We start from the raw sequence: 230,059 nt of genomic DNA, 5'->3' as shown, positions 1-230,059 counted from the left end.
AGCGAAGACCGACCTCCTCCGAAAGCGAATCCTGTTGAGCGAGTGAATAACCCGGGATCCGCGATCACCAAATTTGTGCCAGATCCTGAATACTGACCCCATGACCGGCACCCTCGTGGACCCACAATCCCTGCCCGCCGAGTTGCGTCCATACCTGGCAGACCTCGTTCAGCGCATCCGCGCCGTCTGCGGGCCTCATCTCGTCAGCGTCTTCGCGGTCGGGTCCATCGCACTCGAGGACTATCGGCACAGGCGCAGCGACGTCGATGTGACGGTAGTAGTCGACCCGGCGCTTCCCGGCCAAGCTGTGCGCACACTGGCCGAATCACTCGCCCATCCCGCTCTGCCCTGCCCCGCGGCCGGGCTGGAGCTGGTGGTTTACGACTCGGACTTCGTCGTTCGTCCGTCCGATGAGGCCGGATATCTCCTGGATCTCAACACCGGCCCGCTGCTGTCGAACCGCGCCAGCTTCGATTCGACGGAATCACCGGCCTTCTGGTACGTCATCGATCGCTCCATCGCCCATCAGACCGGCCGTCTCCTATATGGGAGCCCAGTGCGGCAGGTTATTGCACCACCTACACGCCGCGACGTGTTTGCCGCGATTCTGGCTTCGGTTCGTGAGCACACCAATGGGGAAGGCCACCTGACCGACAACCAGGTGCTCAACGGCTGCCGCTCGGTAGCGTTCTGCCGCACGGGCCGATGGCTGGCCAAGCGCAAAGCCGCACAGATGATCGCCATGGCCGAGAACGATTTCCAACCTCTCATCGAAACCGGATTACGCAGCTTCCAGCGTCCTCGCACGGCAGCACTCCCGCTACCCACCGCCGACGTGCGGAAATTCCTCCTCTGGGTACGCGAATGTGTTGAAGAAACCGCCGCCGAAACAACCGCACCATGGCCGGAGCACTCAGCCACTGACCTGACCCCGTAGGGGCATGGCCACGGGAGTTGGCCGAGCGGTACGGCTGTGCCGGCGTGGAGGAGGCGTTGCCGGCGAATCGGCGAATCCACGCCCTGGCTATCCGAACTCGATCGGCAAGGTGGCATACCCGTGCAGAAAGTTCGAATGCAACGGTTGTGGTGTGCCCTTGGAGACGACGGTTCGGGCTGAGCGCCGCATCTCGTCCAGCACGATGGCAATCTCCAAGCGGGCCAGGTGTGCGCCGACGCAAAAGTGGGCGCCGTACCCGAATGCCAGATGGGGATTGGGCTTTCGATCGAACAACACCGCATCAGGATCGGAGAATCGGGTCTCGTCCCGGTTCGCGGAGACGTTCCACATCGTGACGATTTCTCCCGCCGTGATCCGCGCGCCGTGTATCTCCACGTCGGTGTTCGCAACCCTTCCGAAATGCATTGTGGGGGCGAAGCATCTGATGACCTCTTCGACCGCGGCGCCCATGTCCTCGGCTTCCTTGAATCGATCCCACAGTCGCGGATCTTCGGCGAACGCGTATACCGCGTTGATCATCGTAAGCCGGCTCGTCTCGTCGCCACCGAGAATGATGCTGTAGCAGTTGGTGACGATCTGGTCGTCCGACAGCGGCGCATCCTCGAATTCCTCGCCGATCAGTGCGGTGATCAGGCCGTTCGCCGGGTGTCGCCGCTGGGCTTCCACCTGGTCGAGCAGGCAGAGCAATATCTCCTGGCGCGCTGCCGAAGCCGCGACAGCCGACTGCGCGGCGTCTGCGGAGCTGAGGGCCTGCTTGGTCAACGAGACCAGCACGTCGTGTTCGCTGTCCGGAATGCCGAGCAGATCGCAGATGGTCCAGATCGGGATACGGGAGGCGATCTCTTCCGCGAAATCGAAACTGCCCGAACCCGACCACTCCGTCAGCAATCGCCTGGTGTGTTCCTGAATGCGGGGTGCCAGCGCGCGCACCGCGGTTCGTGTCAGCGCCGCTGTCATCAGCCGACGCAACCGGGTGTGCCGGGGCGGGTCCGTCACTGCGAGCATTTTGCCCGCCGCATTGTCCCGGCCTGCCAGCAAGGTGAGCAAGACGTTGCCTCGTTGCGAGGTGAACCGTTTGCTGTCGCGGTAAATGGTCACCGCGGGGTCGTAGCCGCAGACAACCCAGAATCCGGGGTGGTCGGGCGCACTGTCGTGCCAGAAGACAGGCTGCCGACGGCGTCGGTTGCGCCAGAATTCCGCTATATCCGCTCGCAAGTGTGTTGTCGGTTCGGTGAGATCCCACACCTGCATGTCATCCTGGCTCGTCGACCGGAACAGCGTGGTCATCCTCTGGTCACCAACCCGATTCCGAAATCGGCAGCAGCGGGGCCAATTGCGCGGGCGATGGGGCGTCGAGCAACATGCGCATCGTCATCTCCACACCGAGGACGGTGCGGATCCGTCGGGCGAGCTTTGCGGCTTCCATGGATTCGCCGCCGAGATCGAAGAAGCTTTCTGCGGGGTGAAACTCGGGCAGGCTCAGGGTTTCCGCGAACAGTTCGCACAGCCTCCGCTCCACCGGTGTCATCGTCTCCGGCGCGGTGCGACTCGAGCCGGGCCGTCGGACCGATTCTGCCACCGCAGTGTAATCGATCTTTCCGTGTGGCGTACGCGGCATTCGGATCAGGGTCTCGACGCGATCGGGCAGCAGATGGCCGGGCAGGTGTTCGGCAAGGAAACCGCGGATCTCGCTCGCACTGGTCGCACCGTCGACCACGACACAGCAGACCAGTTGGGTGTCGGTTGCTACCACCGCCGACTGGCGGACACCGGGGCAGCGCAGCGCGATGGTTTCGATCTCGCCCGGCTCGATGCGACGACCACGCAACTTGATGCGCCGGTCCATCCGCCCGAGAAATTCGAGCTGCCCATCGGACAGCTGCCGGACGAGATCGCCAGAGCGATAGAACCTTTGACCGGTCACCGGGTCGTCGACGAACGCGGCGGCTGTCTCCAGTGGCGATCCCACGTATCCGCGCGCCACCCCGAGCCCCCCGATCCACAGCTCGCCTGCGGCACCGGGCTCTGAGCCGGCGCCGTCGTCGCTGACGATCCGCAGAGTGGTGCCCTCGATGGCGCGGCCGATCGGGATGGGCAGCCGCGAACCGACCAGCGGATCGCTGATTGTGGCGCACACGGTGGTTTCGGTCGGGCCATAGGAATTGATGAGATGGTGCCGTACGGTCCACTCCTCGACCACGGCCGAGCTCGCCGACTCGCCCGCGATGATGAGTCGCAGTCCAGGTGGCATCCGGTGCTCCGGTATCGCCGCGAGCACGGATGGCACCATGATCGCGTGGCTGATGCGTTCCGCGACAATGACTTCGGCGATGCCAACCCCGTCGATCAGCTGATCGTGCGCGGCGAATACCGCCGTTGCTCCTGCGCCGAGCGTCGAGGTGATTTCCGCGATCGAGGCATCGAAGGAAGCCGGTGCGAATTGCAGCATGCGTGCGCCGGGCCCGAGTTCGAGTGCCGCCGCGGTGGCGTCCGCCATGGCTGAGATGCCTCGGTGCGGCACGGCGACACCTTTCGGTGCGCCCGAGGAGCCGGAGGTGAAGATCACATAGGCGAGGTCGTCCGGGTCGATGGCGGGGTACATCGGGAGAACCTGTGCTGTGGTGTCGGCGGATTCGGGTGGCGGGATCGGCACCGTGACGAGCTCTTCCGGCAGCACCGGCGGTGGATGTCCTGGCACGAGCAGCGCTACCCGAACCGCGCACACCGCGAGCATCGATCGCTTTCGTTCCTGGGGCTGATCCGCGGCGAGTGGTACGTATACCGCGCCGAGTCGCCAGATCGCCAACATCGCTGCGGTCGTGTGGGGATCGCGTCTGTGTGGGACCACTACGGCAACCGAATCCGATTTGGCGACACCGACTTTGGTCAATTCCCGGCAGATTCGACCGATCCAGTGATCTAGATCTTGGTATGTCACCGTTAACTGGCTACTTGTCAGCGCAACCTCGTGCGCCACACCGAAAGCTCGTTCGTCCAGCCGTTGCAACCAGGTCCGATTCGGTGGTTGGAGCGGCACCTCATCAGGTGTTTGCACGGTCGTGACTGTAAGCGAGCGACTAGCCTGGCGCATTACATCACCACCAGAAATGGGAATAGCTTAGGGGTTACAGGCGATCATGATCCTGGCGTATCCGGCCGGATAGGAAGTCGATCACCACGCGATTGACTTCCTCGGGCCGCTCGAGGTAGCCGAGATGGCCGCACCGGTCGATTTCGGCATAGCGGGCGTCGGGTATCGCTGCGGCAACTTCCCGGCAGTACTTCGGCGGCGCGAGCAGATCGTCGGAGAATCCGATAATCAAGCTGGGCGTAGTGATCCGCGTGTAGTCGGGGAGTCGATTGCGCGAGTAGTCGATGCCGAGCTGCGCCCGCACGCCGGGCGCTGCCGTCGCCGAGGCCGAGAACTCGAACATGTCGAGCCAGTGTTGGGCCGCTGCGGGGTCTTCGAGGGTGTGGGGTGACAGATGGAGTGTTGCCTTGATGGCTGCACCGTATCGGGGTGGCAGTCGGACATTCTCGTCATAGAGTGCGCGCTCGCCGGCATTGAGCGCGAGCAGCATCGGATGTGGGCGACCCGCCGTCGCCATCATCACCGCGTGATCTATCAGTTCGGGACGCTCGAGGGCCAGTTCCTGCGCCACGAGTGCACCGAGCGAGGTGCCCACGACATGCGCAGGTGTGCCCAAATACTCAATCAATGCAGCCGAATCGGCCACTAGATCGTCGATGGTGATGCCGTCGGCACTCTCCTCGGACGGGGCGATCCCACGGTTGTCGAGCGTCGCGACACGGAATCCGGCCTGTACGAGGGCGGGCACCTGGTAGGTCCGCCACGCTCGGCCCGGACTGCCGCTTCCCATGATCAGCAGAACCAACGGCCCTTCGCCGGCCATATGGTAGCTCAACCGTATTCCATTGACGATCGCTATTGACATGTGCTTGTGAGTACCACCTGGTCCGTGGGCCCGATGAGTCGCCGAGGCCGACTCCCGCGCGGAAAGTAGCAAGTGATGCGGTGCGCCCATCGGCCTCGAATTCTCAACAATGGGAGGTGGTGATCGGTTGTGCATGTGTGCCGAACTCGCCGCGATCAGCTCGCGGGTAGCGCGATGGTTGCCAAGCGGGTGCTGTCTGCGCCCGCTCCTACCGACAACGACCGTCGTCCAGATGGTTGCCGGCATCGGCACCATCAAAGAACTCGAGCACGCCTACCGACTGGGCATCCGGTCGGTGCGCGTGGACCGAGGCCGATGTGCGTACCGCGAGGCCCCCATCAGCGGGAATGAGTTGCCCAGGTCGACGACACGAAAGGTAACGCCGCCGAGTCAATCGGGAGTGCGCTCGTCGATGGTCGTCCGGCCAGGCAAGGGATGGGCCAGGAAACCGTCGGCGAAGAACATCATGGAGCCGCACTGATCGCATCGGTAGGCGTGTTGTTCGACAACCTGCTGGCCCCACTCACTCGGATGGTCGGACATCAGGCCGGTATGTCCGGTGATGAAACCGAGAACGCCGATGTAGGTCCGTTGCCGTTCACACCATGGGCAAGTCAGGTCAACGGACTCGCGCCTATGACGAATCTCGTTTTCTCTCAGCATTATTCGTTCTTGGGCGTGAGCTATGTAGCGTCCGGCTTCCGGGGGTGCCGGTAAGAATCGTGTCACCTGGTACATGAAGCGTCGCCGCCCCGGTCGGCCCCGTACTTCGGATGCGAACGGTGATGTGTCGACCGCAGCCAGAGTGGGCGGAAACGATCGTATTTGTCCCACCGCAAGCCGACCGTGCCGCAATCGGGAACCCTCAGCTCGCGATGCGCCCAAAATGAGGCATAACCCGTGTGCGATATCTACAGGACAGAACTGGACATGTCGGCCCTTTATGGGACAGTTCGGGGCATGGGCCGGTTCGAGTATGCGCGGGTGTCCACACGTGGGCAGAAAGACGACTCCCAGATCGATGCGCTCACGCTGCGGGGTGCGAACGGATCTGGGTGGACAATGCGTCTGGCAAGCTGGCGCGCCGTCCGGAGTAGGACAAGTGTTTCGAGCATCTGCGTCGCGGCGACGAGCTGGTGGTCACGCGGTTGTCGCGCCCGTTCCGGTCGGTGCGGCATATGACCGAGCTCGCCGCCCAGCTCGATGAGCGTGGAATCGATTTGATCGTGCTCAAACAGGGCATCGACACCATCACCCCGGCCGGTCGGTTCTTGTTCCACGTCATCGCCGCCATGGACGAGATGACTGCGGACCTGATCAGCGAGGGCACCCTCGAGGGCCTGGAATCGGCCCGGGCCCGCGGACGATCTGGAGGCCGACCACCGGCGCTGACAGAGCTGCAGGTACTCGAGGCGCGGGAGATGTACGACGAGCGCGACACCTCCGGCAAACGCAAATACACCCTCACCCAGATTGCCGAAACCTTCGGGATGTCACGCAAAACCATCTACCGCCACCTCGACCGCGGCGAGCACGATGCGGCCCAGAAGAGCAAGTGACGTCAAAGTCAGGCTTCCGCGCCAGCGAGGTTCACAACCAACGCGCGCCGGAAGATCAACGGGCCGAGATCATCCCAAGCCCAGATGCAGGTCCAACGCAGGCGCTGAGTTACGGATGGGGTGACCCTGCCGAGGCTCGGGTCGTCGATTGAAGGTTCTTCGAGGTTGGCAACTTATGCGGGCGTGCGTTGTACCAATTCCTGGATGAAGGCGGTGACGTCCACGGGCTTTTCCTCTGCCATGAAGTGGCCGGCATCGATCGGCTGGTAAGTGGCGGTCGGGGCCCATTGCTGCCAGAGGGCGGATGCGTCGAATCCGAGGCGCGTCCCCCAGTCCTGGGAGATCACTCCCACGGGCATGGCCAACTGGGTGCCTGCTTTTCGGTCGGCTCGGTCCATCTCGAGGTCCATGCCGGCTGTGGCGCGGTAGTCGGCAACGATGGACGGTACAGCGCGCGTGGAACTGTCGATGTAGTGCTGGCGTATGTGTGGTGGGAATGTGGTTCCGCTGGGGTCCCAGGCGTCGAGGAACGAGCTGAAGAAGTCTTCGGCGACTGCTTCGATCATCCTCTCGGGCAAGCCTTTTGGTTGCGCCATCAGATACAGGTGCCAGGCGACCGCTGCCTCGACGCCGTGGAGCACGTCCCAGGTATCCATGGTTGGCAGGACATCCAGGATCCCCAAGTGGGTGATCTTCTCCGGGTGGTCGAGCGCGGCCCGGACCCCGACCAGAGCGCCGCGGTCATGGCCGATCAGGCTGAACTGTTCGTATCCGATTTCGCGCGCGATATTGACGATGTCGTGCGCCATGGTCCGCTTCGAGTAGGTGTCCGGGGTCGTTTCTTCGGGTTTGTCGCTCGCGCCGTAGCCACGCAGGTCGGGCACGATAACCGTGTACCGCTCGGCGAGTTCACGGGCGACGTGCCGCCACATGAGGTGAGTTTGCGGGAAGCCGTGCAACAAGACGATGGGTTGGCCGTCACCGCCGGCGGCGACATTCAGATGGACACCGCCTTCCCCGGGGAGCTGTCGGTAGTCGAAGCCGTCGATCGTCGTGCCCGTCATGGGCGTGCACCTTTCGTTGGTTGGGTAGAGAAATGTGTCGTCAGGAGAAGATGGCCCGCAGCGGCGGTTCGGGTCTCACGCTTGCTCGCAGAGCGGGAATCAGGATGGTGTCGACCAGATGTGCCAGGTACTCAGGTCCTGCAGGAAGCCCGTTCAGCCTGCGTAGAAGCAGCACGGACCCGGTGATTTCCTCGTAGGGGAACGGTTGCGCGCCCACTGGTAGCTCTCCGCGGCCGATGGCCGCAGACATCACCGATGCGGGCAGTTTGGCCCCGGTCGGTCCGGTCGCTTCTTCGATATGGCGGCACAAGTCGGGGTCTTCCAGGCCCGCTTGGAGCAGCATCAGGCTCATTGTCGCGTCGGCTGAGCGCATGGTGGTGTCGAGCCGTTCGCACAAAGCGATCAAGTCTCCCCGCAGGGAGCCGGTATCCACCGCGTCAGCCGAGTTGCCGGACGCGGGGCCGGCCTTGACGGCGGCGACCACCATGTGACGCTTGGTCTCCCAGCGCCTGTACAGCGTCGCCTTCGACGCCCGAGCACGACGCGCGACCGCCTCGAACGTCAACGCGTCATAACCGATCTCGCCAAGCAGTTCCAACACGCACGCGAGAATCTCGACCTCGCGCACTCGATCCCGAGGCCGTCCGGTACGCACCCCAGTGGCCGGATCCGCGGAGCGCTCATTACGAAACGACACGTTCCGTACCGTATCAGGGCACCAACTCGACATCAATCGATCGGCGGTCATACCGAAAAGGACCAAACCCGAACTTCGTTGTTTTTGGGCAGTCCAGAGCCCACCAATAGCAGCCGTGCGCCTGTTCTGCACGGTGCTCGCCACATCGGCGGCCATCACCGGCCATCTCGCCACGCCGGACGTCAACGACCCGGCTACCACCGGGTGCCCTCCATGAAGTCGCGGCACCTGGTTACCTATCCACCGAGCGCGAGCCGGGAGTTCATGTTGAGCTTGACCTCACCGTAGGGCAGTACATGCGACCAGAACAGCGGGGTCAGGCCGCGTTCGTCCTCGGCGGTGAGTCCGCCGTCCCATTCCGGGTCGGCGAGGATGTCCTGGATCATCAGGACGTTGACATAGACGAGGGCGGCCTGGCAGATGCACAGGCACAACACGCTCATCTCCTGCTCATCGCGCCGGTTGGACACGATCTCGGACGTTTTCCCGTAGTAGATGAGAATCGGTCGGCAGATCCTCGGCGGGGTTGCGCCACTTCTCGGCACCGACAACCCAGATTTCCTTGCACCGCAACTGATCCCGCAGAGCCTGGAACGTGGCGGCTCGTACACCATCCGCACCACCCGCTGGGTTCCGTGCTTGTCCACCTGATGCACCAGCTCCGCCCAGTCCCCGCTCACGCCCCGATGCACCGGCACCTCGTCGCCGGCCGGGTAGTAGCGCAAGCTCGTGCCCGCGTACCTGCTGATCAGTTCGAGAGCGTCGAGTACCGGCCGGTGCGTGCTGTTGTTGCTGCGGAAATCTAGCACCGACAGCAGCTTGATCAGCCCGGCCCGGTAGTGGTTGGTGTAGGACGAGCGCAGTGTGGCCTTCACCGTGCGCTGATACGTCGGCCCCGATGATTTGAACTCGGCCACCAGATCCCGCAACACACCCTGCGGCGCGACCGGGAACACCGTGTCGCGCACCAGTTTGTCGCCCGTGTCGCCCGTCGCCTCGGCCGCCTTGAACAGCAGGTTCTCCTTGCCGGTGACCCGCTTGAACTCCTTGATCAGCTCGTTGGTAACCCGCACCTCCGCGCGGGCGTTGATCCGGTGCACCGTGGAATTGAGCAACTCGACCAAGGTGTCGGTGATCTCCCGCCTCCGACAACACAGCAATGCTGCCAGCAGGGTCAGCTGCGTTTCGAGTGGATGATCGCGCAGAGGCTCGGTGATTCCACCGCCGCGCGCCCACGCCAGCCGGTCAGGATCTTCGGCCCGACGTCGGCGAACACATCACCCGGTACTCCGACCGCACGTACCGCCTCCAGCTTGCCGATTTCGGTGAGTATCGTGTTCAGGCTGACGTTGCCCGGATCCGACCGGATCGCCGCCAAGACCGCTCGCCCGTCCTCAGCGTCACCGTCCGATGTTTCCCCGCCGCTGCCGAGCGGCGCGATCAGTGCCAGCAGTCGTGTTCTGACTGGCTCCGGCAGTTTGGTGCTGACCTGCGCGAACAGTATCTCCTCACCGCGGTGCAGCGCCGAACGGACCATCCTCTCTATCCGGCCGGCCGTGGGCGGCTTCACCTTCACCTCGCGCAGGCGTGCAAGCAGGTGTTCCCGCACTCGTTCGCCGCTGCGCTCGCGCTGGGTGACGTGCTCGACCAGCCACCCGACGATCTCGTCGGCGTCGCCGACACTGCATTCCCGAAACCCCAGCGATTCCCGGATCTGCGCTCGGTGTGCTTTACTTGTACGGCCGGTGAAGTCGTAGAACGCGATCTCGGTTCGTTCCACATCTACCTGGCGCGCGATGTAATCGACTGCGGCATCAGGGATTTCAGACCGCCCTCGCGGAAACCGGCCCCGCTCGGTATAGAACCGCAGCATCAGCCCGAATCCGAGCTTCGCAGCACCTCAACTTGGTGGTAACCAATTCCGGTTCCTTACCGAGCAACGTCCATCTGTCGATCAGCTCGTCCTGGTCCAGCTCCCTCATCACGCGCGGCAAGCTATCCGACACCGACCAGCACCGGGCCGCTTTTACGACAGCTTCATGTACCAGGTGCCACGATTCTTACTGGCACCCCTTCCGTCAGCGACAGTCCTTTCGCTTCGCCCCACGGGCCTTCGTACACGTTGTCGACGGCAGTCCGAAGATGCGCGAACTCCGCTTCGGAACGTCGTACCACCTGCGTGCTTCTGAGGCCGCCGCCTTCTACACGAAAGGTGATCTCTGCCCGTGAAACCCCTTGCGGTAAGCCCCTGGTCAGCTTTACCCGCTTAGGGTCATCCGCATCCGGCTTGAATTCGATCCCCCGGTCCGCCACACCATGCACGATACCGTCCAGTCCCGCCTCGTGGCGTCTACGACTCCTTGTTCGAAACTCGTCCTCGACCTGCCAAATGTTCGTCCAGTATGCGCGCGATGATCGGCAGCACGTGTGGGGCGGTCAGTTCGTCGTGGGTGACGTCGATGTCGTGGTTGATGATTTCGCCGGTAACATAGCGCCGCCAGCCGGCCGGACCGAAGATGTCCGAGGTGTCGACGGTAGCGCTGAAATACACGATGTCGCCGTCGAATACGGGACGCTGGTATCCCGTTCTGGCCCGCACCCCTGCGTTGTACGACCGGGCCATCCGCTCGACGGTGCCTGAGTCGAAGAGCGAAACACCGCCCAGCCGTGCACGAAGAAGATCGGCGGCCTCCTGTGCGGACGCCTCAGCAGGCACATCGTGGATACCGAAGATCGGGCCGAAAGTATTGACGAAGGCGCCCGCGCTGAGCCACTCGATGCTGTTACCGTCGATGTCAGCGGTATCGGTGTCCAGCAGCGTGAGGACGCCGACGGGATCGCCGGCGTCCTTCAGCTTCGCCGCCATCGCGTGCGCGATGAGTCCGCCGAACGACCACCCGAGCAGGTGGTACGGCCCGGTGGGCTGCACGGCGCGGATCTCGCGGATGTACCGATCGGCGAACTCCTCGATCGAGCGTGCCGGTGCTTGGTGGCCCCCCAGGTCCGGTGCCTGCAGTCCATAGATTGGTCTACCTGGTGCCAGTGTGTCCGCGAATCCCAGGTAACTCCATGACAACCCGGACGACGGGTGGATGCAGAAAAGCGCCGGTTCGGTGCCGCCGGGCCGGATCGGCAACACTCCGTCGAGCCCGAATGCGCCGGGTACGGGGTCGACCGCGAGGGCTGCGGTGTCGGCGGCCGCGGCTAGTGCGGCGACGGTGTGGTGCTCGAACACCTGCAGCGGGGTGCAGTCGATGCCCTGCTGCCTTGCCCTGGAAACGAGCTGGATGGTGATGATGCTGTCGCCGCCGAGGGCGAAGAAGGAATCGTCGGCACCGACCTTATCGAGACCGAGTAGATCCGCGTAGATGGCGGCGAGAATTTCCTCAGTCGGTGTCGAGGGTGCTCGGTACTCGGTCTGCTCGGCCGTGAATTCCGGTGTCGGCAGCGCTGCCCGATCGAGCTTGCCGACCGCGTTGAGGGGGATCGCATCCAGCACGACGAAGGCGGACGGAACCATATACGCGGGCAGGGTATCGGCCGCGACGGCGCGCAAATGTGCGATGTCGAGCTCGACGCCCTGGGCAGGCAGTACGTATGACACCGGCACAGTTGCCCCTGCCGGTCCGGCGCGGCCGATCGTCACCGCATATTCGACCTGTTCGTCGCGCGACAGCACGGTATCGATCTCGCCGAGTTCGATCCGTAGGCCGCGGATCTTGACCTGGAAGTCGCTGCGGTCCAGGTACTCCAGCTCGTACGCGCCGCCGTGCCCGGGGACCCAGCGCACCATGTCGCCGGTGCGATACATCCGCTCGCCCGGCTCGCCGTAGGGGTCGGCGACGAATCGACCCGCGGTCATCTCGAATCGGTTGAAGTAGCCGCGTGCGAGCGCGGGACCGGCCAGATACAGTTCACCCGCGACGCCGACGGGCACCGGGCGCAACCAGGTATCGAGCACCATACCGGCGGCACCGCGGATCGGCCCGCCGATGGTGATCGGTTCGCCCGCGACGAGTTCCGCGGGCCCGGTCGCCCAGATGCTGAACTCCGTCGGACCGTACAGGTTCACCATTCGCCGCCCGGTCGACCACCGCTCGATCAATTCCGGCGTCGCGGCCTCGCCTGCCACAGCGAGCACCCGCAGGTGGTCGAGGCCGGTGGGGTCCATCGTCGCCAGCGCCGATGGCGTGACCACCGCGTGGGTGACTCGTTCGGTGCGCAGCAGCCGATCCAGGTCGGGGCCACCGTAGACATCCGGCGGCGAGACCACGAGCCTGCCGCCGGCCCCATGCGCGGCCAGCAGCTCGGAGACCGACGCGTCGAAGCTCGGTGAGGCCACATGCAGCGTGCAGGCCGTCGGATCCAGCCCGAGTGACTGCTGTTGGGCCGCGACCAGATTCGCCACGCCACGATGGCTGAGCAGCACAGCTTTCGGCTTGCCGGCGGAGCCCGAGGTATAGATCAGGTATGCCGTCTGATCGATATGGATGGGGCCGCCGCGCTCCTCGTCGGTGATGGGCGCATCGGAGGCCGTCCTGACGCGTCGAATCGTCTCGAGGTCATCGAGCAGCAGCCAGTCGATGGTGTCCGGCAAGGTCTCGCCGATCACCGTGACAGTCACGCCGATCGGCGCCTTCGAGTCGGTGAGCATGTGCTCGATCCGCTCGACCGGATAGTGGGGATCCAGTGGTGCGAAGGCCGCGCCCGTCTTGGCCAGCGCCCATACCGCCACCACTGATTCCAGCGACCGAGTGAGGGCGAGCACGACGGACACCTCCCGTCGGACACCTCGGCGTAGCAGGACTCGGGCGAGGCGGTTGGACCAGGCGTCGATTTCGCCGTAGGAGACCGTCAGTTCGCCCGCGCTCACCGCGATGGCGTCGCGGTCGATCTGCGCTCCGGCGCAGAAAATCTCAGGCAGGGTCTGGGGTGACACGGGCTCCGGTCCGCGAACGGGCAGCAGGGCAGCGCGTTCCTCGCCGTCGCAGTACTGCAGCTGGGAGACCAGGGCGCGTGGGTTGCCGACGAGCTGTGTCAGCAACCAAACGAAGCGATCGAGCATGGGCCCGGCTGCCGCGTGGTCCAGCTGGTCGGCCAGGAACTTCAGGGTGATCCGCAGCGTGTTGTGCCCATCGCTGCCGCGGAGTGGAATAACCATCAGGTTCAGCGGATATGGTGTTGCGTCGGCGCCTTCGACGTCGATCACCCTCATCCCCGCGATGTCGAGCGGCTTCGACAACGCTTCCCGGTCGATCGGGTAGGATTCGAAAACGGTGAGCGTGTCGAACAATTCGGCGAGTCCCACGGCCTGATGGATGGCGGTGAGCCCGACATGTTGGTGGTCCATCAGCCGCGCCTGCTCGCTCTGCAGGCGGGCCAGAAGGTCGACCACCTTCTCGGTGGGATCGAGCCGCACGCGCACCGGCAGCGTATTGATGAACAGCCCGACCATTTCTTCGACACCGGCCAGTGCCGGTGGCCTACCGGACACCGTTGCGCCGAACACCACATCGGTTCGGCCGGTGAGCATTGCCAGCAGCATCGCCCAGCCTGCCTGCACAATCGTATTGGCTGTGGTGCCTGAATCGCGCGCGACCGTTTCCAATCGGTCGGCCGTGTCCTGGGACAGGTCGGCCGACACCATCGCGCTCTCGATCGAGCCCATCCCGGCCCGTGTCGGGACTGCCCGTGTCGGGGTGTCGATGCCGGCCAGGTATTGCGCCCATTCGGCGGTCGACGCGGCATAGTCTTGCTCGCGCAGCCAGGACAGAAACCTGCGGTAGGAGTGCGCGGACGGCAGCGTGGAGGCGTCGCCCGAGGTGACATACAGCGTCAGTAACTCGCGCACCAGCAGCGGCGTCGACCAGCCGTCCAGCACAAGGTGATGATTGGTCAGCACGAACCGGTACCGGTCGGTGGCGGTACGCACGAGCGTGCAACGCACCAGCGGAGGACAGGTCAGATCGAATCGGGTCCTCGCGTCCAGGGTGATCACCCGGTCGAGCTCCCGCTGCCGCTCCCCGGCATCGGCTATTCCGGTGAGGTCGATCTCCTGCCAGCGGATGTCGGCGTCGGTCAGGACGAGTTGGCGGGGCCCGTCGCCGGTTTCCGCGAAGGCGACCCGTAGGTTGTCGTGCCGTGCCACCACTGCCTGCGCGGCGGTGCGGAATCGCGTGGCGTCGACGGTGCCCGCCAGGGTGAGCAGCGACTGCACCGTGTAGCCGTCGGCGGTGTCGGGGTCGTACAGCGCGTGGAAGAACAGGCCGTACTGCAGGGGTGAGAGCGGCCATACATCGGCAAGATTCGGGTAGGCGCGCTCCCACGCGTCGATCTGTCGCTGGGTCACCGGCACGAGGTCGAAGTCGGACGGCGTGTGCCCGCCCGCGCCCACGGTCCTGGCGTGGTCGCCCAGAGCGCGCAGCGCGTCCGCCCAGAGTTCGGCGAGTTCTCCGACGTCGGCCGCATCGAGCAGCCGGGAAGCGTAGGCCCAGGTCACTTCCAAGCCGGTGTCGGTCAACACGGCGTTGATGTCGACGACCGCGGCCAACGGCGCTCGGTCATCCTGTGTTGCCGCGAAGCGTCGTGGCAGCCAGGCTCCGGTTGCGCCGCCGGTTGCCGATCGGCCCAGATAGTTGAAGCTGAGCTGCGGGGTCGGCGCGTCCACCAGCGCATCGGCGGTCTCGGCGTTCAGATAGCGCAGCAAGCCGAAGCCGATGCCCTTGTCCGGCACCGCGCGCAGCTGTTCCTTTGTGGATTTGATCGCGGCGCCCGCCGCGGGGCCGCCGGCGAACGCGTCGCCGAGGTCGATGTCCGTCAGATCGACGGCCACCGGATACACGCTGGTGAACCAGCCCACCGTGCGCGCGACATCGGCGCCGGGCAGGATGGCCTCCGCGCGCCCGTGGCCCTCCAGCGTGAACAGCGCTGACCTTCGGTCGCGCCAGCGGCTCACCGCCATCGCAAGCCCGGCTAGCAGCACATCGTCGGCGCTGCAGTGGAACCGGTCCGGCGCTGTGGTGAGTACTGTGTTCGCGACGTCCGACGCGACGGTGGTCTGCCAGGTCGCCATGGTGGCGACGACGTCGACGGCCGGATTCAGGGTGCCCGTGCCGATCGGCGGATCGGGCGTGGTCAGGATGTGTTGCCAGACGGGCAGTTCGCCACTGCGTCCGGCCGCGTGCTCGAGCTGTCCGTGCGCCCAACGTCGGAACGAGGTGCCGACTGGAGCGAGGGCGCCGCCCATGGCCGCGGTCGCCAGATCCGGCAGCAGGTTGCGCCACGAGACGCCGTCGGTCACGAGGTGGTGCAGCACCAGCCAGCACAGGGGATCGGCGTCCGCTCGTTCGATCAGCACGAAGCGCGCGACGATTCCGTTTTCGGGGTCGATCAGGTCGGCGGCACGCTGCAATTCGTGTTCGCAGGTCTGGTCCACGTCGGGACTTGTTGTCACGACATCCACCAGAGTGTCTGCTTCGACCGAACCAGGCTCGGCGACAACCCATTCCCAGCCGTGTTCGGCGTTCCGCAAAGAGCAGCGCAGCAGGTCGTGGTGGTCGAGTAGTGCTTGCACGGCCGCGACGAGCCGGGCGCGGTCGACGCCCGCCGGGAGACCGATCAAGACGGCCTGGCTGCACCGGCGCCAGGTACTTCCCTGCTTCAGCATCGCATGCACGATCGGCGTGAGCTCGACGACACCGACGCCGCCGCCGGGCAGCTCGTGTACCAACTCGGCACGCACTTCCCCGGCCGCCGCGGCCAGCGCGGCAACGGTCTTGCGCTCGAACACATCCCGTGCGCTGAAGCCGATCCCGGCGCTCTTCGCCCTCGAGACCAGTTGGATGGACACGATGCTGTCGCCGCCGAGTGCGAAGAAGCTCTCGTCGACGCCCACCGAGTCCAGCCCGAGAACCTCGGCGAATAACGCGGCCAGCACCTCCTCGCGCGGAGTCGAGGGCGCTCGGCTCATGTACGCGTGGGCACCGAAATCAGGTTCGGGCAGCGCCTTACGATCCACCTTGCCCAGCGGTGTCAGTGGGATGCTATCCAGCAACACGACCGCGGCCGGCACCATGTAGGACGGAAGCGATTCACCCGCAGCCGCTTTCAGTGCTTCCGGATGCACCACGGCACCCGGCTTGGGAAGAACGTAGGATGCGAGCGCGGTGGCCCCGGAGTCGGTCTGGGCGCCGACGGTGATCGCGAAGTCGATGTCCGGGTGTCGTTGCAGGGCGGCGTCGATCTCGCCGAGCTCGATACGGAAGCCGCGCACCTTCACCTGGAAGTCAATGCGGCCATGATAGTCCAGCTCCAACCTGCCGGAACTCTTGGTCCAGCGCGCCAAGTCTCCGGTGCGGTACATTCGCTCGCCGTACGCGTACGGATTCGCGACGAATCGGCCTGCGGTGAGGCTGTTGCGCTGATGGTAGCCGCGCGCCACGCCGGCACCGGCGAGATACAGCTCACCGATTACGCCCAGAGCCACTGGACGCAACCATGGATCGAGCACGACCGCGGAGACGCCGCGAACGAGGCCACCGATGGTGACCGGCGCGGCTGGTGTCAACGCGTCGCTCAACGTCACCGTGACAGTGGTTTCGGTGGGCCCGTATCCGTTGAGAAGAACACGGTCGGACCACTTGGTTACCAGGTCGGTTGGGCAGGCGTCGCCACCGACAATGACGGTGCGCAGGTCGGGTAGTGTCGCCGGGTCGAGAGATTCCACGACTGCCGGCGTGACATTGAGATGGGTGACGTGGTGCGCGCGGAGGACTTCCGCCATCTCCTCGCCCGCGTACGCCGACGGCGGGACGACAGCAAGCGTCGCACCGGCGGCGAAGGTGACCAGTGTCTCCTCGATCGAGATGTCGAAACTCGGCGAAACTGCGTGTGCCATCACGGAACCGGCACCGATGCCGAACCGGCGACCGGAACTCGCGACCAGATTTGCCAATCCCCGATGCGAGACCAGCACGCCTTTGGGTAATCCGGTCGATCCCGAGGTGTAGATGATGTACGCGACCTGATCCAGGTGCACCGCGGCACGCCGCGTGGTGTCGTCGACCGGTGCCGCGTCCTGCTCGGCGATGCTCCGGCCGGTTGCCTCCTCATCGAGGATCAGCCAGTTCACCTGGTCCGGCAGCGACTTTCGCGCGGCCGCCACAGTCACCCCGCCGACCACCCCGCTGTCGCCGACCATGTGCTCGATCCGGTCGGCGGGATAGGTCGGATCGATCGGCAGGAAGGCGGCGCCCGTTTTGGCCACCGCGAGCATCGCGAGCTCGGACTCGATCGAGCGCGGAATCGATATCGCCACACTGTGTTCCGGCCTGGCACCGGAGGCGATCAGGACGCGCGCGAGTCGGTTGGTGTATTCGTCGGCCCGGCGGTAGGTCAGGCTGGTCGCGCCGCTGCGAACAGCGATCGCCTCAGGGTCGAGCTTCGCACCGGCGGTAAGGATTTCGGGCAGCGTCCGGGGCGGGACGCCCGCCGGTCCACGTGCCGGTGTCAGCTCGGCCAGCTCGTCGTCGGACACGACAGGCACCGTCGACAGCGCCGCGTCCGGTCCGGCAGTGAGGAACCGGTGCAGGAACCGAAGGAACCGGCTGTGGTGCGCGGCCAATTCGGTGTCGCTGTACAGGTTCGCGTTGCCCTGGAAATCGATGCGTGTGCTCTCACCGCCCACACCGGGATACAGATTGACATACAGGTCGTCGATCAGCCCTGCGGTCAAGACATGCGCTTGTCCCGTGACCGCGCCGAGCTGGACTCTGGTGTCGACCATCATCAGGTTCACCGACGGACCGAACGACGCGACCTCATCCATCGGCCAGCCGAGGTCGCGGAAGATGTCCTCCTGACGGTACCGCTGCCGCCGCAGCGCGCCGGTCAGCTCACGTTGCGCGGCACTGATCACCTCGGCGACGGTCGTGGTCGGGTCCAGCGTGAGTCGCAGCGGGACGACGTTGGCGATCATGCCGCCGGAGCGCCGCATGATCGCCGTCGTGCGCGCAGAAACCGGCAGGCTCAATACCACCTCTGGTGCACCGGTCGTCGCGGCGAGATAGGCGCCGAACGCGGCGACCAACGTGGGGGCCACACCGGAGGAGGCCGTCTTCGCGACCGTCTCCAGCAACTCCGCCGCGTCCTGCGCCAGCGTGCCCTCGACGCGGCTCGGGTGCGCGTCGACGTTGGCGTTGCGGCCCGCGAGGCTCACCGGGTCGGCCATCCCGTCGAGGTGCCGGAGCCAGTACTCCCGGTCGGCCGCGAAGCGGTCGGAGCTGCGGTACGCTAGATCGGCGTCGACGATCTTCCTGAGGTTCTCGGCTTGTGCGGCGGGAGGCTGCCTTCCCTCGATCGCCGCGGTGTAGAGCTCGCCGGTACGCTGTGCCATGGTCGACACGCCCATGCCGTCCAGCACGATGTGATGAATCCGCCAGTACAAGAACCAGTGGTCGTCGGCGATACGCAGCATGACGACGCAGACCAGCCGATCACTCATCAGATCGAGGGGTGCCGAGTATTCGTCGCGCATCCAGGCGTGCGCGGCGGCCACGGGGTCGGGTTCACCCCGGAAATCCACGATCCGCGCACTGTCGTCCAGAGTGGGGTCGACGCACTGGAATGGATGGCCATCAATGTCGACCAGTCGCAGATAGCCAGTGCCGAACTCGCGTCCTGCCTGGCGTGCCGCCGGTGCCAGCCGGTCGAGGTCGATCCGACCGGCCAGGTCGACGTACTGGGCGATGGAGATCGGGATATCGCCCGCGATGTGCTGAGCAAACCAGATTCCGCGCTGCGCTGACGACAGCGGGAACGCCCCCTCGAGCAAACCGATACCGGTGTCGATCGGTGGAGCGGAAGACTGTTGCATGACGAGACCTTCATCCTGACCGCGCCGTAGCTACCCCGGGTAGTTACCGCAAGTTAACTACTGCGTTGTAGTCGTGCCAAGTTTCATTCTGAGCTGGCACGACGCGCGCCGAAGCTGAATTGCCAACAATGTGCCACTCGAACATTTCGGGATCGGGTCGCGCTACGATGGCCGCGTGAAGGGCGCTGGGGCGATTCCGGTGGACGTACGATCTCACCTGTGACCAGCAAACCCGCCGCTGCGCAGCACCTGCGCGACCTCGCGCGGTTGCGCCGCGTCCGCGACCGGATCGACCGGGAGTACGCGCAGCCGCTGGACGTCGAGGCGCTGGCCCGCGACGCGCACATGTCGGCAGGGCACCTCAGCCGCCAGTTCCGGCGCGCCTACGGAGAGTCGCCGTACGGCTACCTGATGACGCGGCGCATCGAGCGCGCGATGGCGTTGCTGCGTCGCGGCGACCTCAGCGTCACCGAGGTCTGCTTCGCGGTCGGCTGTGCGTCGCTGGGCACCTTCAGCACTCGCTTCACCGAGCTGGTCGGTATGCCACCCAGCACCTACCGGCGCCAGGCGGCGCTCGCGACGGTGGAGATGCCGTCCTGCATCACGAAACAGGTAACCAGACCGATCAGGAATCGAGAAGCGCCGGTGACCGAGCCGCACCTAGCCTGATCGCTATGGACATCACCATTCATTCGAGCTTCCTCCCGCACGACGACCCGGACGCAGCCTTGGCCTTCTACCGCGACACCCTCGGCTTCGAGGTTCGCAACGACGTCGGATACCACGGGATGCGCTGGCTCACGGTCGGCCCCACCGACCAGCCCGGCACGTCCATCGTCCTGCACCCGCCGGCCGTCGACCCCGGCATCACCGACGACGAGCGCCGCACCATCGTCGAGATGATGGCCAAGGGCACTTACGCCAGCATCCTCCTGGCCACCAAGGACCTCGACGGCACCTTCGAGCGGCTGCAGGCCGGCGATGCCGACGTCGTCCAGGAGCCGACCGAGCAGCCGTACGGGGTTCGCGACTGCGCCGTCCGCGATCCGGCGGGCAACCTGGTCCGCATCCAGGAGCTGCGCTGAGCCGTCCGTACCTGGTAATAGCTGTCCTTGGGACTGGGGACTGCGCGGCGCTGCTGATGGTTCCCCATCTCCCCGCCGCATCCAGGCCTGGCGCGAGGTGAGCGAGATGTCCGGCCGGGAAGCTGGGGCGCGGCGGCCGCGGGTGGGTCCGATGACTCGGCGGGCACGCCGCGGCCGTGGCCCAGCGGCTCCGCGGGCCGACGCGAAGGCGAACCAGACGTACTGCTCGGAGCTGGTTAGATCAAGCCAGGCGATGCCGACGGCGACCGCGAAGGCGGCCCCGCGTAACAGATGGAGACACGATGAGCACGGCCACGAGGAAGGGCACGCAGTCGTCCGCGCTGCATATTGCCGACAGTCACGATCTGATCCGTGTACACGGCGCACGCGTGAACAATCTCCAGGACGTCAGCATCGAAATCCCGAAGCGCCGGCTGACAGTGTTCACCGGCGTCTCCGGCTCGGGTAAGAGTTCCCTGGTGTTCGGCACGATCGCCGCGGAGTCGCAGCGGCTGATCAACGAGACCTACAGCGCCTTTGTGCAGGGCTTCATGCCGACGCTGGCCCGGCCCGAAGTCGATGTACTCGACGGGCTGACGACCGCGATCATCGTCGACCAGCAGCGGATGGGTGCCGACCCCCGCTCCACGGTCGGCACCGCCACCGACGCCAACGCGATGCTGCGCATCCTCTTCAGCCGACTCGGGCAGCCGCACATCGGCTCACCTCAGGCGTTCTCCTTCAACGTCGCCTCGGTCAGTGGAGCGGGCGCGGTCACTTTGGAGCGTGCCGGGCGGACAGTGAAGGAGCGTCGCAGCTTCAGCATTACCGGCGGCATGTGTCCGTCCTGCGAGGGCCGGGGCGCGGTGTCCGATATCGACCTCGCCCAGCTCTTCGACGACTCCAAGTCGCTTGCCGAGGGCGCGATCACCGTTCCCGGCTACAACGCGGGCGGCTGGAACATGCGGCTCTACAAGGAGTCGGGCTTCATCGACCCGAACAAGCCGATCCGCGAATACACGAAGAAGGAGCTGGACGACTTCCTCTACCGCGAGCCGACCAGGATGAAGATCGCGGGCATCAACATGACCTATGAGGGGCTGATCCCGCGGGTTCAGAAGTCGATGCTCGCCAAGGACAAGGAGGCGATGCAGCCGCATATCCGGGCGTTCGTGGACCGGGCGGTCACGTTCACCACTTGCCCCGAGTGTGGTGGTACCCGGCTCAGCGAGGCTGCCCGCTCGTCGAAGATCAAGGGGATGAACATCGCCGAAGCCTGCGCGATGCAGATCAGCGACCTGGCCGAATGGGTCAGCGGCCTTGACGAGCCGTCGGTGGCACCACTGCTCGCCGCGCTGCGGCACACCCTCGACTCGTTCGTGGAGATCGGACTGGGTTACCTCTCGCTCGACCGGTCGTCGGGCACGCTGTCGGGCGGCGAGGCTCAGCGCGTCAAGATGATCCGCCACCTCGGCTCCTCGCTCACCGACGTCACCTACGTCTTCGATGAGCCCACCATCGGACTGCACCCCCATGACATCCAGCGGATGAACGAGCTGCTGCTGCGGCTGCGCGACAAGGGCAACACGGTGCTCGTCGTCGAGCACAAGCCGGAGGCGATCGCGATCGCCGACCACGTCGTCGACCTCGGCCCCGGCGCCGGTACGGCGGGCGGCACCGTCTGCTTCGAGGGGACCCTCGAAGGGTTGCGGGCCAGCGGCACCGTCACCGGCCGCCATTTCGACGACCGGGCCTCGCTCAAGGACAAGAGGCGAAAGTCCACCGGCACATTGGAAGTTCGCGGCGCGACCACGCACAACCTCCAGAACGTCGACGTCGACATCCCGCTCGGGGTGCTCTGCGTTGTCACCGGCGTCGCCGGCTCCGGCAAGAGCTCGCTGATCCACGGCTCCATCCCCGCCTCGGAGGGTGTGGTGTCGGTCGATCAGGCACCCATCCGCGGCTCGCGGCGCAGCAACCCAGCCACCTACACCGGGCTGCTCGACCCGATCCGCAAGGCGTTCGCGAAGGCCAACGGCGTGAAGCCTGCGCTGTTCAGCGCCAACTCCGAGGGCGCATGCCCCAGCTGCAACGGCGCCGGCGTCGTCTACACCGACCTGGCGATGATGGCCGGCGTCGCCACCGTCTGCGAGGAGTGCGAGGGGAAGCGATTCCAAGCATCGGTGCTGGACTACCACCTCGGCGGCCGCGATATCAGCGAGGTGCTCGCGATGTCGGTGGCCGAGGCCGAGGAGTTCTTCGGCGCCGGCGAGGCGCGCATTCCGGCCGCGCACGCCATTCTCGACCGGCTCGCCGATGTCGGGCTCGGCTACCTCAGCCTCGGCCAGCCGCTCACTACGCTGTCCGGCGGCGAGCGGCAGCGGCTCAAGCTGGCCACCCACATGGCCGAGAAGGGCGGCGTCTACGTCCTCGACGAGCCGACCACCGGCCTGCACCTCGCCGACGTCGAGCAGCTGCTCGGTCTGCTCGACCGGCTCGTCGACTCCGGCAAGTCGGTCATCGTCATCGAGCATCACCAGGCGGTCATGGCGCACGCCGATTGGATCATCGACCTCGGACCGGGCGCTGGCCACGACGGCGGCCGGATCGTCTTCGAGGGCACCCCCGCCGACCTCGTCGCTGCCCGCTCCACCCTCACCGGCGAGCACCTCGCGGCCTACGTCAGCACCTGAACGACGCCCGCGCGGGAAGGGCGCCGGCCAGCGCCGCGTCGCTCGAGGTCGGTTTCGGCGAGACGGATGCGACAGCCGGGCAACTGCACTCGGCATTCAGCCGGAAATCTTCGGTCCGGTGGAGCACACCGGATTGCCTGCTCTGATTGCCACGGCGGCGTGTGCCTTTTCTGTCGGCACAAGAAGGGTTCAGCCTCGGCAATGGAAGCGCTCGCCGTCGGAGTCCGGTTGTCGCACGCCATCTTCCGGTGTTTCGTGCAGTATTCGCCGACGCGGTTGGATCCCGAATCAGGACATCGACGGGTCTGCTCCGGGGTGAGCGGATGGGGTGGGAGCGGTTGCGTGCCCGCGCTTGCCCAGACCAAACCGCAGTTGCCGCGCGAACGCGGGCATTCTGCCGCATGGGACAGCTCGTGTGGGTCGGCGGTTCAGGCCGGCTGATCCGACTATGTCCGATCCGAGTCGCACGTCGAACTGACAAACCGAGATCGACCTTTCGGTTTGCTAGTAAAACTGAAATCAGTTCAGTATGCTGACATCGATCCGACCGAGGAGACGACGCCATGACGCAGACCACAAGCAATTCGGAGACGTCCGAGCGAGACCTGAGCGGATGCCCGGTGATGCATCGCGACTTCGCTCCTGCGCAGGCGGCGGGCTGCCATTGGGCGCTGGCGGATGAACTGCGCGAGACGAGCCCGGTCTTCTTCAACACCTTCGCACAGGGTTACTGGGTGTTCACCCGCCACGACGCGGTGCGCGACATCTACAAATCGCCGCAGCTGTTCTCGAGTGAGTCGATCACGCCCTGGCAGCCGGACCCGATCTATCGCTTCGTTCCCACGCAGATCGACGCACCTGATCACATCAAGTACCGCCGGATCGTGAACACGTGGTTCTCGCCGCACGCGATCGACGATGCGGAGGCGACAATGCGCGGCCTTTGCCGCCGACTCGTCGAGGATGTTGCCCCCTCGGGCGAGTCCAACTTCGTCGGCGAGTTCGCCCTGCGCTTTCCCACCGAGGCGTTCCTCAGCGTGATCGGCATCGATCCCTCCGACGCGGACCTCTTCGTGCCGTGGGTCGAGGACTTCTTCGGCGGCTTCAGCGGAGACCCCGCCGGTCTGGAGCCGATGGGCAAAGCGCTCGACGGTATCCGCGAGTACTGGGTCGCCGCCTTGGCCGAGCGACGCACCGATCTGGTGCCTCGTGAGGGCGATCTCGCCACGCACCTGCTGCACTCGACCTTCGATGATCGTCCGCTCGCCGACGCCGAGATGCTCGACATGCTCACGGTGCTCGTGCTGGCCGGGCTCGACACGACACGCGGCACGCTCGGCTACCTGTTCCGGCACCTCGCGACGCACCCCGAGCATCGCCGGCAGCTGATCGAAGAGCCAGAGCTGATCCCGTCCGCGGTGGAGGAGGTGTTGCGCTTGTACACCATCGTCTTCGGCGACGGCCGAAAGGTGACGCGCGACATCGAGTTTCACGGCGTTCAGCTGAAGCAGGGCGATATGGTCTACGCGCTCGTCTCCGGAGCGAACCGAGATCCGCGGGTCTACGACCGGGCCGGTGAGTTCCTCATCGATCGCCAGCGCAACCAACACATGGGCTTCGCCAACGGACCCCACCGCTGCCTGGGCGCCCATCTCGCGCGCCGCGAGCTGCAGCTCGCGGTCGAGGAGTGGTTGCGGGTGATCCCGGACTTCCACATCGCGGGCAACGACGAGCTGACCGAGCGCGGCGGCGGTGCGATGATGACCCTGACTCGGCTTCCGCTGGCCTGGGAGGTGAAGTCGTGAGAATCACGGTCGACGGCACGAGCTGCACTGGGCACGGCCGCTGTTATTCGATGGCTCCGGACCTGCTCGCCTGCGACGAGGAGGGCTACGTCACGATACGGGATCAGACGATCGAGGTGCCCGACAACCAGGTGGAGGCGGCCGCCGACGCGGAAGGTACCTGCCCCGAGGGGGCCATCACCCTGAGCGCGCAGTGACTCGTCGATCCGGCCGCGGGCGGAAAACAGCGGGCAATCGATGGTCTCGACCGCTGGGTGATGGCGCGCGAATTCAGCCCTGCATGCGCCTCCGAATGACCACACCACCGACAGACGCCCCTCGAGGAGACACGCAATGAAAAGACGCATAGTGGTCGTCGGGGGTGGCTCCGGTGGTTGTGTCGTGGCCGCGCGGCTGTCCGAGGATCGAGACAACGAGGTCGTGCTCGTCGAGGCGGGGCCCGACTATCCGACGGTCGATGATCTCCATGAGCACGTGAAGGACGCCTTCACCTTCGGGTTCACGTCACACGACTGGGGCTACGTATCGGACGACCACATCCCTGGCTCCGCCAATGCCCCTACCTTCGCCATTGTCGAGCAGGGGGTACTTCCGGTGCTACGCGGCAAGGTGATGGGTGGATCGTCTTCGGTCAACGCCACGAACGCGCTGCGCCCGACCCGGCGCGATTTCGAGCAGTGGGTAGGCCTTGGCTTGGACAAGTGGTCGTGGGACGAGGTTTTGCCGTATCTGAAGCGACTCGAGAACGATCCTGTCGGGGGTCCGCTGCATGGCGTCGACGGACCTGTCCCGATCAAGCGATGGAGCGAAGGGGACGGACTGAGGCCGTTCATGGCGGCCTTTGTCGAATCGGCCGTCAGCCTCGGCTACCAGGTGGTCGACGATCTCAACGGTGAAAGCCAGCTCGGTGTCGGCCCGGTCCCGTTGAACCAGAAGGACGGAATCAGGCAGAGCGCCGCGGTGACCTACCTCGCGGCTGCCCGCCACCGCAAGAATCTTGCGGTTCGTGGCGGCGCTGATGTCGACCGGCTCGAGATTGTGGACGGACGACCGCGTGCGGTCCTGCTCGCCGACGGCGAGCGCCTCGATGCGGATCTGGTGGTGCTGTGTGCGGGATCTATCGGTACGCCGTCGATCCTGATGCGATCCGGAATCGGGCCGGCCGAGGTGCTCGAGCAGTTGGATATCTCGGTCGAAGTGCCGCTGGAAGGCGTTGGCCGCAATCTCCGCGATCATCCGTTGGTGTACATGACCTATTCCGGCGATGCGGAGGCCATCGGCGAGCTCCTGCCACCATTGGAGGTCGTCTTGACGACGGGTGCGGCAGGGCCGGGCAGTTCAACGGACATCGACCTACATGTGATTCCCTTCACCCTGGAGTCCGGCTCGGTTCTTGTCGCCGTCGGACTGGTTCGCCCGTACTCGATCGGATATACCGAGATCAGATCTGCTGATCCCGACACAGACCCGCGGATCCTGCTCAATCTCCTGCATCATCCCGATGATCTCCGCCGTTTGGTGCAAGGCGTCGAACTCACGCGGCAGGTGATGAACTCCGGACCGCTCGCGAAGTACGTCGGCGACGAGCTGTGGCCGGGGCCGGCGGCCGTCACCACTGGTCAACTGACCCAGGCAGTCCTGGAAGCGAAGAACACATACGCGCACGCCGTGGGCACGGCATCGATGGGCGACGCGGGCAGTCCGTGGGCGGTCGTGGGACAGGACTGCAAGGTTCACGGTCTCGATGCGCTGTATATCGCCGACGCGTCGGTCATGCCAACGATTGTCGGCGTGCCCACCAATACCACCACCATGATGATCGCCGAAAGGTGCGCAGACTTCATCAAGGGCACCTTCATCTAGCCGGACCGAGCACTCGGGACGGGAAACGGCACGGGCATGACTATCCCAACCAGGCCCGGAGCCTCGAAGCGGCGGCGTCAACAGCTCGTGGCTTCCTCCTCCGGATGCATGTGCAGCAGTCAGTATGCCGATGTATCCGCTCAGGACTTGGGGGAGTCGACCGTCTATCTCGCCAGCTTCAATTTCTCAGTCCTAGCAAGGGGGTCATCCCCCACTCGGCGAGGCGCCGATACCGGGAGTGGCGCGGGCGAGGCGACGCCGAAGTTGCTGGCCACCGACCTGCGGGCGCTACGGCAAATTGTCTAAAATTGAAGTCAGTTCAATAATGAAATTGCTTGTGAAGTGAATCACTGCAGAGGTACAGTAAAGTCGAACCGAGTTCAACTCAGTTCACGAGAGCGAACAACGCGCGCGCCGACGATATGGCCATGCCTGTGAGAGGAGCTTCGGGTGATCGACCGCGAATTCACTGGATTCTTTATTGGGGGATCGTGGCGAAAGACGTCCTCACACGACCGATTCGAGGTGATTTCGCCCGCGAGCGGCAAGCCGATCGGTTCGGTGCCGGCCGCGACCGACGCGGATATCGACGCGGCAGTTGCCGCCGCCCGACAGAGTTTCGACGACTCCGAGTGGCCGCATCTCACTCCAGTGCAGCGCGGTGAGCATCTGGTCCGCCTTGCCGCGGCGATCGCCGCACACGCGGAGGAACTCGCCGAGCTGGTCACCGACGAGCTGGGCTGCAGCCATCTGCTCTCGCGGGTCTATCAGGCCGTCGCGCCGGTGATGAGTCTGAATTACGCTGCCGAAGTCGCAAAGTCGCTGGAGACCAGTGAGCTCCGGGTCAGCGACCTGTCCCCGTTTGCGGGATCGGGGGATGCGGTCGGCATCATTCCGATGGCGGGCAAAAGCCTGGTGGTCAAGGAGCCGGTGGGTGTTGTCGCGATATTTCCTGCCTATAACTTCGCTCTTCCGGCCGTAGCGCAGAAGATCGGTCCCGCACTGATCGCCGGATGCACGGTCGTTGTGAAAGCGACGGAACCGAACCCGCTGGCGATCTTCAATCTCGGAAATCTGTTGCAGGAGATCGATTTCCCCGCTGGAGTCATCAACATCGTGGCGGCGCGAGCAGGCGAGTCGGAGTATCTCGTCGGACATCCCGGCGTCGACATGGTGAGCTTCACCGGATCCACAGAAGTCGGCAAGAAGATCGGCGCAACGTGCGGCGAACTGATTCGACCGGTGGTCTTGGAACTCGGCGGAAAATCGGCGGCGATAGTCCTGGCGGATGCCGATCCCGAGATTGTCGTTCCCACTCTCGTGGGAGCGAGTGTTGCCACCAATTCTGGCCAGAGCTGCGTCGCTCAGACCCGGTTTCTTGTTCCCGAGGAACAGTACGAGTTCTACGCCGAGGCATTCACGCGTGCTTTCGAAGCGCTGAAGGTGGGCGATCCGCGTGACGCTGACACGGTGGTGGGACCGGTGATCAGTAAGTCGCACCTGGAGCGAGTCGAAGCTCATCTTGCCGGGGCCGTCGAGCAAGGAGCAACGATACGCACCGGTGGCCGACGACCGTCGCATCTCTCGGAAGGCTGGTACATCGAACCGACGTTGGTCACGGACGTCACCAACGACATGGACATCGCGCAGAACGAGATATTCGGGCCGGTAGCCGTTTTGATCGCGCACAAGGGTGAGGAGGATGCCATCCGTATCGCCAATCAAAGCCGCTATGGTCTGGCCGGGTCCGTCTTCACTGCCGACTCGACACACGGTTTCGACATCGCAAAGAAAATTCGGACGGGAACCTTCTCCGTCAATACATTCGCCGCGGATCTCGGGTCTCCTTTTGGTGGTTACAAAGAGTCCGGACTCGGGCGCGAGCACGGCGTCGGGGCGGTGCAGGAGTATCTGCTGCAGAAGACGATCTCCGTCGATCCCGCCCTCGACCTGCCGAGAGAAATTGTTTCCGGCGTACCGGTCGGACATGGGCCGGGCATCACCGTCTGAGTCCGTCCGATCACGGCGTGCAGTTCACAACCGCGGCAACGGCGACGGACACCATGGGATCGGATCATCCTGGGCGGCTTATGGCTCTCGTTGGTTGTCGCCCTTGGTCGACCTGCTGATCGAACGCAGTCGACGGCAGGCCGTGCAGCGGCGCGGGCCGTGAAAAGTGTGACCCGCCCGGTACTGTTGCGTTGTCCGGGCGGGTCACTTCCCCGTTGCCGAGCAGACGCCGCCACGTCCCCGGCGCAGCCATCGTACGCAATTGTGAAGTCTGGCGGGGGAAGCCACGCGACAACACGATCAGCGAGTGTCCCACTGCGATCTGCGACTCGTACAACGGTCCGGTTCCCGGACCGAGTGGGTGTACCTGATGCCTGCGCATCGTCGGCATCCTCACAGCGGGTGCGGTTGTCGAACTGGTGCCGTAGCGGAGCCGGTCCGGGATGCTCGAGCGACGTCGTCAGATCGACGTGCGGGCTGAAAGCGCCCTCTCACGGCCGGGTGAAAACGCCGAGGTGTTCGGTGTCGTAGTACTCCAGCGTGAGCCTGCCGCCATCGAAGATCGCCTGGGAAATCGTTCCCTGGTTGGCGTTCTCGCCCGTCGGGGTGAAGACGAATGTGTTGCCGTCCCAGTGCTTCAGTGGAAAGGTCGTGTTCCTCGGGCCGAGGGCGAGGGTCAGGGAGTTGTCGGTGACGGTGACCGTCGCTGGGCCGTAATAGGCATTCTCGTAAGTGCTCGCGTAGCTCGGCAAGGGTTGCGCGGGAGCGGCATCGGCGGGCGGCTGCTTGCCGGCCAGTGCGCCGGTCGGTGCGGCGAGTGGTTTGAACGCCTCGCGATACCGGGCGCGCCAGTCCTGCTGGATCTTCCCGAATTGGACGAGGTCGGCGAACTCGGCGTTCAGCGTTTCGGGCACCCCGATCGGCCCCGCGTTGGTCAACGTCACGATGCCGAGGTCAGCGGAGGGAATCAACGTGAACGCGGTTCCCGCGCCGAGACTGAACGCCCCGGAGTGGCCGAGCACGACCCGGCCCGCGGCGGAGTCACTCACGTTGAAGCCGAACCCGTAGAATCCGGCCCGCGCGTCCGACGCTTCCGGTGGCACCGACACCGCCTGCGGCGAGATGGCGGGCAGTAGCTCGTTCGGCGGCACGAGCACATGACCGTTCGCGGAGCCGTTCGCGAGCACCATAGCCATCCACTTGGCCATATCGGCGACCGACGAGCTGACCCCACCTGCCGGGGACTGCGCATCGGGTTGGCGTTGTGGATTCGCCACCTCATACCTGCCGTCGATGAGGACATGGCCATCGGCGCGGTTCGCGCGGGACGCGAAGTCGGTGTATCGCGAGCTGGTCGAGTCCATGTCGAGCGGACCGTAGATCGTTTGCTGGGACAGCGTCTCCCAGTCGGTGCCCGCGGCCGCCGCCACGGCGGTCGCGGCCGCGGTCACCCCGAAATTGGTGTACTCGTAAGAGTCTCGGAAGGGGTCGAGCGGCAGCAGGCGCAGCCGGTCGAGCACTTGCTGGCGGTCGTATCCCAAGTCTTCCAGTAGGTCGCCTGCATGATCCGGCAGCCCCGAGCGGTGCGAGTACAGGTCACCGATCGTGACGTGATCGGTGACATATGGGTCGGCGAGCGCGAAGGACGGCAGAAGTTGGCGCACCGGGGTGTCCCATGCGACGCCCCCGGCGGCAATCCGGCGGGCGACGACCGTCGCGCCGACGGATTTGGAGACCGACGCGAGCTGGAAAACGGTGTCCGAGTCCACCTTTTCTTTGGTGACGACGTCGCGGACGCCGAACCCCTTGCTGTACACCATCTTTCCGCCATGGACGACGGCGACTGCCATTCCTGGGATGCCCGAGGACGCAAACAAGCCGTCGGCGAGTTGGTCGAGTTGGGCCACCGCATCACCGATCTGTCCGTCCGGGATGGGGACTCCGGCAATCTGATTGGGCATCGCGGCGGAACTGGTCGGCCTGCCGTCGCCGGAAGAGGAGTCCGATCGCTGGTCGCCGCTACAGCCCGAAACGGTGAGAACGGCGGCGGCCGCCATCACCGCGGGACCGAGCAGTGCGCGCCGCAGTGTGCTCACAGGTCGCCTCCTGGCGGTCATAGCGACAAAAGACCAGTTCAGACTAGTTGAGCTGATGTTGCTGTGCGGGAGGTTTCCGGAATCTCTCGGCATGGAAAGCCAGCGGGCGGGATCGCAGACGCAGACGAGCCCCAGCGCGACGTGCGGTAGCTGCTCGGCCGGATCGACACCCGCGACGGGTGGGACCGACTTCTGGGACGCCAGCTCTCGGTCATGTATCGGAGCGTCCAGCGGACGCTCTGGGCGATACCGTGCTCGGCGATCCGCGCCGATGCGAACCTGAGGATCCCGAGGTAGTCCGCGCATGGCCACTGCCGAGTGCACGGGTGGGTCGGTCCAGTGGGGTTTTCGCACCGAGGAACGCCGGCCGTCAGTGTCCTATCCGGCGGCGGGTGTCTCCCGAATCTCGACGATCGGAAGCGACAGCGCCGCAGGCGAACTCGCCGGAACCACCGGCTGGGCGGGGGCGATCGGGGCGATGCGCTGATACCCGGTGCCCACCGGTGGCCGGGCATCCACCTCACCCTTGTTCGGCCAGTACGCCGCCGCCCGCTCGGCCTGGGCGGCTATGGTCAGCGACGGGTTCACACCGAGGTTGGCCGAGACTGCCGCACCGTCGACGACGCTGAGCGTCGGATAGCCGAATGCGCGGTGGTAGCCGTCGATCACGCCATGCTCCGCGTCGGCCCCGATCACCGCGCCGCCGAGGAAGTGGGCCGTGAGCGGGATATTGAAGATTTCGCCCCAGCTGCCGCCCGCGATGCCGCCGATCTTCTCGGCGACCCGGCGGGTCACCTCGTTGCCCATCGGAATCCAGGTGGGATTCGGCTCGCCGTGCCCCTGCTTGCTGGTGAGCTTGCGGCCGAACACCCCACGCTTGGTGTAGGTCGTGATCGAATTGTCCAGGTGCTGCATGACCAGCGAAATGATGGTCCGCTCGCTCCAGTTCTTGGTGCTCAGGAAGCTGAGCAGGTTCATGGGATGCCGCAGCACCAGACCGAGGAAGCGTAGCCAGCGCGGGATGCGGCCGCCGCCGTCGACCATCAGCGTCTGCAGCAGGCCCATCGCGTTGGAGCCCTTGCCGTAGCGGACCGGCTCGATGTGGGTGTCGGAGGTGGGATGGATCGACGAGGTGATCGCGACACCCTTGGTGAAGTCGACGCCCGGGGTGACCTTCTTGGTCGCCGCCCCGACGATCGACTCCGAGTTGGTGCGGGTGAGCACGCCGAGCCGATCGGACAGGTCCGGCAGCACACCCTTGTCGCGCATAGCGAACAGCAGCTTCTGGGTGCCGCGTGTCCCCGCGGCGAGCACGACATGTGCCGCGGTCAGCGTCTGCGGCCGCTTGCGGACCCACGCACCGGTGCGGGCGGTGGACACGTCCCACGTGCCGTCGGGGTGCGGGCGCAGTGCGGTGACGGTCGTCATCGGAATCACCTCGGCGCCGGCTTGTTCGGCGAGATACAGGTAGTTCTTCACGAGGGTGTTCTTCGCGCCGTACTTGCAGCCCACCATGCAGTCGCCGCATTCGACGCAGCCGGTACGCTCGGGGCCGACGCCACCGAAGTACGGGTCCGCTACGGTCTTTCCCGGTTCGCCGAAGAACACGCCGACCGGTGTCTGCACGAATGTGTCGCCGACACCCATATCGTCGGCGACTGCCTGGAAGACCTTGTCGGCGGGCGTCATGTGCGGGTTGCGCACCACGCCGAGCATCTTCTGTGCCTGCGCATAGTACGGAGTCAGCTCGTCGCGCCAGTCGGTCATGTCGCGCCACTGCGCGTCCTGGAAGAACGGCTCCGGCGGTACGTACAGCGTGTTGGCATAGTTCAGCGAGCCTCCTCCGACACCGGCGCCGCCGAGGATGAGGACGTTGCGCAGCGGATGGATCCGCTGGATTCCGTAGCAGCCGAGGGCGGGTGCCCAGAGGAATTTTTTCAGCTCCCAGCTGGTCTTGGGCAGCTCGTTGTCGGCGAAGCGTCGGCCTGCTTCCAGCACGCCGACCTTGTAGCCCTTCTCCACCAGCCGGAGCGCGGTGACGCTGCCACCGAACCCGGAACCGACGATCAGCACATCGAAATCCGTCGTCCGCTGGTCCATGTGAAACTCCTCGATCGTGTCGCCAGTGACTCGGCTGACATTACTCCCGGGTAGGTTTCGCTTCGCAATGTGGCTCCGCGTCGAATCTTTTGCCACGACAGCGAGCTGATCACGGACCGGGCTCGAGGCTGCTGCTGTGAAGGTGCTACTTTCCGCGGTATCCGAGCAACCTTCGGCGGTTCAAGAGCGGCGCTCACAATGGTTGACATTGCTCTCGAAGGCGCGCAAGGTGTCTGGTATGCCGACGACACCTCGCGCCCGCGCCAGGGTCCAGACCATGAACGACATCGTCCGCATCGGACGGGAACACCTGGCGACCGACGGCGCCGCCGCGCTGTCGCTGCGTGCCGTGGCCCGCGACCTCGGAGTGGTCTCTTCGGCCGTCTACCGGTACGTTCGCAGCCGTGATGAGCTGCTCACGCTGCTCGTGATCGACGGCTACAACGCGCTCGGCGACGAGGTCGACGCCAGCCTGACCGACAATGCCGACGATCCGATCGAACACCTGCGCATCGTCGGCCGCGCCATCCGGCGCTGGGCGCTGGCCGAACCCGCCCGCTACGGATTGCTGTTCGGCACACCCGTGCCCGGCTACGACGCTCCGGCGGCTGAGACCGTCGCGCCGGGCACCCGGGTGATCGCCACGATGCAGACACTGTTCGCTTGCGCTCACCAGGCGGACCTGCTCGCCGCACCCGATCGTGAGCTACGCCCATCCGCCCCGCTCGCAGGTGATTTCGCGCGTGTCCGAGACGAGTTCCAGCTCGACCTGCCGGACTGGCTGGTCGCCCGCGGCGTGACGTTCTGGGTCAGCCTGATCGGGGTGGTGAGCGCCGACGTCTTCGACATGTACGGCACCGACACCTTCGCCGACCGCGACGAACTGTTCGAACTCCAGCTCGACGCATTGCTGGACATGCTCGGCTATCGCGGCTGACCCACCGGCCGATCCGAACCCCGTTGTCGCGGTGTGTTGGTATGGGTCACGTGACAGAGTTCGGAATGCGGCTATCTCCATCGGACGAGCCGAGTGTCGCGACCGCATGGTCGCGACGGATGGGTCTGCGCATTCCGCTGGTCAACGCGCCGATGGGTGGGGTGGCGGGCGGGCGGCTGGCGGCGGCGGTGATCGCGGCCGGCGGGCTCGGCATGATCGGGATGGGCAGCGCCGGGTCGGTCGCGGCGCTGGAACGAGAACTGCCGCATGTCCGCGGAATAGACGGGCCGCTCGGCATCGGTCTGGTGGACTGGGTCGTCGCCGCGCAGCCGGAGCTGTTGAACGTCGCGATCGCGGCCCAGCCCGCGCTGATTTCGGTGAGCTTCGGCGTCGACCTCGACTGGGTTGCCCGGGTCACGGCTGCGGGAATCGTCCCAGCGACCCAGGTGTATAGCGCGCAGGACGCGCGGCGTGCGCAGGACGCGGGTGTAGGTCTTCTCGTGGCACGCGGTATGGAAGGCGGCGGGCATGGTGCGGTGACGAGGCCGCTGCTGCCGCTCCTGGACGAGGTGCTGGATGTCGCGTCGGTTCCCGTGCTCGCCGCCGGTGGGATCGGCTCGTCGTCGGACCTGGCGGCGGTGCTGCTTGCGGGAGCGAGCGGCGCGTGGCTGGGCACCTGCCTGGCAGCCTGCTCGGAATCACTGCTGTCGGAGGCGGGTCGCCAAGCGTTGCTAGCCGCGCGGAGCAACGATACGGTGGTCACCCGCGCGTTCGACGTCGGGATGGAATTGCCTTGGCCTGCAAGGTTTCCCGCGCGAGTGCTACGCAACGGGTTCGCCGAGCGCTGGAACGGGCGGGAGGGCCTGCTCGCCGCGGACCCGTCGGCGAAGAACGCGCTGGCCGCCGGGATCGCCGCGAACGATCCCGACGTCGCGCCCGTGGACGCCGGGCAAGGCGTCGGCATGGTCACCGCCGTGGAACCGGCTGCGCGAGTGATCGAGCGGCTGTGGTTGGGCGCGACCGCGCATATTACTTGCCGCCCAGCCGAAGAGTGAGCGGCTGCGATCAGTCCTCGCTGCTGTGCCGGTCGCCGAGGAAGCCGATCAGGTCTGGATCGGCGGAGGTGAAGCGATCGACTTCCTCGCCGCCGGTACACGGGTAGAGCGCGACGGTGACCGCGCCGGATCGGTGGCCGACCACGCGCCAGACACCGCCGGAATCATGCCAGCGGCGCAGGACCGCGACGGAGTTGTCGGCCATCGTTTGCCTCCTGTCGGTGGTGTCTCCTGGTTCGGTCGGTAACGGCGTCGCGTCACCGAGGCACGGTGACCGGGCCGACGCAGCCGGCCAGGCATCAACGAACGAGCAGCCCTTCGCGATCGGGCCATTCGCGCCAGCCCTCATCTCATCCGTGAGAATAGCTACGCCGACAACTATCTGGGTGTCGAAGCTACGCATCGCATTGCAGTCCCGAATCGATGGTGGCGCCAGCTACCCCACGACAATGGTGGCCGGTCACCTCCGCAAGGGGAACTGAACGCTGCTCGGCGCCTGAGGTCGCTCGCCCCCGGCCGGGGCCGGCTGGGTGAGGATCGCCGAGGTCAGCGGTGCGTGCGGCTCATCGGTTGGTGCGGCCGAGGGATACGCAACGCCTTGGCCCGGGTGCGGATGTAAACGCGGTGATCCCAGCGGCGGTGGATATCGCGGCGATGTCGTCGCGGCGGTTGATTGCTTTGGCCGCGCACAGGCTGACCGGCAAGGCCGTGCCTCTGCGGCGGATGAAGTCCCGGCGGGATCGGCTGCTGGCGTCGGCAAGCAAAGTGAACTGTAATGGCAGCCGATTAGGGAGCCTCCCACTGAGCACCTGTAACTCGATCCTGGCCGGGATCAAGCCCTGTTAAGTAGCCGAATACAGTGTGTCGCGTAGATGGTCCCCCGTTCGGGCGGGATCGGCCTCGGTGCATTCGTGATCACTTTGCCGTCTGCTGAGAGTCCGCGATCCCGGTGAGGATGCGGCGCAACCCGTACGAGAACTGTTCGGCCGGGCTCAGGTCGGCGGATTTGGTCATGCGCGAAACCCGGGGATATGCGCCGCTCTCGATGACCTTGCGCAGGTAGGGGGCGACGGCGGCGCGCCACTGGTCCTCGGTCTGACCGGTGCGCCGCTGGGTCTCTTTCTCGGCGAGGTCACGCATGACCGCGCCGCGCACGTAGTCCCTGATCAGCCCGACGGCCGAGGCCGCGTCGGCGATGTCGGAGGTCAGCGGGGCGGCTGCGGTGAGGGCGTGTTCCAGGCCGCGCAGCCAGTTGGGGCCGAGCGATGGCCGGGTGGCCAGCAGCGGGGCGAGCCAGGTGTGCCGCAGCCACAGCTCGCGCTCGTGGTGGGCGTACGCCTCGAGGTCGGCGCGCCAGTCTCCCGTCAGCGGCACGTGGTTGTCCTGTACCGCATCGGCCATGAGGTCGAGCAGGTCGTCGCGGCTGTCCACGTAGCGGTAGAGCGAGGTCGTGCCGGTCGACAGCTCGGCGGCGACGCGGCGCATCGACAGCGCGTCTAGCCCCTCGGCATCGGCGATGGCGACGGACGCATCCACGATGCGCTCCACGCTCAGGGCCTGTTTTTTCGACCGGTACGGCTCACGCTCCCAGATAAGCGACATGGACAGAGTCTACAGAAGTGGATACAGTGTGCCCATGTGCGGGCACACTGTATCCAGAGATGTTTTGATCGTCGGCGGCGGATCCGTCGGGCTGATGCTCGCGGTGCTGCTGCGCCACCACGGCGTCAAGCCCCTCGTCGTCGAGGAGAAGCCGGGGCTGTCGCCCCACCCCAGGGCCACCGGCATCGGGTCGCGGTCGGTGGAGATCCTGCGCGAGGTCGGCCTGGATCAGGCGGTCAACGAGGCCGCGGTCGACTTGCGGGCGGGGAAGATCAGAGGGCGGACGCTCGCAGAGGCCGACTTCACCGAAAGCGAGGAGTGGAAGACGAAAACCGCGGCCGAGCTCACCTACACACCGGCCCGAATCCGCGGCACCTGCGCACAGAACCGGCTCGACCGCGTGCTGATCACCAAGGCCGGCGACGTGGAGTTCGGCGTGGCGCTCGACTCGTTCGAGCAGGACTCCGGCGGCGTCACGGCGACCCTGTCCGACGGGCGTGTCGTGCGGGCGCGCTATCTCGTGGCGGCCGACGGGGTGCGCAGCCGGGTTCGGCAGGTCCTCGGCATCGGCCTCACCGGACCCGGTGTGATCGGTAAGGAGACGACGAGTGTTCTGTTCGGTGCTGATCTGCGTCCGCGCAAGCCGTTCGCCATGTGCAATATCGAGCATCCGGACGCGACCGGTCTGCTGGTGACCGTCGATGGCGAACGCGAGTGGGTGTTCCTCACCCGTGTCGACACGGAGCCGACTCCCGACCTCATCCGCACCGCGCTCGGCGACCCGTCGATCGAGGTGGAGATCCGCAGTGTGCTGAGGTTCCGGGGGCGCGGCCAGGTGGCCGATCGGCTCTCCGCCGGGCGGGTCTTCCTGGTGGGCGACGCGGCGCACGCGATCCCCCCACTGGGCGCGTTCGGGTTGAACGCCGGCGTCGCCGATGCGCACAATCTGGCGTGGAAGCTCGCGCACGTGCTGCGCGGTGAGGCCGGACCCGAGCTGCTGGAGACTTATCACGCGGAACGCCATCCGGTGGCCCTCATGACGATGGAGCAGGCGCTCCTGCGGTTCAACGATCCGTCCCTGCACTGGGGAAAGGACATGGCAGAGGCGCGCAAGGCAGCAGGGGCGATCAACGCGCCGGTGGTGCACATGGGCTACCGGTACGGCGGCGCGGAGCTCCCCTCCACCGAGGACGTCGCCCTCGGCCTCGACGGGTCGCCGGGATCCCGCCTGCCGCACATGTGGGTGGCAGGCGGGGTGTCCACGCTAGATCTCGTCGGATCGCAGTGGTGCGTACTCACGGCCGATCCCGACGTGGAGGCCGACATTCCGGTGCACCTCGTGGATGGCTGGCCGTACGGGACGGTGCTGGTCCGCCCTGACGGTTTCGTAAGCCGTTCGTACGGCTAGCACGCCCTGTGCTGTCGCAGCCGGCGCGGTTCGAACCGGCCGTAGCAGTGTCTCGAAGATCAACGTCGTCAGCAAACGCACTACTTTGCCGCGCCGCGCGCGGTTCGAAGCGGATGACGCGTGCCTACGGAAGATCAACGAGCCGAGCGCCTTACGGCCGTGGCCTAGAGCTCAGCGGCCCGGTCGTCGACGTGCCACCGGCCCGCCGAGGAAGCCTGCGCACCTGCCCCATCACGCCCCCGAGGTAGTCCAGTACCGCCTCGTCGGCGAGCTTTATGGCCTCCAGCGCATCGTGGGTAACCTGTGCCCGGGTCTGTGGCGGCCGACGGGCAGGCGCGGAACGTTGCCCAAGGAGTAGACGCCGAGTTCGAAGGTCATGGCGGGTCCTGGCTCAGTTGCTGATGGCGGGCATTGCTCGCCGGTAGCGGGTGTCTGTGAGCTGGGAGACGAGGAAGGCGGCGATGTCGGCGCGGCTCATGGCGGAGCCGACCTTGTCGTGGCCGAGAAAGCCGGAGCGGACACGGCCGTTGGCGGGCTTGTTCGTCGGGTTGGTGATGCGGGCGATGGTGTAGTCCAGGCCGGAGCCGGTGACGGTCTCGGTCATGCCCTTCAGTTCGGCCAGCGCGTTGGGGAACATCAGCCCGGCCATGATGGGCAGCACTTTGTGCTTCCAGTGCGGCTTGTCCTGCGGGTCGGCCAGTGAGGGCGTGGCCAGGCCGATGAAGCGGGCCACCTTCTGCGCCTCCATGGCCTGCACGATGGTGCGGGTTCCGTCGGTCACCGGGGTGCCGGTCGCGGACCGTTTCAGGGAGGGACCGAGCGCGCTGATGACCGCGTCCGCGCCGCTGACGGTCTGCTCGACGGCAACACGGTCGGACAGTTGCCCGGTGACGGCTGTGAGGTGGGAGTCGGTGAGGGCGAGCTTGTCAGGGGTGCGGACCAGGGCGGTGACCTGGTGGCCGTTGTTCAGGAGTTGCTGGACGACGAGGCGGCCGATGCCGCCGGTAGCGCCGAAGACGGTGACACGCATCTGGGAGTGCTCCTTGCGGTGGGGGTCAGAAGCTGTAGGGCCCGAAGCGGCCCAAGGCCACCAGGGCGGACAGGATCAGCAGGACGGCGTTGAAGGCGATCGCGCCGGGTTCCTTGCGGCGGGCGTGGGTGATCGCGGCCAGCACCATCACCACGACCAGGCCGGTCGCGGCCAGCGGGGTCAGTACGGGGACTATGCCGGTGGCTGCGGGCAGGATCAGCCCGAGCGCGGCGGCGAACTCCACGATGCCGATGAAGCGGACGGTGGCCTGGGAGAAGTCGGCCGTCCAGGGCAACTGGCCGACCAGCTTGTCCTTGGGCTGGGTGGACTTCATCACGCCTGCCATGGCGAACATGGCAGCCAGCACGGTTTGCGCGATCCACAAGAAGACGTTCACGTACGGATTCCTTGGTGAAGAGGGGCGGGGTAGGGAGGGATCGGAAGCCCTCATCCGGGGGCGGGGTGGGCCGGCCGGTCAGGCGTTGAAGACGGCCTCGGAGCGGACTCGGTGTTCGTGCAGGTCCCAGTTCAGGGGGCGATCTGCTCGGGACTGGCCACCTCTTTGTGGGGCTTGGGTCAGGCACAGGAGACGGCGATCTTGCCCGGGGTGCTGGCAATCTTGACCACGGCCGGGGTCGAGGGGACGGATTCCAGCGTGACAGCGCGCATTGACAGCACCCCTTCTGTAAGTGAAACGGCCTTCCCGTTTTAACTGCCGCACAGCGTAACAGCAGAACTGGGGAACCTATTCCACTTGGATAGGGTGAGGGCATGACTTCTTCCGCAGTTCCCAGCGACACCCCGGACCAGCAGCCCGGAGCGGGACTGCGCGCCGACGCCGAACGCAACCGCTGTCGCATCCTGGCCGCCGCCCGCAGCCTCTACGCCCGTGCCGGACTCGGCGTGTCCATGGCCTCCATCGCCCGAGAGGCCGGCGTCGGCCAAGCCACCCTCTCCCGCCGCTTCCCCACCAAGGATGACCTGGTCGCCGCGGTCTTCGCTGAGCGCATGGACGCCTACGTCGCTGCCGTAACCGCCGCCCTGGACGACCCGGATCCCTGGCACGGTTTCACCCGCTACCTCAACTCCGTCTGTGCCATGCAGGCCGCCGACCGCGGCTTCGCCGACGTCCTGACCATGACCTTCCCCACCGCCAAGACCCTGGAGGCCCACCGCGTCGAGGCGTACGACCGGCTGCTCGAACTCATCACCCGCGCCAAGAGCACGGGGCACCTGCGTGACGACTTCACCCACCAGGACGTCGTCATCCTGCTCATCGCCAATGCCGGAGTCGTCACCGCCATCGGCGACGCCGCCCCCGACACCTGGCGCCGCCTCGTCGCCCACATGATCCGCTCCTACACCGCGCCCGGCGCACCGATCCCCCCGCTGCCCGAAGCACCGCCGGCCGCCGCCCTCTACCGCGCCATGCAGGAAGCCGGCGTCGGTACGCTGCAGTTCACCACCGGCGGCGGCTCCGTGGACCCCGTGCCGATGTCAACGCGGCCGCAGCAGCCCTGCGCAACTGGGTCATCAACCTGGACAAGGAGCTGGCCTGCACCGGAGTGACGCCGTCGACGTGGCGATCAGCTGGGCCCGGCCGCATCCATAACAGTCCTATGTTGGTCGAGTGGCAGCGGTGTCCAGAAATTGGTGAATGTTCGGTTTGTCTACTCGGGCACTGTGACGGGGTCGGTGCAACTCGCAGCGGCGTCGACGAAGGAGCAAGATTTGGGAGTGCGGGTGGGGCGGTAGCCGGCGGGGACCCCGCCGTTGTGGGTGATGGTGGTGTAGGCGAGGACGGCGTCGGTGGGTTTGCGGGTGAGGGTGGGGTCGGTGAGTACGTCGACGGTGTAGAGGCCGAATCGTGGTGTGTAGGAGCCCCATTCGTAGTTGTCGGTAAGGCTCCAGTAGTTGTAGCCGATGAGGTTGATGCCGTCGGCCCTGGCGCGTTGGAGCCAGTAGACGGTGTCGCGGAGGTTGTCGGCGCGGGTGTAGCCGTCCGCGCGGGGTGCGCCGTTCTCTGTTGGCATGCCGTTTTCGACTATGTAGAGCGGTTTGCCCGGGAAGATGCGTGAGTAGTGTTGCAGTGCATAGTAGATGCCTTCGGGATGCAGGGCCTGTGTCCAGAGCTTCTGGAAGTCCGGGGGGCCGGCGAGGAGGGTTTCCGGGGAGAGCCCGTAGTAGTAGTCGATACCGATGTAGTCCAATTTCGCGCTGATCTTGCTGACCAGCGGTCCATTCACGAGATCTTCACCGCCGGGGATGTAGGCGACGTTGCTGGTGACCTGGGCGCCGGGCTGCATGCTGTGGATGTAGTCGTAGATGCTGTTGTGTGCTTGGGCGATCCGGTCGAGCATGGCGGGCGCGGCGGTGGGGGAGATGCCGCCGTGCCGCAGTTCGTTGACGGTGTAGAAGGCGGGCTCGTTGAAGGTCACCCAGAGTGGGTGGCTGTGGGCGAAGCGGTCGACGACGGTGCGTGCGTTTGCCAGCCAATCCTCGAGGATGTTCGGGCTGCCCCAGCCGCCGCGGTCGACTTCCCAGCCGGGGTAGACCCAGTGGTCGATGGTCAGCATCGGTCGCATGCCCGCCGCGGTGATCGAATTGATCACGTGGTCATAAAATCTGAGACCAGCCTCGTCCCAGACGCCAGCGCTGGGTTGGATCCTGGCCCACTCGATGCTGATCCGGTAGACCTGTACCCCGAGGCTGGCTGCGAGCGCAACATCGGCATCAGTCTTTGTGAAGAATTCGACCGAATCGACGTACGGGTCCTCCGTCGTCCCGGACGCGACATAGCGGGACCAGTTGCTGTCAGGCGCGTGCCCTTCCGACTGGTAGCCGGATGCGGCCACGCCCCAGAGGAAATCCGCGCCCATCGGCGTGACCTGGGCCGGAGGTACGGGCCGGGCGGCGGCAGGCGCGGTGCCAACCATGACGAGTGCCGCAGCGGCAGCCGTGAGCGCGGCCACGACATGGCGACGGCGTGATCGCATCCAAGTCCTGTTCCGAGAGGCATGACGGGCCCTTGTGGATCGCCGGTACGCCGACGCGCACCGACTCGAGGTGGGTACCACGGGGAACAGGGTAACTGGTCGATTGTCCGTTTTTGTCGAAGCGGGGCAGGGGAGGGCGCGGAAAGGTGGGTGTCGGCGAAGGAGAGGGGGAATTCGGGCAAAGAAGCTGTGCAAGCTGGCCGTCCGCGGGGTGCTGCTGCGCCGGGTGACGGGCGGGATCCCAGGGAGGGAACGATCGCCGTTATAAACATGAGGTTACGTAGATATTAGCATTTAAACATGTATCCACGACAGCTCCGCCAATCCGGTCAGTGCAAATCGTACGTCACCCTCCCTACTCGCATCGAAGAGGAGGCGTCGATTCCGGAGCAAGCACTATCGGCGGCTGGAAGCATCCGTTGCCCGACGACCAGCGCGTGGAAAAATTTGAAGCCTCAGGCGGGGCCGTTGTATGCGAGGTGGGGGCCTTGGTGGTCTGGCTCGCCGTTTACGTGCGGGTTGCCAAGCCAGTCAACGCGACCGCGCCGGCGCCGGCGGGAACGACGCCGCCGAACGCCCGTGCACTCCAGGAGAAATGGGACCGTGTAGTCAACGCCCGCGTCGCGCTGCAGGCCGTCGCGCCTTTGAGATGTGTGCGGCGATCGCCGTCGTCTGAGTCATGAGCTCCGGCCGTGCGCATTGCCGTCCCCGCGGCTAAGCGTTGTCCGCCGCGGCCCAATGTGAGTTGGCCCTCGCTCCCGGCTTGTCGATTCCTCTCGGGGCGCGGGCGTGTCAGGATTCGAGTATGGTTCCGAATCCGTTGCCCCGGTTGGCCCGGCGCCTTGCCCAGCAGCGCTGGGTGATGCGCTGCGCGCCGGTGGTGCTGCCATTGGAGCGGCTGATTCGGCGTGCGACCGGTGGCCGGATAGGTGTGCTCGATGTGGCCGGCCTGCCCTCGATCGAGGTCACCGTCGCGGGACGCAAGACCGGTATTCCACGCACAACTTCGCTGCTGTACGTCCCGCTCGGAGAGGACTTCTTGATCCTCGGTTCCAACTGGGGAAGTCCCGATCACCCGGTGTGGTCGGTGAATCTGCGCGCCGCTGGAACCGCAACGGTCCGGCACAAGGGCGAGCAGTCCCGGGTCGCGGTCCGCGAGATCACCGGTGTCGATCGCAAGCGCGCCTGGGATCTGGCCGTCGAGTTCTGGCCCGGCTACGAGATGGAGTATGAACTCTCCGGCGGTCGCTTGTTCCGAATCTTCGAGCTGCGCCGCCTCCCTCACAGCACTGCGGAATGAAACGGCCCGCTGTCAGTGGGGCGGCTACGGTTGACCGGTGACCACGCATCTGACGCACTGGGGCGCATTCGAGGCGAGTAGCGATGGAGAGCGGCTGACATCGGTGCGGCCGTGGCGCGGGGACCCGGAGCCGATGCCGCTGATCGAGAATATCGCTTCGGCCCAACATCATCCGACGCGAATCGACCAACCGTATGTGCGCCGGGGATGGCTCGAGAACGGGCCGGGCGCGGCGCCGCGAGGTTCGGACCGATTCGTCCCAGTGGCGTGGGAGAGGGCGTTGGATCTGCTGGCTGGTGAGCTCGGCCGGGTTTACGGCGAGCACGGGGCGGAGGCGGTGTACGGCGGATCGTACGGCTGGGCAAGCGCGGGGCGGTTTCATCACGCGCAGAGCCAGCTGCACCGGTTCCTCAATTGTCTCGGCGGCTATGTCCGGCATGCGAACAGCTACAGTTTGGGTGCCGCTACGGTGTTGCTGCCGCACGTGATCGGCGACATCGGCTGGGTGATGCAGCGTGCGACGGCCAAAACCGTGCTGGCTGAGCACTCCGAACTCGTCGTCGCGTTCGGCGGCTTGTCGCCGAAGAACGCGGCCGTGTCGCCGGGCGGGGTGTCCCGGCACAACGCGCGGACCTGGATCGCCGCGGCGCGGGCGCGGGGCTGCCGCTTCGTGTCGATCAGTCCGCTGCGCGACGACACCCCGCAGGAAGGCGAGGCCGAGTGGATCGCTCCGCTTCCGGGCAGCGACGCGGCGCTGATGCTGGCGCTGGCGCAGGTCCTTGACGCGGAGGGATTGGCGGACCACGAGTTTCTGCATAGATACACCGTCGGATACGGCCGGTTCGCTGATTACCTGCGTGGTGCGGCGGATGGAATCGTGAAGGATCCGCAGTGGGCCGCTGCGATCACCGGCGTGCCCGCCGACCGTATTCGAATGTTGGCGCGCGAGATGGCCGCCGCGCGGACGTTGGTGACGGTGAGCTGGTCGCTGCAGCGCGCACAGTACGGCGAGCAACCACTGTGGCTGGGTGTGGTGCTTGCGGCGATGCTGGGCCAGATCGGTCTTCCGGGTGGTGGTTTCGGGCACGGCTACGGGTCTGCTGCGAGTCTGGGTGAGCCGGCGCGTATTCCGGTGCCGCGATTCCCGCAGGGGCGCAATGGTCTCGAGACCTTCATCCCGGTCGCGCGAATCGCCGACATGCTGCTGAATCCCGGCCTGTCCTACCAGTACAACGGCCTTGATCTGGTCTACCCCAATATCCGGCTGGTGTACTGGGCCGGCGGAAATCCGTTCCATCACCACCAGAATCTGGCCAGGCTGCGTGCGGCGTTCGCCCGCCCGGACACCGTGGTGGTGCACGATGCGTTCTGGACGGCCACCGCGCGGCACGCCGACATCGTATTGCCGTCGACCATGTCGATCGAGCGCGACGACTACGGCGTCGGGGAGGGCGACCGAGTGTTCTTCCCGATGCGGGCACTTACCCGACCGCACGGCGGCGCGCGCGACGACTACTGGATGTTCGCCGAGATGGCCGAAAGATTGGGCTGCGGTGGGGAATTCACCGAGGGGCGTTCCGCGGGCGACTGGTTGCGGTATCTGTACGAGGAGTGGCGGCTGGTCCAGTCCGCCGCGGGCCACGTCCTGCCGGACTTCGACGCATTCTGGGCCAGCGAGAGCCTCGAGCTTCCGGTGCCCGATCCGGATCAGGTGCTGGGTGGGCAGTTCCGCGCCGACCCGGACCGGTTTCCGCTCACGACGCCGAGCGGGAAGATCGAGATTTTTTCCGAGACTATCGACGGCTTCGGCTACGCCGACTGCCCTGGGCACCCGGTGTGGTTGGAGCCTGAGGAATGGCTCGGTGGTCCGGCGGCCGCGCGGTTCCCGCTGCAATTGGTGGCCAACCAGCCGCGCACCAAGTTGCACAGCCAGTTGGATGTCGGCGCGCACAGCCAGTCGTCGAAAGTCGCTGGGCGAGAACCGGTCCGGTTGCATCCGGCGGACACCGCGGCCCGCGGCCTGCACGAGGGCGAGATCGTTCGGATCTTCAATGGTCGTGGCAGCTGTCTGGCCGGGCTCGTGGTCGATGGCTCGGTGCGGGTGGGTATCGCACAGTTGTCCACCGGCGCGTGGTACGACCCCGATCCGGACGATCCGACGTTCTGCCGTCACGGCAACCCGAACGCGCTGACCGCCGACCGGCCCACCTCCACCCTCAGTCAAGGCTGCACAGGGCAGCTCACACTGGTGGAGATCGAACGGTATGCGGGTGCGGTGCCCGACTTGGCGGTCAGCCACCCGCCTGCGACCGAGTAGCAGCAGAGCGGTCGAGTGTCGGAGATCGGCTCGAACTTCGCACCCCGTCACATCTGGGCATCGGGAGCATGGTGCGCAGTTCGATCGCGACCCGTAAATTGCCGGATCCGAACACTGGCGATGCTGAGGTCGCGATGCGTCGGGGCGGGTGCCGCGCGTTCGGTGGGGTTCGGTGTCAGCTGGTGACCCGCTACTCAGACAGTGACGCAGTTCGGCCCGGGCAGCGCCTTCAGGTCGCCTCGCAGCGGCGGGCGATACGTGGACGGCCAGCGTGGGTCGATGGCGAAGTGCGCGGTCTCGGTGCGGCCGTGAAACGCCTTGACTCGTGCCGGACCTTTTCGTGCACGCCTGGCTGGCGGGCGCTCTGACGCCGCTCGCCGCGACGAGCCGTGTGCCCCGTTGAGGCCGCTTGTACGTCGGCACCTCTACCATTCCCGGGTGACCGGATACGACCAGCTCGATGCGTTCGAGCACCTCGACACCTCGACGCTGCCGCCGCGTCAACAGCGGATTCTCGCCACGATTCGGGATTGGGTGGTCAGGTATGGGTATCCGCCGAATTCCCGCGAGCTCGGCGCCGCGGTGGGGCTGCGGTCCTCGTCATCGGTGTCGAAGCATCTGAAGAGCTTGGAGGAGCGCGGGTTTCTGCGTCGCAGCCGGACGGTTTCGCGTTCGATCGATGTTCGGATGTTCCTGCAGGACTCGGTGATGCGGGAGACGGCCCAGGATTCGGTCCCGGTCCCGGTGATCGGCGACATCGCGGCGGGCACGCCGATCCTGGCCGAGGAGCATGCCGACGACACCATGACGCTGCCGCGTGAACTGGTCGGGCGCGGCACAGTGTTCGGACTGCGCGTGCGCGGCGACTCGATGATCGACGCGGCGATCTGCGACGGGGACATCGTGGTGATCCGCCAGCAGCACGAGGCGCATTCGGGGGAGATCGTGGCGGCGATGATCGACGGCGAGGCGACGGTGAAGGTGTACCGCCGGCGCAACGGGCATGTGACCCTGGAGCCGCGCAACGCCGCCTACGAGGTGATCGACGGCGCCGAAGCCGTCGTGTTGGGCAAGGTCGTTTCGGTGATGCGGCGCGTATGAACGCGGCCGCGTCACCCGTCCGCTCGACCATGGCGTCGTACCCTGACCGCATGTCGGACAGCACGCTGCCGCGTCCCGGCGCCATGGTCCGTAGGGGAGCCATTTGCGGATGTCCTGAGCTGCAGCGGACCTCATCCGTTATCCGTGCGCTGCAGGGCATGAAGGTGCGCTGCGTGTGAGCAATGGTGGGTTGAAGTGCGCGTTTCGGACGAGGGTGGGCTGATCACCATTGTCAAAGCGTGGGACACGAGATAGCCCTTGGGATCCCGCCAGGCTTCGCCACTGCAACGATCCCGGACGGACTCCAGACGGCGTCGAGCGCATAGCCGGTTCTCCCCTCACGCCTGGAAGGCCGGTCAGGATCAGTTGTAAACCGGCGCGAAATTCGTCTTGCGGGTCGCTGTTGGCGGCGACCGCGGCGATTTCGATCAGCTTCGGGAATCGGTCGGTGGGCAGGGCGGCGATACGTTCGGTGACGACCGTGGGTGTAGCGGCGGATAGTGGGCTTGTGAGCTCAGCCTGGGCGAAGGCGGTGATGTATGCCAACACGGTACGGAAGGCTATGAGCAGGTTCTGGCTTGACCTTCCGCTGCTGGACAGCGCTCGCAACAGAGCCTCGGCGGGGGCGAGCGTGGCGACGTCGGAACTGCGGCGGGTCAAGATCAACGGGATGGCATGGGGGTGGGCGCGCACCGCCCGCCACATTCCCTCGGCAATCGCCGCCACCTGCGCCGCCCAGTCGTCACCGGTCTCAGCCCACCGCGCCTGGCTCATCACCGCAGCGGCCACGAGTTCCTCAAGGCCCTCGCGGCCGTTGACATAGTTGTAGATCGTCATCGCCCCGGTGCCGAGTTCGGCGGCGAGATTGCGCATGGTCAACCCCGTCAATCCCTGCTCGTCGACCAAGTTCAACGCCGCCGTTTGCAGCTGCTCCCGGCTGAATTTTCTGGGCGCGGGCATACCCCTCCTTGTTTAAGTACGTTGTACGTGATTAACTCTGTGTCGTTCACGTACAAAGTACCCAATCGAGGTGTCATGATGATCCGAACCACTTTTCCCTCGGGCGGCGACGAATGCGCGGCCTGGCTGACCTTGCCGGAATCGGCAGGGCCGCACCCGGTCGTGGTGCTCGTCCACGGAGGCGGAGCCACCCACGCGATGATGCTCGCCCAGTACGAACAAGCATTCGCGAACGCGGGACTGGCCGTGCTGGCCTTCGACTTCCGCCACCTCGGCGAATCCGGCGGCGAACCACGACAACTCGTCGATCAACGCCGATACGCCCAGGACGTCGACGCCGCACTGGCCTTCGCTCGCTCCCGACCCGAACTCGATGCGGACCGAATCGCACTATGGGGCACCTCCTTCGGTGCCAGCCACGTGCTGGCCGCCGCCGCACGCCAGCGGAACCTGCGCGCCGCAGTCGTCCAATGCCCGGTCTTCAGCGGACGCGCCGTCGTTTCCCGGGCGGGCTTACGGCATCTGCTGCGGCTCACCTTCCCCGTCGTCTCCGATCTGGTACGCGCCGCGCTGCGGCTCCCGAGGCGCTACGTGCCGCTGGTCGGCCGTCCGGGCGAACTGGCCTTCGTCAACCAGCCCGGCGCACTCGAAGGCTGGCGATCGGTGATGCCCGCCGGATACGACTTCGACAACCGGATCACCGCCGCGTCCGGTCTGGACATGCTCTTCTACAACGCCGCGTCGGCCGCGCCTCGCGTGCGCTGCCCACTGCTGGTTTGCGCCTGCGACCAGGAGAATCTCATCGACCCTGCGATCGCCGGGCGAGTCGCGGCCACCGCGCCCCGCGCCACCCTCAACCGCTACGACGCCGACCACTTCACCGTCTACCACCCACCGGCAGTTGAAAAGATCCTCACCGACCAGATCGAATTCCTCACCACACATCTGCTTTAACGTCAAGCCGACATAGCACCGACCAAGCGCCCGGAGTGGTTGCGCTCATCGGCAGTTGAGTGCGTTCGTCGACCGGTGCCGCGGCCGTCGGGATCGCGCGGATCGCGGCATTGTCGCCACTCGCCCTATCTGAAGCCGGCTTGACCGATGCGGTTTAGAAAGTCTTACGCTGATGTGCCGGTGATGGTGCGGCGAGGTGCCCCGTACTGGCAGGATGTTGGGTTCGCGGGTGTGTTGTCTCGCGTGTGAGTGAGTTCGAGCCCGTTCGGTTCATTCGATTCGTAGGAGACATACGTGCGCATGATCCCCTTCTGCTCGCTCCCGCCGCGGCAGTAGTGCTACTCGCGGCCCTGCCGCCGCTCGAGCGGAACTGACGTTCGGCACAGTCAACAACGCGTCAGTCGACTTCAAGGGCGTATTGGACGGATCTACTTTTGATCGCAAGAAGGTCGCCGCGACGAGCAAGAGGCACCCGCCCGATTCATCTCCATCTGGTTCCGATAGGCGCACCCCACGCCGACCATCCGCTAGACAACCCGGCAAACCCATGCGGCCCGGCTAACCGACCTGATCGCGGCATGAGCGGACGTCGGTCGGCTCATGATTGGGTAGCCGATCGTGGCATCATTTCGGTCCAGGCTGCGTGAAACAGGGGACTCTGTGACTGCCTGCCGTAGGTCACGCTGTGCTGGATAAGTACGGATTGCCCTGCACCCGGTGGAACCCGCGACTGCGCGTTCCGGGTGGGTGACCCGCGTCGGGCGGGGCCTTCTATCCCTTATATGGATTATTCTTAGAATGGGCAAGTGAAAGACATCGATGCCATAGGTGTGCTGCAGGACCCGGTTCGACGGCGGCTGTATGACTACGTCGCGGCTCGTGGTGAGCCGGTGAGTCGCAATGAGGCCGCGACCGCGGCCGGGATTCAGCGCACGCTGGCTGCGCATCACCTCGACAAGCTGGTCGAGGCGGGGTTGCTCGAGACCGAGAGCCGGCGGCTGTCCGGCCGGTCGGGGCCAGGCGCGGGACGACCCGCCAAGCTCTACCGTCGGGCTGCGGCCGACCATCAGGTCTCGCTGCCACCGCGCGACTACCGGACGGCCGCAAGCCTTTTGGCTCAGATCGCTGAGGAGGCGCGCTTGGATGTCGAGTTGCAGAAGGCGGCCCGTGAACAAGGGCGGGCAGCACGGGGCACGCCCGTGCACGACCTACCCGAAGTGGCCGATCTACTTCGTGCTCGCGGTTATGAACCCTTCGCCGACAATGGCATCCTCCGCATGCGCAACTGTCCATTCCATGCCCTCGCCGAGGCGTATCCGCCCCTGGTGTGCGGCATGAATCTCGCCTTGCTGGAGGGTCTGCTCGGGAACTCCGAGGAGGTGCGCGTGCGCATCGACGCCCGTCCCGGAATCTGCTGCGTCGCCGTAGAACTCTCTAAAGACAATGAAGATTGACATAGAGTTGCGGGCATGGTGAGGTGACCGCATGACCGGTTATCACCTCGCCGAACTGAACACGGCCATCCTCAAGCACTCTCTGGACGATCCGCGCATGGCCGGCTTCACCTCCATGCTCGAGCCGATCAATGCTCTCGCCGAGCGCTCACCGGGCTACCTATGGCGCCTGGTGGACGATTCCGGGGTCGACGCCACCTCCATGCGCCCGCTCGGCGAGAATGTCATCGTCAACCTATCTGTGTGGGAGACGCGAGAAGCGTTCTGGAACTATGTCTATCGCAGTGGCCATCTGGAATTCCTGCGTCGGCGCAGCGACTGGTTCGAGCGTCCCCGCGAGGACATGCTCGTGCTGTGGATACCTGCCGGGCAGACACCGACCCTGGACGATGCGCTGGCCCGCTTGCAAGCGCTGCGCGCGAATGGCCCCTCGCCCCTGGCGTTCTCGCTGCGGGAGAACTACTCGGCCGAGGAAGCGCAAGCCTTCGCGTAACCGCGCTCCCGAACCCAAGGCGCAATGCAGCCCGTCGCGCTATGCAGTGACTGACCTGATGGGTTGGAGGCCAACCGTTGGCGTGGTGACTTGAAACCAGTAGCTATCAGCGGTTCGCCGAGCAGCGTCACTTCGTCTACGAAGGTCCAAACCGTGTGCGAGAAAAGGGCCGCTGCACGCATAGGTGACAGCTGAGATGGCTGGCCGAGTGGTCGGCCTGAGAGGATGCCACTGTGCCCAAGCCGTATCCGCAGAGTTTCGCGATGACGTGGTCCGGGTCGCTCGTAGCCGTGAGGACGGGGTGACGCTGGAGCAGGTCGCCGCTGATTTTGGTGTTCGACGCGGTGCGCGGGCTGCTCGATGACACCCTGGCTGTCGCCGGTTGCCGAGGTCGACATCATCGAGCTGCAGGGTCCGGAGATGCGAATCTGCCAGCTGAGGGTGCGGAATCTCAGAACCGTGGCGGGCCGCCACGTCACCGCCGAACATTCCGAAATTCCGCCACGAGTTCTTTTTGAGACCCGACAGCGGCGGCGGCGTGTAGGGCCCTCACGCCAACTTCATCCGCCGAGGCCGCGACCTGCGGCCTTCTTGTTGTCGCACAACGCTTTTATTGCGCTGTTGCCCCACGAGGTGCTTCATATCCTCGGACTGGACCCTGCTGAGCGGGATAGAGCGGCTGCTCTATCCTGCGAAGTCTCAGCTTCGTGGTCGAACTCGAAGTCGGCTGTGAGATTACGAAGCGCGCCGTGAGATCCTGCATGGCGGCGTGCAGGTCTCAGAATTTGTGGCATCTGCCAGCTGGTTGACCTGGTTGTTTCTGCGTTGGCTCAGGTGGTGGCCAGCGGTTACGTCTCGGTTCGGTGTCATTTCTTCAGTTCGATCCGGGTTGCTCAGCGGGATCGAGCAACCTGGATCAGCCGCTGATGGAGAGCTCCGGTACGGCGGTAAATGTGCTGTAGTTGCGGCGTTGTTCGTCGGCCAGGAAGGTCACTCGTTCCATCCTCCCCATCACCTCTCCTGCTCTGTCGGCGCTCATATGGTCGGCAGGGGACGACCCGGGCAGCGGGGGTTCGACCTGATCGAAGGTCTCGGTGTTCTCGAGCGCTGGTATCCCAACGTGCCCGTAAACGTTCCGGAATCCTCTGCGGAACTCGCTGACCGCCTCGCCGAGATCGATGTGGACGGCGCTGTGCACCGGCTGACCGGCATCGCCTCGACCACGCTCGCCTACCGCTCGCGCGGACGCTATGACCGGGCAAAGGCAGCTGAGGTGTTCGGTTCGCTGGTCCGCCTCCCCGGCCATGGAAGCCGCTGGTGGAGTAACACCGACGGCACCGGCGGCTGGAACCCGGTGACACGGCACGTGTTCGACACGATGGTGATCGGCGTAGGCAACGGGATCGTCGTCACGACCCTCGTTTTCGACGAAGACTGATCCGGCGGCGATCGGACACCGAAGCAGTTCGGGCCCCGTTCCACTTTCCAGGAGCTGCCGGCCTCGCCCTCCAGCCCTACGGCAGATAGTTTCCCGAGTCGCCCTATCGCGGAACCGTCATCACGCGCTGACGCCGCTGGCCACGATTGCGGCGAATTCGGTCGCGGCGCGGGCGATGCGCTCGGACAGGGCGCGATCGGCCCAGTCCTCCGGCGCGGCGAACAGGCAGGTGGGAGTCACCAGCGCCCGCAGGTAGGCGAACAGCGGCCGCATCTGCTCGTCGGGGACCAGGGAGTGCCTGTTGATTCCGGCCGTGGCGGCGAGCGCGACGGGTTTGGCGATGAGCAGATCGTCGTCGAGCACGTCGATGAATGATTTGAACAGGCCGCTGATGCCCGCCTTGTAGACCGGAGTAGCGGCGATCACGGCGTCGGCGGTGGTGAGCCCCTCGATGGCGGCCCGCAGGTTCTCGCTGCGAATCCCCAGCACGGTCGCCTGGCCGATATCGGCCACGAGAGTGCGCAGGTCCACCGTGCGCACGGTCGCATCGATGCTCCGGGTGTGGAGCAGTTCGAGGGTTTTCTGGGCCAGCCGGTCGGCCAGAAGCCGGGTGGAGGAGGGCTCGCTCACCCCGGCGCTCACGATGACGATGGTGCGGGGAGTGGCCGGTGCGGGAGTGCTCATGTTGTCCTCACAGTGCGGGATATGTTGCCCGGTAGTCGGTTTCGCTGTCCTGGTAGGGCGAGGTGCCGGTGAGGTTGTCGCCGCGGTTGGAGTTGGGCCGGGGCCGGCGCGGCGGCTGATCGCCGTACTTGGCGCGCACCAGGCTCTGATGGGTCGGTGCGTCCGGCGCGTCGGGGTCGCGGCGCGCCTCGAGTTCCTTGCGCAGGACGGGCACGACTTCCTCGGCGAGCAGGTCGATCTGCTTCAGCACCATCGGCAGCGGCAGGCCCATGCCGTCGACATTCCACAGCTGCCGCTGGTAGTCGCCGAACTGGTCGTGGAATCCGAGCGTCTTGTCGATGACCTCCTGCGGGCTGCCCACGCTCAGCGGCGTCGCGCTGACGAAGTCCTCGAGCGAGCTGTTGATGCCGTAGATCGGATTCCCTTGGAAGTACGGCCGGAACTCGGTGTAGGCGTCCTGGGACCGCTTGGCGATGTACGCGTGTCCGCCGAGCCCGACAATGGCCTGCTTGGCGGTGCCGTGCCCGTAGTGTTCGAACCGCTTCCGGTAGAAGTTGACCAGCTGCAGGAAGTGCCCGTTGGGCGCGAGAATGTTGTTGGCGAAGAAGCCGTTTCCGTAATATGCCGCCTGTTCGGCGATCTCCGGGGTGCGGATCGAGCCGTGCCACACGAACGGCGGCACATCGTCGAGGGGTCGCGGGGTCGAGGTGAAACCCTGTAGCGGCGTGCGGAATTCGCCCTCCCAGTCCACCACGTCCTCGCGCCACAGGCGATGCAGCAGGTTGTAGTTCTCCAACGCGAGATGCACGCCCTGGCGAATGTCCTTGCCGAACCAGGGATAGACCGGCCCGGTGTTACCGCGGCCCAGCATCAGATCCAGCCTGCCCTTGGCCAGATGCTGCAGCATGGCGTAGTCCTCGGCGATCCTCACCGGATCGTTGGTGGTGATCAGCGTTGTCGAGGTGGACAGCATGATCCGCGCGGTCACCGCCGCGATATGCGCCAGCAAGGTCGTCGGAAATGAGTCGAAGAACGGCGGATTGTGGTGCTCGCCGACGGCGAACACATCCAACCCCGCCTGGTCGGCGTGCCGCGCGATGGTGACGATGGCGTCGATTCGCTCGGCCTCGCTCGGGGTGTGGTCCGTGGTCGGGTCGCGGGTGACGTCACTGACCGAGAAGATGCCGAATTGCATGGGGAACCGCCTTTCTTTCGATTAGGACGGATCAGAACGAATGGGGGCCGAAGCGTCCCCACGCGATGACGGCCGCGAGGACGAACAGCACCACGCTCGGCGCCATCTGCGGGACCTCGCCGCGGCGCGCGTGGGTCACCGCACCCGCGAGCATGGTGAGCGCGAGGCCGGCCGCGGCGATCGGGGTGAGGATCACGGCGACCCGGTCAGCGCGGGTAGCACCAGCCCGAGCCCGCCCAGCACTTCGACGCCGCCGATCGCCTTGACCTGCGCGTTGGTGAAGTCCTCGACCCAGGGCATATTGCCGGCCAGCTTTTCCCGCGGCTGCGCGATCTTGGCGGCACCGGCGGCCAGCATGACCACGGCCAGCAGTGCCTGCAGGACCCAGAGGAAGACGTTCACGACGGACTCCATTTCTTGTGTGTTTCGATCGGTGCGAGCGACAGCTCACGAGAGCGTAACCGGACTTTACCCCGCTTATATTCCCGGCGGTATCTTGAGCCCTATGGAATCGGTCCCACTCTCGCTGGGTCTGCCGCGTCCCGAGCGTGGTGACGCCGCCCGCAACCGTCGACATCTGCTGGATGTCGCGCGGCAGATGGTTGCCGAATCGGGCGCAGAGAAGGTGACCATGGATGGACTCGCCGAGCGCGCCGGACTCGGAAAAGGCACGGTGTTTCGCCGCTTCCGCACCCGGGCGGGCATCTTCCACGCCCTGCTGGATGAGGACGAGGCGGCATTCCAGCAGTCGGTGCTGTCGGGGCCGCCGCCGCTCGGACCGGGTGCGGGCCCCGTCACGCGCCTGATCGCCTTCGGCCACGCCCGCATCGAATTCCTGTTCACCCACGCCGCGATCGCCCGCGCATCCCTCGATACCAACCAACCGACACCCGTCAGCGTGGGCATCGCCCAATCTCAGATCCGCATGCTGCTGGGTCGGGCGGACATCGGCGTCCGCGACCTCGAAACCCTCGCGATCCAGCTCACCGCCGCCCTCGAAGGCCCGATCCTGCTCTACCTCCGCGCCCCGGCGGAGGACGACGCCGAATTGATCCGGCGCAGCTTGGCCGACGGATGGCAAACCTTGATCGAACGCCTCTGCGGTGCGCCCCGCTAAAACAGGTCGTTGATCTCTGCGCCGACAGCGTCCATGGCCTGGGCGCTGCCCCGTGATGAATATCTTCTTCTTGGTCGTCGGTGATGATCAGGAACACCTTGTCCGCGACCTTGTACATGTCGAGTGCGGGGGTGAAGGGGCGGCCGTGGCTGACGTAGGGGAGGAGGGCGAGGGCCGCCCGGCGGCAGCCAGCCCGCTCGGGCACGGCGTCCTGCTCGCGCAGCCGTCGCCACTGCCGCTCGTCGAGACAGCCTTTCACGACGCTTCGCCATCTATCTCTGAAAGGGGCCGAAGACCGACCACTCTGGTGTGCTAGTTGGCAGATAGTTTGGCGGGCATGGAACGGTAGCTGTTCAGGTTCACCAGGTCACGCGGAATCGGCGGGCCGTTCAGGCGCAGATCCGGATACCGCTCGAAGAGGGCTCGCAGCGCGATGGCTCCTTCCATTCGGGCGAGGCTGGCTCCTAGGCAGCTGTGCACCCCGCTGCCGAACGAGACATGTTCCGCGGCGTTGGCTCTGGTCACATCGAATCGTTCGGGATCGGGGAAGACGGCGGGGTCCTTGTTGGCGCCCGCCAGCAAGAGCAGGATCAAGGAACGGGATTTGACGTGCTGATCGGCGATGTCGACGTCACAGCTCGCAACGCGGCCCGTTATCCGCACCGGACCGTCGTAGCGCAGGATTTCCTCGACCGCGCCCGGCCACAGCTCCGGCTGCGCCGTCAGCAGTTTCAGCTGGTCCGGATGGCTGGTCAGGAGGGCGATTCCGTTGCCGAGCATGTTTACCGTCGTCAAGAATCCGGCGTCTAGTAGCAGGGCGGCGTTGGCAATCTGCTCGCGGCGGGTGAGCTCGCCACCGGTCACCAACATACTGAGCACGTCGTCGCCCGGTTCGGCAGTGAGCCCGGCGATGTGCTGGTCGAAGTACCGTTGCCCCTCGGCCAGGTCTTCGATGGCGCGGTGGAAAGTGGTCCAGGTCAGGCCGCGTTCGAGCAGCGGCGCACCGGTATCTCCCCACTTCAGCAGGGTGGAATGCATCTGGGCAGGCAACCCGAGAATCTCGGCGATGATCGCGATGGGCAACTGCTCGGAGAAGTCGCCGATCAGATCCGGTCGCGGCGTCGACCCGAGGCGTTCGAGCAGGTCATCGGTAACTTCGACAACTCGCTCACGCAGTTTTGCTATCGCCTTCGGAGTGAATGCCTGCCCGACCAGGCGTCGGTATTGGGTGTGTTTCGGCGGGTCGGTCACCAGCATCGCGGGTGGTTCCGCGAGGTTGGGCAGTTCCAGATCCGTCTTCGTCATCACCCAGCGGATCGGCTTCGGCAGGGCTTGATTGTTGGGCGTGACCACGCCGAAGCGGCGATCCCGCAAGATCAATCGGCACAGTTCATGGTCCGCGGTCACGGAAAACCCCGACATGTGGTGCATCCGGCCCCGCTGCCGGATCTCCTCCATGAAGTGCGACGAGCCGAGCCCGCGATCCGGGCCGATCACCATCTGTGCGAAGGGATCGCCCCGACGCGCCGACCACAGCAGATAGGACCGTGGCAGGCGATGCAGGAGCAACCACCGGATCCATGCGCGCGCTAACATTGTCACCTCCCACGCTGGACACCTCTCATGATAGAGCGCCGCTGCTGGCACAGTCGACTAAGTTATTCTTCGGCTATCCGCCGTCGGCGATCTTGGTGACGTGGGCGGAAGGCGTTGCGCATGGCCGTCACGGTGGTCAAACGCACCGACGCCGGTTCGTAGTAGTGCCGCGCAGGTAGTGTGGTCGAAAGGACCTTTGCCTGGTTCAGCAAGCATCGACATGGACATGGCGATGGTCATCACTATGTCCCGACGACCCGCCCCGCGTAACCGAGTTCTCCGGACGCTCACGACGAGGGATAGGGATGTGATGGAGCGGCATTCCGATCAGGTGACGGGCACGATGGACAGGCGCGGTCTCGTCAAGGGCGCCGGCTTGGCCGCTGTGATGGTGGGTCTTGCGGGGTTGAGCACGCTTGCGACGGCCACGCCTCCGGCGTGGGCCGAAGACTACAGCCTGAGCCCGAGATCGTTGATGTATCGCCTCCTGGTCCCGGAGATCTTCGCGCCGCTGCCGGATCCGGCCGACCATGTGCCTGCGATCGTCATCGGATCGGGGTTCGGGGCGTCGATCACCGCGCTGCGCCTTGCGCAGTCCGGGACCCAGGTCGCGGTGCTCGAGCGTGGGTCGCGCTGGCCGAATGACCCGTGGCGTGACATCTTCGCCGCCGACACCGCTCCGGATGGTCGCGGCTTCTGGCATCGCACCACTTTTACCGGCGCGACCAGGATTCCCGTGTCGGTCGATCCCTTCGGCGGGGTGCTCGACGTTTCCAGTTACCCAGGCATCGATGTGTGGCGCGGTGCGTGCGTGGGCGGTGGCTCGGTGGTGTTCACCGGGGTGATGATCGAGCCGGAGCAGCGGTTCTTCGAGCACGTGTTCCGTGGTGTGGTCGATTACCGCGAGATGCATGACGTCTACTACCCAAGGGTCCGACAGATGTTGCGGCCGAGCCCGATACCGGACGACCTTTATCACTCGATCGCGTTCGCGCACTCGCGGGCCTGGGACGATCAAGTCCGCGCGGCCGACTACACGCCGCAGCGCATCGACGGAATGTGGAATTGGAACGTTATCCGCGACGAGCTGGCCGGACGATCGAGGCCGTCGGCGACGGTCGGCTGTTCGAACCTCGGCAATTCCAACGGCGCGAAGTTCGATCTGAATCAGAACTACCTTCGCTATGCCGAGGACACCGGCTGTGCCCGGGTCTACCCCGGCCACCGTGTGGACGCCATCGCCAGGGAGCCGGGAGCGTCGGGTCGTTATACGGTCACGGTGTCCAAACTGGCACCTACCGGCGAGGTGGTCCGAACCCGGACACTGACTTGCGACACGCTGTTTCTCGGTGCGGGCTCGATCGGCACCTCCGAGCTACTGGTGCGCGCGCGGGCGACCGGAGCGCTACCGAACCTGAACGAGTACATCGGCGAAGGCTGGGGCAGCAATGGCGATGTGGGTTTGGCGCGGACGCTCAGCTCGCTCGATGTGGGCACCCAGGGCACGCCGTCCGCGAGCCGCATTCTGGACGAGGCGGGCGCACCCGTGTCGTTGGAGAACTGGTACATCCCCGGCGCGCCGCCCTACGATATCGGCCTTCTCGGATCGCTCGGCATGGTGCTCGACGACACCCGCGGCCGGTTCGTGTACAACCCGACCAACGGGCGGGTGGACCTGCAGTGGCCAGACGACGGCGCCGTGGACTACCTCGCCCGAGCGCAGGAGGTCAACGACAAGGCGGACTGCCACTGCCGGCCCATGGCCCCCCCAGGGGACGCCTCGATCACCTCACATCCGTTGGGCGGGGCAGTGATCGGACGTGCAACAGACGGGTACGGTCGGGTGTGTGGTTATCGCGGCCTGTACGTGATGGACGGTGCTGCTGTGCCCGGCAGCACCGGAACAGTGAACCCATCGTTGACGATCAGCGCGCTGGCTGAGCGCAATATCGAAGAGATCATTCGTTCTGGGGGGTAGTTGATGGCCGTCGGAGTCTGCACGGGCTACAGCGCTCGGCGTTCGTCCTGGGTCGGATATCCGATTCGCTACCTTGCGCGACAATGCGTCGAACGGCTGTGCCAGGTACAGGTACCGGGCAGCGATCGAGCCAATCCGCCCAGTCATCAGGCAGCAGAGTGCGCAACGCCGACCGCCGACACCGACGTTCCTGATGCCATCTGGGTCGAGCCCCTAGTTGTCGGCGAAGTCTCGTTCACTGAATGGACCAGCGACGGTCGGCTTCGACACCCATCCTGGCGCGGGCTTCGTTCCGACAAGTAAGCGCGACAAGTGAAATCTGCCTCGAGCGAACTCAATGGTTGACTTGCTCCGCCGCGGTTGCCGCCCGGGACAGGGGCAGGGCCGAGCGCACCATAATCCCGCACTCGAATCGCTACGCCAACCGCTGATTCCCAGCCTGGACGGGTGTCCCGGTTTCGGCGAGTCCGGTCAGGGCCTGTGGCAATGGGTCCTGGTGTAGCACGCCGAGGCGTTGGGTGGCGCGGGTGAGTGCGACGTAGAGCTCAGCCGCGCCGCGTGGGCCGGTGGCGAGGATCCGTTCTGGTTCCACGACGAGGACGGCGTCGAACTCCAAGCCCTTCGTCTCCGACGCTGTCACCACGCCAGGCATACCCGGTGGCCCGATCACGACGCTGGTTCCTTCGCGCCCGGCTTCGTCCCGTACGAATTCCTCGATGGCAGTCGGCAGTTCGTCCTCGGTGACCCGCTTGGACCATGGCCGGACGCCACACGCGCGGACCGACGCCGGTGGCTGGACCCCGGGTGCGAACTCGGCGAGCAGCGCGGCCGCGACGGTCATGATCTCCGCCGGAGTGCGGTAGTTCACCGACAGCGACCGGTACACCCAGCGGCCGGGCACGTACGGCTCCATCATCGTGTCCCACGATGCCGCTCCGGCCACCGACCGGCGTTGAGCGAGATCGCCGACCACTGTGAAGGATCGGCCCGGGCAGCGCCGCATCAGCACCCGCCAGTCCATTGCGGACAGTTCTTGGGCTTCGTCGACCACGACGTGCCGGTAGGTCCAGTCCCGGTCCGCGGCAGCGCGTTCGGCGAGTTCCCGGGTGTCGCGCTCGAGGAAGCGATCCGCCAGGTCCTCGGCGTAGAGCATGTCCTGGGCGAGCAGATGGTCCTCGTCGTCCATCAGGTCCTCGCGGCTGACCATGATGTCGAGTACGCCGGCGGCGTACTCGGCCTCGTCCTTGCGTTCTCGCTTGGCGGTCCGGTCGGCGGGCTTGTCGCGGCCAAGCAGGTCGACCAGCTCGTCGAGCAGCGGCACGTCCGACACCGTCCAGGCGTCTCCGTGGGCGCGCCACAGCGCCGCGGCGCCGCCCGCCGCACGCAGTCGTTCAGGGGAGGTGTACAGCTGTGCCAGCACAGTTTCCGGCGTCAGGATCGGCCAGAGTTCGTCGAGCGCGGCGGTGAAGGTGTCGTGGTCCGCGACCTCCTCGAGGAGGTCCTCCCGCAGCTGCTCCCATGCTTCGCGGTCTGCCCGGGTCAGCGAGCCCCGGCCGATCCGGCCTATCGCCCGTTCGGTGAGTACCCACGTGACGTCTCGCGGAATACCGCGCGGGCCTCGTTGTGTGGCAGCCTGCTCGCGCGCGCCTCCTCCCTGGCCCACTCCACGGCATCGGCGTCGATCCGCACCGTGACGTCCGACAGTTCGATCGGCAGCGGATGCTCCGGCAACCGCTGCCGATCAGCGACCGCCGCAGCGAGCATCTCCAGGACCCGCAGCGAACCCTTGAGCCGTGCGGCTTCCGCGGTGTCCTCGGCGGTGACGCGCAGCCCGGGCGCGAGGTCGCCGATGGTCGTGAACACCACATTCGACTCGCCCAGCGACGGCAGTACGTGGGTGATGTGGTCCAGGAACGCCGGGTTGGGCCCGACCACGAGCACGCCATGGCGTTCCATCCGCTCCCGCTGGGTGTAGAGCAGGTACGCCACACGGTGCAGCGCCACCACGGTCTTCCCGGTGCCTGGGCCACCTTCGATCACGAGGACCCCTGAGTGATCGAGTCGGATGATCTCGTCCTGCTCGGCCTGGATCGTCGCCACGATGTCGCCCATCCCGTCACCACGCGGCGCGTTGACCGCCGCGAGCAGGGCCGCGTCCCCTCGCTCGCCACCATCGGGGCGGCCGAGCACCTCGTCGGTGAAATCGACCACGTGTCGCCCGCGGGTGTGGAACTGGCGGCGCCGGCACATGTTCTCCGGGTTCGCGGCGGTGGCGACGTAAAATGCGCGGTTGCGGGCCCTTCCTCGGTTCGATGATCCCGTGTGATTCACGCGGACATCGGCGGCTCCTTTCGGCTGAGCGTGTCGAGCAGCAGCTTCGCCGCCACCCTGGCCCAATCGGTGCGGATCGTGCCGGCCACGGCGGTCGCTCGTGCGCGGGTCTCCAGCGGCACGCCAACACAGGCGGAGTAAGTACTCTCCTTTCCCTTTTCCTTGCCCGCTGTGACGGTCAACCGGAATCCGGCCGAGTTCGACGACCGGCACCTTCGATTCGCCCAACGCGATCGATCATCCGGGTGGGCCGCGGCATCCATCAGTGCATCGGCCGACAACTGGCCCGCGTAGAGATGGGCTACGTGTTCTCCGCCTTCGTGAATCGGCTCCCGACGCTGCGCCATGCCGGTTCGCCATCAAAGCAACAATGCGCGAAAGGCGAGCTCACAGCCCGAGTTTGGTCACCGCGTTGTCCTCTAGGGGGTTCGCGGTACGAATGTAGCCGTGGACGGTGCGGGGATTGGACCAGCGGCCCTGGCGCATGATCTCCCGGTCGCTGGCACCGCCGAGTGCGGCCTGCGTCGCGAAGCCCGCGCGCAGTGAATGACCGGAGAAGAGGTCGGGGTCGAATCCGGCTCGGGCGGCATACCGCTTGACCAGTTCGGCGACGGCGCGGCCGGACATCGGGCGGTCGGAAATGGCGCCGTGCCGGGTGATGGTGGGGAAGAGGGGGAGGTCCCCGTTGGCAACGGTGCCGGTGTAGCCATGGCAGCGGTGGATGACGGGGTCGGTGGCGGTCAGGTCAGTCAGCCAGGTGCGTACCCCTAGAGTGCCTGCGGCGCAATGAACTTCGCGTAGACGTAGCCAGTCGGCCAAGGTACAGACCGGGCAGGTGGCGGGGCGGCGGCCGCGCGGGAGTGCTACGCGTTGTTCGGCGGCGCCGGTAGGGTCGGTTTTGGTGGCGGGCAGCCGGATCAGCAGGATCGGCTCGCCAGTGCTGTGATCGAGGGTCACCGAGACGTCGCCGATGCGCAGGCCGGCAAGCTCGCTGCGGCGCAAAGCTCCGGCGAAACCGACGAGCAGCGCGAGCGCATCCCGGCGGCGAGCAGGTTCGGTGGGCCAGCCCGGTTCGGGAAGTCCAGCCAGGAGTTGGTCAAGGGTGTGCAGGAGAACGGGACGTTTGCGTGCGGGCTGAGTGCGGCGGGTACGGCGGACACCACGCAGCGTGAGGCGCACAACGTCCGAACGCGTCGGTGATGGCAGCCCGTTCGCGGCATGCACCGCGGCGATGGCGGCCGACTTGCGTTCCAACGTCGCCGGGCTGAATGCCCATCCTCCGGTGGCGCGGCGCGCGTCGGCGGCTGCGGCCAGGTAGACGGCGACGTCGAGGGCATCGGCGGGCAGTGCCTGCCTGCCCTCGGTCGTACACCACGCTGCCCAGGCGACCCAGTCGGTGCGGTAGGCGCGCAGAGTATTCGCCGATTGCGAGGCCTCGAGATACCGGCGCAGCGAGCCCGCCTGATCGTCGTCGAATCGATCACGCACCAGGCGCAGCGCCGTGGCATCCACCAGCACGCTGCGCACGCCACGGCGCAATTCCGTGCGCACCGACTCCGGCACTGCGACGACGCTGGATCGATCGTCCATGGCTCGGCTCCCGTGTTCACGTCGGCGACTGGCTGTCTGCGCCACGGTATCCAGCGCGAGAGTTCACCCTACGACACGATCGGCAACCCATCGGTGGGTCCGTTCCGGGACGGTCGCGTTCGAAGTTCGGCGCATCAGCGGGTGTCTACCATCCGGCGCAGACACAACGCCCGACGTCGCGACTTTTGGCGACATCGAGCTCGTTCTGGCACCGGTGTCGGTTCTGGTCACCCTGCGATCCCATGGCGAATCCTCTTGCATTACCACGGCATCGAGCGCCAGTCCTCGCTGAACGGGCCATCGCGGCGCTCGACCATCGCCACCGCCTGACCGCGAGCCGCATCGACGGCATGCTGCCATTCGATCGGTACCAGTCCGAGGCGGATGGCGAGGGCGTACTCGTCCTCATCTTTCCAGTGATAGGTCAGGTCCGGGTCGACGATGAGGTCGAGGTGCAGGTCGCTGGTGTCGACGCCATCGGCGGTTCGGGTGAAGGGAAGTTGGAAGTTGACGTACCAGCAGCGGAATTCTCTGCGCTCGTTCCACATCGGCGCGATGGCGAAGTAGCGGTCGGTGTACATGATGGCCAGCCGGGTGTTTCGCTGCCAGGTCCAGGGCGCCATCTCCCACTCCCGGCGCGCATAGGCCTGCAGCAGTTCGCGGCGTGCCCCGGGATCGTCCTCGCGCATCGACTTTATCCATAATGCCGGGCCGAGTCCCTTTGTCCCCGGAGTGAGGAGCACGCGGAGTTCGTCACCACGATCCTCGATCACCCGTTGCGGCCACTCGGTGAACGATCTCCCGTAGATCATGTCCCGAATAACGATCGTTCGACCTGCGGCGAAGGATGTCACGAGAACGCAGCTTAGTGATCGGGCAGCAGTGTTGGGCGTGGGACTGTCGGGCCCGGTGTGGGTTTTGGATGAAAGCTCCATGCCGAAGCGGCCGGATTGTTGCGTCGACGTACGTGGTGGCGGTGGCTGTCCCTCCGGTGCGAAACCGACGCTTGTTGCGGTCAGGATGCCGTGCCGATCCACGCTGTCAGGGCATCGGTCAGTCCCTCGTCCCCAGGTGTGGTGGTCGCGTAGGCGACGTAACCGTCCGGGCGAATGAGTACGGCTGTGGGAGTGGGTATTTCGCCCACGCGCGGAATCACCCAGTACTCGGTGCGGGCAGTGGCGCGGACGACGTCGACGCGGTCGTCCCATCCGCTGACCGAGGAAGTTTCGGTTCCGTTGAGCAGCAACAGGATCGGTCGCGCAGCGCGGAGCAGTTCGTGGGCGCGGGTGTCGCCGGTCGCGGTGGTGAGGTCGGCGTCGGGGATGCGGCGGCCGGTGAGTGGGTGATCGCCCTTGATGTCGTAGCGGATGTCGAGCGCGGTGATCATGAGGCCGAGGCGTTGGCGGACTTCGTCGAGGTCGATGAGATCGCTCATGATGTCCCGCAGGGCGCCGGTGTGGGCGCCCGAGCGGGACAGGGCGGTCTGCGCACGAGTGTTGTGCAGCACGCGGGCGGCGATCGGACGCCGTTCGGTCTCATAGGTGTCGAGGATGTCGGCGGGTGCGTTGCCGCGCAGCGTGGCGGCGAGTTTCCAGCCGAGGTTCACCGCGTCCTGCACACCCATGTTCAGGCCCTGGCCGCCGGCGGGGTAGTGGATGTGGGCGGCGTCGCCGGCGAGGAGGACACGACCGGCCCGGTAGCGGTCGGCTAGGCGGGCCGCGTCGCTGTAGTGGGTGACCCAGCGTGGGCTGTGCATCCCGAAGTCGGTGCCCGCGATTTCGGTGAAGTTGCTGCGAAAATCCTCGAAGCTCAGCTCGATGCCGCGTTCGAGGACGCGGTCGTGCCGCTGGACCACGAGTCGGTACCAATCGGGCTGGAATTGGACTGCCGAGAAATCGCCCGCACCGCGACGCTGTCCGAAGACGGCTTCGGCAGGCGGATCGGACAGTTCGACATCGGCAATCATTCCGGTCATGGTCGCGTCGGTGCCCGTGAACTCGATGCCGGCGAGCTTACGGACCGCGCTGCGGCCGCCGTCGCAGCCGACGAGGTAGGCGGCGCGGATGCTGCGCGGGTTGGGTCCGCCGAGTCCGACCTCGATGCCCGCCGTGTCGGAGTCGAAGCCGGCAACCGGCGAGGCCCAGTGCACGGAAGCGCCGAGTTCTGCTGCGCGCTGGTCGAGTTCACGTTCGATCGCCGATTGTAGGACGGCGAGCATGTAGGGGTGGCGGGTGGGGAAGTCGGTGAAGTCCAGGGGCAGCCCACCGAAGTGACCGGCCTGGATCGGCCGTCCTTGTGGCAGTAGCCGCTCCAGCAGGCCACGCTGGTCGAAGATCTCCATGGTCCGGGCGTGGATGCCACCCGCCCGCGATTCGCCGGTGCGCGCCGGCAGCCCATCCACCAGCGTCACTTCGACCCCGGCCAACCGCAGTTCGCAGGCGAGCATCAGCCCGACCGGTCCGCCGCCGGCGATCACCACATCAGTTGTCTCCACGACCATCTCCTTAACAATGTTAAATTGAATGTGGTTAAGCTAAATAGAACGTTGTTAAGCTGTCAAGTGGATTCGAAGATCGGAGGCGAAGATGAAACTCGATGCCAAGTCCATCGCCGAGGCCGCGCTGGGACTACTCGACGGTGTCGGCCTGGATGGGCTGACTATGCGCAAAGTTGCTGCGGCGCTCGATGTTCAAGCACCCGCGCTCTACTGGCACGTAAAGAACAAACGAGAACTGCTCGACGCCATGGCCAGAACCGTCTTCGTCTCCGCCGTCGACGGCATCGAGGCGCCACGGCGAGGACAGAGCTGGCAGGATTGGCTGGTCGATCTCGCCAGCCGCCTGCGGCAATCGATGCTGCGCTACCGCGACGGTGCGAAGGTGCTGGCCGGCACCTACGTCAGCGATGAAGTCATGTGGCGCACCGTGGAACTGACCTTGCGCACTCTCGAAGACGCCGGCTTCGCCATGTGTGAGGCGAGGCGCGTCTTCCCGATCCTGCTGTACTACACCGTCGGCTTCGTCATCGAGGAACAGGCTCACTCCGGCGTGGAGTATGCCGAGGGGAACCCGTACGAGGCGGACCATATCGGCGCAGCCGTCGACTCCCAACGCTATCCACTGACCGCTGGCATGGTCACCGAGTTCTTTGCCGCCGACCCGGACGAAGAGTTCGACCACGGCCTACGCGTCATCCTCGCCGGAATCGGCTCCCTGCGATCCATGGACTCCTGTAGCTAATCATGTTAGCTTTGTGGCTATCATCATTAGCTATCACTCTTCGGGAGTTCGACATGACCGAGTACTTGACTATCGACGGTGGACAGATCACCTACGACGTGGGCGGGGCAAGGTCCACTGGTCGTGCTGTCGCACGGTATCGGTGACCGTCGGCAGGCGTACCGGTTCCTGGCCCCGAAACTGGTCGCTGCGGGGTACGGGGTGGCGGCAGTCGATCTGCGCGGACATGGGGAATCCAGCATGAACTGGAGGTCTCATGATGGCGGTGACGCGATCTCTCGCACCGACGTCGCGGGCGATCTGCTCGCCGTGATCCGTCATCTCGGCGGTCCCGCCGTCATCATCGGCCACTCCCTCTCCGGCGGCGCCGCAACCATCGCCGCGGCCCAAGCCCCCGACCTCGTCAGCGGGATCATCGAACTCAACCCGTTCACCAAGACCCAGAAGTTCGCCGCGGGCGCCGTATTCACCGTCTCGCGCTACCGCAAGGGCATGACGCACCTGATGGCGGCAATGATCTTCAAGAGCCTCGGCCAGTGGATGGGATACCTGAATGTCGCCTATCCGGTCAAGCCCGCCGACTACGACCACTACATGGCCGAGCTGTCGGTGAAGCTGCGCGAACCCGGCCGGTTCGCGGAGTTCCTGAAGACCGGCAAGTCCACACCGGCCGACGCCGAAGCGCAGCTGGCAAATATCAGCAGCCCCGCACTGATCATCATGGGCACCGAGGACCCCGACTTCGCCGACCCTCAGGCCGAAGGCGATGCCATCGTGGCGCTGATGCCCGCAGGACTGGGCCGGGCCGAGCTGGCCGAGGGCGCCGGGCACTACCCGCACGCGGATTGCCCCGACCGGGTCGCCGAACTCGCCTTGTCGTTCCTCGAGGAGCATGCCCGTGCCTAGAGCCGGACTCAGCACAACCGACGTCGTTCGGGCGGGCGCCGAGCTCGCCGACGACGTCGGCTACGGCAATCTGACCATGGGATTGCTGGCCGAAAGGCTCGGTGTCCGAACGCCTTCCCTCTATAAACATGTCGCGAACCTGGCCGACCTGCAGCGCGGCATCGCGGTGCTGGCCATGACCGAACTCGACCGTGAAATCCGTGACGCCATGCACGGACTATCCGGCGCGGACGCTCTGTCGGCCTTCGCGCGCGCGTTCCGCGTCTATGTGGTCGCCCATCCCGGCCGGTACTCCGCCACCATCGGCGCCGAATTCACCGGCCCTGACGATCCGCTGCTGGAACCCAGTGCCCGCCTGTCGGATTCGATGACGGCAGTACTACGCGGCTATCACGTCCCCGAAGACGAATTGGATCACGCGCTTCGCAGTCTGCGCAGCACATTCCACGGGTTCGCATCGCTGCAAGCATCCAACGGTTTCCAATGGACCGGCGACCCGGACGTCAGCTTCAACTGGATGATCGACTTCGTCGACCGCGGACTCCGGGCTGCCCGCCCCGTAACCGACTAGGGACCGGCGGTCTACGGTTGTACTTCGGATCCAGGCGATCCCACAGCGCGTAGCCCCCAGTCAACCATCGCGCATGCCCAGGACGTCCTGGCGAACGCGGCTCCGTCCCGGTCTCGGATCAAGTCCAGTGGACGCGAATCGACTACCAGCCCGCGACCACCGGTAAATAGACCAGGAAGTCCGGCGCATGACAGAACTCCGTATCGCGTTCGTCCCGCCAGAACCGCCAGAATGGCTGCGACACGATATTCACCACGTCAGGTTCGGAATTCAGGGCGATCAGATGATCTCGCTCGACCACGATTCTAATCCGATCATCGCCCCAGCGTCGCCGACCAGTACCAGCCCGGATGTTCTCTAGCATCTGAACGGCCGGAACGATTCTCACCGGCGCACCGATCTCATCCACTGCCTGTGTGGCGATCACCGCCATGGCACTTGCCAGTCAAGGTCGCGAGAACCACATCGAAGTCTTCAGTGTCGAGCGGTGCTGGATCGCCTTGACTCCCCGCGGTCGTTCAGCACCGGTCCATCGGTGCCGCTGCACTGGAGCTCGTGATCGTTTCCGACGGATTGGATGAGAACTAGCCAGTCTTACGACAGATCCGATGCGAGAAGACAGCTCTTGGTACGAGCGTCCAGGGGTGCCTAGTTTTTCGGCAGTTACGTAGCAGTTTCGTTTCGTATGATGTAACCAAACGTAAACGAAATACCTGATGACGATTTCAAGGGTCTACCCGAATCTGACCGCCGATAAGGTTCACTTATCGGCGGTCAGAAATGACGGCTCGGGCCGCGATATCCCTGGGTGGTTTCGCCGGCAAAACGATCTACCGAGCGTTGAGTGCGGTCGTGTCGTCGTCTTTGAGTTGCGTTTGGGGTTGGTGATGGGAGCAGGCAGTGGTTCTTGGTTGGCGCTCGAGTTCAGGGGTGGCTTCCTGGCATAGTTCGGGCCGCGCCGCCTCGGCCCTCACTCATGTGGGTACCACCTGCGTGGTACCCAGGCGGTAGTATCGGGTGGTGGGTTACGAGTGGTGGTACGGCGCCTATGCCGTGCTGGCGATGGCCGGGATCGAGCGTCACGAGGTGATCGAGGTGCTCTACGCCGAACGTCGATGGCCGCGGCGCGGTATCGACCCGGTGACCGGGCTGTGGGCGCTGACCATCTGGGCACGCACAGACGCCGGTCGGCCTTTGATCGTCACCCTGCGTGCGCTGGATGGATTCGATCGGCAGATCGTCGCGGTCCAGCAGATGACACCGGATCAACTGCAGGAATTCAGTAAGTGGGAGAAGACGCGATGAGCACACCCGAATGGCCCGAGACCCCGGAAGAGATGGCCGCCCTTGCCGGGCGTCTGGAGTTCACCGACGAGGAAGTCGAGTTGCCTCCGACTCCCGGCCCCGACGGGATCATGGTGTCGAGGTCGCTGAAGATGCCCAGCGAGCTGGACCAGCGGATCAAAACGGCCGCAGCCGATCGCGGCATCACACAATCCATGCTGATGCGCCAGCTGCTCGAGACCGGGCTCGCCGCGATCGAGCACGATCACCCGATCTCACTCACCGACGCCATCCGCGCTCTATCCGGGCTGTCCAAGTCCGCCTGACACCCGGTACTCACGGCAGCCCCGGAAGTGGTTTCCGGCTCCTGCGCGCTGCCGAGTCGTCGGGATAGTCAGTACATCCCGGGATCCGCCGCGCCATCGCTCACTACTCGACGCATTTCTTGGACTCGGCGGAACTTGTTGGGGCACTGAGGCTTCGCCTGTTCAAGGGCAAGTTACTTCCACACCGTGACCGCCACGCCGAGCTTCCCCGAGTGCCGATCGTGACACGGTTCTTACCGGCCTGTCCTGACTCTCTATGTATCTGACGAAACGGCGAGCCTTCGCCGGTATGCCTTCAGCCCGCGTACCGACAGGGCGCTACGCCCACTGCGTGACCCGGACACCGTCGACGAGTAGGTCGACGGCGCCCGGTCGCTACCTGACCGTTGCCGGCCAGTCGGCGCTGAACGCTGAGGAGCCTAGCTCGGCGGGGCGTCCTTGACGAACACGATCCCGTCGGCGCTGGCCACGTGAGCTGGGTCCAGCGGGGAGTAGCCGAACCAGGCGGACACGCGGGGAGCGGGCATCGCGTCGCTGACGATAGCGGCCAGTCGGCGGGCGTCGACGACATATCGGTCCTCCGGAAGCGCGTACAGGAGCCCTTCGATGGTGTCCGGAGGTGGGGTTTCCACACCGTGGTGGCGGATCGTGCCGAGGGCCGTGGCCATGAAGGCGTACTCTTCGCCCAGTTGGGCGCTGACGATCGCCCCGGCGCTCCACCATTCCACCGGCAGGTCGCCCATCTGCATCCTGCTCTTGTTCCGCTGGAGGTGGCCGTTGTGGGCGTTCACCAGCGCCGGGCCCCGCTCGGCGATGGCGAGCAGGTTGGCGGCCATCATCGAATCCCGCACGCCGAGCAGCCGCGCCATACGGCTTGGTGACGTGTCGGCCATCCAGAAGTGGTAGCGCAGCAGGCCGGTGGCGGTGCGCCCGTACAAGAGGGCCCGGTCCCAGTCGTCCGGTGCGGACGCCTCGACAAGGTGTGGCGACTGCGCGTCGAGCAGCGCTACCAGGTCGTCGGCGAGCAGCCGCAGCTGGTTTGCCTCGGGCGTCCGACCCAAGGACTGCGACGGGTCCCTCATCGCGGCGGGATTGGTCCAACGATCGTCGGCGCCGAGCAGGCGGTCGAGCGTTTCCGCGGTGCAGGGAAGCAGGTCGGCGTCAACCCGGGCGGTGAGGTAGGCGTGGAGTGCGGCGAGGGCCTGCCGAGGGCTCGCGGCGTGGGTGATCTCCAGCGGGCCGTCGAAACCGGCGAAGCGCAGTTTCTCTGACGCGGGCCGGCCGTCGTTGTAAGCGCGCATCCAACGTACCAGCTCCCGGTTGGCCGCGAAGGCGCCCCACTCGTGGCTGAAGCCCCGCTCCATGACGTCGTCGAGAGTTCCTGTGCCCGAGGCGACGTAGTCGTCCACGACCAGACCCACCATGCAGTCGCTCTCGATCGTGATCGTCCGGTAGCGCTCCTGCTCGACGAGCTGCCGGAAGAGGTTGTTTCGCAGGTCGAGCAGAGCGTCCTCGCCGTGGGTGGGCTCGCCCAGGGCGAGCAGCCGCGGCCGGGCCGGGAGCAACCCCATCACGGTCGAAGCGTCGACGACATGTGCGGCGTATTTGATAGAAGCAGTCATGCTGTTAACGCTATCGTTGAACCAACGATTGAAACTTTCTAGCGGTATTGGTAGGTAAGTGGTGCGAAACCTTCAAAACAGTGGCCGACTCAGGCCCGTTGACCTCGCGCGCGAGCACGGGCTGTCCGCGCAGGCGGTCAGGAACTACGAGGCGGACGGCATCCTTCCGGGCGCCGAACGCACTCCGCATGGGTACCGCACCTACACGCCATGGCACGCACAAGCGCTGCGCGCGTTCCTCGCTCTCCTGCCCGGACACGGCCACCACACGGCCGCGTCGATCATGCAGGCGATCCACCGCGACGCCACCGAGGACGCGCTTCGGCTCATCGACGAAAGTCACGCCCAGCTTCTCGATGACCGCCACACCCTCCAGGCCGTCGAAGCCGCGCTGCACGACCTCGATCCGGTACCGCAAGAACCCGGCGACACATTCGTCGGCCCCCTGGGCAGAAGACTCGGCATCCGCCCAGCCACCCTGCGCAAATGGGAACGAGCAGGCCTGGTACGACCACGCCGCGACCCGCAGACGGGCTACCGCGTCTACAGCGCGGCCGACGTGCGCGACGCCCTCCTCGTCCACCAGCTCAGACGGGGCGGCTACCTACTGGAGCAGATCGCCCCGCTGATCGCCCGAATCCGCTCCGCCGGAGGAGTCGCACCCCTGGAGTCGACACTGCGCGACTGGCATGCCCGTCTCTCGGCGCGCAGCCGCGCCATGCTCACCGGCGCTGCCGCACTGGACGCCTACCTCGACTACCGACCGGCCCCCACCCGGACAAAGGCCGAGTGACTACACCACGGTGTCGTCAACCACGGACCGATTCAGCCGCCCAGCAACTCCCGCTGAGCCGGTCGTGCACTCGCCGACCGGCTGCTGTTCGCCGTGGCCGCCCCGCGCCGAGATGGATCGCGACCTCATGGGCGAACGCACCCTTGACGGGCTACGTGCCGCCGCCGGGCGTCGCGGCGGGCCGACCCACGGCGATCACCGACGACCAGCTCGACATCGCTCGCGCCCGCCACGCCGGCGGGGAGTCCGTCACCTCCATCGCCGCCCACCACGGTGTCGTCCGCTCCACCTTGTACCGCGCACTTCAGCCCCAGAAGCGACCGCAGCGGTCACCGAACAGGCGAACTTCGTGAATGGTAGGAATGAGCGTGTGCCGATTCTCCCGAAAGAGCGTGATCCTCGGCTGATCACCGTCCGACGTGGGGGCACCCTGACGGACGAACACCACCGACTGTTGGCTGACTGGGCCCTCTTGTGCGCCGAGCACGTGCTGAATCTGTTCGAGGATCATCAATCAGGTGACAGCCGGCCCCGCGACGCTATAGATACCGGTCGAGCCTGGATCCGCGGTGAGGTGCGTATGAGTGACGCACACCGAGCGGCGTTCCAGGCGAATGCCGCGGCGCGCGGGATGCCGAATCCAGCGAAGTTCGCCGCACTGTCGGCGGGTCAGGCGGTTGCGGTGGCTCACGTCGCCGCCCATGACCTGGGCGCTGCGGCGTACGCCATCAGGGCGGCCAGCGCACGTGTCCCAGCCCACGACGCCGCTCGAGCTCGGGCCGAGGAACGGGAGTGGCAGCGGGCGCACCTCCCTACCGCAATCCGTGAACTCGTTCTCGACGATCAACAACGCCGGAGCGCCATCTGCTGGCACGTCTTCGATTGATCTGAAGCCTGCCACTCATCCGCTTCCGCCGCGCCCGGCCCTACGCGGCTGCGGGCCAGGCTCGCTCGAACTCCGCCCTGGTCATTTCCCATGCCGCCCAGCCCTCGGGCCGATCGAGCTCGGCGGAACTGCGGAAGCCGAACTGGTTTTCATCGTGCTCGTCGCGGTGACAGGACACCAGCCACCCAGGCAGAAGGGTCGAGCCGAAGTCGGGACAAGCCTCCATCGACCAATGGCCGACTTCCGTCGAGACGGCAACTCGACAATCTGCCTCATGATCCGTTAGACACTCGGCTCGAGGTCTATCTCACGAATAACTGCCACTCGGCAGACCGAACGTGCCTCAATTTCCATGGGACAGGACAACGATTTTCCGGACAGCGCGAACAGTCACGACCGCAAAGTGCATATACACCGCCGGGCGGCACGCTCGGCGGCCCACTTCATTGGATGGTGAATCGCGGCGCGTGCCGGGTATCGGTCCGACATGTGAAGATCGTCATGGCTCCGTAGCGACCGTGACTCAGCCCTGTCGGCTCACTCTCCGGCTCTGCGTCCGACGGCAACTCCGTGCCCGCGTCCACGACCGGCTTCCAGCGCGGCCCTGAACCGCCATCCCACTCCGAGCTGTCCAGTTGCAGCAGTTGCCGTGTCTCGCCCCCACAGTCGAAGCAGGGCACGGCATACATGTCGGTCGAGTGCCACGAGGTCCATCCACCGACTTTGCAGCCTGGAGCCACCGACAGCAGATACTGATAACAGGTACACCCATACTTCTCGACCCGCTCCTCGTCGTACACCGCGTCATGGGAAGCAGTGGGGTAATGGGCGATCTCCCACTGCCGCAGTCGCTCTCTCAGCTCCGGCGGATACACCTCACGATCCGGGTACTCATCGACCCGTTCGGGGTTCAGCGAACACGCTTGTGGCAGGTAGAAGTCGTAGGAGACCTGGTGAGGAGCAGGAGCCGAATCCAGCAGCGCGGTACCGCCCTCGGTATGCCGCCACACGAGCTGGACCGTGGGGCCCCACCTGTCGAGCTGCTCGTGCTCGTTGGGGCACCACAGCACCTGCAGCACATCGGTGTCGTCGGGGTAGTCGATCTCGGGGAAGTCGTGCCGCCACAACTGCGCGATGGGTACCAGGTAGTTCGGTACATCGACTTCGGCCGGCACCATTCTTTTCCCACGGACCCCGTCAGGTCTCGTGAACGGCACCCACACCAGGTACGGCTCGGTGCAGGTGGGCCACGGCTCGTCGGCCGGCCACCACAGAGGGCCGCCGATATGACTGTCCGAGACGCCGGGCTGCCCCTGCCGGGGGTGTAGGCGGACCGTGGTGCGGGCGTAGTCGGCGATTCCCGGCACCTCCGCAACGATATCTACTGGCGGTGCGGGCGTGGTGTAACGCAATATCCGAGTCTCTCGTTCAAGAACAGTTCGGTCAGAACCTCATTCGACACCCACTACACCGTCGGAGGGAAGGTTCCTTACCGTCGTCACAGAGAGTTCACTACTTTCCTTACCGGTTGTTGACCTGAGCGGTGTTCGGAAACCGCTCTCGGGCTCGACGATCATTACATCACCGCGTGGAAAGATCATGTCGGTGTGGAGGTTTGGGTGCGGGGTTACGCGATTCCCGCTGATCGTCGAGACGAGGTGTGGCGCGGGTGGCGGGCTGATTAGGCCATCAACGTTCGAGATCGCACCACAAACCAGTCGGAAGCGCCTCTGAGCTTGCGCTACCTGATGCAATCGTTCGTGATGACGTCAGCTCTGCTGGTCGGTCGGCACACCCAGATCGTTGGCTGGAACCAGCTCGCCGTGGCGGTGTTAAGGGAGTTGTTGTGATGGTCTTGCCGCGATCGGTTGGCGAGTATCTGCGCTGTGAGGAGAGGCTGCGGCAGGGCCGACAGCCTGGTGGTGTAAATAGAATTTCCGCGACTCAGTGGATCTGACGAATCGAGTTTGGGTGGCGTGGCACCGGACGTTTCGTTGGCGCCAATTCTTCATATCTGATGAAATCAACCTACGATTCATTGGTGTCCACCGTATGTAACTATCCGGGCTGTGTCCGTCCCATCACGCGCGGCGGCGGGCCTGGTCGGCCGTCGGAGTACTGCGACCATCCGGATCACACGCGATGGCGCGCCTGGCGGGAACGTCAACGGCAACAACAGGAGTCGGAGGTCCCCGCCGGTTCCGTCACTGTGACGCAGCAAGGGCCGGTGACAGCTGCGCGATTGCGTGCGGATGAGTTGCTCACCCAGTTTCGCGGACTCGCCGATCAGCTGACGAGCACGTTGAGTGCCGCCGTCGCCGAATTGTCCACGCTGGCCGACCCATCCGTCGTCGAGGCCCAAGTGCAGGCGGTGCAGGCGGACGCGGCGCGGCGTATCGCGGAGGCAGAGGTCGCCTCCGTCGCGGCCGAGCAAGCGCGCAGGCAGGCGGACGAAGCCAGGACCCTCGCCGAGTCCGCGGCGGACGACGCGGCCAACGCTGCCGAACAGGCGGAAGAGCGGGTCGCCGAAGCGAATTCGGCCCGCGAGGACGCGCTACGTGAAGTCGAACGTGTCACCAAACAGGCGGCCGACGATGTGTTCGCAGCGCGCAGCGACGCCGATGCTGAGATCCGTACCGTGCGTCGCGAGTGCACCGAAGAGATCGAACGCATCAAGCAGGACGCCGCCGAACAGGTCCAGAGCGCGGAACGGCGCACCGAAACGGAAATCGCGCAGGCGCGGCGCGAAGCGGCCGCACAGGTTTCGGCCGCCAGGTCCGAACGGGACCTCGCCGTCCAGCGTGCCGCCGAGGCAGAACGCGCGACCGAACGCGCCGAGCATGCCGCTGCTGAACGAGTCGAAGCCGCGAACGAGGCACGCGACGAATGGCGCAGGGTCCGTGCTGAACTCGATGCCACCCGCGCCGAGCTCGCCGAAGCCCGCCGCGCCGCCGCCGCCGATCTCGCGATTGTCCGTTCCGACGCCGCGGCGGCCGTCGATAAGGTTCGCGCGGAGGCGACCCACCGAATCGAGGCGCTCGACGAAGCCCGCGCCCAAACCCTGGCTCGCGCCGAACGCGCGGAAGCGCAACTCGACGAGCTCCTGGCAGAAGCGCGCCGCAAACCGCCTGTCACCGATCTCGGTGCCCGCGTCGAGGCGTGATGGGCTGAGAAGGCCGTCCCCGGCAGCGTGGGCTTGCCTGAACGACCAGGATCGTGGTCCGACCCTCAGTCGGCTGAACCAGGGCGGATGCGTGAAGGATGGGCTGGTCGGAACCCTGGCTACACTCCGATACAGCTCGGCGTGCAGGAGGCTCCGTATGTCTGTCATCTACCGAACCACGATGGTTCCAACCAAGTTGGTGCTGCTGAGTTCCTGGTTGCCGACTCGCGCGTGGTATCGCGGCGACGGTGAGCCCGACTTACGGATAGCCGGCGGGTTCCGCCTGGATGATCCCGGTGGTGAGGTCGGGATCGAGTTCATGGCTATCACCGACCATGCGGCCGAGCTGGCGTGGGCTTACCATGTACCGCTGACCTATCGCGCATCGCCGCTGGCGGGTGCCGACGAGGGGCTTGTGGGGACCGCGCTGCATGGTGTCCTCGGCAAGCGATGGATTTACGACGCTGCGCGCGATCCGGTCGCGGTGGCTGAGATCGTTGCATTGCTCGCCGGGCGGGCGAAGCCGCAGGCGCAGAGCGAAAGCGGCACCTCGGACCCCACCGTCGCGATACATGCTGCCGAGACGATCATCCCGACAAACGAATTCGGCCCAGCGCAGGAGAGCTTGTCCTACACCGACATTCCGGTCGGACAGCGAGCCGTGCGCCTCCATCGTCTGCTGGATGCTACCGGCGCACCCGCCGAGGCATGTGGTTCGGGCTATGTTATTGCCCCGTGGCGGACTGCCGAGGGAGCGGCCGCCCGCAGTGTGTTCTTGTCATTCGCCGAGAGACCAAGGGAACGTTGAACGCCCGCGGCCTGGGGGACTCGAATTTCGAGAATTCGCTTCGGCGTTGCGTAGCGAAGGCAAACACCCCGCGAACAGAAGTCGTCATATCATGTTGCTATGCCCGAAACCGAGGTCGAAGGGCGTACGGAACCACTGGCCGGCGGCGCCCGGCAGACGGTACTGGTGGCCGGTGCCTGTGCGATGATCATGGGTGTGGCCTTGGCGGTGTGGCCACACAAGTCGCTGCCGACGGCGGAAATGCTGTGCGGCGCTTATCTGCTGCTCCATGGAGTGCTTCAAATGATCGTGGCGCTCGGCGCTCGCTTCGCCACGGCGCTTCGCGTACTGGTGTTCGTCAGCGGCGTGCTGTCGGCCTTGCTGGCCGCGCTGTGCTTCGCGGGGGGTAACTCGGCGCAGCTACTGTCGTTGTGGATCGGTTCGGCATGGGCGATTCGCGGCATCTGCCATGCGACTGTGGCGGTGTGGGTCGACGACCTGCGTGGCAGGGGACGGCAGGAGGTATTCGGCCTCGCCACGATGATGCTGGGCGTGATCGTCGGTGTCCTGCCGTCCGACTCGCTGAACGCGCTCGGCTGGGCGATCGGGCTGTGCTTGATCGTGATCGGGTCGACGGAGGTGCTCGGCGTCGCAGTCGTCCGCCGCGGCGCGGTCGAGTTGCCCCCGCTTGCCCCGAACCCGCGGCTGAATCCGTAACTGGTCGGGTAGCGGGAGCTCAACAATGGACTTCCGCTACCCCGACCAGACTGGTGGGCGTAGGGAGACGATGATCGCTGCTTTCGTGCCGTTGGAAGCTTGCCGGTTAGCTGTCAGGGTGACGACGCCGCTGCTGATGTGGAAGCGCAGGTTGGGCCGCTTCAACCGTTTCCGGTTCCGCCTGATGCACGTAATCGATTGTGCGCGAGATGGTTATGCATCGGACGCTGCTTACGCCAGCTTCAGCGGAGGGACTGGGAGAAGACGACCGGTGATGCGGCCATAGCCCAGTGGAACGGGTCGGGCCGCCAGATCGGCTTGCCTGCAGGCACGGCCAGTTGCATCTCAGGGGGGCGGCGAGGATCGATCGATAGCGTCCTGCACGACCAGGTACGCCACGGACTTGGCAGGGCAAGTATGCGGTCCGGCGCTCCATGCCAGATGCGAGCGAATTCCGGGGCGGTCCCGCTCCTGATCCGAAGCGGATTCGACTACGCTGATCGAGGGGCCACTTGAGAATCGGAACGTACTGTGGCACAACTTAATTCACCCCAGTCTCACCGTTTTTGCCGTACAAGGGATGGTGACTATGAATCACCGACCGTTCGGAACAAAGCTCGCCCAACTTGCCTGCATCGCAGAACTCTCTCTGGATCCGCCAACAAGGTATCGGTGCCGGTCACGGTAACCGCGCCAACGATTGCGGTGGCGGCCAGCCCGCGCACCAGGTTGACTATGCACCATGGCATCCCAGCACCGAGAGCTCCGATCGGCCGCCGAGCTGATCGTGGTCACCCGCGGCACCGATTCCGAGATCACACCTATCGCCCTCAGCGAAAACCGCGACGGACAGTCGCGAGTCAACGACTTGCTTCCGGCGGGCGCCCAATTGGTTCGAATCTTCGGACCGGCCAACCGATTGCAGAGCAGGCTGACCGGCACCCCGCATGCGGGAACAGGCGCCGAGTATCTGAACTACTTCTTTGTCCGCGGCGTCACCGATGATCTCGACGGCGTCGCCGAGCGATTGCGTGCGGACGACGCCGTGGAGGCGGCCTATGTGAAGCCGCCCGCTGAACTGCCGATCGCGCCGGAAGGTGTCGTGCGCTTCGCGAAGCCAGTCGCCGACGCACCGCCTGCGACTCCGAATCTCGAAGAACGCCAAGGATATCTGGACGCCGCCCCCCAGGGGATCGACGCACGATGGGCCTGGGGGGTGCCTGGTGGGCGCGGCGAAGGCGTGCGCGTGGTGGATGTCGAGGGCGCGTGGCGGTTCACCCACGAAGATCTGCACAACAACCAGGGCGGGGTGATCGGCGGCAACCCGTCACCGGATCAGGGCTGGCGCGACCACGGTACCGCTGTCGCAGGCGAGATCAGTGGTGACGTGAACCCCTACGGCATCACCGGCATCGTGCCCGAGGCGCATATCCGGGCGGTGTCGGTCTTCGGGTCGGGGTCGGCGGCGGCGATCCGTTCAGCGGCGGACGCGTTGGGCGCTGGCGATGTGATTCTGCTCGAATTACACCGTCCCGGACCGCGATTCGACTACGCGGGCAGGCCGGACCAACGCGGCTACATCGCGATCGAATGGTGGCCCGACGATTGGGCGGCTATCCGCTATGCGATCGGTAAGGGTGTCATTGTGGTGGAGGCCGGTGGCAACGGCGGCGAAGACCTCGACGCCGCGCTATATGACAGGCGACCCGCGGAGTTCCCGACCACATGGCGCAACCCGTTTCGGGGCGGCGCGGCCGATTCCGGGGCGATCATCGTCGGCGCGGGCGCGCCACCGCCCGGGTTCCACGGGAACGATCACGGCCCCGCGCGATCGCGGCTGGCGTTCTCCAATTACGGACAGCGTGTCGACGTGCAGGGCTGGGGGCTGGAGGTCACCACCACCGGGTATGGGGATCTACAAGGCGGTTCCGACGAGGACCTGTGGTACACCGACGTGTTCAGCGGCACCTCGAGTGCGTCGCCGATCGTGGTCGGCGCCGTCGCTAGCTACCAGGGCATGACAGGGGCCGCGGCCGGACGCAAGACGCCTGCGGAAGTGCGAGCCCGACTGCGTGAGACCGGCTCACCCCAGACCGACGCACCGGGACGTCCCGCGACCCAGCGTATCGGCAGCCTGCCGGACCTGAAGGCGATGATCGTGCCGCAGACCGAGCTTCGACCCGATCGTCGCGACCCGGCAGAGTCGGGGCATGACCGATCTGTTCGGTAGGCCGATACCTGGAGAGGCGGTGCGGTTGGACGAGGTGCTCGTGCAGCCGATCATCGCCGGGGCGGTGCTGTACGCGGGCTGGTGCGCGTGGGCGTTCCTGCCGGGTGGTGGCGGCGAATCTCCGGGCTTGCGACCCTTTTCGGCATCAGTCGGATACACGACGGATACTCGGGCAGCGCCGGGGACGTTTTCGCCAACCAGATGTGGCTGGCGCCCTCATCTGGCTCACCCAGGGGGTGACCAGCCTCGGCATGTTTCTGCATGTTTCTGATTGGTATGGCCGCGGGTAAGCGGAGGCTGTTCACCGACCAGGATTCGGTGGCCCGTTGGGCGCCGCGAGCGCTCGCGGGCGGTATGGCGATCGGGCTTCCGGTGTCGGCGGTGACTTTCGCCGACGCGATGAATGGGATTCAGCCGCCTACACTCTGGGTCGGAGTGCAGGAGTTGGTCAATCCGCTCATGACTTTCGCCTACATCGCGGGCATCCTCTGCCTGACCCGGTCGGCGCGCACGGCGCGGGCGATCAGCGGGCTCGCACCGGCAGGACGGATGACGGCCTCCAACTACATCGGGCAGTCGATCGTCCTGATGGTTGTCTACACCGGGTATGGGTTCGTCCTGGTAGACGCGGTCCCGCCCGCCGGTGTGCTGGGCATCGCGCTACTAACCTACGCCGTCCAGCTCGCGCTCAGCGCCTGCTGGTTGGCCCGGTTCCGGCATGGGCCGGTGGAGTGGCTGCTGCGAGCCGCGACCTACCTGCGGGTCCCGGCGTGGCGACGTAGTCCGGAACATGCCCCGGCCCTGGAATCCTGAAGCTAGCCCAGTCGCGAAGCAGCCTTGGGACAGGCTGATTCGTTCACTATTGCCGGTCGCGCGTCAGCGGCGGTCGACCGAGGATTCCATGGGTCGTGGACGATGCTCGGTGAGGACTGGCGACTGGTGGAGACCAGTCGGGTGCGTCGGCTAGCGAAATCGAATGTGGCTCAATGGAGGCGGTTCGACGCGACCTCTGCTCGCGCGAGGTCATTCCATACCCCTGGTGCGGTCTTGTCGCGGATCCTCACTGAAACGGAAGGCTTGGTCGGCGTTGCGATCAGCGCACGCGGGCATCCAACAGTACATCGAGCAGGAAGCGGGCAAATTCGATGGGCGCGTCAGTGAATCCGCTGTGGCCGCCGGGGAACTCGGTCAGGGGAATGTTCAACTGCGCGGCGATCGCCGCGGCCGGACGGTAGGGGAGTTTGCCTCTACTTTCCCGGCCTGCCCCGAGGACAAGGCGGTCGGAGAGCCGCGCCAAAGCGGCCACGTCGGGGTGGTACGAGGTGACCGTACGCAGTTCGTGTGCCATGGCGCGCGGCGCGTTGGCGTGCAGACGTCCGATCATCTCCGCCGCGCGCGGCGGGATTTCGGCGGGATCGGGCATGGCGTTCATCCCTCCGCCGATGCCCTCGAGGAAGCGTGCGCCCGCAGAGGCAAGGCCTTCGGCCATGAAGAGTTCGTATACCTCGTCGACGAACGCTTTATGTGCGTCGGCATCGGGCAACACCGCAAAGCAGGGCGGCTCGTGCGCGACGACCGACCGCAACCGGTGTGGGTGCCGTGCGAGCAAATCCAGCGCGACCACCGCCCCGCCGCTTCCCCCGAAGACATAAGCGTCTTCGCCCGTGTGGTGTTCGATTAGCCGGAAGGCGTCGTCGCTCTGCACCTCGACCTGCATTTCCGCCGGTGCATCCTGGTCGAGCGCGCTACGGGAGTAGCCGCGTGGGTCGAGGGTGACGACCGTGAAATGCTCGGCGAGCGGGTCGCTGATGGGATCGAAAACGGCCGCGTCACCCCCGCTGCCGGGAAGCAGCAGCAGAACCGGCCCGCTGCCCCGCACCTCGAAGTAGAGGGTGGCGCCAGGGACTTTCAGAGTATCGGATCTCATGATGACTGCTCCTCGTACCGGGATGGCCACTGCTCGAGTGCGACGTGCAGGGCGTCGATGATACGTTCCCAGGAGGCGGCGGTATCGCGGGTATGGCTGAAGCCGCCGGTCGCCTCCAGGGAGGCGTAGCCGTGAAAGGTGCTGCGCAGCAACCGGACCGCGTCAGTGAGGTCGGGCTCCGCTAGGCCGTAGGCGCGCAGCATGCCATAGGTTAGTTCGATGCCGCGCAGCGCGCTGGGCGAAGACCCGGCCATTTCGGTGCTCACCGGCAGTTGCGTTGCGGCGTATCGGCCGGGGTAGCGCAGCGCGTACTCGCGCCAGGCATGCGCGAAAGCACCGAGCGCATCTCGTCCCGCCCGGCCCGCGACCGCTGCCGCGATCAGGTCGGTCTTCTCGACCGCGGCCGTCATGGCCACTCTGGCTCGCAGTTCCTGGAGGTTCTTGATGTGCGAGTACAGGCTCGCATCCTTGACGCCGAACCTCCGGGCCAGCGCCGACATGGTGACGTTGTCGATTCCGACCTCGTCGGCGAGCTCTGCCGCGGCGAGGGTGATCCGTTCGGCGGTCAGCCCGGCTCTTACCATCATCCGCGCAACGTCCTCCAAACTAGGGCGACTAGAATTTAACCTAGTGTTCCTAGGTTTTGCAAAAACAGCTGTTCGGTGTGTTTGCGGTCCGTCGCGTTCCAGTTGCCGTAGCCGCTGCGTCTAGATCTTGGGCGTGATTGTTGTGATTCGGCGCCCGACAGGACTTCGACGCCCGCGCCTGGGCCTTTCACCATCGAAGCTCATCGGCCCGGAACGTGACAGTGCCGCGGCTGGTTGCAGCGGCAGCACCAGACAGGCCGATCACACAAAATCAGCGGACAAACGTCGCCGCCCGCTCCGCCACATCGAGCAGCGGCTGCGGGAACACGCCGAGCACGAGGGTAGCCGCCGCGGCGACAGCCACGATCGTCGTGGTGAGCGCAGGGGTGGTGATCAGCGGAGCGTCGGTGGGCGGGTCGGTGAAGAACATCAGCACGATTACGCGAATGTAGAAGAACGCCGCAATGGCACTACAGATCACGCCGACGATCACCAGCGGCGTCGCGCCGCCTGTGGCGGCCGCTTCGAAGACGGCGAACTTGCTGACGAAGCCACTGGTGAGCGGCAGACCCGCAAAAGAAAGCAGCAACAGTGCGAAAACCGTGGCCAGCCAAGGGGAGCGGCGGCCGAGCCCCGCCCACTGAGGCAGGCTGGAGGCTTCGGCGCCCGAGGATTCGCGGACCAGGCTGACGACCGCGAATGCACCGAGCGTACCGAGGCCGTAGGCCAGCAGGTAGAACAGCACCGCCGCGACACCGCGACCGTTCGCCGCCGCTAGACCGATGAGGATGAAACCGGCATGGGCCACCGAGGAATACGCGAGCATGCGCTTGACGTCGGTCTGCGTGATTGCCATGACCGCGCCGACCGCCATGGTGGCGATCGCGACGGCCGCCAGGATCGGGCGCCAGTCATCGCGCAGACCCGGCACCGCGATCTGCAGGACCCGCAGCAACGCGCCGACTGCCGCGATCTTGGTTGCCGCGGCCATGAAGCCCGTGATCGGGGTGGGCGCGCCCTGGTACACGTCCGGCACCCACGACTGGAACGGCACCGCACCGATCTTGAACAGCAGGCCGACCGCGAGCATCGCGACCCCGAGCAATGCCAGCATCGCATTGTCCGGGTGCTGAGCGATGGCGTCCGCGATTCCACCGAGCCGCACCGTGCCTGCCTGCCCATAGAGCAGCGCGACACCGTAGAGGAAGAACGCCGAGGAGAAGGCGCCCAGCAGGAAATATTTCAGCGCCGCCTCCTGCGAGAGCAACCGATTGCGCCGCGCCAACCCACACAGCAGATACAGCGGCAGCGACAGCACCTCGAGCGCGACGAACATGGTGAGCAGGTCGTTGGACGCCGGGAACAGCATCAGGCCACCGACCGCGAGCAGCGTCAGCGGGAACACCTCGGTGGTCGCGACACCCGCGCGCAGCGCCGCCACTTCGGTCGCGCTGCCGGGCACCGCGGAAGCTTGCGGCGTGAAGGCATCCACGCCGCGTCCGAGGGTGGCGGCGGCCAGACTCCAAGTCCCCGGGCCGGAACGGGCTTCGACATGGGGTTCGGCGCCGCGCTCGGCGATGAACAGAACGCCGAGGATCGACACCACAAGGATCGTGCCCTGCAGAAACAGGCTGAAGCCGTCGATCGCCACGGCGCCCGCGATCGCGGTGGACTCGGTGCCCGCCAGCGCCACCACGGCCACCAGCGCCGCCACCAGCCCGACCAGGCTCAACGCCAGGTGCGTGCCGTAGCGGTAGCGGCGCCCGAGGAACGCCTCGACGAGCACACCAAGCACGGCGGCGCCGAACACGATCAGCATGGGGGACAGGTAGCCGTATTCGATGCTCGGCGCGGGCATACGCGCGGCGAGCGTTGTCGCGTAGTCGAAGTCGCTCACTCAGGCCGTCCTCGGGAAGGCGGTCATCGCGGCGAATATTCCCGCGACGGTGACGTCAAGGCGCGCAATCAGTCGGCTCATTTGTGGGCACCTCCGGGGTGTTCGGCTGAACCTGCCTCGGGCAGCGTGGGTGTCGGCGGCGCGGGATCTGTCCGGCCGATGGTGGTGAGCGTCTGGCTCACCGCGGGATTGATGAAGTCCGTCAGGACCTTCGGGTACACGCCGAGGAACAGCAGCGCGGCGATCAGCGGGGCCACCACGGCGAGTTCCCGGGGCACCAGGTCGTAGATCCGCTCGTTGCCGTCCTTCACCGGTCCGGTCATCATCCGCTGGTAGAGCCACAGCACATACAGCGCGGCGAGCACAAGTGCGCCGGTAGCAACTACCGCGGCGAACTGGTAGCGGGTGAATGTGCCGACCAGCACGAGGAATTCGCTGACGAACGGGGCGAGCCCGGGCAGTGACAGGGTCGCGAGCCCGGCGATGAAGAACGTCCCGGCCAGCACCGGGGCCACCTTCTGTACGCCGCCGAACTCGGCGATGAGCCGGGTGCCGCGGCGCGATACCAGGAATCCGGCCACCAGGAACAGTGCGGCGGTGGAGATGCCGTGGTTGACCATATACAGCGTCGCGCCGGTTTGGGCCTGGCTGGTCATGGCGAAGATGCCGAGGATGATGAAGCCGAAGTGAGAGATCGAGGTGTAGGCGATCAGGCGCATCACGTCGGTCTGCCCGATCGCCAGCAGCGCACCGTAGACGATACCGATCACAGCGAGCGTGATCACCAGCGGCGCATAGGTTCCCGACGCGTCGGGGAACAGGGGCAGGCAGTAGCGCAGCATGCCGAACGTGCCCACCTTGTCGACCACTGCCATCATCAGCACCGCGCTTGACGGTGTCGCCGCGACGGCGGCGTCCGGCAGCCAGGTGTGCAGTGGCCACAGCGGTGCTTTTACCGCGAAGGCGAACATGAACCCGAGGAACAGGGCATTGAGCACCGCGGGCCCCGCGCCGAGCTGGCCGGCGTTGGCGGCCGCGACCACGGCGCGGAGGTCGAACGTCCCCGACGATCCCTCGCCCAGCCCTTCGCGGGCGGTGAGCACGTACAAGCCGATCACCGCGGCCAGCATGATCAATCCGCCGAACAGGTTGTACAGCAGGAACTTCACCGCCGCCCGCGAACGCTGCTGACGCAGTTGCACGTCCCCGGAGCGTGGCCCGAAGCCGCCGATGAGGAAGTACATCGGGATCAGCATCGCCTCGAAGAACACGTAGAACAGCAGAATGTCCAGCGAGACGAAGGAAATCAGCACCATCGCCTCGACGAGCAGGATGAGCGCAACGTAGGTGTGCGCGACCCGTTTGCCGCTGCCCACCTCGCGTTCGTCATGCCAGCCCGCCAGGATCAGCAGCGGAACAAGCGCAGCGGTCAGCAGGACCAGCACCAGGGCGATCCCGTCCAGCCCTAGCGTGTAACCGGCGCCGAACGCCGGAATCCATTGGTGGGATTCGACGAACTGGTACTGTGCGCCGCCGGGATCGAATTCCACCGCGAGCCCGATACCGAGGATCAAGGCCACCAGCGAGCAGCCCAGCGCCACACAGCGGGCGAGGGTGCGTCGCGCGGCGGGCAGCATGAGTACGACCGCCGCTCCGACGATCGGCGCCAACCACAGCGTCGTCAACCAGGGAAAATCGCTCACCACAACCTCACCGCCAGCAGGGCGGCGGCCACCAGGGCCGCGCCGGTGAACATGGACAGGGCATACGAGCGCACGAACCCGGACTGCACCCGCCGGATCCGTGCCGACAGCCCACCGATCATCGCAGCGGTCCCGTTGACGATCCCGTCGATGCCGCGATTGTCGAGGAAGACCAGTGCCCGGGTGAGATGCCGGCCGGGACGCATGAACGTCGCCTCGTTGAACGCGTCACCGTAGAGGTCCCTGCGTGCCGCGACAGTCAGCGCCGACACGGTTTCCGGTGCGGTTTGCGGAACCGCACGCTGCGCGTACCGGTAGTAGGCACCCGCGACGCCGACGGCAACCACCAGTAGCGCGAGCGTTGTGACTACGGCCGCGGGGACAGCTTCCTCGCCATGGTGGGCGCCGACCACCGGTTCGAGCCAGTTCTGCAGTGAGGAGCCGAGGACGAACAGGGCACCTGCCCCGACCGAGCCCATTGCGAGCAGGATCATCGGTCCGGTCATCACCGCGGGCGCTTCGTGTGGATGGGTGTCCGGTTTCCAGCGGCGCTCACCGAAGAAGGTCATCAGCATGACGCGCGTCATGTAGAACGCGGTCAGTCCCGCACCGAGCAGAGTCACCGTGCCAAGCGCGAAGCCGCTTATGCCGCCCTGGTTGAACGCCGCCTCGATGATCCGGTCTTTCGAGAAGAACCCGGCGAACGGCGGGACCCCGATGATGGCGAGGTAGCCCAGGCCGAAGGTGACATACGTGATCGGCAGCAGCGTGCGCAGGCCGCCGTAGCGGCGCATGTCGGTCTCGTCGTCCATCGCGTGCATCACCGAACCGGCGCCGAGGAACAGTCCGGCTTTGAAGAAGCCATGGGTGAGCAGGTGCATGATGGCGACGGCGTATCCGGCGGGTCCGAGGCCCGCGGCGAGCACCATGTATCCGATCTGACTCATTGTGGAGGCGGCCAGAGCCTTCTTGATGTCGTCCTTGGCGCAGCCGACGATCGCGCCGAACAGCAGCGTGACCGCGCCGACCAGCACGACCCCGAGCCGCGCGTTCGGCGCGAGGTCGAAGATCGGGTTGGACCGTGCGATCAGGTAGACGCCCGCGGTCACCATGGTGGCCGCGTGGATGAGTGCCGACACCGGGGTGGGGCCCTCCATCGCGTCGCCGAGCCAGGACTGCAGCGGCACCTGCGCGGACTTTCCGCACGCGGCCAGCAGCAGCAACAGGCCGATCGCGGTGAGTGTGCCCTCGCTGGCGGCGGGCGCGGCACCGAACACGTCGCCGAAGCCGATTGATCCGAACGTCGCGAACATGATCATCATGGCAATCGCCAGACCCATGTCGCCGACCCGGTTGACCACGAACGCCTTCTTGGCCGCCGTTGCCGCCGAAGGCTTTTCGTGCCAGAACCCGATCAGCAGGTAGGACGCCAGGCCGACACCCTCCCAGCCGAGGTAGAGCACAAGGTAGTTGTTCGCGAGCACCAGCAGCAACATGGCTGCGAGGAACAGGTTGAGGTAGGCGAAGAACCGCCGCCGTGCCGGGTCGTGGCTCATGTAGCCGATCGAGTACACGTGGATCAGCGAGCCGACGCCGGTGATCAGCAGTGCGAAACACACTGAGAGCTGGTCTAATTGGAGTCCGACGTCGACCTGGAGGCCCGCCACTGGAACCCAGCTGAACAGATCCGTGTGCACCGCACGTTCGGCGGAATCGCGCCCGAGCATGGCGAAGAACGCCATCCCGGCGACCACGAAGGAGGCCAGCGCCATCGTGGTGCCGAGCAGGTGACCCCATACGTCGCAGTAGCGTCCGATGAGCAGCAGGACGATCGCACCCGCCAGGGGGAGGGCGGGCAGCAGCCAGAGCGTTGCCGTGTCCATGTCAGAACTTCAACAGGTTGGCGTCATCGACCGAGGTCGAGCGGCGGGCGCGGAAGATGGTCATGATGATGGCAAGACCGACGACGACCTCTGCCGCGGCGACCACCATGGTGAAGAACGCGAACACTTGTCCGTCCAGGTTGGCATGCAACCTGGCGAAGGTGACGAACGCGAGGTTCACCGCGTTGAGCATCAGTTCGATGCACATGAACACCACGATGGCGTTACGCCGCAGCAGTACGCCGGCCGCGCCGATCGTGAACAGCAGGGCGGACAGGAACAGATAGTTCTCTGGATTCACCGATTGCCTTCCTCGTCGCTCTGAGTCTCGGTCCCGTTCGATGAGTTCGCGGTGCCGACCGAGAGGACGGCCGCTTCAGTGAGCGCCCTGGTGCGACGGTGCCGCAAAATGGTGCTGACCGAGAATTCCTCGAAGGAGCCGTCGGGCAGTTGCGCCGGGATGTCGACCGCGTTGTGCCGGGCGTACACCCCCGGGGTTGGCAACGGAGTGGCGCGGTGGCCCGCTTCGCGGAAACGGCGGCGGGACACCTCGCGCTGGCTCATCCGCGGCCCGAACAGTTCGCGGTGGGCGAGCACCATCGCGCCGATGGTTGCGGTGATCAACAAGGCACCGGTGAGCTCGAAGGCCCACACGTAGCGTACGAAGATCAGCTCGGCCAGCTCGCCGATCACGTCGCGTCCCGCGAAACCGCTGGCGGGGAAGGAGATTCCGGCGTCGCGCACGCCGTTGGCGATGCCGCCGACCAGCAGCAGGCCGAAGCCGAGGCCTACCGCGGTGGCGGCGAGGCGCTGGCCGCGGATAGTTTCCTTCAGCGATTCGGCGGAGTCGACGCCGACGAGCATCAGCACGAACAGGAACAGCATCATCACCGCGCCGGTGTAGACCACGATCTGCACGACGCCGAGGAACAGCGCATCCTCGGCGATGTAGAACGCGGCCAGCGCGATCATCGTCGCGGCCAGGCACATTGCGGAGTACACGGCCTTGGGCGCGAACACCGTGCCGAGCGCGCCGATCACCGCCAGCGGGGCGAGGATCCAGAATTGGACGGCCTCCCCCGTGGAGGTGCGGGTCAATGGCTCAGCGGCCAGGATCAGGTCGGTCACCGCACTGCTCCTTTCGCGGCAGCGGGGGTGGACTGCTCGGGAACGCCTGCGCCGTCGGCGGCGGTATCCCGCGGGCCGCCGGGAATGTTGCCGAGGTAGTAGTCGGCCTCGTCGGCGCCGGGGTACATCGCGTGCGGCGGCGCGGTCATGCCGGGCTGCATCGGGGCCAGCAGTTGGTCCTTCTCGTAGATCAGGTCGGCCCGATTGTCGTCGGTGAGTTCATAGTCGTTGGTCATGGTGAGTGCGCGGGTGGGGCACGCCTCGATGCACAACCCGCAGCCGATGCAGCGCAGGTAGTTGATCTGGTAGACCCGGCCGTAACGTTCACCCGGCGAATAGCGTTCGGCCTCGGTGTTGTCGGCGCCTTCCACGTAGATCGCATCGGCGGGGCAGGCCCATGCGCACAGTTCGCAGCCGATGCACTTCTCCAGGCCGTCCGGGTGCCGGTTGAGCTGGTGCCTGCCGTGGTAGCGAGGCGCGGTGGGCACCTTCTGTTCCGGATAGAACTCGGTGTTGGGCTTCTTGAACATGGTGGCGGCGGTGACCATGAATCCGGCGAGTGGGTCCAGAAGTCCGGCTTCGGCAGCGTCCCAGGAGCGGACGTCGGCGGGCAGCGGTGGCACCGGGAAGCCGAGGAAGACCGTCGGGCCCCCTGCGGCCGTGGGCTCGTCGATCGGTGGCGGCGCGCCCTTCGCCCGGCCCGCCCGCAGGAACTGGAGAACCATCAGACCGGAGATCACGAGGCCGCCGATCACCAGGATCGGCGTCTGCACGTGATAGCCCTCGGCCTGCAGCACTCGCGCGGTGGCCACCACCATGACCCAGAACAGGGAGGTCGGGATCAGCAGTTTCCAGCCGAGGCTCATGAATTGGTCGTAGCGCAGACGCGGCAGCGTGCCGCGCAGCCAGATGAACACGAACAGGAAAGTCCACACCTTGGCGGTGAACCACAGAACCGGCCACCAGCCGGAGTTCGCGCCGTCCCACATGTTCAGTGGCCACGGTGCGTGCCAGCCGCCGAGGAACAGGGTGGTCGCCAGAGCGGAAACCGTTCCCATGTTGACATATTCGGCCAGCATGAACATAGCGAACTTGAGCGAGGAGTATTCGGTGTGAAAGCCGCCGACCAGCTCGCCCTCGGCCTCGGGTAGGTCGAACGGCGCCCGGTTGGTCTCGCCGACCATGGAGACGCAGTAGATCAAGAACGACGGAAGCAGCAGGAAGACATACCAGGTGCCCTCTTGCGCGGAGACGATTCCCGAGGTGGCCATGGTGCCGCCGAGCAGGAACACGGTGGCGAAGCACAACGCCATCGCGATCTCGTAGGAGATGACCTGTGCGGTCGAGCGTAGACCGCCGAGCAACGGGTAGGTGGAGCCGGACGACCATCCGGCCAGCACGATGCCATACACACCGATCGAGGTGATCGCCAGGATGTACAGCACCGCCACCGGCAGGTCGGTGAGTTGGAGCGCGGTGCGGTTGCCGAAAATCGACACCTCGGGCCCCAACGGGATGACCGCGAACGCCATGAACGCGGGCACTACCGAGATGATCGGCGCCAGAATGAAGATCGGCTTGTCCACGATCGCAGGGACGATGTCCTCCTTGAGGGCCATCTTCACGCCGTCGGCGATGCTTTGCAGCGAGCCGAACGGGCCGGTCCGGTTGGGCCCGATCCGCATTTGCATGCGTGCCACGATCTTTCGTTCGGCCAGCACGGCGATCAGCGGAATGAGCATCAGGTAGACGAAGACGGCGAGAGCTTTCGCGATCACGAGCCACAGCGGGTCGTGTCCGAAACCGGCGGTCGCGTCGGGCCCGTAGGAGGCAGCGTGCGTAACCACCGAGGGCCCTCCGGACGCCGTGAACAGCGCAGCCAGATCACTCATGACGGTGTTCCTTCATCCTCTCGTCGGCGCGTCGCAGGTGCACGATGTCACCGGGTTGGACGGCGAGTTGCTCGGCGACTGAGCAGCCCGGCGAGTTCTGTGGCAGCCAGACCACACGGTCGGGCAGATCGCTGATCATCAGCGGCAGTGTGACGGCACCACGGTCGGTGGCGACCGTGACCGGATCGTCGGTGATCACGCCGATTTCGGCGGCTGTCGCGGCAGACAGGCGCACCACCGGTGGGCGGGCGATGCCCGCCAGATTCGGTTCGCCGTCCTGCATGCGGCCTTGGTCCAGCAGCATCCGCCAGCTGGCAAGCACCGCTGCTCCTGGTCCGGGCTGGGGGAGGGGATGCGGCCGGATCGCGGGCGGTGCGACGGGCGCTCCGTCCCACGCGCCGAGCTGGGCGAGTTCGGCACGGGCGGATTCGGTGTCGGGCAGGCCGAGGCGCACCGACATTTCGTCCGCGATGGCGTGCAGCACCCGCTGATCCGACAGCGGGGCCGACTGGCGGCGGACCATGTCGTCGCCGAGCGCGGCGGCGAACGGTCGAGGTCGGCCCTCCCAGGTGCGGAACGTGCCGGACTTCTCCATGGCCGAGGCCACCGGGAAAACGACGTCGGCGTGTTCGGTGACGGGACTGTGCCGCAATTCCAGGCTGACCACGAACCGCGCGGCGTCGACGGCGGCCAGCGCGGCGGCGGGGTCGGGCAGGTCGGCGATGTCGACGCCGCCGATTACCAGTGCGCCGAGGCCGGCCGCGGCGTCCAGGATCGCCGCGGTGTCGCGGCCGACAGTGCCCGGCAGTTCGGGCACGTTCCATACGGCCCGGACCTGTTGGCGGGCACGGGAATCCACCACCGGGCGACCGCCGGGCAGCAGGCCGGGAAGCGCGCCCGCCTCGACGGCCCCACGTTCTCCGGCTCTGCGCGGGACCCAGGCGAGCGCGGCTCCGGTCTCCTCGGCGAGGCGGACGGCCGCCGATAGCGCACCGGGGATGCCCGCCATCCGTTCGCCGACCATGATCACCGCGCCGGGTTCGCGCAGCAGCCCGGCCAGTTCGGCCAACTGTGCGGAATTAGTTGCAGTCGTGGGGATTTCGCCGGTGCGGATGGCGTCCAGCAGGTACGGTTCCGCACCGGGTACGGCCTGTAGGAGGCGGCCGGACATGCGATCGAGCCCGCGCGAGGAGTACGGCGCCACCGAGTAGACCGGCAGGCGATGCTTGCGAGCCGCCTTGCGCAGCCGCAGGTAGACGATGGGCGACTCCTCCTCGGGTTCGAAGCCGGCCAGCAGGACGACCGGTGCGGCCTCGAGGCTGTCGTAGGTCACCGTGGTGCCCTGCCCCGCGACGTGGGCGGCGAGGAAATCGGCCTCCTCCACCGAGTGCACGCGGGTGCGGAAGTCGATGTCGTTGGTGCCGAGGGCGATTCGCGCGAACTTGGCATATGCGTAGGCGTCCTCCTCGGTGGCCCGGCCGCCGACGAGCACCCCGGCATTGCCGAACGCGGCGGCGAGTCCCTCCGCGGCGGCGGCCAGCGCTTCGGACCAGGAAGCGGGCGCGAGCTTGCCGTCCCACCCGCGCACCAGCGGTGTAGTGAGCCGGTCGCGTTCGGTGGCGTAGACGAAGGCCCAGCGCCCCTTGTCGCAGTTCCACTCCTCGTTGACCTGCGGGTCGTCGCCCGCAAGCCTCCGCAGCACCTTGCCGCGCCGATGGTCGGTGCGCTGTGCGCAGCCGGAGGCGCAGTGCTCGCACACGTTCGGGCTGGACACCAGATCGAACGGGCGGGCACGGAACCGATAGCTGGTGCCGGTGAGTGCGCCGACCGGGCAGATCTGCACGGTGTTGCCGGAGAAGTAGGAATCCAGCGGTTCGGCCTGCGCCGTGCCGACCTGTTGCAGCGCGCCGCGATCCATCAATTCGATAAACGGGTCGCCCGCGACCTGCTGTGAGAAGCGGGTGCAGCGAGCGCAGAGCACACAGCGTTCCCGGTCGAGCAGTACGGCCGTGGACAGCGGAATCGGCTTGGGGTAGGTGCGCTTCTCGCCGTCGAACCGGGATTCGGCACGGCCGGTGGACATTGCCTGGTTCTGCAGCGGGCATTCGCCGCCTTTGTCGCACACCGGGCAGTCGAGGGGGTGATTGATCAGCAGCAGCTCCATCACGCCCTCCTGCGCCTTGTCGGCGACGGGGGAGGTGAGCTGGGTACGCACCACCATGCCGTCGGCGACAGCCATGGTGCAGGAGGCGACCGGCTTGCGCTGGCCCTCCACGTCGACCAGGCACTGGCGGCAGGCGCCTACCGGGTCGAGCAGCGGGTGGTCGCAGAAGCGGGGGATCTGGATGCCGATCAGTTCGGCGGCCCGGATCAGCAGGGTGCCCGCGGGTACGCTGACGGTGGTGTCGTCGATGGTCACGGTGACCAGATCGGCCGGAACCGGCCCGCTGGTGTTGCTGGTCGCGATGGCTGGCCCACTCGTCGCCCGACCGCCACCCCTCATCGAATCGCTACGCGATACTGGATTCATCGAACCTCTTCTCCTGCCTCGGCCCATGCTGTGGAGCGCGCCGGGTCGAACGGGCATTCGCCGAGCCGCAGATGGTCGACGTACTCCTCGCGGAAGTACTTCAGCGAGGAGATGATCGGGCTTGCCGCGCCGTCGCCGAGGGCGCAGAACGACTTGCCGTTGATGGTGTCGCTGATGTCGAGAAGTTTGCCGAGGTCGGATTCCGTGCCGCGGCCGGCCTCGATCCGCCGCAGCAGCTGAACGAGCCAGTAGGTGCCCTCCCGGCACGGGGTGCACTTGCCGCAGGACTCGTGCGCGTAGAACTCGGTCCAGCGCAGCACCGCACGCACGACGCAGGTGGTGTCGTCGAAGATCTGTAGTGCCTTGGTGCCCAACATCGATCCGGCCCCGGCGACGCCCTCGTAGTCGAGCGGCACGTCGAGGTGCTCCTCGGTGAACAGCGGCGTGGACGAACCGCCCGGGGTCCAGAACTTGACCCGGAGTCCGGCGCGGACGCCGCCGGCGTAGCCGAGCAGCTCGCGCAGCGTGACGCCGAGCGGCGCCTCGTACTGTCCCGGCCTCGCCACATGTCCGGACAGTGAGTAGAGGGTGAAGCCGGGGGATTTCTCGCTGCCCATGGACCGGAACCAGGCGGTGCCGTTATGGATGATCGGTGGCACGCTTGCGATCGACTCCACGTTGTTCACCACGGTCGGGCAGGCGTAGAGCCCCGCGACGGCGGGAAACGGTGGGCGAAGTCGCGGTTGTCCGCGACGTCCTTCGAGCGAATCCAGCAGCGCGGTCTCCTCACCGCAGATGTAGGCGCCCGCGCCCGCGTGCACGATCAGCTCGAGGTCGAAGCCGGACCCGAGGATGTCGCGGCCGAGGAACCCGGCCTCGTAGGCCTGCGCCACCGCGGCCTGTAGCCGCCGCAGCACCGGAACGACTTCGCCCCGGACATAGATGAACGCGTGGGCGGCGCGGATGGCGTACGCCGCGATGACGACGCCCTCGATCAGCGCGTGCGGTGCGGCCAGCATGAGCGGAATGTCCTTGCACGTGCCGGGTTCGGATTCGTCGGCGTTGACGACGAGATAATGCGGCTTGCTGACACCGTCGGGGCCGGGGCCCTGCGGGATGAAGCTCCACTTCATCCCGGTGGGGAAGCCCGCGCCGCCGCGGCCGCGCAGGCCCGCGTCCTTGACGGTCTGAATGACTTGGTCGGGGTCCATGTCGAGGGCTTTGCGCAGCGCCTGGTAGCCGTCGTGGCGGCGGTAGGTGTCGATCGTCCAAGACTGCGGCTCGTCCCAGTACCTGGTGAGCACAGGGGTAAGTGTCATCAGGCGCCCTCCGAATCCTCTTGTGGCCCAGGCGCTTGCATGTTCTGCTCGCGTGCGACGCGCAGACCGGCGAGGGTCGCCTCGCCCGCGACTCCGTCGAGGACGCCGGGGCGTTCGTCCGGGAATCCGGCGAGGACGCGCGCGGTCTGTTTGAACGTGCACAGCGGCGCGCCACGGGTCGGCGTCACCTGCCGTCCGGCGCGCAGCGCGTCCACCAAGGCGCGGGCCGATTCCGGCGTCTGGTTGTCGAAGAACTCCCAGTTGACCATGACCACGGGCGCGAAGTCGCAGGCCGCGTTGCACTCGACGTGCTCGAGCGTGATCGACCCGTCCGCCGTGGTCTCGCCGTGCTCGATGCCCAGGTGGCGCTCGAGGGCGGCGAGGATGGCGTCACCGCCCATGACCGCGCACAGCGTGTTGGTGCACACGCCGACGTGGTAGTCGCCGGTCGGTGTGCGCCGATACATGGAGTAGAAGGTGGCCACGGCGGTGACCTCGGCACCGGTCAAGCCCAACTGTTCGGCGCAGAATTCGATGCCGGTTCCGGTGACGTAGCCCTCCTCGGACTGCACCAGGTGCAGCAGCGGCAGCAGTGCGGAGCGCGGATGCGGGTAGCGCGCGATGATCTGTTCGGCGTCGGTCTCGAGCCGTTCGCGTACGAACGGAGGGTACGGCTCGGGCCGGGTGCTGAGCTTCAGCAGGATTTCCGTCATCGGTCCACTCCGCCCATGACCGGGTCGATGCTGGCGACCGAGGCGATGACGTCGGCGAGCATGCCGCCCTCGCACATCGCCGCGACCGCTTGCAGATTGGTGAACGAGGGATCGCGATAGTGCACCCGGTAGGGCCGACTGCCGCCGTCGCTGACCATGTGCACACCTAGTTCGCCGCGCGGCGACTCGACGGCCACGTACACCTGGCCCGCCGGTACCCGGATGCCCTCGGTGACCAGCTTGAAGTGGTGAATGAGACCCTCCATGGACGTACCCATGATCTTGCCGATGTGCTTGGGTGAGTTGCCGAGTCCGTCCGGGCCGAGTTGGAGGTCGGCGGGCCAGGCGATCTTCTTGTCGTCCACCATCACCGGGCCGGGGCGCAACCGATCCAGGCACTGTTCGGCGATCTTCAGTGACTCCTTCATCTCCTCCACCCGGATCACGTAGCGGCCGTAGCAGTCGCAGCCGGTGGTGGTGGGGATGTCGAATTCGTAGTTCTCATAGCCGCAGTACGGCTGAGCCTTGCGCAGGTCGTGCGGAAGGCCGGTGGCCCGCAACACCGGTCCGGTGATGCCGAGCGCCATGCATCCCTGCAGGTCGAGGTAGCCGATGTCCTGCGTGCGGGCCTTCCAGATCGGGTTCGAGGTGAGTAGGTGCTCCATATCGCGCAGCCGCTTGGGCAGCAAGGCGAGCAGTTCGCGCACCTTGGAGACCCCGTCGTCGGGCAGGTCCTGGATGAGACCGCCGGGCCGGATGTAGGCGTGGTTCATCCGCAGACCGGTGATGGTTTCGAAGACGTCGAGGATCAGCTCGCGTTCCCGGAAGCCGAACAGCATCGGGGTGAGCGCGCCGAGCTCCATCCCGCCGGTGGCCAGCGCGACAAGGTGTGAGGAGATGCGGTTGAGTTCCATGAGCAGGACGCGGATGACTGTGGCGCGTTCGGGGATTTGCTCGGTGATGTCGAGCAGCCGCTCCACGCCGAGGCAGTACGCCGTCTCGTTGAAGAACGGCGACAGGTAGTCCATGCGGGTAACGAAGGTGACGCCCTGGGTCCAGTTGCGGAATTCGAGGTTCTTCTCGATGCCGGTGTGCAGATACCCGATTCCACAGCGGGCCTCGGTGACCGTCTCTCCTTCGATCTCCAGGATCAGCCGCAGCACGCCGTGCGTCGATGGATGCTGGGGGCCCATGTTCACCACGATGCGTTCCTCGCCCGCGCCGGATAGCGTCTCGGCGACCTGATCCCAGTCCTGTCCCGCGACGGTGACCACGGTGGGCTCCGGCCCGGTATCACCGGTGACGTCGGGCCGGGTGTCGGTGTCGTTCATCAGCTGTACGTCCTCCGCTCGTCGGGCGGCGGTATACGCGCACCCTTGTATTCGACCGGGATCCCGCCGAGCGGGTAGTCCTTGCGCTGGGGGTGGCCTTGCCAGTCGTCCGGCATGGCGATCCGGGTGAGAGACGGGTGACCGTCGAACAGGATGCCGAAGAAGTCGTAGGTCTCGCGCTCATGCCAGTCGGTGGTCGGGTACACGTCGTAGAGCGAGGGGATGTGTGGGTCCGCGTCGGGCGCGGACACCTCCATGCGCAGACGGCGATTGTGCGTGATCGACATGAGGTGGTAGGCCGCATGCAGTTCGCGGTCGGAGTCCTCCGGGTAGTGCACGCCGTTCACGCCGAGGCAGAGCTCGAAACGTAGCGCGGGGTCGTCACGTAGCGCGCGGGCGACGGCGACGAGGTGCTCGCGGCGCACGTGCAGGGTGAGTTCGCCGCGGAAGACGACCACCTTCTCCAGCGCCGTGTCGAAGCGCGTGCCGCCCGCGCTGAGCGCGGCGCGCAGCGAGTCGACCACCTCGTCGAAGTAGCCGCCGTAGGGCGTGGGTGTGCTGCCGGGCAGGGTGACCGGGCGGACGAGGCGGCCATAGCCGGAGGTGTCGCCGGTGCCGGTGACGCCGAACATGCCCCGGCGCACGCCGATCACCTCGGTGCCGGACTGGGTGGAATCCGCTTCGGGCAGTGTACCTTCGGGGCCCGCGGTGGCCGCGGCATCGGTCGCGTCGTGCGCGGTATCGGTGTTGTCGGAGGTATCGAAGGTCATCGCAGCAGACCCTCCATCCGGATGGTCGGCGTCGAGGCGAGCGCGGCCTGTTCGGCGGCACGGATGGCTTCCTCGCGGTTGACGCCGAGTGGCATCTCCTGAATTTTCGCGTGCAGTGCCAATATCGCGTTGAGCAGCATCTCGGGGCGGGGCGGGCAGCCGGGCAGGTAGATGTCGACCGGCACCACGTGATCTACGCCTTGGACGATGGCGTAGTTGTTGAACATCCCGCCGGAGGACGCGCAGACGCCCATTGCCAGCACCCATTTCGGCTCGGTCATCTGGTCGTAGACCTGACGCAGCACCGGGGCCATCTTCTGGCTCACCCGGCCCGCGACGATCATCAGATCGGCCTGGCGGGGTGAGGCGCGGAACGCCTCCATGCCGAAGCGCGCTATGTCGAATCGGCCTCCGCCGGTGGCCATCATCTCGATGGCGCAGCAGGCCAGTCCGAAGGTGGCGGGCCACAGCGAGCCCTTGCGTAGGTATCCAGCGAAATTCTCGACCGTGCTCAGCAGAAACCCGCTGGGCAGTTTTTCCTCGAGACCCATGTTCTACTGACTCACTTCCACTTGTCGTCTGCGAATGCGGTCGTGCGGCGTTCAGTCCCAGCTGAGACCGCCGCGGCGCCATTCGTAGGCGTAGGCCACAGAGACGTTGAAGATGAACAACGCCATCGCGGCTAGACCGAAGAGACCGAGCGCATCGAAGTGGACAGCCCACGGGTAGAGGAACACGATCTCGATGTCGAAGATGATGAACAGCATGGCGGTGAGGTAGTACTTCACCGGAAAGCGCTGTCCGGTAACGTTTCCCGGCCCGCCCGCGACAGCGTGCGGGGTGGGTTCGATACCGCATTCGTAGGCTTCCAACTTCGCCCGGTTGTAGCGCTTCGGGCCGACAAGGGCTGCCATGGCGATGGAGAACAGCGCGAACGCCGCAGCGATCGCGCCGAGTACAAGAGTCGGCATCTCGATGTTCACGACTGCCCTTCCCCTCCTTGCGAGCTGGAGCTGGTGACAACAGCGTCCGAGGCGGGCTGACGTCGTTGTCCGCCTCGGCCAGACTCGCCCCTCGGCTTGCTCCGGGGCGGGTCCATACCGTTCCCGCTCCCGTGTGAGCTAGGGCACAGCCTACAACTGAACGGTCGAGACACAACTCGTTTCGATGCAGCGTTTGATCGAATTCGGTACGTCGATTTATGACTGAAACGGTGGTAATCCCAGACGGCCTTACGTGACATCGAGGGATCGGTCAGTTGCGCCGTGGTCTGTTGTAGTCACCGACGTCTTTGTGGATCCGAGCGGGTTCAGAGTCGGAATCGGCGATGGGGAACGGTGGCCCAGCGGTTGCCAGGAGGGCGACGAATCAATCGGGCCTCGGTTGTCCGGGCGTGGCGACGGAGACCGCCTACCTATTGATGATCGCTATGAGTCGCGGCGGCTTCGCGCGCCGGAGTTGTCGGGGTTCAGGCCGCGGAACGGTCGCGCAGCAACCCTACGACGGCCTCGGTGAGACGGATGGGGTCGATCGGATGGGCAACCGATGCCTCGGCGCGCGACCACTTTGCCAGCCATGCATCGTCCGGACGGCCGGTGAGCACCAGAACCGGGGGGCACTGGTCGATTTCGTCCTTCAGCTGTTTGGCGATGCCGAGTCCGCCCGTCGGGGCCGCCTCGCCGTCGAGGATTGCTAAATCGATACCACCCGCATCCATCTGCTCGATCACCACGGGGGCCGTAGCCACCTCCAGGTAGTCGAGTTCGGGGAGTTCGGAGTGCGGGTGTTTGCCCAGTGCCAGGATCACCTGGCGTCGGGTATCAGCGTCGCTGCTGTACACGAGGACCCGCAGTGCGGTAGAACCAGCGGAATCGGCCACGAACGGCATGGTACGTCCGTGCGGGCTGCCGCGTGGCAGGTTCGCTCAGATCGCTTCCGTGCGTCGCGCAGCGGCTCGGCACCCGGTCGCTGGTCCGCCCGGCTCGGCGCTGCAGAGAAGAACCGCCCGTCGGTCGAGCACCCCGTCGTCGCGATCAGATGCTGCACAAGTCGTTCATGTCGCGGCCGAACTGCGTGTGGTGCCCGGCGGCAAGATGTGGGTTATTGTCGAGGCGACCCTATTCAACTAGTTGCATATCAGGAGATATCGAATGAACGCGTTCCGAGCGGCCGTCGAGGCCAGGGACATCGCGGCAGTGGAGGAACTGTTGGCCGAGAATGTCGTGTTCACCAGTCCGGTGGCGTACAAGCCGTATCCGGGCAAGGCGATCACCGCAGCGATACTGCGCGCCGTGTTGCGTGTGTTCGAAGACTTCCATTACGTGCGCGAGATCGCCGGGGCCAACGGGGACGACCATGCGCTGGTCTTCGAGGCCATGGTCGACGGGAAGACCGTGAATGGTTGCGATTTCCTGCATTTCGACGAGAACGGCAAGATCGACGACCTCATGGTGATGGTGCGGCCGCTGTCGGGTGCCCAAGCCCTCTCGGCCGCCATGAGCGTCCAGTTCGAGCGGATCCAACAGGAGGCGCTGGCCGCCACGCAGAGGTAGCCCTGACGTGCGAGGCTGCGGTTATCGGGCGTTCCCGCAACTCGACGGGTGAGGCCGATTCCTCGCGAAGTTGTCAGTCGGGAAGCAGTGGCACGGAAAGGCCCTCGCCGCGGCCGAGGATTGCGCGCAATGGGCTCTCGCCCAGCTCGGCCAGCTGGCCGACTCGCGTGATGCCATACTCGCGCAGCACGCGGGCAGTGACAACGCCGACGCCCCAGAGCCTGTCGACCGGTAGCGGACGCAGGAAATCGAGCTCGCCGTCCGGGGGTACCAGGCGCAACCCGTCGGGCTTGGCGACCGCACTGGCCACCTTCGCGAGGAATTTGGTGCGGGCGATCCCCACGGAAAATGGGCAGGCCGACCCGATCACGCACCTCGCCGCGCAGCTGCTGTGCGATCGCCACCGGCTCGCCTGCGATCCGGCGTAGCCCCCTGACGTCGAGGAACGCCTCGTCGATGGAGATGCCCTCCACGACCGGCGTGGTGTCGCGAAATATCTCGAAGACCGCCTTGCTCGCCTCGGCGTAGGCCGACATGCGCGGCCGCACCACGATCGCCTGCGGGCACAGACGCCGCGCGTGCCTGCCGTTCATCGGAGTGCGCAGCCGAACGCCTTCGCTTCATAGCTGGCCGCGAGCACCACGCCGCCGCCGACGATCACCGGCTTGCCACGCAGGCGCGGATCGTCGCGCTGCTCGACCGAGGCGTAGAAGGAGTCCAGGTCGGCATGCAGGATCGACGCCTCGGCCCGCGGGAGGATCCGGGGTGTGCCGGACCGGAGTGCGGGTGAATCGGACCCGAACATATGTTCCCTACCCGGCTGGCGGGACAGGTGGGCGCAGTCGAATCTACGATTTAACTCAGTAGTAAGCCGAGTCTGCCAGGTACCCTGTTCCCACGACAGGGCACAGCTAGGCATGAGGGAGTCGGTAGTATGCGTGGATTCGGGGACCTGGAGGCGGTGATCATGGACCGCATCTGGGATCGGGACGCAGAGGACACAACAGTGCGCGAGATCTTCGACGAACTGTCGACTCAGCGGGACATCGCCTACACCACGGTCATGTCGACCATGGACAACCTGCATCGCAAGGGCTGGCTGGCGCGCGAGCGCTCCGGCAAGGCCTATCGGTATTGGCCGACGCTCACCAGGGAGGAACACAGCGCCCGGCTCATGCTGGAGGCGCTCGGCTCCGGCGGACGCTCGGACCTGGTGCTCAGCCATTTCGTCGACCGAATCAGCGCTGAGGAGTCGGCCGGCCTGCGCGCTGCGCTGCGCAGGCTATCGGCGCGCAAAACCCCAGAAGTACCGTGAGCCTGGCGATCGCGCTGACGTTGTACGGCAGCGCGGTGGCGGCCGTCGGTCCCCCCGTGCTGCGTCGCCTCACCCGTCGTGGCGCCGCGCCGCGGCTCGGCGTGATCGCCTGGCTCGCCACGATCGTCGGTGCGCTGACCGCGTGGACGGCCACGGCGATCATGCTGACCATCGAATTCGCCACCTACTGGGGACATCCGAAGGACGCGCTGCGCGCCTGCTTCGCGATTCTGTGGACGCCGATCCACGCGCACGGCGCGGCGGCCACCCAGGCGGCTACCTTCGCGGTGGCGACACTGGTGGTTACGGCCACGGTCGCGCTCGTGGCGCGTGCGGTGAGCGTCGTCGTGCACATGCGCAGGCGCACCCGTGTCCACGCGAGCGCCGTGCGCCTGGTCGGCAGGCGGGTGCCGGGCGTCGGCGCGGTCGTGCTGGACTCGGCTGAGCGCCAAGCCTATTGCGTACCAGGCCGCCCCGACACCATCGTCGTCACCAGCGCCGCGCTCGAGGCGTTGACACCTGATCAGCTCGCCGCGATCCTCGCCCACGAACGCGCGCATCTGTCCGGCAGACACGCACCGTTGACGGCGCTGCTGCACGCGGTCGCCACGACGCTGCCCGGCCTTCATTTGGTCACCGCCGGTGCGGCCGAGATCGCCCGCTTGCTGGAGATGTGCGCCGACGACAAGGCTGCCGAGGAGTACGGTTCGCTGCCACTGCTCGGCGGGCTGCTCGCGATTGTCGGTATCGCCGAGCCCGCGCCATCTGGCGCGCTGAGCGCGGCGAGCACCGCGGTGCTGGCGCGGGCCGAGCGGCTGGCCGATCCCGTCGATACGATCCGGCGCGCGACCAACCGCACCGCGCTGGTCGGTGTGATTGCGATGACGGTGATCGGTTCGATGCTCGCGGCCGCGACTGTGCCTTTTCTCGGCGCGCTGCTGACCTGAACAAGAGGAGGACAGGTGCGCGTCACCTGGGACCAGGTTTTCGCTTGGCGGCTGCGCCGCCAATACGTCGAGCCGCGCTCAGACGACGGTGCGGTCGAGGTTGCCCGACGGTTGTGCGGGGTGCAGTCCCAGGTCACCTCTGCCGCGGAACTGGCGGTGGCGCTGCGCAGCATGAAGCCGGATTCGAGCGCGCTGGTTCGCTCCCTCGACGACGGTACGCTGATGAAGACCTGGGCAATGCGCGGCACCCTGCACACGCTGACGCCGGATCTTGCCGCCGCTTGCCTCGCCCTCATCGGCTCGGCTCGCACTTGGGAGAAGCCGTCCTGGCAGAAGAACTTCGGAGCGTCGCCCGCTGAGGTCGCGGCGCTGTCCGAGGTGGTCGCCCGGGTGCTCGACGGCGTGGTGCTCAGCCGTGCGGAACTGGTCGATGCGGTCGTGTCGGAACCCGGGTTCCACCGGCTCGGCGCGGAATTGCGCTCCGGCTGGGGCGCGCTGCTGAAACCACTGGCCTGGCAGGGCGTGCTCTGCCACGGACCCGCGCGGGGCGCCAAGGTGACATTTACCAGCCCAGCGCATCTGGTCCGCGACTGGAAGGGCCTTCCGGACCCGGACGCCGCGGCACCGCTCGCGATCATCGGATACCTAAGCGCCTACGGCCCCGCGACACCGGAAGTGTTCGACGCCTGGCTCAGCCGCGGCAGCCTGCGCAAGGCGACGGTGCGGCGCTGGTTCGCCGAATCGGGGGACCGGCTCGGCGAAGTCGAGGTGGAAGGCCGCCGCGGCTTTCTGCCGACCGAACACCTCGACGACCTCGCCGCGACGAGGCCGGCCACATCAGTGCACCTCCTCGGCGCCTTCGACCAGTACGTGCTCGGGCCAGGCACCGGAGACGGTGTCCTGCTGCCCGGCGACCACCGGGCGAAGGTGAGCAGGACCGCGGGGTGGATCTCGCCGATCGTCGTCGCAGGCGGTCGCATCGTCGGCACGTGGGAACTCGCCGACGACGCGATCGAGATCGCCATGTTCGACGGCGCACCGCTGCCGAAGCGAGGACTTGACGCCGCCATCGAGCACGTCGCGCTCGTGATGGGACGTGAGATGCTCACGGCGCGGGCCGTGTAGCGCTATCGCGTTGTATGGGCAACCCGGACATCATTCGCGGTCGGAATCGGGGTTCCCGCTCGGTCGAACATGTTCGACGGCGATAGGCTGCGGCAGTGGCGGACGGGCGCGTGGAGCGGTTGATCGATACGGTCGCGTGGGTGCGGATCGAGGGTGGTCGGATTCTGTGCGCCAGACCGCGCGGCAAGGACGTCTTCTACATTCCCGGTGGTAAGCGCGAGTGTGGGGAGACCGATCTGCAGACGTTGCTGCGCGAGATCGAGGAGGAGCTCACGGTCGCGCTGCTGCCGGCTACCGTCGCGCACGTCGGCACCTACGAGGCGGTCCACGGGCCCGGGGACGTCCCAGTGGTGCGGATGAGTTGCTACACCGCCGATTACCGCGGAACGCTGGCCGCGAGCAGTGAGATCGAGGAGGTCGCGTGGTTCTCCTACGCCGACCGGTCCCTTGTGCCACCGGTCGACCAGTTGCTGTTCGATGATCTGGTGCGCGTGGGCCGGCTGCGATGAAACGCGGAACCGAGATCGCTATCGTCGATGCCATGCCGTGGATTCGAGTGCTGCTGCGCTATGCCGCGTACGCGCTCTGGGTGCTGCCGCTGTCGATCCGACGCATCGCGACCAGGCTGCGCGTGCCGCGGCGGATGCTCGGCGAAACCGTTCTACCGCAGAGATTTTCGGTGGCACGGTCGATCTTGCACTCGGCGCTCAGCGGTGCGGTCGGCCTGCTCGCCTGGTTTCTGGCTTTCCTCGCGGTGGTCGCCGCGCTCCGGGGGATCGGCTACCCGCTGGTAGTGGACGAGAACCTGGAAGGTTCCTGGGGTGGGCCCACTTTGACAGGTGCCTGGGCTGTCCATGCCGGGCTGGGCGTCGGCCTTCTGCCGGTCTGGCTGCTGATTCTGGCAGGTATCGGCACATTCCAGGTGCGGCTCGTCCGTGGCTTGCTGGGTCGGAACGGGCCGCGGTGGCCTGCCCTGGTCGCGCTGGTGCTGGCTACTGGCGGCATGCTGCTGTTCCTCGCCTGGCTGCGGCAGGCGTGAGCACTCAGTGGTACGGATACACCGAGCCGACGAAGTGTCCCGTGTGGCGGCCGCGCGATGGGCGCTCGGCAAGCACACTGGTCGATCGGCTGCCTCGAGGACATGGAGGCCGAAGGTATCGTCTGCGACTATCTCGACACAGTGCGTGCGGGCTGAAATCAGGTGGTGACCCGCGCGCGTTGCGCGCGCGCGATCAGATGCTCCACCAGGGTCAGTAGCACGGTCTTGCACGAACCGCGGTCGCGGGCGTCGCAGAGCATCACCGGGGTGATCGAATCGAGGTCGAGGGCGTCGCGCACCTCGTCGGCGGTGTACTGTGGCGCGCCGTCGAAACAGTTGACGCCGACCATGAACGGAAGCCCGCGGCGCTCGAAGAAGTCCACGGCGGCAAAGGAATTACCCAGCCTGCGGGTATCGGCCAGCACCACGGCGCCGAGCGCGCCGCGGGCGAGCTCGTCCCAGAGGAACCAGTACCGGTCCTGGCCAGGGGTGCCGAACAGGTAGAGCACGAGATTGCCGTCGATGGTGAGCCTGCCGAAGTCCAGCGCAACCGTGGTCGTGGTCTTCCGCTCGACGCCCGATAGGTCGTCGACGCCGGTGCTCACCTCGGTGATCAGCTCTTCGGTGCGCAGCGGTGCGCACTCGCTGATTGCCGAGACCATGGTCGTCTTGCCGACGCCGAACCCGCCGGCGACGAGGATCTTGACCGAGGCGGCCAGGTGCGGCGTGCCGCTCGGGTCAAAGTTTTCGGATTCCATCCAGTACCGCTCGCAATATGTTGAGGTCATCGGGTCCGGCCTCCGTCGGAACGGGGGCACGGAAGATCAATTGCCCGTCGCCGATCAGATCACCGACGAGGATTTTGGTCACCGCGAGCGGCAACCGCAACCGGGCGGACACTTCTGCCACAGTCTGCGAAACCCGGCATAGCCGGAGGATTTCGGTGTATTCGGGTTCGTTCCGGCGCAGCGTGGTCGCGGACTCGTCCGCGACCACGGACGTGAGCATATCCAGTTCGGGTCCGGACCCCCTGGTGCGTCCGCGTGTGAGCGCGTAGGGACGTACCAGCGGGCCTGCCGCCTCGTCGAACCAGGGCTCACGCGGATGGGTCATGGCAGCTTCGGCTCGACTTGTCCGACGAGGTCCTGCCGCGCAGTGGTGGACAGATACGTGCCGACGCGCTGGACGGTCAGGTTCATCTCGTAGGCCACCATGCCCAAGTTCGCTGACTCGGCGGCCTGCAGCGCCAGGCAGGCGTTGTCGCCGGCGGAGGTCACGAACAGCACGGCGCGGTCGAGTTCGATGACCGCCTGGCGCACGCCGCCGCCATTGAAGCGGCTACCCGCGCTGCGGGCGAGACCGTAGAGGGTGGAGGACATGGCGGCGAAATGTTCTGCGTCCTCCCGCGTTATCGCGGCGGAGCGGCCGAGAAGCAATCCATCCGTAGACAGCACCACCGCATGCCGCACACCGGCCAGCCGGTCGACGAGATCGTCGAGCAACCAATTGAGATCACCTGGGTTGGATGAAGTCACCTTAGTCTTTCTGATCGTCCGGATTCCGGTTGTCGTGGGAGAGAGGTTTGCGGCCCTGCCTGGTGCCGTTTTCGATGGCGGACATGAGATCGCGGGCCTGTTCGGCCGTGCGCTGTCGTTGTGGCTCGGTCGGCGTCGCAGCCGGTTCGCTCAGTTGCGGTGCGAGATTCGCCTGGCGGTTGCGGCGCGGCAGCGCAGGCCTGGCATCGACGTCACCGGTCGGTGCGGCCGTCGCGTCCTCGGACGGTGTCGGGTCCGCCGCGGTCGGCTTGGCGACCAGCGTGGCTACGGGCGCCTTGCTCTGGTCCGCCATGTCCATGGCGGACTGGTGCGCGGGCGTTGCTGCCGCCGTCCGCGCGGGCGTTGCGCCGGATACCTCCGATCTCGGTGTCGGCATGCCGGTTTCGCGGGCGAGGAGCGCGGATGGGATGAGCACGATGGCGCGGATGCCACCATAGTCGGACTCGACCAGCCGAACCGAGACCCCATATCGAACGCCGAGCTGAGCGACCACGAACAAACCGAGCCGAGAATCGGCGGACAGCGCGGCGACACCGAAATCTGGTGGGTTGCGCAGCATCTCGTTCGTCTTGGTCAGCTCGTCGGCGGGCATGCCCATGCCTTGGTCCTCGATCTCGACGACCACGCCCTTGCCGACGACGTTTCCGCTCACCTCCACGCGTGACTGTGGCGGGGAAAACGAGGTGGCGTTGTCGATCAGTTCCGCGAGCAAGTGGATCAGGTCGGCGACGGCGGAACCGACGATCTGAACCTCGGGCTGCCGGGCGAGGCGGACACGCGAGTAGTCGAGCGTTTCGCCGATGGCGCTGCGCACCAGAGCGATCAGGTCCACTGGGTTACGCCATTGCCTGCCGGGCTGGCCGCCGCCGAGGATGACCAGGTTCTCGGCATTGCGGCGTTCCCGGGTGGCTAGGTGATCCAGCCGGAAGAACGTGTCGAGCAAGGCGGGATCCTCCTGCCCTCGCTCGGCTTCGTCGAGGATTTCCAGCTGCTGGTGCACCACGATCTGACTGCGGTGGGCGATATTGAGGAATACCGCTTTCACCCCCTCGCGAGTACGAGCCTCGGTGACCGCGCCCGCTACTGCCGCAGCGTGTGCGCGGCCGAATGCCTTGGCTACCTGGCCGATCTCGTCCTGCCCGTAGTCCAGCAGTGGCGTTTCCTCGGCCGGGTCCACCAGCTCGCCCGCGCGCAGGCGACGCATCATGTCGGGCAGACCCTCGTCGGCGAGTGCGAGGGTTTCCCCACGCAGCAGCTTCAGCCTGCGGATGATCCGATTGGCCAGCTTGACCGCGACGATGAAACCCGCGATCGCGACCAGCAGTACCACGATGCCGAACAGCAGCGAGGTCAGCGCGGAGCCCCCGGCCTTGTCTTCGGCGACCTCCTGAGCCTGCTTGTTCTGGTTGATCCAGATGTCGATCAGCCCGCGGTTGACATCGGTCGCCGCGTTCTGCCAGTCCGCCACACTCCACGGCAGTTCGGGAACGCTGCCGGATGTCGTCGTGTTCTGACCGTCGTCTGAGGGGCTCTGCAGAGCACGCCGGGCCAGGGCGTCTTCCATCGAGCTCAGTTGCCGCCATGCGGGGGAGGCGGCGGCCGCCTTTGCGGCATCACGCTGGGGTGCGTCGAATTCGCTGGTCAGATAGTCGATCTGAGCGTGGTAGTAGCCGACTTGGCTGAGGTATTCCGCCACCGGGAAGGTCGCCTGATCATGTGCGTTCACCAAGGCCAGAGCCAGCGCGTTGCTACGCGACATCGCCTCCGCCGCGTAGAACAGCCGCAGACCCTCCGCGAGTTCGATCGCGATCTCCGGGTCCGGCGAGAACTGCTGGGCGATCTGCGTGGCGGTCGGAATGGCCCGCAGTCCATCGTTGTAGAACGCGTACGCCTCCAGAATGGGCAGCGCTCCGGTGTCGACCTGTGCTCGGACCGTCGGGAGCCGGTCCAGCACATTCAGGAAGTGGGTGACCTTCTCCCCGATCAAGGACGATGCGAGTGTTTGCAGCCCACCCGAGGCGCTGCGTAGTTCGGCAACCGCCTTGTCGACCCGCACTCTCGCCGAGGCGAGCGCCGGTGCGGCGTCGTGGTCGCCAGCGAGTTTGGCAAGGGTCAGGCGACGCTCCAGCTGGACAGACTCGGTGAACTCTCGGGCCGAAGGGGTCGACTTCTGCACTTGGATGGCCCACACCCGCGCGTAGCCGCCCTTGAACACGAGGTATCCGGCCGTGCCGACGCCGACTAGTAGGAGAGTCAGACTCGGAATGAGTGCGATGGCCAAAATCCGGCCGCGGACACCGAGCCTCCTTCTGAACATTTGCCCAACGTACTCGAGATCACCGTCTGCCCGATGCCATGTCTCGTTGAGCGGGACTCGGTTTGACATTGCGCAGCCGGTATGACCGAATAATTACATTCAAATGTGACTTGACATCATTTCGGATGTGTCACAAGGGAATTCGCAGTGGAGCGCGGACGGATCACCCCCCGATGTCCAGGTCCGTAATCGCCGACCGTGTGGAGCAGCTCCTGATCGGGTCTGGGATAGCGTAGATTATATGTATCTCGCGGTTACTTACAAGGAGGAGGCCACGATGCCCGCGCCGAAAGCCGCCGTCTTCGACCGCCTGAGCGCGCTCGCCGCCCTGGCCGAGCCCGAGACGCGTCAACGCAGGGCGATCGCCGAAACGTTTACCGGCAAGCCGCTGGGCAACGTACCGGTGGGCACCGCCGCGGACGTGGCGGCCGCCTTCGAGAAAGCTCAGGTGGCGCAGGCGTCGTGGGCGTTGCGTCCGGTCCCTGAGCGCGCCGCGGTGCTGGAACGCTACCGGGCACTGGTGGTGGAGCATCGCGAGTTCTTGATGGATGTGGTGCAGGCCGAGACCGGCAAGGCGCGCTGGGCGGCCCAGGAAGAGATCATGGGCATGATGTTCGCGGCCCGCTACTTCTCGAAGGTCGCACCGGGCCTGCTCGGCGCACGCAAGGTCCCCGGCGCTTTTCCCGTGCTCAACCGCGCCACCGTCCGTGCCAAGCCCAAAGGCGTGGTCGGCGTGATCGCACCGTGGAACTACCCGATGCTGCTGTCGGTCGGCGACGCCATCCCGGCGCTGATCGCGGGCAATGCCGTGGTGGTCAAGCCCGACACTCAGACACCGTTCTCCGCACTGGCCGCCGCGGAGCTGCTCTACCGCGCCGGTCTGCCACGCGATCTGCTCGCGGTCGTCCCCGGCCCGGGCACCGTCGTCGGCACCGCCATCGTCGAGGGCTGCGACTACCTGATGTTCACCGGCTCCTCGCAGACCGGACGCACCCTGGCCGAGCAGTGTGGCCGTAGGCTGATCGGTTTCTCCGCCGAACTCGGTGGCAAGAACCCGATGATCGTGGCCGAGGGCGCCGATTTGGACGCCGCTGCCAAGGCCGCCGTGCGCGCCTGCTTCTCCAACGCGGGGCAGCTGTGCATCTCGATCGAGCGGCTGTATGTCCAGCGCGCGATCGCCGCGGCGTTCACCGAGAAATTCGTCGCCGCCGTCAACGCGGCGAAAGTGGGTGCGGCCTACGACTATTCGACCGACATCGGCAGCCTCATCTCCGAGGCCCAGCTCGAGACCGTGTCCAAACACGTCGCCGACGCCACCTCCAAGGGCGCGAAAGTGCTCACCGGCGGAAAGGCCCGCCCGGACCTGGGTCCGCTGTTCTTCGAGCCCACCGTGCTGGTGGAGGTGACCGACGAGATGGAATGCGGCCGCAACGAGACCTTCGGTCCCTTGGTGTCGATCTACCCGGTCGACAGCGTCACCGAGGCCGTGCGCCTGGCCAACGACAGCGATTACGGCCTCAACGCCTCGGTATGGGCGGCGAACAAGTCCGAGGGCGAGCGGATCGCTGGACAGTTGCACGCGGGAACCGTGTGTGTGGACGAGGGCTACGCGCCTGCCTGGGGCAGCACTGCGGCGCCGATGGGCGGCATGGGCATCTCCGGCGTCGGCCGCCGGCACGGCCCCGACGGCTTGCTGAAATTCACCGAACCCCAAACTGTCGTAGTGACCCGGTTTTTGAACCTCGATCCACCGAAACTGTTCCCGCATGACAAGTGGCATCCATTCCTGATGACCATCGCCCGCAATTTGCGCCACCTGCCCGGCCGCTGACGATCGACGTCCGCCCGGGTGGTCGTGCCCCACCCGGGCGGACGCCCCGCCGGTTCGCATGTGCAGGCTTATGCCAACCGGTCGGCTCCGGTGCGTGGCGGCGGTGCGTCCGCCAGCGCCTCTGTTTCCTCGTCGGTGAGCAGCCGTGACCTGAGGGTGAAGCACACTCCCTCGGGCGCTTCCGGCGCGTGCCGGCTGTTCACCACATCCACGGTGAGGTGGGTGTGCTTCCAGAGTTCGTACTGCTCGCTGCTCATCCAGAATTGCGTGTGCCAAGGCAGATTTCCCAGCAGCACATCCCCCCGGCCGACCCGGAACTCCCGGACCGGAAGGCACACCGGAGCGTCGCCATCGCAGCCTCCGCCGGGCTGGTGGAAGAGCACCGCGCCGTGCTGTTCGATCATCTGACGCAGGACCATCCTCGCCCGGTCCGTAATGTCCACCCGATGAATCCGCTGCGACATCACCCGGCCGCCTCGCCACCACCGATGGCGCTGGCCCACCGCGTGGCGCCGCCGATGACACCGGAATCGGATCCCGGCTTGGGATAACTCATGACACTTGCTCCTCGCGAACCTCACCGTCCGGGTCACTATGGTCTGCGAAGGTTGGTGCGAGGTTGGTGCGAGAAGCCTAGGTGCGCAATGCGGTATGCAATCGGGCAGTGACCATCGCACGGCGAACATCGTCGGATGGAAGCAGCCGCAAGGCGTGTTCGTGCACCTCGATATCGTCCGCCGCGCGCTCGCCGAATGACACGGCGTGCTCGGCGCTGTCGCTGGCCAGAACCGCGGTCCGCACGCCGACGTCGAGGTGATCGCGCCACTTCACCACGCCAGGTGTGTCCGAGCCGGGCAGCAGCGGGCCGCGATACAGCCACACCGCCGCTGTCGTGTTGCCCGCCGCGATGGCGGCCAGCAAGTCGACGGCGTCGCAGGCCACCGGGCCGGTCAAAAGGTAACGGCGGTTGCTGATTTCGCCGCCGGTGGCGCGGCGCAGATGGGAAACGTCAGCCTTCAAGGTGCTGGTGGAAACCGCGCGGTCGCCGTAGATTGCGGCGTGCAGCTGCTGGGGGGTGAAACCGTCCGGCTCGAGCGCGAGCAGCGTGAGGATCTCCAGCTGCCGGGGCGGCAGCCGCAGCGGCCTGCCGTCACGCAGCAGCCGTGCGGTGCCGAGGCACGACAGCCGAATCCCTGCCGGCGGCGCTGGCTCGCTGGCTCGCAAGATCGTCTCGACCGCGGTGACAAGGGCCCGTACCGAGGTGAGCACCGCGGGATGCGAGCGGTCCCAGGAACTGGACAGATTCAGGGCGCCGACCTGTGTGCCGTCGGGACCGTGGATCGGCGCGGCGTAGCACACCCAGCCGTGCAGTGCGGCGACCAGATGCTCGGCGGAGAACACCGACGAGGGGCGGCCGGTGCGCAAGGCGAGCGCCAATCCGTTGGTGCCCATGTGCATTTCGTCCCAGCGGGCGCCCGGGGCGAAGTTCACTCGCTCTGCCTGCTTGCGCATGGCGCGATCACCGCACGACCACAGGATGGTGCCCGCGCCGTCGGTGACCGCGGCCAGGTAACCGGAGTCCTCGGCGATCCCGCGCAGGTCGGTCGCCAGCTCGGTCACCGGGCCGCGCAGCGGGGACTCGGCCCACAGCTCGCCGATGTCGTCCAGTCCGGGTGCGACTGTGCGGCCAGGATCGACGGTGTGCAGCGACCGCCGCCAGGATTGCGCTACCTCGTCGCGTAGGAACGTGGTTCTGGGCGGGCGTAGTGTCGCGGTATTCGGCACCGTCGCCCAGCGTTCCCATTCTCGTTCCAGTTCGACCCGCTGCTGAGTGAGGGTGCGGAAATGTGCCACCTGGAAGAACCCCCATCCTCGTGTGAGCTCACATTCGCTCTCTCATTCTGGCGTACGCGCGTCGCATGCGGGCGGCTTCGATGGCCGACCAGCTGGGCGCGCTCGGTTTCGGTCGCGAGCGCCTACGCTACTGACATGGTGACCGTTCCGCGACGGGCACGCCTCGCCGATGTACACGAGGTGGCATCCGGCATGCCGCATGTGGCACGAGTCGACGGACCGCACGGTAACCCGATCTATCAGGTCGGAGGGAAATCGTTCGTGTTCTTTCGCAACGCACGCCCGGATGCCGTCGACCCGGAGACCCGCGAACGCTACACCGATGTGATCGTGTTCTGGGTGCCGTCGGAGTCGGATAAGCAGGCACTGGTCCAAGCCCCGGACTCGCCGTTCTTCACCACTCCGCATTTCGACGGGCACCCATCGGTGTTGGTGCGCGGCAGCCGAATCGGCGAGCTGAGCCGTCAGGAGCTCACCGAAGTGATCCAGGACGCTTGGCTGGCCCGCGCCTCACGGAAACGAGCGACCGACTGGCTGGCCGCTCATCCGCCGCGGTGACCCGACCCGGTCACTTCCTGATGAAAATACCTGCGACGTCGGCATTTTTGATGGGGGTGTCGGCGTTGGCCTGACTGCCGCAGAGTAGGTCGACCGAGACTATCGTCGCGTCCACTGCGGTCCCCGCGGGCTCGTGGTCGTCCTTGCTCTGCTGCTTGACGAACTTGGTGATCGTCGTGCGCTTGGTGTCCTGGTCCTGCTTGATGTACTCGCTGCACGGCGTGTCGCCACCGCGATTGAGGGCCCGCTCGATATCGGTACAGCCCGCGAGCACCATGGCGACCGCCACGACCCCGAGGCCGGTCCGGCCGGTCCGTGACAGCGTGGCGTTCATGTGCTCCTCCTGAATGTTCCTCGCGCGGTGATGCCCGCGTGATCGGTGTCCAGCCTAAAGCCAGTGCGCGCCGATGTTACGCGGACCGGCCAGGTGTCCTGGCGCGGACGACCCGCAGCGGAACGTTCATCTCGGCCGAGGTCAGCGAGCCGTGGTGGCCGACCAGCATCGATTGCAATGGTTCGACACCGCTACGGATGATGCCGCGCCGCGCGCGGGACACGACGACCAGATCGCCGATGCGTTCGGCGACAGCAGGGGTGACTCGCGGCCCGAACCACCCGCTTGTCACGGCCTCGTCCCTGGTGAGCACCGCGAAATCCGCGCCGAGCATGCCCTGCCAGGTCGCCGCGACATCGGACACCGCGCCGGCGCTGGTGTAGACGTGCCGGGCACGCGCCTCGCCGCCGAGCTGGCGAACGCCGTCGCGCAGCACGGTGGTGGTGTCGAAATCGACGCGATCCTCAAGTTCAACCATGCCGTGATCGGCGGTGATGATCAGTGCGGCGTCGGGTGGCAACTGTTCGGCTATGGCCGCGACCAGACGGTCGACGTTGGAGAGTTCGCAGCGCCAGGCCAGAGAGGAGGGCCCGCGCACGTGCCCGGTCAGGTCGAGATCGCCGTAGTAGGTGTAGACCAGCGTGCGCGGTCCGGCGCGCAGCGCCTCGGCCACGGTGGCGACCAAGTCGCCGAAGGACACCTGGGGGCGGAACGCGCAGCCGCGCAGCACCGCCCTCGTCAATCCTGTCCCTTCCTGGTAGCGCGGCGACACTTGGGCGACCGCGACACCGTCGGCGGCGGCACGCTCGAAAACCGTTGGGATGGGCTGGAATTCCTCTGGCACGAGTTCGGTCCGCAGGTCCGATTTGTCCGCTGCGCCGTGCAGCCGCCAGGCGAGCGGATTCAGCAGCCGGTCGTAGCCGGGGACGTTGAGCAAATAGCCGACGATCCCGTGCTCGCCGGGCGGGACGCCGACGCCGAGCGAACCCAGGCTGGTGGCGGTCGTCGTCGGAAAGCCCGCCGTCAGCGTGACCGGCGGGAGGCCGGAAAGAAACGGCGCCGCAGCGGGATTCGCGGCCAGCGCGTCGGCGCCGAGCCCGTCCACCAAGAGGACACAGACCTTGGCGGCGGTGACTTCGAGACCTAGGCGGTCGTCGGTACCGGGGACGCCGAGCCCTGCGAGGACGGAGGGAAACAAATCGGCCAGGGAGCCCGTACCGTAACGGGGCGCGACGAACACGCCCGTCAGAATGTCAACTTCGGCATCCGGATGGCAAGGGCGCTCAGGCTTGCCCGGTTTCGAAGCGGCTGATCTTACCGTCGCGGATGGTGAACCGCCAGCTCGTGCGCATCGAACCCCAGTGTGAGTTGGTGTAGTCGGCTAAGAGTTCGGTGCCGACGTCGCCGACAGACTCGACCTGCATGCGCGCGTTGCTGCCGAAGATCTCCGATTCGGTCCACTGGGCGAGGTTGCGTTCCACGCCGTCGTCGGACATGGTCGCGTCCTCGGTGAGCACCGCGAAGAGCCGCTCCTGATCGTTGGCGTTGAGCGCGTCGACGAATTCCTGCACTGTCGGATCCAGCTGTGCGGTCATCCGTGTCTTCCTCTCGGATCAAGGGGGAAGCGTCAGGCAGCGAATATTCGGCATCTACCTTAGTTCAGTGGCGGTGCGCTCGGCTCGATCAGCGCGGTGAAGGTCTGCATGACATCGTCCACCAGAGAAGATGCAATGGTTCCGAACTGGCCGGCGCGCTTTTCCAGCTGACCGTCCAGCCACAGCGAGGCCAGACCATGGCCGAGTCCCCAGAACATGACGGCCAGCGCGTCGGCCTTGTCGGCGGGCAGTGCGCCGTTTCGCACACATTCGGCAATCGCGTCGGCGAGGACGGCGAACGCGGCGTCGCCTGCCGCCATGGCATCGGGGTGCTTGTCCGGCTGGGAGAGCTCGGGGCGAAACATCAAGCGGAAGTAGGCCGGTTGCTCGCGGGAGAACCGCACGTAGCTGCGGGCGAGGGCGGTGAGGGCGGACATCGGTGTTTCTGCGCCGGCGCGGGCGGCGGTGAGCTGCGCGCCGAGCAGTTGGAAGCCCTGTGTGGACAGTGTTGCCAGGAGGGCGGCCCGATCGGGGAAGTGGTGATAGGGCGCTCCGGTGCTCACGCCCGCCTCGCGCGCCACCCGGCGCAGGCTGACTGCGGCGAGGCCCTCGGTCTCGATCAAACGCAGGCAGGCGGCCAGCAGCGCGTCGCGCAGGGCGCCGTGGTGGTAACTGGTCCGCGTCACCCTCCGAGCGTATGCGACGGGCCCTGGACAACCTAACTATGCGGTGCTTAGATTATCTGAGCGGCGCTCAGATGAGCGCGGCGTGAGCCACTCCACGAGATGGATGAACACATGAGCACACGGGTATTGGTCACCGGCGCAACCGGTTTCGTCGCCGGCCAGGTCGTCGCCGAATTGCTGGAACACGGCTACGCCGTGCGCGCGACGGTCCGCGACCTCGGCAACGCCGGCAAATGCGCGCATCTGGTCGAGCTGGCCGAGTGCACCGCCGGCGCGCTGGACTTCGCGCAGGCCGACCTCGATCATGACGAGGGCTGGACGGCAGCCCTTTCCGGCTGCACGGAGGTACTGCACATCGCCTCGCCGTTCCCCACCGCCCCGCCGGACGACGAGCACGAGCTGATCGCCACGGCGGTCGAAGGAACCCAGCGGGTGCTGCGCGCCTGCGCCGCCGTCGGCACGGTGCGCCGAGTGGTGCTGACCTCCTCGATTGCCGCCATCGCACACGGCCACGCCGACGACGCACTGCGCACCGAGGCGGACTGGTCAGTGGTCGACCGCAGCCCGGCTTATCCGAAGAGCAAAACGCTCGCCGAGCGGGCGGCCTGGGAGTTCGTCGAAAAGCTGCCCGCCGAAGGCGGATTCGAGCTGGTGGTGATCAACCCCGGCATGGTGCTCGGACCGGTGCAGTCCGCGTCGACGAGCACCTCGCACGAGCCGGTGCGCAGGCTGCTGGCCAGGGACATGCCTGGCTCGCCCCGCGTCGGCTGGGCCATAGTGGACGTGCGCGATCTCGCGGTGGCGCACCGCCTCGCCCTGGAGACGCCCGCAGCCGCGGGCAACCGCTACATCTGCGCAGGTGAGCACCTGTGGATGGGGGAGATCGCGCGTATCGTCGCCGACGAGTTCGACCCGCGTGGGTTCCGGGTGCCGACCAGGCAGCTGCCGAACTGGGTGGTGCGTGCGGTCGCGGTCTTCGACAGGGGAGTTCGACTGACGTTGCCGACGTTGGGACGCACCGAGCGGCTCAGTGCCGAGAAGGCGCGCCGCGAACTGGGTTGGACCATGCGCCCGGTCCGCGAAACGGTGTTGGACACTGCCGAAAGCCTTGTCCAGTACGGGATCGTGGAGCGGCCGACACCCCGCAAGTCCGCGACGCCGCAGACCGTCGCCTCCGACGCCGTGCGCGTATGAGGAGTGCCGTCATGCTGATCGCGACACTGATCATCACCACCGTCGCCGTGGTGCGCCGCTGGGCTCGACGTAGCGCGACGGCGAACCCTGCCGAGCGACGGCCCGAGGGTGCAATTCGGCGGGCGTTACGCCGTCCGATTCCGGTGGCCGCCGCCGTCGCCTTGCTCGGGATCGCCGAAACCGCGGGCACGCTCGCTCAGTGCTGAACCCGGTGATCGTGGGGGTGGGGTGACTGCGCCGAACCCGATTCGCTAGACAAGAGGCGTGATTACGCAGCGCCCCTTCCGGTTCGGTGTCAACATGGTGGTTCCCGAATCCCGCTCGAGTTGGATCGAAAAGTGCCGTAGGGCAGAGGAACTCGGCTTCGACGTGATCGGCGTCGCCGACCACCTCGGCATGCCAGCGCCGTTCCCGGCGATGATATTGGCCGCCGAGGCGACCGAGCGGGTACGGCTGAACACGTTCGTGCTCAACACCCCCTTCTACAACCCGGTGCTGCTGGCCCGCGACGTGGCGGGCACCGATCAGTTCACCGACGGACGGGTCGAACTCGGCCTCGGGGCGGGCTATGTGCAGGCGGAGTTCGAAGCCGCAGGAATCCCGTTCGAGAGCGGGCGCAAGCGGGTCGAGCACCTGGAGAGCACGGTGATCACGCTGCGCCGGCTGTTCGCCGATCCGGAGTACCAGCCGCGGCCCGTGCAGTCGTACGGTCCGCCTCTGCTCATCGGCGGCTGGGGCGACCGGCTGCTGCGCGTGGCCGCGGAGCACGCCGATATCATCGCCTTCACCGGCGCGGCTGCCGCACGCAACGGCGCGCCATTGCAGATGGCTGGACTTGCCGAAACGGAGGAGCGCGTCGCCTACGTGCGCGAACTGCTCGGCCCGCGCTTGGACAAGGTCGAGTTCAACATCCTGGTGCAGCGCGTGGTCCCGCCCGCCGAACGCGCGAGCGTCCTCGAGATCTTCGGCCCCGCGTTGCCTCCCGATGTCGCAGACACCCCGGAAGAGCACCCCATCCTGCTCATCGGCACCCCGGAGGAGATGGCCGATCGTCTTCGTGACCGCCGCGACCGTTACGGCATCAGCTACGTCACCGTTCTCGAGGACAGTATGGAAAAGCTCGCCCCCGTCATCCACCTACTGCGCTGACCGCCGCGCGCCCGAAAGTCAGGGCAACGGGTCGATGATCACGCGGGGATCGATCTGGCGGAGCTTCTTCGGACGGCTGGTAAGGCAGGGCCAATCCCGCGTGACCGCTTCGCGGGTGGCGTGGCCTGCCGCGATCAGCGCTTCGGCCGTCGGGTTGCCGATGATGTCGACGCCGAGGCGTTCCGCGGTCGTTCGATCGAATGCCGGGATCACGGTGTGCGGAAGTCCGAGCAACACTGCGAGGATGTCGAGCCGGTCGGCCCGAATATGCGCCCGCGCCGTGGCGAGGACGGTGCTCGGGACCACGATGGTGTTGCCCGCGCTCACCGTCGCCCAGGCGACCGCCTGGGCGTAGTTGGCGCGGTTGGCGAACGCGATGACGGCGGCGGCGTCGAAGACGACGCCACCCAGAGGCCCGGCCCTCACGCCGCGCCAGCGTGCGGTCCGCCCGCCTCCTCTTCGGACAGCGGCGGTAGCCCCTGTGCGGCGCGGGCGCGGTTGATCAGATCCAGCGGCGGGCGTCCGCCGAAGACCTCCTCGAGCTTGGCCAGCGATTCGGACTGGTTGATCCCCGCCCGCACCGATGCGGCGACGAACGCGGATACCGAGTCGATGTTCCCGGCCGCGCGCCATCGTTCCAAAATCGCGACGATATCTTCGGGCAGTGTGACGGTGACCTTCCGCGTTCTATGGTCCCGAGGCGACGGCATACCACGACTGTATCCCGGCGCTGCGCCCGCCGGGAGGGCGATTACGCGGCTTTGCGCCAGAGCAGGGGTAAGCGTCACCTAAGCTGCCGCTGCAGCCCGCGGGAGTAGTTTCGGCCTAACCGGAAGGCTCCGCCACCGTGAACTGTTGCGTTCCGGTAACCCGGAGCAGATCCAGCGCCGAGGCTTCGCGACTGCCCGGGGCCGCGGAGTAGACGACCACGGCCTGGTCGGTATCCGGAACCAGCAGGGTGTCGCACTCCAGCCGCAGCGGCCCGAACTCCGGGTGGTCGACGGTCTTGCTCGCGCTGCGCCACTGCCCGGAGCGCCGCTCGTTCCACAGCTGCTCGAACCGTGGGCTGCGGGAACGCAATTCGGAGATCAGGCGGAGTAGGCCCGGATCGTCGGGGTAGCGAGCGCGGGCGCTGCGCAGGCTGGCGACCGAGAATATCGCGGCGTAGTCGGCCTCGGCGGGCGTCATAGCGACCCGCCCACGATCGGTGCCGAGGAAACGCTGCCAGATGACGTTGCGCTGTGCGGGCGGCCAGGCGGTGAAGTCGCCGAGCAGCGCAGCCGCCATCGAATTCCACGCCAACACGTCGGCTTTCGCCGACAGCACCAGCGCGGGCAGATCCGCCATACGGTCCAGTAGGCGCAATACGCTCGGCCGGACGACCATTTCAATCCGGCCCTCCTGTGGTGGCGCGGCGCCCGCAAACTGGAAAAGCAGGGTGCGGTCCTCATCGTTCAGCCGTAGCGCGCGGGCGAGCGCGGCGAGCACCGAGCTGGACGGGCGGGGACCGCGCCCCTGCTCCAACCGCACCACGTAGTCCACGCTGACGCCCGCGAGCTGCGCGACTTCCTCGCGACGCAGCCCGGGAACCTGCCGGCGCGAGCCCGCGGGCAGGCCGACGTCGCCCGGGCGCACCCGGTCGCGTGCCTGCCTGAGCAATGCGGCCAGTTCGGTTCGATCCACGGTCCGATCATGCCGTAGCCGGTTCGAGCCGGGGTGGGATCGCTACTCCCAGGAGTTGGGGGCCCTGGTACGCCACGCGCACGAACGCGATGCTCGTGGCATGAGTGAGACGACAACGGCGCTGGTAACCGGCGCGAACAAGGGGCTGGGACGCGAAACCGTGCGCAGGCTCGCGAGCTTGGGCTGGCACGTGTTCCTGGGCGCACGAGACACAGAGCGGGGCAAGGAAGCTGCGACGGAACTCGCCGAGACTGGGCTCGATGTCGAGTTCGTCCAGCTCGACGTCACATCGGCCGCGTCGATCGCCGCCGCGGTGGAGGCGGTCGGGCAGCGCGCGCCGCAGCTGGACGTGCTCGTCAACAATGCGGGTATCGGAGGCACCCGCAAGACGCCGCAGGACGTGGAGGCTGCCGACTTCCGCGCGGTGTTCGAGACCAATGTGTTCGGTCCGGTGCAGGTGACAAATGCGTTCCTACCGCTGCTGCGCGCCGCCGCACAACCGCGGATCGTGATGGTCTCCAGCGGCATCGGCTCACTGACGCGGACCTCGGACCCGAGCCGGATCGAATCCACACTGCTCGGCCTGCCCTATCCGGCGTCGAAGACCGCGCTGAACATGATCACCTCGCAGTACTCGCGCGCGCTGCCGGGCATCCAGGTGAACGCGGCCGACCCCGGGTACACCGCGACAGACCTGAATGGACACTCCGGTTTCCAGACAGTCACCGAGGGGACCGACGTCGTCGTCCAGCTGTCCACGATCGGCCCGGACGGCCCCACGGGCACGTTCTTCGACCGCACCGGGCCCGTGCCGTGGTGAGGGGTCTCGGTGGCTAGACCGCACACAGCGCCCCTCGAACAGAGTCATCATGTCGGCGTCGCGGGGCTACTTTCCGACCGGGACCTACGAAGTGGTCACCCCCGCCGAATACCTGTACCGCCCGATACACCGAGCGGACCGCCGCTAACCCGCGACGGCCGCGCCGAGCTGCGCTGCGAGCCAACCGGGGAACTCGGTCAGGTCCGCGAGGACGACGTCGGCGCCCGCCGCACGCAGCTCGTCGGCCGCGCACGGCCCGGTGGTGACGCCCACCGCGACCACGCCGGCGGCCCGCGCTCCGCGCATGTCACCGACGTGGTCGCCGACAAAGAGATCCGCCCGCTGCTCGCGCAACGCGGTCGCCTTGGCCGCCGACCACAGATCACCCGCCAGATAATCGATCCGCCAGCCGAGTTCGTCGATGTGCAGCCGAGCGAGGGGGGCGTGTTTGCCGGTCACGACGAGTACCCGCCCGCCGCGCGCCTGGATCGCGGCCAACGCGGCCTGCGCACCGGGCATTGCGGGGATGCCGGACACGATGGACGGGTAGATCGCGCGGTAGCGCGCGACAAGCGCGGGAACAAGTTCCTCTGGGGCCCCGGCTTCGACCAGCAGGCTGGCCAGTGGCGGCCCGAGCCGATCGGCGAATTCGGCGCCAGACAGCGGGAGATCGAATTCGGCGGCGACGGTGTCGATGGCCTGTGCGACACCGGGTCGCGAGTCGATCAGCGTCATATCGAGGTCGAACCCCACTGTCCAGGTCACCACTCGACCCTAAACCAGCGTCCGCGGCATTCCCGGACAGCAAGCGACGATGCTCGAAATCTTTCGCGTCTGCCACGGCCGTATCGCAAGAGCTGTGGGGCTTGTCTTCGCTGCAGCGTGACGTCTGAAGCCCGACTGCCTGTCCGAACGCTGCCGCCCAGGGATGGGCTCACCGGAGAATGGTGAAAGCCGCTGCTCCGCGAAGATTCTGCATCCGACTGGACCTTGCGTCAGGGGGATCGCGGTGGAGCGGCGCGCTTGGCGTAGCCGCTGATCGGGCTGACTTCCATTCGCTCGATCCCGTCCAGCGCGGCGATCCGCTCGGTGGTGTAGTGATATAGCGCGTCGATGTCTCGGCACACGAGGCAGACCAGCAGATTGCTCGCTCCGGTCGTTGCACCGACGAACGCCGCTTCTCGGTCGGCGGCCAAGGTGTTCGCGACGGCAACGAGACGCCTGGGGCTGACCGTCAGCCACAGCAGGCTCTGCACGGTGAACCCGAACAGTGCGGGATCGATCTCGACATCGAAGCCGAGGAGCCGAGCACGGCGCAGTTCGTCGACTCGACGGCGCACTGCGGATTCCGACCAGCCGACCGCCCGTGCGAGCTGCGGATACGCTGCCCGCCCGTCGGCCGCCAGTATGGGCAGTAGACGCTCGTCGAGGTCGCTCAGGACGATCGGCCCGGCACCAGTCTGCTCGGGTGCCCGCAATGCCGCGACCTGCTCGGCCGACAGCGCCGACATTCGGCCCTGCCAGCGATGTTGCATGAAATGCCGAAGTACCCGGTATACGTCTATGGCGAGCACGGCTGGGTGGCGGGCAAGTTCGGAAAGTGGCGCTTCGGCCGGTACGCGGAACAGACAGGCGATCTCCGCGCCGCTCGACACCACCGTCACCCAGGCGGTGTCGGCGCGGCGAGACAGCGCCCGAGCGAGGGCGGCGGTGGCATCCGGTCGCACGCGCAGGCGAACCAGCCATTCGGCGTTGCCCACGCGTCTGGTGTCCGCCACCCCGGTCACGCGCAGCCTTCCAGTCGCGAGCAGTCGACTGTAGCGACGGCCAAGGGTCCGCTCGGAGACGTCCAGGACCGGTGCGAGGCGGCTGAACGGCGCGCGGCCGTCGAGTTGTAACGCGTGCAGCAATCTCCGGTCGACGACGTCCAAGCTGACCGAATCCACCCTGTCAGGGTAGGGCAGTGTCGGATTCCGGCCTATCGGCCGCGGTGAAGGACTCGGGGACCATGAACTGATCAGGATGGACGGTGTGCAGAAAACGATCGATGCCATTCACCACACCGGAATTCTGACTCGCGATCTGGATGGGTTGGAACGCCGATACACAGACCTCGGGTTCACCCTGAGCCCACGCTCGCGGCACCTGCTGAGCGCCCGACCCGGCGAGCTGCCCACCGAAGGCTGCACCGCCAATCGGTGCGCGCTGTTCGGCGGCTCTTACCTCGAATTACTCGGTATCGTCGACGAATCTGCGCCGGACCCATGGCACACCAAGGCGATGGCCGACGAGTACGAGGGCTTCCGGCTGCTCAATCTCGAAACCGGCGACATCGAAGCGGCGCGTGGGCAGCTGGTCGCAGCAGGCGTGCACGCCTCCGGGGTCCTCGACCTGGAGCGAGACGTCGAGACCGAGGACGGGACCCGCACGGTTCGGGCGCGCGCGGTGCACGTGGATCCGAGTTCGACGCCGGAGGCGATGCTCGGCGTCGCCCAACATCTCACCCGCGAGTACGTGCACCAGCCACGCTACCGATCGCACCCGAATGGAGCCCGTGGCATCACGGCTGTCCTGATCGTCGCCGTCGATGCCGAGGCCGCCGCGATCACGGAACGCTACGGCCGGATACTCGGCGCGTCAGCCGTGCGCAATGGTGCGCGGGCAGTGCTGGAAATGGGCGCCGGGCAGCTCGAAATCGTGCGCGCGTCGGACGCTGGTGCCGTGCTGCCGGGCGAACCTATCCCAGCCCCGTCATATCTGGCCGCCATGACTATCGCGGTGGACGAACTCGGCGTCGCGCGCAGCACCATCGAAGACGCGGGCGTACCCACCCATGGGACGGCCGAAGGGTTCTTCGTCTCCGCTCGCGACGCCTACGGCGCCGGTCTGTTCTTCGTGGAGGCCTGACTCAGAACTTGGGCGCCGGGTGGTCAGGAGAAGCAGTGGCGGTGCGTCAGCCCCCTACAAGCGTGGAGCGTTCGCGTCCGTAGCCGAAATAGACCGCGCTGCCGACGAGCACCCACACTGCGAACCGCACCCAGGTGAGCGCATCGAGGGTGGTCGCGAGCAGAACACAGCCGATCAGCGCGAGAACCGGAACCAGCGGAACGAGCGGGGTGCGGAACGGGCGCTCGCGATCCGGCTCCGCCCGGCGCAGCACCAGCACCCCGACACACACCACCGCGAATGCCGACAGCGCGCCGATGTTCACCAGCTCGACCACTATGTCGATCGGTAGCAGCCCCGCGATCACCGCACCGAGGCCGCCGAGCAGCAACGTCAGCCGCGCCGGGGTCGAGCGCTTGCCGGTCGCCGCGAGCCCGTACGGGAGCAGTCGGTCGCGGCACATCGCGAACATCAGCCGCACCTGGGCGTACACGATCAACAGCAGTCCCTTGGTGAGGGCGATGATCGAAGCGATCACGATGACGTTGCCGATCCAGCCGATGCGCAGAGCGCCGAACGCGGTCGCGATCGGCGCACCGTTGTTCAGTGACGCGAACGGAACCATACCGGTGAGCACCGCGCTGACCAGCCCATAGAGCAGAGTGGCGATGAGCACCGTGCCGATGATGGCGAACGGCACGTCCCGGCGCGGCTCACGGGCTTCCTCCGCCGATGTGGCCACGACGTCGAAGCCGAGAAACGCGAAGAACGCGATTGCCGCTCCACCGATGACGCCGCCGAGTCCGAACGGCGCGAACGGCGTCCAGTTGCCGACGTCGATGTGCGGCGCGCCGACGGCCACCACCAGCACCAACACGCCAATGGTTACCCCCACGAGCGCCTTGGTGATCCGCGCTGTGAGCGTCACCTCGCCGGCCAGCACCGCGACGATTGCGGCGATGATCAGCACGGCGGGCAGGTTCACAACGCCGCCTTCGGCAGGCCCGACGGCCAGCGCCTTCGGGATGGTGATGCCGAACAATGAGTCCAGTGCCGACACCGTCGTCCCGGACCAGCCGATCGCCACCGCGGCACCGGCGATGACGTACTCCAGCAGCAGGTTCCACCCGACGAGGAACGCCGGGCCTTCGCCGAGCGTGGCGTAGGTGTAGGTATAGGCGCTGCCGGAGACGGGCACCATCGCCGCGAGCTCGCTGTAGCACAGCGCCACCAGCACACAGACGGTTCCGGCCAAGGCGAACGACAGCATGATCGCGGGCCCGGCCTTCTCGGCGGCGGCCACGCCGGTGATGACGAAGATGCCCGCACCGACGATGGCTCCGACGCCCATGGCGGTGAGATCGAGCCGGCCGAGCCTGCGCGCGAGCGTAGGCTCGCCGGCCGCGATCGTCGCGGTGTCGGGCAGGCGGCGGCGCCATCGCCCAGCTGGTGCGGTGGTCATGACTCCCTCACGAAATGGTCTACCGGTCGCGGCCGGTAGACCGAACGGTAGACGATTCTCGCCGCGTAGGGCGACGAACCGGTAACTGGGGGTGTCACGGCCATACCGGCCGCCCGGTGCTCAGCTGCTGGACGACACCGCGAACGGCGTGGCGGCGGCGACCCGCACAGTTCGGTTCGGGTGCCGCCACAGCCCCTTGTGTTCGAGGATGGGCAGCACCCCCTCGCCGAACCAGTACGCCTCTTCGAGGTGCGGGTAGCCGGACAGGATGAAGTGTGTGATGCCAAGCTTCGAGTACTCGACCAGCCGTTCGGCGACCTCGGCGTGCGACCCGACCAGCGCGGTGCCCGCGCCGCCGCGCACAAGGCCGACGCCCGCCCAGAGGTTGGGCGCGATCTCCAGCCGATCGGTACGACCGCCGTGCAACTCAGACATCCGGCGCTGGCCTTCGGATTCGCTGCGGGCCAGATTGGCCTGCACTCGCTCGACATCCGCCGGGTCGATGCCCGCGAGCAGGCGATCGGCCTCGGCCCACGCCTGCTCGGAAGTGTCCCTGCTGATCACGTGGACGCGCAGGCCGTAGTCGAGCACACGCCCGTTGTCCACCGCGAGGCTGCGAATCCACTCCAGCTTCCTGCTCACCGCGAGCAGCGGTTCGCCCCAGGTGAGGTAGGTGTCGGCGTAGCGGGCCGCCACCGGACCGGCCGGTTCCGACGAGCCGCCGAAAAACACTGGAGGAAGCGGGTCCGGCCGGTTGCCCAGCAGTGCCTTCTGCACGCGGATGTGCTCGCCGTCAAAGGTGACCGGCTCGGTCGAGTTCCACAGCTCCCGCACCACGTGCAGGAACTCGCCGGTGCGTGTGTAACGCTGGGTCTTGTCCAAGAAGTCGCCGTAGGCCTGCTGTTCGTGTAGCTCGCCGCCGGTCACGACGTTCAGCAGTAATCTGCCTCGCGAGTGCCGCTGGAAGGTGGCTGCCATCTGCGCCGCGAGTGTCGGGCTGACCAGGCCGGGCCGGAACGCCACCAGGAATTTCAGCGTCTCGGTGGTATCCACCATCATGGCCGTGGTGAGCCACGCGTCCTCGCACCAGGCGCCGGTGGGGGTCAGGACGGCCTCGAAGCCGTTGTCCTCGGCGGCCGCGCCGATCTGGTTCAAGTAGCGCAGGCTGGCCGGACGGTCGCCGGACATAAAGGTGCCGTGCCCGCCCGCGACCAGGCTGCGGGAGTCACCATAGGTGGGTAGGAACCAGTGGAACGACAGACTCATGCTGAGCCAACTCCCTTCAGGAGGCCGGGGGGAATATGTCGTTGAAGCGGGTGTCGGTGTAGCCGGCGATCGACACCTTGCGCGGATAGGAGAGGCAGTGCGCCTTTTGGGCGCCGCAGTGATCCATGCTTAGCGCTGGGCGGGCCGGAGTCACCATTTGGGACCACCGCGGTTTTTATTCGAGTGCCACGCCTGTCACTATCCACAACTAGAGGTAGCCTGCCATCTCACCAGAGAGCGGATCCAGGAGCAGCTACGCGATCCTCCTGGTCATCGGCATGGACTCGCTGTACCTCGATCGCGGCGGCGCGATCAAGCCCTCCGACTCATGACGTAGTGCACAAGCAGCGCCAGCGGGCTCCGGTGCTCCGCCCTGAGCAAGTCTGCCGTGGCCGATCCCCGGTCGACACCCACACGCTCGCTTCGGAGCGATACCCTTGAGCAGGGAGGACTGGCGATAAGGAGATGATGTGGGGCAACCACGACACCGGGCCACATCGCGCGTAGCCGCCATGTGATCGCCTGGGGCTGATCTCGAGCTACCGATGCACGAGCCGATCGATCTGGTCGATTCAGCTGAACGAACCCGCACAGCGCTTGCCACTGTCGTGGCACTGTTTTCAGAGGCTTGGGCGTCCGGGTCCCCACCCGACCTGTCGGCATACCTACCCCGTGAACCGGCTCAGCGGCGAACGATATTGATCGAACTGATCAAGATCGACCTCGAATACCGCTGGCTTCGTTATCACTTTCCCAAACGACTGAGCGAATATCGTGCGGAATTCGCAGAGCTGCAGAATGGTCCGCTTCCAGCCGAGTTGGTCTACGAGGAATTCCACGCGATGCGCCGGGGTTCGCACGCGCCGGCGACCATGGTCGCCGAGGCCGCCGCCATGGCGACCGGCCCTGAACCGGCACGGCTCACGGGCGATTACCGCAGCACGATGATTGCTCGTCCAAGTGCCCAAGTAGTCCTGGATGCCATCGACGTCGGCGACCATATCGACGATTTCGACCTGCTGATGCGAATCGGGGCCGGTGCCTTCGCCAAGGTGTATCTCGCTCGGCAACAATCGATGCAGCGACTGGTCGCGGTCAAGATTTCCCACAACCACGGCAACGAGCCACAGACCCTCGCCCAACTGGACCACGAATACATCGTGCGCATCTACGACCAGCGACTCATCGCCGATGGCGACCTGAAGCTGCTCTACATGCAGTACCTACCCGGGGGAACGCTGCTCGATGTGCTGCGCTTACAACGCACGACGCCCGCGGAGCACCGCAGTGGGCAACTGCTGCTCGATGCCATCGACAATGTACTTGCCGATAAGGGCGAGGTTCGGCCCACAGAATCTGCCATTCGGACACGAACCGCCGCACTGACATGGCCGGAGACGGTCGCCTGGCTGGGCCGCCGACTCGCGGACGCACTCGAGCATGCATCCGAACGAGGGGTGCTGCATCGAGACATCAAACCCGCGAATGTGCTGCTGAGCGCCGAGGGAATCCCGAAATTGGCCGACTTCAACGTCAGCTTCAGCACACGCGTCACAGGCACGAATCCCCTGGCGTACTTCGGCGGATCACTGGCGTACATGTCGCCCGAACAGCTCGAAGCCTGCCATCCGGACCTGTCGGCGACCGCTGCCGACCTCGACACTCGAAGCGACATCTTCGCGCTGGCTGTCATGCTGTGGGAGTTGCTCACCGGACGCCGCCCCTTCGCGGACGAAACATTCGCAGGCGAGTCGGAGACGTCGCTGGCCCGCATGCTCGAACTGCGGCGCAGACCAGTCGAGTCCAAATTCTTGGCGGAGCTTCCTTCGGATTGCCCCATGGCGCTGCGCCGAGTGCTTCTGAAGTGTCTGTCGCCTGACCGCGGCGACCGCTACTCGTGCGGTTCGGAATTGGCCCAGCAGCTCGACTTGTGCCTCGAGGAGAGGGCCCGCGACCTTGTCTATCCGCTGCCGAACAGTTGGCGGGCACGACTTTCACGACGGCCCACCCCCATCCTGTGGTCATCCTCGATGGTCGGCGTCGGCCTGGCTCATGTCTACCTGGCCGCGCACCTCGAGGAACTGATCGCCGCGCGCCTTCCCGATGCCACCGCCTGGCAGCTCTACAAGGGCACCATCATTTTCTACCTCTGTGCCTTTCCGCTGTCCGTCCTCGTCTACGTATACATATCGCATGATTTGCTCGCTGTCCCGCGCGGCTTGCGCGATGGCAGACGCTACGACGAGGTAATGCTCGCGCGGGTGCGGTCGCGAACCCTTTTCTGGGGCGATCTCTGTGCGATGAACACTCTCCTGTTCGCGGTTCTCGGAACCGTGACGGGGGTGACGCTGCTTGTCTGGTTTACCGACCTCCCGGCGCGGATGCTGGTCCATGCGGCAACGACCATTCTGGTGACGGGCACCATCTCGGTTGCCTACACGTTTTTCCTTTCGACGTTCTACGTCGTCCGCTGTGTTTATCCCATCTATTTGCGCCACGGCCGCACAACGGCGCGCGACTCCGCTGATCTTCGCGCGCAGCGTCGAAGAACCACGGTCTATCTCGCGGTGACGGCGTCGGTGCCGCTGGTCGGGGTGCTGGCCGGATTCAGTGCACTCGAGCCTGCGGAGCTTCCGCTCGTGCGCGATTCGGTTCTGGGGTTGTGCGCGGCCTCCGGGCTCGCGTTCGTCGCCATTTATTGGTTGTTCAGAAAGCTGGATGCAGACCTGCGTGCGCTCGAGCGGGTGGTCTAGCAAATTTGCTGCAGCCCATGTGCCCTGGTCGCCGCCCTTGGCGAGTGAGTCCACGGTCGCACCCGGCCCGTCGAAGCTGTCGGCGTGGACCGCCATACTCGCGAGGCGACCGGACCGCCGCGACGAACTGGAGGAGCGCATGCCGCGTGAGCTCGACGACCTGCCCTACGCCCAATACCTCACCGCACTGGAGGGCGACTTCGAGCCCGAAGGCGACTACGACTGTGTGCGGGTGGACGGCGGCCGGTTCGACGACGTCGACGTGTCGAACGCGCGGTTCAGCGAGTCCGCGTTCACCTCGGTGGTGATCAACCGGGGAAGCATGCGGTACACCCGGTTCACCGACGTATGGCTGCGCCATGTCCGCTGGGTGGGCACCGAACTCGCCGACACGGTCTGGATGGACGGCGAGCTGGTCGCCGGCGCTCTGTCCGGTGTCGATTTCACGGGCGCGAGCCTGCGACGAGTGCGGTTCGAGGGCTGCAAGCTCGACTCGGTCAACTTCCGCACCGCCCGGTTGCGTGAGGTCTCCTTCATCGATTGTGTGCTGCGCGACTGCGATTTCGGCGATGCCGAGCTGACGAAGATCATCGTCCCCGGATCGCGGCTGGGCGGGCTATCGCTGAACAAGGCCCGGCTGTCGAAGGTGGACCTGCGTGGTGCGGCCGACCTGGACATCACCGACGGACTCGACGCCCTGCGCGGCGCCACCATCAGCAGCATGCAGCTGATGGCCCTCGCGCCTGTCTTCGCGAGGGCCATCGGCGTCACCGTCGCGGACTGACGTGCCTAGTCGACCGACTGCTCGGTGGAACTCTCGGCGAAGGCCGTCCTGCGCCCGGTGCGGCCTTGCAGCGAGTGCCGTGCGTCGTCAAGACGCCAAACTGCTTGCTGCCCCTTATGTCCGATATCGGACACTGCGCCGGTCGCGGCCGGATCTCGATCGAGCCGACACTGGGATCTGCCTCCGAAAGAGCTCCCGTACTATTCCGAGCGGAGTCGCCGGGCCGGGGAGATGAAGGAGGATGGTGTGAAACCTTGCACCAGCAACGGGCCACTGTGGATACGGCCGGGCGCACCGCATGCGAATAACGCCGCGGCCGCCGCCTCGTCGGTATCGATGGGCATGGGCGGCCCAAGGACACGCCGATGAGCGATGAAGGGATCGACCTACGCTGCGCGGGGTGCGCCGCCGTCGGCCTGGACAACAACGTCTGCCCAGCGTGCGGACGCGAACTCGGGTACCGGTTCGTCGTGCTGCCGAGCCACGATCCGAGTCCACGTCGCCCGTGCGCGGGCTGCGGCGGCGACCGCTACAACGCCGAAGGGCGTTGCGTGGAATGCCGTCGGCCGCAAGCACGCCGAGATCGCTGGGAGGCCGATCTCGGGACGGTCGCGGCAATCACCGATCGCGGCCTCGTCCATGAACGCAATGAGGATGCCGTCGCAGCCGCTGTGGTCGATGGCGCGACCTCTGGGGCACCCACAGCCACCGTGATAGCGGTGAGTGACGGCGTGTCCACCTCCACGCAGCCGCAGGTGGCCTCCGGTGCCGCGGTCCGAGCCGGCGTGCACGCGACCGTCACCGCACTCGCGGGCGGGCAGGCACCTACCGAGGCCATCATGACCGGGCTTGCGGCGGCGGCCCAGGCGGTACGGGATGTCGATGTCGCCGACGGCCCGGCTCCGTCGTGCACCTACGTCTGCGCGATCGTGCCGCACGCCGCGGAGACAACCGAGATCACCATCGCCAATGTGGGTGACAGCCGGGCTTATTGGCTGCGGGCCGATTCTGCGGACGGGGCGTGGAACGCGCCGTCGCAGCGGCTGAGTGCCGACGATTCGTGGGCCCAAGCCCTCGTCGACGCGGGCGCGATGGACGAGCGCGCAGCCATGAACGATCCACGTGCGCATACCCTGATCCGCTGGCTCGGCGCGGACAGCCCGCCCAGGCCGTGGGCGGACAATTGCGTGCGGACAATACGCACCGCCGGCCCAGGTGTGTTGCTGCTGTGCTCCGACGGTCTGTGGAATTACCTGCCCGCTCCAGCCGCCCTGGCGGGACCGGCGACAGCGGGCACTCCTTTGGCGGCGGCCCGCGGCCTCGTCGAGTTCGCGTTGCGCTCCGGCGGCGGTGACAACGTCACCGTCGCGGTGGCTTCGGTTCCGCCATGCGGGGATCGGTGAATATCGAAGCAGACAAGGGCCATCCTAGTTGCCCGAACAGTAGCTTCTCTGCGGTCTACCGTTCATAGCCAACAGTGTTCATGGTTGCGTATGGTCGTCCACTATGACGAAGTTCGGCGGCAAAACCTGTCTGATTACCGGGGCGGCCAGCGGTCTCGGCCGCAGCACGGCGCTCGCGGCCGCGGCCGAGGGCGCTGCCCTCGTTCTCACCGACATCGCCGAGGACGGCCTGCACCGGACCGCTGACGACGCGCGTGCGGCAGGAGCGACCGTTCACCTCGCCGCGACCGCCGACGTCAGCGACCATGACCAAGTGGTCGCGCTGGCGGCCGAGGTGCATGCCGAGGTCGGCAGCGTCGACATCGTCATGAACGTCGCGGGGATCGCGACCTGGGGCACCGTCGATCGCCTGACCCACGAACAGTGGCGGCGCACCATCGACATCGACCTGATGGGTCCGATTCACGTGATCGAGGAGTTCGTCCCGCCGATGATCGCGGCGGGACGCGGCGGCCACATCGTGAATGTATCCTCGGCCGCGGGCCTGTTCGGCCTGCCATGGCATGCGCCCTATAGCGCGGGAAAATTCGGTCTGCGCGGGGTGTCGGAGGTGCTCCGGTTCGACCTGCGCCGCCATGGCATCGGAGTGAGCCTGGTGTGCCCGGGGGCGATGGCTACACCGATGGTCGACCGCGTCGACATCGCGGGCGTGGATCCCACGGCCGACGCGGTGCGGCGCGGTATGTCACTGTTCATGCGGCACGCGGTCACACCGGAAGCGGCCGCGCGGGCGATCGTGCGCGGCGTCGAGCGCGACAAATATCTGGTCTTCACCTCGTCCGACATCCGCGTCGGCTTCTGGGCGCAGCGCTATATCCCGCCCGCGTACACCGTGGCGATGCGCGGTCTGAACTGGGCGATGACTCGCTACATCGATCAGAACGCCGCGGCCCGCGCACGCTGACGCTGCCGCGGACCTCGCACGGGAGGCGTGGCCGACACGCCCAAGCTCACCCTGCTCACGCTCTTCGTGAACCAAGATTCAGGTCAAGCTGGCGAACATCGGGCAGGGGGAGGAGGAGTGGCCGTCGAGGCGCAGGGAGCTGGACTTCCATGCCGTCGAGGCTGAACCTCACGGGTCGGGCCCGCCAGCTGGGTCAGCGCGGATCCTCCGAGGCATGAAAGACGGTGAGTGGCTTGGTGGCTGGACCTTCCAGCAGCGTGCCGTCGGGCGCGAACCGGGAGCCGTGCAGCGGGCAGTCCCAGGTGCGCTCGGCGTCGTTCCAGTGCACGATGCCGTACAGGTGCGGACACACCGCGGACAGTCTGGTGGTAGTGCCGTCGACCGTGCAGGTGGCGGTGGGCCGCAGTCCGTGTCGTTCGACAGAGCCGCCGCCTTCGGCCGGAACCTCGCCGTAGCTGGAGCCATTCACAACGACCCGCAGCCAGTCTGTCGAAAGATACCGGGCCACTGTGGAATTCACGCGGGCCGCGGCCGGGAGCGCTTTCAGTTCGTCCGGACGCCAGCTGGCGAACGCTCCGGCCCAGCGCGGTGGTTTGCCGGTGAGCCTTCCGGCCAGAGCGATGCTGGCCGCGACACCGTTGGTCATACCCCACTTGGCGTAGCCGGTGGCCACCAGGATGCGCTCCATACCGGGCAGCAGGGGTCCTGCGTAGGGCAGCTCGCCGACCGGAGCATAGTCCTGGGCCGACCACTGGTAGATCGGTTCGGCGGTGGGGAACCAGGTCTGCGTCCAACTCACCAGGTCGGCGGCCTTCGCGCGCGTCGAGCCGCCGCGGCCGACCACGTGGCCGTTGCCGCCGACCAGCAGCAGATCGCCCTCCGGCTCCGGGGCGTAGCGCAGCGACCGGGTGGGTTGTCCCGCGCTGATATACATGTCGTGCGGAATGGGTTCGTTCACGCGGAAAGCAGCCAGATACGAGCGCTGCGGCGTGAGTCTCGCGAAGAAGCCGCCGCGGTCCAGAATCGGTGTGCCCGTAGCGAGGACGACGGTGCCCGCGGCCAGGTCGCCATGCTCGGTCGTAATCACCAGGTCGCCATCTCGGTCGTGGTGCACCGCCCGGGCCAGCGTCGATTCGTAGATCGGCGCGGCGTGGGATTCGACCTCGGCGGCCAGCGCGGCCAACAGTTTCATCGGGTCGACCTGCGCCTGGTCCAGCAGCCGTACGGCGCCGTGGCTGGGGAACGGCAGGTCGAGTTCGTCGACCAGTTCAGTGGGCAACCCCGCCTTTTGCGTCGCGGCGTATTCGGCTCGCACCGCGGCCTTTTCGGCCTCGGTCTGCGCGTAGGTGAATGCCGACGCCCGCTGCACCGGCACCCCACGCTGAGCACAGAAGCGCAGCAACCACTCTTGCCCTTCGCGATTGGCGTCGACGTAGGCGCGGACGGTGCGGTCGGCATGGTGGCGCGCGATCTGCTGTGCGCGAGTTCCCTGGAGAAGGCTGATCTTTCCGGTGGTGGCGCCGGTAGTGCCCGTGCCGACACGCCGCCCTTCGACTACCGCCACCTGTATGCCACTCTGTGCGAGCAGCAACGCGGTCACCAGACCGGTGAGCCCGGCGCCGATCACGACGGTGTCGAAGCGCGATCCGGGCGTCAGCCGCAACCGCGCCGGCACCTGGGCATCATGCAACCACAATGACGTCATGGGTCCGGCATAGCCGGTACCGACGTGCTGAAACGCACTCGGCGAAATATGCGTATACGGCGGTTCCCGTCGAAGGTACTTCTGCTCATCCCGCCGTGTCGGCCGAATTCGGCGGTCGCAATTCAGAACCCTGACAGCGTGGGTCCTGATTGAGCCTATGTACCCCGGGTACGCGATCGATGTCCCTGGTAACCGATATTTCGGAGGTGGATATCGTGGCCGAACACGAGAGCGGACCCCGGGAAGGGCTCGAAGGCGCCGTGGAAGGCGTCAAGGGCAAGGTCAAGGAGGCCGCCGGAACGGTCTTCGGGAAGGACGATCTGCGGGCCGAGGGCGAGGCCCAGCAAGACAAGGCCGGATCTCAGCGCGAAGCCGCTCAGAAGGAGGCGGCCGCCGAGAAGGAGCGCGCCGAGGCGGCGGTCGATGAGAAGCGTCAGCGTGCCCACCAGAGCGGACGGCGGTAGTCCACGTCGGCGGTGACTGAGGGGTTGTCCGGCTTTTGCCAGACAACCCTTTATTCCGACCGGGCCGCCAAAAGAATTGCCCGGAGTACCGAATTACCCAGAGCGCGCCGCGGTGTGTAGGAGTGCGGCTTCGGTAGCCTCGTGTACGGCCAGCAAGCGCGCCAGCTCCTCTAGCGGTTCCCGAAGTTCGATGTCCGATGCGGACAGCATTTCATCGACTAATTCGCGCATTCTGCTGTGCTGCACGAGCAATAAATCGACGACGTTCTGGTGGTGGCGCGTCGTTGTACTCGTCATATTTTTGCCTTACTGTCCACGTGTTCCACTGCCGGTCGGAAGTGGCTGGCATCTCGGCGGCATTGGGCCGAAGGCCGGGCCGGATCAACGCGCGCCGCCTCCAGTCCCGGGCCGCGGCGCGACCAGCTATTTGGGCACGAGGACACCCGAGAGGTCAGCCTTGCGGATCGGCGTGTCCGGATTGGCCTGCGCTGAGCACATCAGTTCGATCGCCGCTACCGCGGCGTCGATGGTGCGATCCTCGCTCGGCGGCGCGTTGCCACTGCGTTCCTGCTCCAAGAATTTCGTGACCGTAATGCGCTGTTTGTCCGCGTCCTGGGCGACGAACTCGCTGCATTTTGTGTCGCCGCCGCGATTCACCGCCTTCTTCGCCTCGTCACCGCAACCGACCACGGCAGCAGTCGTGACCAGGCAAGCCGCTATGGCATGTGCCGCTCTCATCGGCCGAATCCCGCGAGGCCCGAGGCTAGATCCGGGATGTCGAGCGCCTCGAGCGCCTGCTGGCGCACATCCGGGCAATTCTGGGTGGTGATGGCGTCGACGACTGAGCGGTCTCGAACGACCGTGTCGTTCAGGCCTCCGTTGCGGGCGGCCCAATCGTGTACGGTGCCGTTGAAACTCACCTTGCCCACCGTGGGGCCTTGGTCGCGCCAGCGGTCGATTTCCGGACGGATCATGTCGCACAACTGTTTCGCGGCCTCGGGGGTGATCTCGTCGGTGTTGGGCACCTGCGACGAACTCGGCGTGGGCATCGTGATCGAAACAGTGGCATCGGTCGGGGAGGTGGGCAGGGAATCGACGTCCTTGTCATCCGCGCACCCGACCAAGACGGGTCCCGTCACTAGCACACCGGCGATCAGCAAGGCCCGCGTCGCACGGTAGCGATGGTGTGTCATGTCGTCTCCTCCGAATCGAAACCGCCGGCATCGCACAGCGTCACGATTTGGCATACCCCGCTCGACCGCGCCGAATCAGTGGCCGCCTGGATCGGTCAGCGCGCGTCCTTCGCGCGCCTTGACTTTTCGATGCTCGGCGATGATCAGGAATACGCCGGTGAGCAGACACACCGCGGCGACGATGCCTCCGATGATGGCCCAGCCTTCGAAGCCGTAGCCCGCGGCGGTCAAGGTGAGCGCGACGGTGACGACGCCGACCCCGACGAGGATCATCCCGGGCCAATTCCGAGCGTCTTCGATGGCTTCGCCCGCATGACTCCGGGCGGTTCTCGCGTGGTCCGGGAAGCTGTGCTCCCGGGGTAGGCCATGCCCGGCAGGGTCGTACCGCTGAGTGGGTTCATCGGGTCCGGGAAGCATGAGGATGTCCTTTCGTCCTGACTTCGAACGGGATGTTCGACCGGATACCCCGTTCGAAGCGGACCAACCGATGTCCGCAGGAGCCTTTCGGTGGCGGCCGCTGTCCAGTCTGGCCACCAGGACTGCTCACTTATCCGCCCTGTCCGTCGGCGATGTAGGTCAGCAGGCGGTCCCACCTCGCGACGAACTCGTCGATGCCGAAGTTGGCCTGCGCCCAATGCCGGGCGGCCTTCCCTGTCAGCTGGGCGAACATCGGTTCGTGCAGGAACTGCCGGATCGCCTCGGCGAGGATGCCCGGCTCGGTGGACACGACACCCGCCTCTGCCGGGATGGATGCCGAGGCCTCGGTGGTGCCGAGCGCCACGATCGGCATCCCGAGGTACATCGCCTCGATCACCGACATGCCCAGGGATGTCCAGCGTGGAACGTGCACGAAGACCCGCCGGCGGGCCAACTCGACGTGTAAGCGGTCCTGTGTGAAGTCGCCGACACCGCACACCCGTTGAGGATCGACCCGAAGTGCCTTGTGTAGACCCTCGGTGCCCATCCCGTAGACGTCGATCGGTGCGGCGCCGGACAGCGGATCGAGCAGATCAGTGCCGGTGATCCGCCAGCGCCGCACCGGCTCGTTGATGATTGTGGCGGCTCGCGGGAGTTCTCCGGTGTAGAGATGCCCTGGATCGAGCACGCCGTGCGGGATGACCGTGGTCGGGCACCGCCCGTTGTCCCACATCAGCCGATTGAAGTGGGTGACGTGCACGAGCTGGATATCGGTGCGGTCGGCCAGGACATGCCGGGTGAGCGCCGCGTGCTCGGGTGGCGTGTCGTGCTCGACGTAGATTGCGGGAAGGTCGGAGCCGGGGGACCGGCGCAGCCATTCCGAAACCAGGTCCAGTTCGTGCGGACGTTGCAGGACAACGACATCGATGTCTTCGTCGGCGAGGTCGGCTGGTGCGATCTCGATGGCATTGCCGGGCCAGTCGCGACCGCGGCGGCCCCGTGCCCAATCACCGAGTTCGGCGTCATACGGCAACAGATATCGGTGGCGCCCCTGTACGAACGAGGTCATCCAGAAGCCGTGCACATGCCAGACGAGGACGTTCAGAGATCTCGTTGCCCCGTTCGAATGAGTCGTCGGAGCTTCCATATCCGCCGAGTGCCCGCGCCACCACGTCCGAAACCCGGGCGCAGGCGAACGTGTACATGTGCCGGACCCGGGTACGCGGACAACGAGTGGCCGGACGGCCGGCGCACTCATTCCGTCACGAGGAGGAGGAACTCTGATGACAATCGCACGAGAGATCATGTCCGCGGACGTCCAATGTGTGCGTTCCAGCGACTCGGTCGTCACCGCGGCGCAACGGATGGCGGAGTTGAACGTGGGGGCGCTGCCGATCTGCGGCGAGGACGATCGGCTGAAAGGCATGCTGACCGACCGCGATATCGTGCTGAAGGTGGTCGCCGAACGTAAAGACCCGCTCGGGGTGGACGCGGGTGAACTCGCCGAAGGCGTGCCGGTGACCGTGGACGCGACCGACGACGTCCGCAAAGTCATGTCGGTGATGTCGCAGCATCAGGTACGGCGCGTACCGGTCCTGGAGAACCACCGTCTGGTCGGCATCATCGCGCAGGCCGACGTCGCGACATCGCTGGGCAACGCCGAGTCGGGTAGCACTGTTGAGGCGGTTTCGACCGACTTCTGATCCCGCTGCGCCGATCAGGCCCCGTCCGGATGCAGTTCGTAAACCGCGTACGCCGAACGGATCACCGGTTGGGCCACATTGCGCACCCGGATGCCGCCCGGGGTGGTGCCCCGTTCGGCGCCGGCGTGCGCATGGCCGTGCAATGCGAGATCGGCGCCGGCCGCGTCGATAGCCTCACCGAGCAGGTAGGAGCCGAGGAATGGGTATATCTCTCGCGGTTCACCGTGCAAGGTGTCACTGACGGGGGAGTAGTGCGTCAGCGCGATCGTGATGTCGGCGCCCGATTCGGCCAGGGCGCTGCTCAGCGATCCTGCGAGTTCCACAGTATGCGCGGCGAACTCGCGCATCAGGCGCTCGCCGAAAACGCTGGCGCATTTTCCGGCGAACCCACCGCCGAAGCCCTTGGTACCTGCGACGCCCAGACTGTGTCCGTCGATATCGAAGCGCGCCGCCGTTCCTTCCAGCACCGTGATGCCGTGCTCGGTCAGCAGGTTCACGATGTCTTGCTCGACATCACTGTGGTGGTCGTGGTTGCCGAGCACCGCGACGACCGGGACACCGATACCGCTGAACTCCGCCGCCACGACCTCGGCTTCCTCCAGTGTGCCGTGCCTGGTCAAGTCGCCGGCCAGCAGAAGGATGTCCGCACGCTCGGGCAGCTCCACCATCGCAGGCCGGTATTGACCGCGTGATTCCGCACCGAGGTGGACATCGCCGACTGCCGCGATTCGCATTCCGTTCAGCCCCTTCCGAGATCTTCGATGTCAGCGGGCGCGGCGAGGTGCGTGACGTGAACGTCGTTGTGGATCCGCACTTGCGGTAGCTGTTCGCGCACTATCGTTTCCAGTTGCTGTTTGATGCGCTCGCTGCTCACTTCGCCGCCGAGCACGACCACGTCGCCGCGGATCGTCACGTGCACGCCGAGTTCCGCGGTCCGCGGATCTTCGGCGAGAGCCCTGCGCAGATGGGCAACGAGGTACTGGGGCTGCTCCATTCAGTCCGCCTTCCTCCGCGTATCGGTGATGCCGAGGTCGTCGAGCAGACCGAGAAACGCCCTGGCGTAGGGTGACGCGGCGGTCTGCTCGCGCACTGCTGCCCAGTCCACCTGTTCGCGGACGTCACGGGCAGTGTGCAGCAGCGGGCTGAGGTCGAGCCGGTGCGCATCGAAGACCAGCATCTTGTCCACCATGAGATCGGTGCCGCTGATCACCGGCGCCGCTGCGGGCCCGATCCGCATCATGGTGGCGCGGTCGAGCAATTCGTCGGTCACTTCCCGGTTGTTCGGCCGGAAGATCACGTCGATCAGTACATCGCCGTCGTAGACCTTGCGCAGCCAATCCTCTGGCGGATCGCACACCCGCAATCCGCTGCGCGCCAACATGTGCACGGCCTGTGACACGTCCTCCGGTTTGACGAAGATATCCACATCGTGATGGCTGACCGGGCCGCCCCGCGCGTAAATCGCGCATCCACCCGCCACCGCGAACTTGATTCCGGCGCCGGACAGCGCGTTCACCGCGCGAGTCAGCGCGTGCAGCAGTTGGTCGATCGTCGCTGCCATGCTGCGGTGGTACCCGGGGAATGCTGGGTTAATCGTGCGCTGACCGGGTACGCGACTACTTACGAGGCGGACCGCCACGGGCTGAATCGGCGACCGCCCCGTATGTCGATTCGACAAGGAAGGAGCGCCGGGAAATGCCCAAGACAACTGCACGTGGTGACGCAAAGAAGTCCGAGTTGCCCAGCACGCTGCAACGGTCGGGGGACAAGGCGCAGCGGACCTTCGCCAAGGCACACGATTCCGCGTTGAAGGAATACGGCAGCGAAGAACGGGCACACCGCGTTGCCTACAGCGCGCTGAAGCACAGCTACGAAAAGGTCGGCGACCATTGGGAACCCAAAGCCAAGCGTGGACCCTCCGATGAGCGGGCCCAGAGCGGCGGGCCGAACGCGATGGGCGAGACAGCCGAGGGAGTGAACGCCAACGCGACCAAGAAGCATCTCCTCGACGTCGCGAGCCGGTTGCAGATCACCGGCCGGTGGAAGATGACCAAGGACGAACTCGTCTCGGCGATCGAGAAGCGCAATCGCCGGGAGACCGCCGGTGCGCGAAAGTGACGACCGCGCGAGTGAGGATGACGACTGGTATCGGCAGGCGCGCAGGGAAACTGAGGTAGAGCGGCTCGATCGCAACTGGAGCGATCTGGTGCAGGAACTGCGGGTTGTACAGACCGGGGTGCAGTTCCTCATCGGTGCGCTGCTGATCCTGCCGTTCCAGGCCCCGTTCGGTGAGCTCTCCCAGCCGCTGCGCTTGCTCTACCTCGCCACTGTCGGTGCAGCGATCGGCGCGACGGTGTTCTTGGTGGCCCCGGTCTCCTGGCATCGAATCCTGTTCCGGCGCCACCGTTTGGATAGCGTGGTGGCAGCGGCACACCGTTGCGCGCTCGCCGGTGTCGCGTTGCTCGGCCTCGCGCTCACCGGTGCGGTGATTCTGGTCGTCGCTGTGGTCGCGGGGACCGCCGAAGGAGTGTTCGCCGGCGCCGTCGTCGCGGCGCTTTTCCTTGCGATTTGGGTGGTCGCGCCGTGGCGGTGGCGCAGGGCCAGCATGCGGGTGGACCGCTGACACGCCTCACCGCGGGCAGCACCGCAGACGACGTCAACCGTGCCGAGCAAGTCCACTTCGATCACCCGCTCTCGATCGGAAGCCCGGACGGCTATTCCCCAATCCGTTCTCCGGCTTGCCCCGCTCGATGGTCAGAAGTGTGCCTCCTGCCTGCTACTCGGCGGTGGCCGCGGGCGGAGGCGCCTCCGGTGGTCACGACATTGCCGATTCCGACGAGAAGACATCACCCGCGTGCGAGGGTGCGGCGTGGTGGTAGGCGGTCAATGTTTCCATTGCGATCCGATCCCAGCCGTAGCGGCCAGCGGCACGCTGATATCCCGCGGCGCCCCAGGTGTCGCGCAGGGTTGCGTTGTCGAGCAACGGGCGCACGGCGCGGGCCACGGCGATCGGCTCGGGCGGCGCGACCAGACGTCCCGTCACCCCGTCGATCACCGTGTCGAGCATGCCGCCGACCGCGGTCGCGACCACCGGTTTGCGGCACGCCATCGCCTCCAGCGGCACCATCCCGAACGGCTCGTACGATGGCGTGCACAGCACTACGTCGGCGGAGCGATACCAGGACGGCAGCTCCGCGCGTGCGACCGGTCCGAGCAACCGAACCCGCTCTTGCACCCCGTAATCCACGGCAATCTGGCGCAGCCGTCGCGGTTCGCTGTCGTCGTCGGCGGGGCCGCCCGCGATCACCAATTCCGTGTCAGGCAGTTCCTGCAGTGCCTTGATCGAGGTGTCGAACCCCTTGCGCGGCACCAAGCGCCCCACAGCCAGCAGCCGATGCCGATGATCGCGTTCGACAGTGGACCCTTCGGGCGTGAACATCGAGAGGTCGACCCCACACGGCACGATAGAGGTCCGGATCCGTGGAACACCCATTCTGCCCAACTCGACTATCTCATCGGCGGAGGTGGCCAGGATGTGCGCCGCGCGCGCGGCGATCAGTCGCTCGAACCGGACGCGGGAGCGCGGGCTGGTATCGACCAGGCCCTGATAACGCCGCTTCACCGTGCCGAGTGCATGAAACGTGAGCACGACCGGGATATTGTGCGCCCGAGCCGCCAGCTCAGCAGCCAACCCCGACATCCAGAAGTGAGCGTGCACGATGTCGGGTTTCTCCACAATCCAGTGCCTCTGCAGGAAGGTACCGAATTCGCCAAGATACGGCAGAATCCGGTCTTTCCCGAGCGGCTTCGGAGGGCCCGCCGGTACATGGACGACCCGGTAGCCCGCCGCTGTGCGCAGCTCCTGCTCGTCTGTCGGATTGTCCCGTCGGGTGTAGACCGTGACCTCATGCCCCCGTCTGGCGCATGCCGCCGACAGTTCGGCGACATGGACATTCTGTCCGCCTACATCGACGCCACCGAACCGCCCCAAAGGGCTCGCATGTTCGGAAACCATGGCGATTTTCACGATTCGCTCCGTTCTCCTCCAGGGTGCGGCGCGGCGGGGAGCGACAGTGCGCGTTGCCACTCGGCCAAGTGGGAATGTGTGGATCCGATTTGTGCCGGATATGCCCTCGCGGTGCCGACCGAAACAATGCGCGGCGGCTAGCCGCGGCGTACCCGGCCCGGCCCGGCCGATCGGAATGGACGAGCGGCCGGGCAGCCGCGGAAGACGCGGAAGACGCGGAAGACGCGGAAGACGCGGAAGACGCGGAAGACGCGGAAGTTTGCCACGGCTGTATGCGGGCAGTCGACAACAAGACCGATTTCTTCCGCGCGCACGCGTGTGGAAAGCAGGAAGGAGCAATGGTGGGCGAGGCAACGAACGGTCGCGCCGATTCCGATTCCGATTCCGGTGCCGACGCCAAGCAGCGCCAGCTTGCCGAGTGCCGAGTCGACCGCGAGCAGGGCTATCTGACTACGCAGCAGGGTGTGCGGGTGGACAGCACAGACAATGCGCTTGGGGTGGGTCAACGTGGCCCGACGCTACTCGAGGATTTTCACGCCAGAGAGAAGATCACCCATTTCGACCATGAGCGCATACCTGAGCGAGTGGTGCACGCGAGAGGTGCGGGTGCCTACGGGTACTTCCAGCCGTACGACGATTCGCTGGCCGATGTGACGGCGGCGAAGTTCCTGACCAGCCCGGACATTCGAACTCCCGTGTTCGTTCGATTCTCGACGGTGGTCGGCTCCCGGGGCTCCGCGGACACGGTGCGCGACGTGCGCGGGTTCGCGACGAAGTTTTATACGGCGCAGGGGAATTACGATCTGGTCGGGAACAACTTCCCGGTCTTCTTCATTCAGGACGGCATCAAGTTCCCTGACTTCGTGCACGCGGTGAAGCCCGAGCCGCACAACGAAATTCCGCAAGCTTCCTCGGCGCACGACACGCTATGGGATTTCGTGGCGTTGCAGCCGGAGTCGCTGCACGCGATCATGTGGCTGATGTCGGACCGGGCGTTGCCGCGCAGCTATCGGATGATGCAAGGGTTCGGCGTGCACACGTTCCGATTCGTCGGTGACGAGGGCAGGGGCACCTTCGTCAAATTCCACTGGAAGCCGAGGCTGGGCGTGCACTCGCTGCTGTGGGACGAGTGTCAGCAGATCGCGGGCAGGGACCCCGATTTCAATCGGCGCGATCTGTGGGAGACCATCGAGGCGGGGCAGTTCCCGGAGTGGGAACTCGGTGTGCAGTTGGTACCCGAGGAGAACGAGTTCGACTTCGACTTCGACCTGCTCGATGCCACCAAGATCATTCCCGAGGAGCTGGTACCGGTCCGTCCGATCGGCGTCATGGTGCTGAACCGCAACCCCGACAACTTCTTCGCCGAAACCGAACAGGTGGCCTTCCATACCGCGAATATCGTGCCCGGTATCGACTTCACCAATGATCCGCTGCTGCAGATGCGCAACTTCTCCTACCTGGACACCCAGCTGATCCGGCTCGGCGGCCCCAACTTCGCGCAGCTGCCGATCAATCGCCCGGTCGCCGACGACCGCAACCACCAGCAGGACGGATTCGGCCAGCACGCGATCCCACAGGGCAGAGCAAGCTACACAAAGAACTCGCTCGGCGGCGGCTGTCCCGCGTTGGCGTCTTCGGAGGTGTTCCAGCACTACACCCAGCACGTGAGCGGCGAAAAGATGCGGCGGCGCGCCGACAGTTTCCAGGAGTACTACCGTCAGCCGCGCATGTTCTGGCGCAGCATGTCGCCGACCGAGGCCGAGCACATCGTCGAAGCGTTCGCTTTCGAACTGGGCAAGGTCGCCGTACCCGACATACGCAGCCAGGTGCTCGATCACTTGGCCCATGTGGACCCGGAATTGGCCGTGCGGGTCGCGGTCGAGTTGGGCATGTCCGCGCCGGCGAAGACGGAGGAGATCGAACCGACCATGACCTCGCCGGCGCTGTCGCAGAGCAACACGACCATGGACACCATCGCTACCCGGAAGATCGCCGTGCTGGTCGCCGACGGCGCCGACGCGGCGGGTGTGCGCGCCGTCGGCGCGGCACTCACCGAGCGGGGCGCGGTGGTAGAGGTCCTGGGGTTGCACGGCGGCGCAGTGCGCAACGACGACAGCGAAGGGTTCCCGGTCGACCGGTCCATCACCACCACCGCCTCGGTGCTCTACGACGCGGTCGTCGTCGCCGGCGGCCCGAGCGCGGCGGAGACTATTTCACGCAACGGCACCGCTGTGCACTTTCTTCTGGAGGCGTTCAAGCACGCGAAGCCGATCGCGGCGTTCGGCGCAGGCAGCTTGGTGCTGCGTGTGGCAGGCATCGCCGCCGACATGCCGCCGGACTCGGACCTCGCCACCTCCAATGGCGTAGTCGTGACCCCGACATCGGGCGGAAAAGTGGAGGCGACTTTCATCGACGCTTTCGCCGACGCGATCGCGAGTCACCGGATATGGCGCCGCTCCACAGCAGCAGTTCCCGCCTGAACCTATGACAGCAGTGCCGGACCATGACAGACTGAGAGGCAGGTTGAGACTACAGCCGACCCCGGTTCGACGCGGAGAGCACGAACCCCGGGCCCGCCGATCGGCGGAAGTAGCGACAACCTCGTTGCGACATCCGTCCGCTGACCGTCGCCCCCGCCGCGTAGGGCTGGAAATCCCCCCTTGTACGGGAGGTTCTGTTATGTCCGCCATTTCTTTGCTCCGGGAGCACGCCGACGGAGTACATCGGAACGGCTCGGGGCCCAAACCCCGCGGGAAGGCCCGATTGTGGGCGCAGCACGTGGACCGCCGCCGGGAATGCGTCGTGGTCCGAGTCGAAGGCGAACTCGACGCCGCGGCCTTCTCCGAGTTCTTCCAGGCGCTCGATCGTGCCGCCGAGTCGGACTGCCACGCGATCGTCGTCGATCTGCGCGCGGCGCGATTCCTCAGTCTGCGGGTCGCGGCGACGCTGGGCGCGGTCAAACAAAACCGAGACGCCCGTGGTGGCCCTGACCTCCGTATCGTGGCCGGACGCCAGGTGATCGAGCGTGCCCTCGAGGTCACCGAGGTCCGCGGGCTGTTTCACCGGTATGCCTCGATGCGGGCCGCTTTGCACGGCTGAGCGGTTCCACAGGAGAGGCACCCCGCCGATGACGTGGCGTGGTGTGCTCGCGTGGCGTGTGGCCACAAAGGATACTGGCGATATGACTGAAAGTGGGTCGCTACCGCCGGAGGACAGCCTGGTGCTGAGCCAGGTGATGAGCCAGGTGATCGGGTTCGGCACGCCGCAGAACGTTGGCGCCTTCCGGTTCTGGTTCGCTGATCGCCGCTGGGAATGGTCCGACGAAGTAGCGGAAATGCACGGCTATGCGCCGGGAAGTATCACGCCGACCACGGACCTTCTGCTGACCCACAAGCATCCCGAAGACCGGGCACAGGTCGCGAGCACGCTGGAGAAGTCCATCGAGAACGCCGAGCCGTTCTCCAGCCGCCACCGGATCATCGACACGGGCGGGCGAGTCCACCATGTGATCGTGGTGGCCGACACTATGAATGATGAGCAGGACCAGGTGGTCGGCACTTCCGGGTACTACATCGACGTCACCGACACGCTCGAAGAGCACCGGCAGGAAGCCCTCGATGACGCGCTCCCGGAGCTGTACGCCACACGAGCGGTGATCGAGCAGGCCAAAGGTGCGCTCATGCTGGTATACGGCATCGGTCCGGAGCAGGCCTTCCGCGTGCTCAGTTGGCGTTCGCAGGAAACCAACGTCAAACTGCGCGCGCTGGCGGAGCGGTTGGTCGCCGATCTGGCGTCACTGGCGGATTCCGCGAGCGGTTTGCGCACCCGATTCGACCATCTACTGCTCACCGCACACGAGCGCGTTCGAAACGGTTGACTTCGGCGGCTCGAAGCGTAGCCGTTTCGAGCATCATGCGGCGGGTACGCCACGGTTTGAGGAAGCCGCGGCCTCTTGTATTCCGATTGCCGCGAGGCGCTGGGCTCGTGTGGTCGGGAACGCGGGGAGCGGTACCCGACCGTCTCCGGTCGGCTGCGAGAACGAGGTGGTGATGGGCATGGGCGAGTGGACTTCCCGATCCTCGACCGAAACGACGACGATCGGCGTACGAGTGCCTGCCCGGTTGGAGCAGCTGACCATGCTGCGCGCCCTGGCCGAAACCGTGGCGCTCATCGCGGATTTCGCGCTCGATGAGGTGACCGACATCCGGCTGGCGCTGGACGAGGTGGCGACGTCCCTCATCCTGGATGCCGTCTCGGAGTCGGCCATCGATTGCAACTTCACCTACGACACCAATCAGATGTTTGTCCACGTCTCCTCGGTCGCCGTCTCGTCATCGGCGGTCAACGGAGGCGGCTTCGGCTGGCACATCGTCCGGACCCTGACTGATTCGATCGCCGCTGCGCAAAGCCCCTACGACGGGATGCTCGGCGGATACCCGACAATCGTGGACTTCAGTTGGGTTCGAGGTGTCGCGGATGACCGCTGAATCGAGATCGCGCGGCGACAGCTACGACAACATAGAGCCCCTGTTCGAGAAGATCGCCGCACTGGAGCCCGATGACCCGCGCCGAGATACCCTGCGATCGGAGTTGATCAGCCGATGCCTGCCGCTGGCGGACCACATCGCTCGGAAATTCTCCGGCCGCGGCGAGAACTTCGATGATCTGTTGCAGGTCGCACGCCTCGGTCTCGTGCAGGCGGCGGACCGGTTCGACGTCACCCGCGGATCGTCGTTCCTGTCTTTCGCGGTGCCGACCATTATGGGTGAGGTGCGTCGGCATTTTCGCGACAACACCTGGGCGGTGCGCGTGCCTCGCCGTGTCAAGGAGATCCAGCTGACCATCGGCGTCACAGTGGAGACACTGTCCCAACGCCTCGGTCGTATGCCGCGAGCCAGGGAGATCGCCGCGGCGTTGGACGTGGACCTGGTCGAAGTAACCCAGGCCCTCATCGCGGGTAACGCCTACCAGTCCTCGTCCATCGACGCAGTCGCGGGTGACGACATCGAGAACGCGCCGTTGCCGCTGCTGGAAAGCCTCGGCGCCGAGGAAACGTCCTACCACGTGGTGGAGGACTACCTTGCGGTCCGGCCGCTGATCGAGGAGCTGCCCGACCGTGAGCGGCAAGTCCTGGTGATGCGGTTCTTCGAATCAATGACGCAAACCCAGATCGCGGACCGCCTCGGCGTCTCCCAGATGCACGTCTCGCGCATTCTGTCCAGAACGTTGAACCAGCTGCGCGAACAGGCGTTGCGGGACTGACGGCCAATCAGGGCCGTTCGACACGATCGGGCGTGTCTGCGTCGTCGTCGGCGGGCGGTTCCGGTTCCCGCCATTGCTCGGCTCGGCTCGATCGGTTGCCACGCAGGGTGCCTTCCAATTCGTGCGCGAGTTGTTCGTCGCGGATCGGTCCGTGCTTGCTGTTGCCTCGTTGCATGACTCCTCCTCAGGGCTGTCGTCCGTCTCGTTCGATGATCTGCCGAAACTCGGCCATCGATATCACCCGATTCCCAGCAGTTGGCGGATGTCCTGCGGCAAGGCAGCACGCGTCTTGCCTGTCAGATCGCCATAGTCGCCTCGTCGAGTAGGGGATCCGGTGGCGCAGGATCCGGTGTCGGCCCCGGCGGCTGCGGCGTCGGGAACGGCTGTCCGGGATCGGGTATCGGTGGCCGCGGCCGCCTTGGTGCCGGCGTTGGGCGTGGCGGGGGCTCCGGAGTCGGCGGGACCGGCCGCGGATCCGGATCGGGCGATACAGGTTCCGGATCGGGGAGTGGCTCGGGCGTGGGGCTCGGCGGTATCGGGTCGGGTATCGGTCCCGGCGGGATCGGGCTCGGATTCGGTGGGACCGGGCGGGTCATGCTGATCTCCTCCTCGCTCTGCGATGTCTCGACGCGACACCGAAGCGGCACGCCGATGACCGAGGTGATCGGCTACAACGGGCAGCAGGCCGACCAAACCTCGGACAGTCGCCCTCGCCGTCCGGGGTACCCGTGCACCCTCATCCGAATCAGCCGCCGGCCCTCAGTGGAGCCGAATCGACAACGACGTTCGGCGGACGGTGAACCGGCCGGTTTGCGCGTCGGTGGCGTGGGGTACGTGAAGGAAAGCCGGACAAACGATGCCAACGGCTCGAGGAGTTCGTCATGAACGACCAGCGACGACCAGGCACCCGAAACCCCAGGTCGGGCAGTTCGAGGTCGCCGAGACACGCAACGGAAATCCCTCCCCCCGCACAGCGGGGGGACCGCATGAACGACACCCGCACGACGACGAGTCATGAGGTGATCCGGCGCTGGGCGGAGCAACGCGGAGCCCGCCCCGCGACCTTGCCCGGCAGTGAGTACAACGGGCGGCTCGGTGTGCTGCGCTTCGATTTCCCCGGGTACGGTGGTGCGGTGCTCCGCACTGTGGACTGGGACGAATGGTTCGCCACGTTCGATGCGCGGCGGTTGCATTTTCGCTACCAGGAACAACGGCCTGATGGGACGCCGAGCAATTTCAATCGGCTCGAGCACCCCGACCGGTGACACCCCTGATCGAGATCGGCCTTACGGCCATGGCGCCGCGCCTCTCGCCCAACCAGTCGGGGGGTACCTACTTCCAGCCATCTGGCACGACGTCACCCAGCACCACCACCCTCTCCTGAACGTGTGCCGCGATCTGCCACCTCCGGGGTCGAACACCCACCTAACGAGAGCTCTGCTGCCCGGCACGACTCGGATGTTCTCGCGGTTCCACCCATGGTTGCCCGCCCCCGCCGCCGAGTGCGCGATCATCGCTCCACCGGTTTATTCGGCGGCGGAGCGCGCCGCTCGGCCTGTGCGATGGCGTGAGACCGGTCACCGGTGCACCTGAATCGACCTCGACTCCGCAGAGAGCGAGTGGGACAATGTTCGGCCTTGAGCCCGGCGTTCGGCGCTGGCGCCGAGCAATGCCCCGCACGGACAGAGACGTTCTGGCCGAATCGAGTTGGGTAGCGACACGGTAGGTCGCGCGGTCACCGAACGGCGAGTCACACCCGACCGTCTTCGGCCCGATCACCGCTCCAACGGCCGTTGGCGTCGCGGTCGGCGGCGGATGAGCGCGGCTGCCCGCCGGGTTTACCGGACGGTATGTTCGGGTAAACGTAATCAGGCAAGATTGCTCGAAAGCGGAATGTCGCGTCGGTATGGGGATGCGATTCTCCGCATATGGCGCGGATCCGCATGTCTGCAAGGGATAAGGTCTTGAGCGCAAACCTGATGATCGTGGAAGACGACGACCGGGTCCGTGGCGCATTACGACTCGCCATGGAAGACGAGGGCTACGACGTCGATGAGGCGGGGGAAGCCGAGGACGCGCTCACCCATCTGCGCAGCAACGGCGTCCCCGATGTGATGATCGTCGACCTGATGCTCGGCGGTATGGACGGATTCGAATGTATCCGGGAGATCCGCCGTGACCACGACGTGCCGATCATCGTGGTCAGCGCCCGCGACGACACCCACGACGTGGTGGCCGCGCTGGAGGCGGGCGCCGACGACTTCGTCACCAAGCCGTTCGAGATCAAGGAGATCACCGCCCGTATGCGCGCGGTGCGCCGTCGCGCACGGATCACCGCCGAGCGCGAGACGCCGCAGGAGATGGTTCTCGACGCCGACGACGCAGCGCCGTTGGTGCTCGCGCAGGACAGCGGTGTGGTCCGGCGCGGCGACGAGGAGATCCGGCTCACACTCACCGAGTTCCGGTTGCTGTGCGAACTGGCGGAGGCGCCAGGCCGGGTACTCAGCCGCACAGTTCTGCTCGAACGGGTGTGGGATCGCGGATTCTTCGGTGACGAGCGCATTGTGGACGTCCATATGCGCAGACTGCGCACCAAGATCGAACGCGATCCGTCCGATCCGCGCATCGTCGTGACGGTGCGCGGCCTTGGCTACCGACTCGATGTTCGGCGCTGAGCTCTCTGGACCGGAAACACTGGAGCCCGAACGCGTGGAGCCTGCGCGGCCGGGTGACCGCCGCGTTCGCGGCGATCGCCGCGCTGATGTCGCTCGTTCTGGTCGTATCGGTGTTCCTCATCAGTCGCAGCTACCTGGAAGCTCAGCGGTCGCACGCGAGCACCGAGCAGTCCGGCGATCTCAATTCCGATCTGGATCTGCTGCGCAATGTGCTGATCGGCTGTGCCATCGTGGTCACGCTGATCGGCGCGGCCGTGGGATGGTGGGCGAGCCGACGCGTGCTGACCCCGCTGCACCAGCTCGCCGGGACGGCGGCACGGATCGCCTCCGGTGATTTGGACCTGCGGCTGTCCTCCACCCCGGATCACGACCTGGCGATCACCGTCGAGTCGTTCAACACGATGGTGGACTCACTGCAGCGTCGTATCGAGCGTGAACACCGGCTCTTCGGCGATGTCAGCCATGAGCTGCGCACGCCGCTGACCACGTTGATGGCCAGCGTCGACGTGCTCAACCGGCACCGCGACGATCTGCCCGAACGCTCGCGGCGCGCGCTCGGCTTGATCACCGACGAGGTCGATCACCTGCGTAGGTTGCTGGACGACCTACTCGCCCTCGCCCGGGTCGAGGCAGGGATGCATCACGGCGACGCCGAGCCGCTGTCTGTGCGCGATCTGCTGACCCATACGTTGGCCGATCGCCGCTATCCCGCGGAGCTGCTCATGGTGACCCAGGACGTCATCGTGCGCGGTCGCAAGCTGGAGTTGGAACGTGCGGTGGCCAACCTGCTGCACAACGCGGACCGGCACGGCGGCGGCGTGGTGGCGGTCACCGCGAGCCGCGACGGCACCGACGCGGTGATCATCGTCGACGACGCCGGTCCTGGTGTGCCGCCCGCAGACCGGCTTCGCATATTCGAACGTTTCGCGACCGCGCGCAGCGGCCGCCGCTCCGCCACCGGCACGGGCATCGGCCTCGCGCTGGTCGCGGAGACCGTCGCCACGCATCGCGGCCACGTCGAATGCACCGAGCGGTCCGGCGGCGGCGCGCGATTCGTTGTGCGCCTGCCCCGGTTGGACGACATGCATCCGTAACACAACCGTAAAGAAGTCGACAGGTTCACCTCAAAGTCGCTTCGCAAGCCTGGATAAGTACTGCTGGCCCGACGAGGGAGTTGTATGTCATCGCCAACCCTGTCCGCAGCGGAGATCGAGCGATCGCGCGTCGAGAGCGCGGCGGCCGCCCTGGGTTCGAACGCGACACCGAAAGACACCGGACCGGCTGTGGTCCTGCGCACCCCCCGCCTGGGCGACGGCGCCCAGATGTGGCGCATCGCCAAGGAATCCGCGGTGCTCGACGCCAACTCGAGCTATGCGTATTTGCTCTGGTGCCGAGATTTCGCGGGAACCTCCGTGGTCGCCGAGCTCAACGGCCGCATCGTGGGATACGTCATCGGATTCGTCCGCCCGCAGGCTCCAGATACCGTCTTCGTCTGGCAGGTCGCGGTGGAGCGCTCGCAGCGCGGCCGCGGTACTGGCGCCGATCTGCTGCACACGTTGCTGAACAGCGTTTCAGCGAAAGGAGTTTCGGTGCTGGAGACGACGATCTCGCCGGACAACACCGCATCCATCGCCATGTTCAGGTCGGTAGCCCGGGTGAGGGAAGCCGCCATCAGCAAGTGCCCCTTGTTCGATGCCGCCGTCTTCCCGGACAGCCATGCACCCGAGGAGCTGTACCGCATCGCACCGACTGCCCGCACCACCGAGGAGGATTACCGATGATCAACGCCGACACCACTGTTTTCGAGAGTCTGGAGTCGAACGTGCGCGGTTACTGCCGCGCTTGGCCCACCGTGTTCACCACCGCGAAGGGTAGCTGGCTGCGCGACGAGGAGGGCAGGGACTACCTCGACTTCTTCGCAGGTGCCGGTGCGCTGAACTACGGCCACAACAACGAGGTGCTCAAGCGCTCGCTGCTGGACTACATCGCCGGTGACGGCATCACGCACGGCCTGGACATGTCGACCGCGGCCAAACGAGAACTGCTGGAGACACTGCGCGACACCCTCTTCACCCCCCGTGGACTGGACTACAAAGTCCAGTTCCCCGGCCCGACCGGCGCCAATGCCGTAGAGGCAGCGCTCAAGCTGGCTCGCAAGATCACCGGCCGCGAGACGATCGTCAGCTTCACCAACGCCTTCCACGGGATGACGCTGGGCGCGTTGTCGGTAACCGGCAACGCGGCCAAACGGGCGGGTGCCGGTGTCCCGTTGGTGCACGCGACGCACATGCCCTACGACGGCTACTTCGATGGCACCACCGCCGACTTCCAGTGGATGGAGAAGGTGCTCGACGACAGCTCGTCCGGCGTCGACCGACCCGCCGCTGTGATCGTGGAGACGGTGCAGGGCGAGGGCGGCGTCAACGTCGCACGCGCCGAGTGGCTGCGCCACCTCGCCGGGCTCTGCGCGGCCCGTGAGATTCTGCTGATCGTCGACGACGTGCAGATGGGCTGCGGCCGCACCGGCCCGTTCTTCTCCTTCGAGGTCGCGGGCATCACCCCCGATATCGTGACGCTGTCGAAGTCGATCGGCGGCTACGGTCTGCCGATGGCGCTGGTGCTGCTCAAGCCCGAACTCGATCAGTGGGCGCCCGGTGAGCACAACGGCACCTTCCGCGGCAACAACCCCGCGTTCGTCACCGCGACGACCGCGCTGCGGCACTTCTGGTCCGATGGCGCCCTCCAGGCCGCGACGCAGGCGAAAGGCGAGCGGATCGAACGCAAACTGAGCGAGCTTGCCGGGTACTTCCCCGGCGTCTCGACCAGAGGACGCGGCCTTGTGCACGGCGTCGTGTTCGATGACCCGTCGCAGGCGAGCAAGGTTTGCCAGATCGCGTTCGAGCGCGGTCTACTGGTGGAGACCTCCGGTTCCACAGACGAGGTGGTGAAGCTGTTGCCGCCATTGACCATCACCGAGCAGGAGCTCGACCAGGGCCTGCACATTCTCACCGGCGCTGTCGACGCCGTGTGTGGTGGCGTGGAGGTGGTCGCGTGATCGTGCGCACCACCGCGGAGATCACCGGCACCGAACGCGACGTGGCGGGAGAGGGGTGGCGCAGCAAGCGCATCGTCCTCGGCGGCGACGGCGTGGGCTTCTCCTTCCACGAGACCACCATCGAAGCAGGCACCGTGCACGAGTTCCACTACCGCTACCACGTGGAGGCGGTGTGGCTCATCGAGGGCGAGGGCACGTTGACCGACCTGGACAACGGCGTCACCTACGAGCTCGTGCCCGGGTCGATGTACCTGCTCGACGGACACGAACGCCACCGGCTCGAGGTGCGCAGCACAATGCGGATGATGTGCGTGTTCAACCCTCCGGTCACAGGGCAGGAGGTTCACGACAGCGACGGCGTCTACCCGCTGGTCGCCACGACGACGATCGGAGGATAAGAACAGTAATGGTTTTGCAGCACACCGACTCTCGACTCGAGACCGCTCGGTTCGATCGCTACCCGACTCGGCTCGGCGTGCCCGCCCCGCATCTGGAGCGCGCCGACCCCGCGGTCTGGGGCACGGTAGACAGCAAGGAGCTGGCCGCGTTCGACACCGATGGCTTCGCCATCATCGACGCGCTGCTGACGCCGGCTGAGGTGGCCGAGTTCAGCGCCGAGATCCACCGGCTCGCGGAGGATCCCGCGCTGCGCGACGACGACCGGCTCATCGTGGAGAAGTCGTCGAACCGGGTGCGCTCGATCTTCGAGGTGCACAAGCTCAGCTCCGCGGTCGCCGAGCTGGCGCGGGAGGAACGCGTCCTCGGGCTGGCCAGACAGGTACTGGGGTCGGAGGTGTATGTGCACCAGAGCCGGGTCAACTACATGCCCGGCTTCCGCGGCACGGGCTTCTACTGGCACTCGGATTTCGAGACTTGGCACGCCGAGGATGGCATGCCTGCGCCGCGCGCGGTGAGCCTGTCCATCGCGCTGACCGACAACTATCCGATCAACGGCAGCCTGATGGTGATGCCCGGCTCGCACCGCACCTTCGTGCCCTGCCTCGGCAGTACCCCGGCCGAGCACTATCGGGAGTCGTTGCAGGAGCAGGAGATCGGCGTGCCGACGACCGAGGACATCACCTCGCTCGCGAAGCAATACGGGATCAGCCAGTTCACCGGTAGGGCCGGGTCGGCGCTGCTGTTCGACTCCAATCTGATGCATGGGTCGTCGAACAACATCACGCCGTTCCCACGCGCGAACATCTTCCTGGTGTTCAACAGTGTGGAGAACACCCTCGTGGAGCCGTTCGCCGCGCCGGCGCCACGGCCCGGATACATCGGCAGCCGCGACTTCACGCCACTCTCGGCGTGACGTGACCGTCCCGGTGTGCGCCCGCCCGACAGGAGCGGGGCCGTGCACCGGGACGATTCGATTGGCGACGCCGGTATCGACAGTGCCGTGGTTCGCCACTGGCCGGCGGGCTGCTTCCGGTCATGCACGCAATGCGCGGTAGAGGGTAGTCCAGCGATCTGGGGAGACGAGGCCGACCGGCTGGTCGTGCGGAATCCCGGCCGCCGCGCAGGCTGCGCGCACGGCGGAGGTGGGGAACTCCCGACGCAGCGACGCCGCCAGGGAGCCGCCGACTCCCGAGAATCCCAGCGCGACCACCCTGCGGTAGTCGCCGATCAGCTCGCGCGGTAGCAGAGGATCGGTGCGTTTGCGCAGGCGCAGAATCGCCGTGTCCACCCGCGGCACCGGATCGAAGCTGTGCCTGCCGATCCGTGCGCCCAATTCGACCGCCACAGTGGGCCAGTGGCCGATGGTGAGTTTGGTCCATCGCCCGTAGTCGCCGGAATGCTTGCGCGCGAACTCCACCTGGGTGAGCAGGGTCGCGGCGGTGAGGTGCCGGGCGGCCAGGCACCAGCGCACGATGTCGGTCGTGATGGCGAACGGCACGTTGGCTATGACGGCAAACGGTTCCCTCGGTGCGCGCACCGTGCGAAAATCTTGGTGGAACAGACGTATTCGTGGATTATTCGCATATCTTCCGCTCAGCAGGGTTACGTAGTGCGGGTCCTTCTCGTAGGCGAGGATCCGGCCTGCCACACCCAGTAGCTGCCTGGTCAGCATGCCGTCGCCGGGGCCGATCTCCAGCACGAGGTCTTCGGTGGTGACGCCGGACGCGTGCACGATCAGATGTGCGGCGCGCGCATCGGTGAGGAAGTTCTGGGACAGCCGCTTTCGCGTGCTCGTAGTGCGGACATGGCTGTCGCGGGCACGCGAAAAGGAATGGTGGCGGGACATGAGTGTCCTCCGAACGGAGTGGTCGAATCAGGAAAGTTGATTCGCCCGGACCTACTCCAGGGCACAACGCGTCAGACGGCCGCTATCGGCCGCCTGCGCGGATTTCGATCAGCCGGATCAGGAAATCGAAGCGATACGGTGCGCCGGCAGAGCCCGGGCCTCTGTACGCAGTCGGATGAAGTACGCGCCGACCGCGCACGCCCCGTTCACACCTGAACTGCCACCCATATTCCGAAACGTACAAGATGCCCCCATCCCCTGGCGAATTCTTTTTCGCACACTCCACCGGCCGCCGACAGCCCGTGTTGATCTGACACGCGATGGCAGGGTGGCCGAACCCGTCGCGGCTAGGTTCGAGACCGAGAGCGCGCGCACCCTGACGTTGCGCGTGCCCGCTGGCCGAGGTACGGAGTGTCAGTACGTCGATTCGTGGTCGTCCTCAGTGATCGAATCGGCTCGGCCCACATCGGAATTGGGGCGGAATCAGCCGGATGTCGGCTGTCTGACCACGTCGACGGCTTGCCCCTCGGCCGCGTACCTCCGCCAGGCCATGGCCTCGTCGTGGTTGCCCTGCTGGTCGAGCAGTTCAGCGAGTCCGGCCATCGCACGAGGCTCACGGCGGTCGGCGGCGGCGCGCCACCAGTGTTCGGCCCCGACCGGATCACCACGCCGGTATCGGACCATGCCGAGTTCGTAGGCGGCGACCGCATGCCCGGCCTCGGCGGCTTGTGTCCAGAGCCCGCACGCCTGTTCCTCCTCGCCGCGGCTCTGCATGGCGGCGCCCAGGTCGTAAAGGGCGCTTCGATAGCCAGGGTCGCCCGACTGTCCAGAGTCGGCCTCGGGCCGAGGGATATCGGCGGCGTACTTTTCGCTGGACCGAGGCCTCGAGACCGAAGCGGTTCGGGTGTCGGAGACCTGCGGGGTCGGCGCAGAGCGCTGGGTATCAATGGCGGGCTGCGCAGTCCGTGACGACTGCATGTTCGTGAAAATTGTGCCGGCCCGTCGGGCGGAGGTGTCTTGCGCCGCTTGCCCGTTCACGGGTCGATCGCCGTTCGTGGCCGATAGCGGGTTGGAAGGAGGTCGGCCGGTGGGCGAGGAGGGTGCGTCTGGCGGCGGGCCCGCGTCGATACGGGAAACGGGCATCGTCGGTGCGGTGGGCGGACCGGCCGAGGAAGGGGACTGACTGGAGGGCGTGCTCGTGGTGGCGATCGGTGTCGTGGCGGGCGCGCTCGGGATCGATTCGTTCGGTGTGACAACCGCGGGAGCGGTATGCACCTCCACGACGAGGTTCGCGAAGTTCGGCGGTCCCTCCCCGATGCTGCACCACAGGACGATTCGACCGTCGGGCTGGTGCTCGATCACGATGCCGTAGTTGCCGACCCAGGACTTCTGGGTCCCGAATTCGTCCACCCATACGGGGGTGAGTGTCACCAGCGTGCCCGGCGCTGTCGGCGTCACGTCGAAGCTGACACCCGTAGTGAGTGCATCGCTCCATGCGTCGACCCCGGCGAGCGAGCGTCCGTGCAGATCCACGTAGCCCTCGACAACGGACAGGCCCATTCCCAACCCGCGCAGTCCGGCGGGCGGCGCTGCGGACAGCAACGTCACGGTGACGGTAGTGGGCGCGGGCCCCACCTGCTCGGTGTACATGGGGTAAACCATGCTGCCGTGCCAGACGATGGGTTCGGCGCTCTGATAACGGGCGGCGAGGGGTAACTCCTCGGACGAGTTCCGCGCAGCCCACGATGAATATGGCTTGTTCATTGTCGTGCCTGCGCGCCTCTCGCTCGATCCGTGCTGGCCCCCCGCGCTGTGGTGTGGGATATACCGTACTAGCCGCGCATTACGACTGTGCCTCAATCCTGGACGTCCCGTTACGTCACGACTGGACATCGATAGCGAGCAGTTCACCGGCGGATTCCCCGCCAACGGCGAGGGATTCAATGCCTGCGTCAGCCGCCGCTCCTCCCAACGGAAGTGGGATTCCAGAATCACGGTCAAAGCCCGCCCTCTACTTGGGGTCGTCACGCGACACCTCCTCGACCTTGCGCGCCGAACTTCCGGCGATCAAGCCCCGCGGGCGGCTATGCGTTCCAGCGCGGCGAGGTCCTTTTCGAGTATCCGGAACAGCCAATACACGCCGACGAAAGCCAGTGCACTGCCGATGCAGAGTAGCCGCAGCGTCACGATGACGGCGGCAATGTCCTGTGGCGGAATGAAGGTCGCGCCCGCGACGCCCAGCAGTGGCACCGCTGCGGCGGCGGCCAGGAAGTATGTGCTGCGTACCTCGAGTTGCCGCAGGCGGTGTGCATCTTGGGCGCCGAGTCCGCCGTGCGGGATGAACATGGGATACAGCGACCGCACCGCGTAGAAGTTGACCAGGAAGTAGGGATAGGCCATCGCAACGCCACACACGATTTGAGTGATGAAGAAGTAAACGTAGGACTCGCCGGCGATATTGTTGCCGGTCGCCTCCATTATCACGGGGACCACCACGCCTGTGAGCGCCCACAACGCACAGCAGGTCAACACGGTGCGTTTGCCGAGCCGTAGCGTGCCAGCCCTGGCTCGGGCGAGGGTTTCCGCGTCATAGGACCGGCCCTTGCGCAGGCCACGCGCGATCGACCAAAGTCTGGCGACCAGTATGTTGATGACGACGAAGCCGATTAGAAAGCCGACCCCATAGGTTGCGAGCGTGATCTGCTCGAAGCGGTGTTGGGCCTGAACGTCGAGTTTGTCGATGATCAAACTGCGATTGTGGTTGTAGTTGTAGAGGATCGCGAGCGCATTCGGTATGGCGATGGCCAGCGCCATGATCGGGTGCATCAGCATGCGGGCGCGCAGGCGCCAGCTTGTCGGCGGAGGGTCGACGAGGTCGCGGGCGCGGGCGTCGAGGCAGACTTGCAGCTGCTGGGCCATGTCGGCACCTCGCGACCAGCGGTTTTCTGGCTCGGGCTCGAGCGCCCGAACGAGGGCGCGCTGCAACGCCTCTGGGCAATCCGGGGGGAGATCCGCATAAGGCAGCGCCTGAGAGCTACGAGGTCGGCGGCGCTTCAACATTCCTTCCAGGGTGGCACGGTCCCCGCCGGTCACGGCATCGTCGTCGAACGGCTTGCGTCCGGTGAGCAATTCCCACAGCACGACGGCCAGGGCGTAGAGATCACTGCGAGTATCGAGATCCTGGGCCGTAATCGGCAGGTTGGGGTGCAGCGCGGCGAGCTGCTCTGGTGACATGTACGCCAGCGAACCGCCGAAGTAGGCGACGGGGTTGTCGCCGGAGACGTTACCGCTGAAACTGATGTTGAAGTCGGCCAGCTTAGGGACGCCATCCGCGGTGAGCAGGACATTGGCCGGTTTGACGTCGCGGTGCAGCACGCCAGCGTTGCCTGCGTAGTCGAGCGCCTCGGCGAGCCGGCGCCCGAGCCAGGCGACGGTCTCCGGCCAGGACAACTCGGCCAGCTCCGCCCGCTGTGGCGAGTCGGTGGGCTGGATCTCGCCCTTCGCGGCAAGCACATGGTCGATCACCTCGAGCAGCATCGTGCCACTGCGCTGAGCCTGTGGCGTAGCACGGACGCGCTGAAGCACAGTGAACAGCGTGCCACCAGGCACGTACTGCATGTAGAGCAGGCGCAACTTCCGGCTCTCCAGCACCCGCTGGTCGAAGACCCGCACGATATAGTCGTGGTCGAGCTGGGCCAGCGTCTGTGGCTCAGTGCCACTGTCGCGGGAGATCTTCACCGCGACCAACCGCTGCATCGACCGTTGCCTGGCCAAGAAGACCCGGGCGAAGCTGCCTCGTCCGAGACCGGTCATCAGGTCGAAGTCATCGATCTTCTGTCCGACGGCGAGGTCATTGAGGTTCGTCGGCTCAGCCGGGGCCGTCATCACCGTGCTGTGGTAGTCGTCGGTGGCGAGCATCTCCGAGAGCTCGTCGCCCTGCTCGGGGTAGGCCGCGGTGTACTCGTCGACCGCGACCGAGCTACCCGACTGCTTGCGGACGTGGAATTCCTCGTAGATCAGATCTGGCGGTAGCGGCCAGGTACGCAATTCCGGCAGTTCCTCGACGTAATCGGCCAGCCGCTTCGGCGCTTTGCCGAGCCCCCACCGGTTGGCCAGGTCCACCTTGATCAATTCGATCAGCGACACGCGCCGGATCGCGGGGGAATCCGGCAGGTAAGCGGCCAGCTTCGGCGGTGTAGCCGCCGTACGCCACGCGTCGGCAAAGCGCTCCACTACGTCGGCGACCCGGGTGACCCGCGTTTTTCCGGGCGGGCGGTCGGATTCGGCCGCCGCCTCCGGACCCGGGGCAGGGCGCACCATAACATCATCCTATCGCTGCCGCCGGGCCGAGACCGACGGTGGGCCACGGAAATCTCAGTCCGGCGGCGCCATATGGTCGCGCAGCGTGGTGATCGCCTCGACAGGCGGAAGCGCGATCGGTTGCCCTGGAAGCGCATACAGCCGACCAAGCGTTTGCTACGCTCGGCGAATGATCTCCACGGTGGTCTGCGGATTGACCGTCGAAAACGCCAGGCTCCGGGCTAGCTGCTGGTTGCGCCAACCGTCCAGCATCGTGGTGAACACCTGCTCGTCCGGCCGCCGCAGTGAGACGCCATCAACCAGCTGCAGCCGCGCCGCAGTCCTGTCTCATCGAAGTTGAGGCATGGCGTCGTTCTGACCTGGGGTGCCTCAACTTCGTGAGACGGCATGGCGTGTCTCGTTGTTGTGAGGCAATTATCGGCTGGCCGACGCTCCGTCGCCCGTTTGCTGGTCGACGGCCAATAGGCGATTGACCGCGTTACGGGCGCGGGTCAGGGCGTCCTTGCGGCGGAGAAGCTGGCGATCGTGATTCGCCTGAAGCACCATGGCGTGCAGTTCGAAGACGAGCTGCTCGACGTCCGTGTCTGAGGGAAGCTCGCGCAGGCGCAGGGCAAGTTCGACGTCGCGTTGAAGCAAGGCGTCGGCCCGGGCGACGGCGTCGGCTACCGCGTCTCGGAGGGGTCCCGATCGACCGTCGAGTTCGCTTGCGGCAGCGACGAAAAAGCATCCGCCCTCAAATGTCTCCAGGTAGTCGATCCATAACGACATCAGCGCCCGTAGTCGCGCGAGCCCGGCGGGCTCGCGCTCGGCAGGTAGCAGAACATCGCGCTCGAAGACCTGCGATGCCGCCGCGACGATCGAGAGTTGGAGTTCCTGCTTGGTGCCGAAGAGGGCCTGGATGCCGCTCTTGCTGGTGCGCAGAGCATCCGCCAAGCGTCCGAGCGTCAGACCCTCGATCCCTTCGACCGATGCGATGTGCATCGCGCGATCGACGATCGCGCCGCGGCGTGCGTCACCTATTCGAGTCATGTATACGATCGTACCGAACTATACGACCATACGTATTGACACGTACGAGCGTATCCCTTAGTTTTCGTGGAACCGACTTGAGGAGTTTCAATGGCAAGCCCGGATCTTTTGGCGATCGCGAAGCGATATTTCGCCGCTTGGGAGGTGCGCGACATCGATGCGATCGTTGCTCTGCACACCCCACGCTCGCAGTTCCAGGCCCATGGTCGTGGTGCTGCGGTCCATGGCCGCGAGGCTCTGCGTCGTGAGTTCGCGCAGGTCTTCGAGCTCTACCCGGGCTTCGGCTTCGAGGAGCGGCGTGTGCTTTTCGGGAGCGGCCATTGGGTTCTGGACTGGACGCTGACGTTCCAGCGGCCTGGCGAAGATCGTCGGGGCGTTCACTGTCTCGACGTCGTCGAGGTGGCGTCCGACGGTCTCGTCGCGCGCAAGGACACGTTCTTCGACTTCGCCGAGCTGAAGGCCGCGTTCGGGGGTGCCGCATGACTACCGTCGACAAAACCACGCCAATATTCGATCGGGCGTTGCTCGATGCGTTGCCGGTCGAGCATCTCTGCGATCTCAGCATCGATCTGGAGCCAGCCCAGATGATCTCGACCCCGCTCGGTACCCGTATGACTTTCGTGACCAAGGGCGGTCGCTTCCACGGGCCCCGCTTCCGGGGCGAAATGCTGCCCGGGGGCGGTGACTGGGTGTGGTTGGGAGCCGACGGAATCAGTCGTATGGACGTTCGCGCGACCCTGCGCACCGACGACGGTGTGCTAATCCACTACGAGTCGAACGGGGTGCTCCGATTCCCGCCCGATGGTCGTCAGCGTCTGGCCGACGGGCAGCGGCTGTCGGTCGACGAGAGCTACGTGCGACCAACGCCAAGGTTCGAGACCTCTGACGAGCGCTACTCCTGGCTGTGCGGTCTGGTCGTGGTTGGCTATGGCGAATACGGTCAAGGCCGCATCGACCACCGGATGTATCGGATTCTGTAGCAGCACTTCGCCCGCGGCGCGAGGTGACCACTATGAGGTGGCGCGTGTTGTGCGGCGGACTGCGAGCGGGCGAGGTCCTGGCGTAGACGCCGAACCTTCGGCGGGGGTATCGCCAGCGGGGGTCGGCGAGCACATGGGCCGGATCGACCGTTTCCGGGTCGGTGACGATCGGGTTGCTCGGGTGGCTGGGCAGCAGCATTCGGGTAAGTGGGACATCGCCGAGCAGTGCCTGAACCAGGGGTATGCGCCGGGAGCGGTAGAGGCCGCGTCGCGCCCATAGTTCGGTGATGTGGGCCGTGTCGGCGAAAGCCTCGACGGTGCGGACGTTGCCGCGTACGCGGCATGCGTTACAGGTTCGACATGCGGAAACGTCCAGCCGCTGAAGGTATCTCGCGAACGAAAGTCTCCGGACACCGTTGTGACGCGGACTCGCATCTGACGCGACATTCTCGCATTGATGCGGACTCTATCGATCGCCGATGACCATGCCACCTGATCAGGTTGTATGCCGAACATCGTTGGGTTTTCGGCGAGTTCTACCGCAACCCGTGTAGCGGCGGTCGATCAGCAGTCGATCTCGTATCGATACCACTGCCGGGGGTTGCCGTCCTCGTGCAACCAGAGATTCGCGTCGCGCCCGATCTTTCCCCGCGCCCAGCCTGCCGGTGGCCGCCGGCCGCCGGGCAGAGCCAGGATTTCCGTGCCGGTCTCGGTTACCACCCCATCCTGGCCGCGGGCTTTGCGGATCGCCCAAACCGGCGTGTCGTTGCGGCGGTATTGGTCCAGAAAGGCGAGTGCGGAATCCGATACCGCTAGGCCGGAGCATCCCGTAATTGGATTTGGTGTGATCGACCGAACCCGGCTCGCATCGACCTCGACTAGTGGGAATTTGGTGTACGGGCAGGCGTGGACCAGCGCCCGGCCGACGTTGAGCGCGTAGCAGTCACACCAGTCGACTGCGTTGCCGGTGTCGTTGTAGGCGAACCAGGGGGTGCCGTCAGGGTCGTTCCAGCGGGCTAGCCCGACCATGTAGCTGACTGACCACGTGCCATCCAACATAGCGAATCTGTAGGTGGCTTCGTCGAAGTAGGTGATCCAGATCCTGCCGGGGGGATCGGTCAACAACTGCGCGATACCGTCTCCAGCGTAGAAGGCCCCCGCTCGCGTGCCGTCGCCATCGAAGGCAATGATGTTGCGGGTCAGACTGGTTTCATGCGCCGGGTCGGATCGCTCATGTGGATGTTGGATATTCGCGGCAGCGATACGTGCAGCGCCCAGAATGACGCCATCACCTAAGGCATCGATTTTGGAGAACCATTGATCGAGGCCGTAGAGGGGAATCTGGTGCTCGTCGTCCCCGTCGCAGATGACGACGGTCGCGTCGAAAAGCGGTATCGGTGGCTCCCAAGGCCCACGGCGGCGCCACGGCAAGGTCGCCGCCCCATTCTGGGCAGGATCGACAAGCAAGGCAAGTAGCCGACCACGGTGGTCGATAGTAGAGGCGAGGACATCGAATCGTGCGTAGCGCTCCGGCAGGGTTGCATGTAGCGCAAGGTTGCGACTATCGGCGATTGGCCTTTCCGGTTGTCATGTGCTCAATCATGGCACGGCCCACTACCGACTGCCGATTAACCTGGCCTGATCAGGGCGTATGCCGAACATTGGATTCTTCGGCGAGTTTCACCGCAACCCCGGTAGGCTCAGCCGCGCGAACCTGCCGATGACGCAAAGGCCCACGGCACTACCCGGCGTCGAATCCGTCAAGCCCGCAGTTTCGATACCCAGGCGGGCTGCCCGTCGACGAGGCCGAGCTCGAATTCCTCGGGCGCGTCGAGCACCGTGGTCAACTGTTGATGTGCCTGCTCGGCCGAGATGTCCGCGGGAAACCGGATGAAGTCGAGTGTGACGCCGGAAATTCGGGCGCGGAACCCGTACTCGAATTCGTACTGGGCGCAGTAGGTGAGTGCGATCCTGCCCTGCCAGTCGATGTCATGCCTGCCGTCGGCGCGTCGGGTGAAGAACACTTCCTGGTCGGCGACCGAGTCGTGCCCGAGCAGATAGATGTTGAATGCGAGGTCTTCGACATCGTCGAACTCGGCGAGGGGAAGGGGATCCACCGTCAGCCGTTGCGGCTGCGCCGCTTTCAGCAGAAACGGGCGGCCGGGCTCGGCGGCGCGAAAGCCGGTCCCCTCATCCTCGCCCCAGTACGTCGACGACAGTGTGCAGCGGTGATAGTTCTGCCAGACGATCCGCGACGTCCAGTCTTTTTGGGCCTCACCGTGGTCCGGCTCCCCTTCGGCGTCGTCGTCGGGTGCCTGTTCGGCATCGTACTCCGTGGACTGCAGGTGCAGATCGAACCACAGGTCACCGGCCGGATCCAAGCGGCCGGTCCAGGCGAATTCCTCGATCGCATGCCCCTCGGGCCACGGATTTCCCGGGAATACAATCCTTCCGGTGGGTGAAATACGCTCCACGTTGGTCCTTTCCATGCCGACGAACCCTAGTGGCCGGAACCGACAAATTCGAAATGCCGGTTCCCGGCTGTGCAGGTCGGTCAGACGATGACGCGCGCCCTCGTCTTCCTGTCCGGGTGGTTCGTTCACCGTCCGCTTCGGGCCGGTGAACCAGGTTCGCGCCGATATCAGCCACCTCCCGCGCCTGCCACGCCGACCAGGGAGACACACGCGTAATTCACAGTGCTCCCGGCGAACTCGCTGTTCCACGCATAGCGGCGGTCGTCGATGAGCGGGATGAACAGGAAGCTGATCAGCACCATCCAAATCAGCGCGACCACACCGACCGGCAGGTACCACGCGCCGAGTTACCTTGGGCCGGTGCGGAGTCGGGCGCTGTGCAGCTGGCGCAGCAGAACTGGGATGCCGTACACGATATACAAACCAATGGTTGCGATCGACGTGGCCGCCGCGTACGTGGTCGACGCGCTCGCCGCGGGCACCAGCATCGACGGAATCAGCAGGACGAAGGTGAAAAACCGATGCCGTAACTGCCCAATCCATCGGTCGAATGGAGACGATGGTGAAGCTGATGGCGAAATTCGAGAATCCCGACCACGATCTGGCCAGTTCTTGATAACGCTTTGCCAGAAGATCAGTGTGTAATACGCACGGGTGGTTCGCACGGCAACCAGAAGTCCGCGAATGGCGGTGACACTGGAATCGGATAGCGCGACTACCACACGGTGCATGCGGGATGACCGGGTTCGTCAGGCCGCCCCGGCACACGCCCGGTAGCTGTCCGTCGTAGCGTGAGGACTATGAGCGAGCGACTGGTGGTCATCGGCGGTGACGCGACGGGCATGTCGGCGGCCTCGCAGGCGCGCAGAATGAAAGATACGAGCGAGTTGGGGATCGTCGTCTTCGAACGTGGCCGGTTCACCTCGTTCTCCGCCTGCGGTATTCCATACTGGGTCGGCGGCGACGTAGCCGACCGGGACGCCCTGATCGCCCGCACACCCGAGGAACACCGAGCCCGCGACATCGACCTGCGACTGAGTACCGAGGTGACCGAGATCGACGTCGACGGTTCGCGGGTTCGTTCCCGCGACCTGACGTCCGGTGGCGAGTCTTGGACGGCCTACAGCCACCTCGTGATCGCCACCGGCGCCCGCCCGATCCGCCCGCCGCTGCCTGGCATCGACGCCGACGGCGTCCACGGCGTGCAGACCCTCGACGACGGCCAAGCGCTGATCGAGACGCTGGAGCGGGCCGAAGGCAACCGCGCCGTGGTGGTGGGTGCCGGCTACATCGGCGTCGAGATGGCGGAGGCGTTGATCCGGCGCGGCTACGACGTCACAATGGTCAACCGCGGCGCCGAGCCGATGTCCACCCTCGATCCGGACATGGGCGCCTTGGTTCGTGACGCGATGTGCGGACTGGGCATCAAAATCGTGTGCCATGCGGAAGTGACCGAAATTCGGACCGGGGACAACGGGCGGGTAGCCGCGGTAGTGACGGACACCGCCGAGTACCCCGCCGACGTCGTGGTGCTCGGCATCGGTGTCCGTCCGGAAACGGAGCTTGCCCGCGCGGCCGGTTTGCCGCTGGGCGAGCGCGGTGGTCTGCTCACGGATCTGGCCATGCGGGTGCGCGGCCGGACGAACGTCTGGGCGGGCGGCGATTGCGTCGAAGTGCTCGATTTGGTCTCCGGCCGCGAACGTCATATCCCGCTCGGCACCCACGCCAACAAGCACGGTCAGATCATCGGCGCGGGCGTCGGCGGGGGGTACGCGACCTTTCCCGGTGTGGTCGGCACCGCGGTCAGCAAGGTATGCGACCTGGAGGTGGCGCGAACAGGCTTGCGCGAAAAGGACGCTCTCGCCGCAGGCCTGCAATACGTGGCGGTGACCGTCGAATCCACCAGTCGTTCGGGCTATTACCCTGGTTCGGCGACAATGACGGTGAAGATGCTCGCCGAGCGCCACACCGGCCGCCTGCTCGGCGTGCAGATCGTGGGGCGCGAAGGTGCGGGCAAGCGCGTCGACATCGCCGCGGTCGCACTGACCGCCGGGATGACCGTCGAGCAGATGACCACCTTGGACCTCGGCTACGCACCACCATTCTCACCGGTGTGGGACCCGGTTCTGGTGGCGGCCCGCAAAGCGGTCACCGCCGTCCGGAAGCGGGGTTAGCGCCGCGCTGAGCCCCCGAACAGCTCGAGCAGCTCGGTCTTGCCGAACATAACGGCGGCGTCGCGCGCCGACGGCGTGCCCGCGTCCGGGTCGGCGCCTGCCGCGGCGAGCTGCCGCACGATCTCCGTTTGGCCTTTGAAAACCGCCCCGGCCAATGGCGTTTGGCCCTTGCCGTTGGCGCGGTTCGGGTCGGCCGACCGCTCCAGCAGCGTCGCGACGGCGGCGCCGTGACCGTGATACGTGGCGAGCATGAGCGGTGTGTCGCCCGCGTCGTTGGTGAGGTTCACCGGCACGCCCGCGTCCACGAGGGCGGCCAAGCCCGCCGCGTCACCGCGTCGAGCGCAGTCGAAGACCTTCCCGGCCAGCTCGATCAGTTCCGGATCAATCTCGTCATCGGTCACGGGCCCATTCCTACCACGTGATCGTCTTCGTCGACTGGGATCTTCAGCGGGCCGCCGCGGACTTTCCCAGTTGTGCCCGGACAGTCCGCAGATCGGCGACGAATGCCTCGTACGCCGCGGCCCGGTCGGGGGCGCGCAACACCGACGACGGGTGCACCGTGGCGATTACCCGGTAGTCCGTGGCGTCGATGACCTGACCGCGTCGCGTACTGACCTTGAACGACGCACCGAGTACCGCCTGCGCGGCTATCGCGCCAAGGCACACCACCAATCTCGGTCGCACCAGTCCGAGTTCGGCGGTCAGCCATGCAGAACAGGCGACCACCTCGGTCCGACCCGGCTGTTTGTGGATCCGCCGCTTACCCCGCTCGACGAATTTGAAGTGCTTCACCGCGTTGGTGAGGTAGACCGCGTCGCGGTCGATGTCGACCTCCGCCAGCGCCCGATCGAGTAATCGGCCCGCGGGACCGACGAAGGGCTGGCCGACCACGTCCTCCTGGTCGCCGGGCTGCTCGCCGATCAGTACCGCGTCCGCGGTCTCAGGGCCCGCACCGAACACCGTCTGTGTGGCGTGCCGGTACAGATCGCACCCGCGACAGCCACAAGCCGCCCGCCGCAGCTGTGTCAGGTCCGCACCCTCGGGAACGAACTCCGTGGCGCCGGGCGTCTTCATTGCTCGGCCCCGTTCATTGCTCGGCCCTGCCCGCCGCTCCCCGCGCCTACCAGGGCTGCGTTCGCCGATACCGGCATGATGCCGACCTCCTCTGCTGGCGTGGACTGTTGGCGATTTACCCGTTTTCACCGCCATCACGCGTCCGGCGCACCGATCTCGCGCCGAATGTTCCCTCCCACCTGCTGGACGAGCGGACACGGGTCGGTATAGTCGCCGCGGATGAGTAGTGTCACGGCCACCACCGATACGCCGATGTCCCAGAACCGTCGACTCGGGCGTGCGGTGCGGCTGGCACCTGTCCTCTCGGTCGCGTTCTCCGCGTTCTGTCTCCTGACACCGGTCTGGCCGTTCCACAAGATCACCGGCGGGTTCATCGACCTGCAGGTGTATCGCTTGGGTGTCGATGCGCTGCGCCGCGGTGCGGATATGTACGGGCAGCTGCCACAGACCACCATCGGCGCCGGCCTTCCGTTCATCTATCCGCCATTCGCCGCGCTCGCGCTGAGTCCGTTCGCGATGCTGCCCTGGGACGTGGCCGCCCTGACCTTCTTCGTCTCCTCGGTGGCCGCGCTCGCGATCACGCTCTACCTGGTTGCGCGGCGGGTATGGCCGGACGAGGCGCAGCGCAGGCTCGCGGTCTGGGCGACCGCATGCGCGACGCCGCTCGGACTGCTGCTGGAGCCGATTCATTCGACGCTGGACTTCGGTCAGGTCAACCTGCTGCTGATGGCGCTGGTCGCCGCGGACTGCCTGACGCACAAGCCGCGCTGGCGCCGGGGCATGCTGATCGGTATCGCCGCCGCGATCAAACTGACACCCGCGGCATTCGTGCTGTACTTCCTGGTGCGCAGGGACTACCGCGCCGCCGCTACGGCCGCCGTCACCGGTGCGGCCGCGACAGCGGTCGGCTTCGCGATCCTGCCGAAGGAGTCGGTCAAGTACTGGTTCGGCGGTCTCGGGAACGTGTCCGGGCTGAGCGGGTCGGCATTCCACACCAACCAGTCGATTCAGGCGGTATTCTCCCGGCTCGAGGTGCCCGAACCCGCCTTCACCACGGTCTGGCTCGTGCTCGGCACCCTGCTGCTCGTACTGGTCGTCGTCGCGATGCGCCGGGCGGCCGACTTCCCCGCGCTGGCGCTGGCCATCAACGCCGTGTTCACCCTGCTGGTCTCGCCGATCTCCTGGTCGCACCACTGGGTATGGATCGCACCCGCGCTGTTCGCCCTCGTCGGCTACACCACCCGCCTTTCGGGCCGACGGGCGATCGGCTGGTGGGTGACGATCCTGGTCACCACGGCAGTCTTCGTGATCGGTCCGCAGAACTGGCTGCCCGACGGCGAGCACCGTGAATCCGCCTGGACGCCATGGCAGCATGTCATCGGCAACACCTATGTCTGGTTCAGTGTTGTGCTGGTCGTGCTTTATCTGCTGAGCGCAAGGCGGGTCGCGGCATCGCGAAATGTGGATCGGCCACGCGACGAGAACACCCTGACACCGCACCCTCAGCCTTGACCTCCGTGCACGCCGCTGTGTTTGCCCGCTGGATCCTCGGGTAGCGCCCACAGTGACGGCATCCTGCCGTCGCCGGAAGGAATCACCTGAGGGGCAAGGAGGGACGACACGATGGCCAACGCCCACCGCGGCTTTGCCGCCATGGACGAAGACCAGCAGCGCAAGATCGCCAGCCAGGGTGGCAAGGCGAGCAGCGGCAGCTTCGACAACGATCCCAAGCGTGCCAGTGAGGCCGGCAAGAAAGGTGCCGCGGCCCAGCCCATCGAGGCGAAGCGCCGCGGCGGAGAGAACAGTCACCGGAATCGCTGACTCTCGACAACGATGGGCGAGGCTGCCCGCCTCGCCCATCGCCTGCTTCGGCGACGCGATGCGACGAGTACCTACCTGGTCCAGCGGGCCACAGATTCGCTTATGCCTGACTGATGGCCAGCAGGCGGAGCGTGCCACTGAGAGTTCCATCGGCGGTCACCACCGACGTGCCACGAGGAGGGCGGTCGGGTGGATACCGGCCGTCCCGGCGCGGGCGGCCGGTGTTCGGCATCGCCGGTCCGGAGGTACAAAATCCCTTGTGCGGCATCAGCGCTCGGTCCCCGGGCGAGAGGGAGTTCGGCCCAGCGTGTCGGATCCGACGGGTCAACTCATCCTTGGGCCGACGGCGCGACGAAGAGGAAGCTTTTCTCCTCGACTCGCTTCTTGATCCGCCACTGCGCGTCGACCCGAATGAATGTGTCCAGGTACCACAACCCGCACAGCATCATGCTCGGCGGACCGTCGCCGCCGGACACGATCATCGGGTTGTGGCACATCGTGCGGCCGGTGGCCGTGTCACCGTCGACGACGATGGACGAGTTGCTGATGAGGTGTTGGAACGCAGGAAAATTCGGCAGGACCGACGCGAGAAACTTCTTCGTGGATTCCAGGTCGCCCACCGATCCACCCATGGCCGAGTAGTCGATGTGCGCGTCGGGCGTGAATAGGTCGTCCAACAGATCCCATTGCTTGGTATCGACCGCGTGCGAATACCGCACCAGCAGATCCTCGATCTCCAGTCGGTCCGAAATCTCCTGCAACGACAGCATGCACGCCTCCGAGTAACGCCGGTACCTCAGCCACCAGGATTCGAGGCCGAGGGCAAGGGGTGGCGAGGCTACGCCGGAGGCGGTCTCGTTATGCCTTGCGCGGCAGGATGTTCAGTACGAGAGCGAGCCCAGCCATGATACTGAGGCAGGCCACGAGGGTGGGGAACACAGCCTGCGTGATCGCCGCGATGCCGATCGAAAAGGCAAGGCACGTGGACAAAGCGAGCGCGCCGGTTCCCGGTTCCACACCGGCGATCCGGGTTGGTCGGTGATCCGTCATAGTTATGTGATACCCACAGTCGGCCGTTACGAAACCGTGATGGCTAGTCGTTTTTCCGTTCCAGATGATCGCCGCGTCGAAGCCTCAGGGGTGGGAGGGGGCATGACCGTCGCAGTGCAGACCCTCCTCGCCGGGGACGACATCGGGATCGCGGCATCGACGCGGCACACGGCGACGTGCGGGGCCGGCGGCCGAGTGCCGACATCCGATGTCGTCGTGTGCGACGCAGTCCTGCAGTGGATGCCGGACCTCCCGAAGCTGCTGTCGGAGTGGGTGCCGCAACCGGCCGCTTGTGCGTGGGCGGCCATTCAGGTTCCCGGCAATTTCGACACAAAGTCGCACGGCGCGCCGGCTGCCGTTGCGTCGAGTGTTCGCTGGCGCGCAGAACAGGTAGTGGCCGGGCATATCGGCCGATACCCGCCGGACAGCCGCACGTCCGCCGAAATTTTGGGAAAGGGCCGGCTCGTCCATGCGCCTACCGGAGTCGTTCGTGGGCGGTCGACAGCAAGTGGGTGACTCTGCTTCGCAGCTCGGTGGTGACCGCGGGGAGGCCGACCGACGGTAGTTCGGCGGCTACTTTGGCGGCCAAGACCCGCAGCTTGGTGTTGGTTTCCTGGGAGCGCACCCGAAGGATGGCGAACGCCTCCTCGGCGTCCAGCCCGTAGACCAGCATCACGGCCCCTTTGGCCTGCTCGATCACCGCTCGTGCGGCCACCGGATCCAGGTCACCGGGTGCTGTGACATCGTCGCTCACACCCAGGCACTACCCGTCTTCGGCGACCTGACACCGGTTCGCGGCCCCGAAGTCGATCGCACGCACAACGTCGACCGCCGGTCGGAGGGTTGACGGATTGCGCGGGGGTAGCGATACTTCCATCGTCATAGCGATTGCGTATAGCTTGTCCGGCGGCAACGCATGGGAGACAGATCAACGATGATCAATACGGCGATCGAAGAATTGTTGATGGCTCAGGTGAGCAACCCCGAGCCCGAAGCCCCACCCAACTCGGACAAAATTCTGCTGCTTGTCCGATATTTCACGTGGTTCGTGATTCTCTCGGGCGTCACGGGAATTATGTACGCAGGCGGGAGATTCGCTTGGGAAAAATGGAACGGCGGTCCGCTTGCTTCGGCGAAGATGGTAGCGGGTGGCATGCTCGGCGGTGTCATCGCCACCAGTGCCGGAACGATCATGAACGCACTGATCAGCTGACAGCGTGCCCGACAGCCTGGTGGAGCACCGCTCGGCTCCGCCAGGCTGTCCTGTGCAGGTGGAGGGATCCGCGCTAGTCGGCGAGCTCGAGCTCGACCAGCTGGCTCGGCGTGAACGACTTCTCCCGCCGGTTGGACTCCACCCCGAAGACCGCGACCACGAGGTCGCCGCCCGGCTGAACCACGCCCGCCTGCGCAAGCTCGCCGTACCCCACGACGGACTCGCCGATATGGTCGGCGAGTTCCGCCGCGGGAATTCGAATTGTCCTGCTCACTTGGCACCTCTCATCGAGAGTCGAATCGTCGCTTCGGCCGGATTCGATCCTATCCGCGAAAAACGGCACCGGCCCGCCTCCTCGGCCTTCGGATCACCCGGAACCGGTCGGGATGGTGGGAAACTCCGCCGTCCGAGCGGAAAATGTCTGCGCGATAACGATTTACACTCGCCGCTTTGATCAGTTCGCTGTAGTGGTCAGTGTGAGCACGTCGGCGACCTTCGCCTGGAAGTGCAGGCAGCTGCGGAAGTCCTCGGCGTCACAGTCGAGCGCGTGCGAGAGGGTGTCGAGTGCCGCGGTGGCCTGGGCGACGCGGCGCGCGAGCTGGTCGCGATGCGCACGCAGCAAATTCCGGCGGGCCGTCCGATCTGACGCCTCGGTGAACAGGACGGAGAGGTCGTCGAGTGACAACCCGACCTGTTTGCCGAGCCAAGATTATCGCCACAGTCTCCGCGTCGTCGTCGCGGTACCTGCGACGACCTGCGCTGTCTCGCAGCGGCGCAAGCAGGCCGACATCCTCCCAGTGCCGCAGCACCCGCGCCAGCTCGGCGCCCGCCTGATCGAGGTCGGGCCATTCATGCATGCTCAGGCTCGAGACAACCAGGTCGAAGCTGTCGTCGGGGTAGGGGAGTGCGCAGACGTCGCCGACCGACAGCTCGACTGGGCTGCGCGTGAGATCGGCCGCGGCGAGATCGATCATGTGCGGCGACAGATCGACACCGTGCAGCCGCAGGTCTGAACGCCGTGACCGCAGCTGGGCCAACAGCTTTCCGGGGCCGGTCCCACCGACGCATCCGGCTTCGCGGCGGCGCCGACCTCGGTGGCGACCAGCGAGTACAGGCCACCGAGCAGCCGGGCGGCTCGCTGGTCGTAGCCCCGACTCTGCTTCACTCCGAACGTAGTCATGATTTTCCCTTTCTCGCAGTTCCCTCAGCTTGCGAGTTCAGGTCGACCTGAAGTCAAGCGGTCGACTCGGCGGGATCGCCTTCCCGAGAATGGGGAGGCTGTGATTTCTCCCTCATTTACCGTGTACTGCAATCGTCGGATCGTGGTCCCGGGGTTGTGGGGGACGAGCGTCTGATCCGCATGTGATCACTACCTTTTGGATAGGCGATGACCAGATTCGTACATTTTGTGGGCAGTTTGCCTCCGCAGTTGATGACGAGTGACAGCGACGTACTGGAATGGTTCGTCCAGCGCAGTCGTGGACATCAGTTGACCGGGCTCCCTTGCGATCTCGACCCGAACTGGGTCGTGCAGTATCTCCGGGATCGGGAGAAACACCTCGACGTGTTCGAGGTGGTGCGCGGTGGTGATTTCGCTGACTACTCCGACATGCGCAGCTACGGCGTACGCCCCGGACGTACACTCGAGCCCCGCCATGTGTCGATGGACCGCGTCGGCCGGATCGCCGAAGCTGTCACCGCGTTCCGTGAGGTGCAGAAGCGGCATCCCGAGCTCGCCGGTACGAGATTGCAGATCAGTCAGCCGAACCCGCTGGACATGGCGTTGTTCGTGTTCGCGGGCGCCGCGGTCACCGACGGTCTTCCTCTCGGGCGCGCGCTGCGGCACGCCGGAGCGGTCACGCCCGCACTACGCAACCTACCGGTGTTCGTCGAGGCCGTGCTCGCTGAAATGGCCGAGCTGACAGCGCGATACGGCGACACGCTCACGTGGCAGGTGGAGTCGCCGATCGCCCAGCTGGCACTGGTCAAGGCGACACAACTGGGCGCACAGGTGCCGGCTGGACGTCTGGTGGCGCGCCAGTTGGCGGGATTCCTCGAGCGGGCCCACGACATCGGCGCGCAGACCGTCCTCCACCTCTGTTACGGCGACTACCAGCACAAAGAACTACTCGCCCCGCGGACCATCGCGCCGGCCGTGAACCTGTTGAACGCCACCGCACGAAGACTGCGCAAACGCGGTGTGCCGCTGCCACCCGCACACATTCCCTGCGCCTATGGCGCCCACCCCGCGCCGCTCGACCCAGCGTTCTACCGGCCGCTCCACCGCCTGAACAAGGACTGGCGATTGATCGCCGGTGTCGTGTCACCATCCGACACCGAACGCAGCCTCCGAAGCCTCGCGCTGTTCGAGCAGGCGTCCCGCCGAACCGCCTACGGCGTCGCGACGGCCTGCGGCCTCGGACGAAGCACTGTCGAGGATGCCGAACATGCCGCCGCGGCCACCGTGGCGACTGCAGACGGCGATTCTCCGATCGCACCGTCCGACCTGCAAACGATGCAACGCGAAGGTTGATCGTCAGTCGACTGCTGACGAGCTACAACGCGGCCATCAATGGAACCATTTGCCCGAGCGCGGAGCGCCTCGCGTTCGAGCATAACGCCGCCGCCCGGCGTCGTGACCTGGGTGCGACGCCTGCCCACGTCATCGGGAAGCGTGGGCAGGCGTCGACAACACCTATTGGATTGGGCCCCCATATTCGGCTCGCTTGCGCGGGCTTATCAGGGGTGGCCTCACAGGCAGAAGGCGGCACTGCCGAATGTCACACAGAAACCGACTGATCCGACGACAGGAGTGGCTGAGGTCGACACGGGATCGGCGGCGGGAGTCGTACTGGCCCAAGCTGCGGGAGCGGCGACGGTACCGAGGGACAAGGCCATGGCGGTCGTAGCGACAATTTTGGTGATTTTGGTAGACATTTCGCATCCTTCCGTTGGATGAACTGCTTACCTCAATGACTCCTGGACTGTCAGTGCTCACCTGATTTGACGACGAATGCCGGAAAAGTATATGACTGCGAATGCCAGACAAAGGAAATGTCGAGTTCCGGGTGTGGCGAAGTCGAATGACGTTGTACACGGGACCGGAAAACCAGCACTATCGCGGGTGCAGGGTGACCGGAAGGGCCGAGGGCGACAGGACGAAGTCCCGATTCGATGCCCGTACCACGTAATCCGGGTCGGGCGTGGGCCGCCAGCGTGACAGCAGCGCCGCCGACGCCAGCGTGATCTCGAGCATCGCGAAGTGATCACCCATGCAGCGGCGACGGCCGACACCGAACGACAGGCTGGCCTTCTTCTCATTCGCACCGGCGCGCTCCGGGGACCAGCGCTCCGGGTCGAACGCTTCCGGATTGGCGAAATAACGTTTGTCGTGCTGGACCATATAGGGGCTGAACATGATCGCTGTGCCATCCGGAATATTGAGCCCGCCGATGGTGAGGTCACCGTCGGCGGTGCCTGCGCTGATCCAGGGTCCCCAGAATCGAAGTGTCTCCGCCACAACCTGTTTAAGGTAGGGGAGCGCGCCGAGATGTTCGGCGTGAACAGGGCCTGATCCTACGACAGCATCGAGTTCGTCGTAAAGCTGCTGGGCAACTCGGGGGCGGCGCATGACCTCGTGCCACAGCCACCCCGCCAGCGACGCCATGGAACCGACACCGCCGGCCAGCATCAGGATCGCTTCATCGATGATGTGCTCGTCGGACAGCGTTGCTCCGGTCTCGCTATCCGTATGGCGGATCAGCGCGGACACCACGTCATTGAAATCCTCCCCGCAACGGCGATATTCGGACACTACATCGCCGATAGCGGCACGCAGGTGCCGCGCTTTCCTGCGCCATCGCCAGTTCGCGATGACACGGAGTCGGCGCAGTTGCGGCGGTAACGCGGTCCGCAGGATCACCTGGCTGAGCAGCCAAGGCACGTTATCCCGGATCTCGCGTCGTGCGCCGGCGCTGAAGCCGGCGGTGAACAGCGTCGACGAAACCGTGTCGAGCACCAAGCCGTGAGCCTCGTCCATCAGATTCACGCGCCCACCCGATGGAAGTCCTGCAGACCATGTACCGGCGATATCGGCCGCCGACTTCGTGTACTCGGCGAGTCGGCTCTGGCGCAGCGCGGGTGCGATCATCCTGCGACGCAGCTTATGTTCCTCGCCGCGTAAGACGTTGACCGATCCACCCGCAATATCTTTGATCGCCTCCCGCAGGTCTTCACGATTGAATTCGGCGTCGCCTAGGCCGACCTCGCGAACCAGCTCCGGGGTGGTAAGGATGTATCCCGTCTTCTGCCCGAAAAATATCCGCACTATCGGACCGAGCTCGGAAAGTGACGTCACAAATGTGGGGGCGCCGCGCAGTGCCCGCAGGCTGTGGCCCACCAACGGCAGCCTACCCGGCGCAGTGGGTATCTGCGAAAGGGTTTGCGGCATTGCCGGTTCCGTGCTGAACGCCGATTCCGCACCGGCCTTCCGGTAGATTTCGACCACTGCCCCTGTGTGCCGTGACTGAAGAACAGAGTCGCCGTGCTTGGCCAGTACCTCGCGCATGTCGGCGAGTGCTGGTCGGTTGTCTGCGAGCTCGGCGATCGTCTTGGCGATACCATCCGCCGACGGATCCTCGGTGCGAAGGCCGCCGCCGGCGGGCACGGACTCGTCGAGTTCGGGATCGCAATAGACAATCGGAAGCCCCACCGCCACTGCCTCGAGCAGCACCATGCCTTGTGTGTCGAATCCGTAGGAAGGAAACAGCAGAGCGTCGCATCGGGACATAGCGTGGATACACTCTGCTTGTGTAACCCTACCGTGCAACCGGATTCGATCGTTCAGATGATGTTCGGCGATTACGGCGGCAGCATCGTCGCGCACATCGCCGTCGCCATAAATGTCGAGGGTGCAGTTGTCGGTACGCCGCACTGCGTCGATCGATTCGAGCAGACGCTTTTCGTGGGAAAGCCGTCCGCTCCAGACAAGCCGCAACGGCCCGTCGGTCGGTGGTCGGGAAACGATACTGCTGCCGGGGCTTTGGAGTACTTCATCGTCGACGCCGTTGGACACAACATGAATCGGTCGCGTCAGTCCGTGCGCGACCATCATCTGGGCGAAATGGCGCGTCGGCGCGATAACCTGGTCAGCGGCTATGGCCTGCCCGACTATCGTCCACCAGGCATGGCGCGCCGCACGGCTTTCCGGCACGTGCGGCATGTGATGGCTGTGCGGGACGAACCGGCCGTGCAGTGCGCGCATCGCCAGTGCTGCCGGATACGGAGCAGACGAGTTGTGTTCGATAAACGCGTCGTCACGGCTCTGCGCGGTATGCACCAGTGGAAGCCGATGCCGTCGTGCTGCTTTCATGCCAGCGATGGCGACGCCGTAGGTCGTATGCGTGTGTACGACGTCGATCGGGCCGCGTGCGGCGAATTCCGTGTCGATCAGCCTGTCATTGCGCTTGGTAGGCAGCACGATTGCGAAACCGTTGACAGCGAGTGCGGCGACGGCGTCGAGTTCCACCACGTTCGGGATCGGGTTGGCGTCCGCACCAGGTAGCGGCGCCACGAAGAGTGTGACGCGGTGACCCGCGCGCTCGAGCCCACGACACAGCGAGCCGACCGCGGTCTGGACTCCGCCGAGGGTGGCCGGATGGTAATCCATGAACATCGCTATGTGCACAATTGTTCACTGTACCGACGCCCGGCCAAGCTGAAGAGCCCACAATGCTGTCGTCTGCGGGCCGAGCGCCGGTAGGGCACAGTGTCGACAGGTACTACGACAACACCGAAAGAAGCGCCGTGAGAATAGCGATTCCGCTCACCGGAACCCGTGGTGACGTACAGCCGATCGTGGCGCTGGGGCTCGAGCTGCAGCGGCGCGGTCACGACGTCCTGCTCGGCGTACCGCCCAACCTGGTCGGCTTCGTCGCCGGTACGGGGCTTGCCGCCCGGGCGTGCGGTCCCGACGTGCAGCAGCTCTACAGTTCGGAGCCCGGGCAGAAGGCGCTGGCCTCGGGAAACACTTTTCGCCTGATGCAGCTGGTAGCACGGCAGATGGCCGGCTACGCGGGCCGGATGAACCGCGAAGTCATCGAGGTGTGTGCGGACGCCGACCTGATCGTCGCGAGCACCGTCACGGAAGACCGGGCGAGTTCTGTTGCCGAAGCGATGGGCGTTCCCCTGGTGAGCCTGCACTATTTCCCCTGCCGGAACAACGGCGCCTATCCGTTCCCCGGCGCCCTTCCGCCGCACTGGAATCCGCCCGCACCAGTCAACCGAGCGACCTGGGTGCTCGCCGAGAACCTGCGCCGCGTGGTGTTCATGCGCTACCTCAACGACCTGCGGTCGAGACTGGGGCTGCCGAAGTCGTGGGCGAGCACAGCAGCGGTGCTGGCCCGCCGGAACGTCCCGGAAGTGCAGATTTACGACTCCGCCCTCGTTCCAGGGCTGCCTCAGCAGTGGGACGAGCGCCGGCCTTTCACCGGCTTCCTGACACTTGATCATGCTGCTCGCGAGGCTATCGGCGATCTTGCCGGTGACCATGCCGGCATTCTGTCCTGGGTGAGCGAGGAAGAGCCACCCGTGTTCTTCGGCTTCGGTAGCATGCCGATCCGGGACGCGGCCGCCGTGCTGGCCATAGTCTCCGAAGTATCCGCGCGGCTGGGTGTGCGTGCGCTGGTGAGCGCGGGCTGGAGTGATCTGGACATCGCTGCCGCGAAGGTCGGCGCGCACGTGAAGGTAGTCGGTGCTTTCGCGTACGACATGGTCTTTCCGCGGTGCGCCGCCGCTGTCCACCACGGTGGGATCGGCACCTTGTTCGAGAGCCTGCGCGCCGGACTGCCGACGCTCGTCTGCTCGGTGTCGTTCGAGCAGCCCATGTGGGGCGGGCAGGTCGAGCGCCTCGGTGTGGGTGCACACATGAAGTTCACGCAGCTCACGGCAGCTCGCCTCGAGCAAGGCTTGGCGTCGATACTGACGCGGGAATGTAGGGCCCGCGCAGCGGAATTCGCGAAGACACTGAGTACCGAGGACGCCGCCGCCCGCACCGCCGACATCGTCGAGGCGGCCGCCCGGTGATGTCGCATGTTTTCACAGACACGGTCATCATGTTCCAACGCTGTGCTCGACATACCCTGCGTAGCCGGGACACACTGATCATTTCACTGCTGATGCCGGTCCTGGTCATGATGCTGTTCACCTACGTCTTCGGCGGAGCCATCGATGTGGGAGGGCCCTACCTCGATTACGTAGTGCCCGGAATAATGCTGCTGTGCACGGGATTCGGCTCATCGATCACGGCCACCAGCGTGTCGACGGATATGACGAAGGGCAGCATCGACCGGTTCCGTACGCTTCCGATGTTCCGGCAGGCTGTTCTGGCCGGGCATGTCGTCGAAGGTGTCGTCCGCAATCTGGCGGCCATCGGCATCGCGGTCGCCGCGGCGCTTGTTCTGGGATACCGACCCCATGCCGGCCCGGCCGCCTGGCTGTCGGCATTGGCTGTGATCGCGCTGTTCGTCGTGGCGATCTCCTGGATCGCGGTCGGGCTGGGATTGCTCGCCAAGAACCCGGAGGCGGCCGGGGGACTCACCTACGCGATCATGTTCATCCCGTACATCAGCAGCGCGTTTGTGCAGACCACCACCATGCCGGGCTGGCTGCGCGGTTTCGCCGAATATCAACCGGCAACGCCCGTCGTGGAAACGGTACGGGGACTGCTCAACTCCACCGGCACCGGAGAAGACAACGCCGCGCTCGCGGTATCCTGGTGCTTCGCGCTCACGATTGTCGGCTTCGCCTGCGCGAGCGTGATATTCAGCCGATTATCACGCCGATGAAGTTCGCGCACACAGCTCTGCCGCACCGAAGACTTTCCTGCCTCGGCCAACTCGAACCATAGCGAGCCGCCAGCACGATCCCGATCACCACTCGCGTCCAGTCGAGCCGGCATGCTCCGATTCCCACGCCCGCACGTTGGGTTCGCACTGGATGCCTCTTCAACGCAGTCCTCCACGTGGACTCGGCGGCACGCGACCGTACTCCACCGGCCGTCCTGGGCGGGCGCAGGATCTGCTGAGTTACTGCTGCGTCGGGTAGTGCTGGTCCAGCCATTCGTCGAACGTCGGCCCGGCAAGGATCGCCGCCGGTCCCGGCAGCAGGGCGCCGTTCGCCTGCAGCTCGCGGTTCGGGTCGTCGGTGTCGAGGATCTCACGCACCCGCGCCGGATTACCGCGTCGCGCAGCGAGTTTCGCCACCGCTGCGGCAAGGTTCAGCTCCAGCGGGCCGGCGATCTCGACCAGCTCGGCGCCGCTCTCCTCGACGGCCGACTCTGCCAGGTGCGCAGCGACGGTACTGCCGGCGACGAGCTGAGTCCGATACTCCGGAACGGAGGCCGTATCGCCGCGGGTGGTCCAGTCGAGCATCATCTCCGCGAACTCGTGAAACTGGGCGGCGCGCAGGATCCGCACCGGCACCGGGCCTTGTCGATAGGCCTTCTCCTGCGCCAGTTTGCCAGCGTAATGCCCCGCGGTGAACGAATCGATGCCGATGATCGATAACAGCACGATTCGCTGCGTGCCCGCGGCGGCCGCCTCCCGTTGCACGTTCTGGGCAATGGTGCGGAAGAAGTTCGTCACCGCCGCGGTTTCCGTCGTTGTCGCATTGACCGCGTCCACCACCACCTCCACCTCGGCCAGCGCCTGCGCCAAGCCCTCGCCGGTGTAGGCGTCCACACCCGCCGACCGAGCGATCCCCACGACGTCGTGGCCCTGATTTTTCAGCACATCGACCACCTCGCGGCCGATCCGTCCGCTCGCTCCGACTACCGCGATCCGCATCGTTGCCTCCTTCGTTTCCGATTGTCATCCAGTAGACGATGCACCGAGGGGGAGTGTGACAAGCGATATGGGGACGGTCCGCCTACCGACCGATCCGGGTTCAGTCTTCGGCCAGCTCTTCGGCCGACTCGTGCCCGGCGGCACCGCTCCGGCGCAGGAAGTCGGCGATCACCTCGAGTTCGGCCTCGGAGTAGCGTTCGCACAACTCGTCCATCCTGGTGTTCATGCCGGACAGCACCTGAAACAGCTCCGAATTGCGTTCGCGCACCGCCCGCAGTGTGACTGCGCGGCGGTCCGATTCGGGATCGCGCTCGCGCGCGATCCAACCAGCCTTCTGGAGTCGGTCGAGGATTCCCGTCAGCGTCGCCGGATGCACCCCGGTACGCCGTGTCAGCGCGGTCGGCGTCAACGGTCCGTGTCGATTGATGAGGTCGAGGCAGGTCCAGTCGACATCCCTGAGCTCGACCCGGCCGCCGAACCTTCGATTGAGCAGCGCCAGCTGAATGTTCAAGTCGCGCAACGCCTCCTTGACGGCAACTGTCAGCTGCCGTCGATGCTGCGCCGCGGCCCGACCTGCTGTTGGAGTCACACACCGTCACTTTCGCACAAGTTATATGGTTTCCATATCATATCGCGGTGTGGGCCCGCTCGGCGTGACCGGACGGCTGGATCGACCTATCCACGTGTGGCGGGGTGATCGATGCCAACGAGTTTGGTGAGGAAGCGGTCGAGCTGTTCGACGGCTGGGGGCCACGGTAGATCTGGCTCGTTGATGCGCTGCGAGAGCATCCCGTTGACAGCGGTGCGAAGGTCGATCGCGACGGTAGTCGCATCGTCGGCCGGAGCGACACCGGCGTCCATGCACCGCTGTACGGACTCGATCGTGCGCTGGACCATTACTTCTTTGAACGGCTTTCCGAGTCGGCGGTGGACGGTGTTCTCATGCAACACTTTGTAGAGCCCGGGGTGGTTCTCAGCCCAGCGCGCCTGTGCCAGAATGCGTGCGCGAAGGCCGGCACCCGGGTCCGATTCGGCGGCGTCGGCTTTGTCGCCGAGCCGAACCAACTCCTCGTGACAGCGTTGCATCACGAGCAACATCCCCGCAGCTGCCACCGGCCTCCATCTCGCCGCGCTGGATCCCGTGTTCGCCCAGATGGGCATCGCCACCGCAGAGCAAGCGAACGCAATTCCTGAATTGACCGAGAGGGAGAAGGTCTTCCTGCGGGTGACCGCGGACGTCTGCCAACAGTGCCTCGGGTTGCCCTTCGAGCAAGACATCCGCGCCGGCATCGAGCGGGGAATGTCCACGGCGGATATCCGCGCTCTACTGCGTCTGATTTCCTACGACAGTGGCTACCACACCGCGATCTCCGCGTTCGAGCGGATCGCGGAGATCGAGGCGGCGCTCGGCGTGTCGCGGCCGGATGCCGAGGCGTTGCCGGACGAGTTGCTGTTCATCGGGCCGGACGCACCACCCAGCCCCCTGCCCGACCAGGTCCGTACGATCCTGACAAAACTGGATCCGCGCTTCACCGATACTTCGACATGCAGTCCCGGATGCGCCTGCCGTCCGGGCCGGGCTCGCTGACGGTGCGCGAGCGCGCATTCACGACGATGAGTATCGACGTGCATTACCAGACACTGCGTGACACGTTCCGGATTCACATCGAGCGGGCCTTGCGCGCCGGTGCGACCCTCGATGACGTACGCGCTGTTCTTCGCGGACCGGGCACAAGGTGGCCGACGGGGGTACTACTCCCGGTTGAACCGCGCCCGGACCAATGCCATTTTCGCGCGCAACTCTTCGGGCGTGATCAATCCGCGATCCATCAGCGCGTGGGCCGTCACGACGACCGATCGGGTCCGCACAGGAAAGTCGTGGTAGATCGTCTCACCGAGCGCATCCTCGGTATGGCGGCGTTCCAGGTTGTCCCATGTGCCTCGCCAGGACAGGCATTCGCACGTGGCCTGCATGCTCGACTCCCATGGGTCGGGCTTGCGGTCGAGTTCGGGAAGTGTGCTCTCCCGCCGCGACCCGGGCTCCAATGTGTGTAGGAGGATTTCGTACGGACCGCTTCTCACTGTCGCCCACCCTTCCCCGTGGCGGACTCGACCTGGTCCGGCGGCGCCTGCGCAGTCCAGTCGACCTGCGGCAGTGCCACGCCGATCATCGTGTCCCGGGTGACGATGGCCGCCAGTTGTTCCTCGGTCCACCCCTCGGTGCCCTCGGGCCGCATCGGCATCACCATGAACCGAGACTTCTGGTTCGAGTCGTGCACCCGGATCTCGACGTCGGGCGGAAAGTGCAGCCCGAATTCGGCCAACACCTCACGGGGCCAACGTACGAGGCGTCGACGGTAATTGGGGGTGCGGTACCAGTCCGGAGACATACCGAGAACCGGCCGGGGATAACACGAGCACAACGTGCACACGATTACGTTGTGCACTTTGGGCGTATTTTCCAACACGTAGAAGTAGGTGTAGTCGCTCGGCGTTCCGGATCCCGTGGGGTCACGCCAGTCGATGCCGACCTCCTTACACGTCTCGGTCCCGTCGGCGAGCAGGCGCGCCTTGAAGTCGGGATCCGTCCACGCCTTCGCGACCAGTTTCGATCCACCGTGCGGCCCGACCGATTCGGCCCATTCGGCGAACCGTCTGTGGTCTTCCCGCGAGAAGAGACCCTTTTCTATGGCGAGTTCGCGAATCGCCGTCTCCAAGATTTCGAACTCGCTGATCTCTCCGCTCGTCTGGATCGGTGCATGCGCCCCGTGATCGTGGGTCTGACTCACTCGGAATCCTCCTCTGCGGGCTCGAGCCAACGCTCGGAGACCTCCGTCTCCAGCGTGTCGACGTCGAAACCGGTGTATTTAGGCCACAGGTCTTTCTGGCGGAACCGCACGACGTAGAACGGTTCGAAGCGGCCGTCGTCGCGTCCCCACGCCTCGTCCTCCGGAATCACCCATTCGGGCCGATGTTCGACGACGACACCCGTACGCCCTCGGGTGTAGGCCTGGGTGCGGGTGTGGAACATCGACGTCGCGCTTCGAACCCGGACGCGATCGCCGATCTCGTACTTCCTGGTCATACCCGTGCCTCCATTCGCGCCCGTACCTCGTCCAACTTCGCCGACAGTTCGTCTGGGGTGATCAGACCCTTGTTGATCAGCACCTTCGCGGCGACGGTCGCCCAACGCGCGTAGTAAGGCAGACCGAAGTACAGCGTCGCGCCGAGGTCGTTCTCGGCTCGTCGGCGTTCCTCGGAATTCCACACGCCGCGCCAGCCGAGACACTCGCATGTGACGTACGTGTTCATCTCCCAGGGTTCTTCGTCCTTTTCCTGGTACTCGATCGGTAGGTCTGGCTGTCCGCCGACGTCGTGCAGGACATGGCGGAGAGCGGCAAACAACTCGTTCGAGATCTCGTATGGCGAGTCCAGCGGTCTGCGGAACACTGGAGCGATATCCGCGACCTGGCTTTGAACTTCGTCGAATCGGTTCGGTGAACTCATGAGGTCTCCGTAGTGACGGATCCGATGTACCCGGCAGGGTGATCGCATATGCGCGGCTGCGGGCGGTCGACCGAGGTGAACTGTCGACGGGACACCCTGCGGAGGTGTCTGCCGTCGTCCGTCAGCTCGTGCAGGTATATCCCGGTGCGTGATACAGCGCCTGGTCGAGCCCGATGAGAGAGAGAACAAGCAATGCGAGCACAACGATGCCCACGGCGGCGAGTGTCGAGCGAACGCCTGCACTCGTCGAGGCGGGAGTGTGAACGAGCGCCATGGGGACTCCAACGGGTGGTGGCCCAACGATCTGGCAAACGGTGAACTAGGCGGTGGCGGCAACCCCACTGTATTGCATGATCCGGTTCATCAGGATACACGCCGAGATCATTTTGCTGAAGAAGGGGTGTGCAGGTATTGACTAGAGACAAATCTGGAGGAAACTAGTCATTACACCGGAACACCGGGAGAGCGCCACATTGTCGGCGGAGACGTCTGTCGGCAATGATGAACTTTCCCAGGATCTGGCTAGGCCCCCGGCAAGCCAATCGAATACCGGAGTTGTCAGCGACGACTGAGGCTCATGGATTCGATGGAGACTACCGGGGACTGTTCTGTTTGGGGGTTTGTCTGGAGTCTGCGGCGAGTTGCGGTGCCGGCGGTGCCAAGGACCGCGCGGGCCGAAACAACAAGCTGCCGCCCGTGTGGATCGGCCCTGAAGCTCTCCATGGGACTCGAGCGAGAATGTAGCGCAAGATCGGTCAGGCACGATCTGCGGCGAGTTCTCGAGTTCTCGGCTCGCTCTCCGAGTGCTGGCCGTACCGCACCCACTACGACAGCTCCTACGCCGGGGCGTGCTACCGATCTGACCCACAACGCGATAGTCCCGGCACAACTGGATCGGGCGAGTTCGCGTCGAGAGACAACCCGAACCCTCGAGATCACTCGACCCCCGAGACGAAGGGCGAGTTGCTAGCCCTTGGCGTCCCGAATGTTTCCGGCCGAATCGGCTATGCGCTGCACATCCAACGGATGCCCGCCGGACAGCGAGACGCCGCCGCTCACGGTGGCTGTCCTCATCGCCGGTTCGGGGCCGGCCTGACCAACCGCCCTGGTCGGGTTCGGATAGTCAGGCCGGCGCTCGAGCCCGACCAGCCGGCGCCTGGTCGGGCTCGAGCTGTCACGCCGGTGTGAGCGCCTTCATCAACGCGGCGGCGGTGTCCTGATCGATGCACGTCGGCTTGCCGCCGTTGTCGGAGTGGTACGTGCCGCCCTTGGTGTTTCCGGTGAAGTAGCACAGTGGGAACGCGGGTTTGCCCTCCGGGAAGGTCAGCGGTGGCGCGAGGCCGTCGAGGGTCTCATCTCGCAGTGCGTGCAGGCCTTTGATCACGTCCGCGCTCGTCGAGGACGGGGTGAGGTTGGCCGCTTTTGCTGCCGCCAGGAACAGCTGGCCGCCTGCCCACGGCCACAGCAGCGGAGCACTGAGGTCCGCGCTGTCCCGAAGGCCGGGAACGTATTTGTCGAGGGCTTCGCTGAAGTTCTTGATCGCCGGGATCGAGTCGTCGGTGTACAGCGCGTTGGAGCCTGCGAAGATACTGCCCTCGAAGTTCGGGTCCGTGGCCCACGCCTTTTGGAGACTCACGCCGGTGGGGGCCTGTATCGGTTTGTACCCCTGTTGGGCACACGATGCCGCGATCCGCGAAATCGCCTCGACCGATACGGCGGGGAGCACGGCGTCGACCCCCTTTTCCTTGAATGCCAAGCAGGGGGCGATGTAGTTCGGCGCGGCTATCGCGACCTTCTCCGCGGCGAATCCCAGGCCGGCCTGTTTGGCCATCGGCTCGAGCATTTTCGGAAGTTGCTCGCAAACCGGGATCTCGGCACAGTAGTAGACGCCGAGGGCCTTCGCGCCCACTCGCTTGGCCTGGGCCACCTCGCCCAGCATCAGCACCGGCAGCGTGGTGCCGGAGGCGAAGAAGTTCGGATCGGTGATGAACGGGGCATCGACGGGCTGCCCGCCGATGACGGGAATGCCCTTGCTGTCGACGTAGGCTTGCCAACTCGAAGTAACCAGGCTGGTCTGGCCGACGATTGCGACCACCTTGTCCTGTTCGACCAGCTTCTTCGCGACGGCCAGCGCTGTAGTCGGATTCTGCCCGTCGTCGTAGGAGACGACCTTGACAGGGTGGCCGTTGATTCCGCCACGATCGTTGACCGACGACGCCCACGCCTGCAGCACATCGGTGGCGCGCCCCACCGATCCGGCGGCAGGGCCGGTACAACTGCAGATCGATCCGATGAGGATCGGATCGCCCGTGAGCCCGCCATCGGAAACCTTCACCGGGCCAATGGATTCGGACCCGCTGTTCGCCGAGTCGGCGGAACACGACGTGAGCGCGAGCGCTGCCGCCAGCATCGGCGCGACCCACCACAGAAACCTTGTCTTCTTCATTAGCTCCACTCCTATGCGGTTGCCGAACTTCGAATCGCTACGCCCACGGCCCGGCAACGGTTCCGGGTGGGTGTCCCGCCGGCGACGCCGGCAAGTCTGTGTGTCCGCTATCGATGCCGAGATAGTTCTCCAGCACGGCATCTCGGTCGATATCCGCGGCGGGCCCGGCAAACGTGACCGTGCCGCGGCTGAGCAACACGACGTGATCGGCCATGGTCATGGCGTGGTCGACGTACTGCTCGACCAGCAGAATCGCCGCGCCGGCGGCACGCAATTCATTTAGCGCGGCGAAGATCTCGTCCACGACCAGCGGTGCCAGGCCCATGGAAACCTCGTCGAGCAGGACGACCGCCGGATCGGCCAGCCAGGCACGCCCCAGTGCCAACATCTGCTGCTGCCCACCGGACAGGGAACCTGCGCGTTGGGTGAGCCTGGTCCGCAGCGCAGGGAAGATATCGAGCACGTCGTCGACGCCGCGGTGGCGTCGCCACGGTGGCGTCAGCAGACGGAGGTTCTCCCGGACCGTCAGGTCCGTGAACACCCCTCGGTCCTCGGGGATCAAGCACAGGCCGGCGCGCGCGCGGCGCGCGGGGCGGGCTCGGGTCAGATCGGCGCCGCTGATCGCCACCGTGCCCGATCGCGCACGCAGCAGTCCGGAGGCTACTCGCAGCAGCGTTGTTTTCCCGGCACCGTTCGGCCCGAGTAGGGCGACGACCGATCGAGGTGGAACCGTGAGGTCGACGTCGTGGAGCACGATGGTGGAACCGTATCCCGCGGTAATCGAGCGCAATTCGAGCGCGAAGTCGGTGCTGCTCATGCTATGGGCTCCTGCAGCCGGTACTCTTCGGTGACCGGCTCGCCGAGGTAGGCGTGCTGCACCGTCTCCGAAGCCCTGACCTGCGCAGGCGTGCCCCGGAATATCCGGCGGCCGAAGTCGAGGACGATGATCTCCTCGCAGACATCGAGCACCAGCGACATGTCATGCTCGACCAGGACGACTCCAACGCCGCGTTCGGCGACGACATGCCGCAGGATCTGACCGAAACGTGCGGTCTCCGAATGATCGAGGCCCGAGCTGGGCTCGTCGAGTAAAAGGATCCGATACGGCCCGGCAAGACAACGAGCGAGTTCGACCAGTCTGCGCTGCCCGGTGGAGAGCGTGCCGACGCGGGTGTGCGCGATGGCTTCGATGCCACACAACGCCATAGCGGAGGCCGTCGCGGTCCGCACCCGCCGGGATTGTCCGTGCGTCGCGATGAGGTGGGCGAGCGGGTTCGCCCCGGCGAGCGGGCCTTCCACTCCAAAAGCGACGTTTTCGGCGACGGTAAGAGAATCGAACAGCTCCGTCTTCTGGAAGGTTCGTCCGAGGCCCAGTCGCGCCCGGCGTGGAGTCGATGCCCGGCTGATCACCCGGTCCCGCAGTCGCACCACGCCTGTGTGGGCCTTGACCAAACCGGTGCAGGCATCGAACGTGGTGGTTTTTCCGGCCCCGTTAGGACCGATAAGCCCGGTGATCCGCCCGGTCGGCGCTTCGAACGAGAAGTTTTCGACCGCCACGACGCCGCCGAAGCGAACCGATAGGTCGCGGACCTCCAGTACCGTTGGGGACAACCTGGTGGGCGGCTCCGCCGCAAACACCGCCGATGTGTGGTTGCGGCGAAACGTGCGGTCGAGCCAGGATCGGATCGGGGCGGGGACTTCGAGGCGGCTAGCGGTTGCGGCACGCAGCACCGCCAGGATGCCGAAAAGGACCTGGAGCCGCAGCGCCATGTCGGCGGTCGTGATATAGGACGGCACCAGGATGAGCGCCGCCGCGGCCAGTAGCGAATACCACGGCTCGCGGCCCACCATGATCACGATGACCGCGAAATAGGTGATCGACATCAGCGGCTGGTAGTTGTCGGCCGCTGCGGTCGTCTGGGCCATTCCGGCGAGTGCACCGCCGAGCGCAGCGAGAAATGCCGAGACGCAGAAGACGAGAACGCGCGTGATGTCGATCGTGACGCCGTGCGTCCGCAGCGCGGTCGGCGATTCCGCCAGGCCGCGGAGCAATCGCCCGAGCCTGCTCTTGTCCAACGCCACCACCATCAGGGTGGCCATCGTGGCCAGCGCCAGCACGAGACGGTAGAAGGCGGGGTCGGAATCGAGTCCGAATACGCTGGGCCGCGGCATTTTCAGGCCCAGCCCGCTGGTGCCGAACATGTAGTCCTGGCTGTAGAACATCACCTGGAGTACGACGCCGAATCCGAAGGTCGCCAACGCCAGATAGAGGCCGCTGAGACGAATGGCCGGGATCGACAGCATCGCACCGATCGGCACCACCACCAGTCCACATCCGATGAGTGCGAGCGGCCACGGCAACCGCCAATCGACAGCGAAATGTGAGAACGCGCAAACGCCGATCGCGGTGAAGGCCATGTGACACAGCGAGACTTGACCAGACGTGCGAACCAACAGCCCGAGCGACAGAAAGACGAGTGTCATCGCCAGCGCCACGGTCCAGTCCGTCAAGTGGATGCCCGCGAACGACGGCACCAGCGTGAGCATCACCAACACCACGGCTCCGCCCATGGATTGCAGTGCGGGCGGAGCAGTCCAGCCGGATCGGATACGCTGGACCGACCGGTCCCGGTCCATCAGGTAGCGACGCGGCATGACCAGCAAGACGAGAAACAACGCCAAGAACGGCAATGCGGCAGGAACTCCCGCGGCAAGCCCTGTGTTGAAGTAGTGGGTGGCCAGTGCGGCGAGAATCCCGATGAGCAGTCCACCGCCGAAACTCCATGGCAGGCTGGTGAATCGACCGATGGCTGCCGCTCCGAACGCCTGAACGACCAGTAACGTCAACTGCACGGGATCGAGCGGAATCAACGGCGCGAACAGCACCCCGGACAGTGACGCCAAGCCAGTGCCGACACACCAGGCCCATCGTCGCGTGCTCACCGGGCTGGTTCCGGCCAGATCCAGCAACGCCGCATTCTCGACCACCGCACGCATCGCGACGCCGCGTCGGGTGAACCGCAACGCGGTCGACAACGCGGCCGTCGCGAGTACCGCGACAAGGAACGTGGCAACATCCGACCACTGCACCCGCACGCCGAAGGCGGCGAATCCGCCCTGCGGCAGGAACGGCGGGACGATGCGTGTCGTCGTCTGACCGAAGTACAGACTCGCCCCCGCCTCGACGACCAGCAGAATGCCGACGGTCGCGGCGATCCGTAGTTCCAAAGTCGCCCGGTCGACGACACGGGCCACCAACTCCAGTGCCAGGCCCATGGCCGGACCGATGCCGAGAACGCAAATCGCCACGGCGAGCTGCCATGCAACACCATCGATGACGTGGAACGTGTAAAACGCGTACGCCGAAACCGTGGCCATCGCGCCGTGGGCGAAGTTGAACACTCCCGACGTCTTGTAGGTAAGCACCAAACCCACTGCGGCCAGTCCATATACCGAACCGGATACAATTCCCGCGATCAAGAACGGCAATAGATCTGCCACGATGCACTCCAATTTTCGCCGATCATCGGTTCGCGACCTGGAGAAAGCGTCGGCGCCGGATCTGCCTGACAGGTCGACCCTTTGGTCGAACGACCACCTCGCGGAAAGAGCGTCAGCCCTCTTTGGTATAAATGAATCTGCCGGTGGGCAACTGGGCGGAAGACTTGGTCATGCTGTCTCCAGGGGCGATGAACAGGTCACACACATACCGGACGAGCACGTGCCAGGACAGTGTCGGCCGTTGACGCACACCACGCCACACCATTCCGCAGTTCCTGCCTCGCAACAGAATTTGCCAGCACAAAAACGTAACTCGAGGCTGGTTGTGCGGATAGCCATGGTCGTCGCGCGGCACGCGTGGCCTTCCACGGGCCGGACCTGCGACCGACCGGCTGGCAGAGTCGGAGATCACCTGCACCGGCTCCCTGAATCCAGCGCGTTTGTCCTGGGTCCGCACTTGAACGCGGCAGAGGCGGACATATGGGGTCGAACCTGTTTGGGAGGAGCCCGGTGCCGCATTGCACTCGGGTCTAGAATTCAATCAACGATTGAAACGTTGCTTTAATCATGCTTGACTATCGGTATGACCGCGAAGGTGTCGGTGGCTACGCGCGAACGTCTGCTTGCCGCCGCCGAACGACTGTTGTCGACCGAGCGCTACGACGACGTGTCGGTGCGGGGGATCTGCGCTGAGGCGGAGGCGAACCCCGCTGCGGTGCATTACCACTTCGGGTCGAAGGAGGCGCTGGTGGCAGCCTTGCTGGAGGACCGGCTGGGTCCGTTGTGGGCAGCCCGGCTGGCCGCTGTGACCGCCCGGCACGGCTCGGTTTCGGCGGTGGTCGAGGCCGTGATCGAGCCGTTTGTCCAGCTGTCCGGTGACCCGATGGGCCGAGTGCATCTGCGCTTGCTGGCTCAGTATGTGCTCGGGCGGCACACCACGTCCTGGCACCAACCGTGGTTCCGGATGGACTCCTGGGTCGGCCTGCTGCCCGAACTGAGCGAACAGGAGAGCCGCCGCCGCTGGATGCTCGCATTCGATCTGATCATCATGCGGTTCGGCAGGGCAGGAATAGATGAACGCGACATGTCGCCGCAAGCGGTGAGCACCCTCCGCGACTTTGTCGTGGCGGGACTGACCGTACCGGTGGGAGGCAGCAGATGAACGAGGTTTTCGCACCAGCCGCACTCGGGCCGATCACCTTGCGCAACAGGGTGATCAAGGCCGCGACGTTCGAGGGCCGCACACCGGACGCAGTGGTCACCGATGAGCTGATCGAGTTTCATCGGGAGACGGCCGCAGGCGGCGTGGGCATGACGACGGTCGCATATTGTGCCGTCGCCCCGGGCGGGCGCACCGACCGCCACCAGATCTGGATGCGACCGGAAGCGGTACCCGGACTTCGGCGATTGACCGATGTCGTGCACGCCGAGGGCGCCGCGGCGAGTGCGCAGATCGGACACGCCGGCCCGGTGGCCAACGCGGCGTCCAACCGCGCTTCCGCCATGGCGCCGAGCCGGATGTTCAGCCCGCTCGGCATGCGCCCGATGAAGGTTCCCGATGTGGCTGAGATCCGCGAGATCGTCACAGCTCATGTCCACGCCGCACGGCTGGCGATCGAGGCCGGTTTCGACGCAGTGGAAATCCACTTCGGGCACAACTACCTGGTGAGTTCATTCCTCAGCCCACGGTTGAACCGGCGCAAGGACCAGTACGGTGGCTCGATAGCCAATCGAGCCAGGCTGGCGCGCGAAATCGCCTGCGCTGTACGAGAAGCCGTCGGGGACCGGCTCGCAGTCATGGCGAAGCTGAATATGGAGGACGGTGTTCCGGGTGGCCTGGCCGTTCCAGAGTCGCTGCAGGTCGCCGCGTTCCTGGAGGCCGACGGCGCACTCGACGCCCTCGAGTTGACCGCGGGCAGTTCACTGCTCAACCCGATGCTGTTGTTCCACGGTGACGCACCCCGGCGTGAGTTCACGAAAGTTCTTCCGGTTCCGGCGCGTTGGGGCTTCCGGCTCGTCGGCCGCGCCTTTTTGAAGGAGTATCCGTATCGGGAAGCGTACTTGCTGGAGCGGGCGCGCCATTTTCGTCGCGAGCTGTCGATACCGCTGGTCCTATTGGGTGGAATCACCGAACTCGACACAATGCGTCTGGCCATGGCGGAGGGATTCGACTTCGTAGCCATGGGACGGGCGTTGCTGCGTGAGCCGAACCTGTTGCGCCGCATCCAATCCGACGCTGCGACGCGGTCGGCTTGCGTTCATTGCAACGAGTGCATGCCCACGATCTACACTCGCACCCGCTGTGTGTTCCGGCTCGATCAGCGACCCGATTCGGTCGGGGTCGGCTCCGCGGACGACGGAAAGGAAGTGTGGGCGTGAGCGGCGCGTGGCAGGCAAATTTTCGCTGGTCCGCCGCGGTGCCCGTGGGATCCGGGCGGCCTATGCGGGTGCCCTGGTAATGCCCAGATCGTCATCGGCGATCTACTCGACGACCAGGGCGCCGCGCTTGCTGCCGAACCGGGCCCCGCTGCCCTGGCAAGTCCGGAAGTCCTTCGAACTTGTGTTCCGCCGCAGTCAGGTCGTGTCACCATTGCGGTGTGCTTGAACAAGCAACCGTCGGTGTGGTCATTCCGGCTTGCAACATGGCTGACTGTCTCGACCGTGCGCTGTGTTCGCTCGCGATGCAAACGCAGCCCGCTGAAGAGGTGGTCGTCGTTGACGATGGTTCGCAGGATGCGACCTATGCGGTTGCGCACCGCTGGCGGGGCGTGCTCCCGATCAAAGTTATTCGTCACGAACACAGGTGTGGGATCGGAGCCGCTCGCGCGACGGGGATCGCCGCGCTGAACACCGAGCTGGTGGCACAGTTGGATGCGGATGATTTCGTGACACCTGGTCACTTGGCCACGCTGCGGCGGACATACCTGGAACGACCGGGGTTGATCAGTCCACGGCCGCTCCATTGGTACGGCGGCCTGAAATTGTCTGTCGATCGGACGCACGACGCGCGCCCCCTGCCAGGAGTCGGGCATCTCGACCAGCTCCTGATGCGCAACTACGTCCTGGTCGGTGCGCTCTATAGTCGGCGGCTGTACGAAGACGTCGGCGGATATCGCGATCGAAACATCACCTATGCGGAAGACTGGGATCTGTGGCTGCGGATGGTGAACGCAGGCGCACAGGTAGCCAAACCCGTGGAGCACACCTACGTATACCGGACCGGATTCCCCAGCTACAGCAACGGTCTGAACTGGGATGTGGCCGATATCGAGGTCCTCGACCGGTTTTTGGCCGAAATCGAGTCCCTCGGCGGCGCTGTGCGCGACGACACGGCGCGGTATCTGAGAGTCGCCAAGTTCGCCTTGCTGGGGCGGATGGGAAAGGGATATCTGACTCGTGCCGCATCGGTGACACTCGACTTTGCCGCCGCCGCAATGGCAGAGGCGTGCCTCGGTAATGCTGGATCGTTGACCGCTGCAGCTCAGGATCCTGATCTCGGATTGCTCCTTCTGACGCGGAATCCGGATAACACAGAGAATCTTCTGCTGCTGTCTTTCGACCAGCCCGGAGTGCTGATTCGGGCCAGGGTGCAGGACGATCGAATGAAGGTTGTCGAAGTATCGGATAATTCTCTCCAGGTTTCATACCCGGTGTTGCAACCCGTGGCAGCCGACGAGAAGTTCGATGCTGTCTCGCGAAGTATCGCCACCGGTCGACCGTGGGAAAACCTGTTCGACGGCCGGACCCTCTCGTGAACAGCCCGATCCGAGGCGCTGCTGTCGATCCCGTGCGGTCTCGGCGGGATGCTCACAGCGCCGCCACTCCGGCGGGCCGATTCGTGCAAAGTCCGACGTTCATCCTATCTCTGATGAGGTCTGGGTCGACCCTGTTGAGGTGCATCCTCGATTCACATTCGAAAATATATTCTCCGCATGAGTTGCACCTCGGCTCTATAGAGGTAGAAGTTGTCGGCGGCGCACAGCTTTCGATCGGCCGGCTCGACATGACGCAACATGATCTGAAATTCATACTCTGGGACCAACTCGTGTATCGACAACTGGTGGCGAGTGGGAAGAAATTCATAGTAGAAAAAACTCCAGCAAATACGTTGATCCACGAGCAAATACTTTCATGCTGGCCCGATGCTCGATTCATCATTCTCTACAGGAACCCGATCGACATCTGTCTCTCGTTCGTAAATTCTGGAATATTTACCGAAGTGGAAGAGGCATGCGAATCGATATTGCAATGGTCGGAAAGGCTGGAAGCGGCAGCGTTGCATCCTGATTCTATCGAAGTCCGGTATGAGAGGCTGATCGAGACTCCTGATATCGTATGCAGAGATTTGTGTCGCTTTATCGGCGTCGATTATGAGCCAACGATGCTGGACTACGGCAATTACGATCACGGGGCCTACGAGCCCGGCCTGGGGGACTGGCGAGACAAGATTCGAAGCGGGTGCATCCAGGTGCTGAGCACTGACTCAGCGTCCTGCGAATTGCCGGGTTCCATTGTCGAACTCGGCGAGCGTTGGGGATATGGCGAGAATGGTGAACGGTGAATCCCGGTAACTGACCAGGAATTCGGTGGACGTGCCACCACAGCCCGGGCACACCGCCCGCCCGCTATACGACTCAGTGCTCGGCCCGCTGAAGGACATGTCGGTGGCCGCGTTCCTGATGAGCTCGCCGAAGGACGAGGGCGTGTTCCTCGGCGGCATCCGGTCCTCGAAGTTGCCCCCGGTCGCGGCCATCTCGTCTCGCGCAGTCGCGACACCGAGCAGGGGCCGACGCTGTCCGGGTGTTGACTTGGGCCGCTGGGTCGAGCAACAGCCACGGCGCTTGTCGTATCGAGATGCTCCGTCTCATGCTGGCCACTGGTGGAGGTTATGGGCAGCCGTGATGGTGTGGATTCGGATTCTCCTGGGCACCCGGGCATCGGCCTGTTGACGTCGGCGATCCTGGGCACATCGGGCAGCGGGCTGGGAGCCAGCGTGTGGGCCAACTGCTCAACGGGGGCGAGGACGGCAGTCAGTTCGGGCGGCTGACGGCGCCGCGATTCCGCCGTGGCACGGTGGAAGTAATGCCGGTGCGCGAATCGCGATGTTTGCCGCTGTCCACGGGATGGGGGCCCGAGCTGTCACCTGTGGTCGATGCCAGGCGGCGGCGCTCGCGTGCACTCCCGACGTGGCTACTCAGCAGAGTGCCGCCGTGACCTGCGCTCGATCGCGTTTGCGGTTACCAGCGCTGGAAACCCAACACCGACCGCCAGACGGTAGCTTCTCCTTCGGGTTCGAAATCTCTACCTCTTTGCTGGCGGATTGGTGAACAGTGTGATGGGCAATAGTCCGGTGAGTGTCGGCCACGCGAAGAAACCAGTGCGGGCACGGCCGGTTCGGGCGCGGCAGCAGACGGTGACCACGCTGCCGCGGCTGTTGGCTGCCGCGGTCGAGGCCGATCCCGACGGGACGGCGGTATCACACGATGGGGTGGCACTGAGCTATCGCGAGTTGGACGAGGTGTCGTCGCGGTTGGCGCGGGTACTGATAGCGCGCAATCTCGGTCCCGGGGATCTGGTCGTGGTGGCGATGGTGCCGTCGATCGAGTCGGTGTCGGCGATGTGGGCAGTGGCCAAAACGGGTGCGGGATTCGTCACGGTTGACGCGAACGCTCCGGCGGAGCGCGTCGCTCACATGCTGGTCGATGCGACCCCAGCGATCGGTATCACGACAGGCACGACCTTGCCCGATCGCGAATCCGGCGCTGGCCAGCACTTGCCTGGTTCGATCGAGTGGCTGGTACTCGATGATCCGGAATTCCGGCATGAGCTCGTCCGTTGGTCCGCCGAGTCGGTGTCATACGAGGACCGACTGCGCCCGATCCGGGCCGGTGACGTGGCATATGTGGCCTACGCCTGGAGCGCGACCGACACAGTCGATGTCGTCATCCGGGTGACCCAAGCCGAGGTGGCGACGATCGGCGCGCGGCGGACCATGTTCCATCTCCCGCCGTCGGAACCGATGAGTGATTTCCTGTCCGCGGTATCCGCGCGCACCACCTTCCTACACGCGCCGGGCGACAACGACTGTTCCCCCGGGCCGCAGCCCGGGGAAGAGACGCTGGTCGAGGTATTCGAGGGCGTGGTGGCGGCCTACCCGGACGCGACCGCGGTCAAGTTCGGTGCCGAGACGTTGACCTACCGTGAGCTGGCTAGTCGCGTCAACAAATTGGCCCGAAAACTGGTGGCGCTGGGCGCAGGTCCGGAAACGCTGGTTGCGGTAGTGTTGCCTCGATCGCTGGACTTGGTGGTCGCATTGCTCGCGACCGTGCAGGCAGGCGGCGGGTATCTGCCGGTAGATCCAGCTTATCCAGCTGACCGGATCGCCTACCTACTATCGGACGCCGAGCCGGTCTGTGTGGTGACAACGGCCGGGACGCCGCTGCCCGCCGAAGCTCCCGTACTCGAGCTGGACCGGATCGATCTGTCCGATATCGACGATTCCCCGGTCACCGACCGGGACCGCCGGTCTCCGCTGCGGCCCGGAAATGTCGCGTATGTGATCTACACGTCCGGTTCGACCGGTCGTCCCAAAGGCATGCAGATCCCTCATCGCAATGTGGTGAGCTTGTTCGCGAACACTCGGTCGCTGTTCGCCTTCGATCACCGTGACGTGTGGACGATGTTCCATTCGTATGCGTTCGATTTCTCGGTCTGGGAGATGTGGGGTCCGCTGCTGTATGGCGGCACACTGGTTGTCGTCGACTACCTGACATCGCGGTCACCCGAGCAGTTCCTGGAGCTGCTGCGCGGCGAACAGGTGACCGTGCTCAATCAGACGCCCTCGGCGTTCTATCAACTGGCGGACGCGGACCGCGCAGCATCGGCGGCCACCGAGCACACTCCGCTGTCTTTGCGCTACATCGTGTTCGGCGGGGAGGCACTGGAGTTCCGCAGGCTCGGCGACTGGTTCGCCCGCGGTGCGTCTACCGCGAAATTGGTGAACATGTACGGCACCACCGAGACGACCGTGCATGCGACCCATTACTGGCTCTCGGCGGCGACCAGCAGCACGATCGGCACTGCCATCCCCGGTTTGCGGATCTCGGTGTTGGATGAGCGGTTACGTCCGGTTCCAGTGGGTGTCAAGGGCGAGATCTACATTGCCGGTGGGCAATTGGGGCGCGGCTATCTCGGCCGTGCGGGATTGACAGCCGGGCGTTTCGTGGCCGACCCGTTCGCCGCCGACGGCACCCGTCTGTACCGATCCGGTGACCTGGCAAAGTGGAGTCCCGCCGGCGATCTCGTTTACCTGGGCCGCGCGGACAGCCAGGTAAAGGTGCGAGGGTTCCGAATCGAACTCGGTGAGATCGAAGCTGCCGTGCTTGCCGTGGAATCGGTGCGCCAGGCCGTCGTTGTCGTCCGTGAGGACACTCCCGGCGACCAGCGGATCGTCGCCTATCTCGTGGGCCGACCGGATGTTGCGGCGGTCCGCGAGGCGGTGGCGCGGGTGCTGCCCGCCCACATGGTGCCCACGGCATTCGTCGTGATCGATGCGATTCCACTGACCATGCATGGCAAATTGGATCGCCAGGCGTTACCCGCGCCGGTAGTCGCCACGGCGGTCTTCCGAGCTCCGGCAAGCCCGATCGAGGTCACGGTCGCCGAAATTTTCGCTGACCTCCTCGGAGTAGACCGAGTCGGCCTGGACGATGATTTCTTCGCACTCGGCGGCAACTCGCTGCTGGCCACCCGGGCGGTGGCGCGGATCAAGGCGCGGATCGACGCCGAGTTCTCGGCTCGGGTGCTGTACGAGGTATCGACCGTGGCAGGGTTCTCAGGTCGGATTGCACCCTTGGCCGGCCAGGGCGGCAGGCCGCCGTTGGTCCCGAGACCGAGGCCGGCGCGGATTCCCTTGTCGCTTGCTCAGCAACGCATGTGGGTCCTCAACCAGTTCGACACTGCGTCGGCGGCATACAACATTCCCTTCGCCCTGCGGTTGACCGGCGTCATCGATCCGGACGCGCTGCAGATGGCGCTGCGCGACGTGGTCGAACGACACGAGCCGCTGCGGACGATCTACCCCGACTCCGCGGATGGTCCGTTCCAGCGACTACTTTCACCACAGACGGCACCGACGGTGGAGCCGCAGCCGACTACGGCCGCCGACATCCCGGCACGGATCCGGACAGCAGTCTCGGTCGGTTTCGATCTGACGTCGGATGCTCCGATACGCGCCAGTCTGTTTCGGCTCGCGCCGCACGAGCATGTCCTGGTTCTGGTCGCGCATCACATCGCTTGCGACGGTACGTCGCTGGCGCCGTTGGCTCGAGACTTCGCGGTCGCCTATCAAGCGCGTGTGGCCGGCGGTGTGCCGGGATGGCGCCCATTGCCGGTCCAGTACGCGGACTACGCGCTGTGGCAGCGCGAACTGCTCGGCAACGAGGCCGACGAGCAATCGTTGTCTGCACGGCAGGCCGCATACTGGGTGCGTCAGCTCACCGGATCACCCGAGTTGCTTGCTCTCCCTTGGGATCGACCGCGACCGACGGCACCCTCGGGGCGCGGAGGCATGGTGGAGTTCTCGGTCGACGCGAACGTCACCGCCGGGCTGCGGCGGCTCGCCCGAGAGCGCAGCGCGACATTGTTCATGGTGGTGCACACGGCATTGGCCGCCCTGTTGGCTCGACTGTCCGGCAATGCCGACATCACCGTTGGCACACAGGTCGCCGGCCGTGGGGACGGCGCACTCGACGAGTTGGTCGGGATGTTCGGCAACACCCTGGTGCTGCGTGCCGAGGTGCGGCCGGACGATTCCTTCTCCCGGCTGCTCACCCGAATCCGCGACATCGACCTGGCCGCTTACGATCACGCGGACCTGGGTATCGATCGGGTCGTCGAGCTGCTGCGGCCGGGACACTCGTTATCCTATGCTCCGTTGTTCCAGGTGCTGCTCATGCTGCAGAATTTTGCGCAGCCTCGGATCGAGCTGCCTGGACTCGGTGTCACCGCGATGGCATTCGATACCGAAGTCGCCAAGGTGGATCTGGCAGTCACGCTCACCGAGAAGACCGACGAAGACGGCGAGCCCATCTTGCTCGGCGAAATCGGCTACGCGCAGGACTTGTTCGACCACACCACTGCCGAATCGTTCGCACGCAGATTCATCGCGGTCCTCGAATCGGTGAGCGACGACGAGTTCGCACCGGTCGGTGATATCGCGATCCTGTCCGAATCCGAGAGTGCACTCCTCGGCGCGTCCTACACCACCGACGCACCCGTGCCGTCCGGCACGCTGCTGGACCTGTTCGACGTCCAGGTCACCCGAACGCCTGACGCCACGGCGCTGGTGTTCGACGATGACCAGTGGGCCTACCGGGAGTTCGATGCGCGGGTGAACCGGCTCGCGCGGTATCTGATCGCTGCCGGAGTCGGTCCGGAATCCCGGGTCGGCATCGCTGTTCGGCGTTCGATGCAGCAGTTGGTCGCGGTCTACGCGGTCCTGCGAGCCGGCGGTGCGTACGTCCCGATCGATCCGGATCATCCCTCCGCGCGGATCGCCTATGTGTTGACGAGTAGCGCTCCCGTCCTCGTGCTCACCGTGAACGATGTGGAGTTGGACGGTGCACCCGAATGTCCGGTGGTGCTGTTGGACGCGCTCGACTTGACTGACATGAGTGCGGCGCCGATCTCCGACGGCGACCGGCCGGCGTCGTTGCGCCCGGACAACGCCGCATATGTCATCTACACCTCCGGATCAACCGGCCGTCCGAAAGGTGTTGTCGTCAGCCACCGATCGGTGGTCAACCAAATGGCATGGATGCGCGCACATTACGAGCTGGGGCCCACCGACGCGATCCTGCACAAGACACCGTTCACGTTCGATGCCTCGGTGTGGGAGCTGTTCCTGCCATTGCAGATCGGCGCGCGACTCGTCGTCGCGCGGCATGACGGCCATCTCGATCCTGGCTATCTGATCGCACAGGCACGGACGCACAGAGTGAGCATCCTCGAGTTCGTGCCATCGATGCTGGCGCTGCTGCTCGCCGATCGCGCCGAACTGCCGCCGAGCCTGCGGTATCTGTCGATCGGGGGCGAGCAGCTTTCGCCGACTATGCTCGAGCCTCTCCGGCACGACATCATCGTCGACAACACCTACGGTCCAACCGAAGCCACCGTGACATCCACGGTGTTCCGATGCCGGCCACGCCACCTCGGTTCGGTCCCGATCGGTACGCCGGTCCCCAACACCGGTGCGTATGTGCTGGATTCACGACTACACCTCGTTCCACCAGGCGTGCCCGGCGAGCTCTACCTGTCCGGCATACAGCTGGCACGAGCGTACCTCGGTGACAGCCCGGCCTCCGCGAGTCGATTCGTCGCCGACCCGTTCGGCGCGATAGGCACCCGGATGTACCGAACCGGCGATCTGGTCCGGAGATTGCCGGATGGGAACCTCGAGTTCCTCGGCCGCACGGATTTTCAGGTCAAGTTACGCGGGCTGCGCATCGAACTCGGCGAAATCGAAGCCACCCTCGCTGCGCATCCATCGGTAGACCATGCCGTCGTCGTCGTGCGGGACGGCCAGCATGTGGGTGACTTCCTCGCGTGCTATGTGGTTCCCGCCACTGGCGCCGCCATCGATCCGGCCGAGCTGGCCGATCACGCTGCGCGGTCGCTGCCGGCATACATGGTTCCGCAGCACATCATTCCGATGCCCAGCCTTCCGCTCACCGCGAGCGGCAAACTCGATCGTCGGGCGCTGCCCGCCGTCGACGTCCAGTCGTCGGCACCGGTCTACCGGGCGGCGTCCACCCCTGCTGAGTTGGTGATCAGCGCGGCCTTCGCGGAACTGCTCGGCGCCGAACGTGTCGGTCTGGACAACAACTTCTTCGCCCTGGGCGGCAATTCGCTCGTCGGCATGCGGGTGTTGGCGCGGATCAACGCGGCACTGGGAACCGGCCTCGGCGTGCGTGAGCTGTTCGAAGCACCGACTGTGGCCGGGTTGGCCCGGCGTTCGGTCGATGCCCGAGCAGATATGCGACCAGCATTGACCAAGCGGCCCCGGCCGTCTCGTATCCCGTTGTCACATGCGCAGCAGCGATACTGGTTACTCAACCAGTTCGACACCGATTCCGCCGTGGACAACATCTCCTTCGCGGTGCGGTTGTCCGGGGATCTGGATGTGACCGTCTTGCGGTCTGCGCTCACCGATGTCGTGCAGCGACACGAGAGCTTGCGGACCATGTACCCGGTCGACGGGGACGGACCACATCAGGTGGTGCTGGTGACGAGCCCGGCGGTGGCGGATCTCACCCCCGTGACCGCGGCCGACGACGAGGTCGACGACCTGGTGCGTGCGGTCGCGCTGCGCGGATTCGATGTCGCCGCCGAGGTGCCGGTGGATGTGCGATTGTTCCGTACTCCGCACGACTACGTCTTGGTGTTCGTCGTCCACCACATCTGCGCCGACGGTTCGTCTACGGTTCCGCTCATCCGGGACCTCACCACCGCATTCACCGCGCGGAGCAACGGGACGGCGCCGCCGTGGCGCCCGCTTACGGTGCAGTACGCCGACTACGCGCTGTGGCAGCGTGAGCTGCTGGGCTCCGACGCCGACCAAGAATCGTTGGTGGCGCGGCAGATCGGTTACTGGACGACCGAGTTGGCGGGGTTGCCCGACCAGTTGGTGCTGCCCAGCGACCGGCCGCGCCCGCCCGCGCAATCATTCCGCGGCGCCATGGTCCGGCTCACCCTCGCTCCGACAGTGCACCGCGCCTTGCTCGAGCTCGCCTCGGACAATGGCGCGACACTGTTCATGGTGATGCGCGCCGCCTTGGCGGTGCTGCTGTCGCGTCTGTCCGGAACCTCCGACATCGCCGTCGGCACCCCCGTGGCAGGTCGTGGCGAAGCCGCCCTCGACGACCTGATCGGAATGTTCGTCAACACCTTGGTCCTGCGCACCCACGTCGACCTCGATGCGAGCTTCACCGAGTTGTTGACCCGAACCCGCGAGACCGACCTGCGTGCGCTCGCACATTCCGACGTCCCATTCGAACGCGTGGTGGAAGCACTCAACCCGGTCCGGTCGGTCGCCCATAATCCATTGTTCCAGGTCGGTTTCGCTTTCCAGAACTTCTCGACCGCCGACCTGGAGCTGCCTGGCCTCGACCTGCGCGCGCTGGAGATCGACACGCGGCTGGCGAAGACCGACTTGCATATCGAGGTACTGGACCAACGTGGGGCAAATGGCACCCCTGGACCCATCGGGATCACATTCGGCTATACGACAGACCTATTCGATGCGGGAACAGTACAGCAATTTATCGATCGCTATGCTCGTATCCTGCAGTCGGTGCTCGATAATCCCGCGATTCCGGTCGGCGATATTTCGATCATCGACGACGCCGAGCAGGTTCGGCTGCTGGCCCTCTCCACGGGCACGGATCGCCGCACACCCGAGGAAACCCTTGTCGGGCTGTTCGATACCCAGGTGGCGGCAGCCCCTGATGCGCTCGCGATCGTCTGCGGCGCAGTGCGGTTGTCTTACGCTCAGCTCGATGCCCGGGTGAATCGCCTGGCCCGCCATCTGATCTCGCTGGGCGTCGGCCCCGAATCGGTGGTCGCGTTGGCCATCCCCCGCTCCGTCGACCTGGTTGTGGCGATGTATGCCGTAACCAAGGCAGGTGGCGCGTATCTGCCGCTCGATCCAGACCAACCACCAGAACGACTCCAGCGGGTCCGCGATGCCGCTCGGCCGATCGTCGTGCTGACCGCGACAGCCATGGCTGCCCTCGACTTGTCGGCGCACTCGACGGCGCGCGTCACCGATGACGACCGGCTCGCACCACTTCGGCCGGACAATACCGCCTACGTCCTCTTCACGTCCGGCTCGACGGGTCGGCCGAAGGCCGTCGCGCTCTCACATGGTGCGATTGTCAACCAACTGTTGTGGAAGACCGCCGAATTCGGCCTGGGTTCCGATGACCGGGTGTTGGTGAAGACGACAGCGACGTTCGACCTGTCGGTGTGGGAGTACTGGTGCGGGCCGGTATCGGGAGGTGCGCTGGTGCTCGCATCGGCCGACGGCCACCGCGAGCCGGCATACCTCAACGACCTGATCCGCACCGAGGGCGTCACCACTCTGCACGTGGTCCCTGCGATGCTGGACGCTCTGCTGGACGCAAGCAGCGGCACCCTGCCCGACCCGCTGCGGCGGGTACTCGCGATCGGAGAAGCGTTGCCGCGGGCGACCGCGACCCGGTTCCGCCAGAACAACTCCGCCCAGTTGTTCAATCTCTACGGTCCGACCGAAGCCGCGGTGTCGGCGACCGCGTACGCGGTAAGCGACAGTCGGCCCGGATCGGTGCCGATCGGTGCGCCGGTATGGAACACCCAGGCCCTGGTGCTCGATTCGAGATTGCATCCGGTGCCGCACGGCGTGCCGGGCGAGTTGTACCTGGCAGGTGCCCAACTGGCGCGCGGCTACCACCATCGCCCGGATCTGACCGCCGATCGGTTCGTCGCCAACCCGCTGGGCCCCGTCGGAAGCCGGATGTACCGCACCGGCGACCTGGTGATCCAGCGTGCAAGTGGCGAGCTGGAATACCTGGGCCGCAACGACTTCCAGGTCAAGTTGCGCGGCTTCCGCATCGAACCGGGTGAGATCGAGGCAGCACTCGCCACGCACCCATCGGTGTCGCGGGCGATGGTGGTCCCACACAACGATCCGCTGACCGGAGATCGACTCGTCGGCTATGTCGTCCCCACGGGCCGCGAGCTCGACATCGAAGCGCTGCGCACGGCGGTCGCGGCGGTGCTGCCGTCGTACATGGTGCCTTCGGCATTCGTGATTCTCGACGAGATTCCGGTGAACACGAATGGAAAGGTAGACCGAAAAGCACTGCCGGAACCGGTATTCCAGGCCCGTGCGTTTCGGGCACCGTCCTCTCCGATCGAGGAGGTGGTGGCGCACTCCTTTGCCGAGGTGCTCGGCGTGCACCGGGTCGGGCTGGACGACGACTTCTTCGCGATCGGCGGCAATTCGCTGGTCGCGACCCAGGTCGCCGCGCGGCTAGGCGTCGTCCTGGACACCCGCGTGCCGGTAAGGACGCTGTTCGAGGCGCCGACCGTAGCGGAGCTGGCCGCGCGCGTCGGCCGGCTCGCAGGGGCGGGTGGACAACCAGCTCTAACGGCGCGGCCTCGACCGGAGCGGATTCCGCTATCCCTTGCCCAGCAACGGATGTGGTTTCTCAATCGCTTCGATCCGTGCTCCGCGGCCTACCACATTCCTATCGCGGTCCGGTTGTCCGGACAGCTCGATGTGTCGGCGTTGCGATCGGCTGTCGTCGATGTCATCTCACGACACGAAGTATTGCGCACCGTCTATCCGGCAACGGAGGACGGCCCGGTGCAGGAGATTGTGCCGACCGAACACGCCATGCCCGACACCGCCGTGACGACGGTGTCGGTGGACGAGCTCGCCGACCGCCTGTACACGCTGGCAACCAGGCCCTTCGACGTGACATCGGCGGTCCCGGTGCGGGTCGGCTTGTTCGAACTCGGCCCGCGCGACCATGTGCTGGCGCTGGTGGTGCATCACATCGCCGCCGACGGTTCCTCGGTGCGCCCGCTGACTCGAGACGTGATGCGCGCGTATACCGCACGAGCAGCCACCGGCGCAGCGCCCGACTGGCCCGCGCTACCGGTGCAGTACGCCGATTACGCGCTCTGGCAGCGCTCCGTGGTCGGCTCGGAGAACGATGCGGATTCGCCGGCGACCCAGCAGATATCGTACTGGCGTGCCGCACTCGCCGATCTGCCCGGCCAGCTGGATCTCCCATCCGACCGGCCACGCCCGGCGGTACAGTCGATGGCCGCCGACACCGTTCACTGGCAGATCGACGCCGACACCCACCAGGCACTGATCAGCCTTGCCCGGGAGCACAGTGCCACCCTGTTCATGGTGCTGCACTCCGCGTTTGCCGTGCTTCTGGCACGGATGTCACGCACCGATGACATCGTTATCGGGGTGCCGGTCGCCGGTCGTGCGGACCGGACGTTGGACGATCTGATCGGGATGTTCGTCAACACTCTGGTGTTGCGCTCCCGAATCGACGAGAGCGAGCCGTTCACCGCTCTGCTGGTGCGGCAGCGGGACACCGACCTTCAGGCATACACCAACGCGGACATACCCTTCGAGCGGCTGGTCGAGGTTCTCGATCCACCCCGGTCCACGGCCCGGCACCCACTGTTCCAGGTGGGACTGGCATTTCAGAACATGGCGCGCACCGAACTCGAACTACCCGGATTGACAGTCACCGGCCTGCCGGTCGACATCGCGTCCTCCCAGTTCGACCTGGATCTCACAGTCGCGGATGGTTGCGCCGACGACGGGACTCCCATGGGGATCGGGGGTGTGCTCACCTACGCGACAGATCTGTTCGACACGTCGACCGCACAGGAGTTCGCGAATCGGCTGGTGCGGATCTTGTCCGCCGTCGTGGCGGATCCCGGCGTGGCAGTCGGCGATATCGAGTTGCTCGACGAGAGCGAACGCAGCCAGGTGCTCGTCGAATGGAACGACACCGACCACCCTGTTGTCGCGGGCGCGAGCGTGATGTCGGCGTTCGAGGAACGGGTGGTGCTCGATCCGGATGCCCCCGCCGTGGTGTTCGGCCAGGAATGCCTGACCTATGCGCAGCTCGATGCGCGGGCGAATCGTTTGGCACGGTGGCTGATCGGACAGGGGGTCGGCCCGAACGCACTGGTCGTCTCGGCCATGCGCCGATCCCTCGATCAAGTCATCGCCATGTACGCGATCGTCAAAGCGGGTGGGACATATGTGCCGCTCGACCCGGATCAACCCGATGAGCGCCTCCGTCATGTACTCGACTCGGCGGCACCACTCTGTGTGCTGACGTCGACGCCGGACGAGTTCACCCTGGCGCCTGCCACCACAATCGACACCCTGGATCTGTCGACGCTGTCGGCCGCGCCGATCACCGATGACGAGCGGGTGCGCCCCCTGCGACCCGAACACGCCGCCTACGTGATCTACACCTCCGGGTCGACCGGCTTGCCGAAGGGGGTCGCGGTCAGCCACGCCGCCCTCGGCAACCAGCTCGCCTGGATGCGGGCCGAGTACCGTGTCGATGCCGCCGACGTGTACCTGCAGAAGACCGCTGCGACGTTCGACGTGTCGCTGTGGGGATATTTTCTGCCCTTGCAGACCGGTGCGCGGCTGATCTTGGCCGCGCCGGACGGTCACCGTGATCCGCAGTATCTGTCCCGTCTGATCCGCGAGCACCAGGTCAGCATCACCGACTTCGTTCCGTCGTTGCTCGCCGTGTTCGCCGCGCACGCACCGGCGCGCGCAGTGGCGTCATTGCGTGCGGTTTTGGTCATCGGTGAGGCGTTGCCATCGGAGACGGTCCGTGCGTTCCACGCGATCTCCGCCGCCGAGGTGCACAATCTCTACGGCCCGACCGAAGCGGCGGTGAGCATCACCCACCAGCAGGTCAGCGCGACCGACGACGCAGTACTGATCGGCACACCCGAATGGAATTCGCAGGTCTTCGTGCTCGACAGCCGGTTGCGGCCGGTGCCCGCTGGCGTTACCGGTGAGCTGTACCTGGCAGGTGCCCAACTCGCCGACGGCTATCACCGGCGGCCGGATCTCACTGCGGACCGGTTCGTCGCAAATCCGCTGGGCGCACCTGGGACCAGGATGTACCGCACCGGCGATCTGGTGCGGTGGACCCGTGCCGGGGCGCTCGATTACCTCGGGCGGGTTGATTTCCAGGTGAAGGTGCGCGGCCAACGCATCGAACTCGGCGAGATCGAGACCGCACTGCTGGCCGATCCCACCGTCGGTCAGGCGGTGGCGACGGTGGTCGCCGGGGCGACCGGGGATCAGCTGGTCGGCTATGTGGTGCCCGCGGGCGGCGCACACGTTGAGGCAGCGGGACTGCGTGAGTCGTTGACGCGGGTGCTGCCGTCGTACATGGTTCCGTCGACGGTGCTGGTACTCGACACGTTCCCGGTCAACTCCAGCGGGAAACTGGATCGTTCGGCGTTGCCTCAGCCGGTGTTCCGACCTCGCGACTTCCTCGCGCCCTCGACGCCCGTCGAGCACCTGATCGCCGAGGTGTTCACGGACGTCCTGGGGGTCCCCAGGGTCGGCGTCGAGGACAGTTTCTTCGAGCTCGGCGGCACGTCACTACTCGCCTTCACCCTGCACCAGGCACTGGCCGCGCGGCTCGACCGCGAGCTGCCGATATCGGCGCTGTTTGCCGCCCCCACCGTGCGGGGGCTCGCGGCGCGCGTCGCGGGCCAGGACGTTCCGGTCCACAGTCCTACTATGATCGCCGCCGACGCCGTACTCGGGCTGGAGATCAGCGTCGCGGACCTCGCGCCTGTGCACGCCGGGCCCGCGCGTGATGTGCTGCTGACCGGAGCGACCGGCTTTGTCGGCGCCTACCTGCTGCGGGAATTGGTGGACCGCACCGACGCCCAAGTGTGGTGTCTGGTCCGCGCGGACAGCGTCCGGCAGGGCCGCGACCGCATCCGAAGCGCACTGCAGGCCTACCGATTGTGGGACGACACATGCGAGGCGCGAGTAGTGCCGGTGCCGGGTGATCTCGCCGAGCCGTCGTTCGGCTTGGCCGACGCCGACTTCACACGGCTTGCCACCCGCATCGACGCGATCTACCACAACGGCGCCCGGGTCAACCATGTCGAACCGTATTCACTGCTGCGGGCCCCAAACGTCCAGGGCACTCGCGAAGTGCTGCGTCTGGCGACTACGCAACGGCTCAAGCCTGTCCACTTCGTCTCCACCGCCGACACCGCGGTGCCCGCGACGGTTGTTTCAGGGAGCATCATCAGCGAGACGACCCGCATCGACGTCGAGGAACTGCCCGCCCATGGATACGTCGCCAGCAAATGGGCGGCCGAACAACTGGTCCTCCAAGCGGCCGAGTGCGGCGTGCCCGCCCGTGTCTACCGGCCCGGCTTGGTTTCCGGCGACTTCCAGCTCGGTGTGAACAATGTCGACGACGCGTTCTGGAACATGATTCGGGCCGCCGCGATACTCGGCATGGCCCCGGATGTCGGGGACGCGACGATCGCGCTGGTTCCGGTGTCCTACGTGGCCGGCGCCATCGTGGCGATCTCGACCGAGCCCGCGGCCGACCTCGTGTATCACTTGGTGAACGAAAAGCCGGTCGCGCTCCACGATATTTTCGAATGCCTGCGCAGGCGTGGACTACCCGTCGTGTCCGAAACTCTCGACACGGTCCAGCTCCGGCTCGCCGACGAAGCCAGAACGCGCAACGCGGCTGGTGACGATTCCTTGGTTCGCGCGGTCCTGCTCAGCGGCAATTACGCCGGAGGCACCACCGACATCGTGCTGGACGACACCAACACGCGAAAGGCGCTGGCCGAGAACGGCATCCGCTGCCCAGCAATCGACGAGACCGTGCTCGACACCTACATCGGGTCCTTCATCGCATCCGGATTTCTGCCTGAGCCGAACGGCGCTCCGCGCGCCGAGCCCGGCACTCCGACCGGCATTTGACAGGGTGGCACTCGCGTACTGCCGACAGCACTTGCGGCGACATCCGGGCTGGTTTTCGTCCTGACACTGTTTCTTCAGCAGGAGCTGCACCGGACTCCGGCCCAGGCTGCGCTCGGTCTGCCCCCGCTGTCGGTGGGTATCATCATCGCCTCGATCGCGGCACATCAGCTGCTGGAACGCCTCGGTCGCGATCTCGTCCTGATCGGGCTGGTACTCACCCTCACCGGGACAGTCGCATTGCTGGCCCTGGTCGTCGGCACCGATCCCACACCGTGGACCATCGTCGGCCCGATCTTCCTCACCGGCCTCGGGCTCGGCATGTGCTTCGGCACCATCTACCAGGTGACACTCGGCGATATCGCGGCCGCCGAAGCCGGTAGTGCCAGCGGCTCCCTGACCGCGGTGCAGCAGGTGGCCAACAGCATCGGCGCCGCCGCTGTCACCACCGTCTACTTCCATACCTCCGGCGGTACGGCCACCAGCCTCGCCGTGGTCGCCACCACTACCGTCGTCTGCTGCGGACTGGTTCGACTACTGCCGCGCCCCGGCCGAGGCGCAACCCATCCAGTGACCACTCGCGAGCCGGTCGGCCCCTTGCCCGGCGCGCCGGCGAGCCCGGCCGGTCGGCCACTCACTCATCGATTCCTGCCTCGAGGCGGGCGTCCAAGGACCACGGGCCCGCGCCAACGCTGAGCAGGAATACGCTGCCGCACAGCTGGGCGAGGTCTGTGCGGGATTCGTGGATGAGGTCCCACCATCCGGATTTGCCGGCGAACAGTGCCGCGTCGCCCCACAAGATGGGCAATTTCGTGATCAGCAGTGCGCCGAGCATGTTCACGATCATCGGGATCGCTGCTAGCCGAGTGCACAAACCGGCCAGGATCGCTGCGCCGCAGGCAATTTCGAAGACCCCGTCTACGGGGGCGAAGAATCCTGACGCGGGGATACCGGCCTTGTCGAACCGCCCGGTGCCCAGCGTGCCGGGGTAGAGGAACTTCTGGATGCCCTCGAAGAAGAACACCGCTCCCACGGAGAGGCGGATCCAGATCACCGCAGCCGGCGCCGTCGTCGCGGTCAGCCGAGCCAGCCAAGTGTTGTGGTCGGACATATGACACCCCTTCCGATCGTGGGCACGCTACTGCCGGTCTTTCGGTGCTGTGGTGGCAGCGGAAGTGAAGCGGCGGCGTGCGGCGTAGACCACGGCGCCCACGGCCAGCACCGCGAGCCCGGCCAGCACCGACCGCCCCGGCAGCGTGAACGCCAGAACGAGGCATCCCGCCAGCCCAAGCACCGGGATGACCGGGGCGGGCCGTCCCTCGGCCGGCGTCAACGTCCACGCGGCCGCGTTGGCGACGGCGTAGTAGAGCAGCACACCGAAGGACGAAAACCCGATCGCGGCACGGACGTCGGTGATCGCCGCGGCGACGGCCACGATCCCACCGACGGCGATCTCGGCGCGGTACGGCACCGCGAAACGTGGATGCACTGCCGCCAACACGTGGGGCAGGTGACGGTCACGGGCCATGGCCAAGGTCGTACGCGACACACCAAGGATCAGCGCCAGCAGCGAACCCAGCGCGGCGACCACGGCTCCGGCCCGCACCACCGGCTCGAGCCAGCCCGCACCTGCCTCCTGTACGAGACGTGACAGCGGCGCCGCTGCCGCGGACAGCCCTGGTCCCAGGACTGTGAGCGCCGCTGCGGCGACGACCGCGTACACGAGCAGGGTGATGCCGAGGGCGAGCGGGATCGCGCGCGGGATCGTGTGCGCGGGATCACGAACTTCCTCACCGAGGGTGGCGATCCGCGCGTATCCGGCGAAGGCGAAGAACAGTAGACCTGCCGCCTGCAGGACCCCGCCGACGGTGACGTCGGAACCTAACGCCAGCCGTGCGGAATCGGTGTTGGGGGAGGTGAGTGCCGCCGCCACCACAACGCCGAGCACCGCCAGCACAATTCCCACGATCACCCGCGTCAGCACCGCGGATTTCCGGACGCCGCGAAAGTTGACCGCCGTCAACGCGACGACTGCCGCTACGGCGACGGCGTGCGCACGCTCGGGCCAGGCGTACGTGCCGACGGTCAACGCCATGGCCGCGCACGATGCGGTCTTACCGACTACGAAACTCCACCCCGCCAGGTACCCCCAGAATTCGCCGAGCCGTTCGCGGCCGTACACATACGCACCTCCCGAGGTCGGGTAGCGTGCGGCCAATCGCGCTGACGAAGTCGCGTTGCAGTACGCCACCACCGCCGCTACCGCAAGTCCGAACAACAGTCCCGACCCCGCCGCGCGCGCCGCCGGTGCCAGGGCCGCGAAGATTCCCGCTCCGATCATGGAGCCGAGCCCGATCACAACCGCATCGCTCACCCCCAGACTCCGCTGCAGCTCGTCTGGCACATTCATCGGCGATCTCCTGGACACCCTGCTCCTATCGCCCACCCGAGTCCGGCCGGTTCGATCAAATCCGCTTGATGTATCTGGCGCAATCCTCTGGTCGTGGAGCCACCGCGTCAAGCCGTCCCGGCGTTCGCGCAACTGGCCGACCATCCGTGGCGGTGGCGGCTGGTGGCGGAACTGTCCGGCAGGTCCGGCAGCGATTACGCCAGCGTCCGTTACCTGGTCGATGACGTGCAGGGAGAAGTCCGCTGAACCGTGGTTGGCCCAGCCACAGACAATCAGGGGTTTCCTCCTCGGTCTGCGACTGCCGCGGCGTCTGCCTCGGTCAACGCAAATTTCGGAAGAAGCGCCCTGTAATCGTCAAGGTCGAGGTCAGCGGTGGATGTATCCCAGTGTGAACGGTGCGTCGTCCAGTCGTGGGGCTATCGATTCCCCGCCGAGTTCCTGCCGCAGTGTGGCTTGTTCGTCTCGGATGACGTGCATAACGGCGTTGATCAGGGCAAGGTGGGTGAACGCTTGGGGGTAGTTGCCCCAGTGCCGACCGGTTCGAGGGTCGATTTCCTCGGCGTAGAGGCCCATGGGGCTGGCGTAGGCAAGCAGTTTTTCGCACAGCTGTTTGGCTCGTTTCTTTTCGCCGATCTCCGACAGCGCCGAGACCAGCCAGAACGAGCAGATCGTGAAAGCGCCTTCTTCCCCGGCCAATCCGTCGTCGGTTTCATCGACGCGGTATCGCAGGACGAGGCCGTCTTCGGTCAGTTCGTCGGCGATGGCCAGCACTGTGTTGCGTACCCGATCGTCGTCGGGGGGCAGGAAACGAACCAGTGGGATGAGCAGCGTCGAAGCGTCCAGCGCCGTGCTGCCGTAGTACTGGGTGAACACCTGTCGGGAGTCGACCGCATGCGTACATATGTCGGCGTGGATTTCCTCGGCGGCCTGTTGCCAGCGATGCGCACGTTCGAAGTCCTGGTGGATGCGGGCCAGCCGGGCGCCGCGATCGGCGGCGACCCAACACATGACTTTGCTGGAGGTGAAGTGTTGGGGCTTCCCGCGAACTTCCCAGATGCCATGGTCGGGCTCGCGCCAGCAGGTGAGGGCGCTTTTGACCGCCCGACCCAACAGCGGCCACGCCCGCGCGTCGATTTGATCTTGGTGTCGGGCGTACAGATAGACCGAGTCCAGCGCCGCGCCCCACACATCGTGCTGGCGTTGCCGGTATGCGTTGTTGCCGATGCGCACGGGGCCGGCATTGTCGTAGCCACGCAGATGGGTGAGAGTCTGCTCAGTGAGGTCGGTTTCGCCGCCGATGCCGTACACGATCTGCATGTCCGAAGTTTCTTCGGCCAAGTCGAGGATGTACGAGAAGAAGTCGTTCGCCTCCCAGCTGAAGCCCAATGTATACAGACCCCACAGCGCGAAGGCGGAATCGCGGATCCACGAGAATCGATAGTCCCAATTGCGTTGCCCGCCTGGTGTTTCCGGCAATGACGTGGTGGCGGCGGCAGCGATGGCACCGGTAGGCGCAAAAGTCAGACCCTTGAGGGTCAACGCACTGCGGGTGAGCTGGGCCGTCCACGGATGGTCCGGAAATCGGCCGCCGGCCAGCCAGTGCCGCCAATGGTGGATCGTCCGCAGCAGCCGTTCCTCGGCCTCGTCAACGGCATGGGGGGCGTCGCGACTGCCCCAGGAGAGCGCGCAGAAGCGTGTGTCGCCCGTCTTGAGCAGGGTGCGGGCAACCGCGTGCGTACCTTCCAGGCCCAAGCGCATGTCGGTGCTCAACGTCAGCCGCAGATCGATCCCGTCAGCGCTGGCCTGCGCGAGGTGGTAGCTGTCGAGGTATTCCCAATGCGCGCGATGCCTGCCGTAATCGAAGGCCGGCTGGCAATCGAGCCCGAACTGGATCTGTCCGGTCTCACAGTGCACCGTCCGCAGCAGAATATGCTCGGCGTCGTAGTCGGTGGGGGTCCGACGATGTGCGCTACGGCCGGGTTTTTGGTGCCGCCAGGGCCCGACCAGCAGCACATCGCGCACCGTCGCCCACCCTTCGCCGCTGCGCCAGCTCGTCTCCATGACCATCGTGCCCGGGATGTAGCGGCGATCAGTGGGCACCACGAAACCGTCGGGAGCGAACCGAAACGACCCGGCGGAACGATCGAGTATGGCCGAGAAGACACTGGGGGAGTCCATACGGGGTAGACACATCCACTCGATCGCCCCGTTGGGGGCGATAAGGGCGCTGACCTCGCAGTCGGAGATGAAACCGTAGTCGTCGATGCGCGGGAACGCCGTGAGCCGCGGCGTACGTTCGCTCTCGTGGTCCATGCGTTGCTCCATCGTCATCTGGGCGCTGACATATGACTGGCTATTCCACGCGATTACCTCGTGAACCGTCTTCTTCTCGACCAGACTGGGAGCGGGATCGGGAAGAAGTATTGGGGCGAAGCTGCCCGCCAAGTGAACCAAGCTCAAACCACGACGTCGACGGGGCCGAGCGCAGGCATGGCAGCCGCACCGACACCGGCCCGATAGCGCTCAGGGCTCGTCTGGGGACGAGATTTCGCGGGCGCGCACTTGGACCAGAATGTCCCGCAGTTTTCCGGCGCGGGCGAGAACAATGTCGCCGAGCGGACCGACAATGCCACGCAGCCAGTCCAGGGGGCGCCACAGGGCGGGGGCCACCACTCGGGTGCGGTTGCGTTCTACCGCCCTCAAGATTTCCTTGGCAGCCCGGTCGGGGCTGATGCGCTTGGTGAGCATGCGCGGGAACAGTTTTTCAGTCTTCTCGAACAGCGGGTCACCTACCTTGGTGCCGTTCACCAGGTCGGTATCGACGAAGCCGAAATACGCTGTGGTGACGCCGATCCCGGCCACCGATAGTTCGACACGCAGCGTGCGCGCGAGCGCTTCGACACCGGCCTTGCTGACCGCGTATGGTGCGCCGAGCACGCCGTTGACGAACGAGTACACCGAGGCGACCACGACCAGTCGGCCGCGGCTTGCGCCCAGGTGCGGCAAACCGGCCTGCACCGTATTCCACGCCCCGCGCAAATTTACGCCGATCACCCGGTCGAACTCGGCGAGGCTGGTGCCTGCGACGGTTGCCATCTTCGGCGCCACTCCGGCATTGGCGACAACCACGTCGATTCCACCGAGCTCGGCCGCGGCCGCCGCGACAGCCGCCGACAGTCCCTCAGGATCGGTGACATCGGCGACGAAAGCCGAAGCTGCGGCACCGAGTTCCGTCACCACTTGCTTCAGCTCGAGTTCATCTCGATCGAGCAGTGCCACCCGGGCGCCCCGCGCGATCGCGCCGCGCGCGGTGGCGAGACCGATGCCGCGCGCCGCGCCGGTGATCACCACCCGCTTGCCGTCAAGTTCCGTCATCGCGCCACCGCCCGCCGGTGCCCGCGGTCGGCGCAATCGACGGTCTGAACTACCCGCGCACAGGCCGGATGCGGCCTGGATGGGGCGGCAATCACCACGCCGTTCGCAGTGAGATACCGACCGGGCCGGTCGGCGGTGAATTCCGTGCCGTCGAGACGCACTTGCAGCTCCTTGCTGAATAGATCCCTGGACGTTATGGCGGAGTGAAGCCAGCCGCCGGTTCGGCGATGCGCTCGATCACGATCCACTCAGATCTGGCTCGCCTCCCCAGAAGGTAGACGATGCTATTGGCGCACGGCCAGTCATTCGGGGCAGTGGCCTGGACGAGCAACGCCGAAGCCTGGTCAGTGGGTCGCACGCCATCAGTGACTGGGCGACCGTGGATCCGATCAGATTGTGGTGCCAGATGCGGCAGGCACCGCGAGGAATCGCCGAAGGCGAGACGCCCCAGGAAGTCACGCGATGCCTCGAACGCTTTCTCGCCGAGCATGTTCGGCGATCATGATCACCGACGACGATGGACTGCCACGAGCGGCTAGCAGCGATACCCCAGGGCTGGGACGGCGCCGGGCGCCGAAGCCGCCGCCACCGAATTGTGGAGATCGAGCGCGCGGCGGTGCCCTCCAGCAGTACCACGCCCTCGTCGACCACGAAGTGGCTTCGATTACAACGCAATTCAGGAGTCTCTATGGCCCCGCTATGCCGGCCAACGCCGCTCTGCCGGCAATCCAGGACATTCTCGCGGCCAGCTGAGTGAGCACATACCGAAATGTGGTCCGGGCGAATACCCTTCCGGAAGTAGTGGACATCCGCACGCAGCGGACACCGGCGAACTATGGTGAGGCGGTGGTACTCGAGCCAGGTCACCAGTTTGCGGGATTTGTTGTGAAGGCCCGGCTGGGCCATGGCGGCAGCAGCGAAGTGTATCTGGCCGAGGATCCGGAACGGTCGCGGCCTGTGTCACTGAAGATTCTGGGGCCGGAAGACAGCCGGTCACCCGAGGCGCGGGCGCGATTTGTGCACGAGTTCGACATCTTGTCGGCGCTACGACACCCCAACATCGTGCGGATGTACACGCACGGCGAAAACGACGGCAGGCTGTGGTCGGCGCGCGAGTATGTGGCAGGCGCGACGGTGTCGACGTTGGTGCGGAGGCCGCACCAGCACCCGGATCTGCGGCAGGTGCTCCACGTGCTGACTCAGGTCGCGGCAGGATTGGATTTCGCGCACGCAAACGGTGTGGTCCATCTCGACGTGAAACCGGCGAATGTGTTGATCGGCGCGGACGACCCCGCGACAGTGAAAATCTCGGACTTCGATCAGGCCCGGTGGCTCGAGCGGCCCGAACCGCCCCTGGCCACCAACGGTTTCGTCGTCGTGTCGGTGCCGTATGCCGCGCCGGAACTGCTGCAGGCGGGCACGGTGTCCCCGGCGACGGACCAGTACGTGTTGGCTTGCTCGGCCATCGACCTGCTCACCGGCCGGCCGCCGTTCTCCCGCGCCGACCTCATGGCCACTGCGGAGGCCCAACTGCAGGATCCACCACCCAAGATCTCTGAGCGCCAACACTGGATCCCGCCCGAGGTCGACGCGATCCTGCATCGGTCGCTCGCAAAAGATCCCAGTGCCCGCTACGACTCGTGCACCGAACCCATCCGCTTGCTGACCGAGGCACTCCACGACATCGATCCCCGCCCCCTCGCCCCCTTCCTGAACCGTCTGAAAGTGGCATTCACTCGAACGCATTTGCTGAATGCCACATTCAGACGGAAAGAAGGGGAGGCGACAGGGGCGCGGAGGGGGGCCGGCACGCGATAAGACGTCCGCCGGGAATGTTCTGCCGCTGCTGCTAGCAGGAAAGCATGACCCCGTGACGAAGCGGCGGCCGACCTCTCGGGCACGAGAGCCACGCTGGTGTCGCTCGATACCGAATCAGCGGTCTGTTCGGTTGTCGACCGAGGAATCGCGAGGTATGCGAGTCCCCGCACCATTGCCCGGCGGGAAATGGCGGAGGCAATGGTCGATCCGGTCCGCCGCGGACCTGACAAGGTCGGTCAAACCCGGCGGGGGCTGGGGGGCCAGCACCAGCCCGGTGATGGTCGCGGGTAGGTGTCCGTCGGTGCTGCGCAACGGCGCTGCGACACAGCTCATTCCGACTGCGCCGTCGGAATGATCGGAAATGACGAAACCTCGATCGCGCACACTGCGTACGATTTGCCGCCACTGCGATGCGGACAACTGCGCCCTGGGACCCCACACATCGCCGGACACCATGAGGGAGTACCAGGCGGCAGCCAGTGGGGTGTAGACGGCATTCAGATCCGGAGGAAGCAACCAGCAGCGATCTCCCCGGGCGGCGGCCGTCACCAGACGCCCCTGTCCGGAATACAGCACATACACACCCACGGCATCCGCCGAACCGATCAATGCTCGCACCGGATCGGCGGCTGCCCGGCCGAGGACGGGATCCGGTTGCCAGGAGCGACCCAATCGAGCGGTGAGCGAGCCCATGAAGTAGCGATGGTCGATCCGCTCGACGGCGCCGACCGCGACCAAGTGATCCGCGATGCGGTGGGCGGTGGTCTTGGCAAGACCGGCTTCCCGCGCCAACTCGCTCAGTCCGAGGCCACGGTCCGCACCACTCAGCACCTCCAACACCGTAAACGCCCGCTCGAGCACCCCGCGCTCGCTTTTGCGGTCGTTGACGGGTGAGTGCACCGCTGGCATATCAATAGTGTGCGACATCAACCGCCGACATTCACACCCCCAGTGCACCACCCGATCCACCGAGCAGCTCGGGAGGATCGGTGTTGTAGGCCATGCTGCAACACAAACCCCTACCTATGGCTTATACCACGCAGACGGGATAGAAAATTAGCGTGGGAATACAAATCCCGAGACTCCACGGAAAGAGGAACCACAACGCGGCCGGCTGGACCGCTTCGCTCGATACCGGTGCTGGCGCCGGTGCCGGTGCCGGTGCCGGTTCGGCGGAGGCCATACCCGACCCCATGGCGATTACCGGAGCCATCGCTACGGCTGCTGCCGTTGCCCGCAACTTCTTACTCATGATGATCCCTTCAATAGACTGATGTCGAAGGCCCCACCTCGGCAGATTCCGCCCTCGGGTACGGCCCACATGGCCCGGGTAGTTTTTCCCGGCCGTCCCCGACAAGCTAATTAACTCGCCATCGGCGTTCAGCAGCAAGACATCGGTCCGATTAGCGGAACGCGCATGGTATTCCCGCCGCAGGGCCCGCCGGTCAGGTTCAGTGGCCTGGGCATCGCGAAGCAGTAGAGGATTTCTTCGGCGGTCTTGCGGGATGAAGGATTCACCGGCAGTGCGCGGTGAAGCGATCGTGAGCGCCACGATTTCAGCCCGGTCGCATTGGGTCAATTGCGGGCTGCGGCGGGGGCCATGGCTGTCAGCGAACGGGTGCGGACAGTGGATTATGATGCGCGCGAGCCGATTCCTACCCGAACAGTGTCGCCGCGGGGTCGGCGGTTTGTCGGTGTCGGTAGTGGGCGTCGATCCGCGCGCGGACTCGGATGTAGGAAAGCCGGCATGACGCCGCAGGGCTCGAATTCATCGACATCGTCCAGACGCATCCCACCATCGGTTTGCTGGTGGGATGCTGGAAACGCGGAAGGTAGTCGACATATCGTGCCCACGGCCGCGGGAGGGCCTGAATCGGCTCGGGCCGCCGAAGGGAACACCAACCTCGGACATCAGTGCAATCGACCTCCCGGGCATGCCCAGGTGGCACGCCGCGAAAGGTGAGAACCATGAAGCTCATAGTCATCGGCGGTACCGGACGGATCGGCTCGCAGGTGGTTCAGAAGCTGACCGCGGCCGGACACGCCGCCGTCCCCGCCGCACCGTCCACCGGTGTCGACCTGATCACGGGAAAGGGTCTGGACCAGGCGCTGGGGGACGCCGACGTCGTGGTCAACGTGGCGAACTCGCCGACCTTCGACGAGGCGTCTCTGGACTTCTTCCGCACCTCGATGAACAACCTGCTTGCCGCGGGGGCCAGGGCCGGTGTCCGGCACCAGGTGATCCTCTCGATCGTCGGAGTGGACCAGGTGCCCCAGCTGGACTACTACCGGGCCAAGACCCTGCAGGAGGAGTTGCTCCGGCAGGGGCCCACGCCGTACTCCATCGTGCGCGCCACCCAGTTCTTCGAGTTCGTGGACGCGGTCTTGTCCGAGACTTCCGACGGCGACACCGTCCGCCTGCCCGCCACCCGCCTGCAGCCGATCGCCGCCGCGGACGTCGTCGACGCGGTCGCCGAGGTGTCCACCGGCACCCCGCTGCGAGGGATTCGGAACGTCGCCGGGCCGGACGTCTTCCCCCTCGACGAGCTCGGCAGGCTCACCCTGGCCGCGCAGCGCGACAGCCGGACCGTCATCACCGACGACGAGGCCGGCATGTTCGCAGCAGTCACCGGCGATGTGCTCACTGCGGGTCCGGACGCGCACCTGGCACCCACGCACTACCAAGATTGGATCCAGAAGGTCTACTGAATCAGGGGGGATACCCTCCCCGCTTCAGGCACGTGGCCCCGTTGATCCGGCAGATCGAACCGTCGACCACCGAGGTAGGCCCTCGGCCCGACGATCGGAGGTTCCCCGTGCGATGTCGTCGGGTCAGGGGCAGGCGCTCCTGGTCGGCAACGTCAGTGGTGCCGCCGGGCGGATGGTTGCCGGGCCACCCGGCGTCTCGACGGTAACCGGACCGCCCGAAGAGACTTCCACCGTTGTGCCTTCCGGTCGGATGTGCAAGGTCAGCCTGCTATCGCCTACCGCGAGATCGCGAATTGTCATCCCCTCGGGAAATCCGCTGGGCAGCATGGGGTCCAGCCGGGGACCCGTCTCGGCCCACCGCAGCCCGGTCGGCCCGTACAGCAAACCCTGGAGGAATCCGCCCGCACCTGTGACGAAGATCCACGCCGATTGACCGATCGTGTTTTCACCCGACCGGTCGCTACGCGCCTCGGACTGGAACCGATACGGTGATCGGACGTACGGTTGCACCGATCGATCCAGGAACTGCTGGGTGCGGCAAGGGTCGTACTGCGCGCTGAGGATCGCACCCACGCTGTTGCTCATGTTGGGGCCGTCGGGATCGGTGCGGTCGAAGTAGTACACCAGAGTCGCCTCAGGCGAGTAGCCCGGTGCAGCATAGGAGTACGGGTAGCTGATCAGCACCGTGTCGGCCTGCTTGATCTTCGCGCCCTGATACCCGAGATACTCGGCGGGCACCCCCGGGACGATATCCGGCGGCATCGCCATGTGGGCGGCGATGTCGGCCCACCGGGGGTTCACCGGCAGTCCGGCCAGCCGGGCCGCCGACATCGCGGTGCGCATCGTGGCGATCACTCCGGCATTGGTGAGCGCGCTGTCCACGGAAACCGAGACGTATTCGTCGGCGCCCGCCGCCGGCGCGTAGTGGTAGCGGCCGTCGGGCAGCTTCGGACCGACTCGTGCGGCCTGGTAGTTCGCGATGGCCGTGATCACCCGCGCGCCGCTGTCACGCAGCCATTGCCCGTCGCCGGTGGCCGAATAGTACTGCCATTGCGCGAGCGCGATCTCGTTCCCCAGATGTTCCTGAACCAGTCCGCATACCGCCGGTGACGCGCATTGTTGTGTCGGTCCGTCGTTCCAGGGGTACAGAGCGCCGGTCAGCCCATAGGCGCGCGCGTTCGCCTCGGCTTGCGGTAGCGCCGCGACGCGAAAATCCACCACGGTGCGGGCGAATTCGGGATAAAGCGCGAGCAGGGTGGGAAAAATCCAGGTCTCAGCGTCCCAGTAGGTCAGGCCTCCGTAGTCGTCCGAGGACAACCCCGCTGGCTGCACGGACCACCGCTGTCCAGCCCGGATGCTGGACAGCACCGTATACAGTGCGGGCCGGATCCAGTCTCGATAGTCGTCGCGGCTGGGAATCTCGATGGCGGGCTGCCACAAACGATCCCACGCTGCGGCGTGTTCGGCGTGGATGGCGGCGAAACCACGCGCCGCGCTGGAGTCGGAGACCTCGGTGGCAATCGCGCGCGGGTCCGCGCCGTCCGCACCGGAGGTGATTCCCACGTACTTGGTGACCGTATAGCTGCGGCCAGCCGCGACTGTGCCGTCGAATCGTATTCCAGCCGTTGACCCGTTGGTGGGTACTGCGGTGCCACCCAGCTCATCAGGGGTGGTGACCGTGGATACCAGGAAGGCGGTGTTGTCGGTGCCGTCGGCGCGCACGCCGACCGTGGTCTGTCCCCGGTTCGAATCGGACGTCGCCATCGTCGGGGTGACCCTGCGCGCGGCGGCCCCGTCGATCATGTCGGTGACGGTGAGCGGCCCCGAGAAGTGCGGGGTGACGGTCAGCTGCTGGACCGCGAGGTTCGGCTGCGCCCGTGACACGAAAGTCCGGTAGGTCAGATCCAGCCAGTGTTCCGCGTCGGGTGTCCAGGTGACTTCGGTGGTGGCGGTGGCATCGCGGTAGTTCATGCGCTGGCGGTAGTGCGTGACCGCGGCCGGGTCGACGTCGGCCCGGTAGGTTCGGCCCGCGACGTCGATGGCCAAGCCTGACCACGCGGGGAGCGCGGCGATCACCTCCGTGTTGTTCCACGACACGGACTGCCTGGCATAGAAACCCGCGAGATACGTTCCGGTGTAGCGGGGTTGCACCAAGGGGAACGATGTGCGCACCGAGGCGCCGTAGCCCTGATATCCGCCGCCGCTCGGCGGGATCATCGCGCCGATGCGTCCGTTGCCGAGATACGGTGCAGCGCGGAAATTCTCGGGCTCGAACGTCTCGGAGACCGCCGACCAGTCGTCTCCGACCGCCTGCCCGCCCTGCGCGGTCGCCACCGCGGGCAGTCCGGGCATCGGCACAAACGCACAGGTCAATAGCACCGCACCGATACCCGACACGAGTCGCATCGGGCCGACAGTAGCAGCGGTCACGCTGAGCCGATCGCAACGACACGATCGCTGCACCATGCCCCCGGCTACTCGGGTTCGACGCTACGCCGCAGCCGTCCGACGCCCTCGTTCTCGCCGCGGTCGGCTACGAACTTGCGGGGGCGCCGCGACCGGGTAGGCGATCGGTGGGCCGGCTACCAGACGACCAGACGATCCCGGGCATGGGGCCACGATCTTCGAGAACTCCCGTGCTGGACCTGAACCGGCAGTTCGCCACAAAGGCGATCGGCGAGGCGATCAAGTTTCTGTCCGAGGGCGCGAACCACCTCCCAGACCAGGCATTCTGGTCCAGGCAGGCGAGCAGGTACGGCGCGACAAGCCCGAGCGGATCATGCGCGCCCAGCTCGGTGACGACCTGGAGTACTACACCGGCACGCTCCAGGCCTTCCGTGCACCCTACGGCGAGTCCTCCTGAGGATCCGCCAGCTCACTGACCGGGATGCCGAAACTTGCGGTGCTGATCCTGTCGTCTTGGCGCAGACAAGGTTTGCGGTGTTCGGTCACAATCTGGTGCACGCGTTCGAGCGAATCATATTCCCGATTCTGGCCGTGGTGTTCCTGATCGTGATCTTCACCAGGGCCGAGGTGGGCTCATCGGGGCGAGGCCGAGATCGGTGAACGCGGCCGCGCCGCGGGCAGCATGGTCGCCGCCGGCGAGCATCCTGGTCCGCGCCGACTGGTAGCGGCAACCGGCGACGTCAAACGCGTCTGCCGTGGCGAGCAGCCGCTCCTGGTCCTTGGCGAGCAGCGCTTCGGCCCGCTCCACAATGGCACCGGCGATGGGGTTCCCGGCCACGATGGTCCAGGCCTCGGCAAGGCGGTCGCTGGCGTCGGAGCTGCCGGCGAGCACGGTGGCTTCGGCGCGCAGCGCCACATACCAGTGGAGCCAGATCCACGTGACCCATCTCCACACCTCGCCGGGCTCCGGCGCCATCCGTTCCAGCGCCTCCACTGCCTGGCCATTGTGGAGCATCAGCATCGCGTCGAAGACCGCCTTGTAGCCGTAGGCATGTCCTGGTGGTGTGCCGAGCTGATTCAGGACCGCATTCCATTCGCACCAGGCACCGCGGTCGTCGCGTAGGCCATGGATCATTTCCACGCCAGCCACTGCCGCACCGAGGACCGATCCGGCGGGGCTACCGGCCCGCTGCCACGCTTCGAGGAACCGGACGCTGTGTGTAAGCACTTCGTCGACGTTGCCCGCCAACGCGTCGGCCACCAGCAGCTGGCTCGTCGCACGATGGCCAACCTCGGCCAGCAACGGATGATCCGCGAGTTGCCGTGCCCACCGGCGGGCGCCCGGCAGGTCCCCCACGCCGAGGCTGGCCCCAGTGGCCTGGCCGAGCGCGTCGATCAGCTCTTGGGTGCCGGCCGGGGTGTCCGGTGTGGAAGACAGCAGCACGATCCGGCGCCGTGCCGTGGCCGCGGCGGCGAATAAGTCCCCGGCCCAGCTCTGGGCGCCGGTGAGCGCATCGAGGGCCGCGGACTCGGCGAGCGGGTCGCCCGTTCGGTGAGCGAGTTCGACCGCCCGTTGGGCTCGCACGAGCGTCTCCGGTTCGGCGTTGCCGGGTGGGCCGTCGGGGGCACCGAACGCGTTGGTGAGCACACCGACCTCGGCTAGTGCCACCGCGGCCTGAGCGGACGGGTCATTGCCGGCCAGCTCCTGCGCCTCGGTGATGAGCGCGATCAGCTTCTCCTGGGTCGGGATTCGTTCGAATCTGCTCCAGAATCGGTATGCGCAGGTGGCGGCGGTCGCCAAGTCAGCGGCGGCACCAGCGGTGTCCCCGGCTCGGTGGGCGGCGTCCGCGGCCGCACGATGGAGGCGGTACATGTCGTCGCCACGCATCTGACATCCGGCCGCGGCCGCGGCGTGCCTCAGCAGCGCTGCGGTGGCGGCCGGGTCATCCGCGAGCGCGGCCGCCTGCTCATAGCGCCATTGGGACTCGCCGGTCAAGTGACGGGTGAAACTCAGTTCCGCCAGGTACCGGGCGAAGCGGTACGCATCCGCGCGGTGCTCTGGCCGGTCGCCCACCCACATCATCGCGGCGCGGAAGTCGTCGGCCACCGCGTCGAATCGTGCCCGCCAGTTCGCTCGTACCACCGCCAGGTCGGCCGCCTCAGCCAGGCACCAGCGAAGGTGCCGGGACCGGGTGTCGACCAGCTCACCGGCCTCTGTGAGCCGCTCCATCCCGTACTGGCGGATGGTTTCCAGCGCACGGTATTCGGTTCCGCTCGGGGACGCCGTCACCACCAGCAGGCTCTGTTCGACGAGCCTGGCCAATCCGTCGGCGACAACGCCTTTCTCGGACCCGACTACCTCCGCCGCCGCCGCAACGGTGAACGACTTCATAAACACCGACACCCGGCGCAGGAGCACTCCATCCTCCGGCTCCAACAGGGCGTGGCTCCAGTCCAGCGCTGCCCGCACCGAACGGTGCCGGTCGTCGGCGCGGGCGCCGCCGGCAAGCATCCGGAGCTGGTCGGACAGGCCTGCGGTGAGACCATCCAGCCCGAGCGTGGTCCACCGGGCGGCGGCCAGCTCGATCGCCAGCGCCACTCCATCCAGCCGCTCGCAAAACGCGGCGACTTGATCACGCAGTGCATGATTCGGCGGCCAGCCGCCCGCCGCCGCGCGGTCCATGAACAACGCGACAGCATCCGATTCGCCATCGCCGGCCAACGACATCGGCGGGACCGCGTACACCCGTTCGAACGGCACCATCAGTCGAGCCCGGCTGGTCGCCAGCACCGTCAAACGAGGGCACGTCTCGAGCAGTCGTTCGATGAAAGGCGCTACCCCATCCAGCACGTGTTCGCAGTTGTCCAGCACAAGCAACGCGTGACGGTCGGCGAGCGCAGCCAGCACCGACTCGTCCATGCCACGGCCGGGCTGCTCGCCGAGGCCGAGTGCGAGGGCGACCGTACCAGCGACCACGCATGTGTCGGGGCTGGTGATCGGTACCAGGTCTACGAACCACACCCCGTCGGAGTACTCGCCGGCTACCTCCGTCGCAATCGTCAACGCGAGCCGGGTCTTACCCACGCCGCCGGGGCCGAGCGCAGTCACCTGCCGGTGCTTTTTGATCATCTCGGTCAGCTCGGCCCGCTCCCGCATCCGACCGATGAACGAGGTCAGGGGTGTCGGCAGGACCGGCGCAGGGTCCGACCGGTTGGCGCGAGCCAGCTCGGACGCACGCTGGGCGAGTGCCCTCCGATCCGCAACGTCCAGCTTGCGCAGGAGTGAGGAGACATGACTTTCCACGGTACGCACCGAGATGAACAGCCGCGCCCCGATTTCGGCGTTGCTGAGATGCTCCCCTACCAGCGCCAGCACCTCGGCTTCCCGAGCCGAGATCTCCACCGTCGCCGCCATGGGCCCTATTCTGCCGTATCTGCTTCGCGCTCATACTGTGCGGTTGGTTCCTGTGGTGGACCGGACGACGCGCAAGCCGCAACGCGTAACGCCCGGGATGGTCGCGGGTGCAGATCACCCCGTAGGCGATCCGTGCCCCGATCAGTGGGCGGTTCCGTGGTCGCCACGGATGTGGATAGGCCGCGCCGGGAGAGATGCTGTGAACACGTCCGGTTCGTCTCGACAGACGGACATACCGGGTCGATGACCCACGACTTCAGGAGTGATCATGACCAGCTCTGCCACCCAGGGAATCAAGACCGTGCTGCATCCCGTGTCCGACCTGGCGACAGCCAAGGCGGTGTACGCCGCCCTGCTCGGCGTACCGCCGCACACCGACTCGTCCTACTACGTCGGCTTCGAGGCCGAGGGCCAACACATCGGTCTGGTGCCGGCTGGTGGACCGCAGAGTATGACCGCACCGGTGGCCTACTGGCAGGTGCCGGACATCGAGGCGAAGCTGGCCGGGATGACCGCCGCGGGAGCCACCGTGAAAGAGCCTGCGCACGACGTCGGTGGCGGCCGCCTGGTGGCCACCGTGACCGACACCGATGGCAATGTCCTCGGGCTGATTCAGGACCGATGAGGGCCGACCCCACGCTGCCGGCGGGCCACGCTGCCACCACCACACTGGCGGGAGCGTCCTCGAAGGAGCCGCACCCGCGCTGGGACCAGCCAGCGTGTGTACATCTCTGGGGAGTGTCACCGCTAGCGTCAGCGGCGTGGCGGAAGCGCAATCGACTACGCCAGTAGTGATCCGCGTGTGCCCCTAGCAACACGATCGTTCCCATCTAGATTTGCACGGAGGAAACCGGCTGATGAATGCTCAGAAGTCCACCACACGTACCACCACGAAGAGCAAAACCGCGGTGGGGTTCACGGACGAAGAACGTGCCGCGATGAAAGAGCACGCTCAGGAGTTGAAGACGGCCGCCCGTCGCGGCTCCCGCACGGCCAAGGCGGACGGGGAGAAAGACGTGCTCGCGAAGATCGCCGAGATGGCGGAGTCCGATCGCGTCATGGCTGAACGGCTTCATGCCGTCATCAAAGCCAGCGCACCGGATCTCGCGCCGAAACTCTGGTACGGCATGCCCGCATACGCCAAGAACGGCAAGGTCGTCTGTTTCTTCCAAAGCGCGGAGAAGTTCAAATCGCGGTACGCGACGTTCGGTTTCAGCGACACCGCAAACCTCGATGACGGCGCCATGTGGCCGACTGCTTTCGCTCTGACGAAGTTGACCGCCGCCGACGAGACAAGGATCGGCGAGCTCGTGAAGAAGGCGGCGGGTTGAGGACGGGGCCTGCCACTGCACCCAGTGGCAGGCCAGCGCTGCCTCAGCGCACTCTATGCCGCGTGGCGGTACGGTTCCCTGCGTCGTCGACCACCCACGCATCCGGATCGATCACTTACCTGCCTTGCGAGACAACACGGTCTGACCGAAACCACATCCCACGGCCAGACCGAGCAGTCCACTGGTCACGCATGCCGACGTGCTGGAATCCGCCCGGCGAAAACCCCTAACGTGCTCGGAATCAGTGGGTCAGCGGTTCGGATATGGCGGCTGACCATACGGCGGGGCTGGAGGGCCGGGCGGCGGAGCGGCTGGGTATCCGTAAGGCTGGGGAGGCTGGGGAGGCTGGTGGCCGTATGGCGGGAACGAGGGCTGACCATATGGCGGTGGGGGCTGGTGGCCGTACGGCGGAGTCGATTGACGACGTACCGCGATCCACCGGCCGGTCGGACTGATGGCGGCGAGGACAAGGGTCGCCAGCGTCAGCACGCAGACGGCTATCGGCAGCAGGCCGAAAAGGCCTACCATCGCGAGCCCGACAGCCATGTTGATCAAACTCAGCGCGCTGCCGACAATCACCAGCACTCTGCCGACGGTCAATCGACACAGCAGCAGGACGCCGCCCAGAATGAGCAGAAACGCAACAAATCCGGTCACCGCGACACTGACCAGCGCAAGACCTGCCAGAGTGTCGAAGGTCCGTGATCCGCCCGTCCCCATCGAGACGAGACCGAATATCTTCCATCCGCCATCCAGCAGTGCGAGCAGCGCCGCCGCGATTCCGGTGCCACCCCCCGCCGAAGATTGAGGTGGCGGATAGGCGTGACCCGGCAGGTGGGGATAAGGGGGCGGATAACCGCCCGGTGCGGCACCTGGCCCGCCGTGCTGGTAGTTCATATGGGCAGTCATTCCTCCTAGGTCACCGGGGACCATACCGTGCCCATGGCCGGCTCGCTTGGGCATAGGAGCCTCGCCGATTCCTCGCCTCCGCGCAGACCTTCCTCGCATCGCGCACGAATTCGGCTGCGAAAAGCGAGCGTTGACCAGAAGCGAACGCTCGGGCTGACGCCCGAGCGTTCGGCAAAGTCTCGGGCGAGCCGCTAGTAGGCCGAGTTGACGTTGTCCATCGAGCCGTAGCGGTGGGCCGCGTAGTTGCATGCCGCGGTGATGTTGGCGACCGGGTCCCAGATGTCGAATGCGGTGCCGTCGACGTGGAACGCGTTGAACGTCGGGTCGATCACCTGAAGTAGCCCCTTGGACGGGGTGCCGGCGGCGGCGTTGGAGTCCGACAGGTTGATGGCGCGGGGGTCGCCGCCGGATTCGCGCATCACGTTGCGGTGGATGCCGTCGTAGCTGCCCGGGATGTTGTGGACGCGCATGATGTCGAGGGACTGGCGGATCCAGCCATCGAGGTTGTTCTCGTAGACGGGGGGTAGCGACGGAGGAAGGAAGCCCAGAGGCGGCAGTGCGGGCAGCGGAGGTAGTGCAGGCAGTGCAGGCAGTGCCAGGGCGTCTATCGGCGCGGCATCGGCGACCGGCCGCTGCTCGGCAACCATCGCAATGCCAGACGGAACACTGTCGTTGTCGGCCACCGCGGCGCAGGTGCCGGCGGCGATGACGCCGATGGCGGTCACTACGAGGGTGACTCCGTCGCGGAGCGACATGCGGCGAAAAAGAGAAAGGCGTAAATCGGGCATTGCGAAATCAGTTCCTTGCTAGTGCAGCGATCCGGCCAACAGGAGACAGCACGGATCCACAGCGGGCGTCCAGTGGGGGAGTTCGCCGGTATCGGCTCATGTGCTGTTTTCGGATTCTGTTGTGATGGCCAGGGGTCGAATTCCTGGCAGCGCGACGCGGTGAGCTCGGGTCGTGCCCGGCGAGAGTCGCTGTCATGCGGAGCAGAATGCGGTCACGGGCTGTAGTGCCGCTGTTTCTCCGGCGGCCGCCGCGGGTGAATATAATTCCGTTGCGGTCGTTTTCGAGTGTGTGAACTACTCCTTCGTCCAACCAGAATTCGGGTTCGGCCGGACCTGATCTCATCTTGGTTACGCCAAGTGAACATGAGGCAAACAAATAGTGACTGAAAGATATTGCCGATCTTGGAAAGCCCTGGTCGAGTACATCGATACGACGCCGAGCAGGGAGTTTACTCCTAAACTTAATGTGACGCAGAACACAGAAATTTCTTGGTAACGCGGCTTGCTTGTCTCGATTCGGTCACCGGGACGCCCTGCATGCGAGCCATGGTTTTGCGCAACTCGTCGATGACTTGCAGAGATTCTCGACCGCAGCCGGTGTGAGTTCGTCGACGATGATCAACGCAATGTGCTGTGCGCGAGACCCCGCTAATTGCGGTCGGGACAGCAGTCCGCACCGAACCCACGCAATGTCGGGTTCTGCTTTTATCAAATCGATGGAATCAAGCCGGTGTCCCACGTCGATGTATTCGTTCTTCGATGTGTCGGGATGGGTTGTGCTGCATGGTATTCGGCCGTGGTCGAGGAGTTGGTGAAGCGCTGGCCGGGCAAGTCGTGAGAGTTGGTGAAGTCGCCGCCCCGAGGTTCACCCGCGCGCAGGGTGACGATACCGCGCCGACCGATCAGGGCGGTGTTCACTGCTGTAGCGGTCCGCCGCGAAGGAGGTCGTAGAGGCGTTCGGCGGTACCGGTGTCATCACACCTCCCCGAAGGTGGCGCCGTGGGGGTTCCGTGGGAAACGGCGTCGCGCGAATTCAGTGGGAGTCCGACCGCACAGCGGCCGGCACTGCCGAGTGCCGTGACCTGTCAGCAGTCCGGGGGTGTGCCGGTCCAAGCCTGCTTCCGTGTAGCAGTTGGGCGACCGCTACCACCGCCGATGCCAGCGACGTCGTGCCTGCGGCGATCCCCGATGTTGTGAGAGTCGGGCTTGCGTATGACACTGTGCGCAGCCCGGGAACAGGGTACTGGCCGTTGCCCGCGGCCGTACGTATGAGCAGACCGATCTGGGTGCCCATGTCCCGCGGTGGGCCGGACCCGATCACGGCCCGCAAGTCGTTCCCTTTGCCGTTGAAGTAGACCAGGGCGAAGACGACGAAAACCGCGACCGCGACCGTGGAGCCCACCGCCAGTCGGGACAGCGTCTCGGTGCGGGCCCGGAGATTCAGCACGACGGTAGCCACCGTGACGACGACGGCCACGCCCGCGAGGACGCCCCACAGTCCGCTGACCTTCGCGCTGGGCGGTGGCGACGACGACCAGAGTCCCACCATGGACGTGGTGGCCGTGATGCGACCGAAGGCGTTGGTGCAGATCTTGCCGTCGGCACCGGTAATGGCGAGCCACGGCCGGAACAACAGCACGAACGTGAGTACGCTCCCGACCGCGGCGCCCAAATAGCCCCAGTCGTCCCGCCGTGCGGCCAGGATCGCCCGGATGTCGATACGCCGTGGGGGAGAGGCGATTTCGGGGTGGCTGGTTGTGCTGGCTGTCTTAATCTGCCGTTGGTGTGACGCCGCGATCGTTTGCCAGGGAGTTGGCTGCACCATGGGCCGTAACTCTAGGTTGCCGTCGGCGACTCGGGGTGCAGGCTAACTATTGGCAGTCAAAGGCGACCCGGGGCCAAAGGGCTGCCTTCTTCCTAGATTTACCACTGATTTTAATACTCGCGCTGCGCTCATTAGGTGAGCAGAAGGCGGTTCCGATCACAATGAAGCAAATTCTTAGTAATTGCCGTTATCGGACCTCTGACGGCGACGGCTCGAGGCGGTGCATCGCTGTGACGACTGCGCTGAGAACTTCGATCCGGACCGTCTGGACGGGTTGGTGGAAAGAACAGGCACCGCTGCTCTTGTGGCAGCAGCAGGTGTGGTTGGCGGTAGCTCACAATGGGGAGGTGACTGGGTGGCACGTAAACCTTTGTGCGTCGGTGTACGAGCCACCCAGCGGGTAGCCGGATCAACCGTAATCAGCCGGGTTCCAAGAGCGGGTCGGCTTGTTGGTGAGGATGAACCGCAATGCCTTGATCATGGCGTCACCTCCTTCCTACGACTCTGTCGTGCGCGGTCAGGGTTTGTGGGGTGTGATGCAGGGTGAATGACCTGGGGATGGCGGCGTTGGTCACGATCGGGCGGGTATCGCCGCCGCCTACGACGCGCAGGTAAGCGTTGCCGGTGAGGGCGGTGGCTGCTTCGGTGATCAGCTCGTGGGCGACCGCGGCGCCGGCGCAGGTGAAGGGGCCGAAGCTGAAGGGCACATACGGGCGATGTGTGCTCGGTCGAGCCCAGCGATCGGGTTGGAATGCCTCGGGTCTATCCCAGTGTTGTTCGTCGTGATGCAGCAGGTAGGGGCTGACGGAGAGAAGGTCGCCGGTATGGAACGCGATCCCGCCGAGTTCGGTGCGATGGGGGACGGAACGGCTGACCATCCAGGAGACCGGCCGGTGCCGCAATGCCTCACGTACGACCCAGTCCACGGGCCAAGACCAGGGCGAGCCGGGAGAGTGCAGACTGCCCAGCAGCACTGACCACGCGAGCGAGTAGCCCAGAGGTCCCACGATGGACCGGAACATGAGCACATACAGCTGCGCCACCGTGGGGTCGGTGACCTCGTCCGGACAGACACCGATCACGGCATCGAGCAGATCCCGTGGCTCGGCTTCTGCGGTGCGGCAGTTGCTCCTGCGCCGGTCTCGGACCTGCTCGGCCAGCGCGGTGGATAGCTTGACGCGCAGCAGCTGCGCGCGAGCCCGCTGCTCCATTCGTGCCGGACGAAGCGCGCCCACGCGTGCGTTTCGCTCCAGCAACTGCCGCAACCTGGGGGAACCGTCGGAGTGCAGCAGCACGCCCTCGGTGCAGTGATACGCCAGCTCGACCCCAGCCGCAGGCCAGCGGGTAACGGAGGGCATTGCGACCACTGCCGCTGCCAGGGCCTCGCGGTATTCGGGCATATGCGTCCGCAGGATCGCCCGCACAGCGCGGCCGAAATCGACCTGAGCAGATCGCGAAGGCAGCATAGAACCGAAGAACCCAGACATCCCCTCATGGAAAGCGCGATCACTCAACACCGTCAGTGCTAGGCCCGTTTCGCCGACACACCACCCACCCCACGGCAGCCTGAACACCTCCACCGGGCTGGCGCGGCGCAGATTCTCGAGGAAACCCAACGGATCACGACGAAATCGGCGCATCTCTGCAAAACCCATCGAACGGTCCTCTCACGGGGAGGGGTGGACCCGCTTCATCAGATGCTTTCAAGCCGGGTTTATCCACTGCTTGTGCGCACAAACGCGGATTCAGCCAAGTCTCAGAACCCAAGGTTTTTCCGCAAGCAGCGTGAGCGTGCGGTGAAGAGGGTGCTGGAAAGAGTCGACCGTATTCGTCGGTGTATGCCGCTTGCCAGGCGCTTGCCCCGAAACTGGGAGTCCATGCCGAGATGCTGCGCGTCTGGGTATGCATGCTCAGGTCGACGGCGGGACGGCTCCCCGTGTGACGTGTGCGGAGCAAGCGCGGATCAAGGAACTCGAACGCGAAGTGCGAGAGTTCTTCCGATCGCGATTTCAACGCAATGGGGTCGAACCGTAAGCGGGTCATCGACTTTACGTATGTGCCCGCCTGGGTCGGTTCGCGTATGCGATATTCGTGATCGACTGTTCTCCGGGGCGATCGTGGGTTGAGCCGGCCGCGGTCAAGGGGCATCGCGGCGGCCACCCCCGCGCTGGCCCATATTCTCTCGATCTAACTCCCACTCCCACAACAAGAGTCGCGGTAGTAGACCTCGAGCTCGGCGATTGAGGTGAAGCAAGCGCTACCACCCGGCTTGCCGACGATTCGCACGCCGTCACCCCATGTGGTCGCGAACGTGAATGTGAACGTCTTGAACGGCCCCGCGGAGGAGTCGTACGGATAGCGCGGTGCGACATTCGCGTTCGGCGCGTCGACCCACTGGAAGTCTTGCCGTACTTGGACTCGCAGGTTTGCACCGAACCACCCGCCATCGTCGAACATCTTTCCCGTGGTGTACACGACTTTGTTCATCCGGTACGGCTTGGCCCAGGTGAAGCCCCAGAAGTCCAAGTCCTTGTTCTCCTGATCGAAGCTGTCCTCGCTCTTGGTCGGGTCGCCGTCGTGGTAGTACTCGCCGTGACCGTAGTGTGCGCACTTCTCGATTGGCGTGACGGCTTCCCCGGAGTGCGCGAGGTTGTCACGCGGGTCCGGCTGATTTGCCGGGAGTTGTGCGGTGAACGGCCGTAGGGTCAGCTTCCGCAGGTTGAAGGTGTAAGCCGCCTCGCCACCGGAG

At 65.9% G+C, this 230,059-nt stretch carries 199 protein-coding genes and 5 pseudogenes (1 of these 204 running past the window's edge); 90 read left to right on the top strand and 114 right to left on the bottom strand.

Features of this window, described 5'->3' with window-relative positions:
- The first annotated feature begins 100 nt into the window (after nucleotides 1–100).
- Entirely contained in the window at nucleotides 101–937 is an 837-nt protein-coding gene (locus tag AB0H00_RS12680; protein ID WP_357265071.1) for an aminoglycoside adenylyltransferase domain-containing protein, read from the top strand.
- 87 nt (nucleotides 938–1,024) lie between these two features.
- On the opposite strand, the gene AB0H00_RS12675 is transcribed toward AB0H00_RS12680, so the two are convergent.
- From AB0H00_RS12675 to AB0H00_RS12660, 4 genes are all read right to left on the bottom strand, one after another.
- Nucleotides 1,025–2,245: a cytochrome P450 gene (locus AB0H00_RS12675; protein ID WP_357265069.1), complete on the bottom strand. Its 1,221-nt coding sequence runs from the start codon at nucleotides 2,243–2,245 to the stop codon at nucleotides 1,025–1,027.
- A gap of 7 nt (nucleotides 2,246–2,252) precedes the next feature.
- Complete coding sequence (locus tag AB0H00_RS12670; RefSeq protein ID WP_357265067.1) at nucleotides 2,253–4,013, bottom strand: non-ribosomal peptide synthetase; 1,761 nt, start codon at nucleotides 4,011–4,013, stop codon at nucleotides 2,253–2,255.
- A gap of 70 nt (nucleotides 4,014–4,083) precedes the next feature.
- Entirely contained in the window at nucleotides 4,084–4,914 is an 831-nt protein-coding gene (locus AB0H00_RS12665; protein ID WP_357265066.1) for an alpha/beta hydrolase, read from the bottom strand.
- Between the two features lie 390 nt (nucleotides 4,915–5,304).
- Nucleotides 5,305–5,457, bottom strand: coding sequence for a hypothetical protein (locus AB0H00_RS12660; protein ID WP_357265108.1), 153 nt, complete (start codon nucleotides 5,455–5,457; stop codon nucleotides 5,305–5,307).
- Nucleotides 5,458–6,050: 593 nt separating this feature from the next.
- Here AB0H00_RS12660 and AB0H00_RS12655 point away from each other — a divergent pair.
- Nucleotides 6,051–6,473 (top strand): recombinase family protein, encoded by a 423-nt coding sequence (locus tag AB0H00_RS12655; protein WP_357265064.1) that lies wholly within the window; start codon nucleotides 6,051–6,053, stop codon nucleotides 6,471–6,473.
- Nucleotides 6,474–6,646: 173 nt separating this feature from the next.
- Here the strand turns inward: AB0H00_RS12655 and AB0H00_RS12650 are convergent, their stop codons facing one another.
- The 5 genes and pseudogenes from AB0H00_RS12650 to AB0H00_RS12630 form a co-directional block, all read right to left on the bottom strand.
- Entirely contained in the window at nucleotides 6,647–7,537 is an 891-nt protein-coding gene (locus AB0H00_RS12650; RefSeq protein ID WP_357265062.1) for an alpha/beta hydrolase, read from the bottom strand.
- 40 nt (nucleotides 7,538–7,577) lie between these two features.
- A complete protein-coding gene (locus tag AB0H00_RS12645; protein WP_357265060.1) occupies nucleotides 7,578–8,234 on the bottom strand; it encodes a TetR/AcrR family transcriptional regulator in 657 nt (218 codons plus the stop codon).
- 236 nt (nucleotides 8,235–8,470) lie between these two features.
- Nucleotides 8,471–9,349 (bottom strand): Tn3 family transposase, encoded by an 879-nt coding sequence (locus AB0H00_RS12640; protein WP_357265058.1) that lies wholly within the window; start codon nucleotides 9,347–9,349, stop codon nucleotides 8,471–8,473.
- Between the two features lie 59 nt (nucleotides 9,350–9,408).
- A pseudogene (locus AB0H00_RS12635) lies at nucleotides 9,409–10,116 on the bottom strand (DUF4158 domain-containing protein); the annotation flags it as partial.
- Between the two features lie 468 nt (nucleotides 10,117–10,584).
- Entirely contained in the window at nucleotides 10,585–19,107 is an 8,523-nt protein-coding gene (locus tag AB0H00_RS12630; RefSeq protein ID WP_357265056.1) for an amino acid adenylation domain-containing protein, read from the bottom strand.
- Nucleotides 19,108–19,326: 219 nt separating this feature from the next.
- On the opposite strand from AB0H00_RS12630, the gene AB0H00_RS12625 reads away from it, so the two are divergent.
- The 7 genes from AB0H00_RS12625 to AB0H00_RS12595 all read left to right on the top strand — a co-directional run bounded on the left by AB0H00_RS12625 (nucleotide 19,327) and on the right by AB0H00_RS12595 (nucleotide 28,563).
- Nucleotides 19,327–19,776 carry a helix-turn-helix transcriptional regulator gene (locus AB0H00_RS12625; RefSeq protein WP_357265054.1) on the top strand — a complete coding sequence of 150 codons (450 nt, stop codon included), beginning with the start codon at nucleotides 19,327–19,329 and terminating at the stop codon, nucleotides 19,774–19,776.
- A gap of 5 nt (nucleotides 19,777–19,781) precedes the next feature.
- A complete protein-coding gene (locus tag AB0H00_RS12620; RefSeq protein ID WP_357265052.1) occupies nucleotides 19,782–20,192 on the top strand; it encodes a VOC family protein in 411 nt (136 codons plus the stop codon).
- 302 nt (nucleotides 20,193–20,494) lie between these two features.
- A complete protein-coding gene (locus tag AB0H00_RS12615; protein ID WP_357265050.1) occupies nucleotides 20,495–22,885 on the top strand; it encodes an excinuclease ABC subunit UvrA in 2,391 nt (796 codons plus the stop codon).
- A 563-nt stretch (nucleotides 22,886–23,448) separates the two neighbouring features.
- Nucleotides 23,449–24,690, top strand: a complete 1,242-nt coding sequence (locus AB0H00_RS12610) for a cytochrome P450 (protein WP_357265048.1) — start codon at nucleotides 23,449–23,451, stop codon at nucleotides 24,688–24,690.
- Nucleotides 24,687–24,887: a ferredoxin gene (locus tag AB0H00_RS12605; protein WP_357265046.1), complete on the top strand. Its 201-nt coding sequence runs from the start codon at nucleotides 24,687–24,689 to the stop codon at nucleotides 24,885–24,887. The genes AB0H00_RS12610 and AB0H00_RS12605 overlap by 4 nt, the downstream gene beginning before the upstream one ends.
- A 136-nt stretch (nucleotides 24,888–25,023) precedes the next feature.
- Nucleotides 25,024–26,553: a GMC family oxidoreductase N-terminal domain-containing protein gene (locus AB0H00_RS12600; protein WP_357265044.1), complete on the top strand. Its 1,530-nt coding sequence runs from the start codon at nucleotides 25,024–25,026 to the stop codon at nucleotides 26,551–26,553.
- Nucleotides 26,554–27,003: 450 nt separating this feature from the next.
- Entirely contained in the window at nucleotides 27,004–28,563 is a 1,560-nt protein-coding gene (locus tag AB0H00_RS12595) for an aldehyde dehydrogenase family protein (protein ID WP_357265042.1), read from the top strand.
- A gap of 491 nt (nucleotides 28,564–29,054) precedes the next feature.
- On the opposite strand, the gene AB0H00_RS12590 is transcribed toward AB0H00_RS12595, so the two are convergent.
- Both AB0H00_RS12590 and AB0H00_RS12585 read right to left on the bottom strand, forming a co-directional pair.
- Nucleotides 29,055–30,620: a serine hydrolase gene (locus AB0H00_RS12590; protein WP_357265104.1), complete on the bottom strand. Its 1,566-nt coding sequence runs from the start codon at nucleotides 30,618–30,620 to the stop codon at nucleotides 29,055–29,057.
- Between the two features lie 417 nt (nucleotides 30,621–31,037).
- Nucleotides 31,038–32,759 carry a GMC family oxidoreductase gene (locus tag AB0H00_RS12585; protein ID WP_357265040.1) on the bottom strand — a complete coding sequence of 574 codons (1,722 nt, stop codon included), beginning with the start codon at nucleotides 32,757–32,759 and terminating at the stop codon, nucleotides 31,038–31,040.
- Between the two features lie 238 nt (nucleotides 32,760–32,997).
- Here AB0H00_RS12585 and AB0H00_RS12580 point away from each other — a divergent pair, with 238 nt between their 5' ends.
- Nucleotides 32,998–33,696, top strand: coding sequence for a WHG domain-containing protein (locus AB0H00_RS12580; protein WP_357265038.1), 699 nt, complete (start codon nucleotides 32,998–33,000; stop codon nucleotides 33,694–33,696).
- A 65-nt stretch (nucleotides 33,697–33,761) separates the two neighbouring features.
- The gene (locus tag AB0H00_RS12575; protein WP_357265102.1) at nucleotides 33,762–34,751 is read left to right on the top strand and encodes a nitronate monooxygenase; all 990 of its coding nucleotides are present in this window, start codon (nucleotides 33,762–33,764) and stop codon (nucleotides 34,749–34,751) included.
- A gap of 10 nt (nucleotides 34,752–34,761) precedes the next feature.
- Here AB0H00_RS12575 and AB0H00_RS12570 read toward each other — a convergent pair whose 3' ends face one another.
- On the bottom strand, nucleotides 34,762–34,956 hold the full coding sequence (locus tag AB0H00_RS12570; protein ID WP_357265036.1) for a hypothetical protein: 195 nt from the start codon (nucleotides 34,954–34,956) through the stop codon (nucleotides 34,762–34,764).
- A gap of 710 nt (nucleotides 34,957–35,666) precedes the next feature.
- Complete coding sequence (locus AB0H00_RS12565; protein WP_357265034.1) at nucleotides 35,667–36,353, bottom strand: TetR/AcrR family transcriptional regulator; 687 nt, start codon at nucleotides 36,351–36,353, stop codon at nucleotides 35,667–35,669.
- A gap of 34 nt (nucleotides 36,354–36,387) precedes the next feature.
- On the opposite strand from AB0H00_RS12565, the gene AB0H00_RS12560 reads away from it, so the two are divergent.
- A complete protein-coding gene (locus tag AB0H00_RS12560) occupies nucleotides 36,388–37,761 on the top strand; it encodes an FAD-dependent monooxygenase (RefSeq protein WP_357265033.1) in 1,374 nt (457 codons plus the stop codon).
- A 391-nt stretch (nucleotides 37,762–38,152) separates the two neighbouring features.
- Here the strand turns inward: AB0H00_RS12560 and AB0H00_RS12555 are convergent, their stop codons facing one another.
- Together AB0H00_RS12555 and AB0H00_RS12550 are read right to left on the bottom strand one after the other, a co-directional pair.
- Complete coding sequence (locus AB0H00_RS12555; RefSeq protein ID WP_357265031.1) at nucleotides 38,153–38,791, bottom strand: NAD(P)H-binding protein; 639 nt, start codon at nucleotides 38,789–38,791, stop codon at nucleotides 38,153–38,155.
- A gap of 25 nt (nucleotides 38,792–38,816) precedes the next feature.
- Entirely contained in the window at nucleotides 38,817–39,188 is a 372-nt protein-coding gene (locus tag AB0H00_RS12550) for a DoxX family protein (RefSeq protein WP_357265029.1), read from the bottom strand.
- Nucleotides 39,189–39,562: 374 nt separating this feature from the next.
- Here AB0H00_RS12550 and AB0H00_RS12545 point away from each other — a divergent pair, with 374 nt between their 5' ends.
- A complete protein-coding gene (locus AB0H00_RS12545) occupies nucleotides 39,563–40,360 on the top strand; it encodes a TetR/AcrR family transcriptional regulator (protein ID WP_357265027.1) in 798 nt (265 codons plus the stop codon).
- Nucleotides 40,361–40,461: 101 nt separating this feature from the next.
- On the opposite strand, the gene AB0H00_RS12540 is transcribed toward AB0H00_RS12545, so the two are convergent.
- Nucleotides 40,462–41,787 (bottom strand): family 1 glycosylhydrolase, encoded by a 1,326-nt coding sequence (locus AB0H00_RS12540; protein ID WP_357265025.1) that lies wholly within the window; start codon nucleotides 41,785–41,787, stop codon nucleotides 40,462–40,464.
- An 805-nt stretch (nucleotides 41,788–42,592) separates the two neighbouring features.
- Between AB0H00_RS12540 and AB0H00_RS12535 the strand changes: the two genes are divergently transcribed.
- The 3 genes from AB0H00_RS12535 to lexA all read left to right on the top strand — a co-directional run bounded on the left by AB0H00_RS12535 (nucleotide 42,593) and on the right by lexA (nucleotide 46,505).
- Nucleotides 42,593–43,087 carry a nitroreductase family deazaflavin-dependent oxidoreductase gene (locus tag AB0H00_RS12535; protein ID WP_357265023.1) on the top strand — a complete coding sequence of 165 codons (495 nt, stop codon included), beginning with the start codon at nucleotides 42,593–42,595 and terminating at the stop codon, nucleotides 43,085–43,087.
- 37 nt (nucleotides 43,088–43,124) lie between these two features.
- Nucleotides 43,125–45,404, top strand: coding sequence for a molybdopterin-dependent oxidoreductase (locus tag AB0H00_RS12530; RefSeq protein ID WP_357265021.1), 2,280 nt, complete (start codon nucleotides 43,125–43,127; stop codon nucleotides 45,402–45,404).
- Between the two features lie 438 nt (nucleotides 45,405–45,842).
- Nucleotides 45,843–46,505 (top strand): transcriptional repressor LexA, encoded by a 663-nt coding sequence (lexA, locus tag AB0H00_RS12525; protein ID WP_357265019.1) that lies wholly within the window; start codon nucleotides 45,843–45,845, stop codon nucleotides 46,503–46,505.
- A 138-nt stretch (nucleotides 46,506–46,643) separates the two neighbouring features.
- Here lexA and AB0H00_RS12520 read toward each other — a convergent pair whose 3' ends face one another.
- Nucleotides 46,644–47,411, bottom strand: a complete 768-nt coding sequence (locus AB0H00_RS12520) for a TetR/AcrR family transcriptional regulator C-terminal domain-containing protein (RefSeq protein WP_357265017.1) — start codon at nucleotides 47,409–47,411, stop codon at nucleotides 46,644–46,646.
- Between the two features lie 132 nt (nucleotides 47,412–47,543).
- Between AB0H00_RS12520 and AB0H00_RS12515 the strand changes: the two genes are divergently transcribed.
- The 4 genes from AB0H00_RS12515 (at nucleotide 47,544) to AB0H00_RS12500 (ending at nucleotide 51,804) form a co-directional block, all read left to right on the top strand.
- Entirely contained in the window at nucleotides 47,544–48,419 is an 876-nt protein-coding gene (locus AB0H00_RS12515; RefSeq protein ID WP_357265015.1) for an alpha/beta fold hydrolase, read from the top strand.
- A gap of 806 nt (nucleotides 48,420–49,225) precedes the next feature.
- Complete coding sequence (locus tag AB0H00_RS12510; protein WP_357265013.1) at nucleotides 49,226–49,873, top strand: helix-turn-helix domain-containing protein; 648 nt, start codon at nucleotides 49,226–49,228, stop codon at nucleotides 49,871–49,873.
- Nucleotides 49,874–49,904: 31 nt separating this feature from the next.
- Nucleotides 49,905–50,366 carry a DUF3291 domain-containing protein gene (locus AB0H00_RS12505; RefSeq protein WP_357265011.1) on the top strand — a complete coding sequence of 154 codons (462 nt, stop codon included), beginning with the start codon at nucleotides 49,905–49,907 and terminating at the stop codon, nucleotides 50,364–50,366.
- 1,120 nt (nucleotides 50,367–51,486) lie between these two features.
- Nucleotides 51,487–51,804, top strand: a complete 318-nt coding sequence (locus tag AB0H00_RS12500) for a hypothetical protein (protein WP_357265009.1) — start codon at nucleotides 51,487–51,489, stop codon at nucleotides 51,802–51,804.
- 120 nt (nucleotides 51,805–51,924) lie between these two features.
- Here AB0H00_RS12500 and AB0H00_RS12495 read toward each other — a convergent pair whose 3' ends face one another.
- From AB0H00_RS12495 to AB0H00_RS12480, 4 genes are read right to left on the bottom strand one after another with little or no spacing between them, the layout of a single operon-like run.
- Entirely contained in the window at nucleotides 51,925–52,488 is a 564-nt protein-coding gene (locus tag AB0H00_RS12495) for a CE1759 family FMN reductase (RefSeq protein ID WP_357265007.1), read from the bottom strand.
- 7 nt (nucleotides 52,489–52,495) lie between these two features.
- The gene (locus AB0H00_RS12490; protein WP_357265005.1) at nucleotides 52,496–53,683 is read right to left on the bottom strand and encodes a CE1758 family FMN-dependent luciferase-like monooxygenase; all 1,188 of its coding nucleotides are present in this window, start codon (nucleotides 53,681–53,683) and stop codon (nucleotides 52,496–52,498) included.
- 31 nt (nucleotides 53,684–53,714) lie between these two features.
- Nucleotides 53,715–53,879 carry a DoxX family protein gene (locus tag AB0H00_RS12485; protein ID WP_357265004.1) on the bottom strand — a complete coding sequence of 55 codons (165 nt, stop codon included), beginning with the start codon at nucleotides 53,877–53,879 and terminating at the stop codon, nucleotides 53,715–53,717.
- Nucleotides 53,876–54,085: a DoxX family protein gene (locus AB0H00_RS12480; RefSeq protein WP_357265002.1), complete on the bottom strand. Its 210-nt coding sequence runs from the start codon at nucleotides 54,083–54,085 to the stop codon at nucleotides 53,876–53,878. Before AB0H00_RS12480 ends, AB0H00_RS12485 begins: the two co-directional genes overlap by 4 nt.
- A gap of 103 nt (nucleotides 54,086–54,188) precedes the next feature.
- On the opposite strand from AB0H00_RS12480, the gene AB0H00_RS12475 reads away from it, so the two are divergent.
- On the top strand, nucleotides 54,189–54,800 hold the full coding sequence (locus tag AB0H00_RS12475) for a helix-turn-helix domain-containing protein (RefSeq protein WP_357265000.1): 612 nt from the start codon (nucleotides 54,189–54,191) through the stop codon (nucleotides 54,798–54,800).
- Nucleotides 54,801–55,112: 312 nt separating this feature from the next.
- On the opposite strand, the gene AB0H00_RS12470 is transcribed toward AB0H00_RS12475, so the two are convergent.
- The gene (locus tag AB0H00_RS12470) at nucleotides 55,113–56,369 is read right to left on the bottom strand and encodes a cytochrome P450 (RefSeq protein ID WP_357264998.1); all 1,257 of its coding nucleotides are present in this window, start codon (nucleotides 56,367–56,369) and stop codon (nucleotides 55,113–55,115) included.
- A gap of 337 nt (nucleotides 56,370–56,706) precedes the next feature.
- Between AB0H00_RS12470 and AB0H00_RS12465 the strand changes: the two genes are divergently transcribed.
- Together AB0H00_RS12465 and AB0H00_RS12460 are read left to right on the top strand one after the other, a co-directional pair.
- The gene (locus AB0H00_RS12465) at nucleotides 56,707–58,374 is read left to right on the top strand and encodes a GMC oxidoreductase (RefSeq protein WP_357265100.1); all 1,668 of its coding nucleotides are present in this window, start codon (nucleotides 56,707–56,709) and stop codon (nucleotides 58,372–58,374) included.
- Nucleotides 58,375–58,377: 3 nt separating this feature from the next.
- Nucleotides 58,378–58,677 (top strand): hypothetical protein, encoded by a 300-nt coding sequence (locus AB0H00_RS12460; RefSeq protein WP_357264996.1) that lies wholly within the window; start codon nucleotides 58,378–58,380, stop codon nucleotides 58,675–58,677.
- A gap of 112 nt (nucleotides 58,678–58,789) precedes the next feature.
- Here the strand turns inward: AB0H00_RS12460 and helR are convergent.
- From helR to AB0H00_RS12435, 5 genes and pseudogenes are all read right to left on the bottom strand, one after another.
- Nucleotides 58,790–60,663: pseudogene (helR, locus tag AB0H00_RS12455) on the bottom strand (RNA polymerase recycling motor ATPase HelR); the annotation flags it as partial.
- A 38-nt stretch (nucleotides 60,664–60,701) separates the two neighbouring features.
- The gene (locus AB0H00_RS12450; protein WP_357264994.1) at nucleotides 60,702–61,052 is read right to left on the bottom strand and encodes a hypothetical protein; all 351 of its coding nucleotides are present in this window, start codon (nucleotides 61,050–61,052) and stop codon (nucleotides 60,702–60,704) included.
- 40 nt (nucleotides 61,053–61,092) lie between these two features.
- Nucleotides 61,093–62,295, bottom strand: a complete 1,203-nt coding sequence (locus AB0H00_RS12445) for a site-specific integrase (protein WP_357264992.1) — start codon at nucleotides 62,293–62,295, stop codon at nucleotides 61,093–61,095.
- Nucleotides 62,296–62,555: 260 nt separating this feature from the next.
- Entirely contained in the window at nucleotides 62,556–63,107 is a 552-nt protein-coding gene (locus AB0H00_RS12440; protein ID WP_357264990.1) for a DUF402 domain-containing protein, read from the bottom strand.
- 203 nt (nucleotides 63,108–63,310) lie between these two features.
- Nucleotides 63,311–64,795, bottom strand: a complete 1,485-nt coding sequence (locus tag AB0H00_RS12435) for an FAD-dependent monooxygenase (protein ID WP_357264988.1) — start codon at nucleotides 64,793–64,795, stop codon at nucleotides 63,311–63,313.
- 85 nt (nucleotides 64,796–64,880) lie between these two features.
- Between AB0H00_RS12435 and AB0H00_RS12430 the strand changes: the two genes are divergently transcribed.
- The 3 genes from AB0H00_RS12430 (at nucleotide 64,881) to AB0H00_RS12420 (ending at nucleotide 67,011) form a co-directional block, all read left to right on the top strand.
- A complete protein-coding gene (locus AB0H00_RS12430; RefSeq protein ID WP_357264986.1) occupies nucleotides 64,881–65,534 on the top strand; it encodes a TetR/AcrR family transcriptional regulator C-terminal domain-containing protein in 654 nt (217 codons plus the stop codon).
- Between the two features lie 78 nt (nucleotides 65,535–65,612).
- Nucleotides 65,613–66,440 (top strand): alpha/beta hydrolase, encoded by an 828-nt coding sequence (locus AB0H00_RS12425; RefSeq protein ID WP_357264984.1) that lies wholly within the window; start codon nucleotides 65,613–65,615, stop codon nucleotides 66,438–66,440.
- Nucleotides 66,433–67,011 (top strand): WHG domain-containing protein, encoded by a 579-nt coding sequence (locus tag AB0H00_RS12420; protein WP_357264983.1) that lies wholly within the window; start codon nucleotides 66,433–66,435, stop codon nucleotides 67,009–67,011. Before AB0H00_RS12425 ends, AB0H00_RS12420 begins: the two co-directional genes overlap by 8 nt.
- 142 nt (nucleotides 67,012–67,153) lie before the next feature.
- On the opposite strand, the gene AB0H00_RS12415 is transcribed toward AB0H00_RS12420, so the two are convergent.
- Nucleotides 67,154–67,444, bottom strand: coding sequence for a hypothetical protein (locus AB0H00_RS12415; RefSeq protein WP_357264981.1), 291 nt, complete (start codon nucleotides 67,442–67,444; stop codon nucleotides 67,154–67,156).
- A 587-nt stretch (nucleotides 67,445–68,031) separates the two neighbouring features.
- On the opposite strand from AB0H00_RS12415, the gene AB0H00_RS12410 reads away from it, so the two are divergent.
- Both AB0H00_RS12410 and AB0H00_RS12405 read left to right on the top strand, forming a co-directional pair.
- Nucleotides 68,032–68,316 carry a hypothetical protein gene (locus tag AB0H00_RS12410; RefSeq protein WP_357264979.1) on the top strand — a complete coding sequence of 95 codons (285 nt, stop codon included), beginning with the start codon at nucleotides 68,032–68,034 and terminating at the stop codon, nucleotides 68,314–68,316.
- Nucleotides 68,313–68,621 carry a CopG family transcriptional regulator gene (locus AB0H00_RS12405; RefSeq protein WP_357264977.1) on the top strand — a complete coding sequence of 103 codons (309 nt, stop codon included), beginning with the start codon at nucleotides 68,313–68,315 and terminating at the stop codon, nucleotides 68,619–68,621. Before AB0H00_RS12410 ends, AB0H00_RS12405 begins: the two co-directional genes overlap by 4 nt.
- A gap of 419 nt (nucleotides 68,622–69,040) precedes the next feature.
- On the opposite strand, the gene AB0H00_RS12400 is transcribed toward AB0H00_RS12405, so the two are convergent.
- Nucleotides 69,041–70,243: an erythromycin esterase family protein gene (locus AB0H00_RS12400; RefSeq protein WP_357264976.1), complete on the bottom strand. Its 1,203-nt coding sequence runs from the start codon at nucleotides 70,241–70,243 to the stop codon at nucleotides 69,041–69,043.
- Between the two features lie 61 nt (nucleotides 70,244–70,304).
- On the opposite strand from AB0H00_RS12400, the gene AB0H00_RS12395 reads away from it, so the two are divergent.
- From AB0H00_RS12395 to AB0H00_RS12385, 3 genes are read left to right on the top strand one after another with little or no spacing between them, the layout of a single operon-like run.
- Nucleotides 70,305–71,036, top strand: a complete 732-nt coding sequence (locus tag AB0H00_RS12395; RefSeq protein ID WP_357264974.1) for a TioE family transcriptional regulator — start codon at nucleotides 70,305–70,307, stop codon at nucleotides 71,034–71,036.
- Nucleotides 71,033–71,389: a helix-turn-helix domain-containing protein gene (locus tag AB0H00_RS12390; RefSeq protein WP_357264972.1), complete on the top strand. Its 357-nt coding sequence runs from the start codon at nucleotides 71,033–71,035 to the stop codon at nucleotides 71,387–71,389. Before AB0H00_RS12395 ends, AB0H00_RS12390 begins: the two co-directional genes overlap by 4 nt.
- A gap of 17 nt (nucleotides 71,390–71,406) precedes the next feature.
- Nucleotides 71,407–71,922: a putative immunity protein gene (locus AB0H00_RS12385; protein ID WP_357264970.1), complete on the top strand. Its 516-nt coding sequence runs from the start codon at nucleotides 71,407–71,409 to the stop codon at nucleotides 71,920–71,922.
- Nucleotides 71,923–71,962: 40 nt separating this feature from the next.
- Here the strand turns inward: AB0H00_RS12385 and AB0H00_RS12380 are convergent, their stop codons facing one another.
- On the bottom strand, nucleotides 71,963–72,148 hold the full coding sequence (locus AB0H00_RS12380) for a hypothetical protein (RefSeq protein WP_357264968.1): 186 nt from the start codon (nucleotides 72,146–72,148) through the stop codon (nucleotides 71,963–71,965).
- Between the two features lie 217 nt (nucleotides 72,149–72,365).
- Nucleotides 72,366–73,289: a hypothetical protein gene (locus AB0H00_RS12375; RefSeq protein ID WP_357264966.1), complete on the bottom strand. Its 924-nt coding sequence runs from the start codon at nucleotides 73,287–73,289 to the stop codon at nucleotides 72,366–72,368.
- A gap of 860 nt (nucleotides 73,290–74,149) precedes the next feature.
- Between AB0H00_RS12375 and AB0H00_RS12370 the strand changes: the two genes are divergently transcribed.
- The 5 genes from AB0H00_RS12370 to AB0H00_RS12350 all read left to right on the top strand — a co-directional run bounded on the left by AB0H00_RS12370 (nucleotide 74,150) and on the right by AB0H00_RS12350 (nucleotide 79,632).
- Nucleotides 74,150–75,085 carry a hypothetical protein gene (locus AB0H00_RS12370; protein ID WP_357264964.1) on the top strand — a complete coding sequence of 312 codons (936 nt, stop codon included), beginning with the start codon at nucleotides 74,150–74,152 and terminating at the stop codon, nucleotides 75,083–75,085.
- Between the two features lie 181 nt (nucleotides 75,086–75,266).
- The gene (locus tag AB0H00_RS12365) at nucleotides 75,267–75,893 is read left to right on the top strand and encodes a 1,4-alpha-glucan branching protein (RefSeq protein ID WP_357264962.1); all 627 of its coding nucleotides are present in this window, start codon (nucleotides 75,267–75,269) and stop codon (nucleotides 75,891–75,893) included.
- A 99-nt stretch (nucleotides 75,894–75,992) separates the two neighbouring features.
- Nucleotides 75,993–76,589 (top strand): DUF308 domain-containing protein, encoded by a 597-nt coding sequence (locus tag AB0H00_RS12360; protein ID WP_357264960.1) that lies wholly within the window; start codon nucleotides 75,993–75,995, stop codon nucleotides 76,587–76,589.
- A gap of 742 nt (nucleotides 76,590–77,331) precedes the next feature.
- Nucleotides 77,332–78,819 carry a S8 family peptidase gene (locus AB0H00_RS12355; RefSeq protein ID WP_357264958.1) on the top strand — a complete coding sequence of 496 codons (1,488 nt, stop codon included), beginning with the start codon at nucleotides 77,332–77,334 and terminating at the stop codon, nucleotides 78,817–78,819.
- 261 nt (nucleotides 78,820–79,080) lie between these two features.
- Nucleotides 79,081–79,632, top strand: a complete 552-nt coding sequence (locus tag AB0H00_RS12350; protein ID WP_357264956.1) for a DUF418 domain-containing protein — start codon at nucleotides 79,081–79,083, stop codon at nucleotides 79,630–79,632.
- Nucleotides 79,633–79,912: 280 nt separating this feature from the next.
- Here AB0H00_RS12350 and AB0H00_RS12345 read toward each other — a convergent pair whose 3' ends face one another.
- From AB0H00_RS12345 to AB0H00_RS12265, 17 genes and pseudogenes are all read right to left on the bottom strand, one after another.
- A complete protein-coding gene (locus AB0H00_RS12345) occupies nucleotides 79,913–80,746 on the bottom strand; it encodes an alpha/beta hydrolase (protein ID WP_357264954.1) in 834 nt (277 codons plus the stop codon).
- Nucleotides 80,743–81,333 (bottom strand): WHG domain-containing protein, encoded by a 591-nt coding sequence (locus tag AB0H00_RS12340; RefSeq protein ID WP_357264952.1) that lies wholly within the window; start codon nucleotides 81,331–81,333, stop codon nucleotides 80,743–80,745. The genes AB0H00_RS12345 and AB0H00_RS12340 overlap by 4 nt, the downstream gene beginning before the upstream one ends.
- Nucleotides 81,334–81,604: 271 nt before the next feature.
- Entirely contained in the window at nucleotides 81,605–83,191 is a 1,587-nt protein-coding gene (gene nuoN / locus AB0H00_RS12335) for an NADH-quinone oxidoreductase subunit NuoN (protein ID WP_357265098.1), read from the bottom strand.
- Between the two features lie 116 nt (nucleotides 83,192–83,307).
- Nucleotides 83,308–84,933 (bottom strand): NADH-quinone oxidoreductase subunit M, encoded by a 1,626-nt coding sequence (locus AB0H00_RS12330; protein ID WP_357264950.1) that lies wholly within the window; start codon nucleotides 84,931–84,933, stop codon nucleotides 83,308–83,310.
- The gene (gene nuoL / locus AB0H00_RS12325; RefSeq protein ID WP_357264948.1) at nucleotides 84,930–86,816 is read right to left on the bottom strand and encodes an NADH-quinone oxidoreductase subunit L; all 1,887 of its coding nucleotides are present in this window, start codon (nucleotides 86,814–86,816) and stop codon (nucleotides 84,930–84,932) included. The genes AB0H00_RS12330 and nuoL overlap by 4 nt, the downstream gene beginning before the upstream one ends.
- A 1-nt stretch (nucleotide 86,817) precedes the next feature.
- Entirely contained in the window at nucleotides 86,818–87,117 is a 300-nt protein-coding gene (gene nuoK / locus AB0H00_RS12320; RefSeq protein ID WP_029892786.1) for an NADH-quinone oxidoreductase subunit NuoK, read from the bottom strand.
- The gene (locus AB0H00_RS12315) at nucleotides 87,114–87,944 is read right to left on the bottom strand and encodes an NADH-quinone oxidoreductase subunit J (protein WP_357264946.1); all 831 of its coding nucleotides are present in this window, start codon (nucleotides 87,942–87,944) and stop codon (nucleotides 87,114–87,116) included. Before AB0H00_RS12315 ends, nuoK begins: the two co-directional genes overlap by 4 nt.
- A complete protein-coding gene (gene nuoI / locus AB0H00_RS12310; RefSeq protein ID WP_357265096.1) occupies nucleotides 87,941–88,558 on the bottom strand; it encodes an NADH-quinone oxidoreductase subunit NuoI in 618 nt (205 codons plus the stop codon). The genes AB0H00_RS12315 and nuoI overlap by 4 nt, the downstream gene beginning before the upstream one ends.
- Nucleotides 88,532–89,836, bottom strand: a pseudogene (gene nuoH / locus AB0H00_RS12305) (NADH-quinone oxidoreductase subunit NuoH); the annotation flags it as partial. The pseudogene nuoH and the gene nuoI, both read right to left, overlap by 27 nt.
- Nucleotides 89,829–92,366: an NADH-quinone oxidoreductase subunit G gene (locus AB0H00_RS12300; protein ID WP_357264944.1), complete on the bottom strand. Its 2,538-nt coding sequence runs from the start codon at nucleotides 92,364–92,366 to the stop codon at nucleotides 89,829–89,831. The pseudogene nuoH and the gene AB0H00_RS12300, both read right to left, overlap by 8 nt.
- Complete coding sequence (gene nuoF / locus AB0H00_RS12295) at nucleotides 92,363–93,685, bottom strand: NADH-quinone oxidoreductase subunit NuoF (RefSeq protein ID WP_357264942.1); 1,323 nt, start codon at nucleotides 93,683–93,685, stop codon at nucleotides 92,363–92,365. The genes AB0H00_RS12300 and nuoF overlap by 4 nt, the downstream gene beginning before the upstream one ends.
- Nucleotides 93,685–94,398, bottom strand: a complete 714-nt coding sequence (gene nuoE / locus AB0H00_RS12290) for an NADH-quinone oxidoreductase subunit NuoE (protein ID WP_357264940.1) — start codon at nucleotides 94,396–94,398, stop codon at nucleotides 93,685–93,687. The genes nuoF and nuoE overlap by 1 nt, the downstream gene beginning before the upstream one ends.
- Entirely contained in the window at nucleotides 94,395–95,729 is a 1,335-nt protein-coding gene (locus AB0H00_RS12285; protein ID WP_357264938.1) for an NADH-quinone oxidoreductase subunit D, read from the bottom strand. The genes nuoE and AB0H00_RS12285 overlap by 4 nt, the downstream gene beginning before the upstream one ends.
- Nucleotides 95,729–96,499, bottom strand: a complete 771-nt coding sequence (locus AB0H00_RS12280; protein WP_357264936.1) for an NADH-quinone oxidoreductase subunit C — start codon at nucleotides 96,497–96,499, stop codon at nucleotides 95,729–95,731. Before AB0H00_RS12280 ends, AB0H00_RS12285 begins: the two co-directional genes overlap by 1 nt.
- A complete protein-coding gene (locus tag AB0H00_RS12275) occupies nucleotides 96,496–97,050 on the bottom strand; it encodes an NADH-quinone oxidoreductase subunit B family protein (RefSeq protein ID WP_357264934.1) in 555 nt (184 codons plus the stop codon). Before AB0H00_RS12275 ends, AB0H00_RS12280 begins: the two co-directional genes overlap by 4 nt.
- Before the next feature lie 51 nt (nucleotides 97,051–97,101).
- Nucleotides 97,102–97,482: an NADH-quinone oxidoreductase subunit A gene (locus AB0H00_RS12270; protein WP_357264932.1), complete on the bottom strand. Its 381-nt coding sequence runs from the start codon at nucleotides 97,480–97,482 to the stop codon at nucleotides 97,102–97,104.
- Nucleotides 97,483–97,967: 485 nt separating this feature from the next.
- The gene (locus tag AB0H00_RS12265; protein WP_357264930.1) at nucleotides 97,968–98,387 is read right to left on the bottom strand and encodes a hypothetical protein; all 420 of its coding nucleotides are present in this window, start codon (nucleotides 98,385–98,387) and stop codon (nucleotides 97,968–97,970) included.
- Nucleotides 98,388–98,649: 262 nt separating this feature from the next.
- On the opposite strand from AB0H00_RS12265, the gene AB0H00_RS12260 reads away from it, so the two are divergent.
- Complete coding sequence (locus AB0H00_RS12260; protein ID WP_357264928.1) at nucleotides 98,650–99,051, top strand: nuclear transport factor 2 family protein; 402 nt, start codon at nucleotides 98,650–98,652, stop codon at nucleotides 99,049–99,051.
- 109 nt (nucleotides 99,052–99,160) lie between these two features.
- On the opposite strand, the pseudogene AB0H00_RS12255 reads toward AB0H00_RS12260, so the two are convergent.
- Nucleotides 99,161–99,856 (bottom strand): annotated as a pseudogene (locus AB0H00_RS12255) (DNA polymerase IV); the annotation flags it as partial.
- 129 nt (nucleotides 99,857–99,985) lie between these two features.
- On the opposite strand from AB0H00_RS12255, the gene AB0H00_RS12250 reads away from it, so the two are divergent.
- The 5 genes from AB0H00_RS12250 (at nucleotide 99,986) to AB0H00_RS12230 (ending at nucleotide 103,477) form a co-directional block, all read left to right on the top strand.
- Nucleotides 99,986–100,366, top strand: coding sequence for a BlaI/MecI/CopY family transcriptional regulator (locus tag AB0H00_RS12250; RefSeq protein ID WP_357264926.1), 381 nt, complete (start codon nucleotides 99,986–99,988; stop codon nucleotides 100,364–100,366).
- A complete protein-coding gene (locus tag AB0H00_RS12245; RefSeq protein WP_357264924.1) occupies nucleotides 100,363–101,313 on the top strand; it encodes a M56 family metallopeptidase in 951 nt (316 codons plus the stop codon). The genes AB0H00_RS12250 and AB0H00_RS12245 overlap by 4 nt, the downstream gene beginning before the upstream one ends.
- A 15-nt stretch (nucleotides 101,314–101,328) precedes the next feature.
- On the top strand, nucleotides 101,329–102,438 hold the full coding sequence (locus AB0H00_RS12240) for a winged helix DNA-binding domain-containing protein (RefSeq protein WP_357264922.1): 1,110 nt from the start codon (nucleotides 101,329–101,331) through the stop codon (nucleotides 102,436–102,438).
- Nucleotides 102,439–102,533: 95 nt separating this feature from the next.
- Nucleotides 102,534–102,947 carry an NUDIX domain-containing protein gene (locus tag AB0H00_RS12235; RefSeq protein WP_357264920.1) on the top strand — a complete coding sequence of 138 codons (414 nt, stop codon included), beginning with the start codon at nucleotides 102,534–102,536 and terminating at the stop codon, nucleotides 102,945–102,947.
- A gap of 32 nt (nucleotides 102,948–102,979) precedes the next feature.
- Nucleotides 102,980–103,477, top strand: coding sequence for a hypothetical protein (locus AB0H00_RS12230; RefSeq protein WP_357264918.1), 498 nt, complete (start codon nucleotides 102,980–102,982; stop codon nucleotides 103,475–103,477).
- A 158-nt stretch (nucleotides 103,478–103,635) separates the two neighbouring features.
- Here the strand turns inward: AB0H00_RS12230 and AB0H00_RS12225 are convergent, their stop codons facing one another.
- The 4 genes from AB0H00_RS12225 to AB0H00_RS12210 are packed head-to-tail and all read right to left on the bottom strand — an operon-like array spanning nucleotide 103,636 to nucleotide 107,350.
- On the bottom strand, nucleotides 103,636–104,235 hold the full coding sequence (locus AB0H00_RS12225; protein ID WP_357265094.1) for an ATP/GTP-binding protein: 600 nt from the start codon (nucleotides 104,233–104,235) through the stop codon (nucleotides 103,636–103,638).
- Nucleotides 104,216–104,590, bottom strand: a complete 375-nt coding sequence (locus AB0H00_RS12220) for a DUF742 domain-containing protein (RefSeq protein ID WP_357264916.1) — start codon at nucleotides 104,588–104,590, stop codon at nucleotides 104,216–104,218. Before AB0H00_RS12220 ends, AB0H00_RS12225 begins: the two co-directional genes overlap by 20 nt.
- The gene (locus AB0H00_RS12215; RefSeq protein ID WP_357264914.1) at nucleotides 104,587–105,012 is read right to left on the bottom strand and encodes a roadblock/LC7 domain-containing protein; all 426 of its coding nucleotides are present in this window, start codon (nucleotides 105,010–105,012) and stop codon (nucleotides 104,587–104,589) included. Before AB0H00_RS12215 ends, AB0H00_RS12220 begins: the two co-directional genes overlap by 4 nt.
- A gap of 1 nt (nucleotide 105,013) precedes the next feature.
- Nucleotides 105,014–107,350, bottom strand: coding sequence for a nitrate- and nitrite sensing domain-containing protein (locus AB0H00_RS12210; RefSeq protein ID WP_357264912.1), 2,337 nt, complete (start codon nucleotides 107,348–107,350; stop codon nucleotides 105,014–105,016).
- Between the two features lie 241 nt (nucleotides 107,351–107,591).
- On the opposite strand from AB0H00_RS12210, the gene AB0H00_RS12205 reads away from it, so the two are divergent.
- Nucleotides 107,592–109,181: a succinic semialdehyde dehydrogenase gene (locus AB0H00_RS12205; protein WP_357264910.1), complete on the top strand. Its 1,590-nt coding sequence runs from the start codon at nucleotides 107,592–107,594 to the stop codon at nucleotides 109,179–109,181.
- Nucleotides 109,182–109,249: 68 nt separating this feature from the next.
- On the opposite strand, the gene AB0H00_RS12200 is transcribed toward AB0H00_RS12205, so the two are convergent.
- Nucleotides 109,250–109,645, bottom strand: coding sequence for a DUF779 domain-containing protein (locus AB0H00_RS12200; protein WP_357264908.1), 396 nt, complete (start codon nucleotides 109,643–109,645; stop codon nucleotides 109,250–109,252).
- 169 nt (nucleotides 109,646–109,814) lie between these two features.
- A complete protein-coding gene (locus AB0H00_RS12195) occupies nucleotides 109,815–111,035 on the bottom strand; it encodes a transcriptional regulator (RefSeq protein ID WP_357264906.1) in 1,221 nt (406 codons plus the stop codon).
- Nucleotides 111,036–111,170: 135 nt separating this feature from the next.
- Here AB0H00_RS12195 and AB0H00_RS12190 point away from each other — a divergent pair, with 135 nt between their 5' ends.
- Nucleotides 111,171–111,593 (top strand): MmcQ/YjbR family DNA-binding protein, encoded by a 423-nt coding sequence (locus AB0H00_RS12190; RefSeq protein WP_357264904.1) that lies wholly within the window; start codon nucleotides 111,171–111,173, stop codon nucleotides 111,591–111,593.
- A 10-nt stretch (nucleotides 111,594–111,603) separates the two neighbouring features.
- Here the strand turns inward: AB0H00_RS12190 and AB0H00_RS12185 are convergent, their stop codons facing one another.
- The 4 genes from AB0H00_RS12185 to AB0H00_RS12170 form a co-directional block, all read right to left on the bottom strand.
- Complete coding sequence (locus AB0H00_RS12185) at nucleotides 111,604–111,927, bottom strand: hypothetical protein (protein ID WP_357264902.1); 324 nt, start codon at nucleotides 111,925–111,927, stop codon at nucleotides 111,604–111,606.
- A 76-nt stretch (nucleotides 111,928–112,003) separates the two neighbouring features.
- A complete protein-coding gene (locus AB0H00_RS12180) occupies nucleotides 112,004–113,167 on the bottom strand; it encodes an alkaline phosphatase family protein (protein ID WP_357264900.1) in 1,164 nt (387 codons plus the stop codon).
- 43 nt (nucleotides 113,168–113,210) lie between these two features.
- A complete protein-coding gene (locus tag AB0H00_RS12175; RefSeq protein ID WP_357264898.1) occupies nucleotides 113,211–113,522 on the bottom strand; it encodes a nuclear transport factor 2 family protein in 312 nt (103 codons plus the stop codon).
- Nucleotides 113,523–113,581: 59 nt separating this feature from the next.
- The gene (locus AB0H00_RS12170) at nucleotides 113,582–114,208 is read right to left on the bottom strand and encodes a TetR/AcrR family transcriptional regulator (RefSeq protein ID WP_357264896.1); all 627 of its coding nucleotides are present in this window, start codon (nucleotides 114,206–114,208) and stop codon (nucleotides 113,582–113,584) included.
- Between the two features lie 111 nt (nucleotides 114,209–114,319).
- On the opposite strand from AB0H00_RS12170, the gene AB0H00_RS12165 reads away from it, so the two are divergent.
- Genes AB0H00_RS12165 through AB0H00_RS12155 form a run of 3 tightly spaced genes read left to right on the top strand, consistent with a single transcriptional unit; the run spans nucleotide 114,320 to nucleotide 116,551 of the window.
- Nucleotides 114,320–115,402: an aldehyde reductase gene (locus tag AB0H00_RS12165; protein WP_357264894.1), complete on the top strand. Its 1,083-nt coding sequence runs from the start codon at nucleotides 114,320–114,322 to the stop codon at nucleotides 115,400–115,402.
- Between the two features lie 11 nt (nucleotides 115,403–115,413).
- Entirely contained in the window at nucleotides 115,414–115,608 is a 195-nt protein-coding gene (locus AB0H00_RS12160) for a hypothetical protein (protein WP_357264892.1), read from the top strand.
- A gap of 58 nt (nucleotides 115,609–115,666) precedes the next feature.
- Nucleotides 115,667–116,551 (top strand): LLM class F420-dependent oxidoreductase, encoded by an 885-nt coding sequence (locus tag AB0H00_RS12155; RefSeq protein WP_357264890.1) that lies wholly within the window; start codon nucleotides 115,667–115,669, stop codon nucleotides 116,549–116,551.
- 18 nt (nucleotides 116,552–116,569) lie between these two features.
- On the opposite strand, the gene AB0H00_RS12150 is transcribed toward AB0H00_RS12155, so the two are convergent.
- The 3 genes from AB0H00_RS12150 to AB0H00_RS12140 form a co-directional block, all read right to left on the bottom strand.
- A complete protein-coding gene (locus AB0H00_RS12150) occupies nucleotides 116,570–116,977 on the bottom strand; it encodes a hypothetical protein (protein WP_357264888.1) in 408 nt (135 codons plus the stop codon).
- Nucleotides 116,974–117,261, bottom strand: coding sequence for a ribbon-helix-helix domain-containing protein (locus AB0H00_RS12145; RefSeq protein WP_357264887.1), 288 nt, complete (start codon nucleotides 117,259–117,261; stop codon nucleotides 116,974–116,976). The genes AB0H00_RS12150 and AB0H00_RS12145 overlap by 4 nt, the downstream gene beginning before the upstream one ends.
- Before the next feature lie 115 nt (nucleotides 117,262–117,376).
- The gene (locus AB0H00_RS12140) at nucleotides 117,377–118,234 is read right to left on the bottom strand and encodes a helix-turn-helix transcriptional regulator (protein WP_357264885.1); all 858 of its coding nucleotides are present in this window, start codon (nucleotides 118,232–118,234) and stop codon (nucleotides 117,377–117,379) included.
- A 100-nt stretch (nucleotides 118,235–118,334) separates the two neighbouring features.
- Here AB0H00_RS12140 and AB0H00_RS12135 point away from each other — a divergent pair, with 100 nt between their 5' ends.
- Nucleotides 118,335–119,054 (top strand): SDR family NAD(P)-dependent oxidoreductase, encoded by a 720-nt coding sequence (locus AB0H00_RS12135; RefSeq protein ID WP_357264883.1) that lies wholly within the window; start codon nucleotides 118,335–118,337, stop codon nucleotides 119,052–119,054.
- Between the two features lie 144 nt (nucleotides 119,055–119,198).
- On the opposite strand, the gene AB0H00_RS12130 is transcribed toward AB0H00_RS12135, so the two are convergent.
- Both AB0H00_RS12130 and AB0H00_RS12125 read right to left on the bottom strand, forming a co-directional pair.
- On the bottom strand, nucleotides 119,199–119,819 hold the full coding sequence (locus AB0H00_RS12130) for an HAD hydrolase-like protein (RefSeq protein WP_357264881.1): 621 nt from the start codon (nucleotides 119,817–119,819) through the stop codon (nucleotides 119,199–119,201).
- Between the two features lie 230 nt (nucleotides 119,820–120,049).
- Nucleotides 120,050–121,000 carry an Lrp/AsnC family transcriptional regulator gene (locus tag AB0H00_RS12125; RefSeq protein ID WP_357264879.1) on the bottom strand — a complete coding sequence of 317 codons (951 nt, stop codon included), beginning with the start codon at nucleotides 120,998–121,000 and terminating at the stop codon, nucleotides 120,050–120,052.
- Between the two features lie 76 nt (nucleotides 121,001–121,076).
- On the opposite strand from AB0H00_RS12125, the gene AB0H00_RS12120 reads away from it, so the two are divergent.
- Nucleotides 121,077–121,961, top strand: coding sequence for a VOC family protein (locus tag AB0H00_RS12120; RefSeq protein WP_357264877.1), 885 nt, complete (start codon nucleotides 121,077–121,079; stop codon nucleotides 121,959–121,961).
- 46 nt (nucleotides 121,962–122,007) lie between these two features.
- On the opposite strand, the gene AB0H00_RS12115 is transcribed toward AB0H00_RS12120, so the two are convergent.
- Both AB0H00_RS12115 and AB0H00_RS12110 read right to left on the bottom strand, forming a co-directional pair.
- Nucleotides 122,008–123,402 carry an amino acid permease gene (locus AB0H00_RS12115; protein ID WP_357264875.1) on the bottom strand — a complete coding sequence of 465 codons (1,395 nt, stop codon included), beginning with the start codon at nucleotides 123,400–123,402 and terminating at the stop codon, nucleotides 122,008–122,010.
- Between the two features lie 120 nt (nucleotides 123,403–123,522).
- Nucleotides 123,523–124,668, bottom strand: coding sequence for an LLM class flavin-dependent oxidoreductase (locus AB0H00_RS12110; RefSeq protein WP_357264873.1), 1,146 nt, complete (start codon nucleotides 124,666–124,668; stop codon nucleotides 123,523–123,525).
- 545 nt (nucleotides 124,669–125,213) lie between these two features.
- Between AB0H00_RS12110 and AB0H00_RS12105 the strand changes: the two genes are divergently transcribed.
- The 4 genes from AB0H00_RS12105 (at nucleotide 125,214) to AB0H00_RS12090 (ending at nucleotide 130,572) form a co-directional block, all read left to right on the top strand.
- Nucleotides 125,214–127,421 carry a serine/threonine-protein kinase gene (locus AB0H00_RS12105; RefSeq protein WP_357264871.1) on the top strand — a complete coding sequence of 736 codons (2,208 nt, stop codon included), beginning with the start codon at nucleotides 125,214–125,216 and terminating at the stop codon, nucleotides 127,419–127,421.
- 37 nt (nucleotides 127,422–127,458) lie between these two features.
- Nucleotides 127,459–128,205 (top strand): pentapeptide repeat-containing protein, encoded by a 747-nt coding sequence (locus AB0H00_RS12100; protein WP_357264868.1) that lies wholly within the window; start codon nucleotides 127,459–127,461, stop codon nucleotides 128,203–128,205.
- Between the two features lie 365 nt (nucleotides 128,206–128,570).
- The gene (locus AB0H00_RS12095; RefSeq protein ID WP_357264866.1) at nucleotides 128,571–129,608 is read left to right on the top strand and encodes a PP2C family serine/threonine-protein phosphatase; all 1,038 of its coding nucleotides are present in this window, start codon (nucleotides 128,571–128,573) and stop codon (nucleotides 129,606–129,608) included.
- A gap of 103 nt (nucleotides 129,609–129,711) precedes the next feature.
- Entirely contained in the window at nucleotides 129,712–130,572 is an 861-nt protein-coding gene (locus AB0H00_RS12090) for an SDR family oxidoreductase (RefSeq protein WP_357264864.1), read from the top strand.
- Between the two features lie 193 nt (nucleotides 130,573–130,765).
- Here AB0H00_RS12090 and AB0H00_RS12085 read toward each other — a convergent pair whose 3' ends face one another.
- Nucleotides 130,766–132,277 carry an FAD-dependent oxidoreductase gene (locus AB0H00_RS12085; protein WP_357264862.1) on the bottom strand — a complete coding sequence of 504 codons (1,512 nt, stop codon included), beginning with the start codon at nucleotides 132,275–132,277 and terminating at the stop codon, nucleotides 130,766–130,768.
- Between the two features lie 215 nt (nucleotides 132,278–132,492).
- Here AB0H00_RS12085 and AB0H00_RS12080 point away from each other — a divergent pair, with 215 nt between their 5' ends.
- On the top strand, nucleotides 132,493–132,741 hold the full coding sequence (locus AB0H00_RS12080; protein ID WP_357265092.1) for a CsbD family protein: 249 nt from the start codon (nucleotides 132,493–132,495) through the stop codon (nucleotides 132,739–132,741).
- A 423-nt stretch (nucleotides 132,742–133,164) separates the two neighbouring features.
- Here the strand turns inward: AB0H00_RS12080 and AB0H00_RS12075 are convergent, their stop codons facing one another.
- From AB0H00_RS12075 to AB0H00_RS12060, 4 genes are all read right to left on the bottom strand, one after another.
- On the bottom strand, nucleotides 133,165–133,479 hold the full coding sequence (locus tag AB0H00_RS12075; protein WP_357264860.1) for a hypothetical protein: 315 nt from the start codon (nucleotides 133,477–133,479) through the stop codon (nucleotides 133,165–133,167).
- On the bottom strand, nucleotides 133,476–133,934 hold the full coding sequence (locus AB0H00_RS12070) for a hypothetical protein (RefSeq protein ID WP_357264858.1): 459 nt from the start codon (nucleotides 133,932–133,934) through the stop codon (nucleotides 133,476–133,478). Before AB0H00_RS12070 ends, AB0H00_RS12075 begins: the two co-directional genes overlap by 4 nt.
- Before the next feature lie 75 nt (nucleotides 133,935–134,009).
- Complete coding sequence (locus tag AB0H00_RS12065; RefSeq protein WP_357264856.1) at nucleotides 134,010–134,351, bottom strand: hypothetical protein; 342 nt, start codon at nucleotides 134,349–134,351, stop codon at nucleotides 134,010–134,012.
- 130 nt (nucleotides 134,352–134,481) lie between these two features.
- On the bottom strand, nucleotides 134,482–135,420 hold the full coding sequence (locus AB0H00_RS12060) for a glycosyltransferase (RefSeq protein WP_357264854.1): 939 nt from the start codon (nucleotides 135,418–135,420) through the stop codon (nucleotides 134,482–134,484).
- 214 nt (nucleotides 135,421–135,634) lie between these two features.
- On the opposite strand from AB0H00_RS12060, the gene AB0H00_RS12055 reads away from it, so the two are divergent.
- Nucleotides 135,635–136,054 (top strand): CBS domain-containing protein, encoded by a 420-nt coding sequence (locus tag AB0H00_RS12055; RefSeq protein ID WP_357264852.1) that lies wholly within the window; start codon nucleotides 135,635–135,637, stop codon nucleotides 136,052–136,054.
- Between the two features lie 14 nt (nucleotides 136,055–136,068).
- Here the strand turns inward: AB0H00_RS12055 and AB0H00_RS12050 are convergent, their stop codons facing one another.
- Genes AB0H00_RS12050 through AB0H00_RS12040 form a run of 3 tightly spaced genes read right to left on the bottom strand, consistent with a single transcriptional unit; the run spans nucleotide 136,069 to nucleotide 137,615 of the window.
- Complete coding sequence (locus AB0H00_RS12050; RefSeq protein ID WP_357264850.1) at nucleotides 136,069–136,788, bottom strand: metallophosphoesterase; 720 nt, start codon at nucleotides 136,786–136,788, stop codon at nucleotides 136,069–136,071.
- A gap of 5 nt (nucleotides 136,789–136,793) precedes the next feature.
- Nucleotides 136,794–137,048 (bottom strand): BON domain-containing protein, encoded by a 255-nt coding sequence (locus AB0H00_RS12045; protein ID WP_357264848.1) that lies wholly within the window; start codon nucleotides 137,046–137,048, stop codon nucleotides 136,794–136,796.
- Complete coding sequence (locus AB0H00_RS12040; RefSeq protein WP_357264846.1) at nucleotides 137,049–137,615, bottom strand: nucleotidyltransferase family protein; 567 nt, start codon at nucleotides 137,613–137,615, stop codon at nucleotides 137,049–137,051. It lies immediately after the preceding gene.
- A gap of 134 nt (nucleotides 137,616–137,749) precedes the next feature.
- Here AB0H00_RS12040 and AB0H00_RS12035 point away from each other — a divergent pair, with 134 nt between their 5' ends.
- Together AB0H00_RS12035 and AB0H00_RS12030 are read left to right on the top strand one after the other, a co-directional pair.
- Nucleotides 137,750–138,172, top strand: a complete 423-nt coding sequence (locus AB0H00_RS12035) for a ChaB family protein (protein ID WP_357264844.1) — start codon at nucleotides 137,750–137,752, stop codon at nucleotides 138,170–138,172.
- The gene (locus AB0H00_RS12030) at nucleotides 138,159–138,677 is read left to right on the top strand and encodes a DUF6328 family protein (protein WP_357264842.1); all 519 of its coding nucleotides are present in this window, start codon (nucleotides 138,159–138,161) and stop codon (nucleotides 138,675–138,677) included. The genes AB0H00_RS12035 and AB0H00_RS12030 overlap by 14 nt, the downstream gene beginning before the upstream one ends.
- Nucleotides 138,678–138,869: 192 nt before the next feature.
- Here AB0H00_RS12030 and AB0H00_RS12025 read toward each other — a convergent pair whose 3' ends face one another.
- A complete protein-coding gene (locus AB0H00_RS12025) occupies nucleotides 138,870–140,081 on the bottom strand; it encodes a glycosyltransferase (RefSeq protein ID WP_357264840.1) in 1,212 nt (403 codons plus the stop codon).
- Nucleotides 140,082–140,422: 341 nt separating this feature from the next.
- Between AB0H00_RS12025 and AB0H00_RS12020 the strand changes: the two genes are divergently transcribed.
- The 5 genes from AB0H00_RS12020 to AB0H00_RS12000 all read left to right on the top strand — a co-directional run bounded on the left by AB0H00_RS12020 (nucleotide 140,423) and on the right by AB0H00_RS12000 (nucleotide 145,343).
- On the top strand, nucleotides 140,423–142,561 hold the full coding sequence (locus AB0H00_RS12020) for a catalase (RefSeq protein WP_357264838.1): 2,139 nt from the start codon (nucleotides 140,423–140,425) through the stop codon (nucleotides 142,559–142,561).
- A gap of 199 nt (nucleotides 142,562–142,760) precedes the next feature.
- Entirely contained in the window at nucleotides 142,761–143,180 is a 420-nt protein-coding gene (locus tag AB0H00_RS12015; protein ID WP_357264836.1) for an STAS domain-containing protein, read from the top strand.
- Between the two features lie 136 nt (nucleotides 143,181–143,316).
- The gene (locus AB0H00_RS12010) at nucleotides 143,317–143,958 is read left to right on the top strand and encodes a PAS and ANTAR domain-containing protein (RefSeq protein ID WP_357265090.1); all 642 of its coding nucleotides are present in this window, start codon (nucleotides 143,317–143,319) and stop codon (nucleotides 143,956–143,958) included.
- 178 nt (nucleotides 143,959–144,136) lie between these two features.
- Nucleotides 144,137–144,568 carry an anti-sigma factor gene (locus AB0H00_RS12005; RefSeq protein ID WP_357264834.1) on the top strand — a complete coding sequence of 144 codons (432 nt, stop codon included), beginning with the start codon at nucleotides 144,137–144,139 and terminating at the stop codon, nucleotides 144,566–144,568.
- Entirely contained in the window at nucleotides 144,558–145,343 is a 786-nt protein-coding gene (locus AB0H00_RS12000; RefSeq protein ID WP_357264832.1) for an RNA polymerase sigma factor SigF, read from the top strand. Before AB0H00_RS12005 ends, AB0H00_RS12000 begins: the two co-directional genes overlap by 11 nt.
- 7 nt (nucleotides 145,344–145,350) lie before the next feature.
- On the opposite strand, the gene AB0H00_RS11995 is transcribed toward AB0H00_RS12000, so the two are convergent.
- Nucleotides 145,351–145,518, bottom strand: a complete 168-nt coding sequence (locus tag AB0H00_RS11995; protein ID WP_357264830.1) for a hypothetical protein — start codon at nucleotides 145,516–145,518, stop codon at nucleotides 145,351–145,353.
- Nucleotides 145,519–146,329: 811 nt separating this feature from the next.
- Here AB0H00_RS11995 and AB0H00_RS11990 point away from each other — a divergent pair.
- The 7 genes from AB0H00_RS11990 to thpD all read left to right on the top strand — a co-directional run bounded on the left by AB0H00_RS11990 (nucleotide 146,330) and on the right by thpD (nucleotide 152,385).
- Complete coding sequence (locus AB0H00_RS11990; protein ID WP_357264828.1) at nucleotides 146,330–146,608, top strand: hypothetical protein; 279 nt, start codon at nucleotides 146,330–146,332, stop codon at nucleotides 146,606–146,608.
- A 699-nt stretch (nucleotides 146,609–147,307) separates the two neighbouring features.
- The gene (locus tag AB0H00_RS11985; RefSeq protein WP_357264826.1) at nucleotides 147,308–148,018 is read left to right on the top strand and encodes a response regulator transcription factor; all 711 of its coding nucleotides are present in this window, start codon (nucleotides 147,308–147,310) and stop codon (nucleotides 148,016–148,018) included.
- 53 nt (nucleotides 148,019–148,071) lie between these two features.
- Nucleotides 148,072–149,112 (top strand): HAMP domain-containing sensor histidine kinase, encoded by a 1,041-nt coding sequence (locus AB0H00_RS11980; protein WP_357264824.1) that lies wholly within the window; start codon nucleotides 148,072–148,074, stop codon nucleotides 149,110–149,112.
- 84 nt (nucleotides 149,113–149,196) lie between these two features.
- The gene (gene ectA / locus AB0H00_RS11975) at nucleotides 149,197–149,799 is read left to right on the top strand and encodes a diaminobutyrate acetyltransferase (protein ID WP_357264822.1); all 603 of its coding nucleotides are present in this window, start codon (nucleotides 149,197–149,199) and stop codon (nucleotides 149,797–149,799) included.
- Nucleotides 149,796–151,073, top strand: coding sequence for a diaminobutyrate--2-oxoglutarate transaminase (gene ectB / locus AB0H00_RS11970; RefSeq protein ID WP_357264820.1), 1,278 nt, complete (start codon nucleotides 149,796–149,798; stop codon nucleotides 151,071–151,073). The genes ectA and ectB overlap by 4 nt, the downstream gene beginning before the upstream one ends.
- Entirely contained in the window at nucleotides 151,070–151,471 is a 402-nt protein-coding gene (locus tag AB0H00_RS11965; protein WP_357264818.1) for an ectoine synthase, read from the top strand. Before ectB ends, AB0H00_RS11965 begins: the two co-directional genes overlap by 4 nt.
- Nucleotides 151,472–151,479: 8 nt before the next feature.
- On the top strand, nucleotides 151,480–152,385 hold the full coding sequence (gene thpD, locus AB0H00_RS11960; RefSeq protein ID WP_357264816.1) for an ectoine hydroxylase: 906 nt from the start codon (nucleotides 151,480–151,482) through the stop codon (nucleotides 152,383–152,385).
- Between the two features lie 120 nt (nucleotides 152,386–152,505).
- Here thpD and erm read toward each other — a convergent pair whose 3' ends face one another.
- The 4 genes from erm to AB0H00_RS11940 form a co-directional block, all read right to left on the bottom strand.
- The gene (gene erm / locus AB0H00_RS11955; protein ID WP_357264814.1) at nucleotides 152,506–153,318 is read right to left on the bottom strand and encodes a 23S ribosomal RNA methyltransferase Erm; all 813 of its coding nucleotides are present in this window, start codon (nucleotides 153,316–153,318) and stop codon (nucleotides 152,506–152,508) included.
- A 483-nt stretch (nucleotides 153,319–153,801) separates the two neighbouring features.
- Nucleotides 153,802–155,082: a tetratricopeptide repeat protein gene (locus tag AB0H00_RS11950; RefSeq protein ID WP_357264812.1), complete on the bottom strand. Its 1,281-nt coding sequence runs from the start codon at nucleotides 155,080–155,082 to the stop codon at nucleotides 153,802–153,804.
- Nucleotides 155,083–155,385: 303 nt separating this feature from the next.
- Complete coding sequence (locus AB0H00_RS11945; RefSeq protein WP_357264810.1) at nucleotides 155,386–157,638, bottom strand: serine/threonine-protein kinase; 2,253 nt, start codon at nucleotides 157,636–157,638, stop codon at nucleotides 155,386–155,388.
- Nucleotides 157,639–158,052: 414 nt separating this feature from the next.
- Complete coding sequence (locus AB0H00_RS11940; protein WP_357264808.1) at nucleotides 158,053–158,667, bottom strand: TetR/AcrR family transcriptional regulator; 615 nt, start codon at nucleotides 158,665–158,667, stop codon at nucleotides 158,053–158,055.
- 90 nt (nucleotides 158,668–158,757) lie between these two features.
- Here AB0H00_RS11940 and AB0H00_RS11935 point away from each other — a divergent pair, with 90 nt between their 5' ends.
- Complete coding sequence (locus tag AB0H00_RS11935) at nucleotides 158,758–159,150, top strand: nuclear transport factor 2 family protein (protein ID WP_357264806.1); 393 nt, start codon at nucleotides 158,758–158,760, stop codon at nucleotides 159,148–159,150.
- Nucleotides 159,147–159,647, top strand: coding sequence for a DUF3237 domain-containing protein (locus AB0H00_RS11930; RefSeq protein ID WP_357264804.1), 501 nt, complete (start codon nucleotides 159,147–159,149; stop codon nucleotides 159,645–159,647). Before AB0H00_RS11935 ends, AB0H00_RS11930 begins: the two co-directional genes overlap by 4 nt.
- Before the next feature lie 564 nt (nucleotides 159,648–160,211).
- Here the strand turns inward: AB0H00_RS11930 and AB0H00_RS11925 are convergent.
- The 3 genes from AB0H00_RS11925 to AB0H00_RS11915 all read right to left on the bottom strand — a co-directional run bounded on the left by AB0H00_RS11925 (nucleotide 160,212) and on the right by AB0H00_RS11915 (nucleotide 162,441).
- Nucleotides 160,212–161,078 (bottom strand): hypothetical protein, encoded by an 867-nt coding sequence (locus AB0H00_RS11925; RefSeq protein WP_357264802.1) that lies wholly within the window; start codon nucleotides 161,076–161,078, stop codon nucleotides 160,212–160,214.
- A 329-nt stretch (nucleotides 161,079–161,407) separates the two neighbouring features.
- Nucleotides 161,408–162,136, bottom strand: a complete 729-nt coding sequence (locus AB0H00_RS11920) for a hypothetical protein (RefSeq protein WP_357264800.1) — start codon at nucleotides 162,134–162,136, stop codon at nucleotides 161,408–161,410.
- A gap of 152 nt (nucleotides 162,137–162,288) precedes the next feature.
- Entirely contained in the window at nucleotides 162,289–162,441 is a 153-nt protein-coding gene (locus AB0H00_RS11915; RefSeq protein ID WP_357264798.1) for a hypothetical protein, read from the bottom strand.
- Nucleotides 162,442–162,921: 480 nt separating this feature from the next.
- Between AB0H00_RS11915 and AB0H00_RS11910 the strand changes: the two genes are divergently transcribed.
- Entirely contained in the window at nucleotides 162,922–164,295 is a 1,374-nt protein-coding gene (locus tag AB0H00_RS11910) for an FAD-dependent oxidoreductase (RefSeq protein WP_357264796.1), read from the top strand.
- On the opposite strand, the gene AB0H00_RS11905 is transcribed toward AB0H00_RS11910, so the two are convergent.
- Together AB0H00_RS11905 and AB0H00_RS11900 are read right to left on the bottom strand one after the other, a co-directional pair.
- Nucleotides 164,292–164,696, bottom strand: a complete 405-nt coding sequence (locus AB0H00_RS11905; protein ID WP_357264794.1) for an ankyrin repeat domain-containing protein — start codon at nucleotides 164,694–164,696, stop codon at nucleotides 164,292–164,294. The genes AB0H00_RS11910 and AB0H00_RS11905 overlap by 4 nt on opposite strands.
- Before the next feature lie 43 nt (nucleotides 164,697–164,739).
- The gene (locus AB0H00_RS11900) at nucleotides 164,740–165,369 is read right to left on the bottom strand and encodes a UdgX family uracil-DNA binding protein (protein ID WP_357264792.1); all 630 of its coding nucleotides are present in this window, start codon (nucleotides 165,367–165,369) and stop codon (nucleotides 164,740–164,742) included.
- Between the two features lie 219 nt (nucleotides 165,370–165,588).
- On the opposite strand from AB0H00_RS11900, the gene AB0H00_RS11895 reads away from it, so the two are divergent.
- Both AB0H00_RS11895 and AB0H00_RS11890 read left to right on the top strand, forming a co-directional pair.
- Complete coding sequence (locus AB0H00_RS11895; protein WP_357264790.1) at nucleotides 165,589–166,881, top strand: glycosyltransferase 87 family protein; 1,293 nt, start codon at nucleotides 165,589–165,591, stop codon at nucleotides 166,879–166,881.
- A 111-nt stretch (nucleotides 166,882–166,992) separates the two neighbouring features.
- Complete coding sequence (locus AB0H00_RS11890; RefSeq protein ID WP_357264788.1) at nucleotides 166,993–167,190, top strand: KGG domain-containing protein; 198 nt, start codon at nucleotides 166,993–166,995, stop codon at nucleotides 167,188–167,190.
- Nucleotides 167,191–167,519: 329 nt separating this feature from the next.
- Here the strand turns inward: AB0H00_RS11890 and AB0H00_RS11885 are convergent, their stop codons facing one another.
- The 3 genes from AB0H00_RS11885 to AB0H00_RS11875 all read right to left on the bottom strand — a co-directional run bounded on the left by AB0H00_RS11885 (nucleotide 167,520) and on the right by AB0H00_RS11875 (nucleotide 168,994).
- On the bottom strand, nucleotides 167,520–167,960 hold the full coding sequence (locus tag AB0H00_RS11885) for a nuclear transport factor 2 family protein (protein ID WP_357264786.1): 441 nt from the start codon (nucleotides 167,958–167,960) through the stop codon (nucleotides 167,520–167,522).
- 88 nt (nucleotides 167,961–168,048) lie between these two features.
- Nucleotides 168,049–168,240, bottom strand: coding sequence for a hypothetical protein (locus tag AB0H00_RS11880; protein WP_357264784.1), 192 nt, complete (start codon nucleotides 168,238–168,240; stop codon nucleotides 168,049–168,051).
- A gap of 475 nt (nucleotides 168,241–168,715) precedes the next feature.
- Complete coding sequence (locus AB0H00_RS11875) at nucleotides 168,716–168,994, bottom strand: ANTAR domain-containing protein (protein ID WP_357264782.1); 279 nt, start codon at nucleotides 168,992–168,994, stop codon at nucleotides 168,716–168,718.
- Nucleotides 168,995–169,174: 180 nt separating this feature from the next.
- Between AB0H00_RS11875 and AB0H00_RS11870 the strand changes: the two genes are divergently transcribed.
- Entirely contained in the window at nucleotides 169,175–169,453 is a 279-nt protein-coding gene (locus tag AB0H00_RS11870) for a hypothetical protein (RefSeq protein WP_357264780.1), read from the top strand.
- A gap of 73 nt (nucleotides 169,454–169,526) precedes the next feature.
- On the opposite strand, the gene AB0H00_RS11865 is transcribed toward AB0H00_RS11870, so the two are convergent.
- From AB0H00_RS11865 to AB0H00_RS11855, 3 genes and pseudogenes are all read right to left on the bottom strand, one after another.
- The gene (locus AB0H00_RS11865) at nucleotides 169,527–169,727 is read right to left on the bottom strand and encodes a hypothetical protein (protein ID WP_357264778.1); all 201 of its coding nucleotides are present in this window, start codon (nucleotides 169,725–169,727) and stop codon (nucleotides 169,527–169,529) included.
- A gap of 180 nt (nucleotides 169,728–169,907) precedes the next feature.
- Nucleotides 169,908–170,138, bottom strand: a complete 231-nt coding sequence (locus AB0H00_RS11860) for a hypothetical protein (protein WP_357264776.1) — start codon at nucleotides 170,136–170,138, stop codon at nucleotides 169,908–169,910.
- Between the two features lie 73 nt (nucleotides 170,139–170,211).
- Nucleotides 170,212–170,490 (bottom strand): annotated as a pseudogene (locus AB0H00_RS11855) (class I SAM-dependent methyltransferase); the annotation flags it as partial.
- Between the two features lie 350 nt (nucleotides 170,491–170,840).
- Between AB0H00_RS11855 and AB0H00_RS11850 the strand changes: the two are divergent.
- Nucleotides 170,841–171,986, top strand: coding sequence for a hypothetical protein (locus AB0H00_RS11850; RefSeq protein ID WP_357264774.1), 1,146 nt, complete (start codon nucleotides 170,841–170,843; stop codon nucleotides 171,984–171,986).
- A 582-nt stretch (nucleotides 171,987–172,568) separates the two neighbouring features.
- Here the strand turns inward: AB0H00_RS11850 and AB0H00_RS11845 are convergent.
- Nucleotides 172,569–175,121 carry a cytochrome P450 gene (locus AB0H00_RS11845; protein ID WP_357264772.1) on the bottom strand — a complete coding sequence of 851 codons (2,553 nt, stop codon included), beginning with the start codon at nucleotides 175,119–175,121 and terminating at the stop codon, nucleotides 172,569–172,571.
- Nucleotides 175,122–175,258: 137 nt separating this feature from the next.
- On the opposite strand from AB0H00_RS11845, the gene AB0H00_RS11840 reads away from it, so the two are divergent.
- A complete protein-coding gene (locus AB0H00_RS11840) occupies nucleotides 175,259–176,536 on the top strand; it encodes a glycosyltransferase (RefSeq protein WP_357264770.1) in 1,278 nt (425 codons plus the stop codon).
- Nucleotides 176,536–177,297: an ABC transporter permease gene (locus AB0H00_RS11835; RefSeq protein WP_357264768.1), complete on the top strand. Its 762-nt coding sequence runs from the start codon at nucleotides 176,536–176,538 to the stop codon at nucleotides 177,295–177,297. Before AB0H00_RS11840 ends, AB0H00_RS11835 begins: the two co-directional genes overlap by 1 nt.
- Nucleotides 177,298–177,537: 240 nt before the next feature.
- On the opposite strand, the gene AB0H00_RS11830 is transcribed toward AB0H00_RS11835, so the two are convergent.
- From AB0H00_RS11830 to AB0H00_RS11820, 3 genes are all read right to left on the bottom strand, one after another.
- Nucleotides 177,538–178,296, bottom strand: coding sequence for an NAD(P)H-binding protein (locus AB0H00_RS11830; RefSeq protein WP_357264766.1), 759 nt, complete (start codon nucleotides 178,294–178,296; stop codon nucleotides 177,538–177,540).
- A gap of 100 nt (nucleotides 178,297–178,396) precedes the next feature.
- Nucleotides 178,397–178,885: a MarR family transcriptional regulator gene (locus tag AB0H00_RS11825; protein WP_357264764.1), complete on the bottom strand. Its 489-nt coding sequence runs from the start codon at nucleotides 178,883–178,885 to the stop codon at nucleotides 178,397–178,399.
- 86 nt (nucleotides 178,886–178,971) lie between these two features.
- Nucleotides 178,972–179,409: a TetR-like C-terminal domain-containing protein gene (locus tag AB0H00_RS11820; protein ID WP_357264762.1), complete on the bottom strand. Its 438-nt coding sequence runs from the start codon at nucleotides 179,407–179,409 to the stop codon at nucleotides 178,972–178,974.
- Between the two features lie 28 nt (nucleotides 179,410–179,437).
- Between AB0H00_RS11820 and AB0H00_RS11815 the strand changes: the two genes are divergently transcribed.
- A complete protein-coding gene (locus AB0H00_RS11815; RefSeq protein WP_357264760.1) occupies nucleotides 179,438–179,884 on the top strand; it encodes a hypothetical protein in 447 nt (148 codons plus the stop codon).
- Between the two features lie 164 nt (nucleotides 179,885–180,048).
- Here the strand turns inward: AB0H00_RS11815 and AB0H00_RS11810 are convergent, their stop codons facing one another.
- The 7 genes from AB0H00_RS11810 to AB0H00_RS11780 all read right to left on the bottom strand — a co-directional run bounded on the left by AB0H00_RS11810 (nucleotide 180,049) and on the right by AB0H00_RS11780 (nucleotide 187,750).
- Nucleotides 180,049–180,378, bottom strand: coding sequence for a ScnB (locus AB0H00_RS11810; protein WP_357264758.1), 330 nt, complete (start codon nucleotides 180,376–180,378; stop codon nucleotides 180,049–180,051).
- Nucleotides 180,375–181,085: a thiocyanate hydrolase subunit gamma gene (gene scnC, locus AB0H00_RS11805; protein WP_357264755.1), complete on the bottom strand. Its 711-nt coding sequence runs from the start codon at nucleotides 181,083–181,085 to the stop codon at nucleotides 180,375–180,377. Before scnC ends, AB0H00_RS11810 begins: the two co-directional genes overlap by 4 nt.
- Nucleotides 181,082–181,381 (bottom strand): SH3-like domain-containing protein, encoded by a 300-nt coding sequence (locus AB0H00_RS11800; RefSeq protein WP_357264752.1) that lies wholly within the window; start codon nucleotides 181,379–181,381, stop codon nucleotides 181,082–181,084. The genes scnC and AB0H00_RS11800 overlap by 4 nt, the downstream gene beginning before the upstream one ends.
- Nucleotides 181,378–181,803 (bottom strand): hypothetical protein, encoded by a 426-nt coding sequence (locus AB0H00_RS11795; protein ID WP_357264749.1) that lies wholly within the window; start codon nucleotides 181,801–181,803, stop codon nucleotides 181,378–181,380. The genes AB0H00_RS11800 and AB0H00_RS11795 overlap by 4 nt, the downstream gene beginning before the upstream one ends.
- Before the next feature lie 1,174 nt (nucleotides 181,804–182,977).
- Nucleotides 182,978–184,249: an ABC transporter substrate-binding protein gene (locus AB0H00_RS11790; RefSeq protein ID WP_357264746.1), complete on the bottom strand. Its 1,272-nt coding sequence runs from the start codon at nucleotides 184,247–184,249 to the stop codon at nucleotides 182,978–182,980.
- 37 nt (nucleotides 184,250–184,286) lie between these two features.
- Nucleotides 184,287–185,066: an ABC transporter ATP-binding protein gene (locus AB0H00_RS11785; protein WP_357264744.1), complete on the bottom strand. Its 780-nt coding sequence runs from the start codon at nucleotides 185,064–185,066 to the stop codon at nucleotides 184,287–184,289.
- Nucleotides 185,063–187,750, bottom strand: coding sequence for an ATP-binding cassette domain-containing protein (locus AB0H00_RS11780; RefSeq protein WP_357264740.1), 2,688 nt, complete (start codon nucleotides 187,748–187,750; stop codon nucleotides 185,063–185,065). The genes AB0H00_RS11785 and AB0H00_RS11780 overlap by 4 nt, the downstream gene beginning before the upstream one ends.
- Before the next feature lie 583 nt (nucleotides 187,751–188,333).
- Here AB0H00_RS11780 and AB0H00_RS11775 point away from each other — a divergent pair.
- The 6 genes from AB0H00_RS11775 (at nucleotide 188,334) to AB0H00_RS11750 (ending at nucleotide 207,020) form a co-directional block, all read left to right on the top strand.
- Nucleotides 188,334–188,912 (top strand): TetR/AcrR family transcriptional regulator, encoded by a 579-nt coding sequence (locus tag AB0H00_RS11775; RefSeq protein ID WP_357264737.1) that lies wholly within the window; start codon nucleotides 188,334–188,336, stop codon nucleotides 188,910–188,912.
- Complete coding sequence (locus tag AB0H00_RS11770) at nucleotides 188,909–190,129, top strand: NADH:flavin oxidoreductase (RefSeq protein ID WP_357264734.1); 1,221 nt, start codon at nucleotides 188,909–188,911, stop codon at nucleotides 190,127–190,129. The genes AB0H00_RS11775 and AB0H00_RS11770 overlap by 4 nt, the downstream gene beginning before the upstream one ends.
- A 218-nt stretch (nucleotides 190,130–190,347) precedes the next feature.
- Nucleotides 190,348–191,505, top strand: a complete 1,158-nt coding sequence (locus AB0H00_RS11765; RefSeq protein ID WP_357264731.1) for a glycosyltransferase family A protein — start codon at nucleotides 190,348–190,350, stop codon at nucleotides 191,503–191,505.
- Nucleotides 191,469–192,311, top strand: a complete 843-nt coding sequence (locus AB0H00_RS11760; protein ID WP_357264728.1) for a sulfotransferase — start codon at nucleotides 191,469–191,471, stop codon at nucleotides 192,309–192,311. The genes AB0H00_RS11765 and AB0H00_RS11760 overlap by 37 nt, the downstream gene beginning before the upstream one ends.
- Before the next feature lie 789 nt (nucleotides 192,312–193,100).
- Nucleotides 193,101–206,327 (top strand): amino acid adenylation domain-containing protein, encoded by a 13,227-nt coding sequence (locus AB0H00_RS11755; protein WP_357264725.1) that lies wholly within the window; start codon nucleotides 193,101–193,103, stop codon nucleotides 206,325–206,327.
- Nucleotides 206,328–206,345: 18 nt separating this feature from the next.
- Nucleotides 206,346–207,020 carry an MFS transporter gene (locus tag AB0H00_RS11750; RefSeq protein ID WP_357265088.1) on the top strand — a complete coding sequence of 225 codons (675 nt, stop codon included), beginning with the start codon at nucleotides 206,346–206,348 and terminating at the stop codon, nucleotides 207,018–207,020.
- On the opposite strand, the gene AB0H00_RS11745 is transcribed toward AB0H00_RS11750, so the two are convergent.
- Nucleotides 206,959–207,435 carry a DoxX family protein gene (locus tag AB0H00_RS11745; RefSeq protein ID WP_357264722.1) on the bottom strand — a complete coding sequence of 159 codons (477 nt, stop codon included), beginning with the start codon at nucleotides 207,433–207,435 and terminating at the stop codon, nucleotides 206,959–206,961. The genes AB0H00_RS11750 and AB0H00_RS11745 overlap by 62 nt on opposite strands.
- Before the next feature lie 27 nt (nucleotides 207,436–207,462).
- Nucleotides 207,463–208,734: an APC family permease gene (locus tag AB0H00_RS11740; RefSeq protein WP_357264719.1), complete on the bottom strand. Its 1,272-nt coding sequence runs from the start codon at nucleotides 208,732–208,734 to the stop codon at nucleotides 207,463–207,465.
- A gap of 93 nt (nucleotides 208,735–208,827) precedes the next feature.
- On the opposite strand from AB0H00_RS11740, the gene AB0H00_RS11735 reads away from it, so the two are divergent.
- Entirely contained in the window at nucleotides 208,828–208,980 is a 153-nt protein-coding gene (locus tag AB0H00_RS11735; RefSeq protein ID WP_357264716.1) for a hypothetical protein, read from the top strand.
- Nucleotides 208,981–209,100: 120 nt separating this feature from the next.
- Here the strand turns inward: AB0H00_RS11735 and AB0H00_RS11730 are convergent, their stop codons facing one another.
- Together AB0H00_RS11730 and AB0H00_RS11725 are read right to left on the bottom strand one after the other, a co-directional pair.
- On the bottom strand, nucleotides 209,101–211,047 hold the full coding sequence (locus AB0H00_RS11730) for a glycoside hydrolase family 15 protein (protein ID WP_357264713.1): 1,947 nt from the start codon (nucleotides 211,045–211,047) through the stop codon (nucleotides 209,101–209,103).
- Nucleotides 211,048–211,257: 210 nt separating this feature from the next.
- Entirely contained in the window at nucleotides 211,258–212,109 is an 852-nt protein-coding gene (locus AB0H00_RS11725) for an SDR family NAD(P)-dependent oxidoreductase (protein WP_357264710.1), read from the bottom strand.
- A 753-nt stretch (nucleotides 212,110–212,862) separates the two neighbouring features.
- On the opposite strand from AB0H00_RS11725, the gene AB0H00_RS11720 reads away from it, so the two are divergent.
- Nucleotides 212,863–213,927: a serine/threonine-protein kinase gene (locus AB0H00_RS11720; RefSeq protein WP_357264707.1), complete on the top strand. Its 1,065-nt coding sequence runs from the start codon at nucleotides 212,863–212,865 to the stop codon at nucleotides 213,925–213,927.
- Nucleotides 213,928–214,041: 114 nt separating this feature from the next.
- Here AB0H00_RS11720 and AB0H00_RS11715 read toward each other — a convergent pair whose 3' ends face one another.
- Nucleotides 214,042–214,836 carry a helix-turn-helix domain-containing protein gene (locus AB0H00_RS11715; protein WP_357264704.1) on the bottom strand — a complete coding sequence of 265 codons (795 nt, stop codon included), beginning with the start codon at nucleotides 214,834–214,836 and terminating at the stop codon, nucleotides 214,042–214,044.
- A 1,059-nt stretch (nucleotides 214,837–215,895) separates the two neighbouring features.
- On the opposite strand from AB0H00_RS11715, the gene AB0H00_RS11710 reads away from it, so the two are divergent.
- Entirely contained in the window at nucleotides 215,896–216,636 is a 741-nt protein-coding gene (locus AB0H00_RS11710) for an NAD(P)H-binding protein (RefSeq protein WP_357264701.1), read from the top strand.
- 123 nt (nucleotides 216,637–216,759) lie between these two features.
- Here the strand turns inward: AB0H00_RS11710 and AB0H00_RS11705 are convergent, their stop codons facing one another.
- Together AB0H00_RS11705 and AB0H00_RS11700 are read right to left on the bottom strand one after the other, a co-directional pair.
- The gene (locus tag AB0H00_RS11705) at nucleotides 216,760–219,042 is read right to left on the bottom strand and encodes a glycosyl hydrolase family 65 protein (RefSeq protein ID WP_357264699.1); all 2,283 of its coding nucleotides are present in this window, start codon (nucleotides 219,040–219,042) and stop codon (nucleotides 216,760–216,762) included.
- A 613-nt stretch (nucleotides 219,043–219,655) separates the two neighbouring features.
- Nucleotides 219,656–222,457 (bottom strand): LuxR C-terminal-related transcriptional regulator, encoded by a 2,802-nt coding sequence (locus AB0H00_RS11700; protein ID WP_357264696.1) that lies wholly within the window; start codon nucleotides 222,455–222,457, stop codon nucleotides 219,656–219,658.
- Between the two features lie 268 nt (nucleotides 222,458–222,725).
- On the opposite strand from AB0H00_RS11700, the gene AB0H00_RS11695 reads away from it, so the two are divergent.
- Together AB0H00_RS11695 and AB0H00_RS11690 are read left to right on the top strand one after the other, a co-directional pair.
- A complete protein-coding gene (locus tag AB0H00_RS11695) occupies nucleotides 222,726–223,082 on the top strand; it encodes a VOC family protein (RefSeq protein ID WP_357264694.1) in 357 nt (118 codons plus the stop codon).
- 232 nt (nucleotides 223,083–223,314) lie between these two features.
- Nucleotides 223,315–223,788, top strand: a complete 474-nt coding sequence (locus AB0H00_RS11690) for a DUF1801 domain-containing protein (RefSeq protein ID WP_357264691.1) — start codon at nucleotides 223,315–223,317, stop codon at nucleotides 223,786–223,788.
- 249 nt (nucleotides 223,789–224,037) lie between these two features.
- Here AB0H00_RS11690 and AB0H00_RS11685 read toward each other — a convergent pair whose 3' ends face one another.
- From AB0H00_RS11685 to AB0H00_RS11665, 5 genes are all read right to left on the bottom strand, one after another.
- Complete coding sequence (locus AB0H00_RS11685; RefSeq protein WP_357264688.1) at nucleotides 224,038–224,697, bottom strand: hypothetical protein; 660 nt, start codon at nucleotides 224,695–224,697, stop codon at nucleotides 224,038–224,040.
- 191 nt (nucleotides 224,698–224,888) lie between these two features.
- A complete protein-coding gene (locus tag AB0H00_RS11680; protein WP_357264685.1) occupies nucleotides 224,889–225,452 on the bottom strand; it encodes a transglycosylase SLT domain-containing protein in 564 nt (187 codons plus the stop codon).
- Between the two features lie 1,066 nt (nucleotides 225,453–226,518).
- On the bottom strand, nucleotides 226,519–227,310 hold the full coding sequence (locus AB0H00_RS11675; protein WP_357264682.1) for a hypothetical protein: 792 nt from the start codon (nucleotides 227,308–227,310) through the stop codon (nucleotides 226,519–226,521).
- A 485-nt stretch (nucleotides 227,311–227,795) separates the two neighbouring features.
- Complete coding sequence (locus AB0H00_RS11670; RefSeq protein ID WP_357264679.1) at nucleotides 227,796–228,965, bottom strand: cytochrome P450; 1,170 nt, start codon at nucleotides 228,963–228,965, stop codon at nucleotides 227,796–227,798.
- Nucleotides 228,966–229,497: 532 nt separating this feature from the next.
- Nucleotides 229,498–230,059, bottom strand: partial view of a hypothetical protein gene (locus tag AB0H00_RS11665; RefSeq protein WP_357264676.1) — the end only. It continues 1,220 nt past the right edge of the window; only the last 562 of its 1,782 coding nucleotides appear in the window; its start codon lies beyond the right edge, outside the window; it ends in the stop codon at nucleotides 229,498–229,500.

Origin of the sequence: Nocardia sp. NPDC023852 (assembly GCF_040639505.1) — a bacterium.
Taxonomy (GTDB): domain Bacteria; phylum Actinomycetota; class Actinomycetes; order Mycobacteriales; family Mycobacteriaceae; genus Nocardia.
This window is presented reverse-complemented; position numbering and strand designations above follow the sequence as displayed.

Bases quoted from the DNA above. Each gene is read 5' to 3' on its own strand.
- AB0H00_RS12680 (WP_357265071.1), top strand. From the start codon at position 101: ATGACCGGCACCCTCGTGGACCCACAATCCCTGCCCGCCGAGTTGCGT.
- AB0H00_RS12675 (WP_357265069.1), bottom strand. From the start codon at position 2,245: ATGACCACGCTGTTCCGGTCGACGAGCCAGGATGACATGCAGGTGTGG.
- AB0H00_RS12665 (WP_357265066.1), bottom strand. From the start codon at position 4,914: ATGTCAATAGCGATCGTCAATGGAATACGGTTGAGCTACCATATGGCC.
- AB0H00_RS12660 (WP_357265108.1), bottom strand. From the start codon at position 5,457: ATGTCCGACCATCCGAGTGAGTGGGGCCAGCAGGTTGTCGAACAACAC.
- AB0H00_RS12650 (WP_357265062.1), bottom strand. From the start codon at position 7,537: ATGACGGGCACGACGATCGACGGCTTCGACTACCGACAGCTCCCCGGG.
- AB0H00_RS12630 (WP_357265056.1), bottom strand. From the start codon at position 19,107: ATGCAACAGTCTTCCGCTCCACCGATCGACACCGGTATCGGTTTGCTC.
- AB0H00_RS12620 (WP_357265052.1), top strand. From the start codon at position 19,782: ATGGACATCACCATTCATTCGAGCTTCCTCCCGCACGACGACCCGGAC.
- AB0H00_RS12615 (WP_357265050.1), top strand. From the start codon at position 20,495: ATGAGCACGGCCACGAGGAAGGGCACGCAGTCGTCCGCGCTGCATATT.
- AB0H00_RS12610 (WP_357265048.1), top strand. From the start codon at position 23,449: ATGACGCAGACCACAAGCAATTCGGAGACGTCCGAGCGAGACCTGAGC.
- AB0H00_RS12600 (WP_357265044.1), top strand. From the start codon at position 25,024: ATGAAAAGACGCATAGTGGTCGTCGGGGGTGGCTCCGGTGGTTGTGTC.
- AB0H00_RS12590 (WP_357265104.1), bottom strand. From the start codon at position 30,620: ATGGCGGCCGCCGCCGTTCTCACCGTTTCGGGCTGTAGCGGCGACCAG.
- AB0H00_RS12585 (WP_357265040.1), bottom strand. From the start codon at position 32,759: ATGGACCAGCGGACGACGGATTTCGATGTGCTGATCGTCGGTTCCGGG.
- AB0H00_RS12580 (WP_357265038.1), top strand. From the start codon at position 32,998: ATGCCGACGACACCTCGCGCCCGCGCCAGGGTCCAGACCATGAACGAC.
- AB0H00_RS12575 (WP_357265102.1), top strand. From the start codon at position 33,762: ATGCGGCTATCTCCATCGGACGAGCCGAGTGTCGCGACCGCATGGTCG.
- AB0H00_RS12570 (WP_357265036.1), bottom strand. From the start codon at position 34,956: ATGGCCGACAACTCCGTCGCGGTCCTGCGCCGCTGGCATGATTCCGGC.
- AB0H00_RS12565 (WP_357265034.1), bottom strand. From the start codon at position 36,353: ATGTCGCTTATCTGGGAGCGTGAGCCGTACCGGTCGAAAAAACAGGCC.
- AB0H00_RS12560 (WP_357265033.1), top strand. From the start codon at position 36,388: ATGTGCGGGCACACTGTATCCAGAGATGTTTTGATCGTCGGCGGCGGA.
- AB0H00_RS12555 (WP_357265031.1), bottom strand. From the start codon at position 38,791: ATGCGTGTCACCGTCTTCGGCGCTACCGGCGGCATCGGCCGCCTCGTC.
- AB0H00_RS12545 (WP_357265027.1), top strand. From the start codon at position 39,563: ATGACTTCTTCCGCAGTTCCCAGCGACACCCCGGACCAGCAGCCCGGA.
- AB0H00_RS12540 (WP_357265025.1), bottom strand. From the start codon at position 41,787: ATGCGATCACGCCGTCGCCATGTCGTGGCCGCGCTCACGGCTGCCGCT.
- AB0H00_RS12535 (WP_357265023.1), top strand. From the start codon at position 42,593: ATGGTTCCGAATCCGTTGCCCCGGTTGGCCCGGCGCCTTGCCCAGCAG.
- AB0H00_RS12515 (WP_357265015.1), top strand. From the start codon at position 47,544: ATGATCCGAACCACTTTTCCCTCGGGCGGCGACGAATGCGCGGCCTGG.
- AB0H00_RS12505 (WP_357265011.1), top strand. From the start codon at position 49,905: ATGACCGGTTATCACCTCGCCGAACTGAACACGGCCATCCTCAAGCAC.
- AB0H00_RS12495 (WP_357265007.1), bottom strand. From the start codon at position 52,488: ATGAGCACTCCCGCACCGGCCACTCCCCGCACCATCGTCATCGTGAGC.
- AB0H00_RS12490 (WP_357265005.1), bottom strand. From the start codon at position 53,683: ATGCAATTCGGCATCTTCTCGGTCAGTGACGTCACCCGCGACCCGACC.
- AB0H00_RS12475 (WP_357265000.1), top strand. From the start codon at position 54,189: ATGGAATCGGTCCCACTCTCGCTGGGTCTGCCGCGTCCCGAGCGTGGT.
- AB0H00_RS12465 (WP_357265100.1), top strand. From the start codon at position 56,707: ATGGAGCGGCATTCCGATCAGGTGACGGGCACGATGGACAGGCGCGGT.
- AB0H00_RS12460 (WP_357264996.1), top strand. From the start codon at position 58,378: ATGGCCGTCGGAGTCTGCACGGGCTACAGCGCTCGGCGTTCGTCCTGG.
- AB0H00_RS12450 (WP_357264994.1), bottom strand. From the start codon at position 61,052: ATGGCGCAGCGTCGGGAGCCGATTCACGAAGGCGGAGAACACGTAGCC.
- AB0H00_RS12445 (WP_357264992.1), bottom strand. From the start codon at position 62,295: ATGGACGATCGATCCAGCGTCGTCGCAGTGCCGGAGTCGGTGCGCACG.
- AB0H00_RS12440 (WP_357264990.1), bottom strand. From the start codon at position 63,107: ATGATCTACGGGAGATCGTTCACCGAGTGGCCGCAACGGGTGATCGAG.
- AB0H00_RS12435 (WP_357264988.1), bottom strand. From the start codon at position 64,795: ATGGTCGTGGAGACAACTGATGTGGTGATCGCCGGCGGCGGACCGGTC.
- AB0H00_RS12430 (WP_357264986.1), top strand. From the start codon at position 64,881: ATGAAACTCGATGCCAAGTCCATCGCCGAGGCCGCGCTGGGACTACTC.
- AB0H00_RS12415 (WP_357264981.1), bottom strand. From the start codon at position 67,444: ATGGCGGTGATCGCCACACAGGCAGTGGATGAGATCGGTGCGCCGGTG.
- AB0H00_RS12405 (WP_357264977.1), top strand. From the start codon at position 68,313: ATGAGCACACCCGAATGGCCCGAGACCCCGGAAGAGATGGCCGCCCTT.
- AB0H00_RS12400 (WP_357264976.1), bottom strand. From the start codon at position 70,243: ATGACTGCTTCTATCAAATACGCCGCACATGTCGTCGACGCTTCGACC.
- AB0H00_RS12380 (WP_357264968.1), bottom strand. From the start codon at position 72,148: ATGGAGGCTTGTCCCGACTTCGGCTCGACCCTTCTGCCTGGGTGGCTG.
- AB0H00_RS12365 (WP_357264962.1), top strand. From the start codon at position 75,267: ATGGTTCCAACCAAGTTGGTGCTGCTGAGTTCCTGGTTGCCGACTCGC.
- AB0H00_RS12360 (WP_357264960.1), top strand. From the start codon at position 75,993: ATGCCCGAAACCGAGGTCGAAGGGCGTACGGAACCACTGGCCGGCGGC.
- AB0H00_RS12355 (WP_357264958.1), top strand. From the start codon at position 77,332: ATGGCATCCCAGCACCGAGAGCTCCGATCGGCCGCCGAGCTGATCGTG.
- AB0H00_RS12350 (WP_357264956.1), top strand. From the start codon at position 79,081: ATGTTTCTGATTGGTATGGCCGCGGGTAAGCGGAGGCTGTTCACCGAC.
- AB0H00_RS12345 (WP_357264954.1), bottom strand. From the start codon at position 80,746: ATGAGATCCGATACTCTGAAAGTCCCTGGCGCCACCCTCTACTTCGAG.
- AB0H00_RS12340 (WP_357264952.1), bottom strand. From the start codon at position 81,333: ATGATGGTAAGAGCCGGGCTGACCGCCGAACGGATCACCCTCGCCGCG.
- nuoN (WP_357265098.1), bottom strand. From the start codon at position 83,191: ATGCCCGCGCCGAGCATCGAATACGGCTACCTGTCCCCCATGCTGATC.
- nuoL (WP_357264948.1), bottom strand. From the start codon at position 86,816: ATGGACACGGCAACGCTCTGGCTGCTGCCCGCCCTCCCCCTGGCGGGT.
- AB0H00_RS12300 (WP_357264944.1), bottom strand. From the start codon at position 92,366: ATGAATCCAGTATCGCGTAGCGATTCGATGAGGGGTGGCGGTCGGGCG.
- nuoF (WP_357264942.1), bottom strand. From the start codon at position 93,685: ATGACACTTACCCCTGTGCTCACCAGGTACTGGGACGAGCCGCAGTCT.
- nuoE (WP_357264940.1), bottom strand. From the start codon at position 94,398: ATGACGGAAATCCTGCTGAAGCTCAGCACCCGGCCCGAGCCGTACCCT.
- AB0H00_RS12285 (WP_357264938.1), bottom strand. From the start codon at position 95,729: ATGAACGACACCGACACCCGGCCCGACGTCACCGGTGATACCGGGCCG.
- AB0H00_RS12280 (WP_357264936.1), bottom strand. From the start codon at position 96,499: ATGACCTTCGATACCTCCGACAACACCGATACCGCGCACGACGCGACC.
- AB0H00_RS12275 (WP_357264934.1), bottom strand. From the start codon at position 97,050: ATGGGTCTCGAGGAAAAACTGCCCAGCGGGTTTCTGCTGAGCACGGTC.
- AB0H00_RS12265 (WP_357264930.1), bottom strand. From the start codon at position 98,387: ATGCCGTTCGTGGCCGATTCCGCTGGTTCTACCGCACTGCGGGTCCTC.
- AB0H00_RS12260 (WP_357264928.1), top strand. From the start codon at position 98,650: ATGAACGCGTTCCGAGCGGCCGTCGAGGCCAGGGACATCGCGGCAGTG.
- AB0H00_RS12250 (WP_357264926.1), top strand. From the start codon at position 99,986: ATGCGTGGATTCGGGGACCTGGAGGCGGTGATCATGGACCGCATCTGG.
- AB0H00_RS12230 (WP_357264918.1), top strand. From the start codon at position 102,980: ATGCCGTGGATTCGAGTGCTGCTGCGCTATGCCGCGTACGCGCTCTGG.
- AB0H00_RS12225 (WP_357265094.1), bottom strand. From the start codon at position 104,235: ATGGAATCCGAAAACTTTGACCCGAGCGGCACGCCGCACCTGGCCGCC.
- AB0H00_RS12220 (WP_357264916.1), bottom strand. From the start codon at position 104,590: ATGACCCATCCGCGTGAGCCCTGGTTCGACGAGGCGGCAGGCCCGCTG.
- AB0H00_RS12210 (WP_357264912.1), bottom strand. From the start codon at position 107,350: ATGTTCAGAAGGAGGCTCGGTGTCCGCGGCCGGATTTTGGCCATCGCA.
- AB0H00_RS12205 (WP_357264910.1), top strand. From the start codon at position 107,592: ATGTATCTCGCGGTTACTTACAAGGAGGAGGCCACGATGCCCGCGCCG.
- AB0H00_RS12200 (WP_357264908.1), bottom strand. From the start codon at position 109,645: ATGTCGCAGCGGATTCATCGGGTGGACATTACGGACCGGGCGAGGATG.
- AB0H00_RS12190 (WP_357264904.1), top strand. From the start codon at position 111,171: ATGGTGACCGTTCCGCGACGGGCACGCCTCGCCGATGTACACGAGGTG.
- AB0H00_RS12185 (WP_357264902.1), bottom strand. From the start codon at position 111,927: ATGAACGCCACGCTGTCACGGACCGGCCGGACCGGCCTCGGGGTCGTG.
- AB0H00_RS12175 (WP_357264898.1), bottom strand. From the start codon at position 113,522: ATGACCGCACAGCTGGATCCGACAGTGCAGGAATTCGTCGACGCGCTC.
- AB0H00_RS12165 (WP_357264894.1), top strand. From the start codon at position 114,320: ATGAGCACACGGGTATTGGTCACCGGCGCAACCGGTTTCGTCGCCGGC.
- AB0H00_RS12160 (WP_357264892.1), top strand. From the start codon at position 115,414: ATGCTGATCGCGACACTGATCATCACCACCGTCGCCGTGGTGCGCCGC.
- AB0H00_RS12145 (WP_357264887.1), bottom strand. From the start codon at position 117,261: ATGCCGTCGCCTCGGGACCATAGAACGCGGAAGGTCACCGTCACACTG.
- AB0H00_RS12135 (WP_357264883.1), top strand. From the start codon at position 118,335: ATGAGTGAGACGACAACGGCGCTGGTAACCGGCGCGAACAAGGGGCTG.
- AB0H00_RS12120 (WP_357264877.1), top strand. From the start codon at position 121,077: ATGGACGGTGTGCAGAAAACGATCGATGCCATTCACCACACCGGAATT.
- AB0H00_RS12115 (WP_357264875.1), bottom strand. From the start codon at position 123,402: ATGACCACCGCACCAGCTGGGCGATGGCGCCGCCGCCTGCCCGACACC.
- AB0H00_RS12110 (WP_357264873.1), bottom strand. From the start codon at position 124,668: ATGAGTCTGTCGTTCCACTGGTTCCTACCCACCTATGGTGACTCCCGC.
- AB0H00_RS12105 (WP_357264871.1), top strand. From the start codon at position 125,214: ATGCACGAGCCGATCGATCTGGTCGATTCAGCTGAACGAACCCGCACA.
- AB0H00_RS12095 (WP_357264866.1), top strand. From the start codon at position 128,571: ATGAGCGATGAAGGGATCGACCTACGCTGCGCGGGGTGCGCCGCCGTC.
- AB0H00_RS12090 (WP_357264864.1), top strand. From the start codon at position 129,712: ATGACGAAGTTCGGCGGCAAAACCTGTCTGATTACCGGGGCGGCCAGC.
- AB0H00_RS12085 (WP_357264862.1), bottom strand. From the start codon at position 132,277: ATGACGTCATTGTGGTTGCATGATGCCCAGGTGCCGGCGCGGTTGCGG.
- AB0H00_RS12075 (WP_357264860.1), bottom strand. From the start codon at position 133,479: ATGAGAGCGGCACATGCCATAGCGGCTTGCCTGGTCACGACTGCTGCC.
- AB0H00_RS12070 (WP_357264858.1), bottom strand. From the start codon at position 133,934: ATGACACACCATCGCTACCGTGCGACGCGGGCCTTGCTGATCGCCGGT.
- AB0H00_RS12065 (WP_357264856.1), bottom strand. From the start codon at position 134,351: ATGCTTCCCGGACCCGATGAACCCACTCAGCGGTACGACCCTGCCGGG.
- AB0H00_RS12060 (WP_357264854.1), bottom strand. From the start codon at position 135,420: ATGACCTCGTTCGTACAGGGGCGCCACCGATATCTGTTGCCGTATGAC.
- AB0H00_RS12055 (WP_357264852.1), top strand. From the start codon at position 135,635: ATGACAATCGCACGAGAGATCATGTCCGCGGACGTCCAATGTGTGCGT.
- AB0H00_RS12050 (WP_357264850.1), bottom strand. From the start codon at position 136,788: ATGCGAATCGCGGCAGTCGGCGATGTCCACCTCGGTGCGGAATCACGC.
- AB0H00_RS12045 (WP_357264848.1), bottom strand. From the start codon at position 137,048: ATGGAGCAGCCCCAGTACCTCGTTGCCCATCTGCGCAGGGCTCTCGCC.
- AB0H00_RS12040 (WP_357264846.1), bottom strand. From the start codon at position 137,615: ATGGCAGCGACGATCGACCAACTGCTGCACGCGCTGACTCGCGCGGTG.
- AB0H00_RS12035 (WP_357264844.1), top strand. From the start codon at position 137,750: ATGCCCAAGACAACTGCACGTGGTGACGCAAAGAAGTCCGAGTTGCCC.
- AB0H00_RS12015 (WP_357264836.1), top strand. From the start codon at position 142,761: ATGTCCGCCATTTCTTTGCTCCGGGAGCACGCCGACGGAGTACATCGG.
- AB0H00_RS12010 (WP_357265090.1), top strand. From the start codon at position 143,317: ATGAGCCAGGTGATCGGGTTCGGCACGCCGCAGAACGTTGGCGCCTTC.
- AB0H00_RS12005 (WP_357264834.1), top strand. From the start codon at position 144,137: ATGGGCGAGTGGACTTCCCGATCCTCGACCGAAACGACGACGATCGGC.
- AB0H00_RS12000 (WP_357264832.1), top strand. From the start codon at position 144,558: ATGACCGCTGAATCGAGATCGCGCGGCGACAGCTACGACAACATAGAG.
- AB0H00_RS11995 (WP_357264830.1), bottom strand. From the start codon at position 145,518: ATGCAACGAGGCAACAGCAAGCACGGACCGATCCGCGACGAACAACTC.
- AB0H00_RS11990 (WP_357264828.1), top strand. From the start codon at position 146,330: ATGAACGACACCCGCACGACGACGAGTCATGAGGTGATCCGGCGCTGG.
- ectA (WP_357264822.1), top strand. From the start codon at position 149,197: ATGTCATCGCCAACCCTGTCCGCAGCGGAGATCGAGCGATCGCGCGTC.
- ectB (WP_357264820.1), top strand. From the start codon at position 149,796: ATGATCAACGCCGACACCACTGTTTTCGAGAGTCTGGAGTCGAACGTG.
- thpD (WP_357264816.1), top strand. From the start codon at position 151,480: ATGGTTTTGCAGCACACCGACTCTCGACTCGAGACCGCTCGGTTCGAT.
- erm (WP_357264814.1), bottom strand. From the start codon at position 153,318: ATGTCCCGCCACCATTCCTTTTCGCGTGCCCGCGACAGCCATGTCCGC.
- AB0H00_RS11950 (WP_357264812.1), bottom strand. From the start codon at position 155,082: ATGAACAAGCCATATTCATCGTGGGCTGCGCGGAACTCGTCCGAGGAG.
- AB0H00_RS11945 (WP_357264810.1), bottom strand. From the start codon at position 157,638: ATGGTGCGCCCTGCCCCGGGTCCGGAGGCGGCGGCCGAATCCGACCGC.
- AB0H00_RS11940 (WP_357264808.1), bottom strand. From the start codon at position 158,667: ATGACTCGAATAGGTGACGCACGCCGCGGCGCGATCGTCGATCGCGCG.
- AB0H00_RS11935 (WP_357264806.1), top strand. From the start codon at position 158,758: ATGGCAAGCCCGGATCTTTTGGCGATCGCGAAGCGATATTTCGCCGCT.
- AB0H00_RS11930 (WP_357264804.1), top strand. From the start codon at position 159,147: ATGACTACCGTCGACAAAACCACGCCAATATTCGATCGGGCGTTGCTC.
- AB0H00_RS11920 (WP_357264800.1), bottom strand. From the start codon at position 162,136: ATGGAAAGGACCAACGTGGAGCGTATTTCACCCACCGGAAGGATTGTA.
- AB0H00_RS11910 (WP_357264796.1), top strand. From the start codon at position 162,922: ATGAGCGAGCGACTGGTGGTCATCGGCGGTGACGCGACGGGCATGTCG.
- AB0H00_RS11900 (WP_357264792.1), bottom strand. From the start codon at position 165,369: ATGAAGACGCCCGGCGCCACGGAGTTCGTTCCCGAGGGTGCGGACCTG.
- AB0H00_RS11895 (WP_357264790.1), top strand. From the start codon at position 165,589: ATGAGTAGTGTCACGGCCACCACCGATACGCCGATGTCCCAGAACCGT.
- AB0H00_RS11890 (WP_357264788.1), top strand. From the start codon at position 166,993: ATGGCCAACGCCCACCGCGGCTTTGCCGCCATGGACGAAGACCAGCAG.
- AB0H00_RS11885 (WP_357264786.1), bottom strand. From the start codon at position 167,960: ATGCTGTCGTTGCAGGAGATTTCGGACCGACTGGAGATCGAGGATCTG.
- AB0H00_RS11880 (WP_357264784.1), bottom strand. From the start codon at position 168,240: ATGACGGATCACCGACCAACCCGGATCGCCGGTGTGGAACCGGGAACC.
- AB0H00_RS11870 (WP_357264780.1), top strand. From the start codon at position 169,175: ATGATCAATACGGCGATCGAAGAATTGTTGATGGCTCAGGTGAGCAAC.
- AB0H00_RS11850 (WP_357264774.1), top strand. From the start codon at position 170,841: ATGACCAGATTCGTACATTTTGTGGGCAGTTTGCCTCCGCAGTTGATG.
- AB0H00_RS11845 (WP_357264772.1), bottom strand. From the start codon at position 175,121: ATGGATTACCATCCGGCCACCCTCGGCGGAGTCCAGACCGCGGTCGGC.
- AB0H00_RS11835 (WP_357264768.1), top strand. From the start codon at position 176,536: ATGTCGCATGTTTTCACAGACACGGTCATCATGTTCCAACGCTGTGCT.
- AB0H00_RS11830 (WP_357264766.1), bottom strand. From the start codon at position 178,296: ATGCGGATCGCGGTAGTCGGAGCGAGCGGACGGATCGGCCGCGAGGTG.
- AB0H00_RS11800 (WP_357264752.1), bottom strand. From the start codon at position 181,381: ATGACCAGGAAGTACGAGATCGGCGATCGCGTCCGGGTTCGAAGCGCG.
- AB0H00_RS11795 (WP_357264749.1), bottom strand. From the start codon at position 181,803: ATGAGTTCACCGAACCGATTCGACGAAGTTCAAAGCCAGGTCGCGGAT.
- AB0H00_RS11790 (WP_357264746.1), bottom strand. From the start codon at position 184,249: ATGAAGAAGACAAGGTTTCTGTGGTGGGTCGCGCCGATGCTGGCGGCA.
- AB0H00_RS11785 (WP_357264744.1), bottom strand. From the start codon at position 185,066: ATGAGCAGCACCGACTTCGCGCTCGAATTGCGCTCGATTACCGCGGGA.
- AB0H00_RS11775 (WP_357264737.1), top strand. From the start codon at position 188,334: ATGACCGCGAAGGTGTCGGTGGCTACGCGCGAACGTCTGCTTGCCGCC.
- AB0H00_RS11770 (WP_357264734.1), top strand. From the start codon at position 188,909: ATGAACGAGGTTTTCGCACCAGCCGCACTCGGGCCGATCACCTTGCGC.
- AB0H00_RS11745 (WP_357264722.1), bottom strand. From the start codon at position 207,435: ATGTCCGACCACAACACTTGGCTGGCTCGGCTGACCGCGACGACGGCG.
- AB0H00_RS11740 (WP_357264719.1), bottom strand. From the start codon at position 208,734: ATGAATGTGCCAGACGAGCTGCAGCGGAGTCTGGGGGTGAGCGATGCG.
- AB0H00_RS11730 (WP_357264713.1), bottom strand. From the start codon at position 211,047: ATGGACCACGAGAGCGAACGTACGCCGCGGCTCACGGCGTTCCCGCGC.
- AB0H00_RS11725 (WP_357264710.1), bottom strand. From the start codon at position 212,109: ATGACGGAACTTGACGGCAAGCGGGTGGTGATCACCGGCGCGGCGCGC.
- AB0H00_RS11715 (WP_357264704.1), bottom strand. From the start codon at position 214,836: ATGCCAGCGGTGCACTCACCCGTCAACGACCGCAAAAGCGAGCGCGGG.
- AB0H00_RS11710 (WP_357264701.1), top strand. From the start codon at position 215,896: ATGAAGCTCATAGTCATCGGCGGTACCGGACGGATCGGCTCGCAGGTG.
- AB0H00_RS11705 (WP_357264699.1), bottom strand. From the start codon at position 219,042: ATGCGACTCGTGTCGGGTATCGGTGCGGTGCTATTGACCTGTGCGTTT.
- AB0H00_RS11700 (WP_357264696.1), bottom strand. From the start codon at position 222,457: ATGGCGGCGACGGTGGAGATCTCGGCTCGGGAAGCCGAGGTGCTGGCG.
- AB0H00_RS11695 (WP_357264694.1), top strand. From the start codon at position 222,726: ATGACCAGCTCTGCCACCCAGGGAATCAAGACCGTGCTGCATCCCGTG.
- AB0H00_RS11690 (WP_357264691.1), top strand. From the start codon at position 223,315: ATGAATGCTCAGAAGTCCACCACACGTACCACCACGAAGAGCAAAACC.
- AB0H00_RS11685 (WP_357264688.1), bottom strand. From the start codon at position 224,697: ATGACTGCCCATATGAACTACCAGCACGGCGGGCCAGGTGCCGCACCG.
- AB0H00_RS11680 (WP_357264685.1), bottom strand. From the start codon at position 225,452: ATGTCGCTCCGCGACGGAGTCACCCTCGTAGTGACCGCCATCGGCGTC.
- AB0H00_RS11675 (WP_357264682.1), bottom strand. From the start codon at position 227,310: ATGGTGCAGCCAACTCCCTGGCAAACGATCGCGGCGTCACACCAACGG.
- AB0H00_RS11670 (WP_357264679.1), bottom strand. From the start codon at position 228,965: ATGGGTTTTGCAGAGATGCGCCGATTTCGTCGTGATCCGTTGGGTTTC.